Origin of the sequence: Beijerinckia mobilis (assembly GCF_000745425.1) — a bacterium.
Lineage (GTDB): Bacteria > Pseudomonadota > Alphaproteobacteria > Rhizobiales > Beijerinckiaceae > Beijerinckia > Beijerinckia mobilis.
Map to the genome: position 1 here is coordinate 288,358 of NZ_JQJH01000001.1, position 215,792 is coordinate 504,149.

Annotated in this window: 168 protein-coding genes and 2 tRNA genes (1 of these 170 running past the window's edge); 78 read left to right on the forward strand and 92 right to left on the reverse strand. The window is 58.1% G+C overall.

Translation table 11 applies throughout. From position 1 onward, the window contains the following. From DL88_RS01275 to DL88_RS01310, 8 genes are all read right to left on the reverse strand, one after another. A protein-coding gene (locus DL88_RS01275) for an acyl-CoA dehydrogenase (RefSeq protein ID WP_210165248.1) crosses the window boundary here: on the reverse strand, positions 1–829 show its 5' portion. The gene continues 359 nt to the left of window position 1, outside the view; 829 of the gene's 1,188 nt are visible here — the first part of the coding sequence; it begins with the start codon at positions 827–829; the stop codon falls past the left edge of the window. 53 nt (positions 830–882) lie between these two features. Beyond that, on the reverse strand, positions 883–2,085 hold the full coding sequence (pcaF, locus tag DL88_RS01280) for a 3-oxoadipyl-CoA thiolase (RefSeq protein WP_034990820.1): 1,203 nt from the start codon (positions 2,083–2,085) through the stop codon (positions 883–885). Next, positions 2,082–4,142 carry an FAD-dependent oxidoreductase gene (locus tag DL88_RS01285; RefSeq protein WP_034990821.1) on the reverse strand — a complete coding sequence of 687 codons (2,061 nt, stop codon included), beginning with the start codon at positions 4,140–4,142 and terminating at the stop codon, positions 2,082–2,084. Before DL88_RS01285 ends, pcaF begins: the two co-directional genes overlap by 4 nt. A 96-nt stretch (positions 4,143–4,238) precedes the next feature. Beyond that, positions 4,239–5,894 carry a cyclohexanecarboxylate-CoA ligase gene (aliA, locus tag DL88_RS01290; RefSeq protein ID WP_034990822.1) on the reverse strand — a complete coding sequence of 552 codons (1,656 nt, stop codon included), beginning with the start codon at positions 5,892–5,894 and terminating at the stop codon, positions 4,239–4,241. 137 nt (positions 5,895–6,031) lie between these two features. Further along, positions 6,032–7,183, reverse strand: a complete 1,152-nt coding sequence (gene aliB / locus DL88_RS01295; RefSeq protein ID WP_034990823.1) for a cyclohexanecarboxyl-CoA dehydrogenase — start codon at positions 7,181–7,183, stop codon at positions 6,032–6,034. A 111-nt stretch (positions 7,184–7,294) separates the two neighbouring features. Beyond that, a complete protein-coding gene (locus DL88_RS01300; protein WP_034990824.1) occupies positions 7,295–7,501 on the reverse strand; it encodes a hypothetical protein in 207 nt (68 codons plus the stop codon). A 29-nt stretch (positions 7,502–7,530) separates the two neighbouring features. Further along, positions 7,531–8,313, reverse strand: coding sequence for a 2-ketocyclohexanecarboxyl-CoA hydrolase (gene badI, locus DL88_RS01305; RefSeq protein WP_034990825.1), 783 nt, complete (start codon positions 8,311–8,313; stop codon positions 7,531–7,533). A 146-nt stretch (positions 8,314–8,459) separates the two neighbouring features. Beyond that, entirely contained in the window at positions 8,460–9,230 is a 771-nt protein-coding gene (locus DL88_RS01310) for an SDR family NAD(P)-dependent oxidoreductase (protein ID WP_034990826.1), read from the reverse strand. Positions 9,231–9,473: 243 nt separating this feature from the next. On the opposite strand from DL88_RS01310, the gene DL88_RS01315 reads away from it, so the two are divergent. Next, positions 9,474–9,980 (forward strand): MarR family winged helix-turn-helix transcriptional regulator, encoded by a 507-nt coding sequence (locus DL88_RS01315; protein WP_034990828.1) that lies wholly within the window; start codon positions 9,474–9,476, stop codon positions 9,978–9,980. A gap of 31 nt (positions 9,981–10,011) precedes the next feature. On the opposite strand, the gene DL88_RS01320 is transcribed toward DL88_RS01315, so the two are convergent. After that, a complete protein-coding gene (locus tag DL88_RS01320) occupies positions 10,012–11,178 on the reverse strand; it encodes an acyl-CoA dehydrogenase family protein (protein WP_034990830.1) in 1,167 nt (388 codons plus the stop codon). Positions 11,179–11,288: 110 nt separating this feature from the next. On the opposite strand from DL88_RS01320, the gene DL88_RS01325 reads away from it, so the two are divergent. Then, the gene (locus DL88_RS01325; protein ID WP_034990832.1) at positions 11,289–11,543 is read left to right on the forward strand and encodes a hypothetical protein; all 255 of its coding nucleotides are present in this window, start codon (positions 11,289–11,291) and stop codon (positions 11,541–11,543) included. A 234-nt stretch (positions 11,544–11,777) separates the two neighbouring features. Here the strand turns inward: DL88_RS01325 and DL88_RS01330 are convergent, their stop codons facing one another. The 6 genes from DL88_RS01330 to DL88_RS01355 all read right to left on the reverse strand — a co-directional run bounded on the left by DL88_RS01330 (position 11,778) and on the right by DL88_RS01355 (position 23,037). Continuing rightward, on the reverse strand, positions 11,778–13,310 hold the full coding sequence (locus DL88_RS01330) for an efflux transporter outer membrane subunit (protein WP_051955452.1): 1,533 nt from the start codon (positions 13,308–13,310) through the stop codon (positions 11,778–11,780). Positions 13,311–13,348: 38 nt separating this feature from the next. Further along, positions 13,349–16,624, reverse strand: coding sequence for an efflux RND transporter permease subunit (locus DL88_RS01335; RefSeq protein ID WP_034990834.1), 3,276 nt, complete (start codon positions 16,622–16,624; stop codon positions 13,349–13,351). A gap of 1 nt (position 16,625) precedes the next feature. After that, positions 16,626–19,793 (reverse strand): efflux RND transporter permease subunit, encoded by a 3,168-nt coding sequence (locus DL88_RS01340; RefSeq protein WP_034990836.1) that lies wholly within the window; start codon positions 19,791–19,793, stop codon positions 16,626–16,628. Next, positions 19,790–20,983, reverse strand: coding sequence for an efflux RND transporter periplasmic adaptor subunit (locus DL88_RS01345; protein WP_084704757.1), 1,194 nt, complete (start codon positions 20,981–20,983; stop codon positions 19,790–19,792). Before DL88_RS01345 ends, DL88_RS01340 begins: the two co-directional genes overlap by 4 nt. 48 nt (positions 20,984–21,031) lie before the next feature. Continuing rightward, positions 21,032–22,327 carry an ATP-binding protein gene (locus DL88_RS01350; protein ID WP_084704761.1) on the reverse strand — a complete coding sequence of 432 codons (1,296 nt, stop codon included), beginning with the start codon at positions 22,325–22,327 and terminating at the stop codon, positions 21,032–21,034. A 68-nt stretch (positions 22,328–22,395) separates the two neighbouring features. Then, positions 22,396–23,037 carry a response regulator transcription factor gene (locus DL88_RS01355; RefSeq protein ID WP_051955453.1) on the reverse strand — a complete coding sequence of 214 codons (642 nt, stop codon included), beginning with the start codon at positions 23,035–23,037 and terminating at the stop codon, positions 22,396–22,398. Between the two features lie 1,714 nt (positions 23,038–24,751). Here DL88_RS01355 and DL88_RS01370 point away from each other — a divergent pair. After that, positions 24,752–25,978: an aminotransferase class I/II-fold pyridoxal phosphate-dependent enzyme gene (locus DL88_RS01370; protein ID WP_034990849.1), complete on the forward strand. Its 1,227-nt coding sequence runs from the start codon at positions 24,752–24,754 to the stop codon at positions 25,976–25,978. An 8-nt stretch (positions 25,979–25,986) separates the two neighbouring features. Further along, a complete protein-coding gene (locus DL88_RS01375) occupies positions 25,987–27,138 on the forward strand; it encodes a hypothetical protein (protein ID WP_245270572.1) in 1,152 nt (383 codons plus the stop codon). Positions 27,139–27,270: 132 nt separating this feature from the next. On the opposite strand, the gene DL88_RS01380 is transcribed toward DL88_RS01375, so the two are convergent. Together DL88_RS01380 and DL88_RS01385 are read right to left on the reverse strand one after the other, a co-directional pair. Further along, positions 27,271–27,768 carry an Hsp20 family protein gene (locus tag DL88_RS01380; RefSeq protein WP_034990851.1) on the reverse strand — a complete coding sequence of 166 codons (498 nt, stop codon included), beginning with the start codon at positions 27,766–27,768 and terminating at the stop codon, positions 27,271–27,273. Positions 27,769–28,032: 264 nt separating this feature from the next. Then, the gene (locus tag DL88_RS01385) at positions 28,033–28,731 is read right to left on the reverse strand and encodes a GyrI-like domain-containing protein (protein WP_034990853.1); all 699 of its coding nucleotides are present in this window, start codon (positions 28,729–28,731) and stop codon (positions 28,033–28,035) included. Between the two features lie 600 nt (positions 28,732–29,331). Here DL88_RS01385 and DL88_RS01390 point away from each other — a divergent pair. The 5 genes from DL88_RS01390 to rpmG all read left to right on the forward strand — a co-directional run bounded on the left by DL88_RS01390 (position 29,332) and on the right by rpmG (position 33,330). Continuing rightward, positions 29,332–29,562, forward strand: a complete 231-nt coding sequence (locus DL88_RS01390; protein ID WP_034990854.1) for a CbtB domain-containing protein — start codon at positions 29,332–29,334, stop codon at positions 29,560–29,562. Positions 29,563–29,713: 151 nt separating this feature from the next. After that, complete coding sequence (locus tag DL88_RS01395) at positions 29,714–30,583, forward strand: CbtA family protein (RefSeq protein WP_034990856.1); 870 nt, start codon at positions 29,714–29,716, stop codon at positions 30,581–30,583. Positions 30,584–30,872: 289 nt separating this feature from the next. Further along, positions 30,873–31,340 (forward strand): DUF983 domain-containing protein, encoded by a 468-nt coding sequence (locus DL88_RS01400; RefSeq protein ID WP_034990858.1) that lies wholly within the window; start codon positions 30,873–30,875, stop codon positions 31,338–31,340. Between the two features lie 393 nt (positions 31,341–31,733). Then, on the forward strand, positions 31,734–32,987 hold the full coding sequence (locus tag DL88_RS01405) for an MFS transporter (RefSeq protein ID WP_245270573.1): 1,254 nt from the start codon (positions 31,734–31,736) through the stop codon (positions 32,985–32,987). Positions 32,988–33,162: 175 nt separating this feature from the next. Beyond that, a complete protein-coding gene (gene rpmG / locus DL88_RS01410) occupies positions 33,163–33,330 on the forward strand; it encodes a 50S ribosomal protein L33 (protein WP_034990859.1) in 168 nt (55 codons plus the stop codon). Positions 33,331–33,353: 23 nt separating this feature from the next. Here the strand turns inward: rpmG and recO are convergent, their stop codons facing one another. Further along, the gene (gene recO, locus DL88_RS01415) at positions 33,354–34,106 is read right to left on the reverse strand and encodes a DNA repair protein RecO (protein WP_034990861.1); all 753 of its coding nucleotides are present in this window, start codon (positions 34,104–34,106) and stop codon (positions 33,354–33,356) included. 315 nt (positions 34,107–34,421) lie between these two features. On the opposite strand from recO, the gene DL88_RS01420 reads away from it, so the two are divergent. Next, positions 34,422–34,784: a SpoIIAA family protein gene (locus DL88_RS01420; protein ID WP_034990863.1), complete on the forward strand. Its 363-nt coding sequence runs from the start codon at positions 34,422–34,424 to the stop codon at positions 34,782–34,784. 25 nt (positions 34,785–34,809) lie between these two features. On the opposite strand, the gene DL88_RS01425 is transcribed toward DL88_RS01420, so the two are convergent. Then, positions 34,810–35,784 (reverse strand): quinone oxidoreductase family protein, encoded by a 975-nt coding sequence (locus DL88_RS01425; RefSeq protein WP_034990865.1) that lies wholly within the window; start codon positions 35,782–35,784, stop codon positions 34,810–34,812. 55 nt (positions 35,785–35,839) lie between these two features. After that, the gene (locus DL88_RS01430) at positions 35,840–36,916 is read right to left on the reverse strand and encodes a threonine aldolase family protein (RefSeq protein WP_034991260.1); all 1,077 of its coding nucleotides are present in this window, start codon (positions 36,914–36,916) and stop codon (positions 35,840–35,842) included. Positions 36,917–37,768: 852 nt separating this feature from the next. Between DL88_RS01430 and gltB the strand changes: the two genes are divergently transcribed. Beyond that, positions 37,769–42,430, forward strand: a complete 4,662-nt coding sequence (gltB, locus tag DL88_RS01435; protein ID WP_034990866.1) for a glutamate synthase large subunit — start codon at positions 37,769–37,771, stop codon at positions 42,428–42,430. 219 nt (positions 42,431–42,649) lie between these two features. Next, positions 42,650–44,068 (forward strand): glutamate synthase subunit beta, encoded by a 1,419-nt coding sequence (locus tag DL88_RS01440; RefSeq protein ID WP_034990867.1) that lies wholly within the window; start codon positions 42,650–42,652, stop codon positions 44,066–44,068. 208 nt (positions 44,069–44,276) lie between these two features. Here DL88_RS01440 and DL88_RS01445 read toward each other — a convergent pair whose 3' ends face one another. The 4 genes from DL88_RS01445 to mnmA form a co-directional block, all read right to left on the reverse strand. Next, positions 44,277–45,155: a glycosyltransferase family 2 protein gene (locus tag DL88_RS01445; RefSeq protein WP_051955454.1), complete on the reverse strand. Its 879-nt coding sequence runs from the start codon at positions 45,153–45,155 to the stop codon at positions 44,277–44,279. A 116-nt stretch (positions 45,156–45,271) separates the two neighbouring features. Continuing rightward, positions 45,272–45,463, reverse strand: coding sequence for an MJ0042-type zinc finger domain-containing protein (locus DL88_RS21040; RefSeq protein ID WP_370736378.1), 192 nt, complete (start codon positions 45,461–45,463; stop codon positions 45,272–45,274). 800 nt (positions 45,464–46,263) lie between these two features. Next, positions 46,264–46,953, reverse strand: a complete 690-nt coding sequence (locus tag DL88_RS01450; protein WP_051955455.1) for a class I SAM-dependent methyltransferase — start codon at positions 46,951–46,953, stop codon at positions 46,264–46,266. Between the two features lie 3 nt (positions 46,954–46,956). Further along, complete coding sequence (gene mnmA, locus DL88_RS01455; protein WP_156970878.1) at positions 46,957–48,357, reverse strand: tRNA 2-thiouridine(34) synthase MnmA; 1,401 nt, start codon at positions 48,355–48,357, stop codon at positions 46,957–46,959. Between the two features lie 511 nt (positions 48,358–48,868). Here mnmA and sciP point away from each other — a divergent pair. After that, entirely contained in the window at positions 48,869–49,144 is a 276-nt protein-coding gene (sciP, locus tag DL88_RS01465; RefSeq protein WP_034990869.1) for a CtrA inhibitor SciP, read from the forward strand. Positions 49,145–49,376: 232 nt separating this feature from the next. Here the strand turns inward: sciP and DL88_RS01470 are convergent, their stop codons facing one another. Further along, positions 49,377–50,399, reverse strand: a complete 1,023-nt coding sequence (locus tag DL88_RS01470) for a putative bifunctional lysylphosphatidylglycerol flippase/synthetase (protein WP_051955456.1) — start codon at positions 50,397–50,399, stop codon at positions 49,377–49,379. A gap of 825 nt (positions 50,400–51,224) precedes the next feature. Here DL88_RS01470 and DL88_RS01475 point away from each other — a divergent pair. The 6 genes from DL88_RS01475 (at position 51,225) to DL88_RS01500 (ending at position 56,713) form a co-directional block, all read left to right on the forward strand. Next, positions 51,225–52,700: a leucyl aminopeptidase family protein gene (locus DL88_RS01475; protein WP_034990870.1), complete on the forward strand. Its 1,476-nt coding sequence runs from the start codon at positions 51,225–51,227 to the stop codon at positions 52,698–52,700. Positions 52,701–52,722: 22 nt separating this feature from the next. Then, positions 52,723–53,586, forward strand: a complete 864-nt coding sequence (locus tag DL88_RS01480) for a C40 family peptidase (RefSeq protein ID WP_034991268.1) — start codon at positions 52,723–52,725, stop codon at positions 53,584–53,586. Positions 53,587–53,772: 186 nt separating this feature from the next. Next, positions 53,773–53,973, forward strand: coding sequence for a 50S ribosomal protein L35 (gene rpmI / locus DL88_RS01485; RefSeq protein WP_034990871.1), 201 nt, complete (start codon positions 53,773–53,775; stop codon positions 53,971–53,973). 143 nt (positions 53,974–54,116) lie between these two features. Beyond that, positions 54,117–54,482 carry a 50S ribosomal protein L20 gene (gene rplT, locus DL88_RS01490; RefSeq protein WP_034990873.1) on the forward strand — a complete coding sequence of 122 codons (366 nt, stop codon included), beginning with the start codon at positions 54,117–54,119 and terminating at the stop codon, positions 54,480–54,482. Between the two features lie 829 nt (positions 54,483–55,311). Continuing rightward, positions 55,312–55,923 (forward strand): hypothetical protein, encoded by a 612-nt coding sequence (locus DL88_RS20085; RefSeq protein WP_156970882.1) that lies wholly within the window; start codon positions 55,312–55,314, stop codon positions 55,921–55,923. Positions 55,924–55,948: 25 nt separating this feature from the next. After that, the gene (locus tag DL88_RS01500) at positions 55,949–56,713 is read left to right on the forward strand and encodes a hypothetical protein (protein ID WP_034990877.1); all 765 of its coding nucleotides are present in this window, start codon (positions 55,949–55,951) and stop codon (positions 56,711–56,713) included. A 343-nt stretch (positions 56,714–57,056) separates the two neighbouring features. Here DL88_RS01500 and DL88_RS01510 read toward each other — a convergent pair whose 3' ends face one another. Continuing rightward, positions 57,057–59,258 (reverse strand): transglycosylase domain-containing protein, encoded by a 2,202-nt coding sequence (locus DL88_RS01510; RefSeq protein WP_034990881.1) that lies wholly within the window; start codon positions 59,256–59,258, stop codon positions 57,057–57,059. A 707-nt stretch (positions 59,259–59,965) separates the two neighbouring features. On the opposite strand from DL88_RS01510, the gene dnaN reads away from it, so the two are divergent. The 4 genes from dnaN to DL88_RS01530 all read left to right on the forward strand — a co-directional run bounded on the left by dnaN (position 59,966) and on the right by DL88_RS01530 (position 64,753). Continuing rightward, on the forward strand, positions 59,966–61,081 hold the full coding sequence (gene dnaN / locus DL88_RS01515; RefSeq protein WP_034990883.1) for a DNA polymerase III subunit beta: 1,116 nt from the start codon (positions 59,966–59,968) through the stop codon (positions 61,079–61,081). Positions 61,082–61,191: 110 nt separating this feature from the next. Further along, positions 61,192–62,283, forward strand: a complete 1,092-nt coding sequence (locus DL88_RS01520) for a helix-turn-helix transcriptional regulator (RefSeq protein ID WP_034990885.1) — start codon at positions 61,192–61,194, stop codon at positions 62,281–62,283. Positions 62,284–62,373: 90 nt separating this feature from the next. Further along, positions 62,374–63,474, forward strand: coding sequence for a helix-turn-helix transcriptional regulator (locus tag DL88_RS01525; protein WP_034990887.1), 1,101 nt, complete (start codon positions 62,374–62,376; stop codon positions 63,472–63,474). 109 nt (positions 63,475–63,583) lie between these two features. Then, positions 63,584–64,753, forward strand: coding sequence for a catalase family protein (locus DL88_RS01530; protein ID WP_051955457.1), 1,170 nt, complete (start codon positions 63,584–63,586; stop codon positions 64,751–64,753). A 112-nt stretch (positions 64,754–64,865) separates the two neighbouring features. Here the strand turns inward: DL88_RS01530 and DL88_RS01535 are convergent, their stop codons facing one another. Further along, on the reverse strand, positions 64,866–65,162 hold the full coding sequence (locus tag DL88_RS01535; RefSeq protein ID WP_051955489.1) for a septal ring lytic transglycosylase RlpA family protein: 297 nt from the start codon (positions 65,160–65,162) through the stop codon (positions 64,866–64,868). Between the two features lie 566 nt (positions 65,163–65,728). Here DL88_RS01535 and DL88_RS01540 point away from each other — a divergent pair. Then, on the forward strand, positions 65,729–66,985 hold the full coding sequence (locus DL88_RS01540) for a BtaA family protein (RefSeq protein ID WP_034990888.1): 1,257 nt from the start codon (positions 65,729–65,731) through the stop codon (positions 66,983–66,985). Then, positions 66,982–67,644, forward strand: a complete 663-nt coding sequence (locus tag DL88_RS01545; RefSeq protein ID WP_034990889.1) for a class I SAM-dependent methyltransferase — start codon at positions 66,982–66,984, stop codon at positions 67,642–67,644. Before DL88_RS01540 ends, DL88_RS01545 begins: the two co-directional genes overlap by 4 nt. A 182-nt stretch (positions 67,645–67,826) precedes the next feature. On the opposite strand, the gene DL88_RS01550 is transcribed toward DL88_RS01545, so the two are convergent. Then, the gene (locus DL88_RS01550; RefSeq protein ID WP_034990890.1) at positions 67,827–68,786 is read right to left on the reverse strand and encodes an alpha-E domain-containing protein; all 960 of its coding nucleotides are present in this window, start codon (positions 68,784–68,786) and stop codon (positions 67,827–67,829) included. Positions 68,787–68,921: 135 nt separating this feature from the next. Beyond that, positions 68,922–70,349: a circularly permuted type 2 ATP-grasp protein gene (locus tag DL88_RS01555; RefSeq protein ID WP_034991275.1), complete on the reverse strand. Its 1,428-nt coding sequence runs from the start codon at positions 70,347–70,349 to the stop codon at positions 68,922–68,924. Positions 70,350–71,363: 1,014 nt separating this feature from the next. Between DL88_RS01555 and DL88_RS01560 the strand changes: the two genes are divergently transcribed. The 3 genes from DL88_RS01560 (at position 71,364) to DL88_RS19700 (ending at position 74,349) form a co-directional block, all read left to right on the forward strand. Then, positions 71,364–71,966, forward strand: coding sequence for a fasciclin domain-containing protein (locus tag DL88_RS01560; RefSeq protein WP_051955458.1), 603 nt, complete (start codon positions 71,364–71,366; stop codon positions 71,964–71,966). Between the two features lie 50 nt (positions 71,967–72,016). Beyond that, complete coding sequence (locus DL88_RS01565) at positions 72,017–73,300, forward strand: SGNH/GDSL hydrolase family protein (protein WP_034990891.1); 1,284 nt, start codon at positions 72,017–72,019, stop codon at positions 73,298–73,300. Between the two features lie 329 nt (positions 73,301–73,629). Next, positions 73,630–74,349 carry a L,D-transpeptidase gene (locus DL88_RS19700; protein WP_084704770.1) on the forward strand — a complete coding sequence of 240 codons (720 nt, stop codon included), beginning with the start codon at positions 73,630–73,632 and terminating at the stop codon, positions 74,347–74,349. Positions 74,350–74,420: 71 nt separating this feature from the next. Here the strand turns inward: DL88_RS19700 and trpS are convergent, their stop codons facing one another. Both trpS and ftsY read right to left on the reverse strand, forming a co-directional pair. Further along, positions 74,421–75,455 carry a tryptophan--tRNA ligase gene (trpS, locus tag DL88_RS01575; protein ID WP_034991283.1) on the reverse strand — a complete coding sequence of 345 codons (1,035 nt, stop codon included), beginning with the start codon at positions 75,453–75,455 and terminating at the stop codon, positions 74,421–74,423. A gap of 323 nt (positions 75,456–75,778) precedes the next feature. Then, a complete protein-coding gene (gene ftsY, locus DL88_RS01580; protein WP_034990892.1) occupies positions 75,779–76,978 on the reverse strand; it encodes a signal recognition particle-docking protein FtsY in 1,200 nt (399 codons plus the stop codon). 491 nt (positions 76,979–77,469) lie between these two features. Between ftsY and ftsE the strand changes: the two genes are divergently transcribed. From ftsE to DL88_RS01600, 3 genes are all read left to right on the forward strand, one after another. Next, on the forward strand, positions 77,470–78,132 hold the full coding sequence (gene ftsE / locus DL88_RS01590; protein WP_034991285.1) for a cell division ATP-binding protein FtsE: 663 nt from the start codon (positions 77,470–77,472) through the stop codon (positions 78,130–78,132). A gap of 9 nt (positions 78,133–78,141) precedes the next feature. After that, positions 78,142–79,176 (forward strand): cell division protein FtsX, encoded by a 1,035-nt coding sequence (locus tag DL88_RS01595; protein ID WP_034990894.1) that lies wholly within the window; start codon positions 78,142–78,144, stop codon positions 79,174–79,176. A 412-nt stretch (positions 79,177–79,588) separates the two neighbouring features. Then, positions 79,589–82,678, forward strand: coding sequence for a PAS domain-containing protein (locus DL88_RS01600; RefSeq protein WP_051955459.1), 3,090 nt, complete (start codon positions 79,589–79,591; stop codon positions 82,676–82,678). A 77-nt stretch (positions 82,679–82,755) separates the two neighbouring features. On the opposite strand, the gene DL88_RS01605 is transcribed toward DL88_RS01600, so the two are convergent. Beyond that, entirely contained in the window at positions 82,756–85,167 is a 2,412-nt protein-coding gene (locus DL88_RS01605; protein WP_169741517.1) for a TonB-dependent receptor, read from the reverse strand. Positions 85,168–85,685: 518 nt separating this feature from the next. Between DL88_RS01605 and DL88_RS01610 the strand changes: the two genes are divergently transcribed. Then, positions 85,686–87,107, forward strand: coding sequence for an LLM class flavin-dependent oxidoreductase (locus DL88_RS01610; RefSeq protein WP_034990896.1), 1,422 nt, complete (start codon positions 85,686–85,688; stop codon positions 87,105–87,107). Between the two features lie 306 nt (positions 87,108–87,413). Beyond that, the gene (locus DL88_RS01615; protein WP_034990897.1) at positions 87,414–88,439 is read left to right on the forward strand and encodes an ABC transporter substrate-binding protein; all 1,026 of its coding nucleotides are present in this window, start codon (positions 87,414–87,416) and stop codon (positions 88,437–88,439) included. Between the two features lie 34 nt (positions 88,440–88,473). Here DL88_RS01615 and DL88_RS01620 read toward each other — a convergent pair whose 3' ends face one another. Then, positions 88,474–90,843 (reverse strand): xanthine dehydrogenase family protein molybdopterin-binding subunit, encoded by a 2,370-nt coding sequence (locus tag DL88_RS01620; RefSeq protein ID WP_034990899.1) that lies wholly within the window; start codon positions 90,841–90,843, stop codon positions 88,474–88,476. A 1-nt stretch (position 90,844) separates the two neighbouring features. Continuing rightward, on the reverse strand, positions 90,845–91,297 hold the full coding sequence (locus DL88_RS01625) for a (2Fe-2S)-binding protein (protein ID WP_034990901.1): 453 nt from the start codon (positions 91,295–91,297) through the stop codon (positions 90,845–90,847). Between the two features lie 621 nt (positions 91,298–91,918). Here DL88_RS01625 and DL88_RS01630 point away from each other — a divergent pair. From DL88_RS01630 to msrQ, 5 genes are all read left to right on the forward strand, one after another. Further along, positions 91,919–93,490: an efflux transporter outer membrane subunit gene (locus tag DL88_RS01630; RefSeq protein WP_169741518.1), complete on the forward strand. Its 1,572-nt coding sequence runs from the start codon at positions 91,919–91,921 to the stop codon at positions 93,488–93,490. Then, positions 93,487–94,809 (forward strand): efflux RND transporter periplasmic adaptor subunit, encoded by a 1,323-nt coding sequence (locus tag DL88_RS01635; protein WP_084704775.1) that lies wholly within the window; start codon positions 93,487–93,489, stop codon positions 94,807–94,809. Before DL88_RS01630 ends, DL88_RS01635 begins: the two co-directional genes overlap by 4 nt. Then, complete coding sequence (locus tag DL88_RS01640; RefSeq protein ID WP_034990902.1) at positions 94,806–98,036, forward strand: efflux RND transporter permease subunit; 3,231 nt, start codon at positions 94,806–94,808, stop codon at positions 98,034–98,036. Before DL88_RS01635 ends, DL88_RS01640 begins: the two co-directional genes overlap by 4 nt. Positions 98,037–98,049: 13 nt before the next feature. Continuing rightward, a complete protein-coding gene (locus tag DL88_RS01645; RefSeq protein ID WP_084704776.1) occupies positions 98,050–101,238 on the forward strand; it encodes an efflux RND transporter permease subunit in 3,189 nt (1,062 codons plus the stop codon). Between the two features lie 149 nt (positions 101,239–101,387). Then, positions 101,388–102,239, forward strand: coding sequence for a protein-methionine-sulfoxide reductase heme-binding subunit MsrQ (gene msrQ / locus DL88_RS01650; protein WP_034990904.1), 852 nt, complete (start codon positions 101,388–101,390; stop codon positions 102,237–102,239). A gap of 41 nt (positions 102,240–102,280) precedes the next feature. Here msrQ and DL88_RS01655 read toward each other — a convergent pair whose 3' ends face one another. The 9 genes from DL88_RS01655 to rsfS all read right to left on the reverse strand — a co-directional run bounded on the left by DL88_RS01655 (position 102,281) and on the right by rsfS (position 110,178). After that, positions 102,281–102,949 (reverse strand): phosphoribosylanthranilate isomerase, encoded by a 669-nt coding sequence (locus tag DL88_RS01655; protein ID WP_034990905.1) that lies wholly within the window; start codon positions 102,947–102,949, stop codon positions 102,281–102,283. A gap of 267 nt (positions 102,950–103,216) precedes the next feature. Continuing rightward, the gene (locus tag DL88_RS01660; RefSeq protein ID WP_034990907.1) at positions 103,217–103,513 is read right to left on the reverse strand and encodes a lipopolysaccharide assembly protein LapA domain-containing protein; all 297 of its coding nucleotides are present in this window, start codon (positions 103,511–103,513) and stop codon (positions 103,217–103,219) included. Between the two features lie 266 nt (positions 103,514–103,779). Then, positions 103,780–104,070 (reverse strand): integration host factor subunit beta, encoded by a 291-nt coding sequence (locus tag DL88_RS01665; RefSeq protein ID WP_034990909.1) that lies wholly within the window; start codon positions 104,068–104,070, stop codon positions 103,780–103,782. A gap of 59 nt (positions 104,071–104,129) precedes the next feature. Beyond that, on the reverse strand, positions 104,130–105,107 hold the full coding sequence (gene sppA, locus DL88_RS01670) for a signal peptide peptidase SppA (protein ID WP_034990910.1): 978 nt from the start codon (positions 105,105–105,107) through the stop codon (positions 104,130–104,132). 169 nt (positions 105,108–105,276) lie between these two features. Then, on the reverse strand, positions 105,277–105,783 hold the full coding sequence (locus tag DL88_RS01675) for an RNA pyrophosphohydrolase (RefSeq protein WP_034990912.1): 507 nt from the start codon (positions 105,781–105,783) through the stop codon (positions 105,277–105,279). Positions 105,784–106,054: 271 nt separating this feature from the next. Then, positions 106,055–107,404, reverse strand: a complete 1,350-nt coding sequence (locus DL88_RS01680; RefSeq protein WP_034990914.1) for a S41 family peptidase — start codon at positions 107,402–107,404, stop codon at positions 106,055–106,057. Continuing rightward, entirely contained in the window at positions 107,404–108,738 is a 1,335-nt protein-coding gene (locus DL88_RS01685) for a murein hydrolase activator EnvC family protein (protein ID WP_051955491.1), read from the reverse strand. Before DL88_RS01685 ends, DL88_RS01680 begins: the two co-directional genes overlap by 1 nt. A gap of 311 nt (positions 108,739–109,049) precedes the next feature. After that, complete coding sequence (gene rlmH, locus DL88_RS01690; RefSeq protein ID WP_034990916.1) at positions 109,050–109,532, reverse strand: 23S rRNA (pseudouridine(1915)-N(3))-methyltransferase RlmH; 483 nt, start codon at positions 109,530–109,532, stop codon at positions 109,050–109,052. A 223-nt stretch (positions 109,533–109,755) separates the two neighbouring features. Then, complete coding sequence (gene rsfS, locus DL88_RS01695) at positions 109,756–110,178, reverse strand: ribosome silencing factor (protein ID WP_051955461.1); 423 nt, start codon at positions 110,176–110,178, stop codon at positions 109,756–109,758. Positions 110,179–110,820: 642 nt separating this feature from the next. On the opposite strand from rsfS, the gene DL88_RS01700 reads away from it, so the two are divergent. Beyond that, positions 110,821–112,461: an OpgD/OpgG family glucan biosynthesis protein gene (locus DL88_RS01700; protein WP_051955462.1), complete on the forward strand. Its 1,641-nt coding sequence runs from the start codon at positions 110,821–110,823 to the stop codon at positions 112,459–112,461. Between the two features lie 171 nt (positions 112,462–112,632). On the opposite strand, the gene DL88_RS01705 is transcribed toward DL88_RS01700, so the two are convergent. After that, the gene (locus DL88_RS01705) at positions 112,633–113,958 is read right to left on the reverse strand and encodes an Hsp70 family protein (RefSeq protein ID WP_034990920.1); all 1,326 of its coding nucleotides are present in this window, start codon (positions 113,956–113,958) and stop codon (positions 112,633–112,635) included. Between the two features lie 88 nt (positions 113,959–114,046). Beyond that, positions 114,047–115,783 (reverse strand): 30S ribosomal protein S1, encoded by a 1,737-nt coding sequence (gene rpsA / locus DL88_RS01710; RefSeq protein ID WP_034990923.1) that lies wholly within the window; start codon positions 115,781–115,783, stop codon positions 114,047–114,049. 391 nt (positions 115,784–116,174) lie between these two features. Here rpsA and DL88_RS01715 point away from each other — a divergent pair, with 391 nt between their 5' ends. Continuing rightward, a complete protein-coding gene (locus DL88_RS01715) occupies positions 116,175–116,741 on the forward strand; it encodes a peroxiredoxin (protein WP_034991304.1) in 567 nt (188 codons plus the stop codon). A gap of 97 nt (positions 116,742–116,838) precedes the next feature. Here DL88_RS01715 and DL88_RS01720 read toward each other — a convergent pair whose 3' ends face one another. The 3 genes from DL88_RS01720 to cmk all read right to left on the reverse strand — a co-directional run bounded on the left by DL88_RS01720 (position 116,839) and on the right by cmk (position 120,231). Next, the gene (locus tag DL88_RS01720) at positions 116,839–117,654 is read right to left on the reverse strand and encodes a bestrophin-like domain (protein ID WP_034990925.1); all 816 of its coding nucleotides are present in this window, start codon (positions 117,652–117,654) and stop codon (positions 116,839–116,841) included. A 315-nt stretch (positions 117,655–117,969) separates the two neighbouring features. Continuing rightward, positions 117,970–119,409 carry an energy transducer TonB gene (locus DL88_RS01725; RefSeq protein WP_034990927.1) on the reverse strand — a complete coding sequence of 480 codons (1,440 nt, stop codon included), beginning with the start codon at positions 119,407–119,409 and terminating at the stop codon, positions 117,970–117,972. Between the two features lie 186 nt (positions 119,410–119,595). Next, positions 119,596–120,231 carry a (d)CMP kinase gene (gene cmk, locus DL88_RS01730; RefSeq protein WP_034990930.1) on the reverse strand — a complete coding sequence of 212 codons (636 nt, stop codon included), beginning with the start codon at positions 120,229–120,231 and terminating at the stop codon, positions 119,596–119,598. 401 nt (positions 120,232–120,632) lie between these two features. On the opposite strand from cmk, the gene DL88_RS01735 reads away from it, so the two are divergent. Together DL88_RS01735 and DL88_RS01740 are read left to right on the forward strand one after the other, a co-directional pair. Then, positions 120,633–120,998 carry a TIGR02300 family protein gene (locus tag DL88_RS01735; RefSeq protein ID WP_034990932.1) on the forward strand — a complete coding sequence of 122 codons (366 nt, stop codon included), beginning with the start codon at positions 120,633–120,635 and terminating at the stop codon, positions 120,996–120,998. Between the two features lie 198 nt (positions 120,999–121,196). Next, positions 121,197–121,272 (forward strand) — tRNA-Ala (locus DL88_RS01740). Between the two features lie 570 nt (positions 121,273–121,842). On the opposite strand, the gene DL88_RS01750 is transcribed toward DL88_RS01740, so the two are convergent. From DL88_RS01750 to DL88_RS01760, 3 genes are read right to left on the reverse strand one after another with little or no spacing between them, the layout of a single operon-like run. Further along, a complete protein-coding gene (locus tag DL88_RS01750; RefSeq protein ID WP_051955463.1) occupies positions 121,843–122,664 on the reverse strand; it encodes an ABC transporter ATP-binding protein in 822 nt (273 codons plus the stop codon). After that, positions 122,658–123,704, reverse strand: a complete 1,047-nt coding sequence (locus DL88_RS01755) for an ABC transporter permease (RefSeq protein ID WP_034990936.1) — start codon at positions 123,702–123,704, stop codon at positions 122,658–122,660. Before DL88_RS01755 ends, DL88_RS01750 begins: the two co-directional genes overlap by 7 nt. Before the next feature lie 9 nt (positions 123,705–123,713). Further along, positions 123,714–124,757, reverse strand: coding sequence for an ABC transporter substrate-binding protein (locus tag DL88_RS01760; protein ID WP_245270574.1), 1,044 nt, complete (start codon positions 124,755–124,757; stop codon positions 123,714–123,716). A 236-nt stretch (positions 124,758–124,993) separates the two neighbouring features. Here DL88_RS01760 and DL88_RS01765 point away from each other — a divergent pair, with 236 nt between their 5' ends. After that, positions 124,994–125,443, forward strand: a complete 450-nt coding sequence (locus tag DL88_RS01765) for a rhodanese-like domain-containing protein (RefSeq protein ID WP_034990941.1) — start codon at positions 124,994–124,996, stop codon at positions 125,441–125,443. 361 nt (positions 125,444–125,804) lie between these two features. Here DL88_RS01765 and DL88_RS01770 read toward each other — a convergent pair whose 3' ends face one another. The 19 genes from DL88_RS01770 to urtA form a co-directional block, all read right to left on the reverse strand. Then, entirely contained in the window at positions 125,805–127,052 is a 1,248-nt protein-coding gene (locus tag DL88_RS01770; protein ID WP_084704778.1) for an acyl-CoA dehydrogenase family protein, read from the reverse strand. 382 nt (positions 127,053–127,434) lie between these two features. Next, positions 127,435–128,334, reverse strand: coding sequence for an ABC transporter substrate-binding protein (locus DL88_RS01775; RefSeq protein WP_169741519.1), 900 nt, complete (start codon positions 128,332–128,334; stop codon positions 127,435–127,437). 146 nt (positions 128,335–128,480) lie between these two features. Further along, on the reverse strand, positions 128,481–128,942 hold the full coding sequence (tolR, locus tag DL88_RS01780) for a protein TolR (protein WP_034990947.1): 462 nt from the start codon (positions 128,940–128,942) through the stop codon (positions 128,481–128,483). Next, positions 128,923–129,660 (reverse strand): protein TolQ, encoded by a 738-nt coding sequence (gene tolQ, locus DL88_RS01785; protein ID WP_034990949.1) that lies wholly within the window; start codon positions 129,658–129,660, stop codon positions 128,923–128,925. The genes tolR and tolQ overlap by 20 nt, the downstream gene beginning before the upstream one ends. A gap of 58 nt (positions 129,661–129,718) precedes the next feature. After that, the gene (locus DL88_RS01790) at positions 129,719–130,549 is read right to left on the reverse strand and encodes a TonB family protein (protein WP_034990950.1); all 831 of its coding nucleotides are present in this window, start codon (positions 130,547–130,549) and stop codon (positions 129,719–129,721) included. A gap of 914 nt (positions 130,550–131,463) precedes the next feature. Beyond that, complete coding sequence (locus tag DL88_RS01795) at positions 131,464–132,993, reverse strand: porin family protein (RefSeq protein WP_245270575.1); 1,530 nt, start codon at positions 132,991–132,993, stop codon at positions 131,464–131,466. A gap of 976 nt (positions 132,994–133,969) precedes the next feature. After that, positions 133,970–135,394 carry a tetratricopeptide repeat protein gene (locus tag DL88_RS01800; protein WP_034990952.1) on the reverse strand — a complete coding sequence of 475 codons (1,425 nt, stop codon included), beginning with the start codon at positions 135,392–135,394 and terminating at the stop codon, positions 133,970–133,972. A gap of 2,032 nt (positions 135,395–137,426) precedes the next feature. Then, on the reverse strand, positions 137,427–138,584 hold the full coding sequence (locus DL88_RS01810) for a two-component system sensor histidine kinase NtrB (RefSeq protein ID WP_051955464.1): 1,158 nt from the start codon (positions 138,582–138,584) through the stop codon (positions 137,427–137,429). Further along, positions 138,581–139,018: a hypothetical protein gene (locus tag DL88_RS20525; RefSeq protein WP_051955465.1), complete on the reverse strand. Its 438-nt coding sequence runs from the start codon at positions 139,016–139,018 to the stop codon at positions 138,581–138,583. The genes DL88_RS01810 and DL88_RS20525 overlap by 4 nt, the downstream gene beginning before the upstream one ends. Positions 139,019–139,356: 338 nt before the next feature. Next, the gene (locus tag DL88_RS01815) at positions 139,357–140,160 is read right to left on the reverse strand and encodes an AraC family transcriptional regulator (protein WP_051955466.1); all 804 of its coding nucleotides are present in this window, start codon (positions 140,158–140,160) and stop codon (positions 139,357–139,359) included. A gap of 336 nt (positions 140,161–140,496) precedes the next feature. Beyond that, positions 140,497–140,880 carry a response regulator transcription factor gene (locus tag DL88_RS01820; RefSeq protein ID WP_034990954.1) on the reverse strand — a complete coding sequence of 128 codons (384 nt, stop codon included), beginning with the start codon at positions 140,878–140,880 and terminating at the stop codon, positions 140,497–140,499. Between the two features lie 167 nt (positions 140,881–141,047). Further along, a complete protein-coding gene (locus tag DL88_RS01825; RefSeq protein ID WP_034990955.1) occupies positions 141,048–141,707 on the reverse strand; it encodes a response regulator transcription factor in 660 nt (219 codons plus the stop codon). A gap of 332 nt (positions 141,708–142,039) precedes the next feature. Continuing rightward, a complete protein-coding gene (locus tag DL88_RS01830) occupies positions 142,040–142,417 on the reverse strand; it encodes an FmdB family zinc ribbon protein (RefSeq protein ID WP_034990956.1) in 378 nt (125 codons plus the stop codon). A 93-nt stretch (positions 142,418–142,510) separates the two neighbouring features. Beyond that, positions 142,511–143,743: a formamidase gene (gene fmdA / locus DL88_RS01835; protein ID WP_034990957.1), complete on the reverse strand. Its 1,233-nt coding sequence runs from the start codon at positions 143,741–143,743 to the stop codon at positions 142,511–142,513. A gap of 24 nt (positions 143,744–143,767) precedes the next feature. After that, the gene (gene urtE, locus DL88_RS01840) at positions 143,768–144,457 is read right to left on the reverse strand and encodes an urea ABC transporter ATP-binding subunit UrtE (protein WP_034990958.1); all 690 of its coding nucleotides are present in this window, start codon (positions 144,455–144,457) and stop codon (positions 143,768–143,770) included. Positions 144,458–144,468: 11 nt separating this feature from the next. Next, positions 144,469–145,233: an urea ABC transporter ATP-binding protein UrtD gene (urtD, locus tag DL88_RS01845; protein WP_034990960.1), complete on the reverse strand. Its 765-nt coding sequence runs from the start codon at positions 145,231–145,233 to the stop codon at positions 144,469–144,471. 20 nt (positions 145,234–145,253) lie between these two features. Beyond that, positions 145,254–146,390: an urea ABC transporter permease subunit UrtC gene (urtC, locus tag DL88_RS01850; RefSeq protein WP_034991309.1), complete on the reverse strand. Its 1,137-nt coding sequence runs from the start codon at positions 146,388–146,390 to the stop codon at positions 145,254–145,256. 13 nt (positions 146,391–146,403) lie between these two features. Further along, the gene (gene urtB, locus DL88_RS01855) at positions 146,404–147,324 is read right to left on the reverse strand and encodes an urea ABC transporter permease subunit UrtB (protein ID WP_034990962.1); all 921 of its coding nucleotides are present in this window, start codon (positions 147,322–147,324) and stop codon (positions 146,404–146,406) included. A gap of 184 nt (positions 147,325–147,508) precedes the next feature. Next, a complete protein-coding gene (urtA, locus tag DL88_RS01860) occupies positions 147,509–148,789 on the reverse strand; it encodes an urea ABC transporter substrate-binding protein (RefSeq protein WP_034990964.1) in 1,281 nt (426 codons plus the stop codon). Between the two features lie 359 nt (positions 148,790–149,148). Here urtA and DL88_RS01870 point away from each other — a divergent pair, with 359 nt between their 5' ends. Both DL88_RS01870 and DL88_RS01875 read left to right on the forward strand, forming a co-directional pair. After that, the gene (locus tag DL88_RS01870) at positions 149,149–152,544 is read left to right on the forward strand and encodes a hybrid sensor histidine kinase/response regulator (RefSeq protein ID WP_034990967.1); all 3,396 of its coding nucleotides are present in this window, start codon (positions 149,149–149,151) and stop codon (positions 152,542–152,544) included. Then, a complete protein-coding gene (locus tag DL88_RS01875; protein ID WP_034990969.1) occupies positions 152,534–153,484 on the forward strand; it encodes a response regulator transcription factor in 951 nt (316 codons plus the stop codon). The genes DL88_RS01870 and DL88_RS01875 overlap by 11 nt, the downstream gene beginning before the upstream one ends. Before the next feature lie 3 nt (positions 153,485–153,487). Here DL88_RS01875 and coaA read toward each other — a convergent pair whose 3' ends face one another. The 3 genes from coaA to hisF are packed head-to-tail and all read right to left on the reverse strand — an operon-like array spanning position 153,488 to position 155,584. Next, complete coding sequence (coaA, locus tag DL88_RS01880; RefSeq protein ID WP_370736375.1) at positions 153,488–154,480, reverse strand: type I pantothenate kinase; 993 nt, start codon at positions 154,478–154,480, stop codon at positions 153,488–153,490. Further along, positions 154,470–154,790, reverse strand: coding sequence for a phosphoribosyl-ATP diphosphatase (locus tag DL88_RS01885; RefSeq protein WP_034990972.1), 321 nt, complete (start codon positions 154,788–154,790; stop codon positions 154,470–154,472). Before DL88_RS01885 ends, coaA begins: the two co-directional genes overlap by 11 nt. Beyond that, positions 154,787–155,584 (reverse strand): imidazole glycerol phosphate synthase subunit HisF, encoded by a 798-nt coding sequence (hisF, locus tag DL88_RS01890; RefSeq protein WP_051955467.1) that lies wholly within the window; start codon positions 155,582–155,584, stop codon positions 154,787–154,789. Before hisF ends, DL88_RS01885 begins: the two co-directional genes overlap by 4 nt. Before the next feature lie 491 nt (positions 155,585–156,075). Between hisF and DL88_RS01895 the strand changes: the two genes are divergently transcribed. Then, positions 156,076–157,125: a DUF475 domain-containing protein gene (locus DL88_RS01895; RefSeq protein WP_370736376.1), complete on the forward strand. Its 1,050-nt coding sequence runs from the start codon at positions 156,076–156,078 to the stop codon at positions 157,123–157,125. Between the two features lie 33 nt (positions 157,126–157,158). Here DL88_RS01895 and DL88_RS01900 read toward each other — a convergent pair whose 3' ends face one another. Together DL88_RS01900 and DL88_RS01905 are read right to left on the reverse strand one after the other, a co-directional pair. Further along, on the reverse strand, positions 157,159–157,641 hold the full coding sequence (locus tag DL88_RS01900) for a cupin domain-containing protein (RefSeq protein WP_034991314.1): 483 nt from the start codon (positions 157,639–157,641) through the stop codon (positions 157,159–157,161). Positions 157,642–157,830: 189 nt separating this feature from the next. Then, entirely contained in the window at positions 157,831–158,391 is a 561-nt protein-coding gene (locus tag DL88_RS01905; protein WP_084704781.1) for an NUDIX domain-containing protein, read from the reverse strand. A gap of 605 nt (positions 158,392–158,996) precedes the next feature. Between DL88_RS01905 and mbfA the strand changes: the two genes are divergently transcribed. From mbfA to DL88_RS01920, 3 genes are all read left to right on the forward strand, one after another. After that, complete coding sequence (gene mbfA, locus DL88_RS01910) at positions 158,997–159,968, forward strand: iron exporter MbfA (protein ID WP_034991316.1); 972 nt, start codon at positions 158,997–158,999, stop codon at positions 159,966–159,968. A 167-nt stretch (positions 159,969–160,135) separates the two neighbouring features. Then, a complete protein-coding gene (locus tag DL88_RS01915; protein WP_034990973.1) occupies positions 160,136–161,050 on the forward strand; it encodes a metallophosphoesterase family protein in 915 nt (304 codons plus the stop codon). Between the two features lie 72 nt (positions 161,051–161,122). Then, on the forward strand, positions 161,123–161,329 hold the full coding sequence (locus tag DL88_RS01920) for a hypothetical protein (protein ID WP_245270577.1): 207 nt from the start codon (positions 161,123–161,125) through the stop codon (positions 161,327–161,329). 83 nt (positions 161,330–161,412) lie between these two features. Here DL88_RS01920 and DL88_RS01925 read toward each other — a convergent pair whose 3' ends face one another. After that, the gene (locus DL88_RS01925; RefSeq protein WP_051955469.1) at positions 161,413–161,814 is read right to left on the reverse strand and encodes a winged helix-turn-helix transcriptional regulator; all 402 of its coding nucleotides are present in this window, start codon (positions 161,812–161,814) and stop codon (positions 161,413–161,415) included. Between the two features lie 97 nt (positions 161,815–161,911). Here DL88_RS01925 and DL88_RS01930 point away from each other — a divergent pair, with 97 nt between their 5' ends. Beyond that, complete coding sequence (locus DL88_RS01930; RefSeq protein ID WP_034990975.1) at positions 161,912–162,976, forward strand: SDR family oxidoreductase; 1,065 nt, start codon at positions 161,912–161,914, stop codon at positions 162,974–162,976. 66 nt (positions 162,977–163,042) lie between these two features. Here DL88_RS01930 and bhcR read toward each other — a convergent pair whose 3' ends face one another. The 3 genes from bhcR to DL88_RS01945 all read right to left on the reverse strand — a co-directional run bounded on the left by bhcR (position 163,043) and on the right by DL88_RS01945 (position 164,897). Continuing rightward, the gene (bhcR, locus tag DL88_RS01935) at positions 163,043–163,882 is read right to left on the reverse strand and encodes an HTH-type transcriptional regulator BhcR (protein WP_034990978.1); all 840 of its coding nucleotides are present in this window, start codon (positions 163,880–163,882) and stop codon (positions 163,043–163,045) included. Between the two features lie 204 nt (positions 163,883–164,086). Then, positions 164,087–164,500: a hypothetical protein gene (locus DL88_RS01940; RefSeq protein WP_034990980.1), complete on the reverse strand. Its 414-nt coding sequence runs from the start codon at positions 164,498–164,500 to the stop codon at positions 164,087–164,089. Positions 164,501–164,690: 190 nt separating this feature from the next. Continuing rightward, on the reverse strand, positions 164,691–164,897 hold the full coding sequence (locus tag DL88_RS01945) for a hypothetical protein (protein ID WP_034990983.1): 207 nt from the start codon (positions 164,895–164,897) through the stop codon (positions 164,691–164,693). Between the two features lie 361 nt (positions 164,898–165,258). Here DL88_RS01945 and DL88_RS01950 point away from each other — a divergent pair, with 361 nt between their 5' ends. The 11 genes from DL88_RS01950 to ctrA all read left to right on the forward strand — a co-directional run bounded on the left by DL88_RS01950 (position 165,259) and on the right by ctrA (position 180,233). Beyond that, the gene (locus DL88_RS01950; RefSeq protein ID WP_051955470.1) at positions 165,259–167,415 is read left to right on the forward strand and encodes a TonB-dependent receptor; all 2,157 of its coding nucleotides are present in this window, start codon (positions 165,259–165,261) and stop codon (positions 167,413–167,415) included. Positions 167,416–167,846: 431 nt separating this feature from the next. Next, positions 167,847–168,437: a GNAT family N-acetyltransferase gene (locus DL88_RS01955; protein ID WP_051955471.1), complete on the forward strand. Its 591-nt coding sequence runs from the start codon at positions 167,847–167,849 to the stop codon at positions 168,435–168,437. A gap of 265 nt (positions 168,438–168,702) precedes the next feature. Continuing rightward, positions 168,703–169,920 carry an acyltransferase family protein gene (locus tag DL88_RS01960; protein WP_034990986.1) on the forward strand — a complete coding sequence of 406 codons (1,218 nt, stop codon included), beginning with the start codon at positions 168,703–168,705 and terminating at the stop codon, positions 169,918–169,920. A gap of 98 nt (positions 169,921–170,018) precedes the next feature. Continuing rightward, the gene (locus tag DL88_RS01965) at positions 170,019–171,842 is read left to right on the forward strand and encodes a M3 family oligoendopeptidase (protein WP_370736379.1); all 1,824 of its coding nucleotides are present in this window, start codon (positions 170,019–170,021) and stop codon (positions 171,840–171,842) included. A 9-nt stretch (positions 171,843–171,851) separates the two neighbouring features. Further along, on the forward strand, positions 171,852–174,407 hold the full coding sequence (locus tag DL88_RS01970) for a ligase-associated DNA damage response DEXH box helicase (RefSeq protein WP_034990991.1): 2,556 nt from the start codon (positions 171,852–171,854) through the stop codon (positions 174,405–174,407). 97 nt (positions 174,408–174,504) lie between these two features. After that, positions 174,505–175,215 carry a ligase-associated DNA damage response endonuclease PdeM gene (gene pdeM / locus DL88_RS01975; RefSeq protein WP_051955492.1) on the forward strand — a complete coding sequence of 237 codons (711 nt, stop codon included), beginning with the start codon at positions 174,505–174,507 and terminating at the stop codon, positions 175,213–175,215. 224 nt (positions 175,216–175,439) lie between these two features. Next, positions 175,440–175,513, forward strand: a tRNA-Gly gene (locus DL88_RS01980). 845 nt (positions 175,514–176,358) lie between these two features. Further along, entirely contained in the window at positions 176,359–177,258 is a 900-nt protein-coding gene (gene rpoH, locus DL88_RS01985; RefSeq protein ID WP_034990993.1) for an RNA polymerase sigma factor RpoH, read from the forward strand. Between the two features lie 174 nt (positions 177,259–177,432). After that, complete coding sequence (locus tag DL88_RS01990; protein WP_034990995.1) at positions 177,433–178,125, forward strand: glutathione binding-like protein; 693 nt, start codon at positions 177,433–177,435, stop codon at positions 178,123–178,125. A 154-nt stretch (positions 178,126–178,279) separates the two neighbouring features. Further along, positions 178,280–179,026, forward strand: a complete 747-nt coding sequence (locus DL88_RS01995; RefSeq protein ID WP_034990997.1) for a YebC/PmpR family DNA-binding transcriptional regulator — start codon at positions 178,280–178,282, stop codon at positions 179,024–179,026. Positions 179,027–179,531: 505 nt separating this feature from the next. Then, complete coding sequence (gene ctrA / locus DL88_RS02000; RefSeq protein WP_034991325.1) at positions 179,532–180,233, forward strand: response regulator transcription factor CtrA; 702 nt, start codon at positions 179,532–179,534, stop codon at positions 180,231–180,233. Between the two features lie 428 nt (positions 180,234–180,661). On the opposite strand, the gene DL88_RS02010 is transcribed toward ctrA, so the two are convergent. Next, positions 180,662–181,693: an RluA family pseudouridine synthase gene (locus DL88_RS02010; protein ID WP_051955472.1), complete on the reverse strand. Its 1,032-nt coding sequence runs from the start codon at positions 181,691–181,693 to the stop codon at positions 180,662–180,664. A gap of 279 nt (positions 181,694–181,972) precedes the next feature. Here DL88_RS02010 and DL88_RS02015 point away from each other — a divergent pair, with 279 nt between their 5' ends. Beyond that, complete coding sequence (locus DL88_RS02015; RefSeq protein WP_034991004.1) at positions 181,973–183,793, forward strand: glucan ABC transporter ATP-binding protein/ permease; 1,821 nt, start codon at positions 181,973–181,975, stop codon at positions 183,791–183,793. A 425-nt stretch (positions 183,794–184,218) separates the two neighbouring features. Continuing rightward, the gene (locus DL88_RS19150; RefSeq protein ID WP_051955473.1) at positions 184,219–184,872 is read left to right on the forward strand and encodes a Rieske (2Fe-2S) protein; all 654 of its coding nucleotides are present in this window, start codon (positions 184,219–184,221) and stop codon (positions 184,870–184,872) included. Between the two features lie 399 nt (positions 184,873–185,271). Here DL88_RS19150 and DL88_RS02025 read toward each other — a convergent pair whose 3' ends face one another. The 6 genes from DL88_RS02025 to DL88_RS20620 form a co-directional block, all read right to left on the reverse strand. Next, a complete protein-coding gene (locus DL88_RS02025; RefSeq protein WP_169741523.1) occupies positions 185,272–186,438 on the reverse strand; it encodes a glycosyltransferase family 2 protein in 1,167 nt (388 codons plus the stop codon). A gap of 181 nt (positions 186,439–186,619) precedes the next feature. Further along, the gene (locus DL88_RS02030) at positions 186,620–187,780 is read right to left on the reverse strand and encodes a glycosyltransferase family 2 protein (protein ID WP_034991006.1); all 1,161 of its coding nucleotides are present in this window, start codon (positions 187,778–187,780) and stop codon (positions 186,620–186,622) included. Positions 187,781–187,813: 33 nt separating this feature from the next. Further along, a complete protein-coding gene (locus tag DL88_RS02035) occupies positions 187,814–188,794 on the reverse strand; it encodes a radical SAM family protein (protein ID WP_034991008.1) in 981 nt (326 codons plus the stop codon). 244 nt (positions 188,795–189,038) lie between these two features. Then, the gene (aroB, locus tag DL88_RS19705; RefSeq protein WP_084704786.1) at positions 189,039–190,832 is read right to left on the reverse strand and encodes a 3-dehydroquinate synthase; all 1,794 of its coding nucleotides are present in this window, start codon (positions 190,830–190,832) and stop codon (positions 189,039–189,041) included. 164 nt (positions 190,833–190,996) lie between these two features. Further along, entirely contained in the window at positions 190,997–191,476 is a 480-nt protein-coding gene (bfr, locus tag DL88_RS02045) for a bacterioferritin (RefSeq protein WP_034991012.1), read from the reverse strand. Between the two features lie 339 nt (positions 191,477–191,815). Further along, positions 191,816–192,121 (reverse strand): (2Fe-2S)-binding protein, encoded by a 306-nt coding sequence (locus DL88_RS20620; RefSeq protein WP_210165244.1) that lies wholly within the window; start codon positions 192,119–192,121, stop codon positions 191,816–191,818. An 812-nt stretch (positions 192,122–192,933) separates the two neighbouring features. Between DL88_RS20620 and DL88_RS02065 the strand changes: the two genes are divergently transcribed. From DL88_RS02065 to DL88_RS02110, 9 genes are all read left to right on the forward strand, one after another. Beyond that, on the forward strand, positions 192,934–194,514 hold the full coding sequence (locus DL88_RS02065; RefSeq protein WP_051955475.1) for a D-alanyl-D-alanine carboxypeptidase family protein: 1,581 nt from the start codon (positions 192,934–192,936) through the stop codon (positions 194,512–194,514). A gap of 363 nt (positions 194,515–194,877) precedes the next feature. Beyond that, the gene (locus DL88_RS02070; protein WP_034991020.1) at positions 194,878–196,056 is read left to right on the forward strand and encodes a CobW family GTP-binding protein; all 1,179 of its coding nucleotides are present in this window, start codon (positions 194,878–194,880) and stop codon (positions 196,054–196,056) included. A 32-nt stretch (positions 196,057–196,088) separates the two neighbouring features. Then, complete coding sequence (locus tag DL88_RS02075; protein ID WP_034991021.1) at positions 196,089–196,379, forward strand: RNA-binding S4 domain-containing protein; 291 nt, start codon at positions 196,089–196,091, stop codon at positions 196,377–196,379. 327 nt (positions 196,380–196,706) lie between these two features. Next, positions 196,707–197,045 (forward strand): ferredoxin FdxA, encoded by a 339-nt coding sequence (gene fdxA / locus DL88_RS02080; RefSeq protein ID WP_034991333.1) that lies wholly within the window; start codon positions 196,707–196,709, stop codon positions 197,043–197,045. 1,073 nt (positions 197,046–198,118) lie between these two features. Then, a complete protein-coding gene (locus tag DL88_RS19710) occupies positions 198,119–199,144 on the forward strand; it encodes a CarD family transcriptional regulator (RefSeq protein ID WP_245270578.1) in 1,026 nt (341 codons plus the stop codon). Between the two features lie 344 nt (positions 199,145–199,488). Then, the gene (gene serB / locus DL88_RS02095; RefSeq protein ID WP_034991023.1) at positions 199,489–200,466 is read left to right on the forward strand and encodes a phosphoserine phosphatase SerB; all 978 of its coding nucleotides are present in this window, start codon (positions 199,489–199,491) and stop codon (positions 200,464–200,466) included. 49 nt (positions 200,467–200,515) lie between these two features. Further along, the gene (locus tag DL88_RS02100; protein WP_034991024.1) at positions 200,516–201,274 is read left to right on the forward strand and encodes a LamB/YcsF family protein; all 759 of its coding nucleotides are present in this window, start codon (positions 200,516–200,518) and stop codon (positions 201,272–201,274) included. Continuing rightward, a complete protein-coding gene (locus DL88_RS02105; RefSeq protein ID WP_034991025.1) occupies positions 201,271–201,993 on the forward strand; it encodes a 5-oxoprolinase subunit B family protein in 723 nt (240 codons plus the stop codon). Before DL88_RS02100 ends, DL88_RS02105 begins: the two co-directional genes overlap by 4 nt. 26 nt (positions 201,994–202,019) lie before the next feature. Continuing rightward, positions 202,020–203,060, forward strand: a complete 1,041-nt coding sequence (locus DL88_RS02110) for a 5-oxoprolinase subunit C family protein (RefSeq protein ID WP_245270582.1) — start codon at positions 202,020–202,022, stop codon at positions 203,058–203,060. A 100-nt stretch (positions 203,061–203,160) separates the two neighbouring features. Here the strand turns inward: DL88_RS02110 and DL88_RS20090 are convergent, their stop codons facing one another. The 3 genes from DL88_RS20090 to DL88_RS02125 all read right to left on the reverse strand — a co-directional run bounded on the left by DL88_RS20090 (position 203,161) and on the right by DL88_RS02125 (position 205,274). After that, positions 203,161–203,619, reverse strand: coding sequence for a hypothetical protein (locus DL88_RS20090; protein ID WP_305953006.1), 459 nt, complete (start codon positions 203,617–203,619; stop codon positions 203,161–203,163). A gap of 233 nt (positions 203,620–203,852) precedes the next feature. Then, positions 203,853–204,365, reverse strand: a complete 513-nt coding sequence (locus DL88_RS02120; protein WP_084704804.1) for a hypothetical protein — start codon at positions 204,363–204,365, stop codon at positions 203,853–203,855. A gap of 309 nt (positions 204,366–204,674) precedes the next feature. Then, positions 204,675–205,274, reverse strand: coding sequence for a hypothetical protein (locus tag DL88_RS02125; protein ID WP_156970891.1), 600 nt, complete (start codon positions 205,272–205,274; stop codon positions 204,675–204,677). Between the two features lie 481 nt (positions 205,275–205,755). On the opposite strand from DL88_RS02125, the gene DL88_RS02130 reads away from it, so the two are divergent. Continuing rightward, positions 205,756–207,021 (forward strand): coiled-coil domain-containing protein, encoded by a 1,266-nt coding sequence (locus tag DL88_RS02130; RefSeq protein ID WP_156970892.1) that lies wholly within the window; start codon positions 205,756–205,758, stop codon positions 207,019–207,021. Between the two features lie 196 nt (positions 207,022–207,217). Here the strand turns inward: DL88_RS02130 and recF are convergent, their stop codons facing one another. Then, entirely contained in the window at positions 207,218–208,390 is a 1,173-nt protein-coding gene (recF, locus tag DL88_RS02135; RefSeq protein ID WP_051955476.1) for a DNA replication/repair protein RecF, read from the reverse strand. Positions 208,391–208,702: 312 nt separating this feature from the next. Here recF and DL88_RS02140 point away from each other — a divergent pair, with 312 nt between their 5' ends. Next, a complete protein-coding gene (locus DL88_RS02140) occupies positions 208,703–209,167 on the forward strand; it encodes a GNAT family N-acetyltransferase (protein WP_034991040.1) in 465 nt (154 codons plus the stop codon). Positions 209,168–209,428: 261 nt separating this feature from the next. Beyond that, complete coding sequence (locus tag DL88_RS02145) at positions 209,429–209,713, forward strand: hypothetical protein (RefSeq protein ID WP_034991042.1); 285 nt, start codon at positions 209,429–209,431, stop codon at positions 209,711–209,713. A gap of 83 nt (positions 209,714–209,796) precedes the next feature. Here the strand turns inward: DL88_RS02145 and DL88_RS02150 are convergent, their stop codons facing one another. Beyond that, a complete protein-coding gene (locus DL88_RS02150; RefSeq protein WP_034991044.1) occupies positions 209,797–210,261 on the reverse strand; it encodes a 2Fe-2S iron-sulfur cluster-binding protein in 465 nt (154 codons plus the stop codon). Positions 210,262–210,912: 651 nt separating this feature from the next. Continuing rightward, positions 210,913–212,781, reverse strand: a complete 1,869-nt coding sequence (locus DL88_RS02160) for an ABC transporter transmembrane domain-containing protein (RefSeq protein ID WP_034991049.1) — start codon at positions 212,779–212,781, stop codon at positions 210,913–210,915. Between the two features lie 698 nt (positions 212,782–213,479). Between DL88_RS02160 and hpnC the strand changes: the two genes are divergently transcribed. The 3 genes from hpnC to DL88_RS02175 all read left to right on the forward strand — a co-directional run. Further along, a complete protein-coding gene (hpnC, locus tag DL88_RS02165) occupies positions 213,480–214,367 on the forward strand; it encodes a squalene synthase HpnC (RefSeq protein WP_051955496.1) in 888 nt (295 codons plus the stop codon). 43 nt (positions 214,368–214,410) lie between these two features. Continuing rightward, positions 214,411–215,322: a presqualene diphosphate synthase HpnD gene (gene hpnD, locus DL88_RS02170; RefSeq protein WP_084704808.1), complete on the forward strand. Its 912-nt coding sequence runs from the start codon at positions 214,411–214,413 to the stop codon at positions 215,320–215,322. Beyond that, positions 215,322–215,792: FAD-dependent oxidoreductase (locus DL88_RS02175; protein WP_034991052.1), on the forward strand; the 471-nt coding region annotated here is incomplete at its 3' end. The genes hpnD and DL88_RS02175, both read left to right, overlap by 1 nt.

The window sequence follows — 215,792 nt, forward strand, 5'->3', positions numbered from 1 at the left end:
GACCATATTGACGCGCAGCCTGGAAGCAGAATTCGGCGGCGCCGAGAACGCCCCAGGCGATGCCATAACGTGCCCGGTTGAGACAGCCGAAAGGTCCTTTCAAGCCCTCGACGCCCGGCAAAAGCGCCTCTTCCCCGACCACGACATCCTGCAGGACGATTTCGCCAGTGATGGATGCACGCAGAGAAAGCTTGCCGCCAATCTTCGGGGCCGAGAGACCCTTGAGGCCCTTGTCGAGCACGAAGCCGCGAATCTTGCCGTCATGGGCTTCGGATTTAGCCCAGACGATAAAGACATCGGCAATCGGCGCATTCGAGATCCAGGTCTTCGAACCGTTGAGCACATAGCCGGTCGCAGTCTTTTTCGCGACGGTCTTCATGCCGGCCGGATCAGAGCCCGCATCGGGCTCCGTGAGGCCAAAACAGCCGATCCATTCGCCGGAGGCGAGTTTCGGCAGATATTTGCGGCGATGATCTTCCGAGCCATAGGCATAGATCGGATACATCACCAGCGAGGATTGCACCGACATCATGCTGCGATAGCCGGAATCGACGCGTTCGATCTCACGAGCGACAAGGCCATAGCTCACATAACTCGCGCCGACCCCGCCATATTCTTCCGGCACTGTGACGCCGAGAAGGCCCATGCCGCCCATTTCCCGGAAAATCGCGGGATCGGTGATTTCGTCACGGTAGGCGGCAATGACACGCGGCTGCAGCTTTTCCTGCGCATAGGCGCGGGCGGCATCGCGCAACATCCGTTCTTCCTCGGTCAACTGGCCGTCGAGGCGGAATGCATCCTCCCAGTCGAAGCGCGAAAGGTCTGGCATATCCTTCGGCTTCAGCTTCGTTTCTGCCATCATGACATTTCCTTTCACATTCATCAGTTTCTCTCCAGAAGCAGGGCCGCCCCCTGGCCGACGCCGACACACATCGTCGCGAGTGCGTAGCGGCCGCCGCCGCGTACGAGTTCAAGAGCCGCCGTCCCCGTGATCCGCGCGCCGCTCATGCCGAGGGGATGGCCGAGCGCGATGGCGCCGCCATTGGAATTGACGCGAGGGTCATCATCGGCAATACCGAGCTGCCGCAGCACGACCAAAGCCTGGGCGGCAAAGGCTTCATTGAGTTCGATCGTCGCGATAGTGTCGAGACTGATGCCGGTCCGCGCACACAATGTTTTCACCGCCGGCACGGGTCCATAACCCATGATGCGGGGGGCGACACCTGCCGACGAGGCCGCGACGACACGCGCAAGCGGTGTCAACCCGAAGCGCCTTGCCGCCGCTTCCGAGGCAATAATCAAGGCCGCGGCGCCATCATTCACGCCGCTCGCATTGCCCGCGGTGATCGAACCGTCCGGACGGGTGATCGGCTTCAGCCGCGCAAGATCAGCGAGCGTCGTCGCCCGCGGATGTTCATCCTTCAAGACGTCCAGGGACTTGCCACGGCCGAGCGGCACTTCCACAGGAAGGATCTCGGCCGCAAAACGCCCGCTCGCCTGCGCTGCCGCAGCGCGCTCTTGCGAGCGAAGGGCGAAAGCGTCCTGGTCCTCACGGCTCACGGCATAATCATCGGCAAGATTCTGTGCTGTCTCGGGCATGGAATCGGTGCCATAGGCGGCGGCAATGCGCGGATTGACGAAGCGCCAACCGATCGTCGTGTCGTAAATTTCGCTGGCGCGCGACCAGGCGGAAGCCCCTTTCGGGATCACAAATGGGGCCCGCGTCATGCTTTCGACGCCACCGGCAATGGCGAGATCGATATCGCCCGTCCGTATAGCGCGCGCCGCCGCAGCCACAGCCTCGAGTCCGGAACCGCACAGACGATTCACGGTGACGCCCGGAACGTTTGCGGGAAAGCCCGCGAGCAGCAAAGCCATGCGGGCGACATTGCGATTGTCCTCACCCGCCTGATTGGCGCAACCCATCCAGATTTCCTCAACCGCGCCGGGGTCAAGCCCGGGATTGCGTGCGAGCAGAGCCGCGAGTGGCAAAGCGGCGAGATCGTCTGTGCGCACAGGGGCCAAAACCCCGCCGTAGCGGCCGATTGGCGTGCGAATGTAATCGCAGATGAAGGCTTGCGTCATGGTTGCTCTCCGAAACTATCGGGATCAACACCTTCACGAACGGCACGGCGCAGCAGATCCGGCACTTTCCAGGAAAGCGGGTCGGCTGCGGCATAGGCCTCGATGCGGTGCAGGATTTCAGGCAGACCAACACGGCCGGCATAATGGATCGGACCGCCGCGCCAGCGCGGAAAGGCGTAGCCATGGATCATCACGAGATCGATGTCGGCGGATTTCGCCGCAATGCCTTCCTCGAGAATATGGAATCCTTCCTCGCTCATGGCCGTGATGGCGCGCCGGACGATTTCATCATCATCGAAGGGCCGCCGTGTGATACCGGCCCGCGCTGATTCCCCGATGACAAGAGAGTCGATCAATGCGGAGGGCGTTTGCTTCCCATTGTCATAATCATACCAGCCTGCGCCGGTCTTGCGGCCGAGCCGGCTCGTCTCTTCGACGATCCTGTCGGCGATCGGAATGTAGCGAAACCCCGGCTTCGTTCTCCAGCCCAACCGTTTACGATTGGCATAGGCGATATCGAGACCGGAAAGATCCTGCACCTCATAGGGGCCCATCGCCATGCCGAAACCACGCAGGGCTGCGTCGACCTGCCAGGGCAAAGCACCTTCGATGAGCATGATGTCGCAGATCTGCCGGTAACGGGTGAGAATGCGATTTCCTATGAAACCGTCGCAGACACCCGCGAGAACCGCGATCTTCTTCAGCCGCGCGGCAAGCCGCAAGGCGGTCGTAACCGTCGCCGCGGATGTCTGCGCCCCGCGCACCACCTCGAGCAGCTTCATGACATGTGCCGGGCTGAAGAAATGCAGGCCCAGAAATCGTGACGGGTTACTCAGACCGTCGCCAATGCGATTCACATCCAGAAACGAGGTGTTGGTCGCGAGAATGGCGGATTGCGGTAAAGCCGCATCGAGCGCGGTGAAAACCTGGCGCTTGACGTCCATATCCTCGAACACAGCCTCAATGGCGAGATCGGCGGCAGGCAGGGCGTCATAGCCACTTTGAAAGCGCAGGCGCGTGGCTTCCTCCGCAGCAGCAGCCTCCGCATTCATCTTGCCGCGTTTCACCGACTCGGCGTAGAGTTTCGCGACATTGGCGCGGGCCCGCTCTCTGGATGCGGTATCGGTTTCGACCACCGTCACCTCTATTCCCGTACCGGCCAGCGCATAGGCGATGGCCGCGCCCATCGACCCGCCGCCAACAACCACGGCCTTGCCGATCTCCGCACCTCCCGTCTTGCCTTGAGCCAGAGCCGCGCGTTCGGCAAAGAAGACATGACGCAGCGCGCTTGCCTGATCCGATGTCTTGAGCGCGAGAAAGGTTTCACGTTCAAGAGCGAGGCCTTGCGCCAGCGGCAGACGGCAGGTGGCCTCGACGAGGCCGATCGCCTTCTGCGGAGCATCTTGGCGCGGATTGCGACGGTTTGCCTCTCGCCTTGCTGTCTCAATGGCTTGCGGATCCAGAGCGGGCGCAGGCAAGGCGCCCGTCACCGGCCGTTCAGGCAGCGGATGGCTGCGCGCGGCCGTGACGGGATCATCCATAAGGCCATCGATGAGACCCAACCGCTCGGCTTCCACCGCGCCAATCACCCGGCCTTCCGCAATCAGCGACAAAGCGGGTGCGAGCCCGATAAGGCGCGGCAGCCTCTGCGTTCCACCTGCGCCCGGCACGACGCCGAGAGTCACTTCCGGCAGCCCCAGAGTGGCCTGTGGCGCGGCGAGCCGCAGCCGGCAGGCGAGCGCCAGCTCAAGGCCGCCGCCAAGCGCCGTTCCGTTGAGGGCGGCAATGACCGGGACAGGGAAATTCTCAATACGCTCGACGATCTCGGGAAGAACCGGAGGTTGCGGTGGCAAGGCGAATTCCTTCGCATCGGCCCCCGCGACAAAGCTCTTGCCGGTTCCCGTCAGAATGACGCGGGTTGCGCCAGCCGCCTCGATTTTGTCGAGCGCCGCCATCAATCCTTCACGCACCGCATGGGAAGTGACATTGACCGGAGGATTGTCGATGGTGATGATCGCCAGGCCGTCATCAAAGCTTGTGTGAACACATTCGGACATGACAAATCACCGCAGGAACGGAGCAAGCTATCAGTCAGACCGCCCTCATGTATGAGGCATGGTCAAGACGATGGATCTCTGATTGGGACGGCAGTATCACAGCTTGGCCTTTTCATAGGCTTCGCGTAACATGTTGCGCAGTACGAATTTCTGAATCTTGCCGGCGGCAGTCGCCGGCAGACGATCACGGATCTCCAGGCGCTCAGGATAATATTGCTTGGCGAGATGCCGACTATCGAGAAAGCGGATCATGTCCTCGAAGGTCAGCGTCGTTCCTTTTCTTGGAACGATGAATGCGCAGGCCCGTTCGCCAAGCCGGTCATCCGGATAGGCGACGATCGCCACCTGCTCGATGTCGGGATTCTCGTAAAGGAGTTTTTCGACTTCGACGACGGGAATGTTCTCGGCGCCACGGATGATGACATCCTTGGAGCGGCCGCAAATCCGGACATAACCTTGCGCGTCGATACGAGCGATATCACCTGTATCAAACCAGCCCTCTGCATCCGTATTGTTCCATTCCGGCCGTTTCAGATAGCCGACAAAATTGGAACAGCCGCGGACATAGAGCTCGCCTTCAAGACCCTTTGGGACCGGCTTACCGTCCGCCCCCCGGATCTGTAACTCCATTCCGGTCAGCACAAAGCCATCCGTGTTGATCGACCGTTCATCAGGGTCCGCAGGAGAGACGACGGACACAGCCCCATTCTCCGTCATGCCCCAGGCCGAGATGATCTTCGTGCCGAGACTTCGCCGTGCCCGCTCGACCAGAGAACCAGGGATCGCCGTCCCGGCGCAAAGAAAGATGCGCAATGAAGAGACGTCGATACCAAGTTCATCGACAATGGCGGAGAGATCCATAAGAAAGGGCGTCGACGCCATGGTGAAGGTGACACGCTCCTCGGCAATCAACCGCGCGGCGGCCGCCTTGTCCCATGATTCCATCAGCACCATACGGGCGCCGAGCATCACCGGCAGCAGAAGGCCATACATGAAGCCCGTCTGATGAGCCATCGGCGAAGCCATCAGGATGATGTCGGACTCACCAAGTCCGAGCCGGTCGGCATAGGCGACGAGGTTTGAATACATCGTATTCGCCGTATGCATCACGCCCTTTGGCTCGCCTGTCGTGCCAGATGTGTAGATCAACTGGCAGACATCGTTCGCATTACCGCGATCACGGACACTGATGTCGCTGAGCCCCGGTGTATCGTCGAGTGCCGGATCCATCAGCATCACATCGAAACTGTTCTTTCCCTCACCACCGATGACGATGACATGATCGAGAGCCGGCAGGTCGGAACGCAAGGCTGCAGCCATTGCCTCATGGTCAAAACCGCGAAACACCTTGGGGATCACGAAGGCGCGCGCTTCCCCGTGCCGCAGCATGAAACGCAGCTCGTGCTCGCGGAAAATCGGCATGACCGGATTGAAGACGATCCCGAGTTTGCGGCAGGCGATATAGAGAACGACATATTCCCAGACATTAGAGAGCTGACAGGCCAGAACATCATCTTTGCCAAGTCCCAGCCGATGGAGCCCGGCGGCAGCGCGCCAGGAAAGCCGGTCGAGGTCCGCATAGGTGAAATCATGCCGTTGCTGAGGATTGAATGCGATGCTCGTAAGCGCCAGGGCATCAGGCTTTTCCGCGAGCCATGTCTCAAAATAGTCGAGGAGAGTCTTGCCCGGCCAGAGACGTTCCGCTTCCATCTTCACGCGGCGCGGCTCGAGCAAAACAGCATCGAACTTCATGACGTTCCCCCGCTTGTCTGTGTTGTCCCTCATCACCCGACCACGTTCAATCTGATCGGCATGTCCGGTGTCATGTCACCGCTGCGTATTCGACATTATCCCGGATTCATTTGAATCATACCCATCGGATTCCGGCATCAGGCTTTGATACCTGACCGCTCACGAGCGATAATATTTTTCATGATATGCGCGGTCCCATCCCCGATCTGCAGACCCAACACGTCGCGCAGCCGTTGCTCGAACGGCAGTTCGTTGGAATAGGCCGCATGGCCATGGATGAGCAGACAGGCGTGGATCGTTTCATAGGCGAGGAGCGGCGGCCACCATTTAGCCATGGCCGCCTCGGCGACATGCGGCAGGCCATTATCCTTGAGCCACAATGCATTGTAGCTCAACAGACGCGCGCCTTCGATCCTGGTGTCGAAATCGGCCAATTGGTGCGTGATGCCCTGGAAGGCAGCGAGCGGCTTCCCAAACGCATGGCGCTCGCCGATATAGGCCCAGGTTTCGATCAGGGATTGACGCGCCGTGCCGAGGCATTGCAGTCCGATCAGTGAACGCGAGAAATCGAACCCCTGCATGACCTGTACGAAGCCCTTATTCTCCTCGCCCAGAAGATGGTCGGCAGGCACTTTCACATTGTCGAAGAAAATGGAGCCGCGCCCAATCGCATGTTGACCCATATCGGTGAAACGCGTGGTGGATAGGCCCGGTGTATTCATCGGCACGAAAATGGCCGAGATACCATGCGCTTTGTCTTCAGACTTGCCGGTGCGGGCGAAAACCACCGCGCCGGCGGCCTGATCGGCAGCCGAAATCGATGTCTTCTCGCCATTGATGATGTAATAATCCCCGGCCCGTTCCATCTTCAGGCCGAGATTTGCCGCATCCGAACCACCACGCGGTTCGGTAAGCGCGATCGCGATCATGATTTCCCCGGCGGTTAACCTGGGCAGCCAGTGGCGCTTGATCTCCGGATTGGCGAAGCGATTCAGGATCTGGCCGTTCAACGAGGCAAGAATGTTGATATAGCCAAAATTGAAATCGCCCCTCGCGATCTCTTCTATGATGACACCGGAATAGAGGGCACCAGTGCCGGACCCTCCGTATTCCTCCGGCAGTTCCGGCGCGATCAGACCCAACCCGCCCATTTCGCGCACGAGATCCTTGCCAAACACGCCTGTGCGTTCGCGTTCGCGATAGCCCGGTGCCAACCGCTCTGTCGCGAATTTGCGGGCAAGATCGCGCAGCGCATTCATTTCATGCGTATCGAAAATTGTCGGGTTCATCTGTCTTTCCTGCCTGAATCACAAGCTTTTTCTTGGAGCACGGATAGTAATCATGTCCGTGCTCCTCTGATTGGACAGGGTGCCCACCGAAACAAGCCTGTGGTGACATGCTCAGCGGGGAATGACAGCGCCTGCACTTGCGCGCATCAGAGCCACCCGCCTCACCGTCTCTATCGTTCTGGCGAGTGCCTGGTAAGCGGCATAGGCCGGAATTGGCCGATGATGGAAGATGTTGTCGCCGGGTCCAGGCAAGACATTTCTATGCTCATGAAGCCCTCCCTTGATTTTGTTTTTGTTGATTGTTTCGTCGCCGGCCATGACGGCTGGCGGATCTCTCTTTTTGATCGCTATTTGCCGAACCGCCGAAAATCGGGCTTGCGCTTTTCACGGAAAGCGACACCGCCCTCCTTGCTCTCATCCGTATCATAATAGAGGCTGAGCGCACGCATTCCGAGAGCGGAAATCCCGCGGATGTTTTCGCTGTCGGCATTGAAAGAGACTTTGGCGAGCGCCAGCGCGGTAGGCGACCGTTCCATCAATTCAGCGACCCAACGATCAACTTCGGCATCAAGTTCTTCATGCGGTACAACCGCATTGACGAGACCCATGGCAAGCGCTTCGGCAGCACTGTAACGTTTGTTGAGATACCAGATCTCGCGGGCGCGCTTCTCACCGACGATTCTCGCCAGATAGGCCGTGCCGAAGCCTGGATCGACGGAACCAACTTTGGGTCCGACCTGGCCGAATTGAGCCTTTTCCGAGGCAATCGTCAGGTCGCAGATGGTGGCAAGGACATTGCCCCCACCAATGGCAAATCCGTTGACACGGGCGATAACCGGTTTCGGTACGTCGCGGATAAGACTTTGGAGTTCGTCAATCGGCAGACCGATCACACCCCGCCCATCATACTGGCCGTCATGCGCTGATTGATCTCCGCCGGTGCAGAAAGCCTTTTCGCCCGCTCCCGTCAGCACAATGACGCCGACCTTGCGATCCCATCCAGCGGTCTGGAAAGCGTGGATCAGTTCATCCACCGTCTGGCCACGGAAGGCATTGTATTTATCAGGCCGGTTGATGGTGATCCAGGCAGCACCATTCCGGATCTCATATAGAATGTCATTATAGGACATGATCGTTTCCTGTTATATGCGATCCCGATTCAATTGATTGCATCAGAGCATGATCAATCCTGTTCGGTATCGAGCCGATACCTCGTCAACACGGCATTCATCGCCCGGGTATGATACACATCGGAATCTCTCATCAGCCACTCATCTCAGCCACTCATCGTGAGACCACCGGAAACCGAAATCACCTGGCCGGTGATGAAAGCGGCGTCATCGCTCGAAAGAAACAGAATGGCCCCGGGTAAATCGTCCGGACGGCCCATGCGGCCCATCGGTACCGCTTTGGTAAAGGCGCTCCGCAATTTCTCCTTGTCGCCGGCTGCCTCCATGAAGTTTTCCAGCATTGCCGTCTCGGTGACACCTGGACAGACTGCGTTGAAGGTAATGCCGTGGCGCGCATGTTCGCGCGCAAGCGTCTTTGAGAAGGCGATGATACCGGCCTTGCAGGCGGCATAGACCGATTCCCCTGAAGAGCCGACACGTCCGGCATCAGACGCGATGGATACAATCCGTCCGGCCGCGCGCCGTGCGACCATCGAAGCGAGGACCGGCTTGGTGATATTAAGGACCGATCGCAAATTGATATCGATGATCTTGGACCAGAAATCCGGCTCGGATTTTAGAAAGGGTACGAAGAGGTCCCAACCCGCATTGTTGACGAGAATATCAATGGGACCGAACTCCGCCTCGACTTTGCTGATTGCCGATGCAGTCGCGGCATAATCGGTGAGATCGACGATGAGGGCCATCGTATCAGCGCCAAGAGCCTTGACACTCTCCACCACCGCTAGCGCCGCGGTTTCGCCAATGTCGGCAACAACGACGCGCGCGCCTTCCTCGGCGAAACGTCGGCAGGTCGCGGAACCGATACCGCCCCCACCCCCGGTTACGACAACAGTTTTCCATTTTAATCCTCGCACTTTTTCCTCCCTTCATGGCGCGGAACCGTCGCCCGACAAAAGCGCTCCGCATATAATTCTTAGATGGAAGACAGATCAGCTCTTGGCTTTGTGGTAATCCATGTTGCTCGAATCACAGTTTCCGCCGAGCTCATGGGACTAGAATAGGCTTCCGGGTATATATGTCAATATATTTACGTAAATTGGCCTGGGATTGCCTCGGCATATCCTATGCTAAGATGATCTCTTCAAGGAGGTGAAGTCATGGTAGCGAAGGACGCCGGCGAGGCTCGGGATTTGTCCTGGGGATTGAGCAATCGACTTTTCTTCAAGCTCTACCAATGCGCCAATATGTTGCATAAAACCGGGACGAGGGCGCTGGAAGATTATAGCATCACCACGCAGCAATGGGCGGTCCTCGGTGCCCTGACGCGCCCGGCTTTCGAGAAAGGGGTGGCCGTCAACGATCTCGCAGCGTTTTTGTTGGTCACACGCCAAAATCTGGCTGGTGTCCTGCAGCGCCTCGAGACGATGAATTATGTAGAACGCACAGTCGACTCGAATGACAACCGCTCACGGCTTATCCGTCTGACGATAAAGGGCCGCAGTCTTTGGGACGCCAATATGCGTCCTGTCATCGCGGATTACTACCGTGAGGCATTGTCAGGCTTTTCGACCGAGGACAAGATTCATCTGGTTCATTACCTCGATAAAATGTTACGCAATTTCAATAATCTCGATTCCGAGGCCCATGGAGAGGGCGGCGCTTGACAGCGGATGAATCCAACGCATTGCCAGGTCACTAAAATCCGGCCCGTACCCTTGCATCCGCAGTCAATGACTTGGCGATGATGATTTGCTGAATCTGGGTCGTGCCTTCATAAATGCGGAACAGCCTCGCATCGCGGTAGAGCTGTTCAGCGCGATATTCGCGAATATACCCGTTACCGCCATGGACTTGCACATTGCGGTCGGCAATGCGGCCTACGGATTCCGACGCAAACATTTTGGCGCAGGATGACTCGACGCTCACATCCTGGCCAGCGTCGCGCTTGCGCGCGGCATCAAGCGTCATGCAACGGGCCGCATAGGCATCCGCCTTGGAATCGGCAAACATGGCCTGCAGCAATTGAAAATCGGCGAGAGGCCGGCCGAACTGCTTGCGGCCGACGGCATAGACTAGCATGTCATCGAGAATGCGCTCGGCGAGCCCGACGCAGGCGGCAGCAATATGCAGACGGCCCTTATCAAGCACTTTCATTGCCGTTTTGAACCCCTGGCCTTCGATGCCACCGATCAGCGCGGTGGCAGGTAGACGGCAATCGTCGAAAATCACGTCGCAGACATGCGCGCCCTGTTGGCCCATCTTCTTTTCCGGCTTGCCGGTCGAAACACCTGGCGTATCGCGTTCGACGACGAATGCCGAAACGCCGGCGGCGCCCTTCGTGCCGGAATCGGTGCGTGCCATCACCGTGAACAATCCGGCATGAGGGGCATTGGTGATGAATCGTTTCGTACCATTCAGCACATAGGTGTCGCCATCACGCCGCGCCATTGTCCTGACCGAGCCGGCATCGGAACCGGCATCCGGCTCGGTCAGCGCGAATGAGCCGATCAGTTCACCTGAGGCGAGACGAGGCAGATATTTCGCCTTCTGCTCGGGTGTTCCGTCAATGGCGATACCCTGCATCCCGATGCCGACATTGGTGGCAAACATCGAACGGAAAGCGGGGGCCGCCCGCCCGAGTTCGAACACCGCGAGCACTTCCTCCTCCATCGTCAGGCCAAGGCCGCCATATTCCTCGGGTACGCTTAGGCCGAACAAGCCGAGGTCACGCATCTCGGTGACGATATCGGCGGGAATCCGATCGGTCTCAGCGACTTCAGCCTCGGCAGGGATGAGCCGTTTGTCGACAAAACGGCGGATCGTCATGAGGAATTGTGAAAGCGTTTCTGAATCGAGCGCCATGAGAGTGCCCTATATAGGTAAATATATTTACATATTAGCGTGCAAGGGCGCTGCTCGCAAGACGTTTCATCGGGACTGGAGAAATGTTGGGGCGACAGCGTCGCCGAGCCATGATCGGCTGGGGTAAGGTGATCGAATACGAGCTTGCCCAGTTGAAACGATCGTTCTCAAGAGCAACGATTGAGGAATTCGGGCTCGCCCTTCAGGAAAGCAAGAATATCCTGCGCCAGCTTCAGGTCGCCATGGTCGAAAGCCAGATGCCGGAGTTCAACGCCCCAGTCGCATTGTACGGTTCACTCTGCCATCCGCCTGATCAAGGGGAACGGGCTGGACACCAGGCACTCCCGTCACATTCATCAGCATGACGAGGTGATCTCGCCGTCCTTGGTCAAGGCCACCACCACGAAACGGATCCCCCTCCTCGACTGGCGACCTCTCTCCATTCGTGTCGCCGCAGGGCTCCGACTTCGGCCGGCGATCCTCCGCCGTGCCGTCGCCGCAACTCATCCGTCAGAGCGTGAAGGCCATTCTTCACGGCCGATTTTCCCAGTCCCCACAAAATTGGCAACGCACACTCTCAAACCAGTAACAGGTCAAAGTTACGTATGCCCTTCCATGGAAGGGAGCGCAAAGGGACTGTTTTGTTGAAGGACCGTCGCGTCGGGGAGTTCCTTGTTGTCCCAGCCGCCGCCTAAATCAACGATGAGTTTCACGGTAGCCAGCAGACGGTTCTGCTTGATCTGAAGGACGGATTCCTGTGCGCTTACGGCTGTTTGCTGGCTCGTGATGACTGTCGTATATATCGCCGTGCCATAGCGATATTCATTCATGGAGATATCAACCGCCTTCATGGCGGCATAAACAGCGCGATCCTGCTGGAGGCCCTGTTCACGCAAGATTCGTAAACCGGAAAGCTGATCCTCGGTATCCTGCAGCGCGCTCAGGACAGTCTGCCGATAAGTTGCAACGGCGCCGTCATAATTGGCCTGCGCTTCTTCAACGGCAGCGGTACGCGCACCGCCGTCGAAAAGCGTTTCGGAGGCCGAAGCGCCAAGCGACCAAATCCGGTTGCTGAGACGGATCAAGGTCTGCAACGGACTCCCGCTATATCCATAACTTGCGGAGAGAGAAACCTGCGGATAAAAAGCGGCTATATTCACTCCGATTGCAGCATTATATTCCGCCATGGTCCGCTCGGCGGACGCAATATCGGGCCGCCTCTGTAAAAGCACTGCAGGTATGGTGACGGGCACATTGGGGATGGTCGCAGGCATGCCAGCGCGCGCCAGCGTGAGATCGGCTGGCGCCTTGCCAATCAGGACAGCAATGGCGTGTTCATATTGTGACCGAGCGACATCGGTCGCTGTGGCACTTGCGCGTGCCGCCTCAAGCTGATTACGGGCCTGCCATTCATCGCTACCACTCGCCGTGCCGCCGATATGTCTTGTTCGCACGATCTTGAGCGCTTGTTCATAAAGGGTAGCATAACGCTCAAGTAGCTTTTTGAGCGATTCTTCATAACGCAATGAGAAATAATCCTGCGCCAGCTGTGACTGATAAGACAATTTGGCGTTCTCGATATCTGCAGCGCTCGCCTGCGCCGCAGCCGTCTGCTCTTCGATTCCCCGCCTGATCTTGCCCCAGAGATCAATCTCCCAATCGACACTCATTTCGGCCGCATAAGTGTTGCGGGTTGAACCAGCATTGTAAGTCGTTCCGCTTGTCGATGTCGCCGAGCCACCCTGGCCATTGCGGGCGAAGCTGAACGTGCCAGTCAGGGTCGGATAGAGATTTGCCTGCGCCGCCATGACGAGCGCGCGCGCATTACGATATTTGGCCTCATATTCCTTGACGTTCTGATTGGAGATGGCGACTTGTTCTTCCAGCGAATTGAGGACTGGATCGTTGAAAATCTTCCACCATTCCCCTTTCGGGAAGCCAGCCAGCATTGGCGAGGCGACAGTCCAGCCCGGTGCCGGCTTTGCCTCCTTGAAGCGCGGGGACATGATCGCAGCCGGTTGGATATAATCCGGGCCGGCCATCAGGCAGCCTGAAAGCAACAGGGCGCTGAGCTGGCAACAGATCAATCTGACTGTGCGATAGTAGCCTGACGGCGAGAACCTCTCATACATTCCAATATCTATCCAATCATCAGGCACTGACAAATCGATTAGGCGAGACGGAAACGCCTCATCGTGGATCTGAAGATTCTTGGTCCCCATTCACCGAGCCAATCGAGATAAATATACACGACGGGCGTCGTGAAGAGCGTCAGCACCTGGCACACCGCCAATCCTCCAACAATGGCGATGCCAAGAGGCCGACGAAGCTCGGCACCATAGCCATCGCCGAGAATCAACGGCAAGGCTCCCATAGCAGCTGCAAGCGTCGTCATAAGGATAGGACGGAAACGCAGAAGGCAGGCCTCAAAGATTGCATCTTCCGCCGATCGCTTGTCGTTGCGCTCCGCATTGATGGCGAAATCAACGAGCATGATCGCATTCTTTTTCACGATGCCGATCAGAAGGATCAGGCCAATCAGCGCGATCAGGTCGAACTGTTCACCAAACAGATAAAGGAACAGAAGCGCGCCGGCGCCCGCCGATGGCAGAGTCGACAGAATGGTTATGGGGTGGATGTAGCTTTCATAAAGGATTCCGAGCACCACATAGACTGTACCAAGCGCGGCAAGAATGAGGATAGGCACATTGCTGGAAGAGCTTTCGAATTGTGCCGCAGTGCCCGCGAATCCGCCATGAATGGAGGACGGTATCTGCAGACGCACCATTTCCTCTTCGAAGATCTGCTTTACGTCCGAAAGCGATATGCCCTCGGCGAGATTGAACGAGATTGTGGCGGCCAGCGTTTTTCCCTGATGGTTAACAGAAACGGCTGTCGTTCCTCTCGACACGTCAGCGACGACGGAAAGCGGCACGAGTGTTTCCGCGCTCGAGGAAACCGCCGATCCGTTGGAGGCTCCGTTGCCACCAGCAAGACTGTTGCGGATCTGATTGGTAAAAGACTGGCTGTTCTGTGATGTTGTCGTATCGTCACTTGACGAGGAGACACGGATGGAATTGCTCTGAGTGCTGCCGCTGGCAGTACCACCTGATGTGCTGACCCAGGATTGTGTGAGGATCTCCGGATTTTTCCAATATTGCGGCTGGACATTCATGACCACCCGGTATTGATTGAGCGGATTGTAAATGACCGAAGCGGAACGCTGGCCGAAGGCATCATAAAGTGCATTCGAGATCAGTTGCGCGGTCAAATTAGTCCGCGCTGCGGAATCCCTGTTGATCGCGATTTCCGTCGAGAGGCCACCTTGTTGCACGTCGGAAGAAACGTCGAAAAGTTGTGCATGACCCTGTAGCGCTGCTGTTAGCCGCGGCACCCATTTGTAGAGAGTCGCAGCATCATTTCCCTGCAATGTAAATTGATAGGCACCATTGCCGCTGCGCGGCCCAGAAGGCAACAGACTCGGAACCATGGCGATGAATTGCGCTCCGACGAGAGTGGCCATGCGCTGGCGTAAACTCGCCATCGTCTGCTCGATCGTGTTTTGACGCTCGCTCTTGTCCTTTAAATCGATGAACATCGTCGCCTCGTTCGAGGAATCACGACCGCCGATGAACCCGACGACATTGGCCACATCCGGATTTTCAAGAAGAAATCCTTCGGTCTGCTTCAGTTTCTCCTTCATGCTTTCGAAGGAGATAGATTGATCGCCGATGAGATGAGCCATAAGTGAGCCGGCATCGCTCTCGGGAAACAGACCTTTCGGCATGAGAACGAAAAAGATCGCCATAGCAACGATCGTCAGCGGCAGGGAAAGGAATACGAGCCGCCGATGGTGCAATGCGCGACGCAGCAGGCGCCCGTAAATCTCCTCCACACGGGCAAAACTCTGTTCTAGCCAGCGCGCGAGACGTGCGGTCCATGTGGCCGGCGTACCGGATTCTGTCCGATGATCGCGCAGGACGTACGAACACATCATCGGCGTCAGGGTCAAGGATAGCCCCATCGACACGAGCACAGTGATGGATATGGTGACAGCAAATTCATGCAGAAGTCCACCGATGATGCCACCGAGCAACATAATCGGAAGGAAAACCGCGACAAGCGAGATTGATACCGAAAGGACGGTGAAGGCGACTTCATTCGCACCATCGATAACGGCCACCCGCCTCGGCTTGCCCATTTCGAGATGACGGCTAATATTCTCGATGACGACAATGGCATCATCGACAACGAACCCCGTCGCGATCGTCAAAGCCATGAGAGACAGGCTGTCGAGCGAATAATTCATGAGCTTCATAACACCGAAAGTGGTGACGAATGAAGCCGGAATCACGATTGCCGGGACAATTGTCGTACGGACTGAACGCAGGAAAAACAAAACGACACCAACAACGAGAACCACAGAGATGAGAAGTGTCAGCTGTGTATCTGCAAGAGCGGCCTGGATCGTATAGGAGCGGTCCGTACTGATATGCAGTACTACGTCGCCAGGCAGCGCCGATAAAAGGACCGGAAACTGGGCACGGATCTGGGCAATCGTCTCGACGACATTCGCTCCAGCGCGCGGAAAGATGATGGCGAGGATGGCCGGCTCTTTGTTGAAGAAGCCACCGGTCTCGACATTCTCAACCCCGTCTTCCACAATGGCGACATCCTCCAGACGCACAGCGCGCCCGCTGCGATAGGCGATGATCAGATCCTGCAGATCCTTGGCCTTGTGGATCTGATCATTGGTGCGTAGGATCAACCGTTGTGCGCCCCGGTTTATAAAGCCCTTCGGTGTATTGGCATTCGCCGAAGCCAGCGCCGCGCGGACATCCTCGAATCCAATGCCATATTTGGAAAGTTTCAAAGGGTTCATCTCGACACGGACGGCAGGCAAGGCGCTGCCTCCCAGCATTACCTGGCCGACGCCGGTTACTTGCGAAAGGTGTTGCTGCAATATATTCGTGGCGACATCATAAAGCTGCGCGGAGGTTCGTGTCTCCGATGTCAACGCAAGCACCATGATCGGCATACCCGCCGTATTAGCCTCCCGGTAGGTCGGATCCTGGCGCAGCGTCGCTGGAAGATCCGCCCGAGCCGCGCGTATGGCGGCCTGCACATCACGTGCTGCGCTGTCGATATCCCGCGAGGAATCAAACTGCAGCGAGATATTGACTTGCCCGGATACCGATTGCGACGTCATCGCATTGAGGCCCGAGATCGTGCCGAGATGACGCTCGAGAGGCTCGGCGATCGTGGTCGCGATCTGCTCCGGCGTTCCGCCAGCCTGTTGAGCTGTCACCTGGATCACCGGCAGATCCACATTAGGGAGATCGGCCACGGGAAGCAGCCGGTAACTGATAGCACCAGCCAGAACCATACCGACGACCACCAGGATGGTGCCGACCGGTCGACGGATGCAGAGGTCAATCACCGACATTTCAGATGTCCCGGTCTGCCACGGCTTCCATGCCCGAATTCCTTCCCCACCACGCTGACCACCGCTGCCGTAGTCTTTCCATGAAAAGATAAATCACGGGCGTTGTGAAAAGAGTGAGCAATTGACTGACCGCAAGACCGCCAATGATGGCGTAACCAAGTGGCCGACGCAGTTCCGCGCCGACACCGGTCCCCAGCGCCATCGGAACAGCTCCAAGCATTGCCGCCAGCGTCGTCATCAGAATAGGGCGGAACCGCAACGTCGCCGCTTGTAGAATTGAGGCCATCGGTGTCTGGCCCTCGACACGTTCTGCTTCAAGAGCAAAATCGATCATCATGATCGCGTTTTTCTTGACGATGCCAATCAGGAGCACGATCCCGATGATCCCCATAATGTCTAGGCCAGATCCGGTCAGCCACAGCACGAGCAAGGCCCCGATCGCCGCTGACGGCAATGTCGAAAGAATTGTCAGGGGATGGATAAAGCTTTCATAAAGGATGCCGAGCACGATATAGACAGCGGCCAACGCAGCCAGAATGAGCCAGGCTTCGTTCGTCATGCTGCTTTCGAAAACCGCCGTCGTGCCTTGAAACGAGCTCCGGAACGTGACGGGTGCATGGAGTGTTTCTTGAGCTTTCCTGATGGCATCGATTGCGTCACCGAGCATATATCCGTCCGCGACATCAAAAGAGATTGTTGCCGCCGGGAATTGCGCGACATGAGTGATCAACAGCGGTGCAAAGGACGGTTTTATCCTGGTCACTGCCGTGAACGGAACAAGACCCGAAGTCGGATCACGTGTGGGCCCGGTCGTGCTCGCGCCTGTCGTCGCAGTGCCCGCCATATAAAGTTCATCGAGCGGTGCCGGATGTTTCTGCAGCGCAGGATCAGCCTCAATGATCAATCGATATTGGTTGGATTGCGTATAGATCGTCGAAATCTGCCTTTGGCCGAAAGAATCGTATAAAAGATTATCAACAGTCTGTGGTGTGATGGAAAAACGCGCGCCGGTGCCTCTTTCGAGCGTGACATCGAGCGCCAGCCCTTCCGCCTCGAGATCCGAGGCGACATCCGCAATGGCCGGAGATTTCTTTAGGATTGCGACAAGCTTCGGAACCCATTCGGCAAGTTCCTCGCTGTTTGAATCCTCCACAAGAAATTGATACTGCATCGCCGAAACATTGGTGTCCAGCGTGAGATCCTGTACTGGCTGAAGATAGAGCTTCGTACCGGGGACATTTCCCGTTTCTTGCCGTAGACGATCGATGATCGTAGCCAGCGAGTCACTTCTGTCAGCATGGGAGCGCAGATTGATCTCGAACCGGCCGCGATTCAATGTCGTATTGTCTCCGTCAACCCCGATATAGGATGATAGGCTCGCGACATCATGATCACCAAGAATCGCCTTGCCGAGACGGGACTGGAGATCCTTCATCACGTCGAAGGAAATTGATGCATCCATCAACGAGACACCCTGGAGCACACCTGTGTCCTGTTGCGGGAACAGGCCTTTGGGAATGATCACGACGAGGATACCGGTGATGACGAGGCTGCAAACGAAGAGGAGAAGGGTTAGCGTCTGGTGCCTCAGGACAGTTTCGAGAGCCCGCTCATAGGCCCGGATCGTCTTTTGGATCACTTCGTCAATGGCGGCATACCATGCCGGACGGGTCTTGGCATGGGACTGGTCCTTGAGCATCCGCGCGCACATCATCGGAACGAGTGTCAGCGAGACAATGGCGGAAAGAATGATCGTTACCGAGAGAGAAACCGCAAACTCATAGAACAAACGCCCGATCACATCCCCCATAAACAGGAGCGGGATGAGCACCGCTATGAGCGAAACAGTCAGCGAGATGATTGTGAACCCGATTTCACCTGCTCCGGTCAGAGCCGCTGTCCAGCGGTCCTGACCTGCTTCGATATAACGAGCAATATTTTCGATCATGACAATCGCATCGTCCACGACAAATCCCGTCGCGATCGTCAGCGACATCAATGACAGATTATCGAGGGAGAAGCCCATCAGATGCATGATCGCGAAAGTACCGACGATCGACAGGGGCACGGAAAGCGCAGGAATGAGAGTCGCTGAAGGATCATGGAGAAAGATGAAGATCACGCCGACAACCAGCCCGATTGCAAGGACGAGCTCGAACTCGACATCCTCCACAGAGGCGCGTATCGTGACAGTCCTGTCGGTGAGCAGCGTGATCTTGAGCCCGGCTGGCATATCGGCCTGAAGCAATGGAAGCCGAGCCTTGATGGCATCCACCGTGCTGATGATATTGGCAGAAGGCTGCCGACGGATATTGAGCAGAATCCCGGGCGTGTCATTGGCCCAGCCGGCAAGCTGCGTATCCTCGGCGCCCTCGATGACCGTCGCTATATCGCGCAGCCGGACGGGGCCCTTGCTCGTATCGGACCAGGCAACTACCTGGTTCATCAATTGCGCGATGCTCGAAATCTGGCTATTGACATGAATCGTCAGACGTTGGTAACGCCCGCTGAAATCGCCTGACGGAGAATTGACGTTCACATTGCCTATGGTCGTCCGCAACGTGTCCATGTCAAGGCCGTAGGCTGTCGCCTTCGGTACATTGACATGGATACGGTAAGCCTTCTTGTTGCCACCAGACAGAGAGACTTCTCCGACTCCTGAAATTTCGCTGATTTTCTGTTCGAGTCGCGTCGCAACGTAATCCTGAATATCCTGTAATGGCATTGTTTCGGAAGTGATCCCAAGAACCAGGATCGGAGTATCGGCCGGATTCACCTTCGAATAGATGGGAGGCGCGGGAAGCGCGGAGGGCAATAGAGCATTGGCGGCATTGATCGCCGCCTGAACTTCCTGCTCAGCAACATCCAGTACGGTCGATAGGGAAAAACGCAGGGTGATAACGGACGCACCGGCTGAGGACTTAGAAGTCATCTGCTCCAGGCCCGCCATCTGCCCCATCTGACCTTCCAAGGGTGCGGTGACGGAAGTCATCATCACCTCGGCGCTAGCCCCAGGGTAAAAGGTGCGGACGACGATGGTCGGATAATCAACCTGTGGCAAAGCGGAAATCGGCAGAAAATGATAGCCGACGAACCCCATGAGCATGATGGCGACCATGAGCAGCGTAGTCGCCACCGGTCTCTCGATGAATAGTCTCGAAAGGTTCATTGCACGTCCCGCCCAGCAGCGTCTGGAATCGTCACTTTGCTTCCGGCATGCAGGCGATCGACACCCGACGTGACGACTCGCTCACCAGCCTTGAGACCGGTCTTGACGACAATCGTTTCTCCGCCACTCGTCCCCGTCGTAATATTGCGAACTGCAACGGTATCGTCTTGCTGGACGACATAGACGAAGGCTCCATTAGGACCTGTCTGCAATGCCGCCGGCGGCATGAGCAGCACAGCATGCTCTATATCAACCAGCAATTGTGCGTTCACGAACTGGTTAGGAAAGAGCTCCTCAGTGTCATTGGGAAAAATGGCTCTGAGCCGAACCGTTCCCGTTGATGTATCAATTTCACTGTCAAGGCTGCTGACGGATCCTTCCGCCAGCTTCTCGGCATTGGCACTATCCCATGCCGCAACCGACAGTTTTCCTTTACCTTGAAGAGATTTACGAACCATCCCGAGTTTATCCTGGGGGACGGTAAAAATCACAGATATCGGTTTCATCTGCGTCAGAGAAACAAGGCCATTCGTCTGACCTGCCGTGACATAATTACCCCGGTCCACGGCACGAATGCCCACACGGCCTGACGTCGGCGCCTTGATGTGACAATATTCGATATCAAGCTTGTAGGTTTCTACCAAGCCTTGATCAGAAGTAACTGTGCCCTCAAGCTGCTTGACCTTATACTGCTGGTCTTGAGCAGTCTGCGCATCAATACTATCGTGCTTCAACAGCTTTTGATAGCGGAGGTCGTCCATTTTGGCTTGAGCAAGCTGCGCTTCATCAGCCACAAGCTGCCCCGTATATTGTTTGAGCAACGCTTCGTACGGACGCGGATCAATCAATGCCAACAGATCGCCTTCCTTTACCTCTTGCCCCTCGGTGAAGAGGACTTGAGTCAGATAGCCATCTATTTTCGTTTGTACCGTGACGTTTGTAATCGGAACGACGGTTCCGAGCTCACTTAGAATGACAGGCATATCCCCGGTCCGGATAGTTGCTATAGCCACCGGTATCTTCTGGCCGCCCGCACCGCTTTCAGATCGCGCCGCCTGAAAGGAAAAATCGCCAAGGGCAAGGCACGCGAGCAGTATGATAGCGCTCGTAGGGCACCAAGCTGTATGCACTATGGTCCATTTGGTCGCGCCACATTTTCGTGGCGTCTCTTGGCCAAGCATAATTTTCATTCTCTTTGCGGATTGATGGAAATCTGGGAAAAGGGTTGTGATTAAAACTCACGAGGAGATCATAGCCGCGAGCCGCCGGTCCCTGTTGAGAGGAATAGCGATATGGGCAATAAGGCCGTGCGGTGAGGCATCCGCAAACACCAGCTTCCCATAATGACGATCAACAATGGCTTGCACGATAGCCAATCCTAATCCGAGACCACCCGGAGAGGTCCGCGCCGGATCAAGGCGCGCGAAGGGAAGGATTGCGGTTTCTCGGAAAGCGGCCGGAATACCCGGCCCATCATCCGTAACCTCGATCATGGCGTAATCATCCTGACGCCACAAATTGACCGAAACATTTTCTCCATATTTACAGGCGTTGTCGATGAGATTACTTATTGCGCGAGATAATGCCACTGCATCGCAGACACACACAAGCTCGGCATTACCGGAGAACACGACATTTTTACCCATGTCGGTGAAATCCGAACACAAACTCTCCACCAGAGATCTAATATCCACGACTTCCGTTGACGCCACTTCCACTTCTTCCTTGAGAAAGGCAAGGGCCCCATTCAACATGCGATTCATCAGGATAAGATCACGCCGCATAGCAGCCTGGTCGAGTTCTTTTCCGCCCATCTCAACCCGCAAGGAAAGACGGGTCAAAGGGGTCCGCAGATCATGCCCTACCGCCATGAGGATTCGTTTGCGTTCCTCAACGACATAAGCAATTCGCGCCTGCATACGATTAAAGGTGCAGGCGACATTTCGAATTTCCGCGGGACCTTTTGCGGGAAGCGGAGCTGGTGAAATATCATAACCAAATGCCTCAGCGCGGGAGGCCAGCACGGTGAGAGGATGATTGATCCGGTGGATACACCAAATCGAAATAACAATGATCATGACCAGGAGAGACCCGAAGGCCACAATCAAGGGTAATGTCATTCTTAAAATCTGCGGCCAATGAAAATGGATACTTTCCCGGGCAAGCACAAAGATGCCTTGAGAGGGCAGATACACCGAAGCCATCGTGTCGCCATCTTCACCGAGAGCGCAGGTCTTGACGATGATATTTTCCTCTTCATGTCCGAAACGGACATTCAAAATCCGGCGCAACAATTCACTCAAATGATTCTGCGCCAAGGGAAGACATTCCAGCGGATGGCCGATCTGAAACATGAGGTCTTTTGTGGAAATCCTCTCGGCAATAGAGGTCTTCACGCCTTCCGGAGCAGACCGGATTGCCTCAATGCCGGTTTCGATAGCGAGAGCATTTGGCCATGGACCGTCGGGCAGAGGAGGAACGTAGGGTCGAAACTCATAAAACAGAGCGGCAATCAAAAAAATTGTCGCGACCATACAGGCTATCAAGATACAAACCAGCTGTGCCGAAATCGTCCTTGGCCCGTATAGTAAACGGCTGATTTTCACTTTACTCTCTCCGACGAAGCCCCATCGAAAGAGAAGATATAGCCGTCACCCCGTACTGTTCGGAGGAGATTAAGCTGCCCTCGCCCGTCTGCAAGCTTGCGCCGCAGGCGGCTTACAATAAGATCAATCGTTCGTTCCTCCACCGCTTCTGCATCACCGTACAGTAATTCAATGATCCGTCGGCGCCCCAGTAGCGCTCCTGCATTTTGGCAAAAGGCCAGCATAAGGTCCGTTTCGGAACCTGTCAGCGTAACGCGAATGCCTTCTGAGCTGTAGAGAGCCCTCCGCGAGGGAACGAACGTCCAATCCCCAAAGCGAAATTCTGGCGTGGACGGAAGCATCCCCGATCTTTGGCCCCTCGTACTGCGCCTTAGAATGGCCCGGATTCTGGCATCCAATTCTTCAAGTTCAAACGGCTTGCCGATGTAATCATCGGCTCCAAGCTCAAGCCCTGCAATCCGATCGCAGAGTTCGTTTGATGCAGTAACCATTATCACTGCTACATTGGAAATCTGTCTTAGGGATTGACAAATCGCTTGCCCGCTTTCATGCGGCAGCATGAGATCAAGAAGAACGATATCAATGTCACGTTCCTTTAGAAGCGCCAGAATGTCGGATTTTAAAAGGGAGGCAGACACTTTGTAGCCGCGACCTTAAAAGAACCGCCTCATCAGCTGCAAAATGTCGGCATCATCCTCGACAATCAGCACATTAATGTCACTCGTGTCTCCACAATTGTCCGACATGCCAATTATCAAACTTCCTCTCTCGTCCGGCAATTGCGTCCTGTTCCGTATTTAGAAAACGAGTTTGCCTGATCCAGATTGATTAGGAAAGCGCATCTCGACTAAGTGAATCGTTTTTTTCGAAACTGAAAAATTCGCGTTTCATCACTTCGGGAGGGGCTCTATACGTTTACATCATCAGACGTAACCATCAAGACGTTCAACACAATGTTGTGATTGCTCAGAGGTTTCAGCTTCTGACCGAGGAAGTACGGCTGGACCGCTGGCGTTGACGCAATGAATGCTGCTCACGCAAGACTTTCCTCGGGAGACTCGCAGGCGCTCCCCCTTTGCCCAACAAAGGGTGCGGATCAAGGAGCTTCTTCGCCTCTTTGCCCATACTGCTCGAGGTCCCGTCGAAAAAAGGCTTTTGTCTCGCTTGGCGCTGCCTACGGCTATATTTGATCTCCTCTTTCTATGTGCAATCGTAAAGGCAAACAGGCACCTGATGCGTTCTGCAAGCCAGCCACAAAGCAAGGCGCCGATGATCTGTCCGAAATAGCGGGTCGAAATGATCACCGCTGTTGTTGCCGAGCTAACGAAAACAGTCCTCACAATCGCATGGGATACTTTGCTGGTTAGTGACAATGGCACTCAAATTATCAATCACTTGCCGACACCACTGACAACCTTGCGCATACCACTTTACCAGATTGCCACGGCTGCGATGGATCTATTGGATCATATTCCTGACATTGGAGAACCACCTATTCAGGCCTCCACCGACACTCATTCCGCGGAAGTCACGAGCATCGATTGGCATTTAATCATACGATCGGTCCGCAAAACGCTGCTGTCGCAAAGATAGCGCGCTCTTAGGCCGCTCTCATCGAAGAAGAGAGCGGCACCCACGGCGCTTTCGCAATGAAGAACAGCGGAGGTCAGTATCTTTACGGACAGGCTCTGAATTAAACCAGAAGACACCATCGCTTTATTCACAATACGTTTCCGAAGCAGCATAATTGACGCGTAAATTCAGAACATTCGCGCTGCAGACCGAAGCTTGCCTGCTTTCCTCACACCCTTTGACCATGGCTGCGGGCCAGATCTGCTTTCCAAAAACAGAAGGAATGCCGAGGTTTGCTGCTTCAACACCGAGGAAGGATCGTTTTTCCTACTGTTACGGAATGTAACGGGAATTGACTCGTCTCAGTCAACTTTTGTGCATAAAGACTTGTGCCGTGTTGAATGGTCATGCATCTTCTGCCCGGATGGTTTGGTCCTCTTGCGGAACCCTCCATTAAAGGGCGCGCTGCCGAAAATGGACAGTGCCGAAAGTGGACAGATGCTTTCCAGTGGGATAGGCACCTTTCGAGCTACCCCTTGCCGTTCGGCCCATTCATCGTCGTTCGGCCTGATGCAATAAATGGTAGAATTCGTTCGACCGCATGGTAATTTACAAGATCAGTCGAATAACGTCTGGAAATGGAAACCGGCCGATGCCTCTCTTTTTTGGATGCCTGAAGGATATCGGCTGCGAAACGATTAATGAAATGCTTAAACTTCTCTGAGTTGATAAAGCTCGTTCATCGAAGCCCTCGCGACCTCATTTCCGGACTGCCTATACGTGTCGAAATTCCACAGCCTCGCCGATTTTGCCACGAAACGCTTCAGGCTTGCGGGAAAGGCCTACCTTGAAAACGGGGACCCTTTCTTCGCGCCCATAGACCGTCTCCGGCAGGAAGCCGAGGAGCGCGGCGATTATTTCGTCAGTTTCGCCAATTACGATTATCTCGGCCTATCGAACCATCCGACGATCAAGGCCGCCTGCGCCGAGGCGCTCGAAACCACGGGCGTTGGCGCCCTTGCCTCCCGGCTCGTCGGCGGCGAACGGTCGGTGCACCATGGTTTTGAACAGGCGCTCGCCGATTTCCTCGGCACCGAAGATGCCCTTACGCTCGTCAGCGGCTATCTCACAAACGTCACGACCATCGCCCATATTATGGGAACCCGCGACGCGATCTTCATTGATGAATTATCGCATAACAGCATCGTCAGCGGGGCCAAAAGCGCGGTCGCCGAGACCATCATCTTCCGGCACAATGATCTCGCCCATCTTGACCAGCTTCTGACCGAGAAACGCGGCCAGTTCCGCAACGCTCTTATCATCGCCGAAAGCCTCTACAGCATGGATGGCGATGTCGTCGATCTGCCCATGCTCGTTGCCCTCAAAAAGAAGCACGACTGCTGGTTGCTCGTCGATGAGGCCCATTCGGTGGGCGTGCTTGGAGAGCATGGACGCGGGATTTGTGAATTCAGCGGCGTCGATCCGAACGAAGTCGATCTGATCATCGGCACGCTCTCAAAGACATTCGCCTCCTGCGGCGGCTTCATCGCCGGCAAGAAACCCGTCATCGAATGGCTGCGCTATACCCTGCCGGGCTTCGTCTATAGCGTCGGCCTTTCCCCGGTCATTACGGCTGCGGCGCACACTGCCCTACAACTGGTGCAGAATGAAAGCTGGCGGATCGAACGATTGAGGCGCAACGCCGAATTCTTCGTCGAACTCGCGCGAGAGGCAGGTCTCGACACCGGGCCCGCCATCGGCCGGGGCGTCATTCCCGTCATGTTCCGCGACAGCCATGAGACGCTCGCTGCTTCCGCCTATCTCATGGAAAACGGCTTCTATGTGCCGCCGATCATCCAGATCGGCGTTCCCAAGGATCAACCGCGTCTACGCTTCTTCCTCTCCGCGTCCCATAGCGAAGCGGAAATTCGCGGCGTCATCAATCTCCTCTCCCAGATCGCGCAGGCCTGTCCGGCCACGGCTCATTCGATCAACGCTGCCGAATAGTTCGTTTGATGGCGAGTGCGTCCGGCATGATCGAAATTCTACCCGTCGAGGGTCTGGCCCGCTTTCTTGCCTTCTGCCGCGTGCCACGCCTGCTCTATAAAGGCATATCCGGTTTTGCGGCTCCGCTCGATGCCGAACGCTGGACGCTGCATGCCGCAAAATTCAATCCGCATTTCAAACTGGTCGAATCCCAGGCTTGGCTCGCGCGCAAGGATGGCCGATGGGTCGGCCGCGTTCAGGCGCAGGTCTATCATGAAGATTGTGCTCCGCGCGGCGCCTCACGCGGGCAATTCGGCAGCCTCGACACCATTGACGACCAGAGCGTCGTCGATGCCCTGCTCGAAACAGCGGAAAATTGGGTGAGGCAAAAGGGCATCGGCATCATCCATGGGCCCTTTTCCCCATCGATCAATAGCGAAATCGGGCTTCTGATCGAAGGGTTCACGGCCGTGCCCATGGTTTTCATGCCGTGGCATCCGCCCTATCTCAAGGTCCTTGTCGAAAATCGCGGTTACCAGAAAGCGCGCGATCTGATCTCCTACCGCTATCGTCTGGCGGAAATGGACGACAAGATTGAAAAATCCAGCATTGCCGAGCGCCCCGAATGGCGCGACCGGCTGCACATCCGCTCCATCGATTATTCCAACCTTTCCGCCGAAGTCACCACACTCGTCGATATTTTCAACGATGCCTGGGCCGAGAACTGGGGTTTCGTGCCGCTGACCCATGAAGAATTGATGTCGACGGCGGAAGTCCTGAAATATGTGACGCCGGAGGACGGCAGTTTCATCATCGCGCTCGACGGCGAGCCACAAGCCTTCGGCATCATCCTTCCCAATCTTTTCGAGCTCATCGACGGTTTCAACGGCCACCTTCTGCCGCTCAATTTCGTGCGGCTGATCGCACGTATGCGCAAATCCGCCTACAAGACCGGCCGTCTCGCTCTTTTGGGGATCCGGCGGTCCCTGCACCGTAAACCGGCCGGTGCCGCCGTGCTGTTCGCTTTCGTGGAAGAAGCGCGGGAGCGCAGCCGCAGACACGCGCTGGATCAGATCGAATTCGGCTGGGTGCTTGAAGATAATGTGGCGATGCGCCGGCCGATCGAATGGCTCGGCTCCAAGGTCGACAAGATCCATCGCGTTTACGAAAAGACTCTCTGATTTCCAGTTCCATGGAATTGATGCGGTGGAGAACTGGCTTCTGTCACCGCTAATCCGATTGTCCCGCAAACAGTCCGACCAAACAAAAAGGCGCCCCTGCGGGCGCCTTTCCGAAAATCGGATGAGCCTGGATCAAGCAGCTTTCTGCGGTTCCACGGCTTGTTGATCGACGACCTTCGGGGCCGATGCTTTTACCCCATTTTTGCTGATCGGAATCTGGCGCGGCTTCTGCGCCTCGGGGATTTCACGTAGCAGCTCTACATGCAGCAGGCCATTTTCCAGATTGGCGCCCGTCACATGGACATGATCGGCGAGCTGGAAGCGTCGCTCGAAGGCGCGGGCCGCAATACCCTGATACAGGGTCTCGGCCTTGGATGAAACCGGCTGCTCCTGAGTCTCCTTGGAGCCGCGGATCAGCAAGGTATTTTCCTTGGTCTCGATCACGAGATCGTTTTCGCCGAAGCCCGCCACCGCGAGCGTGATCCGGTAGTTGTTTTCACCGGTACGTTCAATGTTATAGGGCGGATAGCCACCGACCCCCTCGTGATTGACGCTCTGGTCGATCATGTTGAACAGGCGATCAAAGCCAATGGTCGAACGATAGAGCGGAGCAAGATCGAACTGGCGCATGTATATCCTCCTGAAGAAGCGATATGAATCGTGAAGTTGTAGGAAAAACAGGCGATTGCCCTGTTTTCCTGTTGCACGTCCGCAAGTGGCCCGTGCATTGACTGATTTGGGATGGCGCTTTGGAGCTGCAAGGGCTGAAGCGAAAATTTCATGCCCGGAACGCAGTAGGCGCGCAGCCAGGCTTAAGCACGCGCTGCGCCTGTGGCATTCCGGGCGGATGAGACGAGAAGAGTCAGAAGGCCGCGACTAACCTTGCCGGCGGGCTCACTTCACGAAAACATAGATATCGACTTCTAGACTCGGATCATCCTCGGCCTTCAGATCAGTCAGATATTCCTCGATGAAGAGATTTTGCGCTTCGAGATTTTTCTCATCGAGGTAAGTGGTGATGAGGTCGTATGTGGAATCGATCGAATCGTAGGCATCGCGATGCTGGAACTTGAGCGCCTTGCCAGAGGGCGACTCGCCAAATTGCACCGCATTGCCGAGATGAACCTCGCCTTGCGGCTTTTCCGTAATCGGAACCATGGCCTCGAATTTGAAGCCTTTTTCATCCGTCTCGGTAAATTTCGCCAGCGGATGACCGGCCTGTGTCAGTCCGGCGGCCTTTAGCTCACCCTCGATCGTGGCGATCTTCTCGCGGATTGTATCGAACCCCTTGTCCCATGTCGTCGCGCCGCCGAGCAACAGGACCGGGCGGGCGACAATCTCGATCGTCGCGACCTGTGGCGAAGGCACCTCTGTCGCGCCTGGTTCTCCCAGAGGACGCGGCATAGACGGCGTTTCCGGTGCCGCAAGCTCGGTTTTACCGCTGCTTTCCGCTGGCGCGGGCTCGGCGAAAGCGGGAGCCGAAAATGGACCAATGGCCGCTGTGGCCAGCAGGGCCAGAAAGCCGAAAATGCAACAAACGATCCGGAGACAGAAAATCCGGCCGAATGGCCCTATGGCCTCACCACATTTCATGCGTCGCTCCCGGCTTGAATCGGACCCCGACCCGACTGCCTCCTGCTATAGAACATTGCCGTGCGATGCGGAACGACCCAGCATTCCCGCCTGCGATTAATCCAATGACCACGACTGCTCCCGTGAATTCTTGGCTGTGAATTCTTGGACGCGAATTCTTGGCCCCGAATTCTTGGCAAGGAGACAGCGTTTCGGCACCCTCCAGCGACGCTGATCCAAAAAATATGGGCATTTCCAGAGGCATGGAAATCACCAAGCGGTTCACGCTCGCCGGCAAAGGCTCCATGGACCTTTACGGGTTCCAATATGAACGGAAGCCGGCTAATCAGCCTTTTCATTGACCATGGTCAATCGACGAGACCGATTGACATCGTTTCCCATGCATCGTTAGGTATCCTAGCGGAAACGGAGCGGAAGCCGGTGTGAATCCGGCGCGGTCGCGCCACTGTCATCGGTCTTTCTGGAGCACCAGCGTTCCAAGACTGTCAGCCAGACCCTCTCCCTCGCCGCAAGCGCCGGATCTCGCCGGCTTTCCTTATTCCTTGGAGCCGATGTCTCATCGTCTCCACCCACAGGGACGCGTCATCCCGGGAGTTTTCCATGTCCAATCCTTCGACCCTCACTCTTGCCCCGCAGGCCACGCCCGTCGCCAAACCTTTGGCCATTCCGTTGCGCGCGATCCTGCCCTGGGCGCTGTTTTCTTCCCTGATCTTCCTGCTTGCACTTTATTTCATCGGTGTCGAGCAAGGTGCTCTGGCGATTTTCAATGGGACGGATGTGCATGAATTCGTGCATGATAGCCGTCATCTCCTGTCCTTTCCCTGTCACTGAACCTTCCCTCTGCTCGGCCCGGTCTTTCCGAGCCGAAAAATGTGCCTCTGACCAAAGATGCCCTAACAAGCGCGCGTTCACGGCGCGCCTGATTGCGCATCCGTATCTTGCGGGTAGAGCACGGCCATCCGCGTGAAGGGATCTTCGACTGATGATCGGCAGACTTTTGCTGCGCGGAATGGTTGTCGGCCTTTTCGCCGGTCTCCTGGCTTTCGGCTTCGCGAAGCTCTTCGGCGAACCCGAGATCAACAACGCCATAGCCTTCGAAACGCGGATGGAAGCCCAGGAACATGGCGAAGAAAACGGCCAGGAACATAGCCATGCGCATAGCCATCTGCATGGCGAGGAAGCGCACCACACGCATGATCACGCCACGCATGATCATTCCGCAAGCGCGGAGACCTCAAGCCCCGAAATGATGCCGGAACCTGAGGCGATCTCGCGTGCGACGCAGGCGGGTCTTGGACTTCTCACCGGCATGACCGTCTATGGCGCGGCGATGGGCGGGCTCTTCGCTATCGGCTTCGCCTGCATGCAGGGGCGCGCCAATGGCTATGGCGCACGGACCAATTCGGCGCTCCTCGCTCTCTGCGCTTTCACCGCGTTGGTGCTCATCCCTTTCCTGAAATATCCGGCCAACCCGCCCGCCGTGGGCCAAGCGGAGTCGATTGGTCTGAGAACGGCCTGGTTTTTCATCATGCTGGCGCTTTCCATCGGGGTGCTTCTGGCGGCGATTGCCCTGGCGCGCTGGCTTTCTACCCGCTATAGACTTTGGAACGCCCTGCTCATCGGCGGCTCTTTCTATTGCCTGGCGGTGGGGCTTCTCTATCAGCTATTGCCAAGCTTCCATGAAGTACCGCCGGGCTTCGATGCCGATCTTCTGTGGCGTTTCCGCCTGGCCTCGCTCGGCATACAGGCCATTTTCTGGACAACGATCGGCCTGGTGTTTGGTCCTCTCGCGGAACAGGTTTGGGAGCAGCAAACAGGCTCAATGCCACAATTCCGGCCGCGCAAGCCTTGAAGATAGAGGACATTCTTCTCAGATTGTGGCAAGGCAACAGAGCGGATTAGCGCCACGCATTCCGGTCTGATGAACCGGATCCAGCGAGATGTTTCCGGCACGATGTCCGCCAGTAGGAATGCTTTGAGAGGAATGCTTTCAAGGGCCAGGTTTCGGGTTTATCCCTTGGGGCAATTTCCTTGAGGTAATTGTCTCGCAAGCGATTTTGCGCTCAAATCGCTTGTCGATATCGACCCGGCGAACGATTGTCGCGGCACCTGTCGAGAGCGACGATAGAAAGCCATTCTCCATGCAAACCACGACCGCTACGCAAGACACGCCCCAAGAGGGCCATGATGCGGAACCGGCTCCGCGTCCTCTCGCGGAAGCGATGAAACGGGGCCTTCGCCTGCGCTGTCCCGCCTGCGGCATCGGCAAGATCTTCTATGCCTATCTCAAGGTGAATGATTATTGCCCGCATTGTGGCGCGGCCTTCCATCACCATCGCGCCGATGATGCCCCGCCCTATGTGACCATCGTCATCGTCGCCCATGTGGTCGGCACCCTGATGGTGATCAACGAGACCTTCTGGCCGGATTCGCCGGTCTGGTTGCAGATGATGATCTGGCCGGTGCTGACCATCGTCCTGTCGCTCGCGTTACTACCGCCGATCAAGGGCGCGCTCATCGCCTATCAATGGGCCTTCCGGATGCATGGTTTCGAGAATCCGGCTACGGAAAAACGTCCCATCGAGACCGGCGAGCCCCTCACCCCCTAGAGCGTTTCGGATATATCCGGAAACGCTTCACGAAAGAAAATTAGAGTATTTTCAAAATGATGGAATCGCGTAGCGATTCAACATTATCGGAAAATGCTCTAGGATCACGGCGAGACCCTCTGATACCAAGTTTCAATAAAATGGTTCATTGAAACTTGCCCCGCGCGACGGCGGACGGCGGCTTTCCGCCGAACCTCCTTGACCCCAACGTGTTGGGATCAAGGAGACTTGGTATAAAAGAGCAATTTCCGCGGTAGATTTCCCGATAAGCACCTCCGCTGGACCTCTTTATTGGTCGCTCTCGGCAGCATCGTTCTTGCTCCGCGATTTGCTTTGATCCTGCCCGGCCGTGCACGGCCACTTGGGATTCCATCCGTTACGAGAAAACCGCGCTTGAAAGCCACTTGTTCCACCAAGGCGGAGCCGGATGCCGTTTCCGGCGCGGCAGCACCCGCCTGTGCAAGCCAATCCGGCGACGAAATCGAAGCACGGTTTCTGCGCCGTCATGCCGCTTTTCTGGCGATCGGCGCCGCCATAGCCGCCATCTCCATCGTCGGCATTGGTCTTTCGCTCCTCATGAGCCTTATCGCGCTGCGTCTGAGCGCCCAGGGCTATTCGGCTCGGGCGATCGGCCTGCAATCCGCTGTCGCCGGCCTTGCAACTCTCGTAAGCGCGCCGCTGGCTCCGCTTCTCGCGCGCGCCTTCGGCCTTCGCCGCGTCCTCCTCGCCACGCTCGTCATCGGGGCGACGAGCCTCGGCCTTTTCGCCATCACCCAATCCTTCTGGATCTGGCTCGTCCTGCGCGCGATTTTCGGCGCAGTCCTGACGGTCCTGTTCGTGCTCAGCGAATATTGGATCAACATGCTCGCCCCGCCGCACCGGCGCGGCCTCATCATGGGCATCTATGCAACGACGATGGCGCTCGGTTTCGCCACCGGGCCGACCATCCTCGCCGTCACCGGCATCGAAGGTCTACTGCCATTCCTGGTCCCGATCGGCCTTTTCGCCGCGGCCGGTCTGCCAATCCTGTTCGGTACCAGCGCCGCGCCGCCGATGGCGGAGGAGGCCCGGCACGCCAAAATCACCACTTTTGTAAAGCGCGCACCCGTTGCTTCCGTCACCGGCTTGCTGCATGGCGCGATCGAAATGGCGGCTCTCGGCCTGCTCCCGGTTTTCGCCTTACAAGCGGGTCTCGATTCCCTTTGGGGCGCGCGGCTCGTCGGCATTTTCGCGCTCGGCAACGTCCTGTTCCAGATCCCGCTCGGGCTTGCCTCCGACAGTTTCGAGCGGCGGCGGATGCTGCTCGCCATCAGCCTCGCGGGCCTCGCGACCACCCTGCTTCTGCCGCTCGCGGGCACTGACCGCCTCGGTCTCTTCTGCCTGCTCCTCGTCCTCTGCGGCGGCCTCTCGGGCAGCCTGTATCCAATCGGCCTCTCCTTGCTCGGATCGCAATATAAGGGCGCCGAACTTGCGAGCGCCAATGCCGCCTTCGTCGTCTTCTATTCCGTCGGCATGCTGTCGGGACCACCGATCATCGGTTTCGGAATGGACCTTTATTCGCCAAACGGTTTTTTCCTGACGATCGGTGGTCTGTTCCTGATCTACGCCTTGTTCATCGCCAATCGTCTCGCGCACGGGCAAGAATGAACCGGCTTGTAGCGGGAAACGCGCTCTCTTCTTGACAAGCGCGAAGCGATCCTTATGGTCCGGCTTTCTCTTTTTTGCCGCCCGGGATCCGATCCGATCTTTCGTCTGATTCCCGGGCCGGGTTTAAGAAAACTGAAGCGGATGCGATCGGGCTCCGTCTCCGGAAGGATATCCAATGGCCAAGGCCGCGATGATCAAGATCAAGCTCCTGTCCACGGCGGACACGGGCTATTTCTACGTCACCAAGAAGAATGCCCGCACCAAGACCGAGAAGCTTGCATTCAAGAAATATGATCCGGTCGTGCGCAAACACGTCGAGTTCAAAGAAACCAAGATCAAGTAAGCCTTTCTCTGGTAAACTCGCGCTTACATGGGTTCCGGCGTGCCGCGTGGATAGGTTCTATCCATTTCCCTGAGAAAGGCGGCGCGTGCCTCGGGCAAAACCTCGTTTTGCCCAGAGAAGAAATGACGCGCCAGAAAATGGCCCGTCAGGCTGAATCCCGCTTCGACCTCCGCGAAGGAAGGGACAAGCAACAATCGGCCATCCAGGAAGAACGGCGGCAGAACCAGCAATCTGTCGCGCCAGGCTTCCCCCGCACGCGCGGAGACGGCGCGGCCCGATTTCGGCGAGACATAGATCAATTCCTGTGTCGCCCCCGTGAGCGCGCAGGCGGAAAGATCGAGCCCGAAACCGGCTTCCGCCAGAAAAGCCAGCTCGAACCGTGCGAGAAGGATCGGCGCAATTTCCGGTGCATCAATATGAGCGAGCAGCACGCTGAGCGTCTCGTAAAGCGCTGGATGCGGGTCGCGCTCCGGCAAAAGGCGCAAAAGAGCGGCAATGAGATTCATGCCGTGGAGCGCCAGCCGGCTGGCGAATAGCCGCGCCGTGCGCAGCACTGTGGGCTCGATGGCGAATGTGCCGAGTTGCGGATCGATCCGCGCGTGCCAGACGAGATCGGCCTGATTGCCCACTTCAAGGAGCGGCCGCAACCGCCGGCTCTCGCCGCCACGCACCATGCCGAAATGCCGTCCATGGTCGCGGGTGAAAACCTCGACAATCCGGCTTCTTTCGCCATAAGCACGGCCGCCGATAATCAGCCCCTCGTCCCGCCACTCCATGCCGCCATTCCATATTCTGGCCGTCGCTCGTGGATGATCCGGACAGTACCCTCGAGATTGCTCCGATCGCTCTCGAAATGTGCCAGCCGTGAACGACGAATGCCAAGTCTCATTGCGGCTTGGCCTCGCGATGACAAGGAGGCTGCTTCCCGCCAAGTTTCCTTGATGCCCGCAGATTGGGATCAAGCAGATTGGGTATTCATAGCCGCCGCCTTCATGACATCGTGATCGACCGTTCCTGCCCCTGTTCCTGCGGCCCGTAAAGTACGATATTTTTCATCGAAAGCTGTTTTCGTCAACGAATGGAGACGCTGAATGCTTACGCTGGTTCCAGGCATGCCCGACGATGTCATTGCCATCAGTGCCGAAGGACGGATCACCGGACAGGATTACGATCAGGTCCTCATTCCTGCCGTCGATCAGGCTTTCGCGCGGCACAAGAATGTGAAGCTTTATTACGAAGTCGGCGAGACCTTCACCGGTTTTGATATGAACGCCGCGTTCAAGGATTGCCGTGTCGGTTTCAGTCATTGGTGGCACTGGAAACGGATCGCCCTCGTCACCGATCTTCACTGGCTCAAGACGACGGCGCAATTCTTCACCGCCTTCATGCCGGGCCAAACGCGGATTTTTCCAACAGCGCAGCGCGAGGCAGCCAAGACCTGGATCGCATCCTGAACGGAGACCGGTCACGAAACTCTGGTCAGGGCACCAAAACTGTTGCGCCGCTGGTCTCCCGCGCTTCCAAAGCCTTATGCATGTTCGCCGCGTCGGCGAGCGGCGCGATCTGGTTCACCGCGATCTCGACCGATCCGTCCTCGACGACCTCGAACAATTCCTTTGCCATTTTCGCATAGCGTTTGGGCTTAGTCGTATAGGCATTCAGGGTCGGGCGTGTCGCGAACAGAGACCCTTTGCTGGCGAGAAGGCCGATATCGAAAGCCTCGATCGGTCCAGAGGCCGAACCGAAACTGACGAACAGTCCGAACGGCTTCAAACAATCGAGCGAGGCCGGAAAGGTCGCTTTGCCGACGCCATCATAAACGACGTCGCAGAGTTTGCCCTTGGTAATTTCATAGACACGCTCGGCGAAATTCTCCTCGCGATAATGGATCACATCCGAGGCGCCGGCCTTGAATGCCAACCGCGCCTTGGCTTCTGAACCGACGGTGGCGATGACATGCGCCCCGAGAGATCGCGCCCATTGGCACAGGATGAGGCCAACGCCACCCGCCGCCGCATGGACCAGAAGTCTGTGCCCTTTCTTTACCTTGAAGGTCTGGCGCAGCAGATATTGCGCCGTGAGGCCCTTCAGCATCATCGCCGCCGCCGTATCGTAGGAAATGGATTTTGGCAGAGACACAAGACGGTCTGCGGCGACGATCCGCTCCTCGGCATAGCCGCCGAGCGGCGCCACATAGGCAACACGGTCTCCAGCCTTCCAGCCCTTCACGCCCGGTCCCACGGCGGCGATCTCGCCGGCTGCTTCATGACCCGGAATGAAGGGCATATGCGGGGCCTTGTAGAGGCCGCTGCGGAAATAAGTATCGATGAAATTCACGCCAATGGCGCGATTGCGTACAAGCACTTCGCCCTCGCCCGGCGGCGCCAGCGTAATCTCATCGAGCCTCAAAACCTCGGGACCGCCGAGCTCATGCACGCATATGGCTTTGGTCATGCTCTTGCCTCCGGAAAGATAAGAGGATGGAAAGACGCTGGGGAGCAATCCCCATTCACGCCGCCGCCGCCGCGACGGCGAGAAACCGGTCGATCGTGACTTCCTTCGTCGCGAAGGAAGTCACGAGCCGGACGAGACTTTCCCCCGGTCCGGGCTTGGCGCCAGTCCCTGTCCCCACCGGCCAGACCGCAGGCATCTCCCATGCGTAATAATGCGCACCGGCTTTGCGCAAATGCGTGTCGACCTTTTCAGGCAGAATGACGAAAATCTCATTCGCTTCACAGGGCCAGGCGAGACGCAAGCCGTCGATGGCGGCAATCCCTTTGGCAAGCCGATGTGCCTGCGCATTGGCCTTGCGGGCGAGATCCAGCCAATGGCCTTCCTGAAGATAAGCCACCATCTGCGCGCCGAGCATCCGGCTTTTCGAGAGTGTATGTCCGGCGCGCTTGCGACGATAGACGAAATCACGCGCCCGTTCAGGATCGAAGAACAGAACCGCTTCGCAAGCGAGCGCGCCATTCTTGGTCGCGCCGAAGGAGAGGACATCGATGCCCGCCTTCCAGCTCATCTCGGCAGGTGTCGCGCCAAGCGCCACGAGCGCATTGGCAAAACGAGCGCCATCCATATGGACCGGCAAGCCTGCCTCATGCGCTCTATCGCTCAAAGCCCTGAGCTCCGCGAGACTGTAGAGCGTGCCGGATTCCGTCACCTGCGACAAGGAGAGCGCCGCCGGCTGCACCTGCCGCACGGGACCCCTTGGAAAATTCTCAAGCCGCGCCGCGAAAGCCTCCGGCGTCAGCTTGCCGAAGGCGCCCTCGATGCCGACCAGCTTCGCGCCGCCGGTCGCCATTTCCGGCGCACCGCATTCATCGGCGATGACATGAGCTTCCGCATGGCAGAAGACCGCACCCCAGGGCGGGCATAAAGCGGAAAGCGCCAGCGCATTCGCGGCCGTGCCGGTCGTCACCAGAAAACAGACGAGATCATGCTCGAAAATCTCAGCAAGCCGGCGTTCGGCTTCACGGCTCCAGCCATCGGCGCCATAAGGTGTTGCCGGCCCCTCATTGGCGCCGATCAGCGCCTCGAGTATTGGGCGGCTTGCTCCGGCAATGTTATCGCTCGAGAAATCCATGCTGCCATTGCCTCCGCCTGCGCATTCCCCGGGCAGGAATGGGTGGCCACCCAGCCCGAAATTCAGCAACGCCATCCTTTCACTGGCTCGCACGGTGAGTCCAGTCCGTAGTCAAGCGCGTCTCTGAGATGTGCAGCCTATATAGCAATGCGCCCGGATCAGCCAAAGAGTGGTGAGCGAGGTTCGTTGCCTTTCGGTATTCTGGAAGAGCTATCACCGCTCTCATTTCCCTCAGCACCTGGAAATCTTGCCTGAAAACCGTCTGGACAAATGAAAATTGGCCGAAAATATGTAATTCCGGCTCGGGATTTCTCGAAATACGCTTGTCTTGCCATAATAAATCTGCAATGTTCGCGTGCCGTGAGAGGAGAGCGCTCCGGAACCGTGAGCCTCCTGTTCCCCGGCCGATGATCGGTCCAGACGATTCTTGCCAAGATCATTCCGCAAGAGAACCATCCGATGAACCGCCATTGGATGCCTTGTGGTTGCCTGCTTTCCAGTGCTGCGCACCTGCAAAGAGAGAGAGCCGTTCGCGCATGAGTCTTCGTCGATGAGTCGATGGATTAAAGCTTGAAGGTTTTCTGGAAGCCGCCCTTTCAGAGGTTTCCGGGATCCACCACTCCCGATCCGAGGCAAACCATTGTGGTTTGCCTGTCCTCAGACATCGTAAACGTCAAAGTGGGTAAGCGTCACAATGGCTCTGGCCGGAAATGCTCTGGCCGAAGCTACTCTGGTCGAAGACGTCTTGGGAGGCCGATCATTGGGTGATATCGCTAAGCGATACGGCCTGCGGCGGTCTCCGGAAGGCCTCTTCTTTCATGTTCATTCTCTGCTGCTCGGATAAACGTCCCCATGACCAAGCCCTTTCCTTCCGATCCTGGTCTGCCCGCCGCTCAGGGACTTTACTCCCCCACTTTGGAACATGACGCGTGCGGCGTTGGCTTCGTCGCCAATCTGCATAATGCCAAATCGCATGAGATCGTCGAGATGGGTCTACAGATCCTGCTCAATCTCGACCATCGCGGCGCCGTCGGCGCCGACAAAAAAGCCGGCGACGGCTGCGGCATGCTGGTGCAGATGCCGCATGAATTCTTCCTCGCCAAATCGGCCGAATGCGGCTTCACCCTGCCGGAACCGGGCTGCTACGCCGTCGGCAATCTGTTCCTGCCGCGCGAGGAAGCGCCACGCCGCCAAATCGAGGCGATCGTCGAGAATACGATCGTCGAGGAAGGCCAGATCTTTCTGGGCTGGCGCGACGTGCCGGTCGATTCCTCCGGCCTCGGCGAAAGCGTCAAGCCGACGGAACCGGTGATCCGCCAGATTTTCATCGGCCGTGGCGCCGATGTGGCGAGCCAGGACGAATTCGAGCGCCGACTGTTCATCCTCCGCAAGGCCATCTCCAACAAGGTCTATACCGAGGACGGCCTACGCGCGCTCGGCTTCTATCCGGTGTCCTTGTCGTCGCGCACCATCGTCTATAAAGGCATGCTGCTCGCGGGCCAGCTCGGGGATTATTTCAAGGATCTGCACGATCCCCTGTTCACCTCGGCGATCTCGCTGGTGCACCAGCGGTTCTCGACCAATACGTTCCCCACCTGGTCGCTCGCCCACCCCTATCGCATGGTCGCCCATAATGGCGAGATCAACACGCTGCGGGGCAATGTCAACTGGATGGCGGCGCGGCAGGCTTCGGTCGCCTCGGCCTTGTTCGGCAATGATATTTCCAAGCTCTGGCCGATCTCCTACGAAGGCCAGTCGGATACCGCCTGTTTCGACAACGCACTCGAATTTCTCGTCCAGGGCGGCTATTCGCTCAGCCATGCGATGATGATGCTGATCCCAGAGGCCTGGGCCGGCAATCCGCTCATGGACGAGGGCCGGCGCGCCTTCTATGAATATCATGCTTCCATGATGGAGCCATGGGACGGCCCGGCTGCCGTCGCCTTCACCGACGGCCGTCAGATCGGCGCGACGCTCGACCGCAACGGCTTGCGTCCCGCCCGCTATCTCGTGACCGATGACGGACTCGTGGTGATGGCCTCCGAAATGGGCGTCCTGCCGATTCCGGAAGAGCGCATCATCCAGAAATGGCGCCTGCAGCCCGGCCGCATGCTGCTCGTCGATCTCGAACAGGGCCGCATCGTCTCCGACGACGAAATGAAGAATGCGCTTGCGAACTCGCATCCCTATGCCGACTGGCTGGCGCGCACCCAGATCGTTCTAGAGGATCTGAAGCCGGTCGAGCCGCGCTCGACCCGCACCGACGTTTCACTGCTCGATCGCCAGCAGGCCTTCGGCTACAGCCAGGAGGATCTCACCATCCTCATGTCGCCGATGGCGGTGACCGGCCAGGAAGCCGTCGGTTCGATGGGCACGGATACGCCGATCTCGGCGCTTTCCTCGAAGCCGAAGCTTCTCTACACCTATTTCAAGCAGAATTTCGCGCAGGTCACCAATCCGCCGATCGATCCGATCCGCGAGGAGCTCGTCATGAGCCTCGTGAGCTTCATCGGCCCGCGCCCGAACATTCTCGACCATGAAGGCAATTCCAAGCGCAAGCGCCTGGAAGTCCGCCAGCCGATCCTCACCAATGCTGATCTCGAAAAGATCCGCTCGATCGGCCATTTCGAGGAAAGTTTCGATTCCAAGACGCTCGACATCACCTATGCCTCCGACAAGGGCGCCGAGGGGATGGAGGAAGCGCTCGAGAAGCTCTGCGCGCGCGCCGATCAGGCGGTCAGCGGCGGCTTCAACATCATCATCCTGTCCGACCGCCTCGTCGGACCTGACCGCATTCCGATCCCGGCCCTGCTCGCGACGGCGGCGGTGCATCATCACCTGATCCGCAAAGGCCTGCGCACTTCCGTCGGCCTCGTCGTCGAGACTGGCGAAGCGCGCGAGGTGCATCATTTCGCCCTGCTCGCGGGTTATGGTGCGGAAGCGATCAATCCCTATCTCGCCTTCGAGACGCTTGCCGCCATGGCGCAGGACTTCCCCGAGGAAGTCGACGGCTATGAGGCCGTCAAGCGCTATATCAAATCGATTGACAAAGGCCTTCTCAAGGTCATGTCGAAAATGGGCATTTCGACGTATCAATCCTATTGCGGCGCCCAGATCTTCGACGCGATCGGCCTCGCCTCCTCCTTCATCGCCCGTTATTTCACCGGTACGGCGACGCGCATCGGGGGCATCGGCCTCGCCGAAGTCGCCACCGACACTGTCCGGCGCCACAAGGAAGCCTTCGGCGACATGCCGATCTACCGCAACGCACTCGATGTCGGCGGCGATTATGCTTTCCGCTCGCGCGGCGAGGCGCATTCGTGGTCGCCGCAATCGGTTTCCCTGTTGCAACATGCGGTGCGCTCGAACCACAAAGACACCTACCGCGCCTATGCCGCGCTGCTGAACGACCAGAAGCACCAGCCGCTTACTATTCGTGGGCTGTTCCGCATCAAATCCGCTGATGAAGACGGCCGGGCGCCGATCGCGATCGAGGAGGTCGAACCGGCGGCGGAGATCGTCAAGCGTTTCGCCACCGGCGCCATGTCCTATGGCTCGATCTCGCGCGAGGCCCATACCACTTTGGCCTTGGCCATGAACCGCATCGGCGGAAAATCGAATACCGGCGAAGGCGGCGAGGAATCTGACCGTTTCCGGCCACTGCCGAATGGGGATTCGATGCGCTCCGCCATCAAGCAGGTGGCTTCGGGACGGTTCGGCGTCACTACCGAATATCTCGTCAATTCCGACATGATCCAGATCAAAATGGCGCAGGGCGCAAAACCCGGTGAAGGCGGACAATTGCCCGGCCACAAGGTCGATGCCGTCATCGCCAAAGTCCGCCATTCGACACAGGGCGTCGGCCTCATTTCGCCGCCTCCGCATCACGACATCTATTCGATCGAGGATCTGGCGCAGCTCATCTACGATCTCAAGAATGTCAATCCAGGGGCCGATGTCTCGGTCAAGCTGGTGTCGGAAATCGGCGTCGGCACGGTGGCCGCTGGCGTCTCCAAGGGCCGCGCCGATCATGTCACCATTTCCGGCTTCGAGGGCGGCACCGGCGCCTCACCACTGACCTCGATCAAACATGCCGGCAGCCCGTGGGAAATCGGGCTCGCCGAAACTCATCAGACCCTGGTGCTCAATCGCCTGCGCTCGCGTATCGCCGTGCAGGTCGATGGCGGGTTGCGCACCGGCCGCGACGTTGTCGTCGGCGCTCTCCTCGGTGCCGATGAATTCGGCTTCGCCACAGCGCCCCTGATCGCCGCTGGCTGCATCATGATGCGCAAGTGCCATCTGAACACCTGCCCAGTCGGCATAGCGACGCAGGATCCGGTACTGCGCAAGCGTTTCACCGGCCTGCCCGAGCATGTCATCAATTATTTCTTCTTCGTTGCCGAGGAAGTGCGCGAATTGATGGCGGAAATGGGCTATCGCAGCTTCAACGAAATGATCGGCCAGATGCAGATGCTCGACAAGGCCGAAGCCATCGCGCATTGGAAGAGCAAGGGGCTCGATTTCTCCAATCTGTTCCACAAGCCGCAGGCGGCGCCGGGCGATGCCATCCATCACACCGAGCGGCAGGACCATGCGCTTGAAAAAGTGCTCGACCGCAGGCTGATCGAGGAAGCGCAGCCGGCGCTTGAGACCGGCAGCCCTGTCGGCATCGAAGTGCCGATCAAGAACACCGACCGCACGACGGGCGCCATGCTGTCGGGCGAAATCGCCAAGCGCTTCGGCCATGCCGGGCTTCCCGACAATACGATTCACGTCAAGGCCAGCGGCACCGCCGGCCAGAGCTTCGGCGCCTGGCTCGCTTCCGGCGTCACGCTCGAACTCGAAGGCCAGGCCAATGATTACGTCGGCAAGGGCCTCTCGGGTGGTCGCATCCTGATCTATCCGCCGAAAGACACGCGGATCGTTCCGGAAGAATCGATCCTGCTCGGCAATACGGTGCTCTATGGCGCGATCGCCGGGGAATGCTATTTCCGCGGCGTCGCGGGCGAACGGTTCGCCGTGCGCAATTCCGGCGCCATTGCCGTCGTCGAGGGTACCGGCGATCACGGCTGTGAATATATGACCGGCGGCATCGTCGTCGTCATCGGCCAGACGGGGCGCAATTTCGCCGCCGGCATGTCAGGCGGCATCGCCTATGTCCTCGATGAGGACGGGACCTTCGAGAAACGTTGCAATCTCGCGATGGTGGAGCTCGAACCCGTCACCGAGGAAGAAGACCTGATGCAGAAGAGCTATCATCAGGGCGGCGATCTCGCCGCGCATGGCCGCGTCGACATCATGCGCGACATGACGCGTTTCGACGCCGAGCGTCTCCACCGCCTGATCACCAATCATGCGGCCTTCACCGGTTCGACCAAGGCGCAACAAATCCTCGATCACTGGGACGACTATAAATCCAAATTCCGCAAGGTCATGCCGGTCGAATACCGGCGCGCCCTGCAGGATCAGATCATTCAGGACGAGGACCAGAAAGTGCCCTCACCCGCGCATTGATCGCGGAAAAGCGTCCCGGCTCAACACGGAACATCGCGTCAAATCCCCATGGATCGCGCTTTGTCGCGACCCATGGTTTCAAATCATGATTTCCCTTCGCGCCGATTTGTTTTAGAGCAAATCCAAGTGTCCCGCCGGCCCTGCCGGACGGGCATGAAGGCGTGCCTGCGGCAATAAGGCCGCGATCGGGCTAGAGCCCGGCTATGATGGACGGATAGGATGGGCAAGGTAACGGGTTTTCTGGAAATCGACCGGCGCGACCGGCGCTATGCGCCGGCCTCCGACCGAATCCGCCATTACCGCGAATTCGTCATTCCTCTCTCGGAGGAAGCCACCAAGGATCAGGCGGCGCGCTGCATGAACTGCGGCATCCCCTATTGCCATAATGGCTGCCCGGTCAACAATCAGATCCCCGACTGGAACGATCTCGTCTACCATGCCGACTGGCAGGAAGCCGCGCTCAATCTCCATTCGACCAATAATTTCCCGGAATTCACCGGCCGCGTCTGCCCCGCCCCCTGCGAGGCGGCCTGCACGCTCAATCTCAACGACGTACCGGTGACGATCAAGACGATCGAATGCGCGATCGTCGACCGCGGCTTCAAGGAAGGCTGGATCAAGCCAGAACCCACATCGAAAAAGACTGGCAAACGCATTGCCGTCATTGGCTCGGGCCCCGCCGGAATGGCAGCAGCGCAGCAGCTTGCGCGCGCCGGCCACGAAGTGCATCTCTATGAAAAGAACGCCAAGCTCGGCGGTCTCCTGCGCTACGGCATTCCCGATTTCAAGATGGAAAAACATCTGATCGACCGCCGTCTCAAGCAGATGGAAGCCGAAGGCGTGATCTTCCACGCGGGTATCAATGTGGGCGTCGATCTCGACGCCAAAAGTCTCGTCGCCGACCATGACGCCGTCGTTCTGGCAGGCGGCGCCGAAAAGCCCCGCGACCTGCCGATCCCGGGCCGCGAACTCGGCGGCGTTCATTTCGCCATGGATTTCCTGCCGCAGCAGAACCGCCGCGTCGGCAAGGAAAAGATCCACACCAACGAGCCGATCCTTGCCTCCGGTAAACATGTCGTGGTCATCGGCGGCGGCGATACTGGCTCCGATTGCATCGGCACCTCGATCCGCCAGGGTGCGCTCTCGGTCACCCAGATCGAAATCATGCCGCAGCCGCCGGAAAAGGAAAACAAGCAGCTCACCTGGCCAGACTGGCCGCTAAAAATGCGCACCTCTTCCTCCCATGAAGAAGGCGCCGTGCGTGATTTCGGCGTGCTGACGCGCGAATTCACCGGCAAGGACGGCATGGTTCGCGGTCTGCACTGCGTGCGCGTCGACCACAAATTGCAGCCGATCGAAGGCAGCGATTTCGAACTCAAGGCCGATCTCGTTCTGCTCGCAATGGGTTTCGTCTCCCCCCTGCATGAAGGTCTTTTACACAATCTCGGCGTGAACCTCGATCAGCGCGGCAATGTCGTGGCCGATACGGTCCATTATCAGACATCGCTCGACAAGGTCTTCGCCTGCGGCGACATGCGGCGCGGCCAGTCCCTTGTCGTCTGGGCGATCCGCGAAGGCCGCCAGGCCGCCCATGCGGTCGATGCCTATCTGATGGGAGAAACGGCTCTGCCGCGCTGAGCCACGCACCGGTATCAAACAGGGCCGCTTGGATAGCCGGTCTCTGATATCCGGTTTCAATGAGCATGGCTCAATGAAACCGGGAGACATCCAACCAGGGCATTGCGACTATGCCTCTATGGGACCTGACTCCGGCCGCTGCAGGGTGTCGGCTCTCCACCGGATCTCCCCCCTGCACAAGGCTCGGGGCATTTCTCGCCGGAAACAATCATCGGGCCCCCAGGTCCTGATCCGGTTTTCCCCGGACCAAAGCCCATTCGGCAATCTGCCGGATCACCTTCCCCTGGACCGAAAGCGACCGCGGCACGCCGAGGATCCCGTAAGATTTCACATAATGCGCCAGATTGTGTGCGAAGCCCGCGCCGAGAAAAGCGCCCGCCTTGAACGGTTTCCCTTGCCCTTTCAGATAATGTTTGAAGACGACGAAAATGCGCGCCACTTCGCAATTCGGCTTATAATGCTCACGCCCTATTTGCGATGGAAAATGATAAATGAACGCGTCCGGACAAATCTGAATCTGCCAGCCGGCTGCACGCGCACGCAGGGCGATATCGACTTCATCATAGCCATAGATCAGGCGCGGATCGAACAGGAGTTCCCTGCACAATGTTGCGGGAAAGAGAGTCGCATCAATCACCAACGTATTGATAGGATCCTTCGGCCCGTAGGCACGTGACTGGTAGCCGAGAAAATCGAGATCGCGCGGGATGATCAATTCTCCGCGGTTTATTTCCAAGCCCGAATAGATAACCTTTTCATCGTGCCGCGCACTCACCATCGGCGTCATCTTCGCCAGGAAGTCACTACCAAGGCGTGTATCATCATCCATGAACAGCATCCAGTCAGCAGTGACGGCGGGAATGATATTGTTCCTGTTGGGGCCCAATCCCTTGCGCGGCCCTTCCAAAAATTTGACATGAGGAAACTGAGAGCACACGAGTTCGCGCGTACGCGTATCCGTACTATCATCGGAAACAATGATTTCCTTAAGTGGCATGGTTGATTTCCCGGCGGCACGCAGACATTCAGACAGATCGTCGGGCCGGTTACGGGTGGCGATACAAAGAGCTACGTTCAGGTCATACATCGATACGCCCTTCCTGAATGATATTAGGAGAATGGCATGTTCAAAAGTCACCCGATCAGAGCCAGATTGACCAAGCGGGCATCGCATGATGATCGAGAAAAGCCATGCAAACACCATCAGCCCTGGGGTAGTCGAGGAGGCTTGCACATACGTTCTGGAAACGACACTTGCCTGATAAGCTTGGCGCGCACATGCGCCAGACTATCGCCCGAGCGATTGCCCAAGCTCCTGTTCAAACGCCAGCCTGTCGCTGATGAAGCTTCCATTACGCGATATTGCGAAGTGCATTCCGGGCATTTCAAACGCATCACTCAAGAGAGCCTGCACATTGATGAGCAGATCGCGGCTCTCCCCTTTTCCAGAGTGATCGATACAACAGGACACGTTCTTACAAAGACATTAGAGTCACCAGAAAAGGGCTGGCCATTTTCCGGCTCGAAACTGCTACGCTTGTCACACTTAGACGCCTGTTATGATTAAACGCCTGGTGCGGTTCGGATCGTTCCGCTTCGGTTCACTTGAAAATCGAAAGCATTTCCAAACTGTCTGGCCTGCGCATTACGGATCAAATGTAATCCGCAAACACAATAGGCATTCTGTGCATGACGGACCCGCTACACAATCCGGATCCCGAAGGGGATACAGAGAGCCGCATCATATCAACGATATGGATACGATCAAATGACACGATCGACGGAAATACAGGCTGTTCTTTCCGTGTGACAGGCCGAAATATTTCCGGCGAAGCTCGTTTGGTTCGCGACGCAAGCAATTGAAAAATATTATTTTTGTGGGAATGTGCCTGGACGCAACCGGAACGGTCTCAACAACGATGATGCAACTTGAATATTTCCGCCAAGATCATCGCGCAATGTACCGTCATAGCTGGAGAAACCCGAGCGCATTTGCAAACGCCTGTCTGCGCCGGATGGAATAGCGCAGTTGCCTGCCCCTTTGGCAGAGCATCAGGCTGGAGGAGGCGAGCCGCTTTTGTGTCAATGGACCGCGGAGCCGTTGCTCAGGCGATCGGCGGCGGGGCCCATCGCCGCGGGAGGGAACGATCTCCGGTAGCCGAGCCTCGATAAGGCGCCCTCATGAAGGCCTGCTATCAGTTTTTCACAATCCGCGCCAGGGTGAATAATCCAAGCGGCGGCAAAGTCTTCCGCTCGGCCAGACGACAGGGGCGCGTCGCTAGCCAGTCACCGACAATCGCCCAGGGAAATTCCGGCTTCCAGCCGAGCGCGGCGGCACGGCGGCCGAGCCACCGCTCGACAAAGGCGACAAGCCCATCCTCCGCGCCGATATGGTTGACGAGCACGATCTCGCCACCGGGTTTCAGCACGCGCAGAAATTCGTCGAGACTGGCGTGAGGGTCCGGCAGAACCGTCAACACATAGGGGGCGACGACACGGTCGAAAGTCGCATCAGCGAAGGCCAGACGCGCGGCATCCATGACCGCAAGGCCCTCCACCTGACGCAAATTCTGCTGATTGATCCTCTCCTGCGCGCGTCGCAGCATGGGAAGGGAGAGGTCGACACCGATGATGCGACCGCGTGGATCGAACATTGGCAGTTCGAGGCCGGTGCCTACACCCACATCGAGAATGCGCCCGCCGCGTGACGCCATTTCGGCGAGGGCCGCGGCAGCGGCCTTGCGTCCCGGCCGCATGACCGCCGTGAAGACCAGATCATAGATCGGCGCCCAGCGGGCATAGGCTGCCTCGACATGAGCGTTTTCATAGGACCGGTCGTCAGAGGCGTCATCGACCAGGATGCCCTTTTGCGTCCTGTCATCCATGTTTCAAGCCGATTCCGTGGGAGGAGGCGCGAGCGTCTCGCGCGTGAGCGGGGACGCACCGGAAAGCGTTTCCGTTTCGGTGAGCATTTTCACCTGAAGGGCGGATTCCGTGGCGCTGATGAAGCCACCGCCGAGAACCCGCGCCCGCGGGTTCTCGCTTTCATAGAAGACACAAGCCTGCCCCGGCGAGACGCCGTCTTCGTCGGAAGCGAAATCGATCCAGCTTTCCGCGCCCTGCACATGGAGAAAAGCCGGTACCGGCGGCCGCGTCGAGCGGACCTGAGCGAAAATCTCCAGGCCATGCTCATCAATATCCCGCAACTCACCGTCGCCGATCCAATTGACGCCGCGCAGATGCACACGGCGGGTGGCGAGCGCCTCCCGTGGACCGACAATGATCTGCGCCTTGGCAGCATCGAGTCGAATGACATAGAGCGGTTCGCCGGCGCCGGCGCCCACCGAGCCGAGACCCAGACCACGCCGCTGGCCAATCGTATAATGAATAACCCCGGCATGACGGCCAAGCACGCGGCCATCGACATGCAGGATCTCGCCGGGTACGACGGCGCCGGGAGACAGCCGTTCGATCACATCGCTGTAACGCCCGCTTGGCACGAAGCAGATATCCTGGCTATCGGCCTTGTCGGCAACGGCGAGACCAATCTCGCGCGCCATCTGCCGCACCTCGCTCTTGGCGAGATCACCGAGGGGGAAGCGGAGAAGCTCCAGCTGCTGCGCGGTAGTGGCGAACAGGAAATAGCTCTGATCGCGGGTCGGATCTTCGGCCCGGTAGAGCCCGCGCCGACCATCCGCCTCGGCGCGCGAGGAGACATAATGTCCGGTCGCCAGAACATCGGCGCCAAGCGACTGGGCGGTTTCGAACAGATCGGAGAATTTAATCTCGCTGTTGCAGGAAACGCAGGGAATCGGCGTCTCGCCCGTCGCGTAACTCTGCGCGAAAGGATCGATCACCTTGCGCCGGAACCGTTCCTCGTAATCGAGCACATAATGGGGGATGCCGAGCTGATCGGAGACATTCCGGGCATCCTGAATGTCCTGCCCGGCGCAACAGGCCCCTTTGCGGTGCACGGCCTCGCCGTGATCATAGAGTTGCAGGGTGACGCCGATGACCTGATAGCCCTCGCGCGCGAGCAGCGCCGCAACGACGGAAGAATCGACCCCGCCCGACATGGCGACCACAACCCGGGTTTCGGCCGGGGATTTTTTGAGGCCAAGGCTGTTCACGCCCGGCTCCCCAGTGGAACCAGACTGCCCGGGACCGCCATCGCCTAGATTATTTTGCGCGCGGCCCTCTTCGTCCGGAGACCGGCGCAAAAGGTCCTCCGACGTTTCGGACAAGGGCTCAGAGGAAGAGTCACGTCTCGTCCGGCTGTTGATTTCCATCAACCCGCCCTCCGTCGGTGATCGCTAGCGGCTTCAATTCGCATGATATGTATAAATAGCCTCTTGGCCGCGCGATGCAACGGAAAGCTGGAGCAAGCTTCGTTCCATACCCAATTCTTTGCCGATCGGCCAGTTTCGCGATTTCCCCGGATCGAAGGACAGTTCCCGCTGCGAAATCCAACGGGTTTGGACGCGCGATGCCACGACCAAAAGCATTTTCCGTTTATGTTGGATCGCTTCGCGATTTCATTCCTTTGAAAAAGCTCTATTTTTTTGGACGAAGCATTTCTGGATATATCCGAAACGCTCCTGGAGGCAGCATTGCCTCGTCAAAATGAAACAGTCGTTAAGAAGAAAACAACTATGCTTTAGCAGAAGTCCAAGAGAAAATAATATTAACAAGTTATTTCAGGAAACTTCATTGAAAAAACGCGGGTGACGTTTAGTCAATTCTTAAATCGCCTCGCTTAGGGTCCTCACTCGTAAGATCTGACCTTAAGAGTTCTGGACTATGGTAGAAACTCTCCGCCCAAGGAGCAAATTTGTTACCGGCCCTGACGGCAGCCCTCTGACGATCGCCGACCTGCCACCGACCACCACGAAGCGCTGGGTCATCCGGCGCAAGGCGGAGGTCGTAGCCGCGGTGCGCGGTGGCCTTTTGTCCCTGGAAGAAGCCTGCAACCGCTATACTTTAACCGTGGACGAATTTCTTTCCTGGCAAATGTCCATCGACCAGCATGGATTGGCTGGCCTCAGAACCACACGCATTCAGCAATATCGATCCTGAACCGGGCCTGATGCCAGCGGCAGGCGTTCCGCATCGCTTTCGAGCCGTTTTGCCAAAAACAGAAAAACGGCGATTGCATGCCTCGAGCAGTCAGCGCGCCGACCTTCTTGCGCTATTCTCACCGACGCGCCGCCAGGGATAGATTCTAGCCTTTCGCTGGCCATGACAGCAACAAACCGAAAAGTGGTCGCCACTTTTCGGTTTGTTGCGTTCAGGAAATCGGGGATCGCGTTTACGGATCCGGCCGATCGAGAGATACCGCAGACAATACCTTGCCCGCAGAATCGTTCAAAGTCTCCTTGGTAAGCGCATCCTTCAGCCTGTTGCGCTCGAAGAGCAGCACGATGACGAGGGAAATGGCCAGCGGCAGCAAAAGATAGAGAAAACGGAACACCAGAAGCGCGGCAAGGATCTTCGCCTGGGGGATTGCCGGCATGGTTTTGAGAAACAAAAGTTCAAAAACGCCGAGACCGCCAGGAGCATTCGATGCGAGCGCCGCCGAAAAGGAGGCCAGAAAAACGCCGAGCACGACGAAATAGCCCGGATTTCCCGCTTCCGGAAGCGCGTAATAAATGATGCCCGCCGCACCAAGAAGTTCGAGCGGAGCCGCGATCAATTGCCGGAAGGTGACGCCCGGTCTCGGATATTCAAGACGGAAACCACGGATCACCAACGGCTTGAGATGGAAAACCGACCCCACAATATAAAGGCCGACGGCCGATAGGCATATCACACCAATGATGCGGGCCATGGTCGAATCGGTCAAGACGTCTGGCAGAATACCGCCGAGACGGTGTAATTGTGTCGGTTCAAGCACAAGGACCAGCCCGCCGACAAGCAAAGTGCCAAGAAAAAACGTCAGCGAGCACAAAGCCACCAGCACCGCCACCTGCGGCGCCGTCATCCCCTGTGTCGAATAGGCGCGGTAACGCACCATCGCGCCAGAAAAGACCGTCGCTCCAATATTATGCGCAATGGCATAGGTCGTGAAGGAGCACAGAGACACGAAGACGAGTGAAATGTGATTGATGCCGAGGTGGCGCAGAGCGATTCGATCGTACCAGGCAAGCGCAGCATAAGCGACGACAGTGGCCAGCACCGCCATGAGGTAACGCTGCGGCGGTAGGTTTCTCATCTGATCGAGCACCTGCGTGCCGATCGCCATGCCGTGGAATTCCCCGTAGAGGAGCCAGAGAGACAGAACGACCGCCAGAACGCCTATGACAGGCCAGACAAATTCGAGGATGCGTTTCATGACACTCCGGATGAGCGGGCCCTTGCCCGTAAATCTCCGTTGGACCCTCGGTAGCCTTTCGTGGCGAGCGCCACGATTGATTTTGCTTTCTCAAAGCAAAATCGAGGCTGCCTGACATTTTAGATCCCCGCAGACCTCATAACGTCTGCCAGGATGGGAACAGCCTTCTACGCGTTTCGACCCGACTCGTCGAACCGGGTCCCGATGATTTAAGCGCGACCCACCAATTATATACCACCATTCCGAAGAAATAAGGCGGCACACTCTCCCAAATCATTGGAATCGAATGATTTGGGAGAACGAAACCAGGAATTCAGGGATACACAAATTCCCTTATCCCGGCCTGTCGAGATCACGGAGACTTGGCTTGAAAGCCGCCTTTCCGCAATCGCGGTGACTCGCGCCCCATTGGGTCATGCTCATGGAGACGTGGTCTTACAACTCATCAAACTCAATTCATGGCGCCATCCCTGCACCATGGCTCGACGCATCGCAAGCAAAGATATCCCTGACATAAGGCAGCAAGTCTTACGGAAATAAGACTGCCCGAAACCGCTTCCGCAAAAACCGCTCGCGTGAAAAATACCTGTGCCGACTTGCTATGAGTCCTCGACGTGACATTATCACGTCGGTAGAGCCCGCTCTCTGCGAGAGTCGAGAATCTCCCGGATTTTGCTTGAAGAAAACCGAATTGGTTTTCCTTTCGCGCCCGGGCGCGGGCGGAGCTGCGGGGAAACGCTACAACGCCGCTTCCACGGAAGCCCGATCCCGGTGGATAAGACCCGGTGGGATTAAATATCCCATCATTGTTACAGGAGTTCGATCATGCCCCTACGGCGTCACGCCACGGACAAGGCCCTTCCCATCTGGTTCGTGACCGCCGAAACCTGGCCCGAACTGCGCGATAGCTTGCCCCCTTTCGTCAAAACTTTTGCCGAGACGAGCGGTTTTGCGGCGCAGCCTGGCCGTACCCTCGTTTTTCCGGGGTCGAGCGGCGCGCTTGAAGGTGTTCTCTTCGGGCTTGAGGCGAAGAATGCGGAAGCAGCCGACCCTCTGCTGCCAGGCCGTCTCGTTTCGGCAATTCCGGCGGGCCTCTATTATTTCGCCAACCATCCACATGATCTCGAACTCGCAACCCTGTCCTGGCTGCTATCCGGCTATCGTTTCACACGCTATAAAGCGGCCAGCGCCGAAATGCCGGAACTCTGCGCTCCAGATGGGGTCGATGCGGATCGCATCGAGAAGATCGCCGAAGCTGTCGCGCTCGGGCGTGATCTCATCAATACGCCGGCCAATGATCTTGGTCCTGATGCATTGGAAGAAGCCGCGCTGCGGGTCACGACGACCTACAAGGCCAAAGCCTCGATCCTGCGCGGCGACAAATTGCAGATGAACAATTTTCCCCTGATCCATGCGGTCGGCCGCGCCTCGGACAAAGCGCCGCGCCTCATCGATTTTTCCTGGGGCCCGCTCGATGCACCGAAAGTCACACTGGTGGGCAAAGGCGTCTGTTTTGATTCGGGCGGCCTCGACATCAAGCCAAGCTCCGCCATGCTCCTCATGAAGAAGGATATGGGTGGAGCCGCCACGGCTCTCGCGCTCGCGGCGATGATCATGGGCACGAACCTGCCGGTGCGCCTCAGAGTGCTGATTCCGGCAGTGGAAAACGCCATTTCCGGCAACGCCTTCCGCCCCGGCGATATCTATCCGAGCCGCAAGGGCCTGACGATCGAGATCGGCAATACTGACGCCGAAGGCCGCCTCATCCTGGCCGATGCCTTAGCTCTCGCCGACGAGGATGCACCCGATCTGCTCATCGATTTCGCGACGCTCACCGGCGCCGCCCGCGTCGCACTCGGACCCGATCTCCCTCCTTTTTACACCCAGGACGATGCGCTCGCGGAAGCGATTCTGGCGCATGGCGCGGCACTCGCGGATCCGGTCTGGCGCCTGCCCCTTTGGTCGCCTTATGCGAAACTGCTCGACAGCAAGATCGCCGACCTCAACAATGTTTCGAGCGGCTCTTTCGCCGGATCGATCACTGCCGCACTCTTCCTGCGCCGTTTCGTGGAAAAGGCTAAGGCCTGGGTCCATTTCGATCTCTATGGCTGGACGCCTTCCGCCAAACCCGGCCATCCGGAAGGCGGCGAGGTCCAGACCGCCCGACTGCTGCTGGCGCTGATCGAACAGCGTTTTGCCTCCGGCATGCCGATTCTCGGCGACACACTCACCAATATTCCACCCGAGGCACCGGAACCGCCCCCCTTCGCGGAGGAAACAGCGGCGGACCTCACCCCCTGACTTGCTGACACCCCTTTGGCCAATGCCCGCTCGTGACCCCCGCCTGACTCCGGCGCGCGCCGATCTCGCCGCCGCTCATTTGCGCGGCCTCGTCGCCGCCGACACTTATGCCGAGGGCTACCCGATGCGTGTGGCGGTTGAAACCGCCCCGCTGCATCGAGCTCCTCATCCCGAAAGCCCCATTGAGACCCACGCGCTCTTCGGCGAAACGATTGTGCTCTATGAAGATCGCGAAGGATGGGGCTGGGTCCAGCTCGAAACCGATTCCTATGTTGGTTATATAGCGATGAATGCGCTGACCGAACGAGGTCCTGCACCGACACACAGGGTCCGTGTCAACCGCACCTTCCTCTATCCCGCTCCCGACATGAAACGGCCTCCGATCGGCACCCTGCCCCTAGGGGCAAAGATCACTGCCTGCTCCGAAAATGGAGCCTTTACGCAAATCGCCCCGGCAGGCTTCGTTTTTTCGACGCACCTTTGCCCAGTCCAATCCTTCGAGACGGATTTTGTCAGCGTGGCGGAGCGGCTTCTGCACACACCTTATCTCTGGGGTGGCAAGTCCTGTCTCGGCATTGATTGCTCCGGTCTCGTCCAGCTTGCTTTGGCTCAAGCCGGAATAGCGGCTCCCCGAGACACGGATCTGCAGATGGCGGCGCTCGGAACGCCGCTACCGTTGGGCGACGACCCATCCGCCGATCTGCCCACCTTGCAACGCGGCGATCTCCTCTTCTGGAAGGGTCATGTCGGCATCATGCGGGACGAAGCCACACTTTTGCATGCAAATGGCCACCACATGTTGGTGGCAAGCGAGCCGCTTGCGGAGGCGCGCGCCCGCATTCTTGAAAAAAGTTTCGGCCCGATCATCGCAATAAAGCGCTTTTGACGCCCGTGTGACATTTGCTTTCCGCAGCGCTTGGCGTATAAGCGGCGTCCTGATCGTCCGGCTGTAAGGGCTGCCGTGGCGGTTTTTCGCTCGTCCGGCAACGGACGGGGGTGGTTTTCCACCCAAACAGCATGGGGCGCGAAGGCGCCGCAACAACAAGGCGCATAGGCGCCAGGAGACGAGCAAATGCCCAAACTGAAAACCAAATCGGGAGCCAAGAAGCGGTTCAAAATCACCGCGACGGGCAAGGTTCTCTACGCGCAATCCGGCAAGCGCCACGGCATGATCAAGCGGACGAACAAGCAGATCCGCAATCTGCGCGGCACCAGCGTGATGTTCAAGAGCGACGGCGACAAGATCATCCGTTTCTACCTGCCGAACGGCTGAACCGCCAAACGGGTCCGACCTGGCGCGCTCAGAGTTCAGTGTCGTTTGGTTTCCACACGCGCCAAACCGAAACTGCATCAATAGCGGCTAGACCCGGGCACGAACCCACGCATTTTCCTTCCCCGATTTGAGAGAGATTTTCCATGGCACGCGTCAAGCGTGGCGTCACCTCGCACGCCAAACATAAGAAGACCCTAACTGCCGCCAAAGGTTTTTACGGCCGCCGGAAAAACACGATCCGCGCCGCCAAGGCCGCTGTCGACCGCTCGATGCAATATGCGACGCGTGACCGGCGCGTGAAAAAACGCGTCTTCCGCGCCCTGTGGATCCAGCGTCTGAACGCCGCCGTTCGTGAACTGGGCCTGACCTATTCGCGTTTTATCGACGGTCTCACCAAGGCCGGCATCGAAATCGACCGCAAGGTCCTGTCGGAACTGGCAATAAGCCAGCCGGAGGCATTCAAGGCGATCGTCGAACAGGCGAAGAGCGCCCTGACCCCGGCCGTCTGACTGTATCACGACCCAATCCCGTTACGATGATTGAGCAGTACGGAACCCTTCGTGCTGCTCAAAATTCTTTGTGGCTCTTGGAAATCCGGCAAGCCACATCCACCTAATAAAGCGGGTTTCCGGTTTATCAGGCCCATGTGGATGCCCGGAATGGCTTTTAAACGGGAGAGCATTGGCGGGAGAGCGCACGATCTGGATAATTCTATCCAAACGTGTCGCGGTCTCCAGTCGCTGGTGGATGTCTCTTTCGTGAATGGGCAGCGTTTCGCATGTCCGCGCTGGAACCATTACCCGAAACCACATCCACAACAGGTTATCAGGGAATGGAAGCTGTTCCGCGAAATCCAGTGGCCGATTTGGGCTTTTATGATTTGTTTACCATTTTGATCTTTATTTAATTGAGACGTTAGCGAAATTGGGGGTGAGCCCTCCACGGCAGGAAAACCAAGCTTGCCCGAAGCTGATTAAATCAGCCCGCAAAACAACAATTGAAGTTATTTTCTCTATTCGACAGGCGAAATATTCGCTACATTGGAAGAGTAATCGATTCGGTAGAGAAATACCGGCATCAGTGCTTGAACCTCTTGAATTGATGGGGTCGGCTTTTTCGTTTCACCTGAACCAGTCTTGATCCTATTGCAGCGATCATTGGCATAGGCTCGTGGTTATTCGAAAGCGATTGCATCGTTCGGAAGGTATCTTCCCGGGCAAAGTTCGAAGAAGAGGTTCTGAGTGGCTGCGATTATTATCCGCTCTCAGAATATTGAAAGCAGATCAACCATTCTGAACATGAAACGGTGCGATCAGATGATTCCGTTCAAGAACAGATTTGGATCTATTTGATATCGCCGTTGGAACGCTTTTGGATAATGCCAGAACGCTCCATCAGGAAAAGGAAGCGCATTTTCAATACCTTTGCATCGAAAGACGATTCAATCGCAAAGAAAAATGCCATCTGCATTTTCGGATATTGCCGAAATGCTCGCCCTGGAGAAAGCCGGAGTCTCTTTCAACTGCTCTCAATTGCGAAGTCATTCGCTTGAACCGGAAGAAACTCCCGACGATCTACCTAAGACAGACTGAATGTATGCGACCTATTTCAGGTAAGAATCGCTCTTTAGATGTTTTTCCACTCCATTTTGCTTTCCGAAATGCTGTGGGGAATATCTTATTCGAACGATCGGCGGCCAGTTTCTTTCAAGACAACTGGCGGCTCAATATAGGACAAGGCCATCAAGGTCTTGAAGAGCTCGATAACAATTTTGTCAACAATAATGTGAACTTAAGAGGAAACCCCTTCGAAGACGACAGAGTTGTCTTTTCAGAGCGTCCGCGCCTGATGTCGGATCAAGCATTCCGCCAGGGACCGGTTTCCATTCATTCCAAACCGAACTGCTCGACCGCCGGGACGAAGAAGTCCGAGGCGGAACCAATCTCGTAAGAGTCCAATCCCTCGTGGAAATTCAATGAAACGCCAAAACAAGTCATTCGTCGTTGAAGTCAAGCGGCAGCGCCGGCCCGAAAAACTTGCCATCCTGGAACCGATGGCCCCCGAGCCGCGCAAACTCGACACATTTATTTCCTCTGTCACCGATCTCGACGCGGATTTTCACGTTCCGGCCTTCCTACAGACCGGCCAACCGCAATCTTCCAGCCTCGCGTCCGTACCCGACCTTTTCACGGTTTTTACCAAACCAGACACTTCGGCACCCCAGCCTTCCGCTCTCGCGGCACCGCAGACCGAGACGGCAAAACCGCGCATTCTTCCGAGCCTGATCGAACCACCGGCGCCCGAGCTTTTGCCCGAGCCGGAGATCCGGACACGCTCCAGCCGCCGCAAGACCGCGATACAGCAAGACGCCTGCGTCCAGAACGGCAGCGCTGAAGACGCCAGCCCCATGGAAGTCGACGTTTTCGCATCCGCCAAAGCCACGACGCCGGCGGACAGGCCAAAGATTGCAGCGAAGATTTCTCCAGCGCGCAAGACGAGGTCGATTGCACCCTCGCGCCATGTGTTCTCTGCAGAAACAGCCGCATCAGCCAGCCAGCCAGCCACCGCCATCCATCGGGAAACGCGGGCTCCGGAAACGACAATCTATTCGGAGGCTCATTCCTTCGAGGCGGTCGAAACCACACGCAAGACACGCTCCTGGCGTAGCCGGCACAGCGATGCCGCCCATCTGCCTCCGGGACAACGCTGGAAACGCCGTCTCCATCCCGCAGCCTGGTGATGAAGGGATAAGGCATTGGGAGATGGTGCGCGCGGCTGATCTGCAGATACGCATCTCATACAAGGCCAGGGTCTTGCTGAGCACGGCTCCTTGAAACCCTACCTTTGTTGATAACGACCTGTCGTGATTAATGAAGCGCGCACATTCTCGATTTGAAGAGCACCGCTGCGCGCTCCAAGACCATTGAAAATGCCATCGCGTTTTCGATGGAGATTAGCGGAAACGGCCCAAAAAGCTCCCGGTCTCAGCCGTTCGAACGCGAAACAATTCAGGGGATTCCGGTCCGCTTGAACGATCAAGGGCGACTCGCAAGTCCGAGCGAGCGATGGTCCGACAGCGCGGCTCATCCCCCGAATAAGCTTTCAAACAGGTTCCGTTCCTTTCTGTTGGGACGCGGAGCCGGTGGCACGGCTTGAGGGCGATTTCTCGGCCCTTCCGGAATGGCGGCCGGCGGCAACAAGCCATTCAGATCATTCTCCTCAGCCCAGGAGGAATGCGATGCGGAGTGCGCCGCAGCCTGAGGTATCGGCACGGCATGGGGTTGTGCCTCACCGGTACGCGCGCGCTCATCATATTGATCTCTCGCCTTCAGCTCACCCGGAACCGCTTCCGCGACAGGAGGCGGCGCGCCGATCTCTCGTGGCGCCTCGTATCCCGTGTCTCCGGCCATCGGAGGCATCATTTGAGTCGCTTGGGCGGGTGCCTGCCAGGTTCCACCCGGCAGGGGTTGCGGCGGCACGTTCTGATGCGCCACTTTCATGAAGCGGCTCCAGATCGCGACGGGCAGCGTACCACCGGAGGCCTTGTGTGTCGGCGAATTATCGTCATTGCCAAGCCAAACGCCGGTGATCAAATGGCTCGTGTAGCCGATAAACCAGGCATCACGCCAATCCTGACTGGTACCTGTCTTGCCCGCCGATTGCCAACCCGCCACGCCGGCGCCATGCGCGGTGCCGCTGACCAGGGTCTCTTCCATCATCCAGTTCATTTCGGCGAGCACGGCTTCTCCGATCACTCGCCCATTGCTCCTGCCCTTGCGCTGGTAGAGCAATTTGTTCTTGGCTGTCACAACCTTCAGGATGATATGCGGCTGCACGCCAATGCCGCCATTGGCGAAGGGCACATAAGCGCTGGTGATTTCGAGCGGCGTGACTTCGGAAGTCCCGAGCGCCAGCGAGGCATTGGCCTGCAGTTCGGAATCAATGCCAAGACGCCGCGCGACATGAATGACAGTCTTGACGCCGACCTCATTGCCGAGACGCGCCGCGACTGTATTCAGCGATTGCGACAGGGCCCGGGTGAGCGTGACGGGGCCCTGATAGGCATGGGTGTAGTTTTCCGGCTGCCAGCCCTTGATATTGATCGGCGCATCCTCACGCACGCTGTCCGGCGTAAGCCCGGCTTCCAGCGCAGCGAGATAAACGAATGGTTTGAATGCGGAACCCGGCTGGCGATGCGCCGCGACGGCACGATCGAACTGACTTTCGGCGTAATTGCGGCCGCCGATCAACACCTTGATGCCGCCATCGGGCGCCAGCGCCACGAGAGCACCCTGCCCGACGCCATAGCGGGCACCCTTGCGGTCGAGTTCCTCGGTCAGCGCCCGCTCCGCCGCATTCTGCAGGGCAAGATTGATGGTGGTCGTCACCAGAATGTCCTGATCGACAATGCCGACCGTCTCATCGAGAAGGTCCATCACATAATCGGCCGCATAATTATAGGAGCCTGCTCCCTTGCTGCGCTGAACCTGGGCCGGATGCAGGAGCGCGAGATCCGCCATCGGCCCGGTAATGAATTCTTCCTCGCGCATCGCCGCGATCACCTGCGCCGCGCGTTCCCGCGCACCGGCCGGATTATGCGTCGGGGCAAGTTTCGTCGGCGCCTTCATCAAGCCGGCGAGCATGGCGGCCTCGGGCAGAGTGATCATCCGTGCCGGATGGCCGAAATATTTTTGCGCCGCCGCCTCGACGCCATAGGCACCAGAACCGAAATAGACACGGTTGAGATAGAGTTCGAGCAATTGGTCCTTGGTGTATTTATGCTCGAGCCAAAGCGCGAGAATCACTTCCTGGATCTTGCGAGCGAAGGTGCGTTCCTGGGTGAGGAACAGGTTCTTGGCAAGCTGCTGTGTCAGGGTGGAACCGCCCTGGACCGTGCCGCCGCTGGACAGATTGCGCATGAGTGCCCGCAGCACGCCGAGCGGATCGACTCCCCAATGCTGATAGAAGCGGCGGTCCTCGATGGCGATGAAGGCGCGCGGAAGATAGGGAGGCAATTCCGCGAGGCGGACGGTGGCTCCTCCCATATCGCCGCGATTGGCGATCAAAGTGCCCGAATCACTCAGAATGGCGATATTGGGCGGCCGCTTCGGGACATTGATCTGATCGATCGGCGGCATCTTCAAAGCGTAATAGCCAACGACCCCGGCAGCGGCGATAAAGCCCCAGATCAGGAGCACGCCCACAAACGACAGAATGCGCGGGAGGATCGCCCGACGCTTCGGTCTTCTGGGTCCGCGGGAGGTCTCTTTCTCGCTTCTCTTCATGCCGCGCGCTAATCGTTCCAGGCTAGAGCGTTTCGGATAGATCCGGAAACGCTCTACGAAAGAAAAATTAGAGTATTTTCAAAACGATGGCATCGCGTAGCGATTCAACATTATCGGAAAATGCTCTAAAACCAAATCTCGATGAGCACGACCCATCAGGCTTGAGCTGGGCAGGCTATGAACCAAGCAATAAACAAGGAGTCTGGCATCAATCCGGAAAAGGCCGGTATAACCCGCTCCGCTCATGCCTACCCAGCATGAAATGTCGGTAGTGCATATTAACGGCTGGTTAATGGCCAGGTCTTTGTTTGCAGCAGGGGCAAGGAGCGATGCGCCAGAACCACTCGCCATGCCGCCTGACATCGAATTAAGTAAAATCCAGTAAATTTGCGCAAAATCCGGTGCAGCGCGGAATCCGCATCTTGCGATTTCCCACGCATCGCGGCAAGGTGCCGGACCCAGCCGTCACATAGAGGACGGACCGACAGGATGGCCGCTTGGCTCAGATCCGGCGCGGAAAGCGGCGACAGAATCGACAGGTCTAGCGCCCGCTGCTTCGCATGGAGGCCGCGCCATCCCGTCTCCCGCCATCATCCCGCATGGCCAACGGCACTGCGAGGATTTGGAAAGACGTGTCTCTCCCTGTCGGGACAGTCCTTCCGCATCTTCCGACAATTTCGCGTTGCAACGAGTCTCGAGGGCCCGTCATGAAAGTCACTCTCGAACGGTCGGCCCTTCTCAAAGCGCTCGGCCATGTCCATCGCGTCGTGGAACGCCGGAACACGATTCCGATCCTCTCCAACGTCCTGATCCATTCGGATGGAGACGGCCTGCTGTTGAAGGCCACCGATCTCGATCTCGAAGTCACCGAAAAGGTCGCGGCGGAAACGACCGAAAAGGGCGGCACCACCCTGCCCGCCCATATCCTTTACGATATTGTGCGCAAACTGCCGGACGGATCGCAGGTCTCACTCGAGACGACTGAAGCCGGACCTTTGATGCTGCGCTCCGGCCGCTCGCGCTTCACTTTGCAATCGCTGCCGGAAAGCGATTTTCCAGACCTTGCCGCAGGCACTTTCGAACAGACCTTCACGCTGAAGGCCGGCGATCTCAAACGGCTGATCGACAAGACCCAATTCGCCATATCCAACGAGGAAACACGCTATTATCTCAATGGCATCTACATGCATACGACGGAGGTCGAGGGGCATGTGATGCTACGCGCGGTCGCAACCGATGGACATCGGCTCGCACGCGTCGAAACGCCGGCACCTTCGGGAGCGCCGGGGATGCCGGGGATTATCGTGCCACGCAAGACCGTCGCGGAAATCCAGAAACTCGTCGAGGACCAGACACTCGACGTTCTTCTTGAAGTCTCGCAGACCAAGATCCGCTTCACCTTCGGCGATGTGGTCCTGACCTCGAAACTGATCGACGGCACCTTCCCCGATTACGCGCGGGTCATTCCTTCCAACAACGATAAATATCTGACCGTCGATCGCGGCCCGTTCCAATCCGCCGTCGATCGCGTCTCGACCATTTCGTCGGAACGCGGACGCGCGGTGAAGCTCGCTTTGGCCGAAGGCAAGCTCACCCTGTCCGTCACCAATCCGGAATCGGGATCGGCTATCGAGGAACTCGAGGTCGATTACGACGCCGCACCAATCGATATCGGCTTCAACGCGCGTTATCTCCTGGACATAGCTGCGCAGCTCGACAGCGATACAGCGCTGTTCAAATTCGCCGATCCGGGCTCCCCGACACTCGTTCTCGACCGTGATGGCGCCTCGGCGCTTTATGTCCTGATGCCGATGCGTGTGTAATATCAAGGCTCAGGAAGCCAAAACACATCGGCTCTTCATGGCTTCCCGCCCTCTGTCAATTTATGGCAAATTCCTGTAGGGTTCATAAAAATGCCCTGATCATTAAAGCCATGTCGAAGCTCAACGAAACCGAGATCGTAGACCGCATTTACGAAGCGGCCGTCGTCGCACCGGAATGGCCCAGTCTACTCAGCGAATTCGCCGTGCATATCGGCGGTTTCATGGGCATGATCTTTACCTCCAATCCAGGCAAGACGGCGTGGGTGACGTCGCCCGGTTATGAAGACCGGTTTGAACGCTATATCGCCTCAGGTTTCTCGGCACAGGATCCCCGCATCTCCCGCGCCATCGAGCGCGGGCTCGTTGGGCAGATGGTTTCCGATCTCGATCTTTTCACACCCGACGAGATCGCCAACGATCCGATGTACCAATATTTCCGGACGCGCGGCGTCGGCTGCATGTTCAATGTTCCAAGTGGCGATGCCATCGTTCTCAGTTTCGAACGGGCTCAATCGCTTGGCCCCTATGATCGTGCGACGATCGACTATACGGATCGTTTTCGGCCACATTTCGCCCGCGCGGCGCTCATGGCGGCACGCCTCGGACTCGAGCGCATCCGCGCGGCGACGGATGCGTTGAAATCGATCGGCCTCGCGGCGGCCGTCACCGGCTTCAACAAGAAGATCATCAGCGCCAACAGCCTCTTTCAGGAGCTGATACCATCACAGGTGCAGGACCGGCGCGACCGCGTTCGGTTGACACATACGGGCTCCGATCAATTGCTTGCCAATGCGCTCGATGAAATCGCGCGCAAGGGGAATTACGCCAGCATCTTGTCCATTCCTGTGCCCGCCCTCGAAGATCGGCCTGCCTTCGTTCTCCATACGGTACCCATCCGCCGCGCAGCCTCGGATATTTTCACCAATGCGCATTGCCTGCTCGTCGCGACCCCTTTGACACGCAAGGAAGCGCCGCCGGTCGCGCTGCTGCAGGGCCTCTTCGATCTCACGCCCGCCGAGGCGCGGGTTGCACATGGCCTTGCCGGCGGCGATACGCTGACGGAGCTTGCGCCGCAATTCGGCGTCGAGGTCTCGACCCTGCGCGTGCAACTGAAATCCGTCTTCACCAAAACCGGTCTGTCGCGTCAGTCCGATCTCGTCGCGCTTTTGAGCGGCATCACCTTGCGGACCCCGGACACTTAGCAGCGTTTCAAACATTTCGCCTGAAACCGCGAATGGCCTCGGCGAGGATCGTAACGCATCCCCGTGAGCGTTCCGCCAAGGGTGCCAACAATGCCCACGCTCTCACCCGACATCATGCTCGACCGCATTTACGAGGCGGCCGTGGTCCCCGAGCAATGGGAGCCAGTCCTGAGGGATTTTTCCGAGTTGATCGGCGGCTGGGGCGGATTCCTCTACACGATCAGTTCGCAAAGCTCGCATTGGCTCGCCACCCGTGAATCTCAGGAAATATACAAAAAGTTTGTCGCGGAGGGCTTTGGCGAACATAACCATCGCATCGAGCGCGCCATAGAGCGCGGTCTCTTTGGATGTGTCGTTTCGGATCTCGACCTGTTCACAATGGACGAAATGGCCAGGGATCCCATGTATGCCTTCCTGCGCGCCCATGGCATCGGCTGGTTTGCGGGATGTATGTTCTCCCCGCCCCACGAAGATTCGCTGGTGCTCAGTTTTGAACGCCCCTACGCGCGGGGCCCGTTCGAACCATCGAACCTTCGCATTTTCGATCAGTTCCGGCCTCATTTTGCCCGTTCCGCCCTGGTGTCCGCCAGGCTTGGTCTCGAACGGGCGCGCGGCGCTATTGATGCGATGACAGCCATCGGCCTCGCCTGTGCCGTGGTCGGCCGTTCGAAACGGCTCGTCATTGTCAACGATCTGTTCAACAGGCTCATTCCCGCACAGGTACAGGATCGGCGCGAACGCGTCCGGCTGGTGCAGGAGAGCGCCGACAAAAAATTTGCCGAGACGCTGGACGCCCTGCTGCGCCAGGAGAGCGAGAAATCATCCTCCATCGCCGTCCAGGGTCAGGGTGAACAGCCGCCCTTCGTGCTGCACGTCATTCCCATCAGACGCGCCGCCAATGATATTTTTTCCAATTGTTCCTGTTTGCTCGTGGCAACGGCCGTCGCACGCGCGCAAGCGCCGCCGGTTCTGCTGCTGCAGGGACTGTTCGACCTCACAATGGCGGAAGTGCGGCTGGTGCGCGGCCTAGTGAACGGCGGCACATTGGCGGCTCTCGCACCGCAATTCGGCGTCGAGGTATCGACCTTGCGTGTCCAGTTGAAATCGGTCTTCGCCAAGACGGGCCTGTCCAGTCAGCAGGATCTCGTCGCTTTGTTGAGCAGCGTCACGCTCCCTAAAACAGGAGTGTGAGCGTTTACACCGTCAGCCCGCATTCAGATAATGGCAAAAAACAGATGGTCTCTTCCCCGGTTTATGCTGTAGCCTATGCTACAAAGCGACAGACTCGGAAGCGATGCGTATGCCATTATCAACGAGAGTATCCCACACGGCTCTCCGCCGCACGTTCTGGCACAAGCTTACGGCCTTGCGTTTCCGGCGGGCGGCAACTTTCGTCATTATCGGACTCACCGTTATTGGTTCGGATACCATAACGGCTTCATCCGAGCCTCTCGAGACAATCCCCAGCGGTGAAGCGCAAGACCTTGAGGCCATTGTCGATCGTGCCTTGCAGGAATTGCGCACACATTATCCTCCGGGATCCTATCCTGTCCGTCGCGACGCCCATGCCAAAGCGCATGGCTGTGTAAAGGCAATATTTCATGTCGACGACAACATTCCGCCGGATCTGCGGGTCGGCCTCTTTGCCGATCCCGGCGCCTCCCGGAAGGCATGGATACGTTTCTCGAATGGTGCTTTTGATGTACGCCCCGACAATGCCCCCGATGGGCGCGGCATGGCGATAAAAATCCTCGACAGCGCGCCGGGCTCTACGGCCTCCGGCCACATTGCCGAACATGATTTCCTGATGATCAATTATCCGATCTTCTTCCTGTCCAATGCCAGGGATTATCGGAATTTTGCCGATGCCGGAGCCATCACCGGCGATCGCTGGAGCCTGTTGAAATATTTCCTTTGGCATCCCTGGCAAGGATATATCGCTATCAAGACGGCGCGCACGAAAATCGAGTCACCGCTGACGGCGCGCTATTACACGATGGCGCCCTTCGCCTTCGGCGCGGAGCGCGCTGTCAAATATTCTGCGCGCCCCTGTATCGACCATGGCACCGCTACACTCGACCCAGCCACTGTGAAAACCGACGATCCAGATTTTCTGCGGACCATTCTCGCGAAGCAATTGCAGACAAGCCCCGCCTGTTTCGAGATGCTCGTCCAGGAACGCAAGGGGAATATGCCGATCGAGGACGCCACCGCCGAATGGAGCGAGAGCCAATCTCCCTACCGTCGCGTCGCGACCCTTGAAATCCCGAAACAGGACATCACGGAAGCCGGGCGCGACGCTTTCTGCGAGAATCTCTCCTTTTCGCCGTGGAACGCGCCCGCCGACGAACAGCCGCTGGGCGGCATCAACCGGATCCGCAGAACCGTTTACGAGAAAATCTCAGCCTATCGGCATGAAAGAAACAAAGCCGAAGTGCCTGATGCGGCTGCGGCCTGGGATCGCTTTTAGACCATTTTGAGCTTCTGGTGAATCGCTTGGCGATTCCACCGCTTTGAGAATGCTCTAATTTTTACGTGGAGCGTTTCCGGAAAGACCAGAAACGCTTCATGAAGCCTGCAGCTCAATCCGGCAGCACATCCACCCGCACCGGCGCAAGTCCGGCATGCCGAAAGCCCAATTGGTCGGCCGCCACGACCGAGACATCGATGACCCGCCCTTTGATGAAGGGTCCGCGATCATTGACCACCAGGGTCGTCGATTGCTGATTGGCGAGATTGGTGACACGCACATGCGTCCCGAAAGGCAAGGAACGATGCGCGCAGCCGCGCGCCCCACGCGCATGATAAAAAGAAGCCTTGCCTTGATATTGCGACGTCTTGCCGTCGTAATGCTCAGCCCGTGGAGAGAGATACGCCACTTTATAATGATGATGAGAATAATGGTGATGAGACACCCTGCGGTGGTGATGCACCATTCTGCTGTGCTGCGAGTCAGCCTGAGCTATTCCCGAAGACATACACAGTAATGCAGCAAATCCGAGAAGTTTTCTCAACCAGAAGCCTCCATTTATTACCATTGAAAGCACCCGTTTCCGGGCACGGCGGCGGCTTCTGACAGCATTCTGTGATGATAAAAAGGCAATGTATTTAGCTATTTTCCATTCAATACGTTATTTGTGCGACGCAACAACATAGTTAATTTTATTTAAACTTGAAATAAAGAATCTTAAATTGTCTCTTCTGACAAGAACTCCTCGAATAGAAACGAAAGCTTCACATTCTCGCCCTATTTCCTCTTGACGAACTGAACGAGCTTAACAATTTGCCTGGATGACGAGCAATTGCTCGGACTGCTGAACGCATCCTCATGCGGGATCAAAAATCAAGAGCGGCGCAGATAATGATACGGAATCGCTTCTGGTCATCCGTCTGTCATGCGGGTCGCTTAAGCCGTGCCGATCGTCTCTGCAGATTCGGAAAGCCCGTGACGTCATCTCCCGATGCGCTTCGCCGTACGACCAGCCTTGGGCTGCGCACGGCCGTCCACCGCAACAAAACCTTGTCCCGCGGTGGCTTGCTCGAACGTCTATTCACTTTCGTCTTTCGCGGCCTCGTCTATCCGCAGATCTGGGAAGATCCGCTGATCGACATGGAGGCTCTCGCGATCCAGCCGAACGATCACATCGTCACCATTGCGTCGGGTGGCTGTAACGTCCTGTCCTACCTGACCGCCGCGCCCCGCAAGATCACCGCGGTCGATCTCAACGGCGCGCATATCGCCCTTAACCAGTTGAAGGTCGCAGCCCTGCAGCATTTGCCGGATCACGCGGCTTTCTACAGCTTTTTCGGCGAGGCCGATCAGCCTGCCAATCTCGATGCCTATCGCCGTTACGTCCGTGCGCATCTCGATCCGGTGGCGCGCGCCTATTGGGACGGCCGTGGTCCAACCGGCCGCCGGCGCATCGACAATTTCACCGATAATTTCTATCATCACGGGCTGCTCGGCACTTTCATTGGCGGCGCTCACCGTCTGGCCAAGCTCTATGGACGTGATCCACGGCTGATGCTGCAGGCGAAGGATCGCGAAGAACAGCGCGTCCTTTACGAGACCATGCTCGCGCCATTGTTCGACAAGCCCTCGATCCGCTGGATGCTGCGCCAACCCGCCTCGCTTTACGGGCTTGGCATTCCCCCGTCGCAATATCAGGCCCTTGCGGGTGGTCCCTCCGGCAATATGGCCGATGTGGTCAAGGAAAGACTGCGCCGCCTCGCCTGCGATTTCGATTTCACGGACAATTATTTCGCCTGGCAGGCGTTCGGACGCGCTTATCCGCCGCGTCATCAGGCGATCGACCAGAACTGCCTGCCGCCCTATCTCATGCCCTCCCACTTCGAGACCCTGCGCGCTTGTGCAGACCGGGTCGACATCCGTCATGAATCCATGACCGTCTTCCTGAATCAGCAGCCAGCACAAAGCCTCGACGCCTATGTCCTTCTCGACGCGCAGGACTGGATGACCGATGAGGTGCTGACATCCCTGTGGGGCGAGATCCTGCGCACCGCCCGCGCCGGCGCGCGGGTCATCTTCCGCACCGCCGCCGATGAAAGGCTGCTGCCTGGCCGCGTGCCGGCGGCGATCCTCGACGCCTTCGAATATGATCCGGCGCGCTGCATCGATTATAGCCTGCGTGACCGCTCCTCCATCTATGGCGCGTTCCATCTTTATCGGCGCAAGGCATGAGCGCATCACGGACGGACAATGGAGCGGCGGCGCTGATGGACCGGATGTACCGGCATCAGCGCCACATCTATGATGCAAGCCGCAAATTTTATCTGCTCGGACGCGACGCGCTGATCACCGGGCTTGCTCCCCCCAAGGGTGGTACGATCCTGGAAATCGGCTGCGGCACGGGACGCAATCTCATCAAGGCGGCAAAAGCCTACCCGCATGCACGCCTTTATGGTCTCGACGTCTCGGAGGAAATGCTGGCGCAGGCGCGCAAATCCATCGCCCGCGCGGGATTGAGCGAACGCATCCAGCTGGCACAGGCGGACGCCACCGCTTTCGACCCCCTCGCGCTTTTTGGTGTCGCGGCCTTCGACCGCGTGTTCATTTCCTACGCTCTGTCGATGATTCCGCCCTGGCGTGATGTGCTCGCGAACGCCTGCACCTTCCTGACCGAAGGCGGCTCGCTCCATATCGTCGATTTCGGCGACCAGGCCGGCCTGCCCGCCTGGTTCGGCAGGGCGCTACGCCGCTGGCTTTCCTGGTTCGATGTGACGCCACGTCTTACATTGGAGGAGGAAATCCGCGCCCTCGCCAGCGCGCGCGGTCTTGGCTGCCATTTTTCAAAGCCGCTCCGCGCCTATGCTTTCGAGGCCGTGCTGCAACGGCCATGAGCCGCCCATCGGCTCGATCGCCTGCGATCCTCTATTAAGACCGGGTCTCGTTGATCAAATTGTTTCATGATCGACGAGAGTTGGCCTGAAAAGCACCGCGACACAACTGCTTTGGCGCAAACCTTGAGACGTTGCGCGCGTCAAGAATCGACACCAAACGGCCGGATCGGCACTCTGCGGGTTTAATTCAACAGATATTGCTCGCTGATCGTCTGACCAAGCAAGCTGTTGTCTTCGACGAAGGCCGTGATGAACTCATGCAGGCCGATGTGGAAGATCTCCTTCGTCGTGGCCTTGGTCAGCCGTTCCATGACGAGATGCGCGTGCCGTTGCGCCGCACCATTATGCCCATAGGCGCCGGCGATCTGATCCAGAAAATGGCAGATATTGTCATAGCAGGAGATGAGTGAACGCGGCATCTCCTTCTTGAGGATCAGGAGATCGGCGATCTTCCACGGCTTGAGTGTCTCGCGATAGACCCAATGATAGGCCGTGAGTGCCGATACCGCGCGCAGAATGCTCGCCCATTGGAAATAGTCGAGCGATCCACCGACTTCCTCATCCTCGGGCAGGAGCACGTGATATTTCACGTCGAGAATACGCGCCGTATTGTCAGCGCGTTCGATATAGATGCCGAGCCGCGAGAACCAATAGGCATCATTGCGCAGCATGGTGCGATAGGCAGTGCCATCGTAATCGAGCGAGGTTTTCTTGACGAAATCGAGAAACCGGGAAAGCTCCTCGCGATCATAGGAACCTTTCCCAAGGCTCGTCTTTTCGAACTTTTTCAGCTCGATCCAGGCGCCGTTGATCGCTTCCCACGTCTCAATGGTCAAAGCCGTGCGCACGGCGCGCGCATTGACGCGCGCGAATTCCAGGCAATTGCGGATGGACGAGGGATTCTCGGTCGAGAAAGTCAGAAATTCGACCACGCGGGCAGCTTCGATCGTCTCGTAACGGGCGCGATAGCCCTCCGCCGCGCCCGAGGATTCGAGCGCGCTCTCCCATTCCGTGCCAGTGCTCGCATAAGCCGTCGGCAGGGTGCTCAGCCGTTGCGTCGCGTCGATGACACGCGCGAGGAAATCAGCCCGCTCGACATAGCGGGCAAGCCAGAAAAGATTATCAGCCGTCCGGGAAAGCATGGCCTGCCTTGATGATGGTTCAGGAGGTGATGGTTCGGATGCAATGGCGGCTCAAATGAAGGCGCCGAGTAGGAAAAGCCCGCGGCCCGGAGGTCAGAAGGCAAAGGCCCGAGATTACGGACTGAGCCGGGCGGCTCATGTCTGCGTCTGCGATTGCCGCTGCGCCGAGCCTTCGATGATCCAGGTATCCTTGGTGCCACCACCCTGGCTCGAATTGACGACGAGGGACTTTTCCTTGAGCGCGACACGGGTGAGGCCGCCCGGCACGACCTTGACGCCGGTCGAGCCGGTGAGCACGAAAGGCCGCAGATCGACATGGCGCGGCGCGATGCCGGATTCAAAGAAGGTCGGACAGGTCGAGAGCGCGAGAGTCGGCTGGGCGATGAAGTTCTCGGGGTTGCGCGCAAGCTTGGCGGCAAAGGTCTCACGCTCGGCAAGGCTCGCATGGGGGCCGACGAGCATGCCATAGCCACCCGAGCCATTCACTTCCTTGACGACGAGTTCGCCAAGATGATCGCGCACATAGGCATAAGCATCGGGTTCACGACAGCGCCAGGTCGGCACGTTTTTCAGAATGGCCGGCTCGCCCAGATAAAAGTCGATGATCTCCGGCATATAGGTATAGATCGCCTTGTCGTCGGCGACGCCGGTGCCGACCGCATTGGCGAGCGTGACATTGCCAGCGAGATAGGCCCGCATCAGGCCGGGGACGCCGATGATGGAATCCGCGCGGAAAGCCTTGGGATCGAGGAAATCATCATCGATGCGGCGATAGAGCACATCGACCCGTTTCGTTCCCTCGGTCGTGCGCATGTAGACGACATCATCCTCGACTAGGAGGTCGCGGCCTTCGCAAAGCTCGACCCCGAGCTTATCGGCCAGGAAGGAATGTTCATAATAGGCGGAATTATATTGTCCCGGCGTCAGCACAGCGATAACGGGCTCGCGCGCGACATTCACCGGTGCCACAGAGCGCAACGAGGCCAGCAGCATGTCGGGATAATTCTCGACCGGCGCGACACGATGTTCAGCGAAGAGATCGGGCGTGAGCCGCATCATCACCTCGCGATTCTCCAGCATGTAGGAGACACCGGAGGGCGTGCGCACATTGTCTTCGAGGACGTAGAAATCATTCTCGCCGATGCGCACGAGATCGATGCCGGCAATATGCACGAAAATATCATGCGGCACCTTGCAACCGACCATTTCCGGGCGAAACTGCGGATTGCCATGCACGAGATCGGCCGGAATACGCCCGGCCTTGAGAATCTCCTGCGCGCCATAAATATCCGCGAGAAACATATTGAGCGCCTTGACGCGCTGGATGAGGCCGGTCTCGAGCCGCGCCCATTCACCGCCGTCGAGCAGACGCGGAATGATATCGAAAGGGATGAGACGCTCGGTCGCGTCCTTATCGCCATAGACAGCGAAAGTGATGCCGATCCGCCGGAACAGGAGCTCGGCCTGAGCATGGCGCGCGGAGAGAAACGAGGACGGAGTGTTGGCGAGCCAATGCGCGATTTTCTCGTAAACCGGTCGGATCTTGCCATCCGGAAGGGTCATTTCATCGAAGCACACCGGCTCCCTGTCCTCTTGCACTCTCAAACTCCTCAACTATCAGCGCGGTGCATCGGCTCATGAGCCACCCGCAAGATCCCCGCCACGAGAAGAGCGGACACAGGGCATTGGATCAGGGCGACTCATTTTTGCAATCATAACAGAGGCTCTTGCAAATGTCTGCGATTCCTGACGGGATCAGCACGCTAGAGAGACCGGTTCGAGAGACATCCAGCACCGGATGCGAGACCAAGATCGCAACAATCCGAATCATAAGGCCCAGTTAAGGTTAATCCTTCATCAATAAGTGGAGGCTAGAGTTCTTCGGGCGGGCTCAAGCCCCTTTGGTCGAGACGTCCAGGGTGCATCGGTCAAACGACTTGCAAGAGTTCCCCACAGGCAAGGGGAACGGGGCAGCCATCGACCGGGTATGAGCGCGTCAATCGATCGGTCGCAACCGGCGGTCCGTGGCCCGCGGTCAATGGAATATCCATGACCCGTTCACGCCTCCGCCCGAGCCCTATCCGAGGAGGATACTCTCGATGAGCCTCGTTCCATTTCCAGCGCACAGGGCCGCGCCTTCGTTCAGATCCCCCGCATTCAGATCCCCCGCATTCAGATCCTCCGCGTTCGGATCTTCCAACACCCCGTCCATCGCCCCTTCTTTCGGGCAAATCCTGCGCTGCCTGTTCCTCGCCGCTTTTTGTCTGCTCCTGATCTTCTTCGCGATCCACTAGCATCCTATTCAAAAGGCGCGGCCAAACGTTAGGCCAGATTCGCCCGATTTCCCATCGGTCCGAAGCTCGGATCCCTGCCCGCAAACCTGCAAGGCTCTGTCTCACATTGCCTGGCACTTTAGATCGCACGGAAAAGGCCCGGATGCCTGGAAGCACTGACACATCGAAAAGACGGCGCAAGATCAACTCCCCAACCTGTTCGCCACAATGGGCCTTTCCTTGCTGGCTCCATATTCATACCCGGGCAGCACTCATAAGCTTGTGCGTGTTGTCCCCAGGCCTATTGTTTTCCCCGATCAAGGCGGCTGCGGCAGAACTCGCCATTCATACCGGGGGAGCGACATTCGCCTTTTCCAAAACCGTCTTCGAAAACCTGAGCGAGGCGCGCAGCCATACGACCCTCGTCGAAGCGATCCGGGCAGCGGGTATCGAACCGCTGCTCAAGGAAGAGGGTTCCTACACACTTTTCGCGCCCACCAACGAAGCTTTCGCCCAATTGCCGAAAGACACGCGGGCAGTCTGGCTGCAGCCGGAAAACCATGACACGCTCGCCGCGTTTCTGCGTTATCAGATCGTCGCCGGCAGACACAGCGTCGAAACCATGCTGGCCGCCCTGCGGCGGGAACAGGGCCCGATCCGTTTGAAGACGCTGCAAGGCGAGGAGATTATCGTGACGGAAGACGGCCGGCATCTCATCCTCACCGATGCTCGCGGCGGACGGGCCATGATCACTTATGCCGATATTCCCGAGAAGAATGGCCTTTTGCATATTATCGACAAGGTTTTGCAGCCTGCTGGACTCGACTGGATCGTATTGACGCCACCCCCATCGCTCGCACCGCCACCAATCGACGAGCCTGCATCCTCTTCTGCCGGACAGCATTGAAAGGGGGGAGGACCAGACGGATCCCGGCCAACAGCAGGACCAGATGAGCCATGCGGTTTCCATTCCGCCCCCGCTCCGTGACGATTTTCGCGGCGATCCTTGGCATCGCCGGCATCGCGTTCGCGGCCCTCGTGCTCGGTACGAGCCGCGAAGCCCGCGCCCAGGGCTCCCCCTTCGACTGGTTTCAAAATCTGTTCGAACCACCACCGCCCGCGCCACGTCACGCACCGCCGCGCAATCCACACAATCCGCGCCTGCGGGAACATCCGACCTCCGCCTCGCATAAGCCACGGCCGCCACGGCCCCGCACTATTGTCATTCCTGCCAAGATCCCGCTTCCGCCTCGTCCGGCGGTGCCGACACGCTATCGCGTCGCCATCTTCGGCGATGAATTGGCGCAGATGCTCGGACGCGGTCTGACCGAGGCGCTCTCCGATCGGCCCGACATCGCCATTCTTCGCGAAGAACAGGATGGGACCGGCCTCGTCCGCCCTGATGTCTACGATTGGCCGAAAGCCATCAGCGACTTTCTCACTACCGCCGAAAGCAAGGGAGAAAAGCTCGATTACGCGATCATGCTCATTGGCAGCAATGACCGGAAGCCACTGCATGAGGACGACAAGGTGCTGGAATTGCTCTCAACCCCCTGGCAGGCTGTCTATGGCAGCCGGATCGAGGCCATTGGCGAGATTTTCCGTACCCACCATGTGCCGCTCGCCTGGATTGGCCTGCCAATCGTGAAACGCGATGAAGCGGCGGTCGATTTCAGCGTCTTCAACACGCTTTTTGAAGAACGGACGGCCAAGACCGGCGCCACTTTCATCGATATCTGGGAAGCCTTTGCCGATGAAAAGGGCGATTATCACGGCTATGGCCCCGACATCGATGGACAAATCACGAAATTGCGGACGCAGGATGGACAGGGCTTCACGGCTGCCGGCGAGCGCAAACTTGCCCATTTCGTCGAAGGCACACTCCGCCGGACGTTGCCAGACAAGCCGAACATGCACGACGATCAAACGCCAATACAATCGCCAGAGGATACACCTGCCTCCGGTACACCGTCTCTTGTCAATCCACCCGCAGCGGGAGAAGCAAGTGCCAATCCGGAGCCGGAGGCCATTCCACCCAAACCCGTCATCGGTCCCGTCTTGTCACTGACAGGCCCCGCTCTGAGCCACGGTGGTGTACTGGTTTCTCCCGACGGGAATCCGCGAAAAGTCTCTGAGGGCGAACGGACCCTCCTGAAAGGCGTATCCGGTTCGCGTGAGCCGGCGCAACCGGGCCAGGCCACGGATTTTTCCCTGCCGCCGTCCCTACCCGCTCATCGATAAAATTATAGACCCGAATGGCGCGGAATAGTGATGCACAAAGTCTCAATACTCCGCACCGTCTGCCCCTTCCCCGACGTGACTTTCCATCAACCAAAATTCACAGAATTTTGATCAAAGGTTTTTCAATTCGGGGAGCGTCCAAGCGTTGGAACGGTACAGGCTTTCCTTCAATGTCCGCCAGTTTAACGAATACGATTAACGGCTATAAATTATTGAATGTCTCGAAGAGATCGTAGACCCGTTCAGAAACTTTCTTCATCCCTGATATATAATCTGCATTCCTAAACCACCCGCTTTTCAATGTCCGCCTTTATCGGAAACGCTTATCCATGCATCATAAGATCGGCAGCCTCGCCAGTTCATTGATCCTGTTCGCTGGCCTGACCGTCAGCCTGCCTGCTTTCGCCCAATGGCCCTATTATTCCGGCTATCAGCGCGCCAGACCTCCCTTCCCCTCTTTCGACGATGACAATCAGGTCCTGCCTCCGGACGATCTTTACGATGACGCCGCGCCGCCGCCGGCCTATCCGCCAAATGCCTCGCGCAGGTCGCCTTATGGCGATGACCAGGCAGATTATGATCTCGGTGTCCGCGCTTCGCAGAAAACGGCCGCCTTGGTGCCCAATCCCACCGAAGAAGGACCCGGCACCATCGTCATCGACACGAAATCACGGCATCTCTATTTCATACAGCCCGATGGCATGGCGATCCGCTACGGCATCGGCGTCGGCCGCGAAGGCTTCGCCTGGAAGGGAACAGCCCGGGTCGGCCGCAAGGCTGAATGGCCGCGTTGGATTCCACCGAAAGAGATGCTGAAGCGCCGCCCCGACCTCCCCACCTCGATGGAAGGCGGTATCGAAAACCCGCTCGGTGCGCGGGCACTCTATCTCTATCAGGGCAACAGGGATACGCTGTTTCGCATTCACGGCACCAATGAGCCGGATACGATTGGTCACGCCGTATCTTCCGGCTGTATCCGCATGATGAATGCCGATGTCATCGACCTGTTCCAACGCGTTCCGGTCGGCACGCGCGTCGTCGTGATGTAACACCGCTGGTGCACCCCGCGTTGGAGCGTTTCGATATAGCCGAAACGCTCCACTCGAAAGAGATCAGAGCATTACCCGACGAACCCAAAAATATCCTTGATCGCCGTCATGGTGGGCTCGGCAAACGCGCGGGCGCGGATGGCGCCATCGACGAGAATTTGATCGATGAAGCTTGTCTCGGTCTTGAGCCGCTTCATTTCCCCGCCGATCGGCCCCAGTTTGTCCACGGCAAGATCGACAAGCGCCGTCTTGAAGGTCGAGAAATTGCCGCCGCCGAAGCTCTTCAGCACATCAGCCTTGGCCTCGCCATTCAGAGCCGCATAGATCCCGACGAGGTTTTCCGCTTCCGGGCGCTTTGCGAGCCCCTCGATTTCCGACGGAAGGGGTTCAGGATCCGTCTTCGCCTTGCGAATCTTCTGCGCGATCGTATCGGCATCGTCGGAAAGATTGATGCGCGAATAATCGGATGGGTCGGATTTGGACATTTTCTTGGTGCCGTCGCGAAGGCTCATCACCCGCGCCGCAGGCCCCTGAATCAAGGGTTCGGGCAGCGGAAAGAATGCGTCCTCAAAGCCGCGTTCGGCAATTGATTGCGCGAAATCGAGATTGAATTTCTGGGCGATGTCGCGCGTGAGCTCCAAATGCTGCTTCTGATCCTCGCCCACCGGAACATGGGTCGCCTTATAGAGGAGAATGTCGGCGGCCATCAGGATTGGATAATCGTAGAGGCCCACGGAAGCGTTCTCGCGGTCCTTGCCGGCCTTCTCCTTGAACTGGGTCATGCGGTTCAGCCAGCCGACCCGGGCGACGCAATTCAACAGCCAGGCGAGTTCGGCATGGCCCGACACCTGGCTCTGGTTGAAGATGATCTGCTTCTTGTAGTCGATGCCGCAGGCGATATAGGCCGCGGTCAGTTCTCTGATATTGGCCCGCAGTTCCACGGGATCCTGAGCGACAGTGATCGCGTGCAAATCGACGACGCAGTAAAGACAATCATGGGTCTTCTGCAATTCGATGAATTTGATGATCGCGCCGAGATAATTGCCGAGATGCAGGTGGCCGCTCGGCTGAATGCCGGAAAAGACACGATTGACGAATTTAGCCATGAAACACGCCCCGCGCATCGGACCAAACAGCGGGGCGCGCTGGTCCGACACATGATTGATCCAGAAAGCCGGCGCTCTCGCGCCTGATCGACAGCATCCGATCGGCATTCTATTCGGAATTTCATGACGAGACACCGGTGGCCACCGCCGAAAGTCGCCTCGCACGTCCCGATACCGACCCTTCCCATATGCCATGATCGAGGTGGAGCGGCCTTATCCCGCAGCACAGGCAAGCTGACAAGAGCCCTGTTGCTCGAGCGGACCGAACTCGCACAAAAGTCTTAAGGATGTCGCACGCGAGGCACCAAAGGCAGTCACAATTTTTAGGAAGGCGGCACCGCTTCCCGGTCAAGGCCGGCAATGGCGCGGCCGAAATCACGCGCCGTGAACGCTTCGAGATCATCGACCTTCTCACCGACGCCTATATAATGAATCGGCAATTTGAACTTTTCGGTGATCGCCACGAGGATGCCGCCGCGCGCCGTGCCGTCGAGCTTGGTCATGACAAGGCCGGTCACACCCGCGACACGTCCGAAAATCTCCACCTGGCTCAAGGCATTCTGGCCGACGGTCGCATCGAGCACGAGAAGCACGGCATGCGGCGCCTCCGCGTCCTGCTTGCGCATGACGCGGATGATCTTTTCGAGCTCGTCCATGAGTTCGGCGCGGTTTTGCAGGCGGCCGGCCGTATCCATCAATAGAATGTCGGCATCCTCGGCCCGCGCCGCCTTGATCGCGTCAAAGGCGAGGCCCGCCGCATCGCTTCCCTGCGGACGGGCGATCACATTGCAGCCGAGCCTTTGCCCCCAGATCTGCAATTGTTCGATTGCCGCCGCGCGGAACGTATCGCCGGCCGCCAGCATCACTTTGCGGCCCTCGCGGGTGAATTGGGCGGCGAGCTTGCCGATCGTCGTCGTCTTGCCGGATCCATTGACCCCGACGACGAGAATGACGAAAGGTTTCCTGGACACATCAACTTCGAGCGGGCGGGCATAGGGGCCGAGCACGGTCTCGACCTCATGCGCCAAAATCGCCTTGACCTCGGCCGGATCGACGTCCCAGTTAAAGCGTCCCTTGCCGACCGTTTCAGTGATCCTTTGCGCAACGGCGCCGCCGAGATCGGCGCGGATCAGGATATCCTCCAGATCCTGCAACATATCCTCATCAAGCTTGCGCTTGGTGAAAATATCGACGATGCCGGATCCGATCGAATTCGAGGAACGGGAAAGCCCGGCGCGCAAACGGCTCCACCATGACCCCTGCGCCGGTTCCGTTTCAGCGGCGTGAGCCGGCGGTGGAACCGGTGCCGCCGGGGCACCTGATGGTTCCGCAATCGACTGATCGAGAGGAATGGCCTCGGTTGGGGAGACCGCTCCGGAAGCAAGCCCGGCAGCCGAGGGTTCGCGAGCGGCTTCTTCCGCATGCTCAGGCTGCGCAGCTTCCACCTGATCTTCCTTGCGGGTGAACAGCCGTTTCAGGAAATTTCTCTTCTGGCTCGCGTTGGGGCTTGAATCTTCCGCCACGATCTATCCTGGACAAGAGCAAGAAACTGGAAACCAGTTCTTATTATAGAAGAATGGTTCCCATTTTGATGAAAATATTCTGTATGAAGAAATGGCACGGCCAAAAGGCTGGTGCCGCTCCGCCTCTGGCATCGTTTCTCCTAATCACCTTCGATCTCGCAAATCCATCAAGGATGGAATGCGGTTGGCGCATCTGGAAAGGCAAGGCAGGAACTGGCGCATTTTCGGTGTGAACAGGATCGGGATGCGATTCAAAACACTTTGAAAATGCTCCTAATTTTACAGTATCGAACTGGAAAGAGGCTATCGCCCTTCGGAATGTTTGATGCGTTGATAAAAACCTACAAAATCGCTCACGAGCCTGATTTGTCGAGCGATGCTCCAGGAAGGATTCTCTTGGAGAAACTCCCTCGGGGAAGATTCTCTTGGGGAAGATTCTCTTGGGGGAGCAATCTGGAATTACCCCAACAAGCTCTATGCGGGGAGAGATCTTGGTTCGTTTCGAAAATGTCGGCCTTCGCTATGGAATGGGCAATGAGATTCTGAAGGACATCAGTTTCTCGATCGAGCCGCATTCGTTTCAGTTCCTGACCGGTCCATCGGGCGCGGGCAAGACCACTCTATTGCGCCTGATTCTTCTCTCGCTGCGGCCGACACGCGGATTGATCAATCTCTTCGGGTCCGATTCGACAGCGCTCGACAAGGACACGATTACCGATTTGCGGCGTCGCATCGGCGTCGTCTTCCAGGATTTCCGCCTGCTCGATCATCTGACCACTTACGAAAATGTCGCCCTGCCGCTACGAGTTCGCGGCCGCGAGGAATCGACCTATCGCGCCGAAGTGATCGAACTTCTGCGCTGGGTCGGCCTCGGCGAGCGGATGCACATCCTGCCCCCCGTGCTCTCAGGCGGGGAAAAACAGCGCGCCGCCATTGCGCGGGCGCTCATCGTGCGACCGGAACTGCTTCTCGCCGACGAACCCACCGGCAATGTCGATCCGAGCCTCGCCCGCCGTCTGTTGCGGCTATTCACCGAATTGCATAAATCCGGCACCTCGGTCGTCATCGCGACGCATGATCTCGGGCTGATGGATCAGTTCGATGGCGCGCGGCGCATGGTTCTCGGCGATGGTCGCCTGCATATTTACGATTGAGAGCGCCCCTTGCGTTTTTCCCTACGTCTTCTGCCGGCCTTTTCGGCGTTCCGGCGTCAACGCGACGAGCAGACACCGCCACCCCCGCGTGACAGTCTGATCGAGGCCTCGTCCTCCCCGGATGGTGAAAGAGTCGGAGGCGGCCGCCAGCGCGAGACCTCGCTGGTGCCCAAAACCTCGATCGCCGGGCGCTCCCTCGTCACGGTCATCGCCATCATGACCTTTCTGGCGACGCTCGGAGCCGGCACGGCCATGCTGATTGCCGATGCCTCGCGCGAATGGCGCGGCGAGGTGAGCCGGGAGGTCACCATCCAGGTGCATCCAAGCGGCAACCACGATCTCGAAGCGGATACTGCGGCGGCCCTTGCGCTCGCCCGGGCAACGCCAGGCGTCGCCGACGCGCGCGCCTTCACACGGGGAGAATCGGAAGCCCTGCTGCAACCCTGGCTCGGAACCGGACTCGATCTCTCCGACCTGCCCGTACCGCGCCTCATCGTCATCGCGCTCGACAGCACAAAGCCGCTCGACGTCACCGCCTTGCGGCAACAGCTCGCGGCCAAAATTCCGACGGCGAGCCTCGACGATCACCGGCTCTGGCTCGAGCGGCTCGACGATATGGCCCGCAGCGTCGTCGTCATCGCCGTTCTGTTTTTCCTGCTGATCCTCGTCGCAATGGGCTTCGCGATCGCCTTCGCGACACAGGGTGCCATGGCGGGCAATCGCGAAATCATCGAAGTCCTGCATTTCGTCGGAGCCGCCGACGGCTATATCGCACGGCAATTCCAATATCGGTTTCTGCACCTCGGCCTGCGCGGCGGTGCGCTTGGCGGCGGCGCCACCATTTTGCTGTTCCTCTTCGGAGAAGCTTTTTCCTCATGGTGGCGGGCGACGCCAGCCGGCGACCAGATGCAGCTTCTCTTCGGCAGTTTTTCTCTCAGCCCCAAAGGCTATGCCGTCATCATCCTGTTAAGTGGCCTGATCGCGATTTTGACCGGCTTCGTCTCGCGCGAGATCGTCTTTCGGCATCTGCGCGACCTGAATTAAGCCTTATTTCACGGCTCGGCGACAGATACGCCTTGCTTTCGTCACGGATCCTATCCAGTCTGATCGATGGGAGGACAAATGAGCAGGTTTCCCGCAAGGGTGACGTAGCGGCCATGCTGCTTGGTTGCCGATTGCGGACAAGCGACGATCGGCGAATCTCATATGCCGGGATAAGGCAGAGCGCGGTTCGTCGCCCCGGGAAACGGCAACGCTAAAATGCACTGCTAGAGCATTTTCCGACAATCTTGAATCGATTCGCGATTTCATAGAATTGAAAATGCTCTGTTTGTTTGAGTGAAGTATTTCGGATATATCCGAAATACTTCAGTCGGTTCACCTCCTTCGATTTCCAGCGCGGCCCTATCCGCCTTGCTTGTTTCGCCCTGCTGACAGGGAATCCTTTGGGAATCCGATGAACGACGAGACCTTCGGACAGACAAAGCAGGATCCCGGCACGACCCGGAAGGACAATATGGCCTGGCGCGCCGTGGCCGATACACTGGCAACCCTGGCCGGTCTTGATGAGCCGCATGCCTTAATGGCGCTTGCCTGCAGTTCTCTCTGTTCCCTGATCGGCGCCGACGGTGCCAGTTTCATCCTGCGCGACGGCCCGTTCTTTCATCACGCCGAACAATCAGGCATTGCGCCCGCGTGGCAAGGGTTGCGTTTCTCCTCGGACGAAGGGCCCGCCGGCAGGGTGCTTGCGGAAGGCATCCCCTGTTTCATCCCAGATAGTCATGCTGACGAAGCGGCCGCTCTTTATCGACCGGCGGGTATCGGCAGCCTGATGATCCTTCCTCTGCCGGCACAGGCAATGGAAACGGCGGATGCTATGCATGCGCGCTCCTCGCCTGTTTCCGGAATGGGGACGCCGCCCACAGCCGCCAGCCTGAACAGAAGCGCGGGCGGGATCGAAATCTACTGGGCGCAGAGACACGAGCCGCAGGCGGACGAGATCCATGTCGCCGAATTGCTCGCCGCGACGGCGGCAAAGGCGCTTGCCCGGCGCGCCGAGGCCGTGAGGCTGGGTGACAGCGAGACGAAGCTGCAGCTGGTGCTGAAGAGCGGCCGCTTCGGAGCTTTCGAACTCGACGCTGCGACGAAGGCGCTCGACGCCTCGCCGATCTGCAAGGATCATTACGGCCGCGATCCCCGACTTCCCTTCACTTTCGCCGACATGATCAGCACGATTCATCCGCTCGACCGGCCGGACGTCATTGCCGCCTTCGACGCGGCTCTCACGTCAGGAGCGGCAATCGACCGGGATTATCGGCTGGTGACTGTCGATGGCGAGTTGCGTCGACTGCATATCCATGCCCAACCGATACACAACAGGGAAGGCCGCTGCTCCCGCCTCGTCGGCGCCAGCCTCGATATTACGGCATGGGACAGAGCCGCAACGATCGTGCGCGCCAGCGAAAAGCGCATGCAGCTTGCCGAGGACGCGGCCCTCGTCGGTACCTGGGAATGGGATGTGGCGGCGCGGGAATTCTTCTGCTCTGCGGAACAGAACCGGCTGTTCGGCCGCGAGCCCGTCATGCGCATCGTGCGTGAGGAGGATTTTTTCGCACCGGTTCATGAAAGCGATCGCGATGCGCTCAAAGCCGCGATCACATCCATGGCGGAAAAAGGCGGTTTTGAATACGAATACAGACTCGTGACGCCACAGAACGAGATTCGCTGGATCGTCGGGCGCGGCCGCGTTCTCTCCGATCCGGCCTCATCGCGCAAACGCTGCATCGGTATCATGATGGATGTCACCGAGCGGCACCGCACCGAAGAAGTCCTGCGCGCGAGTGAGGATCGCTATCGCACACTCGCCGAATCCCTGCCCCTGCTGGTCTGGGCGACGCGGCCCGACGGTTATTGCAATTATGTGAGTCCGCAATGGCTCGCCTATACGGGATGCCAGGAAAAGGACCAATTGGGATCTCATTGGATGGATTGCCTCCATCCAGACGATCGGGAAAAGACAGATCGTCATTGGTCCGATGCGCTTCGCAGCCATCAGCCTTATGATGTCGAATATCGGTTGCGCCGCTACGATGGCGTCTATCGCTGGTTCAAGACACGCGGCATGCCGGTCCGAGACGCATCCGGAACGATCATCTACTGGCTCGGCACCTGCACCGATATTCATGATCTGATCGTGGCGCGGGAAGTCATCGCCCACCACGAGCAGGAACTCGAACGTCTCGTCGCCGAACGGACCGCCGAGCTCGCCGCCGCCAATATTCAGGTCAAGGAGGAAATCGACGAACGGTCGAAAGTTCAGGCACAGCTCGCGCAGGCGCAGAGAATCGAGGCGATTGGCCAGGTGACATCCGGCATCGCCCATGACTTCAACAATCTGCTGACAGTGATCCTCGGCAATCTCGACCTTCTCGATACATCCATGCGAGAGCCGAAATCCTGCGATATCGTCGGCGCTTCGCCGATGACATGCGACCCCAAAATCCTCCGGCGTCTTTCCAATATGCGGCTCGCAGGCGAACGCGGCGCCAAGCTCACCAGTCAATTGCTGGCCTTTTCCCGCCGCCAACGCCTGCAACCAAAACCGATCGATCTCAACGAGACGATCTTCGCGGTTCGGGAACTCCTCCAGGGCGCGCTCGGCGGCGCCGTTTCGGTCGAGTGGCGTCCAGGAGCCGATCTCTGGTCCGCCCTCGCCGACGGCTCGCAGATCGAACTGGTGCTGCTCAATCTCGCCATCAATGCGCGCGACGCCATGCCGGACGGCGGCACCTTGACGATCACCACGGGCAATCTCATTCTCCCGCAAAAGGCGACACGGCAGATGGGAGAACCCGCCAATGCCGGCGATTATGTCACTTTATCCGTCGCCGATATCGGCTGCGGCATGAGCGAGACCGTGAAGGCGCGCGTCTTCGAACCCTTTTTCACCACCAAACCGATCGGCAAGGGATCAGGCCTCGGACTGCCGCAGGTCTATGGTTTCGCGACACAATCAGGCGGTGGCGTGGCGATCGATACGGAGGAAGGTGTCGGCACCACAGTCACCGTCTATCTGCCGCGCGCCGAACCCATGGCCACCGGTGCCGACGAAACCTTGGCGCTGAAGACGATCGACAAGGGCCATGAACAGACATCGACCATCCTGCTTGTGGATGATGATGCTGCCGTCCGCGAGATCACGGCGCATGTCCTGATCGAACTGGGCTATAAGGTTATCGAGGCCGGCAGCGGGCCCGCCGCTCTGGCCTATCTCGACAAAACCACGAAGATCGACCTGCTGCTCGTGGATTTCGCCATGCCCGGCATGAACGGCGTGGAAGTCGCCAGCGCCGTGCAGGACCGCCTGCCGGATCTGCCCATCCTCTTCATCACCGGCTATGCCGATCTCACCGCCATCAAAGAGGTTGCCGAGGAGAGGATCATCCAGAAGCCTTTCGACCGGCAGGGGCTGGCACACAAGGTCATGTATGCGCTGAAACAGCGTGACACCGGCGCAGCGCCCCTGCCATTCTCCCAGCACGGCTGACCCCCAATTATCTTGTTTCGCAGCCTTCGCTTCGGTAGTCCGCCGCGGAGCGGCAGCTCTGTCACCGAAGAACCGGTTCAGAATTTCAACGTGAAGGTCGCCCCGGCCATCAAGGGCTGGCCCGGCACACCGCCGACCAGACCCGAACCGACGTAATTCGCCGATTTATACAGATAATAGCGGTGATCGAGCGCGTTGTGGGCCCAGCCGGTGAGATTCCAGCTGCCATCATTGGCCTTGAGACCGCCATGCAAATTGAGGATGCCGTAACCGCTGATGACGCTGTAGGCTGAATTGGCATTCTCGCCGAAATCGCCCGAATAAGTCGCGCTTTGCCAACTGAAATCCGGGCCGACGAAAAATGTCACCGCATTGGCATAGAGAGCCGGCAGGGCGATTCCAAGATCGAGATCATATTCCGCGCCGACAGAGAAAGCCCAGCGTGGCGTGAAGGACAAGGGTTTGCCCGTCAGATTGCAGGAAGACTGAAAACTATATTCAAAGGGACAGGGCGCAGAAGGAAAGGACGTATAGCGCGCGTCATTGTAGGACCCGTTGAAATAGACATTCAGCTCATCGATGGGGCGCGCCCGGAGATCCAGTTCGAAACCGCGCGATCGTGCCCTTGGTGCATTGGCGACATAAGAGATCGTCGTGCCGACATTGAGGATCTGCGCGACGGGTGTAATGTAATTCCGGTCATCGATCAAAAAGGCGGCGACATTCGCCTGCACACGATTATCGAGGAAACTCGTTTTCAAACCGATTTCATAGCTGTCGGTTTCCTCGTTTTTGATGACGGATTGCGCCCCTTGCGGCAGATAGCCATAGCTGACATTAGGGCCGCCCAGGCGACCGCCATGAGCATAGGTCGCATAACCCATGACATCTGGTGTGAATTTATAGGAGGCGCTCACAAGTCCGGTGAGCAACCCTTGAGTCGAACTGATATATTGGCTCCAAGAGGCGGGCGCGCCGAAGACGCTGGAGCGGACCTGCTGGGCGAGAGCCTGATCGGCAGCAGAAAGCCCCGCACCCGATTGTCCAGTGATGGTCCCCGTGGCGAAACCGGATTTCCAGCTCTCGGTAAACCGCAATCCAAAGGTCATCTCGAACTCTTCCGTCGCATGCCATATCGCCTGAGCATAGGGCGAAACATTGCGTGTCGAGACCATGTCATAGCTGTTCTGCTTCGCCCAATTGAGCGCGACATCATTGACCTCCGGATTGCTCGTCGGCGAAAACCATTCCGCCGCCTGCGACCCATTCCATGACTGGTTCCAGCTGCGGAACAGTTCGAGGAAGACGAAGACGCCGGCCTTCACATCGACAGGGCCCCCTTTCGGCGTCGCAATACTCAAATCCTCCTGAGCGGACCAGGACGTCGGATCCCAACAGCCGGCGCGAGCCGTATCCACATTGATGATCGTATTGTTCCACCAATGGCATTGGTAGGTATATTGGCGAATGGCGGTCGTCGAATTGAGCGCATAGCCATTGAAATTATAATTGACGATGACCGCGCCGCCACCGCTGCTCGCCGTCTCCCCCGGCCCGATGCCATAAGTACCGCTGACATCCGTATTCCACCGCTGCAATCCGTTGAACGATTGCGGTGTGTAGCCCACGCGCGCGGCGCGCTGGAAGAAATTATTCGCGACCGGCTGGCCATTGGCATAATTGGTGATGACCCCGGACGTCAGGCTGATACAACATGTGTAGCGAAGGAAGGAATAATCGGCGACCAGCCTGATGCTGAGATCATTGGTCGGCTGCAGGAGAACCTGGGCACGGACGCCCTTGCCGAATTTGCCGAAATAACGCTGCGGGTTCGAATTATAGATGCTGTAGAGCCATCCATCGTTGTAATCGCCAAACAGGCTGAGACGGAAGGCCGCCCAGTTGGAATCGGCAATGGGGCCTGTCGCCGAATAATTGACATTCGCATAATTGTAGCTGCCATAGCCGACCGACAATTTCTGTCCGGCCGTGAAGCTCGGCAAAGCGGTGCTGACATAGACAGCGCCGCTGGTGCTGTCATAACCTCCGCTCGTGCCCTGCGGACCTTTCAACACCTGAAAACCGGTGAGATCAGGAATATCCATCAAGGATGTGCCGGGACGGGGATAATAAATGCCGTCGATATAGATCGGAACACCGGAGGGAGAGGCCGAGATCGAAGTGCCCGTGGCATTACCGAAGCCGCGAATATTGAAAGCATTGTTCTGTATGTTCAAGACTTTCATATTCACCCCCGGAACCAGGCTTTTCGCCTGCTGGAGGTTGGTGATCTGCTGAGCCTCTATCTGGTCCTGCGTAATGACAGTGGCAGCCTGGGGAACCGATTGCAGCGCTGTCGCCTGCTCTTCCGACAAGGATTGCGTTGGCGCCGTCACAACCACATCCTCGACATGCGTCGCGGCAGTCTGCCCAAGAGCCGGCCCAAGAGTCAGCTCAAACGCAATCGCGGTACCCAAACCATAAAACATGAGCGCCCCGATCAGGGGGAACCATCGCCGTTGCATATCGACCTTCGCTACACTTCCACCTTCGCCATCGTGGAGACGGCTCATAAAATCTATTTTTATATAAATTTGATGGAATAAATATATTTGTCAAGATTAAGCTTAATTTATTGTTTTTATTTTATATTTATCTATTTAACGGCTGCGATTTCTGGGCACATTCGGCATTTTCACTGAAACGACGCAGTCTTTCGCGACAGAAAAGATGATTTGTTTCGCAAATACCGCCTTCTGGAGAAATACATTCCATATACACACAATAATCGAGAATATTTTTCTACAGATGCTGATGGCGTCATCATTGGCGCATTGTCTCCATGACGTTCTGGCATCGCACTCTGGAACATTCGGTAAGCACGCTGTCGTGCGCCTGGAGCACGACAGCGGAAAATAGCGGGGCCGATCATTAAAGGCTATTATTTTTATATTTTTTATATACTATTCTGGCAATCCAGCGAACGCTCCATTCCAGGGAGAGCAATTTGTCACGTCAGATCCGTTTCAATGCCTTCGACATGAATTGTGTCGGACATCAGTCACCCGGGCTGTGGGCGCATCCCCGTGACAATTCCTGGCGATACAAGGACATCGAATATTGGACGGAACTGGCGGTCACGCTGGAACGCGGCTTTTTCGACGGCATTTTCATTGCCGATGTCATCGGCTATTACGACGTCTACAAAGGATCGAATTATCACGCGATCCAACAGGCGGCGCAAATCCCCGTCAATGATCCCCTGCAGCTGGCGGCACCCATCGCTTTCGTCACCAAACATCTCGGCATCGGCATCACCGCCTCGACGTCCTTTGAACATCCCTATACATTTGCGCGGCGGCTTTCGACCGCCGACCATCTCACCAGGGGACGCGTCGGGTGGAATATCGTGACATCCTACCTCGAAAGCGGCGCGCGCAATATCGGGCAGGACGGGCTTCCTCAACATGACACCCGTTATGAGGTCGCCGGCGAATATGTCGAGGTCATTTACAAGCTTCTCGAAGGGAGCTGGGAGGATGGCGCTGTGGTCCGCGACCGCGAGAAGCGTATTTTCACCAATCCCGAGAAAGTCCATGAGATTGCCCACAAGGGCAGATTTTTCGATGTGCCGGGCTATCACCTCTGCGAACCTTCGCCACAGCGCACCCCCCTGCTCTATCAGGCGGGCGCTTCCGGCGCCGGCAAGAAATTCGCCGCCGAACATGCCGAATGTGTTTTCGTTGCCGCGCCGACAAAATCGATTCTGAAAGCCTATGTCTCCGATATACGCCGGCAGGCAGCCGCTGCCGGACGTGATCCACGCAAGCTACTCGTCTACAATCTCGTCACGCTCATCGTCGACGAAACGGATGCCAAGGCCGAGGCGCTTTTCAGGGACTATCAGAGTTATGCGTCCTACGATGGCTCGCTCGTGTTCATGTCGGGATGGAGCGGCATCGATTTCAGCAAATATACGCCGAACGATCTCGTCGAAAAGGTCGAAACCAATGCCATCATCTCCCTGGTCGAGAACCTGACCAATGGAGAGAAAGCCTGGACCATCGAGGAACTCGCCCGCTGGGGCGGCGTCGGCGGGCTCGGTCTCGCCTTTGCCGGCTCGGCCGAGACAATCGCCGATATTTTGCAGGAATGGGTCGAGGAGACCGATGTCGACGGTTTCAATCTGGCCTATGCAGTAACGCCGGAAAGTTTCGAGAAGGTCGTCCACTATCTGGTACCGGAATTACAAAAACGCGGCGTTTATCAAACCGCCTATCGTGAAGGAACCTTGCGCGAGAAACTTTTCGGCGATGGGCCCACTCTGCCAGCCAATCATCCGGCCGCGCAATACCGTAATATCGAGGCCTATAAACAAAGGCAAAGCGCGCATACACAGGACCATCTCCGCACACCGCAAACGGTCTGACATCGGCTTTCCTGAAACCCTAGAGCCTTTGCCGATAACGTCGAATCGCCTTGCGATTCACTATACTTGAAAATGCTCTATTTTTTGAATGGAGCGTTTCTGGATATATCCGAAACGCTTTGGGATCGCTCACCGAGTGCTTGATGAGCGATCCTGATGCCCGGCATCCACCACCTGTCGGCCTACCGGCGTTGACACATTTTTTCCGGCGATCTACAGGAGAAAATGACCCGTTACGCGTCGATGGCCCCGCGAGCGTCGGCCGTTCCCCGACCTTCCCGACATCCCCCTGTAGTGGAGCCGCACATGACTTACCTGACCCGGCGCGAACTTGGTCTTGGCGTTCTCGCGTCGACTGCCATTGGCGTCACCGGCGTCCGCGCCGAAACCGTCGCCGCGCGCGCGGGCGTCATTCCCGTGCTCGGTGCCGCTCCGGTCTATATTGCCGAGAAGCAGGGCTGGTTCGAGGAAGCGGGTCTCAAGGTCAATCTGCTGAAATTCGAATCCGGCCCCGATATCATGCAGGCAGCGGCGAGCGGCACGATCGACATCCATGTCGCAGGCATAGCGCCGGTCGCGGTCGGCCGCGCCCATGGCATTGACCTGCGTGTCGTCGCCGCGACGGCAACGGCGGAAAATGTACTCGTCACGAGCTCGAAATTCGCGCCCCGGATCAAGCCGAATGTGTCACCTGCGGAATTGTTCAAGGCTTTCCGGCAGGAGACCGGCAAACCTGTTCGGATCGCGACGCAGCCTCAGGGCTCGGTTCCAAGCACCAATCTCAATTACTGGCTGAGCGAGGTCGCCCATGTTGATCCCGACGATGTCCGGATCGTGTCGCTCGGAATCGATGGCGCGACGCAGGCCCTGCTCGGCAATTCGGTCGAAGCCTCGACAATCCGCGAGCCGATCCTGACCGTCGCCCAGCAACGCGATCCCGGCATCAAAATCCTGGCTCTCGGCAATGAACTCCTGCCGGGCCAGCCAGGCACGGTCGTCGCCGTGTCGAGCGATTTCGCGGCGAAAAATCCCGCCGCCGTCAGCGCCCTCGTCAAAGGTGTCATCCGTGGCGTCGATCTGCTGCAGAAAGACCCGGACAAGGCAGCTCCCCTCATCCAGTCGAGCCTCGGCAAGGGCATGCTCGATCTCGCCCTGATCCGCAAGGCCCTCGTCTCGCCGGCCACCCATTTCGTCGCCGATCCCCATGCGATCATGGAGGCGACACAGACGATGCTCAATTTCCAGAAGAAGATCGGAACGCTCGACAGCATCCCGAGCCTGACGGATCTTTTCGACACGCATTATTACGACGCAGCCGTCAGCGGGAAATAGGCGCGCGACGCCACGCGCCTATTTCCCGCGCGGCTCAGATCGCCAACTGATCGCCGATCGGCATCTGGCGTAGCCGCTTGCCGGTCGCCGCGAAAATGGCATTGCACAAAGCCGGCGCGAAAGGCGGAACACCCGGCTCGCCAACACCGCTCGGCGGCACGTTATAGCCGCTGTCGACGATGTGGGTATGGGTGACCTGCGGCGCCTCATCGATCCGGATCACCGGAAAATCATCGAAATTGGCTTGTTCCGCCCGCCCGTTCTTGAAAGTGAGTGCGCCATATTTGGCGAGGCTCAGGCCCATGACCGCCGCCCCCTCGATCTGCGAGCGGATGCGTTCGGGATTGACGAAAGCGCCGCAATCAATCGCCGTATCGACACGCGGCACGCTGAGATTGCCCCTGGCATCGACCGCCACTTCCACCACTGTCGCGATATAGCTCACGAAACTGCGGTGCACGGCAATGCCAAGCCCATGGCCTTGCGGCAATTTACGGCCCCATCCCGCCTTTTCCGCCACCAGTTCGACCACATGGCGCAAACGGCCGGTATCGATCGGATAAGTCTCGAAAGGCTCGCCATAATTCCAGAATTTTTCCGCCGTCGCGCGTGGATCGACGATGCGTGCCGGTCCGATCAGATCCAGCAGGAAATCTTTGGGATCACGGCCGAGCGCGTGAGCGAGTTCAGCGGAAAAGCTCTGCACGGCGAAACCATGCGGGATGTTCGAGACCGAACGGAACCATCCGATCCGTGTATGCGCTTGCGCTTCGCCATTCTCGCAGCGGATATTGGCGATATCATAAGGCAGATCGACAAAGCCCATGCCGAGTTCGATGGGGATCTCATGCGTTACACCGGCGGCGAAGGTCGAGCCGATGGGCGGGGCGACGCTGCGATGACGCCATCCCACGACCTTGCCGCCCGCGTCGATCGCGGCTTCGAGATGCTCCGCCGAAACCGTATGATAGAAATCGTGGCGGATGTCATCGTCGCGGGTCCAGACAAGCTTGACAGGCGCCTTGACGTCGCGGGCGATGAGGGCGGCCTCGAGAACGAAATCGCATTTGGATTTGCGCCCGAAACCGCCGCCGAGCAGCGTAACATTGACCTTCACGGCCTCGGGCGGCAGGCCGAGCGTCTTGACCAGTTCCTCGAATGTATTGCCGGGACTCTGCACCGGAGCCCAGACCTCGCATTTGCCATCGGCGACGACGGCGGTGGCACAGGGCGGCTCCATGGAGACATGCGCCAGATGCGGTAGATAATAATCGGCGGTGATCACCCGCGCGGCCTTGGCGAAGGCCGCATCGGCATCACCGTCATTGCGCACGACCAGCCCGGGCTTTTGCGCCGTCGCCGTGATTTCCTTGCGATAGGCTTCGGAATCATAGGTTGCGTTCGGGCCGTCATCCCATGTGATCTTCAGCGCCTCGCGGCCCTTGATCGCCGCGCCGGTATTGCGCGCGATCACAGCGACCCCGCCTACCGGCTGGAATTTCGAAGGCCAGGGCCAGCCCTGCACTTCCAGAACCTTCTCGACGCCCGGGACCTTCAGGGCCTCCGTGGCGTCGAAGGAAACGAGCTTGCCGCCGACCACCGGAGGCCTTGCGATAACGGCATATTTCATGCCCGGAAGGCGCGTATCAATCCCGTAAGGCGCACGGCCGGTCGTGATATCGAACAGATCGACCATGCCGATCCGCCCCTTGCCGATATAGCGGAATTCTTCCGGCTGCTTCAGCGTCAGGGTCTCGGCCGCGGGCACCGGCATTTTGGCGACATCACCGGCGAGATCACCATAGGACAATTTGCGGCCAGAGGCGGCGTGCAGCACCTGATGATTTTCCGCCCGTACCTCGCTCGCAGGCACGTTCCAGCGCCGCGCCGCGGCAGCCACGAGCATGGCCCGCATGGCGGCGCCGGTCTGGCGCATCGGCATGAAGAAATGCCGCACACTGCGGGAGCCGTCAGTATCCTGATTGCCGAAATAGGTTTCGTCGCCATGCCCCTGACGGATGACAACATGATTCCAGTCAGCCTCCATCTCATCGGCGATGATCAGCGGCAGGCTGGTGCGCGCGGCGCCCGTGCCCATTTCCACCCGCGCGGCAATGATCGTCACTTTTCCGGAAGGATCGATGGTGATGAAGACATGCGGATTATTGACGGTGCCATGTGGCATCGCGTCTGCGCCCGTCTTGAAGACGGACATGGCGTCAGCGCCGGTCTTGATGACGGCGGCCGGCGCTGCGCCGGCCCGGGCGGGCAGAAGGTCAACGGCAAGGATACAGCCGCCGGCTGCGAGCACGCCTTGAAGAAAGCTGCGCCGGCCTTGGTCCGGCGATACCTGGTCAGGCTGCATGACGGCGCTGGAAAGGTGTTTGTTATCGACGAAACCCATCTCAGACTCCCGTGCTCGCGAGATGAATGGCCGCCTCGATCCGTTCGTAGCAGCCGCAACGGCAAATGTTGCCGGACATCGCCCCATGGATGTCATCGCGCGTGGGATTGGGCGTCTTGGCGAGGAAGGCCGCCGCCTGCATGATCTGCCCGGCCTGACAATAGCCACATTGTGGTACATTGAGTTGGCGCCAGGCTTTCTGCACCGGATGCTCGCCTTTGGAATCGAGACCTTCTATGGTTACAATCGCATGGCCCTCGGCATCGCTCACCTGCATGGTGCAGGCGCGTTGCGCCTCGCCATCGACATGCACGGTGCAGGCACCGCATAATCCGGCACCGCAGCCGAATTTCGTGCCCGTCAAACCGAATTCGTCACGTAAAACCCAAAGCAGTGGAATTTCAGGATCGCCGTCATAAGACCAGTCGCGTCCATTCACATGCAATTTAAGCATGGAGGCCTCCCTCCTATTCTTTAAAATATATTGCTTTGACAGCCCACAGGCCGTCTTTCACTTGTGAAAGGAATAATAGAAATTATCCGTTCAAACAAAGCGAAGTTTTTTGACAATTTTATACAGATCAAATCTGTATGACGACCGACAGACTGTTATGAATCTGTTATCAAAAGGCCTTTCAAAACGCTTGTTGAGCGGGCCACACCGCGAGGCTGGATGACACATTATTTTGATGGACAATTTTCTTGCCCAAGATCGACCCGTTGCAGCGCAAGCGGTCGAAAGAAACGCCTGGACACAGATCCGGCCCGCACGAAAAACGTGTAGTTAGACATATTACATGCTATGCGGGAGCCGTTAGTAAAACTATCATAGTGTCACCAACGGCATTGCCCTGAACATTAAAAAATAGATATTTGTCTGAGTTTCGCGGACGCGCCATGGTCGCGCTTGGTTAAGTTGGGGAGCATTGCGGGCATGTCGAGACTAGGGCGCCTGCCGGGGAGAGAGCTGACCCCGGCGTGCAGAGCCATCTTTCGGCATGCGCCTTTCTCCAACCGTCCTGTTGGCTTCTCCACGTTTTTCCATCGACTAGCGGCACGATCCGCCACGAAGGGGTTGCGCGCCCCGGGATTCCTTACGGGTGGACTTGTTACGAGCGGGCTTCTCTCGATAGGGCTCGGCGGCTGCGTTCCCGCCACCGAAATGCCCGATCTCATGATGAGTGTGCCGACGAGCTACAGTTCCGGCGGGCCGGGCAAGCGCCGCGACCTTCCGGCGGAAGAATGGTGGCGCAGTTTCCGCTCCAGAGAATTGGCCGGTTTCATGGAAGAGACCGCCGCCAGCAATTTCGATATTGCCGCCGCCACCAGCCGCATCATCCAGGCCGATGCCGCGGCCCGCGTCGCTGGCACCGCCCTTTTGCCGACCCTGACCGCCAGCGATACCGTCACACGGTCGCAATACGCCAATATCACCAACACCAACGTCAGTTCGATCAAGCCGCGCACGGTTCTCGTTACCAATATGCAGGCGAGCTACATCATCGATATCTGGGGCATGAACCGCGCCAAGCTGCAGGCCGCGATCGAGACGGCGAATTACAACCGCTGGGATCATGATACGGTCTCGCTGACGGCACTCAGCAATACGGCAACCACTTATCTCGCCGTCCTCGGCGCACGCGAACGCATTTACAACCAGCACGAAAATCTCAAGTCCGCCACGCGTATCCTCACCATCATTCAGGACAGGGTCAAATTCGGCACGGCCAACGCACTCGATCTCGCGCAGCAGGAAGCGCTTGTCGCCAATGTGCGTGCGGCGATCCCACCGCTGCAATTGACCAGCGACCAGAACCGCGTCGCGCTCGGCCTGCTCCTCGGCCGTGTGCCGGAAAGCATCATCATCAAGAGTCAGCGGCTGACCGATGTCACCATGCCGAAGATCGCACCGGGCCTGCCCTCCGAAGTCCTGACCCAGAGGCCGGACGTTCAGTCGGCCGAGGCGCAGCTCGCTTCGGCCCATGCAAGTGTCGTCGCGGCGCGCGCGGCCTTTTTCCCGCAGATTCAGCTCACCGGCCAGGGCGGCTTCCAAAGCCTTGCCCTGAAAACCCTGTTCCAGCCATCCTCCGGCCTCTATTCCTTGTCTGCCGGTCTCACCCAACCCATCTTCAATGCGGGACTTCTGAGCGCCGATTATGATCAGGCGAAAGGCCGCCAGGAAGAATTATTGGCGGATTACCGCAAGGCCATCGTTTCCGCTTTCACCGATGTGGAAAAGGCGCTGATCAGCATTCGTGACCTCAGTGAGCAGGAACGGCTGCTCGGAACCTCGCTCATAGCCTCGCAGAAGGCGCTTACGCTTGCCGAAGATCAGTTGCGGGCCGGGACCGTCGATTACACGACCGTGCTCCAGGCCCAGCAAACCTTGTTCAATACGCGGGATACATCAGCCCAGGTGCATCTCAGCCTGCTGCAGGCAGCCGTGACACTCTATCAGGCACTGGGAGGCGGCTGGCCTCAGAGCCAAACAACGGCGAGCCAGACCCTGACGAACCAAGCTCAGAAGACCGAGGCGAACCGCGCCGGTATGGCCACGACGAAGACGGCGGAAGCCGATATGCACAAGACGGCGTCCAGCACCGACGAGCGAATGAAGACTGAGGCGATGGGGGACAAAGGCCGATGAAGAGATTGTTGCGCGGTTTCTTCTGGCTGGCTGCGATCGCGGGAGTGATCGTGCTGCTGGCACCGGTCGTCACCAGCCATTTCACGCAGCCCCCCGCGACGCAGGACTCCCCCCGCGCAAGCCGGCGGGCCGGCGGACCACGTCCCAGCTCGGACAGCACGGCGGTTCCGGTTCTGACGGCCCCCGTCGTCACCCGCGACGTGCCTGTCTTTATCGACGGGATCGGATCCGGCCGCGCCTGGAATTCCGTGCTCGCCCGCTCGCAAGTCGATGGGGTTCTTCTAAAACTCTATTTCGACGAAGGCCAGACCGTGAAGGCCGGCGATCTTCTCGCCAAGATCGATCCGTCGCTTTACCAGGCGCAATATGATCAAGCCGTCGCGAAAAAGGCGCAGGACGAGGCGCAACTCGCCAATGCAAGGCTCGACCTCGAACGCTATCAGAAGCTTGCCGCGACCAATGCGGTCAACAAACAGCAGCTCGATACACAGCGCGCTTCCGTCGCCCAATATGAAGCCTTGGTGCAATATGACACCGCCGCCATCAACAGCGCACGCACGACCCTGAATTATACCGATATCCGCTCTCCCATCGACGGCCGCACGGGCCTGCGTAACGTCGATGCCGGGAATCTCGTTCATGCGTCCGATTCGACAGGCATCGTGACCGTCGCACAGCTTCAGCCGATCGCAATCGTCTTCACCGTACCGCAGCAGCAGCTCGACCGCATCAATACGGCAACCGCCGCGAAGAAAAACGGCGGCGGCCTCGTCGTCGAAGCGCTTGACGCCAGCGGCGAGCATGTCATCGATACGGGTGTCCTCTCCGTCGTCAACAATACAATCGACCAGACGACGGGAACCGTGCAGCTCAAGGCCCGCTTCCCCAACGAAAATCTGCAGATCTGGCCCGGCTCCTTCATCAATGTGCGGCTGCGCATCGAAACCCTGAAACAGGCGCTGGTGGTGCCCGCCACGGCTTTGCAACGCGGCCCGACCGGCCCCTTCGTCTATCTGTTGAAGGAGGATAAGGCGGTGGTGCGACCGGTCACCATCGGTCAGCAGGATGATCAGCAAGCCGTGATTCTCACGGGGCTTGCCTCCGGCGATCATGTGGTCACGACGGGATTTGCCCGACTGTCCGACGGCGCAAAGGTCAATGCCGCCGAAGATCAAACGCTCGTCGGCACGGAAACCGCTTTGCATCAGATCAGCGCCATGCCTCCGCGCGGCAAGCGCCGCGCCGGCATGGGGGCGCCTGTCGCCGAGAACCAGAGCGACGGCCACGCGCCGGGCGCTCCCCCGAGCGCCACCCAATGAATGTCTCGGCGCTTTTCATTCAAAGGCCGATCGCGACCTCACTGCTCGCCGTCGCGACTTTGCTGACCGGCCTGCTCGGCTATTTCTTCCTGCCGGTTTCAGCCCTGCCACAGGTCGATTTCCCGACGATCCAGGTCACCACGAGACTGCCCGGCGCCGATCCGGACACGATGGCGAAGCTGGTCACGGCGCCACTCGAACGCCAGCTCGGCCAAATCCCCTCCCTGACCAGAATGTCGTCGTCGAGCGGCTTCGGCCTGTCGCAGATCACACTGCAATTCGCGCTCGACCGCGATATCGACGGTGCGGCACAGGATGTCCAGGCGGCCATCAACGCCGCCAATTCCACCCTGCCGAGGAATCTGCCCTATCCGCCCGTCTATTCGAAGGTCAATCCGGCCGCCGCCGCCGTCGTGACCCTGGCTCTCACTTCGGATACGGTGACGATCCGGCAGCTCGCCGATCTCGGCGATACGCTCATCGCGCAACGGCTTTCGCAGCTCACCGGCGTCGGCCATGTCGGAATTCAGGGTAATATGCGCCCGGCAATTCGCATCCAGGCGGATTTCGCCCGGCTTGCAAGCTATGGCATCGGCCTTGAGGATCTGCGCACCTCCATCGCCAATTCCAATGTTGCCGGCTCCAAAGGCTCCCTCGACGGGCCGCAGCAATCCTATACGCTCGCCGCCAACGACCAATTGACCTCGGCCGACACCTATAAGGAAGTCGTCGTCACCTACCGCAACAATGCGCCTGTCTTTGTCACCGACGTGGCCGATGTTGTCGAGGGCCTGGAAAACGACAAGGTCGCCGGCTGGTACCAGGGCCGCCCCGCCGTCATCATCGACGTCCAGCGCCAGCCCGGCGCCAATATCGTCGACACGGTGGCAAGGGTGAAGGATGAGATCGTCCGCCTGCAGAAAGTGCTGCCGAGCGGCGTCACGATGACCGTCGTGCATGACGGCACGGAAACGATCCGCGCGTCGATCGACGATGTCCAGTTCACACTCCTCCTGTCGATCGGTCTCGTCATTATCGTCGTGCTGTTGTTTTTGCGCACGTTCCGGGCGACGATCGTGGCCGGCGTCGCTCTGCCCCTGTCGCTCGTCGCGACCTTCGCCGTCATGTGGCTCGTGGGCTTCAGCCTCGACAATCTGTCGCTCATGGCGCTGACTATCGGCACCGGCTTCGTCATCGACGATGCGATCGTGATGATCGAAAACATCGTCCGCTATATCGAGCAGGGCGAAAGGCCGCTCACCGCCGCACTGAAAGGCGCGAAGGAAATTGGCTTCACCGTCATTTCCTTGACGATCTCTCTCATCGCGGTCTTCATCCCGCTCCTATTCATGACCGGCATCGTCGGACGGATGTTCCGCGAATTCGCGATGACGCTGACGATTGCCGTCGTCGTCTCGGCCTTCATTTCCCTGACCCTGACGCCGATGATGTGCGGTCATCTTCTGCGCGCCCGCCCGCATGATGACGAAAACGGAGAAAAGGCCCATGCCCCGCGCGGTATCGCCGGCGCGCTCGACCGTTTCACCGATTGGGTGATCGAGGGCTATCACAAGAGCCTCGTCGCCGTTTTGCGGCACCAGACAATGATGCTGATCGTCAGCACGCTCATCATGATCGCCACCATCTGGCTCTATATCGTCATTCCCAAAGGCTTTCTGCCAACCGAAGATACCGGACTGATCACCGCCATCGTCGAAGCCTCTCCGACGATCTCCTTCGACGAAATGGGACGTCTGCAAACCCGTGTGGTCGAGACGATCCGTTCCGATCCCGATGTCGCCGACGTCGTCGCGGTCACTGGCGTCAGCACGCTCAACACGACACCCAATGCCGGCCATCTGACCATTATCCTGAAGCCGCGCGACAGCGGCCGCGCCAATGCCTCGGTGATCATCGACCGTCTGCGCGAAAAATTCGCGCAAATGACCGATGCGACGCTCTATTTCCAGAATGTGCAGGATATTCAGATCACGACGCAGGCAAGCCGCGCGCAATATCAATATACGCTGACCGGCACCAATATGTCCGAGGTTCTCGATTGGACTGACAAGCTCGTCGCGGAACTCCGGAAAAGCCCTATTCTCCGGGAAGTCGGGTCGGAAGCCCAGGAAGGCGGACTGCAGGTCTTCCTCGATGTCGATCGGGAAAAGGCGGGCCGGTTCGGCGTCTCGATGCAGAACATCAACGACACGCTCTATGATGCCTTCGGCCAACGGCAGGTTTCCACCATTTACGGTCAGGCCAATCAATATCGCGTCGTTCTGGAAGCCAAGCACGAATATCAGGATGACCCGCGTATCCTCGACCGGCTCTATATTTCCGCCGATGCTGCCGGCACAACCAATTCCTCGACCAGCGCCACCGGAGCCGTCACCACCACATCCGGTTTTTCCTCGAAGACACAGGTTCCGCTCAGCGCCTTCGTCACCCTGCGCCGTTCGCTCGCGCCGCTCGCGATCGGACATCTCGCCCAATTTCCGGCGGTGACCGTGAGCTTCAATCTCACGCCCGGTGCCTCGCTCAGTGATGCGGTCAAGGTCGTCGAAGCGGCGCGCAGCAGGATCGGCATGCCGGATTCGATTTCGGCAACCTATGCGGGAGATGCGGCCGAATTCGAAAGCTCGCTCGCGGGCGAACCCTGGCTCATTCTCGCGGCGGCCGTCGCCATCTATATCGTGCTCGGCGTGCTCTATGAAAGCGCGATCCATCCGATCACCATCATGTCCACCCTCCCCTCGGCGGGTGTCGGCGCACTCGTCGCCATGATGATCTTCCATATGGATCTGTCGCTGATCGGCCTCATCGGCATCATCCTGTTGATGGGCATTGTGAAGAAAAACGCGATCATGATGATCGATTTCGCGCTCGAGGCCGAACGGGAAGAAGGGCTTTCCCCCTATGAGTCCATCGTCAAAGCCTCACTCCTGCGTTTCCGCCCCATCATGATGACGACGCTCGCGGCTTTGTTCGGCGCCCTGCCGCTCGCTCTCAGCACCGGCACAGGCTCCGAATTGCGCAATCCGCTCGGTATTTCAATCATCGGCGGGCTCCTGTTCAGCCAGCTGATCACCATCTATTCGACGCCGGTCATCTATCTCGCAATGGAGCGCGTCAGGCTCCTCTTTTCACATAAAGATACATCCAGGCGCGCGATACTCGATACATTCGCACCGCTTGAGACGACACCCAGCAAGGCAGCCGAATAGGAAGGTTTGAGCGATGAATCCTTCCGAAGTTTTCATCCGCCGGCCAATCGGCACGATCCTCCTCTCGATCGGCCTGTTTCTCGTCGGTCTGCTTGCTTACGCGCATCTGCCTGTCGCCAGCCTGCCGAATGTCGAGGTGCCGACGATCAACATCAATGCGTCGCGTCCGGGCGCTGATCCGGTCATTATGGCGGAAAGCGTCGCAGCGCCGATCGAACGGCGCATTGGTGAAATTTCCGGTCTGACCGAACTCACCTCCGTGAGTGCGCTCGGCTCAACCAATATTACCGCGCAATTCGATCTCAGCCGTAACATTGATGGCGCGGCGCGCGATGTGCAGGCGGCCCTGAATGCGGCGCAGACCGATCTGCCAAGCGATCTGCCCAACCGGCCGAGCTTCCGCAAATTCAATCCGGCGGCTGCTCCAGTCCTCATTCTCGCGCTGACTTCCGATACGATCCCTGCAAGCACGATCTACGATCAGACGGATACGATCGTCGCGCAGCGCATCGCCCAGATCGAAGGCGTCGCCCAGGTCACGGTAACCGGTGCCGATCAGCCGGCGATCCGCGTAACGGTCAACCCCACCCAGCTGTCCACGATGGGACTGAGTTCGGAAGATATCCGGACCACCATCGTCAACGCCAATGCCTTGAGCCCGACGGGAGGATTCGACGGCCTCTCCACCGCTCAGGCGATCGCCACGAATACGCAATTGCCGGCAGCCGAGGATTACGGCAATCTCGTCGTCCGCAACGCCAACGGCAATTCCGCACTGTTATCCTCGGTCGCAAAAATCGAAACGAGCGTGCGCAACACCTTGTCGGCGGCATGGCTCGATGGCAAACCAGCCGTGATCCTGGTGATCACGAAACAGGCCGAAGCCAATGTCATTGCTACAGTGGACAGGGTGCTGGAGGCACTCCCGGAAATCCAGAAATGGATCCCCGCCGACATCAAGATCTCGGTCCTGAACGACCGCACCGTCACCATCCGCGCCAGCGTCGACGACATGCAGATCACCATGCTCATCACCATCGGTCTGGTGATGCTGGTCATCTTCGTTTTTCTACGCCGGTGGGAAGCGACGCTCGCGGCCGGTATCACTGTGCCGCTGGCACTCGCCGGCACCTGCGCGCTGATGTGGACCGCCAAATTCTCGATCAACAATCTGTCGCTCATGGCGCTCACCGTCGCCGTCGGCTTCGTCGTCGACGACGCCATTGTCATGATCGAGAACATCGAGCGCAATCTCCATTCGGGCATGAGTTCCATGGAGGCCGCTCTCGCGGGCTCGAAGGAAATCGGCTTCACCGTGATCTCGATCTCGATCTCGCTGATGGCCGCCTTCATCCCGCTTTTGCTCATGGGCGGCATACTCGGCCGGTTCTTCCGCGAATTTTCCCTGACGCTCGCCTTCACCATCCTGATCTCGACCGCCGTCTCGCTGACCTTGACACCGATGATCTGCGCCTATCTGCTGCCGCCGCCGCAAGCGCGCAGACAGAGGTTCTTCGATCGCCTTTTCGAGACGGCGTTTGCAAGGCTCACGACAGCCTATGCCGCAAGCCTCGACAAGGTGCTGCATCATCGCGCGCTGACACTCATCGTCATGACCTTCACCGTCGCCGCGACCGTGTCGCTCTTCATCAGCACGCCGAAAGGGTTCTTTCCCGAGGATGACACTGGTCTTCTGATGGGTACGACCGAGGCGGCGACCGATATTTCCTTCCAGGCAATGAGCCGGCTGCAGCAGCAGGTCGCGGCAGTGGTGGAGACAGATCCCGCCGTCGCCTCCCTGGCTTACACCGTCGGCGGTTCGGGAGGACCAGGCAGTTCCGGCGGCCTTAACACAGGCCGTCTGTTCATCAGCTTGAAGCCGTTTTCTGAAAGCGGCGTGACCGCAAATCAGGTGATCAACCGCATGCGCGGCAAATTGGCGAAGGTCGCGGGTATTTCAACCTTCCTCATGCCCGTCCAGGATCTGCGTATGGGTGGAAGGGTGGGCAAATCCAGCTATCAATTCACCCTCTGGTCGCCAGACAATGAAGAACTCAGCCATTATGTCCCGATCGTCCTCGCCAAATTGCGAAAGGTACCGGGCCTCGTCGATGTTTCGACCGACCGCGAACCAAATGGACTGCAACTGAACGTGAAGGTGGATCGCCTCGCCGCCGCCAGGCTTGGCGTCTCCATTCAGAATATCGATAATGTGCTGAACAATGCCTTCGCCCAGCGGCAGGTCTCCGTTCTTTATTCGCCCCGCAATCAATATCGCGTCATTCTTACCGTGCCGCCCTCGCAGGCGAATTCTCCCGCCGATCTCGCCTCGATCTATGTCCCGGGAAGTGGCGGCACCCAGGTGCCCCTGCTTGCCGTCAGTCACATCGAGAAAAGCCTCGCCCCGCTCGTGACCAATCACCAGGGACAATTCCCGGCCGTCACCATCACCTACAATCTCGCGCCTGGCGCGACCTTGCAAGCCGCCAACGATGCCATTCTCGCCGCCGTGGCGGAGCTGCATCTGCCGGATACGTTGCATGCGGAATTCGCCGGCGATGCCAAAGCGCTGGCGGCGACCGGCAAAGCTTTGGGAATTTTGGTCATTGCCGCTTTTGTCGCGGTCTATATCGTTCTCGGCGTCCTTTATGAAAGCCTTGCGCATCCGCTGACGATCATTTCAACCTTGCCTTCCGCGGGGCTTGGAGCGCTTCTGGCTTTGCAATGGACGCATATGGAACTGTCCGTCATCGCCTTCATCGGCATCATTCTGCTGATCGGCATCGTCAAGAAGAACGGCATCATGCTGGTCGATTTCGCCCTTGAGGGCGAACGCAAACATGGTCTTGATTCCATGGCTGCGATCCGCGAAGCCTGTATCGAACGGTTCCGCCCCATTCTGATGACGACGCTCGCGGCTTTTCTCGGCGCCATTCCCTTGATCTTCGGCGCAGGACCGGGTTCGGCGCTACGCCGACCACTCGGCATTACCATCGCCGGCGGCCTCATCGTGTCACAGCTTCTGACCCTGTACACCACGCCCGTCATCTATCTGATGCTCGACCGCCTGCATAAACGGCTCTCGGAACGGCGCAACAAAGGGGATGGCGACCAAAGAAACAGGCCAATTTCACACCTGCGAGGCCGGCAAAAGACATTGTCGCCAGCAGCCTCTCTTCAACAAGTGACGCAGGATCCATAGATCTTCAAAATCGTCCAATCAAAAAGGGGCCGTGGCAATGAGCGCCAAACGGCTTTCCCTTTGAGATTTTCGGGCACATGCCGTCCTGCCCGGCGGGTTCGTGGAAAGCCACGTCCCGAATTTCCTTTCCTCTCGTCAAGAGCAAGACAATGCAGCGGGCGACCCTCCCCCTGCCCTGGCTCGATCGCCAGGGACATTTTGCGACCCTGAAAGCCGCTGCGTTCGCGGGTGTGCTTGCACCAGCCTTGTGGCTGTTCCTCGGCCTGATCACCGATCAGCTTGGTTCGAGACCACTCAGCACGATTCTGCATCAATCGGGATTATGGTCCATCCGCTTCCTGGTGCTGAGCCTCGCTCTCACCCCCTTATCGCAAGCACTCGGAACGACCCGGCTCAGCGCGATCCGGCGCATTATCGGCGTCGCCGTCTTTGCCTATGCGGCCCTGCATTTCCTTTTATATATCATCGACCAGCAAGCCGATTTCACGAAACTCTCGACCGAGATTCTGACCCGTACCTATCTCACGATCGGTTTTTTCGCCTTCTGCGGATTGTTCCTTTTAGCCGTGACATCGACCGATCGCATGATCGCACGGCTCGGAACCGAAAATTGGCGGCGGATCCAAAGCCTCACTTATGCGATCGCGCTTCTTGCGACCGTACATTTCTTCATGCAAGTGAAGGTAGATGTCGGCGAGCCTCTTTGGGTCGGCGGGTTGTTCGCCCTCCTCATCGCCATCCGGCTCGCGCGCAAATGGGCGCGAGACCTGTCGGCGGCAACTTACGCGCTGCTCGCCTTACTGGCCGCAGCAGGAACCGCCCTTTGTGAAGCCCTCTGGTATCATTTTTCCGTCGGCGCCCCGCTCGTCCAAATCCTACTCGCCAATACAGACACGAGTCTTGGGCCACGGCCGTCCTGGTTCGTGCTGCTCGGCGGTCTGATTCCCGCGTTCGTCCGGCTGTTTCGCGCACCGCTCCCAAAGCGGGGGCGGCGTGGATGACACCGGACGCGGGATTCTCAATTCTTGCGGAATAATAGTGATCAGGAAGCGCGCTTTTGCAGATCTGCGCAGGAACCGCGTGTAGCCTCGATAAAAGCTGCGATCTTTCCGACATCCTTCACTCCCGGCGCACTTTCGACACCGGAAGAAACGTCAACGCCATGAGCGCGCGTCTTGCCGATCGCTCCAGCCACATTCGATGGCGTGAGGCCGCCCGCAAGAAGCCACGGCTTGCGTGTCTCGATCCGTCGCAGCAAGGACCAGTCGAAAGCGACGCCATTGCCTCCCGGAGAAGCCTCCGATGAGGCCGGCTTCGCATCGAACAAGAGCAAATCGGCAACGGCGTCAAACAGAGGAATCTGCACGAGATCGGTATAGGAACCGATCGCAAGCGCTTTCATGACCGGCAGACCGAAACGTGCACGAATCGAGGCGATCCGTTCCGGAGTTTCCTGGCCGTGGAGCTGCAGGATTTCGGGGTCGAGTGCGGCTATAGCTGCCGCGAGCAAAGCATCATCCGCATTGACCGTCAAAAGGACCTTGAGCGCCCGTCCATTGACCCTTGCACCAAGCTGTCGCGCGCAATCCAGGGAGACATGGCGCGGGCTTTTGGCGAAGAAGACGAAGCCGACCATGTCCGCGCCATGACGCAGGGCAACATCCAGGCTGTCCTCGGTTTGCAAGCCGCAAATCTTTATCAAAGTGGACATGATCTCGCCCGCAACGACTCATTTCAGAGGGTGCTGAATGGTTCGGCAGCCTCGCTCGTGTGAAAACGGCAGCCGTTTCAGCAGCATTCTTTAAATGCATCAAACCGAAAAGTGGTACCACTTTTCGGTTTGATGCATTTGACGGAAATTATTCGACGCGTGTCTGAACGCGTCTGCCAGACACTCTCGACTTTACGCCCGCTAACCGCTCGACGACATGGGTCTTCGAGCCGCAGCCAAACACCAGTCTTTTACGCCATCGATGCGTCAGACCAGTGAACGCCCCTGTCTTTGCTGCAAGATCTCGATCTCGTCACGCGCTTTTCGCAAGGCCCGGCGGGTTTTCCCCTGTTCCAGCCAGGCGCCCACGCCCCCAAGAAGCGCACCCGCCATAAGCGCCAGCAGCAGAACGATGAACAAAGGGGCCGTGATGGAGGGTCCGGGAATATCGCTGCTGCTGAAAGGATCGAAAGAGACTGTCACCAATTGTCTGTTGGCAATAGCCAGAAGCAGCACGACGATGCCGAGAGGAACGAAAATGAGGAAACGAAAAAATGTCGCCATGGCTCAGGTCGTTCTCCCGGTGGAAGGAAGCCGGATGATGCACGAGCATCAACGAAAAAGCCAGTCATGCACCCCAGAGAGCCTTGCATGGCTCCCCTTGAAAATGGGGGCATTCTCATTGGAATGAAATCACGAAGCGATTCAAAATTATCGGTAAATATTCCGGGACGACCTTGAGACCTGCTCAAGGCGCACCGCGGAAATACGAACCCGATACACCAACATCAAGCTGGCAGCCCCCAAAGTGGCTTCCGCCAAGCGGCTAATCAGTCGAGATAACCTTCGTTCAGTCTTTCCCGCATTTCCTTCCCGGTCTTGAAGAAGGGAACGGATTTTTCTTCGACCGGCACATGTGCGCCTGTACGCGGGTTACGTCCAAGCCGGGCATCACGCCGCTTGACGGAAAAAGCACCGAAACCGCGCAATTCAACCCGGTCGCCGCGCGACAGGGCCTTGGTAATTTCATCAAGAATGGCGTTCACGATCTTCTCGACATCCCGCAAATAGAGATGTGGATTGCGATCGGCGATACGCTGCACGAGCTCCGATTTAATCATTTGCCTAATCCATCACAGCCCGGAAACGAGAAATTTCAAATCAGTTTCAAAAGCCTGGGTCAATTCATCCCTGCGTCAGCTTGCCAAATCGAAGTTAACCCGTCAAGCAACGGCGAGGTTGCGATCGAGGTCTCTCCCTGCAGTAGGAGAGCCAGAGTGGAAAAACCGAACCTCTGGGCCAATTCAGCCGCAAGGCTTATGATCCCCAATCTGCCCAGCGTGCGTTGACGCCGCCAGTCGCGCACCGGGAGATTTTTATCGATCCCCTTTTTCTGTTCGAGCCAGGCAATGGCTTCCTGCTCGCCCCCGAGCTCATCGACGAGATGCAAGCCCATTCCCTGTCGGCCGGTGAAGACCCGTCCATCCGAAACGGTAGCAAGCAGAGCATCATCCATGCCGCGCCGGTCCTTCACCAAGCCCTTAAACCAGGCATAGCTGTCGTTGATGATTGAAACGAGCGCAGCCTTCGCCTCCGGCGACGTCGGCTCGAAACCATTGGGCGACGCCTTGAGCGGCGACGATTTCACTTCCTCGATCTTGATGCCCCAATTATCGAGCAGCTTTCCAACATAAGGATATTGGACGAGAACGCCGATGGATCCCACGAGCGAATTGCCCTGCGCGACGATCCGGTCGGTGCCAAGAGCGGCTATATAGGCGCCTGACGCTGCAAGGGAGCCGACGACGGCGACCGTCGGCTTCTTTTTGGAGAGGCGACGCAAAGCGTCGTAAATGCGCTCGGACCCCGTCGTGGTTCCGCCGGGACTATCGATCGACACGATCACGGCTGCCGCCGGCGAGGATTCGACCCGCTTGATGAGCTGCAGCGTATCCCGATCGCCGGTAATGAGGCCGCCGATCGTCAAACGAGCGATATGTTCGCTACGGTGGCCCACATCACCGCCACCCCAGATGAAATAGGCGCTACCCGCGAGCCCTACCAGCACCAGGGTCAAGGCGACCACCCGCCAAAAGGACAATTTACGGCGCAGCAACCGTCGCTCGACGAGATAATCCGAAAAATTGGAAAGAGGCATCGCCAGTCCAGATCAGGGAGTTCCAGAGCCAGTCATCGGTCGTGAAACAGCGCCAGGATTAAGCATTGAACCGCAAGGTGGATACGGCTCCTTACGAGAGAAGTTTAGCTGATTCTCCTTCATTTGTCTTATCATCAGAGTGCAGCTGCAACATTCCTGGACGGCACAATCAACGCGATGGCTTGGCGAAGGGCCGGAAATTCTCGACGACCTGTTCATAAACCGCACGTTTGAAAGGAATAATGAGTTCGACCAGGCGGTCGATACTTTCCCATCGCCAGGCATCGAACTCCGGCTTATGTCCGCCATCGGGAGAAGCGATATTGATTTCGTTTTCGGATCCATTGAACCGCATGGCGAACCATTTCTGGCGCTGCCCCAGAAAACGCCCTTTCCAGGAGCGTCTCGACAGATCCGGCGGGAGATCATAGCTCAGCCAATCCGGTGATTCGGCAAGCAGCGATGTCGAGGACACATTGGTCTCCTCCCGCAACTCCCGTAACGCAGCGTGATAGGGCTCCTCGCCCTCATCAATGCCTCCCTGCGGCATCTGCCACTCGTGCCCGGTGCGCAGATGTTCGGGAATCTTCTTGCCACGACGGCGACCGACAAAGACCAAACCATCCTGATTTACAAGCATGATTCCGACGCAGGGGCGATAAAGTCCGAAATCCATGCCTGTGCTTCACCTCATTCACAATCGCTTAAGCGAAAAGATATCCCCAAACGCTAGCGCATTTCAAGATTGGCGCTCATCGAGCGGACCGACAAGAAAAGCGGGTGCATAACAATGCACCCGCTCCCTGAAAACCATCGATTCTGGATTTTAACTGCAAGCCGAGCGTGTAGAGCACTTTGTCTTTATATTGGATCGCGCCGCGATTCCATTTACCCGAAAATACTCTAAATTTTCCGAGTGGAGCATTTCTGGATATATCCGAAACGCTCTAGTCGTGTGCTTTCGGTTGCTCCTTCGGCTCAGCGGCCGGCACCGCAGGCGCCGGCTGAAGATTTGAGGCCTTGATGCCGCGAAGCAGATTTTCCGCGGCAGTCAATTGCTTGTCATCTTTCGGATTGGGCGGGACGTAAGCCTGAGAACCGGTCTTTTCATCATCACCGTTTTTCAAATGGCCCTTCAGCGAAGCCTCGCCCTTCAAATCATCTTTGCCCTTCAACTCGTCCGGCACATCCTGAAGGATCTGGATATCAGGCTCGATACCCTTTGCCTGGATCGAACGACCCGAAGGCGTGTAATAGCGCGCCGTCGTGAGCCTGACGGCACCGTTCTGGCCGAGCGGAATAATCGTCTGGACGGAGCCCTTGCCGAAGGAACGGGTTCCAATCAGGGTCGCGCGCTTATGATCCTGGAGGGCACCCGCGACGATTTCCGAAGCCGAGGCGGAGCCACCGTTAATCAGGACGACGACCGGCTTGCCCTTGGAAATATCATTCGGGCGCGCATTGTAGCGCATCGTCTCCTCGGCATTGCGGCCACGCGTCGAAACGATTTCGCCGTGATCGAGGAAGGCATTGGCGACGCCGATCGACTGGTCGAGCAGGCCACCCGGATTATTGCGCAGATCAAGGACGTAACCCTTGAATTTATCCGCCGGGATCTCGCTCTGGAATTTCTGGATGGCTTCACGAACGCCATCGGTAGTCTGTTCGTTGAACTGCGTGATGCGGATATAGCCGATATCGTCGCCTTCCTTGCGGGAACGCACCGATTTGATCTGGATCATCGCCCGCGTGAGCTTGATATCCTGCGGCTCTTTCTTTTCGCCGCGCTGGATTTTCAGCACAACATTCGTGTTGGGCGCGCCGCGCATCTTGTCGACGGCCTGATTGAGGCTCAGGCCCTGCACGCTTTCACCATCGATCGCGGTGATGAGATCGCCGGCAAGAATACCGGCCTTGGCGGCCGGCGTATCGTCGATCGGGGTGACGACCTTGATCGCACCGTCTTCCTGCGTCACCTCTATGCCGAGGCCGCCGAATTCGCCATGCGTCTGCACCTGCATGTCGCGGAAGCTCTTGGCATCCATATAGGTGGAATGCGGGTCGAGCGAGGTCAGCATGCCGTTGATCGCCGCCTCGACGAGTTTCTGCTCATCGGGCTTCTCAACATAATCCGATCGGATTTTTTCGAAGACATCGCCGAAAAGGTTGAGATTGCGGTAGGTATCGGAAGCTGCGGCGCGCGCGGCGCCCGTTGGCAGCAAACGTACCTGATGATTGAGAGTCGCGACGGACGCGCCCAGAACCGCACCAAGCACTACCAGGGAAACCTTGCGCATTATCCGCGAACCTTCTGCAATTCGGGCTTCATCCACCATGGACCAGGATCGATCGCCGCACCATCCTTGCGGAACTCGACATAAAGGATGGGTTGAGGCGCTGCGACAGCTACTGAAGCGGCAGTCTTGGCCGATCCGTCGCCCATAACGGCAACGGCCTCGCCAGCGAGAATGAACTGCCCCACGTTTACGTTAATGCGTTCCATGCCCGCAAGGATAATATAGTAACCTTGCCCGGCGTTGACGATCAAGAGTTGGCCATAGGTCCTATAAGGACCGGCATAAGCCACCCAGCCGTCGGAAGGCGCAGCGACGATCGCCTCCGGCCGGGTCGCCAGCAAAAGCCCTTTCTCGACGCCACCAAGTCCATCCGGCGCGCCATAGCCGCGCAGAAGCGTCCCGGCGACCGGCATCGGCAGATAGCCCTTGGTATCGGCGAAGGCGCGCGCCGGAGAGAGGCGGGCTGGATCCTTGAACGGGGCGCCGGAGGAAACCACCCCCGCGGCCACCCGCGCCTTCTGCGCCTCATCGGCCTGGCGGGCAGCTTCGGCCCCCTTGGCCGCGGCAGCCACTTCCGTCTCCATGCGGGTGATCAGATCCTTGAGATTGGCAGCCTGCCGCGCAAGTTCTATCGCCCTCTCCCGCTCGGCACCCAGAGCCGCTTCCGCATTGCTGAGACCCATCTGCCGTGCGGCGATCAGATTTTCCAGCCGCAGCCGTTCGTCGCGAATATTCGCACGATCGGCGTTGAGACTGTCCCTGTCGGCGGAGATCGATTGCCGCAGGCGCACCAGTTCGGAAAGGTCACTCACCAGCGAGGCCGCCTCCGCGCGCATCTCCGGCAGGACGGCGCCGAGCAGCATGGAGGTCCGGATCGCCTCCAGAATATCCTGCGGTGCCGCGAGCAGCGCCGGCGGCGCCCGCCGCCCCATGCGTTGCAATACAGCCAGTACTTCCGACAAGACCTTGCGACGACCTTCAAGCGATTTGCGGATCGAATCCTCGCTGGCCGTCAGAAGATCGAGACGACGTTCCGTCTCGAGGATCTTTTCCTCGAGCCCCGAGACTTTCTGTGTCGTCTCGACCAGCGCCGCCGCCAGTTTCGCGCGATCAGCCTTCAGATCGACGATTTCATGTTCGATCTTTTCACGCTGTGCCTGGGATTGCTCCAGCGTATCCTGCATGCCCCGCAATTCAAGCTTGTGCGTCGCAAGATTACGCGCTTTCGCGTCCCCCGCGTCACTTTCCGCATCCGGAACAGTCTGCGCCATAGCAGAGCCGGGAAGGGAAAGGCCGGAACGAGCGAAGACGAGCCCAAGCACCGCAGCCATCATGAGCGACCCGACGGCGGTCGTCCTCCTGGGTGCGGCACCAGCCATGGGGATCGGCAAAAGGGAAATGATCGCCTCCGGGAACAGATGCTGTAGATTTAGCGGGAATCTTGCAGGAAACAGCATCAACCAGGATTAAATTTTAGTTATTGTCTCAAACTTTCCGACAAATGACGGGCGCATTCCAAAGCGACACGCTCATGAAAACACCCCGCCCATCAATCGGACAGGCAAAACCTGCACGCTTCTACCAAATCTGGCTGACCGGAAGCTGACGTCCCGTGCCCGCCGTTACGGGTCCAGCATTTGACACATCAGGCACGGTGATAAGGATGATGTGCGAGAATCGTCATCGCCCGGTAAATTTGTTCCGCTGCCATGATGCGCACCAATTGGTGCGGCCAGGTCATTTTGCCGAAGGCGATGATATGGGCTGCACTGGCGGTCAAATCCGGCGCGAGCCCATCCGCTCCGCCAATGACCAGAGTCATCACGGATTTTCCGGAATCGCGCGCCGCACCGAGACAGGCGGCGAAAGCCTCGCTATCCATCGTACGGCCATGCTCGTCGAAGGCAACGAGCACGCCTCCGGATGGCAGATGATCCCGGATCGCCTTGGCTTCCTGAGATTTGCGATCCTCTCCGCGCCGTGCGCGGCTTTCCTCGATTTCCTTCAAATCGACTGACGAGAACCCGAGGGCGCGGCCCGCCTGCGACGCTCGCTCGAGATAGCGCAGCGTCATCTCTCGTTCGGCACCGGCCTTGGCTTTTCCGATTCCGATGAGATGAAGACGCATGAGAGGAGCAAGTCAATCCAGGGGCATCAAACCAAAAGCGGATAATCTTTTCAGGGAATTTGATGCGTTTACAAAACGTCGAGCGTTTCCGGACAGATCCGAAACGCTCAAGCCCGCGGCGCGGACGATCTGGTTTATAAAGAGATCGCCGCAGCGCCAAGCCGAGCGAGCGTCAATAGACCACAGTCCAACGACACCGGCGAAACACGGCGCGCAATTTCTCTTAAAGGGGACGTTGCTCGCTCGGGCGGTCGAGACCCCACATTTTTTCCAGATTGTAGAACTGGCGCACTTCCGGCCGGAAAATGTGAACGATGACATCGCCGGCATCGACCAGCACCCAATCGCCGCTTTGCAGCCCCTCGACTTTCGGGGCGACGCGGCCGAGATCCTTCAAGACCTTCAGCAAATGATCGGCAATGGCGCCCACATGCGTATTGGAACGCCCTGTGGCGATGATCATGGCATCGGCGATGGAGGTTTTTCCATGCAGGTCGATAGAGACAATATCCTCGGCTTTCGAATCATCGAGGCTCGTCAACACAGCCTGCACGACGGGACCGATATCGGGTTCGGTCGAACCTTGTATCGGATGGGGGGGTACTTTGACCGCCCCGGCTAGAATCGCAGGGTTCAGCGTTTCCATCCTTGTGTAGCACCGGTCGATGGGACCGGGACCATTCATTAAGATGCCGTAAACCGCGTGGAATTTCAACTGTCGTGCGGCTGGACGGCTGATTAGGTGGCTGAAATTTTGATCCGCGGGGCACCAATCGCGCCACGATTGGTTTTGCGGCACGTCTTCGCACGCGCAACATCCCCGTTTTCCAAACCGAGCGGGGATGCTATCCTCGTGTTGTAAACCCTCGCCAATGGAAACCCTGCTCACGCACCGCAGTGAGGAGCAGTCACCTTGAGCCGCAGCACGGAGGCAACGATAGGCGGCATGCAACACCGCCGGCTTCCGGTCGCATGCCAATGACGGGGACGGGAGAGGGTGCAGCCCGGACAATCGGCAATCATAGTCACGGGACGCAAGATGCGCGCAGAATTGCGTCAAACCGCATCGCCCTGCAATTGGAGACGTTGAAATATGTGCCTTTAAGGCCAAAAGCCGGAGACCGCCGGTATTGGCCTCATAGTACGTCGCGCGCAACAAAACGCATTTTCCAAAACATGCCGTCAGGAAGCGTTCAACGTGACTGTAATATTGGCCCCTTTCCCTCGCAGCGATGCGCAACGCACACAGCGACGGCGGCGGAATGGCTATTCAGGTGTTGATTTGACGATGAATTTGACCAGGCGAACATTGCTCGGCACAGGCATGGCAAGTGGGCTGTCCTGGACAATCGGCGCGCTTTCGGAGGCCGCGGCTGATTCCGTTCCTGGGGCCATCACCCTTGGCGCTCCCAAAGCCTTTTCCTACGCCGCACTGCGTGAAAGGGCCCGTAGAGCTGCGCGCCTCCCCTATAAAGAACTGGCAGAGACCAATAGCGCCATTCTCGACGCCCTCGATTATGACGCCGTCGGGGCCATTCAGCATCCGGTCGAAAACGCTTTGTTCGCCTCCGGTCCCGGCGCTTATCGCGCAACATTCTTTCATCTCGGCAGATTACAGCGCAAGCCGGTGCGCATAAATGTCGTGACGGGATCGCAAACGCGCCCGGTCCTTTACAATCCGCATCTGTTTACCATGCCCGCGCAATCGCCGGCGCGTAACCTGCCAGCGGATACAGGTTTTGCCGGATTCCGTCTGCACAAGCCCGCGGACTATCCCGATGGCGACAGTCTCGGCGATTTTTTCGCCTTTCTCGGCGCCTCTTATTTCCGCGCATCCGGACCTTTGAGCCAGTATGGCCTCTCCGCGCGCGGACTCGCCATCGATGTCGCGCCAGCACCCGGCAGTCAGGAGGAATTTCCCTCTTTCACTCAATTCTGGATCGAACCGCGCAAAAGCCTTCCGCCGCTGATCTATGCATGGCTTGAAGGGCCGAGCGTTGTCGGCGTCTACCGCTTCGACACCAGCCTCGCGCCAAAGCGCACGCTCATCGACGTCACGCTCACGCTGCATCTGCGCAAATCAATTGCCCGGCTCGGTCTTGCCCCGCTCACGTCCATGTACTGGTTTTCAGAACGTCGCAAGGAAAGCTCAGCCGACTGGCGGCCGGAAGTGCATGATTCCGATGGTCTTGCCCTTTGGACGCAGGACGGACACCATATCTGGCGTCCGCTCGACAATCCCGCCACCGTGCGCGTCAGCAGCTTTCCTGGCAGCGGCTTGCGCGGCTTTGGGCTCATCCAGCGCGATCGCGACGTCCAGCATTATCTCGATGCTGTCCATTTCGAGCGCAGGCCGAACTTATGGATAGAGCCCAAAGGCCCGTGGCCGGAAGGCACGGTCGAACTCGTCGAGATCCCCACGCAAAGCGAATATAACGACAATATCGTCGCCTTCTTTCGCCCCTCGGCACCCGCACGGGCCGGTCAAACCCATCATTTGCGCTATCGCGCCCACTGGATCGCCACGGAACCCCATCCCAGCGATTTATGCCGCTGCACGGCGACCAGGCTCGCCCGGCCGATGCATTATCGCGACGACGAACCAGAGTTCCACCAATGGATCGTCGTGGATTTTGAAGGCGAGGCATTGGCATCGCTCACCGACATCACCCCCCATGTGACCGCCTCATCCGGGACGCTCGAAAGCATCGATTTCGAATCTGTCCCGGGGCGGAGCCAGGCAGCACGCGTTCGCTTCGCGATCAGGCTCGCGGAACGCAAAACAAGTGACCTCTCAATCACGCTGACGCGGAACGGTAAGCCGGTTTCAGAAACCTGGCTGTTCACGCTCGATCCGGCCGAGGATTCGGAGAAACCGGCAACAGTCCAAGCCTCCCATGTGAACCCCGCAAGCAAAACCATCGAATAAAATTCGATCTTAAATTGCCGGAAGAAAAAGCCGCCGGCGCGGGCGGTTCTGACGAAATCTCATCCTTGCCATGGGTCAGGCCGGGACCGCTGATTCCGCCAGCGCCATCCCTCATATGCTTGATTCTGCGATGGGATCCCGTCGCCAGATTCTGATCCTTGATGCTGGCCTCTATTCCAGGTCGGCACGAATGCGGTCAGCGGCCAGCAAAGCCAGACCCGAGGCGACCGACTGGAACGCATCGCCAATATACACGCGTTTTTCGCCGAAACGCTCGACGAAGAGCCCACGTACCGCCGGCACATAGGACGTCCCCCCGGTCAGAAACACGGCATCGATCGCATCGGCCTTCACCTGCGCCTGCGTCAGCGCCGTTTCCATCGCCTCGGCGAGCGCCGCTATATCCGGTGCGATCCATGTCTCGAAATCCTTGCGCGCCACCTCGGCTTCGATCGCAATGCCTTCCCGCTTGAAGCTGAAAATGGCCTTGTCCATCGAAGACAGTTCCGCCTTGAGCGAAGCAACTGCCCGGTGCAGTTCGAAACCGAGATCGCATTCGATCAGAGTGATGAGATCGTCAAGCGCCGCGGGTGCCTCGGCGGCTGTCTGCAGCTTGCGCAATTCTGCCAGGGTCTGCGGCGATTTCAGCCAGGACAATTGATGCCATTGCGCGAAGGCCGCGTGAAAATAGGCTGGAATCGGCAGGCGCTTGTCGAAGGAGCGGTAGAGACTGCCCTTGCCGAGACGGGGCGCGATGACGTGATCGAGAATCCGGTAATCGAATGTATCTCCCGCCACGCCGACACCGGAATGGGCGAGTGGCTCCGCCTTGAGGCGGCCATTCTCCGGCGCGAAACGCAAGACTGAAAAATCGCTCGTGCCACCGCCGAAATCGGCGACGAGAATCGTCTCCGCATGATCGAGGCCACGGCCATACCAATAGGCCGCGCCGAGCGGTTCATAGGCAAAATCGATCGTCTCGAAGCCCGCGCCGCCGAAAGCCCGCTGCAAACGTTCCATCGCGAGCGTCTCATCGGGTCTTTCACCAGCGAAGACGACCGGCCTGCCGCCGACCGCCGGCAGGAGTCTGACCTGTTTCTGCTCCTCGTCAGCGAGGCCCCCATCCTGAAACAGATCGTTCAGAAACGCCGAAACCAGCTGTTCGACGGTAAAACGCTGGCCATAAAGCCTTGTCTCGGTAAACAGACGGCTTGCCAGATGTGTCTTGATCGACTGGATGAAACGTTGTTCCCCGGTCTCCGTCAAGGCGCGGGCGATCGCCTCCGGCCCCGCCGCATGGGCCACCTTTCCATTCTCCCGCCAGAACATCATGGCGCTACGGAAAGTCGCGGTTCTTTCATTGGGAACGGCGCTCCAGGCCGCCTCCCAGCTCATGCTCTCGACCCGCCCATCGGCCATGGCGAAGGCGACGACGCTGTTCGTCGTGCCGAAATCGATGCCCACGGCGATGGGATGAGCGCCGTTTCGAGCCAGCATCGGGAACCTCATTCTTTTCACAAATCAAAAGAAAACCCGCGCGGAATTTTTCCGCGCGGGTCTGCGATTTGGACGGATCGAAGGCGAATTAGTCTTTCTTGCCTTCCCGCGCCTTGAGGGCCGCGCCGAGAATATCACCGAGCGAGGCGCCAGAATCGGCCGAGCCATATTGCGCGATCGCTTCCTTCTCCTCGGCGACTTCGAGCGCCTTGATCGAGACAGCGATCTTGCGGGCCTTGCGGTCGAACTGGGTGATGCGGGCATCGACCTTCTCACCAACGGCGAAACGCTCCGGCCGCTGGTCAGCACGATCACGCGCGAGTTCGGCGCGCTTGATGAAGGTGTTGAGATCGGTCCCGACGATCTGCACCTCGAGACCGCCTTCCTTCACTTCCAGCACTTCACAGGTGATGACGGCGCCCTTCTTGAGATCGCCGGATTCTTCACCGCCCGCAGCATCAGCCGGTTTCTGCGCAAAGGGATCATTGCCAAGCTGCTTGATGCCGAGCGAAATCCGCTCCTTCTCCATATCGACGTCGAGAACCTTGGCGCGAACGATATCGCCCTTCTTGTAATCCTCGATCGCCTGCTCGCCGGGCCGATTCCAGTCGAGATCGGAGAGATGCACCATGCCGTCGACATCGCCATCGAGACCGATGAACAGACCGAATTCGGTCTTGTTCTTGACCTCGCCCTCGACTTCCGAACCGACCGGATATTTCTCGGCGAAGGTTTCCCACGGATTGGCAAGCGTCTGCTTGAGGCCGAGGGAGATGCGGCGCTTGACCGGATCGACTTCCAGAACCTGAACGTCGACTTCCTGGCTCGTCGCGACGATCTTGCCGGGATGCACGTTCTTCTTTGTCCAGGACATTTCGGAAACGTGGATCAGACCTTCGATACCCGGCTCCAGCTCGACGAAGGCGCCGTAGTCGGTGATGTTCGTCACACGGCCATGGAAGCGGGCATTGATCGGATATTTCGCCTCGATGCCCTGCCACGGATCGTCCAGCAATTGCTTCATGCCGAGCGAGATGCGATGCGTGTCGTGGTTGATCTTGATGATCTTCACGCGCACCGTCTGGCCGATGGAAAGCACTTCGGTCGGGTGATTGACACGGCGCCAGGCAATATCGGTGACGTGCAGAAGACCATCGATGCCACCGAGATCGACGAAGGCGCCGTAATCGGTGATGTTCTTCACCATACCCTCGATCACCTGCCCCTCTTCGAGGTTGGCAACGATCTCGTGGCGCTGTTCGGCGCGCGATTCCTCGAGAACGGTACGGCGCGAGACGACGATATTGCCACGGCGGCGATCCATTTTCAGAATCTGGAACGGCTGCGGCACCTGCATCAGCGGCGCGACGTCGCGGATCGGGCGGATATCGACCTGGCTGCGCGGCAGGAAGGCGACGGCGCCATCGAGATCGACGGTAAAGCCGCCCTTGACCTGGTTGAAGATGATGCCTTCAACCTTTTCCTGGTTCTCGAAGGCCTTTTCGAGCTTGACCCAGCTTTCCTCGCGCCGGGCCTTGTCGCGCGAGATGACCGCTTCGCCGAGTGCATTCTCGATCCGTTCGAGATAGACTTCGACCTCGTCGCCGACTTGCAGCGAGCCTTCACGGCCGGGGCCCTGGAATTCCTTGAGCGGGACACGTCCCTCGGTCTTCAGACCGATATCAATAACAGCGACGTCTTTCTCGATGGCGACGACAGTGCCCTTGATGACCGTACCTTCAAGGGCGTCGTTCTGGCCGTAGCTCTCGTCGAGAAGCGCAGCGAAATCCTCGCGCGAAGGCGCGTAGGTGGAAGTAGATGCCATTTGGTCTCCTGGGTGCCCGAAAGTTCGGGCGGCGCCGGCGGGGGTCAGAGTTGCATGGCTTGTCGGCCGCCGGGGCCTGTGGAATCGTACAGGACCGCCGCATTCGCGGGCCGGCGCATGGACGGCGGGTGACAAGCAGGTGAAGTTGCTAATTTAGCAAGGCGCACAGGCGCCGACAAGAGGCTCGCGGCGGCAAAACAGGCAATCCTATCGCAATCCGGACGGCGCCTTGTCCGAAAAGCGACAGCCGTCGCAACATCGGCCCAATAGATCGCCCCCATTCGTCCAGATTTTTTAGAAGGCATCCGTCAATATGCCGTTCCGAAACGACCTTGGCCATCATGACAATCAATCGGCCGAATATTGCGATCTCAAACGCGCGAGCAATCGGATGAACAAGGACCAGGGGGTCGATTGGACCCGGATTCCAGCGCCAATCGATGACGGCAAAGCCGATCACCTGCTCCATGCGATTGTGCCGCCTGTACCCTTGGCGGCAACAGATGGAAGCCTCGTCACCTTGGCAAAACTCACCGGGATCGCCGTGGTCTACGTCTATCCCATGACCGGACGGCCGGACACGCCTTTACCGGAAGAGTGGGATATGATCCCCGGCGCCAGAGGATGCACCCCTCAAGCCTGCGCCTTTCGAGATCACTTCGCCGAATTACAGGCCTTGCATGTCGATCATCTCTTTGGCCTTTCGACGCAGGAGAGTGTGTACCAGCAAGAGGCGGCTGAACGGCTGCATCTCCCCTACCCTCTGCTTTCCGATCATGAACGGACCTTTGCCGAAGCGCTCGAACTGCCGGCTTTCGACATCAATGGCACAACATTCCTCAAGCGTCTTACACTCATCATCGACGCCGGAAAGATCGTAAACGTCTTTTATCCCGTCTTCCCTCCCGACAAAAACGCTTCCGCTGTCATCGCGTGGCTAAAGACATACCAAAGATAAAGACCGACCGGCGACAAGGACGGTTTTCCGGCAAGAAACGGGCGGATACCGCACCTCCCTTGATTGTCGCCATGGCAAGATAAGTTCGCCTTGCTCTTTACGGCTGTGTCACGAGAGGAGGAATGGTGAGGCCACCCTTGAAGCTCTGAATCGTCCAGTCGTAGACAGTCGTCTCCGTCCGGATACTGCCGAGTCGCGCCGATGCGAGATCGAGAATGTCCACGATGACAGAAGTCCACATGAGCGTCAGCAATGCGATAAGGACGCGCGACGGCTTTTCCTTCAAGCCGAACTGATAACCGAGCGAGCCCATACACAGCATCGTCATGCCGACGAGCAGCCAGAAGAGTTGCGGCGGCAGGCGTGTCTCATAAGCGAAACGCTCGGTCGCACTCGCGTCGAACGTGTCGTTCAAGGCCGTCATCAGTGCATTGGTAACGGGGTTGGGCTGCTCGCGGACGATGGCTGCGAGATGCCCCCATAGGGCCGATTGCAGCGCATTGGTGCGCTGGTTGGATGCCTCAACAACTGCCTGTTCGGTCCGCCCGGCAGCAATGAAATCCGCCCGCACCTTGGCATATTGTTCGAGGAGACTGGCGATCTCTTCGGCGCGTGGCGTCCCGACGGCTTTGGCCCGCAGCCATGCCGTTCCGATGGCATTGGTTTCGGCAAGGCTTCCCATTCTGCGCTCGCTGAAACGCGTATTGGCGAAGGAAAGCGTCAAGGCAAGAACGAAGGCCAAGAGCCCAAGCATACCGCCAACGATCACACCAACGGTCTCCGGATTCTCCTTCCGGGCGTGATCCCGCCTGCCAAGCTGATAACCGATTTCGTGCGAGACAATCTGTATGAAAAATAAAATCGACGCGAAAGCGAGAACACTACGCTCGGCGACCGTTATCAAAACCGCCATCACTTCCACTACTCCCCCCGAATTCCCCATCACTGAAGAATACAGGCCACTCGCTGTATCGGGATCGTCAAAGCATTAAAATATTTCAGGAGCGAGAATATTTTCCATGGGAATAGATTCCCGCGGGATGCCGCATCGTGGCCGATTCACCATCGGCCTGCGAGGCGATTTCAACCACGCATGTACGTACGGCTGGAGCATTTTCCGAGAGCAATTGAATTGCTTTGAAAATGCTCTGTTTCTGAGTGGAGCGTTTCGGATAAATCCGAAACGCTCCAGCAATCGCCCGATTGGCGGCGTGAGGATTCGGACACCCTATTCGTCCGGGTCGTCGCTACTGACGCCGAAGCCGATCTCGGCGGCGAAGGTCCGCTGAGCGCCTGGAGGCGGGACTGGGAACGGGCTCGCGCGATCCACGAGCGCGAGGCTTTCGACATCAAGGTCGGCCTCACCGCTCGACTTCAGCAATTCGAGATCGACGACGCGCCCTTCCTCATCAAGGCTGAAACCGACCACCGCCCGCCCCCGCGCGCCACGCTGCAAGGCGGTTTCCGGGTAATGTTTGGATCGTTCAAGAAGGCCGAAGACGATGAGCTTATAGCTCATCAATTCATCTCCATCTTCCGATGGCAGCGGCACCGCGACGGCGCGGAAACGATCTGGATCAAAGCCCAGGCCTGGCCGACCCAGAGCCTGATCGAGGGTACTCTGGGAGGGCGGCAGGGGCTTTTGTTGTGCCGTAGGCGCCATCGCGTAACGCGCCGTAGCATTCTGTCTTGCGCTTGCCGCGGCAGTCTTGCCACTTTCGTTCCTGGCGGCCTTTGCTCTGGCCCCTTGGCTCTTTGCCGAATCATCCTTGGCCGACTCATCCCTGGCCGCTTCCTTCCTGGCGGCCGATTCGGCGGCTTTTGCGGATTTCGCCTGATGCTTGGCGGGAGCCTGTTTCGATTTGGCCGGTTCGGATTTTGCCGTCTCTGCCTTTTTGGGTTCGGGCTTCTGTTGCTCCGACTTCTCCGGCTCTTTTTTGGCCTGCTGCTCGGGCTTTGCCTCCTGTTTGGGCGGCTCCTGCTTGGCGCTGTCCTGCTTCGAAGGCTCGTGTTTCTCGGTTTCCTGTTTGGAAGAATCAGATTTCGGCGGCTCGGTCTTTTGTGACTCGGTTTTGGCGAGATCATTCTTGGTCGCCTGAGCCTTCTCTTCCTCGCTTTTTCTGGCGGCTTCCTGCTTCTCCGCTTCCTTCTTCTCCTCGAGCTTTTTTTCCGCCGCTTCAGCGGCCTTTTGCTGCTCGGCCTTGTCTTTTTCCGCCTTTTCCTTTTCCGCCTGTTGCGCTTTTGCTTTTTCTTCTTTTTCCTTTGCTTCCTTCGCGGCTTTTTCCGCCATGAGCTTCGCCGAGTCCGGCTTATCGTCTTTGCCCTGTCCCGATTTCGGCTTCGAAGGCGGAGAGACTTGCTCTTCGGTCACGACTTCAACGGGGACTTCCTTTTGAGCCTGTTCCGGATCAGCCGGCACACTCGTCCAGAAAAGGAGAAGCGGCAAAATCAGGCTGGCATGGATGAGCGCCGACAAGGTCAGCACAAAAGCCCAGCGCCTGCGTCCTTCCATATTGGAGAGTAAGCTCGTCCTCGACAGCGCGAGGCTTTTGTCGGCATCGGCGGCCAGATCCTCGAACGATGAATCGTCCGTTTCTTCTCCCGGACCCGTGCTGGCACGCTCAGAATCGGGCAGCGTAACGATTTTCAAACCGTTGCCTTTGCTCAAGATCGCCTTGCCTGTAAAATGGGAGAATTGCTTTGCTTATAAAATGATCAAGGCTGCGGAAAAAGTTTTTCGGGAACGACGGTCAAGAATAAACGGCCACACTCCCGGCCCATCTGTTTTTGCCTTTTTTTCAATGAACCTTCAAGCTTGGCTATAACGCCACGATGCTGGAAACCATCAGCGGTTTCAGGAGGCGAGCGGTCGCGCCTGCACGTCGACGATCGAGAGCGCCGCCGCGAAAGCACCATCCCTGTCCAGTTCCGTCGTATCGAGCACGACGGCATCGGGCGCCGCGTGGAACGGCGCAACGGCGCGATTCGCATCGCGCTCATCGCGTGCCTGAATTTCATCGCGGATCGTGGCCAGATGGGCTTCCGCCGTCTGGCCGTACAATTCGTTCGCGCGGCGCAGCGCGCGGGCGGAAAGGCTCGCCGTGACGAAAATCTTGATATCGGCTTCAGGACAAATTTCGGTTCCGATGTCTCGGCCATCGAGCACGGCGCCACCCGGCGTGGAGGCAAAATCGCGCTGCAAATCGCGCAAGGCGGCCCGCACCTGCGGTATGGCAGCGACGATGGAGGCCGCCTGGCCCACTTCCCCTCCCCGCAAAAGCTCGGGATCGAGCGTGGAGAGATTAAGTCCTCGGGCCGCCGCGACCGCCGCAGCGTGATCAGCCAAATCCTCACCCTTCTTCAGCATGGCATAGGCGGTCGCGCGATAAAGCAGCCCGGTATCGAGATGCGGCAGATTGAAATGCCGCGCCAGGCGCCGCGCCAGGGTCCCCTTGCCGGAAGCCGCGGGGCCATCAATGGCAATGATCATCCAAATCCGCTCCTGACCTCAATCCAGCGGCGTGAAGGGCGGGTGTCCCGGAAGCCGTGTCGAAAAAGCCCCTCTCGCAGCAGCTGGCAATGCCGAACCGCCCCATCAGGAGACGCTTGTTAGAAAAGAAGCCTTTCAGTGCCCGCGAACCCCCTCGCAAGTCAAGGCGAACCAACGTAAAGCTCGTGGCGATGCAAAGGCTCACGGCTCGCAGGATTTGATGAATTTTCGGCCTTTCAGCGAAGAAAGCGCGAAATCATATCTTGCGCCCATTTCCTATTTGACAGAAAGGTTTCGCACAAATAACGGGAGCCCCCGGGTTTGGCGCCCTTTCCCTTTCGGGTTGCTATCCCTACTTGGCCCATGTTTGGCGAAACCATTGTCTCATTAGAGGATTGCCTGTGGCGAAACCAGAACTTGGCGGTAAGCACCAGTGCCAGAATTGCGGCACGCGGTTTTTCGATTTGAACCGCACGCCTATCGTCTGTCCTAAATGCGGAACCTTGTTCCAGTCTCCCGCCATGGCCCGGACGGCGCAACGAGCGACGGCGGCGGCCGATGACGACGAGATGGAAATGCCGGCTGGCGCCGAGCTTATTTCGCTGGAGGATGCGGAAGCCGGCGAAGACAAGGTCACCATTGATGCGGATGCCGACGACGTGGAAATCGAAGTCGCCGACGACACCTTCCTCGAGGAAGAGGAAGAAGACAACGACGATGTCGCCGATCTGATCGACGGCGATTTAGAAGATGATGAAGAACGCTAATGTTTAGCTTGTCGAACGCTTCGGTTGCGGCTATACACCGGCCGTAACGAAGCGGCGGCGCTGCTTCGCAGCCTTCCGGCCCAAACGGAAGGGCGGGATTTGAGAGGTATCCCCTCTCCAAATTCCCAAAGAACCCAGCATGGAAATGTTTACTCGCTAAACAATACGTTTCTATGATACAGGGTCTCAAAATGGTTCGGGGTCATAGCTCAGTTGGGAGAGCGCTTCAATGGCATTGAAGAGGTCGGCGGTTCGATTCCGCCTGGCTCCACCAATTTCTTCTTCGTTTTAATCAGCTTTATCCTTGCAGAAGCCCGTTGAAAGATCGGGCTTCGTGTCCCTCGATATCTTTCTTCTGGAATCGCGCTGCCCTGACAGACGGAGAGCAGGTTGCAGTGCTTCGGCGCTTGCGGTTCGTTAGCACTTACATCGGGACCATGACTGCCGAATTGAAGGCGCGTGCCACCCACATCTCGTCTCACGCTTCCCGGGAAACGATCATGACAGCCGAGATTCGGAATGGCTCAAGGCTCCGGATTTTTTATCCGGCCGCGATTGCAGCGAATCATCCATCTGCACGCTCCAGACCGGCGAAGAATCAAACGCATGGCTGAGGCTGCCGGGCCGTATCCGTTGCTATTGAAGATGGCCACGATGAAGGGACCATCATGGTCAACAATCCCGAGGCAACCAAGCCCGAGTTAAGCAAATCACAGACGGCAGCATAATGAATCAATATCGCTCAGCCTCGACACATTCGTTGGGCAACAAGCGATTGCTGCCTCACCGGCATCATAATCTGGCGTCGCGAGCGAAGCGTGTTGACGCAATCCGACTCCATGTTTCACCAATCCGAGGCATGGCCAAGGAGTGTCAGAATCTCATGGCGTTGGCGGACGAGATCCTCATCATCGCGATGACGCGGGTAGGCTTTATCGATCCTGATATCCGCCTTGATGCGGGCTGGACGCTCACTGAAGACGAGTACACGCGTCGCCATCAGAAGAGCTTCCTCGATATCATGGGTGACGAGCAAAGCCACAAATCCGGCACTTTGCCAGATCCGCACGATTTCGCCTTGCATGGACAAACGCGTCAGGGCGTCGAGCTTGCCGAGCGGTTCATCGAGCAACAGGAATTTCGGATCATTGACCAGGGCACGTGCCAGAGAGACACGCTGCGCCATGCCGCCGGAGAGTTGATGCGGATAGGCATTGGCGAAATTTTGCAGACCCACCAGTCGCAGGACATCATCGACACGTGCCCGGCTCGCACGCAAGAGCCCGCGCGCTTCGAGACCTATTGCGATATTGTCCCAAACCTTGCGCCAGGGGAATAACGTCGGATCCTGGAACACGAGGATCCGGGACGGATCGGGACCCAAAATTGGACCTTCTTCCGTGGCGACGACGCCGGAAACCGGCGTCTCAAGACCAGCGACAAGACGTAGGAGGGTGGACTTGCCACAGCCACTCGGTCCCAGCAAGGCAATGAATTCGCCCACCCCTACGCTGAAATCAACACGATCGAGGACCTGCAGATGCGTGTCTCGCAGGAAGAAGCCGTGGCTGACATCACGCACGGCAAGCGCCGGGAGAAGGGATGCCTGGAGGGAGGACGCCGAGACCTCGCCAGAAGTCCTTTCACGCAGCGCGGACTCTACCATTGGAGCGCATTCTTCTGATACGAGAGCAACCAGTCGCGCACCTTGAAGAGAAGGGTCACGAGACTGGAACACATCAGCGCCATAACCAGAAGACAGGCATACATATTGGCATAGGCCGCCCACCCTTGCGCCCAATTCATGTAGAAGCCGAGGCCCGCCTTCACGCCCATCATTTCAGCAGTCACCAATACGACGAATGATGCGCCAAGGCCCATGAACAGACCGATGAAGACATGTGGCAAGGCAGCAGGGATCGCGACCTTGCGGATCAGGAACCAGCGGCTCGCGCCCATCGTCCGCGCGACATCATAATAAGCCGGGTCGACCCCGCGCACACCGGACCAGGTCAGAATCGTTACGGGAAATCCCACTGCAAGGGCGATCAGGAAAATGCTCGCCGCGTGGCTCGAAGGGAAGGCGAAAAAGGCGAGCGGCAGCCAGGCGACCGGTGGCAAGGGACCGATGAGCCTAAGAATTGGATGCATCCAATAACCGATCGCTTTCCAGCAGCCGAGCGCGACTCCAAGGCCGAATCCCACCACGGCACCGAAGAAGACACCGAGACTCAATAATTCCAGTGAAGCCAGGACGCTTTCAAGCAATTTACCGCCATCGTCCAAAAAGACTTCCAGTAAAGCCTGCGGCGGGGGAAAGAACGGCATAGGCAGCAGGCCGGACTTGGCCGTGCTCCATTCCCAGGCGGCGAGAAACAGGCCGAGCACCAGGCTCCAGGGAAGAAACCGGAGCACCGGCGCCACGATTCTGGGCAGAAAGAGGTGCAGCAAACCAATGGTGAACAAGAGCCCCGAAACCACCTCGGCCAAAATCGCAAATTCAGTCGCCCGCCCCCAATCCCCAACATCCTCGGCAACTTGTGTGATGATGCCGGCCGATCCCCATGCCGCACTCGCGGCAAAGGCAAGAATGACAATCGCCTGGGAATGACCGGCTACAGATTTCTTACTCGCGGAAACGGTGCTTTCCTGTGGCCTGAAGGAGCCCGCAGGATCAGCATCACGAGTGGAAATCAACGCGGACATGATGACACCTCAGCTGCTCAAGACATCCACGACGATCCGGTCAGCATAGCGCGCGGGATCCGTGCTCCGTTTCAGGACATCGATCAATTTCAAGTCTTGCGCATAATGCGTGAGTTCGCGTTTGAGATCAGCGCCCACCGGATGCGCATGATGGGTGTGATAGCGGGCAAGCCCCGCGAGTTCGGCGACGCTGATGGAGGTGACATAAGGCGCGAGCGCCGCTGCCGATTCATCCGGATGGGCCGCCGTGAATTCGCCGGCATCGAGTAGCGAACGGACGAGGGCCGCCACGGCCTTCTTGTCTTCACGCAGCAGCTTGCCGCTCACACCAATGATACAGCAGGTTAGCTGCGCGTAATCATCCCGCATGTTGGACGAGACTTCCGCGAAGGTCCCATCCTTCAGCCAGGAATAGGTATAGGGATCGCCGTCGGCGCAGGCCTGGGCTTCACCCTTTTCGACGGCCGCGCGAAGGAGCGGCTGAGGGTAAATCTTGTAATCGACATCATGCTCCGGATCGACACCGGCCTTCTTCAGAAGGATCGCGAAGAAATTCCTGGCCGGAGAGTTTGTATCGCTGACAGCAATTGTCTTGCCTTTCAGGTCCTTCAGTGCGCTGATACCTGACGCTTTGGGCGCGAGCAGGCGCAGACAGCCACCATGCAGTCCAGCGACAATCTTGACATCGAAGCCCTGCTCTAGCGGTTTCAACCATCTCAGCGCCATGCCAACGGCGGCATCGGCCTTTCCAGTGGCAAGCGTTTCCAGCAATTGATCGGTCGAACCGGAATAATTGATGAGAGAAACATCAAGGCCATTCTTGGCGAAATAGCCTTTGTCCAGCGCGGCGGGAATTGTCGGCAGGCAAGCGGCTGTCGCGTTCCAGGCGAAATTGATTTTGCGCAAAGGCCCCACAGCCGGAGCACCGGCTGCGGCATCTCCGGAAGCCGCAGTGCGGCAAAGCGGCCATTCCCCAACCAGAGGCGCGAGCCGATTCGGGCCAGCCGCCACATCGGTTCGAAAGGAAAGCCCAAAGGGGATGACAAGGCCCAAGGCCCCAGCTCCCTTGAGGAACAACCGACGTTGATGCGGCGAGATGGAAAACGGCATGGATGGGACCCATGGGAGGAGGTTGTGACGTCATAATTCACTTAATCTATGTATTATATATTTTGATTGTCGGCAAGTCATAATCTTGTGCAGCGTTCAATGAAACGACAAAGCATAGAAATCACAGCCGTAAATGCTGCATTGTATCCGAATGCACTCTACCGGCACCAGCCATCACGGTGCAGCAGCTTGCCAACAAACTTGCGCGCAATGAGGTAACCCTCATTGAACTTGCTCCAAGCTCCATTTATCGGCAAGGGCACATTCCAGGAGCGTGGTTTGCCGTGCGAGCGCATACAGCAGAAGTCTTCGAAAAGGTACCAAACAACCAGACAATTGTTCTGACCTCACCGGATGGGTTTCTTGCAGCCTATGCGGTGGAGGATTTCGGACTCCTGTTTCAAGCCGAGATCTTCCATCTGGAAGGCGGAACAAATAGCTGGAACGAGGCCCGCCTTCCTTTCGAAGACGGTTTGCTGCGTGCCGCGACGAAGATCGACGATATTTATCGGCGCCCCTATGAGGGAACGGACAATCCGGTTGCCGCGATGGAAGCCTATCTCGAATGGGAATATGGACTGGTCGAACAGCTTGCCCGTGACGCTTCTCACGGATTCGTAGTCATCTGACACAAGCATCGGACTTTCTGTGACGCAGACAAATGAAACGGACACAATTCAACGTCGCGGGGGTAGCGGCTTCCAATCAGGATGACGTTTCATATAATGTAGCTCTGCTGTATGGGCCCCTTCCATGACAAGGGCGATCGACCCAGACAATAATCACGACAAACTGGCCTGGGCAGCCCTGCTCCGCCGGCTGGACAGGGAACTGCCAGGCTATGACAGCTGACTCTTTCCCTCTCTATTGATACCCACAGTCTCGAAAATCCTGTCATATGCAGAGCATTTTCCGACCATCGGAACATGCTCCTTCTTTTTGGTGAAGTGTTCCTGAAACATCCGATCCACCTTCGGTCCTCAGCACGTCTCAGGCCCGCTCGGATCCGGGCGTGGCAGCGAAAGCCTCCCGTCCGGCGCTGGAGAGAATAACGTCGTTCTGAGGTGTATGGATACGGCTGCACAAAATATCGCGATAGTGCCGTTCAAGAGGATTTGCACGGGAGAGACCCGGGTTTCCGGACAGTTCGACAGCCTGTTCAACAGCCGCAATTACATTGCCGGTGGCAAGATATTTGATGAAATTACAGTCCCGTCCCGACGGCCGGTGCCCCTCGTCCACGGAGCCCGCGAAATTTTCGAGCAGGATCGCATTATTGAACAACAAAGCGTCAATACGGCCGACGGCTTCCTGAAACCGCTCAAGACTTGCAAGCGGTGCATTGAGATTGGATGGAACCCGTTCCTTGGCAAATTGCACGAACCAATCCCGTGCGGCATGCGCCACACCATCATAAAGCGCACTCAGTAGCACCGCCATCCATATAAGCTGTAACGGATCCAGACCACGTTGAACCGAAGGTGGCTGCAGATTGATGGCATGATCGAAAGGCACCAGGACTTCATCGAAGACGACTTCATGACTTCCACTCGCCCGCATACCGAGATGATCCCAGTTCTCGATGACCTTGATACCAGGCGTCTGCCGATGCACCAGAAAGGCACCAACCCTCGGCTCGTCCTCATCGGTACGGCCCCACACAGCTAGCCAGGTGAGCGCCGGAATGCCCGTAGAATAGAGTTTACGGCCAGAGATACGCCAGCCTTTCGGGGTGCGCCGTCCTACCGTTTGCGGCAATCCACCGCGCGCTGGAGAGCCGAGTTCCGGTTCGACACGCAGTGAATTGATGAGAGCACCATTGTCCACAGCATCGCGCTGGACGATTTCACGCAGGGCTTTGGGCCAATGTCCATCCAAATCTATCGCAATGTGATGGACATATTGCATGACAAGGACGAGCCCGGTCGAAGGGTCACCCTTACCAATGGCACGGACAATCTGGGCGGCGGCCTGCAGAGTTGCCGCGCCCCCTCCGAAAGTCTCCGGAAGACCTCCACCACTTGCCGACGGCACCGCAAAAGCAAGCAGCCCCAGTTCGTGCAAGCGCGCGATATTCTCAAAGGCGAATGATCCTTCCCTGTCATGCTGAGCCGCCCGCGACGCAAATTCCTCGGTCAGCGATGAGAGCGCTATGGTTAGATCATTCTGCGGCGTCGGTGCAGAGAGATTGGATGTCACGGCACGGGGCAGCACATACACTGAGGAAGCAGGCGCCATATTCACATCTCCGTCTCTGGATTGATTGCCTAGCAGGCACGTCCAAACCATCGAGCAACTGGACATGCCGATTCAGTTCTGTCTCTGCCGTTCGACGGCCCGCCCGCTCATTATCGGAGGCTCTTTTACCGCCGACATCAATCATGAAGAGAATGGATGGACGGATCACGGACCAAGTAATTCCTCACGAGCCTCATGTCAGGTCATCGCCATGGCCGCGACATGTGAGCGAAAGATATGAGTATATAAAATGATGGATCAGCTTATAAAGTAATGAAACGGCATCACGGCGACTATTGTGAATTTTTTAGGCGGTGTGTTGACAAAGCTCAAGCCTGCCCTTCTCGGCGGCTCAAGAAGCAAAGGATCCCCGGCGCCATGGTCAATGTAAAAGCACCTCGTTGAACCGCGCATCGAAAAATGGCGAGGTATCGAACGGCGCCGGGATGATTTTCGTCCTGGCATAGGCCGCGACAGTATCCTGTTGCTCGGTGACGATATGATCATCGATGGCAACCGGGGAATAGATCAGGCGTCCGAGGGCGTGACGGGCGATTGTCTCGGATAGCCCGGTTTCTTTCGCCCAAACAACCGCATAATCGTCAAGATGAGTCTGCGCCCAGACATGAGCCCTGGCGAGACGCCGGACGAAATCGGCAAGAAGATCATTGTTGGTCAAAACTGCTTTGTTCACCGCGACGAGATAGATCAATCCGCTGAGAAGCCCCTTGCCTCCATCGATGATACGCCTTGTGCCATCCTCCTGCTCCGACTGCGCGGTGTAGGGTTCCCAGGTGGCCCAAGCGTCGACGGAACCGGATTTCAGTGCGGCGCGTGCATCGGCCGGCGAGAGAAAGACAGGCCTAACATCGTTCAACGAAAGATGCGCACTCTCGAGCGCACGTGCGAGAATGTAATGACCGATCGAGCCACGGGCGACGGCAATCCGCTTGCCTTTCAGGTCTTCGGGATTGTGAATCGGCGTCTGCGGTGCGGCGAGGATGGCAGTGCTGGTTCCATCCGCCCGCGCAGCGTAAATGGCCTTAACCGGGGCCGAGGTTGCCGCCGCGAAAACAAATGGTGCGTCACCCACCCAACCGGCGTCGATCGCCCCGCTACGCAAGGCTTCAAACAGCGGTGCGGCAGCCGGAAACACCATCCATTCGATGCGATAGGACGTGTCCAATACATTGGCTGCGTTCATGAGCGCATGGAGACCGCCTTTCTGATCACCAATACGCAAAACGCGTTCAGTCGCCCGGCTGCAGTCAATCGATACCATGCCGAACAATGCCATCAAGAGCAAGATGAGGATCTGATGCGACAGAAACTTCATTGTTGAATGACAGCTAAAAAAGCGGCGCTCGCGGGATACGAGCGCCAGGAGGAGGAGCGGGAGGTACGAAAAAAAGTTCAAGACGCGTCGCTTTATGGCGTAACGGTTGCCGTTGGCGCGACCGTTGCCGGACTGGCGGGACCGGGGGCTTCGGACACGAGGGCGACCTTGGTGTAACCGGCGGAATTGATGAGGCCCATCACTTCTATCACCTTGCCATAGGCAATCGATTTGTCCCCACGGACGTGAATACGGCGATCCTTGCTCTCGGCATTCTGGCCAAGCACATACACCAGTTCCTCGGACGCGACTTCCGACTGATCGACGAAGAATTTGCCTGAACTGTCGATACTGACGGCGATCGGCGGTTTCTGCTCGTTCAGCGGCTTCGTCTGCGCTTTCGGCAGATCGACCGGAACACCCGTCGCCATCAAGGGAGCAGCGACCATGAAAACAATGAGCAGAACGAGCATCACATCGACCAGCGGCGTGACATTCATGTCGCTCATGGGAGCGGCTTCACCTCCATCGGCTTTAGGCGACGCGAAGGCCATTGCGATCTCCTTTCTTGGACAATTGACGGGAAAGCTCGATTTCAAAAACGTTAATAAAGGAAGAGAGTCTCTTGCTGTATTTGCTGATGTCGGTGCCAATACGGTTATAGAAGACAACCGCTGGAATCGCCGCCACGAGGCCGAGCGCGGTGGCAAAAAGCGCCTCAGCAATACCAGGCGCAACGACCGACAGGCTGGTGTTGTTGGAGGCGGCAATGCCTTGGAACGAATTCATGATGCCCCAGACCGTGCCGAAAAGGCCAACGAAAGGCGCGACGGAACCGATGGTGGCAAGTCCGGAAAGCGAGCTTTGCAATTGATCGATGGCATTGGAACTGGCAAGCTGCGCAACGCGATGAATGCGCTCCTGTAGACTTTCACGTTGACCATCGGTGTAGACGAGATCGGCGGAACGGGCATGCTCTTCGATCATCGCACGGTAGACGGCAACCAGAGGATCATTGACAGGGGCTGCATTGAAGCTCTCGGCGAGCGAAGATACTGGCAAACCCTGCTGTACGCTCCTGAGCAGTTTCTCTGCACGTTTATGCAATACACGCAGACGGATGAGCTTGTTGAAGATGACGACCCATCCCCAAACAGAGGCGAGGACCAGGAGAATCATCACCGTCTTGACGACGCTATCAGCTTGCAGAAACAGCTCGACCGGGGACAGGACGTGAGCAGCGGCCGGGGCAGCCGTGATGGGATCACTCATTGATTATCCTCTATGGGTTTAGCGTGGGAAGAATGATTGTCGAGACGAGGCCGTCGGCTCAATGCAGGCGGTAAGCAATGGCACCGGAGAGGGAGACCGGACGCGACATGCCGGAGGGCGGAAAGGGCGCGGCGCGGGCAAGCGCGGCGGCGGCGGCGGCGTCGAGGGCCGGATTGCCGGAAGGCGTGATGCTCTTTGAGATGAGTTCGCCGGAGGGCCCGATAACGATGTGATAGGGGACACGGCCGGAAGCGCCAGAAGCCAGCGCGGCACGCGGATAATTATTGCCAGCGACACGTGCAATACGAGCATGGACGAGATTGGCATAACCGGAAACCACCGCATTTGATGGTCCAGCCCCGCCAGTGCCGGCAGAACCGGGCGGCGCTGCGTGATTGGCTGAGGCTGCGGTGGGCTTTTTGACAGCGGGCTTCGCTGGCGGGGGCTTCTTCTCAACCTTCTTGACGGGTTTGGGTGGAATGGGCTTCGGCGGCTCAACCGGGACCACGGGTTCCGGCTCGACAGCGGGCGGAGGCGGCGGAGCCAGATCCTGCGGCGGCTCCTCAACCGGAGGCTCCTCCACGGGCGGCACCTCAGGTGGCTGTTCAACCGGCCTTTCTTCGGCGGTCGGCGGCGCCTCCGGTGCGGGCGCAGCGGGCTCGATCACCAATTCGAGCGGTTCTTCCAGCGGCGCCTCAACCGGCTTTGCTGAATAGGTGACTACGCCGGCGAGCGCGAGAGCATAGACAATGAGGACGATTGCCGTCGTACGGTAAGACGGCTTTGGCAATTCAGGAAGCAGTAACCCCTGCACGCCACCCTCGGCCTGAAACAGGTCGATATTTGAATCGGAAAAAGGAGAAGGCGAAGGAGCGAGCGCAGCCGTCATCGTGAAAAGCGTCCGTGCAAAATTGGATTATAAATATACTATTCTAGTAGATTTATAAATCAAGTGGATTTTATGCCCACGCAATCTCTTTTGCATCACGAGAAAGTTGGCATCCACAATCGCCCGGTCTCATCGAATATCGGGTCATCAATCGACCCACACTCAGAGAGCGATAAATTATTTAGGGAAAAAGACCTTACTATGCTTCTCCGTTGTCACACCGACATCTTCAAGCAGCGCGCTGAGACAATTGGCATTCGATGATATATGACCAACATCCGCAATCGCATTATCGGTGCTGCTTTTCGACAAAGAAGCCTCGGCAACCGCAGATTTCCTGGCAGGAACAGTTTTGGTTTGGGCTGGAGACTCCGGGACAGCACCTGAGGCAGGAGACTAAATCCCACGGGAGTCCACACAGCAAGCATGCGGCCCACTCGCCGCGCTGAGAAGCTGGATGAGGAAGGTATAGGCCAGAACCACGCGATATTTTAGATTATAAGCCTATAATCTAGCCACACTATCTCTGAGATTAGACTCATACTACTTTTTAGAAAATTTGAATTTTGACAAGTGAGCTTTTAGAGACTCTTGATACTTACTTCCTGACCGAAGAATATCATGGGGAAATCGGTTCCACTCAGGGCGTCAACTCATAAGCGGCGGTACATCAAATCTTGTCGCGACGAGCTTGACATAGCAGGTACTTGACCACAGCTTTCTCGTAACATCCCGTGATGATACGGACTTGTTTGATCCGGATCATAGCATCAAGGCCGAAGGACTGGCATCAGCCGTACAATCGACCTTTCCACTGTTGGTTCATTGAACAGAGGGTCAATCTGATTTCAACACCACCAGACGACCCTCAGACACCATTATCGCTAGCGAGCCATCCATCGCCAACTCTCACGCTAAAACGCGAGGACGGATCCGAAAAGCATCGCATTATTACTATAGCCAGATCCCGTTTGATTCTTTTGCGTCGTGTGTATGTATTCAGCCTCGAGGGACATCCACTCCGTCAGTTTATAGCGGGCAAATCCCATATAGGCGTCACTGGACCGGATGAGTGTGCCGGGATCTCCATAGACGGAATCAAGCAGGCTTATCCCCCAGCTGGCACCAACCCTGAAGCGATCGGAAATTCGGAAACTACCCTGCGCATAACCACCATAAGATTGACGTTTCACACCATTTACAGAAATGCCATCATAGAATAGCGCTGCCGTCCCGAGTCCATTGCCGTAATAGGCGGAAACGAGAAAGCTCACGGGCGCAATATCGAGTTTTATGCCGCCATCAACCCCATAGGCACGGATATTCGTCCCGGGCGCCAAATTGACAGCATCCCCAACCTCTGCCCTATGCTGCTGCGTCAAGGCACTCGTCCATAGGGACAGGCCAACGCCCTCCGTCAGGACGCCGGCATATTTCAAACGGCCCTGGATCATCGGTTGGTCATGGGCCGTCATCGTGCCTGAATCACCAGAGAAATTAAACTCCTGCAAGGGAGTGAATGCACCAATCGAGAATGTCACGCCATTGAAATTTGGTGATGTATAGCTGATTTGCGGAATATAATCCGCATAGAGATATCCATAACCAATATGCGCAAGCGTTGAATTATGCGGTGTCGAATTGAAGAATGGAACACCCGCGCCGAAAATCGCGTCATCGTTAAAGAGGGAATCCGATGCGAACAACCCGACATCACGTCCAATCTTGATAGTCCCAAATTCCGGCGTGCCGATCGTGCCATAAACTTGACGCGCATCAATACCTGGAGTGCCGAGCGCCACCGCCGCGCCGCCGCTATTGGCATTGAGGAAACCGGTATTGATATTTGAGCCACCCGTGTAAAGGCCCAATGTGAAACCAAGATCATAGCCCATCTGATTGGTAGACAGACTGAGAAGCAGCAAGCTCGGAGGCACGCCTCCACGGATCGCAAAGCTGTTATTCGCGCCTGTTGTCATCAAGGCGCCATCCACTTGGGGACCATGAGTCGGATTAAAGACCTGTGAGGCGAAGAATGTAACCGCACCGCTCAAACTGACATCGACATCACCAATGCGTACGCCAAGCCCTTTCTTAGCGGCTTTGACATACCGGTCATCCGGCGAAGCTATATTGACCTTCTGATCCGGAGAGCCAAGATTGGCATGCTTGATATTTTTGCTTCGTGTCCTTTGAGCCTCGACCTCACTTTCATGCCTAGCTTTCAGCTTCTTGAATTCCGACGAGGTCAGAATTCCTTTGCGCTTGAGTTCTTCCAGCAATTGATCGGTCGTATCGGCATGAGCAAATTCAATAATGGGAGACAGGCTTAAGCCAAAACCAAAAAGCAGTCTCGTTACCGCAATTCTACTGATAGAAAAACCTTTCGCTCTCTGGATTATCGGCATCTTCCCCCTCCCCTTTTTCAAGGCAGAAATGATCATTCTGCTTCACCCCCGATCGACACTTGTCATCAACCAAGAGCCCGCCCGTCACTCCCAATGACGAACGCCCAGCCTCTCAAGCGATGCCGTATCATAGAGATAACCAGCATCAAAGTTTCAGGATTCACGCCCTGACTCATGCTTTCGTCTTTGGCACATAGGAAATATGCGCCAAAGGCGGAACGGAGACTGGATCTTCTCTGTAATTTCGCACATTAAATATTTTTTACACCCACCCCAACACCAGATGTATCCATATGACCTTCAACATTTTCGATTCTTATAAATATTTGAAAAATGAGTATCTATTTACACATGAGGGCAACGCATCTCCCAAAGGTCCTATGTCGTAGATCGTATGCATCATTATGGAACATCTCTGACTTTCGAAGTACTTTATAGAAATACTATTATTAATTTCATCCAAAGATTAGACAAGATCCATGAAAGCATTATGCACGGTCGCGTTTGGATAATTCGACAAGGACTCACCGCCGTGACCAGCATATAAATACTTGTTTCAATTTTCTTGATGCTGAAAAATAATCGGCAGTGAATACTCAATGGACTTCGCACGAGCAGCACGAGTAGAACTTCCAAGGCAACACCGCCAAGCAAGAGCGCTGCAGGAACTACCCAGCAGACACGGACCATATAAATATTATCGCAGATCCCGCTTGAAACGGGCCTAATTGTGCTCCATCCGCCGCTGATGACGCCAGACAGAGCTATTACCATGCTCAATCATCATAATGAATGTATAATTTAAATATAGCGCACCTGAAGGTGCACGAAAGCCTTTCATAGCAAGTAAAAGCGCGCCTATCAAAGCGGCATTTTTGTATTTTTGTTGCATACCTTGCGTTTAAATGCACGTGTCTGTGCAGGACCAGGTAGTCCAAATGAAAAAACTTGTGGGCTGTTTGAACAGCCCACAAGTTCATAACAACTAACAAAACAATAAGCCTGACGCATGTCAGCGACGAACGGTTTCCCGACTGGCAAACAACTTATCAATCGTATCGCGCCAATCTTCCAATTGTGCCGTCATCTTCTTATCATCATCGAGCTTCTGCAAAATCACCCGCGCTTCACGGATCAATTGAATATTTGTATTGACACCACCGACTTTCAGTAAGGAAGCAACGAGATCGCTCTGTGTTTGCAAATTCTGAGGATCATTGGCTGCCAGTTCACGATTGATTTTCAAACTATTCTCATAAGCTTCCCGGGCGCCAGACTTATCGCCAGTCCCCAATTTCAGGTCACCGATCCGGTTGAGCGTCAACACGACGTCACGTTGCGCGAATTTGCTTGTCGTCCCGGTAGAGGCTAGCTGGTGGGACACATCCAGACTTTGGTTATAGGCATCAAGCGCGCCTGGTATATCTGCAGCCGCCCGCTTAACGTCACCAATCATCGCGAAATTCAGGGAAGCATCGCGCCGCCAATCAGCATTGGCGGGATCGAGATTGATCAATCTATGACAAACTGCAGCATTTTCCTGATAGGCGTTGAGCGCGCCAGGCAGGTCACCAAGACTCTTCTTCAAATCTCCGATTCTCGAAAGAGCAAGTTTGGTATCACGTTGCCATTCCTCATTGCCCGGGTCGGCGGAAATAAGCTTGCGATCCATATCCAGGCTAGCCAAGTAGGATTCAATCGCTGTTTTTTGGTCGCCAATATCGCGGCTGACATCGCCGACCATGAAAAGACCTACAGCGACATCATGCTGCCATTCCTGATTGGCCTCATCATTGGCAAGCAGCCGACGCGCGATGGTCAGGCCTTCCTTATATGCTTCACGCGCTCCTTTGTGATCTCCGATCGATTGCTTGATCTCGCCGCTTTTGATGAGATTGACAGCGACATCGCGCTGCCATTCGGCATTGCCAGGATCAGCAACGGCAAGCTTACGTTCAGCCCCGAGGCTCGACTCATAGGCTTCAAGAGCACCTCGCAAATCACCGGCAGCCCGTTTCATATCCCCGATCATGATAAAACTAATGGAGAGGTTGCGTTGCCACTCTGTATTCTCGGGGTCGATGGCGACAAGTTTACGTCCAACCGCAAGACTCGCTTGATAAGCCTTCTCGGCTCCTTTGCTATCACCGGAAGCGCGCTTCAAATCGCCCTGAGTGATGAATTCCAGCCAAACTGCATGTTGCTTGTCGGGATCTTTCTTTTCCAGACCAGCCGGGTACGAGATTGCACCAACATCAGCGGTTTGAGGACCAAGGGGAGAAGCATGCCCCTCAAATGCAGGCATTTGTATAAAGAGTGCATTGATTGTTAATGCCCACGCTATCTGGCTGCCGGCATCACTGCGCACGCATTGCTGACCCCGCGCGAAAAACCGCACACTTTTGATCCCATGCGTAATAAAATACGGCCAAGCCATGCCTGTCACCTCCCCTTTTGGACCCATTTCCCGGGCCATTATCAATATTAAACTATTATTTAAGCTGCCAAAATTACTCGGCAACCGTCTAGCTTATAGATTTGTCTGCAAATATGAATGATATTGAATGCGATATCAAGTCTTGTCACCAAAAACCAAGGCAATGCATCTATTCAAGTGAATTAATGTATTACTGCCACAATGCCCGAAAATCCGTTCCCCGTGTAGTCCGTGAATTTTCAGGAAAAGTCTAAAATCAAGCGAAAGATACGACCATCACTTCCCAATCCTCCTTCCCTCCAAGAGCTTTTGTCATCTTAGGGCGTTATTACTGCCTCCACAGCAACACCCCGTTTAGATCAAGAAGAGATTGAAAATATGCTTGCTTCATCATCCGCGGGATGAATGTCCACAAACATACAGGGGTCGGAGCCGGCACGATACTCTGGTAGTTTGAATCGAATATGTGTCCCTGCCGATGTGAAATGGACCGCGTGACTTTGACAGCCTCATCGATACTGCCGCCCCGCCTGAGCCTGCCGCACATGCGAAAAATGCAATGATGCATTGCACAAATCATTGCTAGTCAATCGCTTCAACAGGTTTATATCTTCTGCCATAAAGCTGCTAAGCCCAACAGCTTTATGGCAGAAGATACCAATAAATGCCATGATTTCCGGGGCTTGGAGGAGGGTGGATCAAGGATCGTCACGCGACACTTTCTGCAGGCTGAATTCTTATATCCAACGGCATGAAAATGCCCTCCAATAGGATTTTTTCTAAATTTCGTAGTCCCGACACAAACATTCAAGCGGGCTTACTTTTCGGGATTTTAAATTTCAGTTAATTGATCTACAGACAATAATATCTTTCATTTTTACCTTATTTCGCATCCAAACAAACGGTTTTAAATTTGCGCAATGGCTGTCGAGATAAAACAACGGGAGACGGTTCGACCACGACCCGCCCTAAGATAAAAGCTTAACTCATAGGTGTATCAGCTCGATCTATGGAAGAAGCATCCTGAGATCGAGCGTAGCGGCAGAAAGTCTCTGAGGTCCTCATGACCCACCGATCTACGGCCGCACAATGGTTGAGGAACGTTCAATGAAATATCGTCTTATAGCCGCATTCATTGCTGTAATGGCCTTCGCGGGCCAGCCTTCTGCGGCGGAAGTTTTCGATCCTTTCCAGTCCCTGCTTGAAAAAATGCGAGGCGATGCGCCCGAATACTCCCCTCCGGCATCGGCGCCTCACAGCGGAGGCTCCCAGTCCCAGGCGATGCCAGCGCCGACCCTTCACCCCCATGTTTATCCCTATAAAGGGACGCATAGCCGGTAATCTTCCCTCTTAACTGGGAAGCAAGCAAGAGAGCGGGAACGGGTGCAGCGGAGTCAGGAATATCGGGATCATCCGTCGAGCACCCTCCCACGACACGCATCTTGCCAAAATATACCACTATCCTGAAGGAATAAGGTGGCGAAATCTTATAAACCATTGGAATAAAATGCTTTATAAGATCGGAACCTGGAATCCCTACGGAATTCTTGTATACCATCCTTAAAACCGGGCCATAAGCTCGGCCCTGTCCTGTAAGAGCCGCCACACCATCATCCCTTCGATACATGAAATTCCGGCACGATGGTCAGATAGCCGAGGGTCATCAATTCCAAGATACGTGTGTATTGACTTGCTTCAGAGACATCGGATGATTCCGAAATGCTTTATCTGGGCGACGATATCCTGGCTTGGATGATAAAGCCTGACAAAATTTCCTCCAGACGCATCAATCCCGCAGACAGAATGGTCCTTGTACGTTGGCTCGGGCTACAGATCATGACGCCTGATGACGAGACATGGCATAGCGCAATGATCAATACCCCCCGCATTTCCGGTTTCCAATCCCGATCATTTTTACGCTCTGCTGAGGAGGAGACAGCGACACTCTCGCTGGCACCGCTCCGGGAGCAACTGTTCCGGGCAAGAAAGAAAAGAGAATATCGAAGACAATACCCTTTGAACCGCGGATACTCTAAAGGCGCGCTACTTCCTCGGCGCGGTCAACATGCTCGGCGACAAAACCCGAGACCGACACTCCGTCAGAGGGGTCCTCGGCCCCATGCAGTGGTATCGCAACGGTGAAGGTCGTGCCAGAACCCTGATCAGAGGTGACACCGATCCAGCCGCCATGCGCATCCACGATCGAACGGCTTATCGACAGGCCCATTCCCATGCCCTGCGCCTTCGTGGTGAAGAAAGGCGTAAAGAGCCGGGTAGCGGCATCACTATTGATACCTGGTCCACTGTCACGCACCTCGATGATCGCGCATTCCGCTTCAACCTCGGCGCGCCATTGCCGCCACGAATGGATTGTCAATTGTCTTTGACGATCCGTGACCTCGACCATGGCCTGAATGGCATTGACCACGAGATTGAGCAAAACCTGTTGAAGCTGGATGCGGTCAGCCTCCACCATCATCATCGCAGGATCGAGCGCGAGATCGAGAACAACAGCGCCAGAAAGCCTCTCGCGTTCGACGAGCGGCAAAATATCATTGACGATTTCGTTGATGTCGAAGAGCGTCCTTTCCGCTTTATCCTTTGTTGCCAGGGCGCGCAGCCGCGTCACCACCTGATCGGTCCTGCGCGCATTGGCAATCATGCGCTCAACACAGGCGCGGACTTCCAAAAGATCCGGCACATCGCGCAACAGCCAGCGCAAACAGCTGTCACCATCAGTCACGACCGCAGCAATCGGCTGACGGACTTCATGGGCGATCGAGGAAGCGAGTTCTCCAAGCGTCATGACCCGCGTCATATGGGATAATTCGGCGCGGGATTTGTTCAGAGCCTCCTCCGCCCTTTTCTGCTCGGTGACATCGGCGTTGATTTGCAGAATCGCCATGGGCGCGCCATGCGCGTCGCGCTGCAATGACCAACGGCTGTCCACAATCACCTCCGATCCGTCCCTGCATGTATGGTGCAATTCACCTTGCCAATAACCCGTCCGCTCGAGTTCATCGGGGATATCGGCCAGATTGGTGGCGTTTGCATACAGCAAATCTTGAAGGCGAAGGCCGAGCACCTCCGCTCTGGTCCAGCCATAGAGGGACTCCGCTCCCGCGTTCCAACAGCTGATGGCGTCTCGGCCGTCACGCACATCCCGCACGATGATGGCATCACGCGTCAATTCGAGCAGAGCCGCCTTTTCGCGCCCCCCCCCCTTTCTGCGCGCTGCATGATGACAGCGAGCAATGTCGAGGCGCTGATGACGATGCAGGCGACCACGCATCGTCCGATGGCCTCGTCCTGATATGCCCCGGCGTGGGTCATGAAGAAGCTGAGTAAGGTCAAACCGATAGAGCCTACCCCAACGAACAGGACCTCCCTTCCCGGCAAGGTTTTGGCGGAAAAAACCACGACGACCGCATAAAGCGCGGCGATCGCTATATCGATTTGCGTGAATGTATCGAACAGAAAGATCCCGGCGCAAAAAACAACGACCAAAATGCGATCGATCAGTGGGTTATGCCAAATTCCGTCGACCAGTTTTTCCCCGGTGGAAAAATGCAATCGCTTTGTCGTTCCTGCTTCGGCTTGCTGTGTCATCAGCCTCGTCATCATCCGCCGCCCTCTTCCGCCCCGCCGGTGATGCTGCCCTCGCCCACGCCTTGTGCATCATCACGCCGTGCAGACTATCGATACGGTAAGCGCCAAGACGAGGCTTGTCGAAAACTCCGCATGCATCCTAATCGAGGTGACGGTGGTACTCCAGAGGCGTCATACCGGCCATGCGTGGAAAGGCCCACACGAAACTCTGGATTGGGAAGAAGAGCGGCAGCGCGAGGCGCGTTCGCTCAGCGGGAATATGGCTCTGTGCGATCAGCTTCATCGCCTGTTCGAGACGTCTCCGGCGGAATGAGATCGCAGGTTATGATGGAAACGGCTCACGATAAGCCGCTTCACTCGGCATGAGCGCAACGCCATTGATAGGGCGTCTCCCCTGTGATGCGCCGGAAAACGGTCGTGAAATGCGCCTGGGTCTGAAACCCGACGGCAAGCGCGACCTGGACAAGCGGTTCCCGTGTCTCCCGCAAAAGGTCCTGGGCACGCTCAATGCGCCTTCTCACCAAATATTCATGAGGCCTCAGGCCCGTGGCACGGCGGAACTGAGCGGAAAAATGCATGCGCGAAAGCCCCGCCGCAACCGCCATATCGGCAAGTGTCACCGCCCCGGACAAATGTTCGTCGATATAGGTTACGACCCGCTTTAACCGCCATTTGACGAGGCCGGATTTCGTCCGCTGCTGCTGCGGCACCTCGTCGATTTCCACCTGCGGCCGCTCGATCGCCTGGTCTCCGGCAGTCCCAAAGACGCGGGTGACGACGGCAAGCCTCAGGGCATCGGCATAAAGACCCGAGAAAGGATCGCTGCCACGCTCGGCCGCTTCAAGCGCGCAGGTGAGTTGGTGCACCACGGGATCCTCCATCATGGCAGCGCCCGGCGACGGCACCGCGCCAAGCCTTGTGTCCGCGACCGGAAGCGCCCCACCTTCTCTCACTGCATGCAATGCGATGCGCACGCGCCGTGTCTCGGGCTCCAAGACCGTTGGAGCGATAGCCACCACGACCCCCAAATGATCAAGACGTAGCGAAAACGCCTCGCCGAACGACCAAGAGTCCGGAAGCACCGATGGCGGAAGCCTTTGCGCGGTTTGGGCGGTCACGGCCTGAGCCGGTTGCGGCAGGGAAATGTGAATGGACATTGTGAAACGCCGGTTTTTCAATGTTGCAGGAAGCCCGTGACACCAAACGACAAATCGGCGCTTGCCTCTGAGGCTGTCGGATTTGCCGCGTCACCGGCTGGTGATTAACAAAGAATAGCGACGTCGCCTGCGCAATCCATTCTACCTGGGTTTGGCAATGTCCATGATGGGTTTCGTCTCCCCATACTTTGGTATGTGCCGCGACGATTGCCTCCATTGCTGGAAGCCGCGCTCCACCGACTATTCTCCAGGCGCTGAGTGATTTCTCAAAAAAGATGGGCCATTGCGGAAGAGCGCCACATCGCTCAGGCAAGCTGGCTGCCTGATGACGCGATGTCAGTATGATCCGGACACATTCCCCAAAGCCTTTTCAAGACAACCGATCAGTACAGCACCATCGAAAGGTTTGCGCAACAGATCGACCGCACCAGCTGCGCGGACTTTGCGTTGAAGCCTTTCAGCCGGAAAGGCAGTGATGAAGATGATGGGGAGTGTCTCGCCGCATTTCTGAAGGTGCGCCTGCAATTCCACACCGCTCATGCCGGGCATCTCGACATCTGTAATCAGGCAGGCCACCTCGCCTCGCGCGGAGGATTGCAGAAAATCCGTCGCGGACGCAAAGGTACTGGCGTCATATCCAAGCGATCTGACGAGACTCGCGATAGCGGTGCGAACCGCCTCATCATCGTCGATGATGGCGATCCTCAGATCATGGGACACTGGGCTTTTCCTCTTGACGATCGACGCGGCCACGCCGTGCGATAAAGCCGGCCCCCAAAATGTCCTTCCTTGGCCTCAAGAGAAATCATACACTAGTTTGATACCGGATCGCCCGCGTATCATCCAATGGCTTTCCACCGCCGCATTTCGCCAGCCGATGACCTGAATCAACCCGCGAATTTGGAGAGCCCAAGCCGTTCAGAGGCGCGCACGAGATCGGCGACGGATCGTACATCCATTTTCCGCATCACATGACCGCGATGAATTTTCACCGTGATTTCGCTCAGGCCCAATTCACCGGCGATCTGCTTGTTCATCAAGCCCTGTATCACATAGCCCATCACTTCCTTCTCGCGCGCCGTCAGACTCTGGTAGAGCCGATGCAATCCGGCGACGGATCCTTCTGCTTCACGCCGTTTCCGGTCGGTTTCGAGGGCTGAATGAACCGCGTCGAGCATATCCTGATCACGAAACGGCTTGGTCAGAAAGTCGATGGCCCCTGCCTTCATCGCACGGACAGACATTGGAATATCCGCGTGGCCGGTCATGAAAACGATTGGAATATGAATGCCGTAGCCTGCGAGTTGGGTCTGGAAATCGAGGCCGCTTACGCCCGGCAACCGAATATCGAGCACGAGACAGCCAGGCACCTCGGCGAGCTTCGCCTCCAAAAGTTCCGCGGCCGACCCGAATAATTCGACCGCCAAGCCGACAGAACGGAAAAGGCTGCTCAGCGCCTCGCGCAAAGCATCATCATCATCGACGATATAGACGATGCGATCAGCTTCAGTCCGCGCTCCACGTCCAGCTTTCGAATTTGGACTCACGCGAAAACCCCATGCTGAATTGGCAATGCAATCACCAGCGACGCAACGGGGACCTGACTCCCCTCCCCGGCGCGGCCGTAGCATTCAGGCTTCTACGGCCGATCAGACACCACAAAAACCCGCGCCGCGCTCACATCGCGTTTGACTAGCATCGAAACGGGGGGCTGCAAAGAATTTTAGCACCGCCCCGCCCTTGGCTCAGGGGCATCATCATCTCTCACACTTCCCGCCTCTGGGGCGTCTTGGATATATCCAAGACGCCCCACTCAAAAATTGGGGTATTTTCAAAAACCACGGAACCGCAAAGCGGTTCAACATTATCGGAAAATGCTCTAATGGCTGATCATCCAGGGGCGGGCAGTCGGAAAGCTTTTCGCTCCCTGCGGCGTCGTCAGCATGGGACGCTTGCCGCTCCGGCTCGCCCCGCCGGTCGAACAGCACTTACATCCTGCCCCGTGTTTTGCCGTTTGCCTTTCCGTCTGTTTCGCTTTGTATTCGCCGCTCGTCATCGGCGCATGGCTCGCGCGTTCATTAACCGCATAGGCCTCGAAACGCGAACGCGACATACCGCTGGCACGCGGCGCCGTCAGGAGCACGCGCGGCGCAGCCGCGCCACAATCCGGACAGGGCTGGGGCTCATTATATTCGCTCATCGGACGCATCGCGGTGAAGTCACCACAAGCCTCACACAAATATTCATAAACCGGCATGGGCAGTCCTCACAGGCGCTATCATGAATAAGTGCCATCGCGACGGAGAACGGGACGCTCGCTGCGCCCCGTTCATCATGAAAATGGACGCGCTCAGAGATCCTGCGCAATCGGCATATCGATCGATCCGTCCAGATATTTCACCGGACCCGCCGCCGAAGGATTGATGTCGAAATCGAAGATCTCCGTCGGGATCCACAAGGTGGCGCAGGAATTGGGAATATCGACGACGCCGGAGAAATGGCCTTGCACCGGCGCGGTGCCGAGGATCGAATAGGCCTGCGCCCCGGAAAAACCGAATTTCTTGAGATATTCTATGGCGTTGAGGCAGGCTTGGCGATAGGCCACATTGGCGTCGAGATAATATTGCTTGCCTTCCTCATCGACGGAAATCCCTTCGAAGATGAGATAATCCTTATAGTTCGGCGTCACTGGCGAAGGCTTGAAGATCGGATTTTTGATACCGTATTTCGACATGCCTTCCTTGATGAGATTCACTCTGATGTGCAGCCATGCGCCGAACATTTCGATCGCGCCGCAGAAGGTGATCTCGCCATCGCCCTGGCTGAAATGCATATCACCCATCGACAGACCGGCGCCCGGCACATACACCGGGAAATAGATCTGCGAGCCGCGCGAGAGATCCTTGATGTCGCAATTGCCGCCATGTTCACGCGGCGGCACGGTGCGCGCACCTTCCGCCGCGACCTTCTCCTTCTCCGCGCCGGTGAGCCGGCCGAGATGCGCGGTACGGGCATGCGGCGGATTGGCGAGCGGCGGCACACGGACCGGATCGGTGGCAATCAGCGCCGCCTCACGCGCATTCCAGGTCTCGAGCATGGCCTTGCTCGGCAGGGTGCCAATGAGGCCCGGATGCACGAGGCCCGCAAAACCCACGCCCGGAACATGCCGCGAGCGGGTGAACATGCCATCGAAATGCCAGACCGACTTCTGCGCCAGTGGGAAATGATCGGTGAGGAAGCCGCCGCCGTTTTTCTTGGCGAAGAACCCGTTGAAGCCCCATTCATGACCCTTCAGCGGGCCAGCGTCGAGAATATCGACCACCAGAAGATCACCGGGTTCCGCACCCTTCACTCCGATCGGCCCCGAGAGATAATGTACCGTGGTGAGATCGACATCACGGATATCATCGGCGGAATCATCATTTTTGATGGCGCCGCCGGTCCAGTCGACAGTTTCGACGAGAAAATCGGCACCGGGCTCGACCCAAACCGCGATCGGAATGTCGGGGTGCCAGCGATTATGCAGGTTCTCGTTCTCGGTCGCCGGCCGCGACAGGTCGACGGAAATGAGTGTATCAGGCATAAAAGGCTCCGTATGCGTGAAAGATCAGACTGAAAGAAATTTTGCGACCTTGGCCTCATCGACATCGGCACGCAGATCTTCATGGACGATGTCGCCGTTCTCGATCACCAGCACGCGATCGGCTATATCGAGCGCGAAGGACAACACCTGTTCCGAGACGACGATGGAAAGGCCGCGTTCATCGCGTATGCGCTTCAAGGTGCGGCCCATTTCGCGAATGATCGAAGGCTGAATGCCTTCCGTCGGTTCGTCGAGGAGCAGCACCTTGGGGCGCGTGGCGAGCGCCCGGGCGATAGCGAGCTGCTGCTGCTGGCCACCGGAAAGATTGCCGCCGCGCCTGTTCTTCATTTCGAGCAGAACCGGGAAAAGATCATAGAGATCGGCCGGCACCCGGCTTTCACCACGGGGGATCAGTCCGGTCTCGATATTTTCCTCGACCGTCATGCTGGAAAAGATCATGCGCCCTTGCGGCACATAAGCGACACCCTCGGTGACACGTTCGTAGCTCTTGAGCCGGGTGATATCTCTCGCTCCGATATGCACCGAGCCGCTGCGGGCCGGAATGATACCCATGAGCGACCGCATCAGCGTGGATTTACCCATGCCGTTACGGCCCATGAGGGCGACGATTTCATTGGGTGCCACATGGAGATCGAGACCGTGCAGCACCTCGCTCTGGCCATAGGCGACGACAAGCTTAGAGACATCGAGCATGATGGTGCTCCTCAATGACCGAGATAGACTTCGATGACTTTTGGATCCGCCTGGACCTTGGCCATCGAGCCTTCGGAGAGCACCTTGCCCTGATGCAGCACCGTGACCTTGTGGGCGATATCCTCGACGAATTTCATGTCATGCTCGATGACGATCACCGAACGGTCCTTGATGATCGTGTTCAGCAGTTCCGCCGTCTTCCGGCGCTCCGAGACGCTCATGCCGGCAACAGGTTCATCGAGCATCAAAAGCTCTGGATCCTGGATCAGCAGCATGCCGATTTCCAGCCATTGCTTTTGTCCATGGCTGAGATATTCCGCGCGCTGGTCTAGATGATCAGCAAGAAAGATCGTCTCGGCAATATTGCGCACACGCTCCTTCACCGCGGAATCACGGCGAAACATGAGTGCGCCGAAAACGGACCGGCCTTTCGGATAGGAAATCTCCAGATTCTCGAAGACGGTGAGATCCTCATAGATCGACGGGTTCTGAAATTTGCGGCCAACGCCCGCCCGCACGATCTCATGCTCTTTCATCGTGGTCAGTTCGCGGTCCTTGAACCGGATCGAACCATCCGTCGCTTTCGTACGTCCGCAGATGAGGTCGAGCACCGTGGTCTTGCCCGCTCCATTGGGACCAATGATCACCCGGATCTCGTTCTCATCGACATAGAAGGAGAGATTGTCGACCGCCTTGAAACCGTCGAAGGAGACCGTCAAACCTTCGACAGCAAGAACAAAATCTCTCGTCATCGGCGTATTCGGTTGCGCATTCATGGGATTCTCCCTCGTGCACGTCATTCGGCGATTGCCGGGGCGCGGGTGCCCGCCGGCGCGGCTTTGCCTCTGCCGCCGAAGAACCGGCCAAGGCGCGGAGAAACATAGGTCTCATAGAGACCGGCAAGACCATTCGGGAAGACGAGCACTACCGCGATGAAGAGGCCCCCTAGGCCGAACAGCCAAAGCTCGGGGAATGTCTCGGAAAGCGAGGTCTTCGCCGCATTGACGAGCAGCGTGCCATAGACAGCCCCGAGCAGGGACAGCCGGCCGCCGACGGCGCAATAGATGACCATTTCGATCGAAGGCACCGTGCCGACAAAGGATGGCGACATAAACCCGACCTGCAGCGTGAACATTGCACCGCCGACCGCCGATACAGCGGCAGCGAGACAGAAGACGAAGACCTTGAAATTGGCGACGTCGTAACCCGAGAAGCGGACACGATCCTCCTTGTCGCGCATGGCGACGAGAATGCGGCCGAGCTTGGAGGATTTCACGAAATAGGCGAGCAGGATGGAAGCGAGCAAGAGCCCGACGCAAACGAAATAGAGAATGGTCTTCGCCGCATCCGTGCGTATGTCCCATCCCTGCAACGTGCGCAGATCGGTAATCCCATTGATGCCACCGGTATATCCCTGCTGACCGATGATGAGGATCGTCAGGATCGAGGCGATGGCCTGGGTGATGATCGAGAAATAGACACCGCTTACCCGCCGCTTGAACATGGCAAAACCGATTATTGCGGCAAATAGGGATGGCACGGCGATAATGGCGAGCAGCGTGAAACCGAGGCTGTGAAATGGCCGCCAGAAGAACGGCAGTTCGGTGAGCTGGTTCCAGTCCATGAAATCCGGGATACCGGGAGTGGACTGAATCTTCGTATTCTCGATGCTTGATGCTTCCAGCTTGAGATACATAGCCATGCAATAGCCGCCGAGGCCGAAGAATATGCCCTGGCCGAGCGAGAGAATGCCGGCATGGCCCCAGCACAGGACAAGCCCCAAAGCCACGAAGGCATAAGTCAGATATTTACCGACCATCTGCAGGCGAAAGCCATCGAGTGCGAGAGGCAGGATGACGGCGAGCAGGATGGCGAGCAGCACAATGCCGAGCATATCCTTGCGGGCGAGAAAGAAAGTGCGATCCGATGTCATCATATGCGCCTCCTCAACGCCGAACCTTGATCGTGAACAGGCCTTGCGGACGGATCATCAGAATGATGACGACGCCAAGCAAGGTGAGGACTTTCGCCATCGAACCTGAGAGGAAGAATTCGAGCGTCGATTGCGTCTGCGAAATGGTGAAAGCCGAGGCGATGACGCCGAAGAGGCTCTGCGCGCCGCCGAAGACGACAACCAGAAACGTGTCGACGATATAGAGCTGACCGGAGGTCGGACCGGTCGAGCCGATCATGGTGAAGGCGGATCCCGCAATGCCGGCGATGCCGCAGCCGAGTCCGAATGTATAACGATCGGTCTTTTCCGTATTGATGCCGACCGCTCCGGCCATCACCCGGTTCTGCATGACCGCGCGAACCTGTTTGCCCCAGGCCGAGCGATAGAGCAGAAGATACACAGCGAGCGTAATGACGATAGTGAGGCCCATGACGAAGAGGCCATTGATCTGGACCTCGATCGACCCGGTAACCGGCAGTGAGCCCATCATCCATTGCGGCAGATCGACGCCCACCTCGCGCGCGCCGAAGATCGAGCGGTAGCTCTGCTGGAGGATGAGGCTCAGGCCCCATGTGGCGAGCAACGTATCGAGCGGCCGCTTGTAGAGAAAGCGGATGAGGCTCCATTCGACGAAGAGACCAAGCGCACCCGAGGCCAGAAAGGCCACCGCCATCGCGACGAAGAAATAGATCGGATAAAGCGACGGCAGATAGGCCTGAAACACGAGGGACGTGAGATAGGTCATATAGGCGCCGAGGATCATGAACTCGCCATGCGCCATGTTGATGACCCCCATCTGGCCGAAGATGATCGCCAGACCCAGGGCCATCAGGACGAAGATCGAGAACAGGATCAGGCCCGAAAATGCCTGCATCACGAAGATCGAACCGAGATCGCCAAGCGAATAATCCATGGATATCGCCTTTCCCGAACAGGGGCCCAGCACCGGAAGGCGAGACGGTTTCCCCTGCCCGGCACTCGACGCATCGTGGGATTGAAGAGGCATCACACGCGGGCAAACCTCGCGGGCGGTGCTTCAAGGATGGCGCGCCAGCCTCGAAGACCGGCGCGCTGGTTCAACGGATCATTGATATCCCTTATTGATATCCCTTGGGGAACGGGTTCGGCTCGACGAGGTCGGGCGTCTCATAGACGACCTCGAACTGGCCGTTGACTTGCGCCTTGCCAACCCGCGTCCGGCTCCACAGATGATGGTTTGGATGGATGCGGACATAGCCTTCCGGCGCGTCCTTGAACTCGATGCCGGGAGAGGCCGCCACCACCTTGTCGACATCAAAGCTGCCAGCCTTTTCCACGCTCAGCTTCCACAGCCAGGGGCCGAGATAGGCTGCCTGCGTCACATCGCCGATGACCGCCTTTTCGCCATAGGCTTTCTTGAAAGCCGCTACGAATTTCTGGTTGTTGGGATTGTCGAGGGATTGAAAATATTTCATGCAGGCAAAGGCGCCCGCAATATTTTCGCCGCCAATGCCCAATATTTCGTCCTCGGTGACGGAAATGGTGAGCAGGGTCTGCTTGGAAAGATTGATGCCCGCGGCCTTGAGCTGCTTGTAGAAAGCCACGTTGGAACCGCCGACGACGATCGCATAGATCACATCCGGACGGGTCAGCTTGATCTTGTTGATGACGGAATTGAATTGCGTATGCCCAAGCGGGAAATATTCCTCGCCGACAACCTTCCCCTGCAAATGGTTTTCGATATGTTTGCGCGCGATCTTGTTGGATGTGCGCGGCCAGATATAGTCGGAGCCAATGAGATAGAAGGATTTGGCACCCTTCGTCTTGTTGACCCAGTCGAGACCAGCGATGATCTGCTGGGTGGCTTCCTGCCCCGTGTAAATGACATTCTTCGATTGTTCCAACCCTTCATAGAAGGTCGGATAATAGAGGATGCCGTTATATTGCTCGAAAACCGGCAGCACCGCCTTGCGCGAGGCCGAGGTCCAGCAGCCCATGACTGCGGCGCATTTATCATTGACCAGAAGCTTCTTCGCCTTTTCCGCGAAGGTCGGCCAATCGGAGGCCCCATCCTCCTGAACATATTTGATCTTGCGGCCAAGGACACCGCCTGCGGCATTGATCTGGTCGATGGCGAGCTTCTCTGCCTCGACCGATCCGGTCTCGGAAATCGCCATCGTACCGGTGATGGAATGCAGAATGCCGACTGTGACATCCGTATCCGTCACCGCGAGCCCCGTCGTATTCACCGCCGATGTCGCAGGCGTCTCGGCGAAGGCGGAACCCGCAAACATTCCGACGGAAGGCAGGAGCGTGGCCGCGGGCAGCGCGGAAAGCACCTGCAGCGCCTTGCGGCGGCTGACAGAACGCCCGTTCGGATGATCATCGTTCGAAGACATAGGTCCCTCTCTCCGGTTGCACCTGACCGGCTTCACATCGGTAGATCGACATGGCTGAGCCTGTTCACACGCAGGTGATACGGCCAGTTGGTACGGCCTGGCGTGCTTGTTTCGAGGGAGAACATTGACGCTTAGCTGTGTCACAGCAATACGTGGATTACCGTATAGGGGTTTACCGCGCCCCGGCGGACATTAGGCACGCCTTCTCCCAACCTTCGCCGTGGATTGGTGCGTGTTTCGGCGTGGCGCCCGGTGAGCCTTGCTCATCGCGGCGCCACATCGCCAGACGGCGAAAGAGCAGGAGCATCGTGGGAAAGGAAAGGCAGATATCGATCGACGAGGCAGCGAGGCAGGCCCCGATGGCGGCGGAGCAGAAGATCATCCGGGTGCGACGCCGTTACAATCAATGGGTCGTCAACGAGACGCTCGAAGATTATGCGCTCCGCTTCACCGCGAAAAACTCCCGGCGTTGGTCGGTGCTGCGGGTCGCCAATACCGCGCTCGGCGCCGTCGCTTTTCTGGCTCTGGAGGCGATTGGCGGCGCCATCACCCTGAATTATGGCTTCACCAATGCGGTGGCGGCCATTCTCACCGTCTGCGCACTGATCTTTCTCACTGGCCTGCCCATCAGCTATTATGCCGCCAAATATGGGGTCGATATCGACCTGCTCACGCGCGGCGCGGGCTTCGGTTACATCGGCTCGACGCTGACATCACTGATCTACGCCTCATTCACCTATTTGTTCTTCGCCATCGAGGCGGCGATCATGGCACTGGCTCTCGAAATGTGTTTCGGCGTCCCGCTGATGCTCGGCTATTTCGTCAGCGCCCTTCTGGTGATCCCGCTCGTCACCCATGGCATCACATTCATCAGCCGCTTTCAGCTCTGGACGCAGCCGCTCTGGATCCTCCTCAACGTCCTGCCGCTTCTGTTCGTCCTGGACCATGCCGACAGTGACCTGATCAAAGGCTGGGCCGAATTCGCCGGCCTCGGCGCTCATGCGAGCAGCGCCTTCGATCCCATAAGCTTCGGCCTCGCCGCAACCCTCGTCTTCGCGGTGATTCCGCAGAACGGCGAACAGGTCGATTTCCTGCGGTTTCTGCCGCGACGCGCCCAAGGGGCGACGCCCGGCGTCTCACCCCTCGCCTGGTGGGCGGCGCTGATCGCGGCGGGTCCCGGATGGATCGTTCCGGGTGGATTGAAAATGCTTGCCGGCTCGTTCCTCGCCTATTTCGCGGTACTGCATGGCGTGCCTTTCAGCCGTGCCGCCGAGCCGACACAAATGTATCTGCTCGCCTTCGAAACCGGCCTTTCGCCGCAGGCGGCACTTGCTTGCACTGGCCTGCTGGTCATCATCGCCCAGCTCAAGATCAACGTCACCAATTCCTATGCGGGCTCGATCGCCTGGTCGAATTTCTTCTCACGTCTCACACACAGCCATCCCGGCCGCGTCGTCTGGCTGGTGTTCAATGTCACTATCGCCTTGATGCTGATGACGCTCGGCATATACAAGGCTCTCGTCAGCATTCTCGGCTTCTTTTCCCTCGTCGCGGTCGCCTGGGTTGCGGCCATCGTAGCGGATCTCGTGGTCAACAAGCCGCTCGGTCTCTCCCCCAAGGGCATCGAGTTCAAGCGGGCGCATCTTTACGACATCAATCCCGTCGGAGTCGGCGCGTTGATGGCCGGAAGCCTTGCCGCCATGATCGCTTTCGCCGGGACCTTCGGTCCACTGCTCCAGGCCTTCGCTCCCTTCGTGGCGCTCGGCGTTTCCTTCAGCACCTCGCCACTCATCGCCTTTCTTACACGCGGCCGTTATTACATCGCCCGCCATCCGCGCGAGAACTGGCACACACGGGAGATGGTGAAATGCTGTATCTGCAAACATAAATTCGAGACAGAAGACATGGCCTATTGTCCCGCCTACGACGGGCCAATCTGTTCGCTATGCTGTTCGCTCGATGCCCGCTGCCATGATCGCTGCAAGAAGAACGCCCGCTTCCCCGAGCAGATCGTAGCCGCGCTGGAGACCATTCTTCCCGCCTGGATGATGAGGTATGTCAATTCCCGCCTCGGCCACTACATCGGCGTCCTCACCGTCTTCGCCATCGTCAATGCCGCGATCCTGAGCGTGCTCTATCTGCAAGCCTCCATGGCCTCGCCCGCGCAACAGAAAGCGATCGGCACCATGCTTTTCACGCTCTATTTCATCCTGCTGCTCATCGCCGGCATCGCCGCGTGGCTGTTCGTGCTGACGCAGGAGAGCCGGCAGGTCGCGCAGGAGGAAAGCCAGCGTCAGACGATGCTCCTGCAGCGCGAAATCGTCGCTCACAAACGGACCGACGAAAAACTCCAGAAGGCCAAGGAGGTGGCGGAAGCCGCCAATCACGCCAAGAGCCGTTACGTCGTGGGGTTGAGCCATGAATTACGCACGCCGCTCAACGCCATCCTGGGCTATGCGCAATTGCTCGATCGCGATGAATCGATTCCCCCCCACAGACGCAATGCCATCCATGTGATGCATCGCTCGGCCGATCATCTTTCCGGCCTCATCGACGGGCTGCTCGATATTTCCAAGATCGAGGCTGGACGCCTGCATCTTTCGCGCGATGAGGTGCGGATCGGGGAATTCCTCGACCATATCGTCGATATCTGCCGGTTCCAGGCGGTGGATAAAGGCATTGATTTCGTCTACACGCGCTGCGACCATCTTCCGTCCGTCATCTACACCGACGAGAAACGGTTGCGCCAGATCCTCATCAACCTTTTGACCAATGCCATCAAATTCACCACGCAGGGTCGAGTCGCACTCAGTGTCAGCTACCGGTATCAGGTCGCCAAATTCGAGATCGCGGATACCGGCAAGGGCATCGAACCGGAAGATCACGAACGGATCTTCCTGCCCTTCGAACGCGGTGAGCGCGCGGGCACCTATTCGACAAGCGGCATCGGTCTCGGGCTCACCATTACAAAATTGCTGACGGAAATCATGGGTGGTGAGATTTCCCTTGTCTCACAACCGGGCTGCGGAAGCACGTTTACGGTGAAGATGATGCTTTCAGAGGCGCGCGAGCCGACGCGCCTGCGCCCGATCGAACAGCGCATTCATGGCTATCGCGGCGCACGCCGCACCTTGCTCATCGCCGATGATGATCTTTCCCATCGCGATCTCATGCACGAATTGTTCACCTCTTTGGGCTTTACCGTGCTTACCGCCCAGGACGGCTATGCCGCCATCGAGATGGTGCGGGAATGGAGCCCGGACCTTCTGTTGCTCGATATTTCCATGCCGCGCCTCAACGGATGGGAGGTCGCGCGGCAGCTCCGTGACGAAGGCTTCAGTGCCCTGCGCATCCTCATCATCTCCGCCAATGCGGGAGAAATTCTCGAAGACATGACGGGAACCCGCTATCACGACGATCAAATCGTCAAGCCAGTCCATCTGCAAAGCCTGATGGCGAAGGTCCAGGCGCTACTGGATCTCGAATGGACACATGAAACGCAAAATAATGCCCATTCCGGGAAAACCGAAAATGATCCCAAGAGTTTTCATCCACCGGATGCGACGATGATCGCCGAACTGACCAAGCTGGGCGAAATCGGCTATATCCGCGGCATTCAGGCCAAGCTCGACGAGATCGAAAACACGTCATCCGACTACAATGCCTTCGCGGCGCATATGCGCACCCTGATCAATGCCTTCGATCTGAAGCAATTTATGTCTGTTCTGGAGGCAGCCCATCACGATGACACCTGATACGCAACGGCGCAATACGGTGCTCGTCGTCGACGATTCACCTGAAACCCTGAGCTTCCTCACCGATACGCTCGAAGACTCCGGCGCGACAGTCCTCATCGCGGTCGACGGCGCGAGCGCGCTGTCGCTCGTCGAAAGGATCACACCAGACATCATTCTCATGGATGCCATCATGCCGGGCATGGACGGTTTCGAAACCTGCCGCCGTCTGAAGCAGAACAAGAACGTCATGCATGTGCCGGTCATCTTCATGACAGCCCTTTCCGACACGGAACAGATCGTCAAGGGCCTGGAAAGCGGCGGGGTCGATTATGTCACCAAGCCGATCGTGCTCGACGAACTGATGGCGCGTATGCGTGTCCATCTCGCCAATGCGCGCGAGACCTATAGCGCGCGGGCGGCGCTCGATGCCGCCGGCCGTTTCCTGCTTTCCGCCGATCGCGAGGGCCGCGTGCTCTGGAGCACACCCCAGGCGAACATCCTGCTCGCAAGCGCGTTGGAAGCAGACAATGACGCTGGTGGCGATTCTCTCCTCCCCGAACCCGTGAGACGCTTTCTCGGTGGATTGGAAACGAAAGCCAGGGGCAAGACCGCAGGCGACGAATGTTCGATTGATTGTGCTGGGCGTAAACTCAAGATCAGCTTCGTCAGCCAACTCGGCCAGAACGAGCTTCTGCTCAGGGTCGCGGAAGAAAATGCCGAGCCGCCGGAACAAATTCTGAAGATACGCCTAAACCTGACGGCGCGTGAAGCCGAAGTGCTGACGTGGGTCGCGCGCGGAAAATCCAACCGCGACATAGGCGAAATCCTCGGCCTCTCGCCGCGTACGGTGGATAAACATCTGGAACAGATTTACGCGAAGATCGGTGTCGAGAATCGCGCCGCGGCGACCGCGCTCGCCATCAAGACTCTTTCGGGACCGGACAGCGCCGCTGTATAAGCATTAAAGCTTGCGCAATTCCACTGTTTCGATCTGATGCGTCGGTCCCTTGGTCAGGACCAGATTGGCGCGGGCGCGGGTGGGAAACAGATTTTCGCGCAGATTGGCGAGATTGATCCGCCGCCAGATGTCGCGCGCCGCATTTTCGGCCGCTTCGGCATCAATTTGCGCATATTTCTTGAAATAGGAACGGGGATCCCGGAAAGCGGTTTCGCGCAGCCGCATGAAACGCGCGACATACCAGCGTTCGAGATCCTCTTCATCAGCATGCAGATAGATGGAAAAATCGAAGAAGTCAGAGACGAAGGGGATGGCCATTCCATCCTTATTTGGACGGTTCGGCAACAGGACGTTGAGGCCCTCGACGATCAAAATATCGGGGCGATCGACGATGACGCTCTCGCCCGGCATGATATCGTAGGAGATATGCGAATAGACCGGCGCGCGGACGTTGCGCTTACCGGCCTTGATATCGGAAAGAAAACATAATAGCGCCGTGCCATCGTAGCTTTCAGGAAATCCCTTCTTGTCCATCAGCCCTTCGCGCTGAAGAATATGGTTGGGATAGAGAAAACCATCGGTGGTGATGAGCTGCACTTTCGGTGTATTCGGCCACCGCAGCAACAATGCCTGCATGACACGGGCGAGCGTCGATTTACCGGCCGCGACGGAACCGGCGACACCAATAATATACGGAACCTTGCAATCGCCGGCCCCAAGAAAACGCTGTGTCGCCTTGAACAGCCCCTGTGTCGCGGCGACATAGAGAGCAAGTAGGCGTGACAGCGGCAGATAAATGGCGATGACTTCCTCGAGCGAGATCGGATCGTCGATCGAACGCAGACGCGAGAGATCCTCCAGGGTCAGCGTCAGCGGCGTATCCGCACGCAGTCGCGCCCATTCCGCGCGCGAGAAGCGATGATAGGGAGACAGCGGCGAAAGGTCGAGGTCTTCCTCTCCCACGGCATCGATGCGAGGCAGCTGGCTAGTGAGCACGGGAAGCCTTCTCTTCATGCCCCGAACGGGAGGTGCGCCGTTCGAGTTCTTCAAGAACATCCTGCAAGGAGACGTCCCGCAAGTGCAAGACGACCAAAAGATGATAGAGAAGATCAGCCGTTTCGCTGATGACGGCGGCGCGATCGGCGCCAAGCGCGGCAATGACCACTTCGACGGCTTCTTCCCCGAATTTCTTGGCAGCGCGAGGCGGCCCAGCCTCGATCAAGGATTTCGTATAGGACTTATCCGCGCTCGCGGCGGCGCGGTCCTTGATGATGGCGGCAAGATCGTCGAGGGTAAAACGCGTCATCCTGGCATCCGGTTGCGCGCGGCTGCAAGATCGGTATCGAGCCGCATCGGCAGCCCATGCCGCGCCATATAATCCTTGGCCTCGGCGATGGTGAATGTGCCGAAATGAAAAATCGAGGCGGCGAGCACCGCGTCCGCGCCGCCTTGTGCAATGCCCTCGACGAGATGGTCGAGCGTGCCGACGCCACCCGAGGCTATGACAGGAATCGGCACGCTTTCCGCGACGGCGCGTGTCAGCGCGAGATCGAACCCCGCCTTGGTCCCATCCCGATCCATCGAGGTGAGCAGAATTTCGCCCGCCCCGCGTTCGGCGACATCACGGGCATAAGCGATGGCGTCAATGCCGGTCGGCTTGCGCCCGCCATGGGTAAAGACTTCCCAGCGGCCAGGGCCGGTCGCCTTGGCGTCTATGGCGACGACGACACATTGGCTGCCGAATTTTTCCGCCGCGCGGCGTACGAAATCACGGTCAGTGACAGCCGCCGACATGATCGACACCTTGTCGGCACCGGCAAGCAGCAATTTGCGAATGTCATCCTCGGTTCTGACACCGCCACCGACGGTCAGCGGCATGAAACAAGCTTCCGCCGTGCGCTCCACGACATCGAACAGAATGGAGCGATCTTCGTGGCTCGCCGTAATATCGAGGAAGCATAATTCGTCGGCGCCCGCGGCGTCATAGGCCATAGCGCATTGGACCGGATCACCGGCATCCCGCAGGTCAACAAAATTGACGCCCTTGACGACGCGGCCGTCCTTGACATCGAGACAGGGGATGACGCGGGCCTTAAGCATGGCGGACCCTCAGGATCTCGTGAACGCGAAAGCTGGATCGAGATGCCGCCTTTTCATCATCCTGCGTTTCACCCTTGGCCATGAACTCTTGACAATGAACTCTTGAACAATGAGCTTGCGGCGTTTGCCATGCCCATTTCGGCACGCCAGCAATGTGCCAAAAAATTATGCTGTGTTCATCGGGGACGCGCATGCCGTTTGCCGATTAACGCGCCTTTTAGCCTAATTCGTTCTCCTTGCTCTCTAGCAGCAAATTTTTCCCTGTGCAAATCATCGCATGAAAGGTCCATCCGCGGGGAGACGAATGCGGTCTCAAAAGCGCCAACAGCACCGTGGAGGATTTTGCGTTGCCGGGGGTTTGCTGTAAATGGCGCGACGGGCGTCTTCACGCCCTATAGAGCAATTTCAAATGGAACAGTTCGGAAACATCCGAACATGCTCTAGCCCTTGCCAAGGGGATACCCATCAAGGGGACACCAACCAAGGGATCAATGCCGATGATACGCCATTTCGGTGGCTCGTTCCTGTTCGCCATCATCAGTCTCGGCCTTGCCGCATGGCTCGGCTGGGCAATGACCGGCACTTTGGGTGGTGTTTTTTCCATTCTCTGGATCACGCTGGTCCTTGGTGTGCTGGAAGTCTCCCTCTCCTTCGACAATGCCATTGTCAATGCGACCGTGCTACGCGGCATGGATCCGATCTGGCAGAGACGCTTTCTCACTTGGGGCATGGTGATCGCCGTTTTCGGCATGCGCATTCTGTTCCCCGTCGCGATTGTGAGTTTCGCCACACATCTTGGCCCCCTGGACGCCTTTTATCTCGCCCTGAGCAACCCGAACCGATATGCGGCAATCATCAAGGAGGCCCATATCGGGATCGCCGGCTTCGGCGGCACCTTTCTCGCCATGGTCGGCCTGAAATTCTTCTTCGATTCCTCGAAGACTGTGCACTGGATCGCCGTCATCGAACGGCAGGTGGCGCGGCTCGGCCATATCGACGCCTTGACCCATGCGATCGTCCTGCTTCTCGCCTATCGGGTTTCCCTGTTGCTGCCGCCGGGAAAAGCCACCACGATGCTCGTCGCGGGCATTTTCGGGCTCGTGGCCTTCATCGCGGTCGAAGCGGTCGGAACATTGCTCGGCGGCCAGGGCGGGCACAAACAGGGGATCGTCCGCCAGGGTTTCAGCGGCTTTCTCTATCTCGAAGTGCTCGACGCCTCATTCTCCTTCGACGGCGTGGTTGGCGCCTTCGCGCTCACCGATCATTTTCTCGTCATTGCGCTCGGTCTCGGCATAGGCGCCATGTTCGTTCGCTCGATGACCGTCATGCTCGTCCGCAGCGGCACGCTGGCGGAATATCGCTATCTGGAACATGGCGCCTTCTATGCCATTCTCGCACTCGCGGCGATGATGCTGCTTTCGGTTCGCTACGACATACCGGAAACCGTAACCGGTCTCGTCGGCGCGATCCTCATCGGCTTTTCACTCTTTGCCTCGATCCTCTACAACAGGACCGTCGGCCCTGGCGATGAGGACGATTGATCCTCTCTTCCGGCAGCGTCGCGGCCAAACGGCTCAACTCCCGCTCGGATCATCAGCCGGATTGATATATTTCAGGCTGAAAGGCCCTTCGCCCTTGACCTCGACTTCCGCCGGCTCGTTCGTCGTCCAGACCGAATGCGCCATTCCGGCCGGAAGATAGAAAAACCCTCCCGTCTCCACTTTCTTCGCGCGCGCCTGATCGATCGTCTCGCCCATGTCCGACATCAATGTACCGCTCACCAGCGTCACCGTTTCCGCCGTCGGATGCGTATGCGGTGCGATAATCGTATGCGCCGGCAGTTTCAGCCGCAGGACGAAAGTGCCCGGCTTGCCAGGGTCGCCCATGAACACGCTGGAAAGAACTCCCTTGGGCAGGAACGCCGGAGCCGTCCCCCATTGCGCCGCCGCGCTGTTGGTCAGCACAATCATCCTGTCCGTATCTGCGGCCATTGCCATGGCCGAGGACAAGCCGGTCATCGCGAAACCGAGGATGGATATTTTTATCGATGCACGCATGTTTGCTCCTCCCGCATTCTCATAGGATACGGCCCGGGCCATGATTAGAGCCAGCCTCGAGGCAGCATTCCAAATATATGTGAGACGCGAGGCAGGATGTCCATTCCAGCCATCAACAATCGCGATGTGTACGGCCGAGATACTATCGTTCACAAAGCTCCAGCTGCCACCATAAAGAAACAGTGGGAATTACCAGCGCAAAGGTGCCGGACTGCCGGTTGACACTTCCTCAATACGCGCGCGGGCAGAGCTGCTAACGAGACGCGGCAACGCGTCATGCGGAAAGAAAGCAGCCTCCTCAATACCATGTCCAGCGCGCAGATTATTGTTTTCCGCGGCCAGAACAATTGTATAGCAGGCGACATGGGTTTTGTTGCGCTGGTGATGAAACAGGCCATGCAGAACCGGCACGGCGGGCAATGGCAAGGCAACTTCCTCCTCGATATGCCGCGCCAACGCCGCCACAACTGTCTCATCCGTCCGCACCGAACCTCCCGGCAGATACCAGCCAGCCACCCGCTTGCGGCGCACGAGAAGCACGCTTCCATTCAGATCAAAAAGAACGCCGCGCACGCCGAGGCTGGTCACCCGTGAGGACGCAAGTCCTTTATTCGAGGCCAGCCGCGAACGGCCGTGTTCACGAAGATCGGCTTCCGGTCGAGGAATACAGAATTCTTGCGCCGGATCGGCCAATGCCGCCCCGCGGCCGAGAAGAGAAGAAAAAATTCGCCTGTACACACGGCTCACCATGGATTGTGGGCGTCAAGCCCCAATTCTTCGGGAAACAAATGCCTTTCAAAAACAAACTTTCACGCGCGAAAATTTCATGGGAATGAGCAATAAAATATCAAATTGTCGTCTTCCGCAGCAATTGCAAGAACATTTCACAGTCTGGCCGCGCCGGACCGAAGACACGTGCCAATAAGACACTATCCCGTTGCTTCTCGCAACTCTCTGAATGTTTCCGAAATCATTTGAAAGACCTATTTGGAATAAATATAGATAAAGGTTGCGGGACAGGCGCCGCCAGCCCCAATCTCCCGACCAGCAACAACCGGACCGCCATGCGCTGCGAGCCGGGATGTGAACGGGCGGGACGAAACGATCAGGGATGCATGAATCTCAGGAAAACAATAATCACGGCGTGAGTACATCGGTCGCTACAGACGATCACGCAGCGTATCATGCACCGCACACATCGTGCGTCGCATGATACGCTCGAGCATCACGCCAGAGCCACCTCGCAGTCGCGGGAGGCCAAGTCTCGATGAGCATGAGGTATCAAGTCATGCTCATCGAGACTTGGTATAATTCGATAGATGTTCGGCACCGGTCTGCCGGACAAGGGGCGGATCGTGAAAAACTTTACCGAATTGAACGAACAGGAAATTCTCTCTCTCGCAATCGCCGGCGAGGAAGACGACAATCATGTCTACACAACCTTTGCCGAGGATCTGAAAGAGCGTTATCCCGCAACCGCGCAGGTCTTTACGGGTATGGCTGCGACAGAAGCAACCCATCGGGAAATGCTCTATGAACTCTACAAGCAGCGTTTCGGCGCCGAGCTGTTGCCCATCAACAAAAGCGACGTCAATTTCTTCATGCGGCGGCCTCCGGTCTGGCTGACCCGCAATCTTTCCCTCGAAACCATTCGCAAGGAAGCCGAAATCCGCGAATCCGAGGCGGCGAATTTCTATGTCAAGGCGGCGGAAAGCGCCAAGGATCCGGCCGTCCGGCAATTGCTGCGCGAGCTCGCCGAGACCGAAATGACGCATGAAGAGCTCGCCGCCGATCTCGAAACGAAATATCTCACGCCCGCCGCGCGCGAATCGGAGGCGGAGACGCATGAACGCGTCTTTGTGCTGCAATATGTCCAGCCAGGTCTCGCCGGCCTGATGGATGGTTCCGTCTCGACGCTCGCGCCGCTCTTTGCCGCCGCTTTTGCGACGCAAAACAATTGGAAGACCTTTCTCGTGGGTCTCGCCGCGTCGCTCGGCGGCGGCATCAGCATGGGATTCGCCGAGGCGTTGTCGGACGACGGGAGCGTGACCGGGCGCGGCAATCCGATATTGCGCGGCATCGCCTGCGGCGTCATGACCACGATCGGCGGCCTCGGCCATACGATGCCGTACCTGGTACCGGACAGCTGGCATAATGCCTTCTATATCGCCACCACCATCGCCGGCATCGTCGTCTTCTTCGAGCTCTGGGCCATCGCCTATATGCGCACCCGTTACATGAAGACGCCTTTCTTCAAAGCAGCACTGCAGGTCGTCGTCGGCGGCCTCATCGTCCTGATCACCGGCATTCTGATCGGCGGCGCCTGACCTCACCTCGGAAATGCGCGAATCCGGGAAGCGATCCGCGCCCGCCCGCCAAAAACGTTGGCAAGGAGCGTTGGCAAGGAGCATGACAAGCCCACTGCCACGCTTTGACTCCCGGAGCGTTTCCTTTACACGGTTCAGGTTCCAGACTTCGTCGCGAGGCGCATCGCGTGACTTTTCTGCTTGCTCACCTCTCTGATCCGCATATCGGCCCGCTCCCGGTCCCGCACCGCCGAGAATTGTTCGGCAAACGGCTGACCGGCTATCTCAACTGGCATCGCGGGCGCTCCACGGCCCATGATATGGAGGCCCTCGGCCGCCTCGTCGCCGATCTCAAAAACCAGGCGCCAGATCACGTCGCGGTGACAGGCGACGTGCTGAATTTGGGGCTCGCCGCCGAGTTTCCGCTCGGCCGCCGCTGGCTGGAAAGTCTCGGCCAGACGGAAGATGTGAGTTTCGTGCCCGGCAATCACGACGCCTATGTCCGCGGCGCCCTACCCGATCTCGCCCGAACCTTCAAACCCTGGATCACCGGCGAGCATCCCACACTGAAATCGCGCGGCAGCGCGCCGTCACCGATTCCTCTTTATCCTTATCTGAGACGGCGAGGCCCGATCGCCCTCATCGGCCTTGCTTCGGGCGTGCCCATGCCGCCATTCATCGCCTCCGGCAAGCTCGGCGCGCAACAGATCGCCGGAGCGGAAATACTGCTGAAACAAGCGGCGGCGGAAAATTGCATCCGCGTCCTCATGTTGCATCATCCACCCTTTGCCGAAGGCAAGTTCGGACGCGGACTCGTCGATGCGCGCGCCTTCGCCGAAATGATCAGCCGCGTCGGCGCCGAACTCATCCTGCACGGGCATGAGCACAGTCTCGCCATCACGTCCCTTCCGGGCCCCAAGGGTAACGTCCCGGTCGTCGGCGTTCCTTCCGCCTCCCTCGTGCGCGGTTCGCCGCGCCGCCGCGCCGCCTATCATCTGTTTGAAATCGGTGGCACCCTCGCCGAGCCGAAAATCAAAGCCACGGCGCGCGGCTTGCTGGCGGATGGCCATACGATCGACGACCGCGGCCAAGTCCCTTTGTAAACAAGTTCCCTTGTGAGAAAGGCCTTGGCAGATCGCGGCAGGATCCATGCCTGAGGCCTGAACGGAGCAGCTATGATGAGCGATTGTCCCTCGGAGGGGCCGGATTACCGCGCCTTCTTTCTCGATGAAGCCGGCAAGATCAAGAAATCCAAAGTCCTGAAAACCTGCCAAAATGATACGGAAGCCCTAGCCCTTGCGGAAAGCCTGCATGATGGGCGGCGCCTGGAGCTTTTCGACGGCTGCCGCCTCGTCGCCGCCTTGCCGGCACGGAACGCTTGAGAAAGGCCCTGCAGGAAAGACCCCTGTAAACGCGCGAGAGAAACACCAAGAGAAACGCCAAGTCGCGCGCCTGCCTGCGACGATCAGCGATCCTGCAAGTCCGTTTGCGGTGCGGGTGACGCGAGCCGCTCCAGATCAGCGGCATGATCGGCTCCCCAGCGATAGAGCATTTCGAGCGGTTCCACGAAAACTTCCCCAAGTTCCGTCAGGCGATAGACCACTTCCGGCGGCATGATCTGCCGCACCTCCCGCGACACGAGCCCCATGCTTTCCAGATCACGCAAGGTCTGCGTCATCATCTTCTTGGAAAGGCCGGGAATGGCACGCATGAGCTGACCCGGCCGGGATCCGCCCCCGAGCAGATGGAGCGTATGCAGGATCATCGTGATCCATTTGCCGCTGAACAGACGCAAAAGACGCCGCGGCGCGCAAGCCTCATCGAAAGGAGGCAGGCGATAGTGATCGGGGAGCGGAGCAAGAGCCATGGGAACCTTTTGGTGACCAGGTCACAGATTGGTGCCGGATTGCCATCAATCTCCGTAAAGCACAATGTCCCGCCATCGTTTTCTGCGGAGTCCCCTCATGCCCCATAAAGCTTTGGTTGTCGGTGCGACCGGCATTGTCGGCCAGAACCTCGCCAACCGCCTCGTGGCGGATGGCTGGACCGTTCATGGACTGGCACGGCATCCCGCCGAGGCTTCGACCGGCATCCTGCCCTTGGCAGCCGATCTGCTCGACATCGAATCCGTGCGCTCAGCCGTCGCTGCCATCGAACCCACCCATGTCTTTTTCAGCACCTGGTCGAGACGCCCGACGGAGCGCGAGAATTGCAGCGTCAACAGCGCGATGGTCGCCAATCTCTTTACGGCGCTGCGCCACCCGGACGCGCTCGTCCATGCGAGCCTCGTGACCGGATTGAAACATTATCTCGGTCCCTTCGAAGCCTATGCGCAGGGCGCGCTTCCTGAAACACCATTCCGCGAGACTATGCCAAGGCTCGCCGTGGACAATTTCTATTATGATCAGGAAGACGCTTTATTTGCCGCCGCCATGAGCCATGGTTTCTCCTGGAGCGTACACCGTCCGCATACGATCATCGGCTATGCCATCGGCAATGTCATGAATATGGGTTCGACGCTTGCGGTCTATGCAACGATCTGCCGGGAAACCGGCCGTCCCTTCGTTTTCCCGGGGTCATCGATCCAATGGAATGGGCTGACGGATGTCACCGATGCGCGTCAGCTTGCCAGTCAGCTTGTCTGGGCGGCGACGAGCCCCACCGGGCAAAATCAGGCTTTCAATGTTGTGAACGGTGATGTCTTCCGCTGGAAATGGCTGTGGCCGCAACTCGCGGCGTGGTTCGGTCTTGAGGCGGCGCCCTATCCCGGACAGGCGACCTCTCTCGAGCAGCAGCTTTCCGGCGATGCCGAACTCTGGGTGGACATCAGCCGCCAATACGGCTTGCGCGAAAGCCGGCTCGATCGTCTCGCCTCGCCATGGCATACGGACGCCGATCTTGGCCGCGAGATCGAATGCATCACGGATATGAGCAAAAGCCGGCAGGCCGGTTTCAGCGGCTATCATTATACGCCGGACTCGTTCTTCGATCTCTTCGAGCGTCTACGTGCCGAGCGTTTCATCCCATAATTATTCGCCGCCAAAACGGGGCGATCGGAAGACCGATTGCCCGGCGTCCCGTTCCACTTTCCAACGTCACACCGGCTCTGTCCCGGCGCCCTTCTCGATCCCGCCGATCAGAGCGGTGATTTTCGCCGCCGCCCGGCGCACTTCCGGTCCGAGCCGGTCGATATGCTCGTCGGAAAGCCGAACCGCCGGACCCGAGACCGAAACGCCCGCCACGACCTCGCCGAATTCGTTAAAGATGGCCGCAGCGATACAGCGCATGCCGAGATTGCGCTCCTGATTATCGATCGCATAGCCGCGCTGTCTTATGGCTTCCAATTCCGCGAACAAGCGCTGCGGATCGGTGATCGTATTTTCGGTGAAGGCAGGGAGCCCCTTGTTGCGGATCACCTTTTCGACCGTCTCCCGCGGCAGATGGGCGAGCAGCACCTTGCCGATGCCCGAAGCATGTGCCGACCGGCGTTCTCCGGCGCGGAAAAACGCGCGGATCGGATCATAGCTTTCGACCTGGGTGACGAAGACCACTTCATCTCCCTCGAAAATGCCGATATTCGCGGTCTCGCCGGAAAGCTCCATGAGTTCCTGCATAACCGGGCGACCGAGCGTCACCGCGTTGTTGCGACGCTGAAACGCCATTCCGGCCCGAAAAGCCTCGACGCCGATGCTCCAGCGCTGATCCTGTTCATGCATCTCGACAAAGCCATGCGCGGCAAGCGTCATTAACAGACGATGCACGGTGGAAGGCGGCATGTCGGCACGCTGCGCCAGAGTGGTAAGCGCGATTCCATCCGATTGGGAGACGATCTCAATCAGGTTCAGCGCACGGTCGAGGGATTGCACGAGCGCCGCTTCCGGCGATTTCAGCGCGGCAGGTGGCCGCCCACGCGGCCGCTTGGTCGCAAGTCCCAAGGCAAATCTCCTTCAGAAAGGCGGCCCAACCATCCGGTTTCGCCCGCATCGAAGAGCAGATAGGTTAAGCGGCCTCTGCTTCACCCGGAGCAGAAGCGGACACGCAGGGGATGTGACCGCAAAGAGACTCAACTTTGACGAATCCCCACTGACGTGACCATTGTCCCCGAAAGCGAGCATGTCCAGAATGAAAAGAGAGGGAGGTTAAAGGGAATCGGCCGCTGCCTTGGCCTTTTTGAAGAGATCGTCCGCGGAAATCGGCTTGTCACCCTCAGGGTCCAGAATAATGGCGGCAAAATCACGCGCGAGTGCCGTGCAAACGGCCATGACACAGGCCTGCTCGCGAATGTCGCCACCCCAGCGGAAAGCCATGATGGTGTCACGATCCCCCACGGCGGCCTTGAGATCAGGCGAGAGATCACCGCCGACATCCTGAAACCGGATATCAAAACCGGCATCCTCGCCATCAAAAGTGCAGGGCAGATAGGAGACGGATTTGAACGGCGCATAGCCGTCGTCGAGGGTGATCTTGAGCTTCAGCCCATCAAGCGCCTTTTGCAGGCTTTTCCGGTCAGGAACATTATTGCGGTCGAGATAAGCGGTCAGCGCGCGCGCCATGGAAGTCTCCTAAGGGCCGCTCGCTCGTTAGTTTCGCGCGGCCCTGGTTCGCCCGGCTTTTGGGAGCGGGTCGGAAATACATGCGCTTTTCCTAGCGCGAAAGTGCCTGCGACGCCAGTTATGGATCGGTTGTCACGCCGCCCGACAACAGACTCCCAAAAACCGTCCCCGCCGAAGACAGGCGCCAATTTCAAGCAGCAAAGCGGATTTTCATTCCAGAAATCTCATGCCGTCTCGACATAAGCGAACCATAGGTGTGGATGCGATGGTTTGCCTGATGGTCAAAGGTGATCCACGGATGGCTGAGCCAACGCCTCGCGATGTCGCCGCCAACAGACAAAAACGCCGAGCTCTGATTGCGTTCAAACGCATTCAAACCGGCAGCATTCCTGACCATTGAGAAGGCAATCCTCTATAAATTTGCGCATATCTGCACCAACCCAGACACGTTCACAAAGTTTTTAAAAAACCCGTCACGCTGCCAAGAAATGCGCAGAATAGATAATAAGTTATTATAATTATTACACTTTTAAACTCAAAGATAAATTCGGAGTGCTGCCCAATCGCTGCTCCACCCATTTCCAAATCCGGGATTACAATAGATTACTAATGCACGTTGATTTATAGCTTAAAAATAATTCATGTAGAATTAAAATAGGCTTTCGATCATTATGGCAACAAGATCCTCAACCTCCGGCATATACACGGCACTTTTGCCCAGACAGGATCTGTTCCAGCAAACTCATTCATCACGAGGAATGCAGATCTCGACACTCGCTTTGCTGATGGCGATTGGCGGAGCGCCAGCCTGGGCGCAATCGGCCAAAAAGGACACGACGGCGACGCAAGTCCTGCCGGAAGTCGATATTACCGCTTCAGAAATTCCTTCGGCCAATGCTGCGGGTGAGACATTCGGTGTCATCGTTCCACCGAAGTCCTTTGAAATGGGACCAGCCGGCAATCAGAAGCCGCTCGACATGCCGCATTCTGTGACCGTCGTCTCCCAGGAAATGATCCGCGCCGTCCAGGCGCGCAATGTCGCGGATATTCTGCGTTTCAACCCCTCGATTCAGATGAGCCGGGGCGCCGATGGCGGCCGTATCTGGACCCGCGGGTTCGAAAGCGGCGTCGTTCAAAATACACGCATGGACGGACTGAACATCATCAGCACGACCGGCTATGCAATGGAACAATTCGATCGGGTGGAGATGCTGAACGGTGTGGCCGGCGGCATGTTTGGCCCCACAGGCCCAACCGGCACCTTCAACTTCATCTCCAAACGGCCAACCGACATTCCCTTCCAGACGATCAGTTACGGTTTTGAATCCAACGCCAACCATATGGTGTTTGGCGATGTCGGAGACAGAGTCGAAGGTCTGGCATTCCGCTTCAATTTTGTTCACGCCGATGGGCAGGATTATGCGCCGACCAGCAATCTCCGCCGCACCTTGCTCGATGGCGCGATCGACCTGCATTTCGGCGATTCAACGGTTCTTGAACTGAACGGCAGCTATTACGATTGGCATTGGTTCGGTTTTCCCGGCAGTTTCACCTATGGTCCCACCATCTACAGCCTACCCCGCGCGCCTAGTGCCGCGACCGGCGGCTACGGTGTTTCCGGCATGGGCAACCAGAACGAAACGCATACATTCAGCGCAAAGCTGAAACATGCTTTCAACCAGGACTGGAACCTGACGATCGGCCTGCTCGACCAGACCGTCGAGCGCGGCCTGTACCAGCCGACCAATACATTCATCGACAATAATGGCAATTTCCGAACGCAGATGAATGCGCAGAAGGCCGCGAAATTCACCATCATCAGCAATCTTGCGACGCTTAACGGCCATATCATGACAGGCGCCATCAGCCATGATGTCTTCATCGGCACGACCGGCTTCACCTGGGGCAATTTCTCAGGGTCTGGCGGCAATAACAATGTCACCGTCGGCACCAACAATATCTACAATCCGGTCGTCCTTCCGGCAGCCTCTTATCAGGTCGGAGGCCCGGTCTACAAAGCGGCACGCAATGATCAGCAATCCCTCGTCGGCGGCGACACAATCAGGTTCGACGACCATTGGTCGCTCTTGCTGAATTCCAGTTTCTCCTGGCTGACATCGAAAAACTACAACGCGCTCGGACAGAAGACCAGCACCTATCAGACGACTGGAGAATGGAGCCCGACGGCCAGCGTGCTCTACAAGCCGGATGCCAACCAGACGGCCTATTTCACCTATAGCAATTCACTGCAGCAGGGTGACACGGCCCCGGTGACCGCCGTCAACGCGAACCAGACGCTGGCCCCCTATCGCAGCACGCAATATGAGCTTGGCTACAAGGTCGCTCTGACGGACCGCCTGATGCTCACAGCGGCAGGATTTCGCATCGACCAGCCCTGGGCCTATCAGAACACCGCCGGCTATTATCAGAATTTCGGCACGCAATTGAATTGGGGCTCCGAGGTGCAATTGACCGGCCAATTGACCGATGATCTCTCCGTCATCGGCGGATTCCAGCAATTGATCCCCAAATTGATCAATACGGGCACAACCGCCGTGGAGGGCAAGGATGTCGTCAACGTGCCCCGCATACAGGGTAATCTCTTCGTCGAATATAGAGTCCCCACGGTTCAGGGACTCGCCCTGAGCGCCAATGTCCACTATGTCGGCGGCCGCCCCGCCAATGAGACGAATACGATCTGGACCGGAACCTATGCGACCTTCGATCTCGGCTTGCGCTACACGACGGTCGTCGACGGTCACCGGATAACAGCCCGTTTCAACGTCAACAACGTCACCGATACGCACTATTGGACCTCGATCTACCCGGCATCCGGCATTTCGACGACGGCGGGATCGCAGGCTTTTCTGGGCCTGCCGAGACAATTTCTGGCCGGGATTGATTTTACTTTATAAGAGCCCATCGGAGGTCTTTCCGAAACCGGACCGAGGATGCTGCCCGGATCAACGCCGGACAGCGCCAGAGCCCATCAAAGGAAAGCTGTCAGTCTGCATTGATGCCCCTTCGTGATGAACCGCATCAAATCCGGCCAATTGACAACAGTCATCCCTATTATCGCCAAGACGAGACGACCTCACGTCTGCGGCGAAATGCCTCTGATTTCAATGCGTCCCATGCATGGCTGCCAGACCGCCGCCGTTCATCATTGATTTAGACTTATTGCGCCAGTATAAAGTCCACAGCGAGGGGCGGCCCGAAGGTTGAACGAAGCTGGGCCGCGCTGAGAAATTTGAAGGTTACCCCCTGGTCAGGAGGAAGCAAGGGAGCACGGTTAGAGCTCAAGCAAGGGCTGCCCCTGGCCCTGAAACGGGATTGGATAAAAGAAATGATGAGAGTGCCTGCAGAGGGAACGATCCGTCGCCTCTGGGCCTGCGATATGTCTCTTTTTCGCGACCACCTGCTGCGTCTGGATCAAGACAGCCGTTTCGAACGGTTTGGTGCCTACACCAACGATTCTCAAATCAATCAATATGTCGATAGCTGTTACGGCCCGGATGAAATCATCTTCGGTTACGTCGTCGACGGCGTCGTAAGAGGAGCCGGCGAGTTGCGCGCTATTGGCGCGTCCTTCCTTCCAGAAGGCGCGGCGGAAGCTGCCTTTAGCGTGGAACAGGGATGGCGACGCCGTGGCGTCGGGACCAATTTCATGCGGCGTATCGTCCGGGCGGCGCGTAACCGCCGTATCCATACGCTGTATCTGTCCTGCCTCGCCCATAATGCCAAAATGGTCGGACTCGCACGGAAATTCGAGACGGAACTGTCCTTTGAAACCGACGAGGTGACGGGACGGCTGGTGGCGCGCACTCCCACCACGACCTCGATCCTTTCGGAACTGATCGATAATTCCCTCGACATGACCGAGGCCATGTTCGATTTCCAGAAGCGGGTGTTGACCGCCGTCGAAGCACGCCATTGATTCGATCCTGCCGGCGGCAGGATCCGGCCGGTTCCCAGCCGGCATCAGTGAGAAGCTCCCTTCCGCAAGGAATGGAGCTTTTTCATTATCCAGCCCTTCGCAAGAAGCAGAACAGGCGCTGCAACCGCATAAACGGCAGCATGGCTCGATAAACGCAAACGAGGCTGTTAAACTTCCCTATTGCAGTTGCGTCGAACCGGAACAGGCCATCCCTTCCGGTCCGGCTCTCCCTTTCACCATCCATCCGCAGGCAATGGGGATTTTCATGGCTGCCGAGCGCGAGCAACAGCCCGTTCAACTCATGGGACTCCAGGCGGCCAGAGCGGCGGCGGCGGTGCTCGTCCTTTTATTCCATACCAGCGGTTCCATCTTCGGCTTGACGAAATATGGCGGCGTCAAACCGTTCGGAAATGTTTTCGATTTCGGCAATGCAGGCGTCAATTTCTTTTTCGTTCTCAGTGGCTTCATTATTTTTTACGCACATGGAAAAGATATCGGCCAGCCACGCCGGCTCGGCGCCTATTTCTGGAAGCGGTTTTCCAGAATCTATCCAATCTATTGGATTGTCCTGCTGATCGTCCTGCCGGTTTATTTTATTGTACCGACCTTCGGAACCGGCAACGAGACCAATCCCTGGGTCATCCTCTCTTCGTTCCTTCTCGTCCATATCAAGAGCGAGAAGACGGTTTTGATCGTTTCCTGGACCCTGTTTCAGGAAATCCTGTTCTATTTCATCTTTGCCCTCCTGATCGTGAATCGGCGTTTGGGGCTCTTTATCCTGACGATATGGCTGGCGGCATCGCTCGCGCCCCTAATCACGCCCTTGATATTTGGCCCGCTTCCCGAGGGCACTTCCTTTTATTTCGACCCACTTCATCTGCTGTTCGGCATGGGAATGGCGGCGGCCTTATGGGCAAGCGGACGGAAAATACAGGCTCCCGGGTTTCTGCTCGCCTGCGGCGTCGCAGCTTTTCTGGGCACCGGAATGGAACGCGCCTATTTCCAGACCCTGTCCTGGGGCGTGGAAGATCTCCTTTTCGGCCTTGCGAGCACGGCCATCCTTTTGGGGCTCGTCGGGCTTGAGCGGATGCACCGTCTGCGCATTCCGGACTGGGTCGCGCTGACGGGCGAGGCTTCCTATGTCATCTATCTCACGCATTTTATGATTTTGTCGCTCGCCGCGAAAATCATCTTGCCATCGCTGCGCCAGCTACATTCCCCTGATGGACTGTCGTTCTTCATCCTGGCTGCCCTCGCCCTCATTGCCGGTATCGGGTTCCACAAACGGGTCGAAAAACCGCTCCTTCTTCTGACCCGGCGGCAGTTTTTCAGGCGGCCGGTCCCTCCACCGACGCCGAAACCGCAAGCAACAAACCTTGACCGAAACCTTGGCCCAAACCTTGGCCCAAGCCTTGCGCCAGAGCCCGGACAAAGCCTTGGCACGGTGAGGCAGCCCACCGCGGGCGTGAGCAGGGATGGTTGATCCCTCCCGGACCGTTCCAATATGAATGACCAACGATCCTTTTCGAGGCGGCTTTCATGTCCTTCATCCGTTCGCTCCTCTCCTCTTCTTCGTCCGAGATGCCGCGTGATCCGGCCCAAAACAAACAGGGCGGCTCGGCACAATTGCTCGGAACCTTGCCGGAATGGAATCTCGCCGATCTCTATCCAGCGCCCGATTCTCCGGTTTTCGAGCGCGATCTCGCCCATGCCATTCATGAAGCGAAAGTTTTTGCCGAGACCTATAAGGGCCGCCTCGAAACACTCGCCATGGATTCATCGAGCAACGGTCTCATCGAAGCGGTGCGTGCCTATGAGAAAATCGAGGAATTGCTCGGCCGCCTGATGTCCTATGCCGGGCTTTATTATTACGGCGATACCAGCGACCAAGTGCGCGCCAAATTCTACGGCGACACCCATGAGGAGATCACCAAGGCCTCCTCCGACCTTCTGTTTTTCGAGCTCGAACTGAACCGGCTTGACGATCACCTCATCGAAAAGGCGCTCGCCGGTACGCCTCTTGGCCATTACCGCCCCTGGGTCGAGGACATCCGCAAGGAAAAGCCGCATCAGCTCGACGATCGCCTCGAACAATTGTTCCTCGACAAATCGGTGACCTGCCGCAGCGCCTGGAACCGCCTGTTCGATGAAACCATCGCCGCTTTACGCTTCACGGTCGATGGCGAGGAACTCACCTTGGAGCCGGTCCTGAACCTGATGCAGGACGAGGATGCGGCGGTGCGCGAAAAAGGCGCCAATGCCGTCGCCGAAACCTTGAAGGCCAATCTGCGCACCTTCGCGCTCATCTCCAATACTTTGGCCAAGGACAAGGAAATTTCCGATCGCTGGCGCGGCTTCACGGATATTGCCGATTCCCGCCATCTTTCGAACCGCGTCGAGCGTGAAGTGGTCGATGCCTTGGTCGCCGCGGTCCATGCCGCCTATCCGCGCCTGTCGCACCGCTATTACAAGCTCAAGGCGAAATGGTTCGGGCTAGAGCAGCTCAACCACTGGGATCGCAACGCGCCGCTGCCGAATATTCCCACCAAGACCTATTCCTGGGACGAAGCCCGCGACACGGTGCTCGATGCCTATGGCGCCTTTTCTCCCAATATGGCTGGCATCGCGAAAAAATTCTTCGACAATGGCTGGATCGACGCGCCTGTCCGCCCGGGCAAGGCGCCGGGTGCCTTCGCCCATCCGACCGTGCCTTCAGCGCATCCCTATGTGCTGCTCAACTATCTCGGCAAGCCGCGCGACGTCATGACGCTGGCCCATGAGCTCGGTCACGGCGTCCATCAGGTGCTGGCAGGCCCCAATGGCGCCCTGATGGCACCGACGCCCTTGACGCTCGCCGAAACCGCCTCGGTTTTCGGCGAAATGCTGACCTTCCGCTCGCTGCTCGCCCGCACCACCAATGTCGTCGAACGCCGCGCCATGCTCGCCGCCAAGGTCGAGGACATGATCAATACGGTCGTGCGGCAGATCGCCTTCTATACATTCGAACGCAAACTGCATACGGCGCGGCGCGAGGGCGAACTCACCTCCGAACAGATCTGTGATCTCTGGATGAGCGTGCAGGCGGAAAGCCTCGGCCCCGCCATCAAGCTCGGCGCAGGCTACGAGACCTTCTGGGCCTATATTCCGCATTTCATCCACTCACCCTTCTATGTCTATGCCTATGCCTTTGGTGATTGCCTGGTGAATTCGCTTTATGGCGTCTACCAGAAATCGCATGAGGGTTTCGCCGAGCGTTATCTCGCCATGTTGGCGGCGGGCGGCACCAAGCACCATACCGAACTGCTGGCACCCTTTGGTCTTGATGCGCGCGATCCGGCCTTCTGGCAGATCGGCCTTTCGATGATCGAGGATCTGATCGGCGAACTCGAAAGCCTCGAAGGATAAAAAGCTTCCTTGACGACACGCGGGCTCCCGACGAACGAGCCGCTGCCGCCGCGCTTCGCCGACTGGTTTGCGGCGCGCGGCTGGAGCCCGCGTGATCACCAGTGCCAGCTTCTGGCTCTGGCGCGGCAGGAAAAAGACGCTTTGCTGATCGCGCCGACAGGCGCCGGCAAGACGCTTGCGGGTTTCCTACCCTCGCTCGTCGATCTGGAACACAAACGTAATCGGCGCGGGCTACATACATTATATGTTTCTCCGCTGAAGGCGCTGGCGGTCGACGTCGAGCGCAATCTGCAAAATCCAATCGCTGAAATGGATCTCGCCATCAAGGTCGAGACGCGAACCGGGGATACATCCGCCACGAAGCGTATGCGTCAGCGCCGCTACCCGCCAGACATGCTGCTGACGACGCCGGAACAATTGGCGCTGTTGCTGGCGACACCCGACGCCGAACATCTCTTCGCCGATCTACGCTGCGTCATCTTCGATGAATTGCACGCCATAGCCCCTTCAAAACGTGGCGATCTCCTCAATCTCGGTCTTGCCCGGCTGCGCACCTTCGCGCCCATGATGCGCGCGACCGGCCTCTCCGCGACGGTCCGCGCGCCGGAAGATCTGCAACGCTGGCTCGTCAGGCAAAGGGCAGACGACAAAACACATACACATCTCGCCGAACTCATCGTCGCGCCCGCGGGCGCACCCGCCGACCTCTCGATTCTCGACAGCGACAATATTCTGCCCTGGGCCGGGCATAGCGCGGCGCATGCGCTGCGTGAAATCTATGAGGCGATCACCAAGGCGACGATGACATTGGTGTTTGTGAATACACGCGCGCAGGCCGAATACATCTTTCAGGAACTCTGGCGCCTCAATGATGCGGTCCTGCCGATCGCCCTGCACCACGGCTCGCTCGATGCCGGCCAGCGGCGCAAGGTCGAGGCGGCCATGGCGGAAGGCCGGTTGAAGGCCGTCGTCTGCACCTCGACGCTTGATCTCGGGATCGACTGGGGCGCGGTCGATCTCGTTGTCAATGTCGGCGCTCCCAAAGGCGCAAGCCGCCTCGCCCAGAGGATCGGCCGGGCCAATCACCGGCTGGATGAGCCGTCGCGCGCCATTCTCGTGCCCGCCAACCGGTTCGAAGTGCTCGAATGTCACGCCGCCGTCGATGCCGCGCGGGCGGGCATACAGGATACAGCCGCACCACGCAGCGGCGCGCTCGACGTTCTCTGCCAGCATGTGCTCGGCACCGCCTGCGCCGGTCCATTCGATCCGGAGGCACTTTATGCGGAAATCACCGGCGCCGCGCCCTATGCGCAGCTTTCCCGCGAGGATTTCACCGCCGCCCTGAATTTCGCGGCTCATGGCGGCTATGCGCTAAAATCCTATGAGCGTTTTGCCAAATTGCGGGTGATGCCGGATGGACGATGGCGCATCGCCAACGGCCGCATCGCTCAGGCCTATCGCATGAATTGCGGCACCATTGTCGAAGCCGATATGCTCAAGGTGCGTCTCGTCTCTTCCCACGCGAAACAGCGTCAGCGTGTCGGCGCGGCAAAGGAAACCACCCGCTACACTGGCGCTTTGCGGCGCGGTGGCCGCCTGCTCGGCGAAATCGAGGAATATTTCATTGAGACCTTGCGTCCACGCGACACTTTTCTTTTCGGCGGCGAGATTCTCGCCCTGCAGGAAATCGTCGCCGACGAGGCCCATGTGGTGCGCAGTTTCGCGGAAAGTCCCAAAATCCCGTCCTATGCCGGAGGTAAATTCCCGCTCTCGACCTATCTCGCCAAACGCGTCCGCGAACTTCTTTCCGATCCCGGCGAATGGCACCATTTGCCCGAGCAAGTCGTGGAATGGCTCCGGTTGCAAGGCGAGGTCTCGCGCCTGCCGCCGCCAGACACGCTTCTCGTCGAGACTTTTCCGCGTGGCGGGCAATATCATCTCGTCGCCTATCCGTTCGAGGGGCGCCTCGCGCATCAGACGCTCGGCATGCTGCTGACCCGGCGGATGGAGCGCGCGGGCCTGCAACCACTCGGTTTCGTCGCCAATGATTATGCGCTCTGCATCTGGTCGCGTGCCGATTCCGGCGCGTGGTGCCTGGATAATCAGGGCGCACTGGCAAACCTCTTTGCCGAGGATATGCTCGGTGACGATCTCGAGGAATGGCTGCAGGAATCGGCACTGATGAAACGCACATTCCGTTCCTGTGCCATCATCGCCGGGCTGATCGAACGGAATTTTCCTGGGAAAGAAAAAGGCGCGCGCCAAGTGACGATCTCAACCGATCTCATCTACGATGTTCTGCGCCGCCACGAACCCGACCATATCCTCCTGCGCGCCGCGCGGGCCGATGCGGCAACAGGCCTGCTCGATCTCGAACGGCTGGGGCATATGCTCGCCCGCGTGCGCCATGGCATTCTGCATCAGCCGCTCAGACATGTCTCCCCGCTCGCCGTGCCGATCATGCTCGAAATCGGCCGGGAGTTGGTCTATGGGGAAGCCCAGGACGCCCTGCTCGCGGAAGCCGCCGCCAATCTTCTCGAAGAGGCGATGGACGGCACGCCTTGAGACAAACGCCTCTTCACCTCCAGCATAGACATCAAACCATAGCCGTAATGCCACGCACGGGATTCCGCTCCGCCGCGCAATGCGATAAAGCTTGGTCGTGAAACCACACTCCACACAAACGCCGATCCCGGCCGTCCTAACCATCGCCGGCAGGAATTTTCTCGCCGATCCGGCGGGAGCCTTGTTTCTGGAAGAGGACGGTGCCCTGATCATCGCCGATCTGCATCTGGAAAAGGGTTCGGCCTATGCCTCGCGCCGTGTTTTCCTTCCACCCTATGATACACGCCAGATCCTCGCGACGCTCGCGCAATTGATCCGGCTTTACAGGCCACGTCTCGTGGTCGCCCTTGGCGATTCCTTTCACGATACGGGGGCCGGTGAACGGCTCGGCACGGAGGAACGCGCACTGCTCGCCTCCCTGCAGCAGGGACGCGACTGGATCTGGATTGCGGGTAATCACGACAGCGAGAGACCGGACGGCATAGGAGGTCAGTTTCTGGATGATTTTTCGCTCGGCGCTATCCGCTTGCGGCATATCTGCGGTCCCCTCGCCGAAGGGGCCGGCGAACTCACCGGCCATCTGCATCCTGTCGCCAAAGTGCGAGGCCGTGGCGGCCTCCTGCGCCGACGCTGTTTCCTGAGCGACGGGCGCCGCTCCATTCTGCCCGCCTTCGGTGCCTATGCGGGCGGCCTCAATATCCGCGACGAGGCTTTCTCCGGCCTGTTCGCCACAGCAGAAGCCAGAGCCCATGTCCTCGGAGCGAGAGGCGTTTATCCCTTTCCGCTGCAACATTGCCTTCCAGAATGATGCTCACCGCATGATCCCTGTCGCATGATGCCCGAATAATGATGGCGAGACGCCCTTGCGCCCATTGAACCTTCGGTCAAGGCAAGCTATGGTCGAAACGTTATGAAAAGTCTGGCCGAGCGGTCTGATTCAGGGCGGCTTCGCTCCGAATGCCCCTCGCTTCAAAGCCTTCAATGGTTAGACCTATCCTGTCATTCGTGAAGAATGAGGCCAGGAAGTTTCATGCGGGCGTAGTTCAATGGTAGAACGGCAGCTTCCCAAGCTGCATACGAGGGTTCGATTCCCTTCGCCCGCTCCAACACATTCCCCTGCGCGCCACAATCTCTTTAATTGCAACAGCTGCATCGATCCACCGCGTTTGAGATTTCGCGCCGGGATCGGCTATCCGCCCGCATCTATCCGAAGGCAGGACCTTCCACCGTGCTCCTGCCACCATGCTGAAGCAAGGTCGCGAGCATAGGATCCGGGCGTAAACCTGAAAGCATGAAAGAACCCGAGGGTTTCCGCCCTCCCCCGCCACCGGAAAAAGGCGCTGGCCGAAAACGGCCACGCTTCCGCCACGGACCCACCATTTCAATCAGCTACACACACAAAATTCTCTTCGTGCGGAGGATGCAATGCGGATCATTGGAGCCCGGCCACCCCTCTATGATTAAATTTTATTCATCGCAAAAGCTGCGGCCCATGGGAGAGCTGCAAGCTCGGCCCTAACCAGCATGAACAAAGCTTCATGATTATTTTCTTCAATTTTCAAAGGGTTTATGCTATTAAATTGCCAATAGCCAAATGAAATCCGGCCCCTAACAGAGGCCGAAGGGAGTTGGCTCGAAAGGATTGAACACATTGATTTTATCGAATTTTAGGCATTTGCTTAGATTGTAAGCAATTAGTTTGAATATATGAAAAGCACGGCTCCGGCAGGCGCGATAACGCGCATAATGACGGGAATGTGAGATGCCTCACCCCTTTAAATTCATCTCGGGATGAACTTTTCACCCTGCTTTTCGATTGTGATCGCAACAAGCCCTCCCGCCCTTGCGGACGTGCAGCAGGCTTCCCATTTAACGATATCGCGGGATTAGCTCCAAAGAGTGGTCCTGCGGGGATCCGCCACTTAAGCGGGGATCCGGAAGGAGATCTATCATGGCTACAGCTTTGCCGATGATTTCGGGCGAGAGTGGTCTCACCCGCTACCTGAATGAAATTCGCCGCTTTCCCATGCTGGAGCCGCAGGAAGAGTATATGCTTGCCAAACGCTGGCGCGAGCATGAAGATCCTGACGCCGCCCAGAAGCTCGTTACCTCGCATCTGCGCCTCGTGGCGAAGATCGCCATGGGCTATCGCGGCTACGGACTGCCGATCGGTGAGGTCGTTTCCGAAGGCAATGTCGGCCTGATGCAGGCCGTCAAACGGTTCGAACCCGATAAAGGCTTCCGCCTCGCCACATATGCCATGTGGTGGATCCGCGCGTCGATTCAAGAGTACATTCTGCGTTCCTGGTCGCTCGTCAAAATGGGCACGACCGCGAGCCAGAAGAAACTCTTCTTCAATCTGCGCAAGGCCAAGAGCCAGATCTCGGCGCTCGACGAAGGCGATCTGCGCCCCGATCAGGTCGAACTAATCGCGACCCGCCTCGGCGTCACCGGCCAGGAAGTGATCGACATGAACCGCCGCATGTCGGGCGACGCTTCCCTCAACGCGCCCTTGCGTGAGGAAGGCGAAGGCGAATGGCAGGATTGGCTGGTCGACGACAAAGCCGACCAGGAACATGTGCTCGCCGATCGGGAAGAGAGCAGCAACCGTCTCGACGCCCTGCATGAGGCGCTGGATGTTCTCAACCCGCGCGAACGCCGCATCTTCGAGGCACGCCGCCTCGCCGATGATCCGGTCACGCTCGAAGCCCTGTCGGATGAATTCGACATTTCGCGCGAACGTGTGCGCCAGATCGAGGTACGTGCCTTCGAAAAGGTGCAAGCGGCGGTTAAAGCCGGCGTGGCAAGGCTTGAAACCTCTCTCGCTCTGCCTGCTCCCGCCGCAGCCTAGAGCGCTTCGGATTTTTGCGGAAACGCTCCGCCAAAAAACCAGAGTCTTACGGTTCCGAACGGCGTTCAAAAAAGTAAGGCGGCATAATCGTCCTTCAATCAGGCCTTCCCAAGGAGTTCCTCGGGAGGGCTTTTTCGTATTGCTGAGCGATTCCTGCGGCAAGGAGATAAGACGATGATTGATCTTTATTATTGGACGACGCCGAACGGCCACAAGATCACCCTCTTTCTCGAAGAGGCAGCAGTGCCCTACGCCATTCATCCGGTCAACATCAGCAAGGGCGAGCAGTTCAAGCCGGATTTTCTTGCCATTTCTCCCAACAACCGCATCCCGGCGATCGTCGACAGGGCACCAGTCGATGGCGGCGCTCCGGTCTCAATCTTCGAATCCGGCGCGATCCTGCTCTACCTTGCCGAAAAGCATGGAGAATTTCTCTCGACCGACCTGCGCCGGCGGGTCGCGACGCTGGAATGGCTGTTCTGGCAGGTCGGCGGGCTCGGCCCGATGGCAGGACAGAACCATCATTTCTGCCAATATGCGCCGGAAAAAATTCCTTACGCCATCGAACGCTACGTCAAGGAAACCAACAGGCTTTATGGCGTGATGAACGCCCGTCTCGCCGATCACGCCTTTCTCGCCGGTGACGATTATTCCATCGCCGATATGGCCGCCTACCCCTGGATCGTCCCGCATGAAAGACAGCGTCAGGATCTGAATGATTTTCCGCATCTGCGACGCTGGTTCGAGACAATTGCAGCGCGGCCAGCGACCGTTCGTGCCTATGCCAGGGCTGACGAAATCAATCAGATACCGACCGTCGGCGACGAAGATTCACGTAAAATCCTGTTCGGCCAGACCGCCCGTTAATCCATAGCACTTTCTTTATTTCTGCTGGGCGTGGCATTATAAGGCTTGCGAAGCAGTGGGGTCGGCGGACCGATCCCATCCGGCATTGGAGCAAAGGCGGGTTTTCGGACATCCGCCGCGCTGCGGGCAGAAATGGGACGCATAGAGGAAGGGCATGGCGGGTCATAGTCAGTTCAAGAATATCATGCACAAGAAGGGCAAACAGGACGCGATCCGTTCCAAGCTCTTCTCCAAATTGGCCCGCGAAATCACCGTGGCGGCAAAGCTCGGCCTCCCGGACCCCGCCATGAATGCCAGATTGCGCGCGGCCGTACTCGCGGCCCGCGCCGAAAACATGCCGAAGGACAATATCGAGCGCGCCATCAAGAAAGCCTCGGCAGCCGATGGCGAAAATTACGATGAAGTCCGCTATGAAGGCTATGCTCCGGGTGGCGTCGCTATCATTGTCGAAGCGCTGACCGACAATCGCAACCGCACCGCTGGTGAAGTGCGGTCCTATTTCACCAAGGCAGGCGGATCGCTCGCAGAAACGGGTGCCGTCTCTTTCATGTTCGACCATGTCGGATTCATCGAATTTCCGCTATCGGTCGCCTCCGAGGAAGCAATGCTTGAGGCGGCGATCGAAGCCGGCGCCGACGACGTGCAATCCAACGAGGAAACGCATGAAATCATCACCTCGCTGGAAAGCCTGCGTGATGTGGCCCAAGCGCTCGAAACGAAATTCGGTGAGCCGCGCAAGGCATCGCTGATCTGGAAGGCGCAAAATGCGATCGCCGTCGATGACGAGACCGGCGAAAAAATCCTGAGGCTCGTCAATCTTCTCGAAGAAAACGACGACGTGCAGAATGTCTACGCCAATTTCGAGGCCTCCGAAACGCTTCTCGCAAAGCTCGACGCCTGACCGGGCTGAGTTTCGGCTTACGAGGATCCCAGACGAAGGCCTCCAAGTGCAGGCGCAAGGAAAGGCCAGACGGTTGCGCGCCTGTCTGGCCCGATAGGGCTTTCGTCTTGCAAATCACAACCCTTCGTCATTCTTGACACCCTCCCTTCGCGTTAACCATCATGGCTTCATCCTTGGGGTTCAAGCCTTGAGGGTGAACAGGAGATCTGCGCTCGCAAAGCACCATTTCCAAGCATGGCGAGTGTCAATCCATCATCGCGCAAGCTTCGCCTGCTAGAACCAGAGAGCCGCCTGTTTCAGGCATCAATTGTCTTTGTCCCGTCTGGAGTTCTTTCCACCAGGACGGGAATGGTTTTGTTAACCATTCGCCGTTAAGGTTACGAAATCGATATCAACGATGCCCTATCGCTTGACGGTCGGTTCCGCGGGCCAGGGCATGCGTCAAGGGCAAGAGTTTGCAACGGACGCGTCGGCCGGGCGACCAAAGAGCAAATGGGGACCGCACATGCGCGTATTATTGATTGAAGACGACAGCGCGACTGCTCAGAGCGTCGAATTGATGCTGAAATCAGAGAATTTCAACGTCTACACGACGGATCTCGGCGAAGAAGGCATCGATCTCGGTAAGCTCTACGATTACGATATCATTCTGCTCGACCTCAATCTGCCCGACATGTCCGGCTATGAAGTGCTGCGGACCCTGCGCGTGGCCAAGGTCAAGACACCCATTCTGATCCTTTCCGGCCTCGCCGGCATCGAGGACAAGGTCAAGGGTCTCGGCTTTGGCGCCGATGATTATCTGACCAAGCCCTTCCACAAGGACGAACTCGTCGCCCGCATTCATGCGATCGTCAGACGTTCGAAAGGCCATGCGCAATCCGTCATCATGACTGGCGACCTGATCGTCAATCTCGATCAGAAAACCGTCGAGATCTGCGGTTCGCGTGTGCATCTGACCGGCAAGGAATATCAGATGCTGGAACTGCTTTCCCTGCGCAAGGGGACAACCCTTACCAAGGAAATGTTCCTCAATCACCTCTATGGCGGAATGGACGAACCCGAGCTCAAGATCATCGACGTATTCATCTGCAAGCTGCGCAAGAAACTCGCCAATGCGAGCCAGGGCCGCAACTATATCGAAACGGTGTGGGGACGCGGCTACGTTCTGCGCGAACCGAGCGACGATGAAGAACGCATCACCGCCTGAGAGGCCACAGAGCCGTCAGGCTCAGCAGTGAATGATCCACAGCGCCCGAAGATGCAGTCGTTTGCCTTTCTTATCCGCATACATTGACTCTACAAACGGATTGTCTGCAATCATCTTTGCCTTGAATATCGTGATCATTACCGTGTGATCATGAAACAACACTCGGCGCAGTGGCGTTTCGTCCGCAGTAGCGTTTCGGATATATCCAGAAACGCTCCACTCAAAAACCAGTGCATTTTCAAGGTAGTGGAAACGCAAAGCGATTCAGTGCAATCGAAAATTGCTCTAGGGTCTTAAGACTTTCGGGCTGTTTCTACGATCTGCATCCTGCCAGCCTCGTTGCCCGTTCATGAATGACTCTCATGACAGACTCTCAAGGCGTCCAATACGGCAAGAGGCCTGCCCTCAGGGAGGGCAATCTCCTCGTCTCATTCGCCAGCGCGTAAACAGGCCTCCAGGTACAATAGATCCGCGGGCAGATCGCTTTCGAAGGTCAGTTCTTCCCCGGTCTCTGGATGCTCGAAGCCGAGACGCGCGGCATGAAGCGCCTGCCGCCCCAAGTCCCGCAAAGCATCCTGCGCCGCTTGCGAGAGCGTTGCGCTCTTGCTCTTGAAACCCCGGCCATAGAGCGGGTCGCCGAGCAAGGGATGGCCGATATGGGCCATATGCACCCGGATCTGATGCGTGCGCCCTGTCTCGAGCTGGCAGGCGATCAGGCTCGCCACCGGCCGCCCCGCATGGTGAAACGTCTCCCGCAATTCCCAATGGGTAATGGCCTCACGCCCGATAGCGTCGGAGACGACCGCCTGTTTCTCGCGATCGTGCGGATGACGCCCGAGGGCCGTCTCGATACATCCATAAGTACGCTCCGGGACTCCCCAGACGAAAGCCAGATATTCGCGCACCAGCGGCAAAGTCCGGCCGTGATCGGCGAAAAGCCGGGCCAAGCCCTGATGGACGGCATCGGTCTTGGCCACGACAAGAAGCCCCGACGTATCCTTGTCGAGACGATGCACGATACCCGGCCGCTTCACCCCGCCGATCCCCGACAGACTCTCGCCGCAATGAGCAATCAGGGCGTTGACAAGCGTGCCCTGTGCGTGGCCAGCCGCCGGATGGACCACCAGCCCCGCCGGCTTGTCGAGAACGATGAGACCGGCGTCCTCATAAACGATCGTCAAGGGGAGATCTTCGGCGACCGGTGCCGCCTCCTCTGGAGGCGGAACATCGACTTCGATGATCTGCCCTTCCCGCACGCTGCTGCTGGCGGAGCGGCGCGCCTCGTCATCCACCCGCACGCGGCCGTCCTCGATAAGGCTCTTGATTCGCATACGCGACAGGAAAGCCGCCGCGGTTTCCGGCCGCGCCGCCAAAAAGCGATCCAACCGCTGCCCTGCCTCTTCAGCGCCGACGATGCAGCGGATCGTCAATGCCGCCGCATCAGGAGACGAATCTTGCACGAAAACACACCCTTCCGGCCCATGGGCCTCGAATTGACAAAAAGTGGGAGCAAAACCTCGCGAATCCGAACGATTGGCCTTTCAAACCGCCCCGCATTGGTCCGGCCCTGACGGGATTTGCATGTGCGATGTGATATAGGTCAGCCTGCGTCCAAACCCCAGAGACTTTCACGCCGCAATCGCTGCTGCCTGCCGGCCCTGGACAAATTCTGTTAGAATTCTCACCAAAGCCTCACCTTTTCATTCTTCTCCTCGGCATTCCGCCATCTCGATCTTTCCATGTCGATCCTTCTCACTTACTGGCGTGTCCTGCAGTTTCTTGGCGGTGAAAAGAAGCTGGCGATCCTGCTCGCTATCGCCAATCTGGCGCTCGCCGCGGCACAATTCGCCGAACCTGTCCTTTTCGGCCGCATTATCGACCGGCTCACCACCTCCGAGAGCACCGGCACTTTTCCGTCCTTTCATGACCTCACGCCATTGATCGGTGCCTGGGTCGGTTTCGGGCTGTTTTCCATTCTGGCCTCCGTTCTCGTGGCGCTGCATTCCGACCGGCTGGCGCATCGCCGCCGCATGGCCGCGACAAGCCTTTATTTCGAGCACGTGCTCAATTTGCCGCTGAGTTTCCATGCCTCCGTCCATTCCGGACGGTTGTTGAAGATCATGCTCGACGGCACCGGCGGCATGTTCAACGTCTGGCTTTCTTTCTTCCGCGAGAATTGCGCTTCACTGGCCGCACTTGTGTTTCTGCTGCCGCTTTCGCTGTTCCTCAACTGGCGGCTCGGCGCGCTGTTGATCGTTCTGATCTTGTTCTTCGGCTGTCTGATCGCCTTCGTGCTGCACCGGACTCATGCCCTGCAGCAATCGGTCGAGCGCTACAACAGCTCCCTTGCCGAACGCGCTTCCGACGCGCTCGGCAATATATCGGTGATCCAGAGTTTCACCCGCGCCGAAATCGAGGCGAGCGCGCTCAAGATGATCATCGACAGGGTGCTCGCCGCGCAAATGCCGGTGCTCAGCTGGTGGGCGGTCGCCGCCGTCGGGGCGCGAGCTTCGGCGACATTGGCGCTTCTCGGCATCTTCCTGCTCGGCACCTGGCTCAATTTGCAGGGGCTCGCGACGGTCGGCCAGATCGTCACCTTCATGAATTTCGCGACCATGCTCATCGCGCGGCTTGAGCAGGTGATCGCATTCTTCAACATGCTGTTCCTGCAGGCGCCCAAGATGCAGGAATTCTTCAAAATCGTCGATACCGCGCCACAAGTGGCGGACAGCCCCGATGCCATCGACCCGGGCCGCCTCGACGGGGCAATTGCCTTCGAGGATGTGAGCTTTTCCTATGATGCCCGCAAGCCGGCAGTATCGCACCTCACCTTCAATGTCGCCGCCGGGGAAACCGTGGCTCTCGTCGGCGCGACGGGCTCCGGCAAATCCACCACGCTCGGCCTTCTCCACCGAGTCTTCGATCCGCAATCAGGCCGCATCACGATCGATGGGATCGACATTCGCGCCATGACCCTGCGCGGACTGCGGCGCAATATCGGCGTCGTTTTTCAAGAACCCATGCTGTTTGCCCGCACGATCGAGGAAAATCTGCTGGTCGGTGATCCGGATGCGACGCCCGACGAGATCCGGCTTGCGCTTGAGCGCGCGCAGGCAGCGGATTTCGTCGCGCGGCAGGAAGACGGGCTCGCAACCCCCGTCGGCGAACGCGGCCGTTCTCTTTCCGGTGGCGAGCGCCAGCGCCTCGCAATCGCCCGCGCCCTGCTCAAGGATCCGCCCATCATGATTTTCGATGAGGCAACATCCGCCCTCGACGCGACGACGGAAAAACAATTACAGGCCGCGCTCGACAGCGCCACGAAGGGGCGCACGACCTTCATCATCGCGCATCGGCTCGCGACCATTCGTGAAGCGAAGCGTATTTTCGTCTTCGAACAGGGGCGGATCGTCGAATCCGGCGGATTTGCGGAGCTGGTCGCCAAAGGCGGGCGTTTCGCGGGCCTCGCCAAGGCGCAGTTCATGGTCGGCGCCCACCCGGAAGATCCAGAAACCGGGGCCATGCCCACAATACCGTCCAAACCAGCCGGAGCGAAACAATAATCCGGTTTCGCCCGGTTTAGGGGGCACCCTCATAAACCCTTATTCCAAAGGAATAAGGTGGAACATTCTTATAAATCATTGGAGTAAAACGCTCTGTAAGAACGGAACCCGGCATTCCTGCGGAATTCGTGTATACCTCCCATATTGCCGATACGGATTTTGAAAATACATTAGCCACGATCATGCTGGACGCTCGCTGCAACCCGTCCGGTCTGCATCGGCACTTCTCTTGCTTCGAGAGAAGCTTTGAAACCGGCTTCCTTGCGTCTCACGCCGTTGGTGCATTTTCGCTTTGAACGAGCTTGCCAAGCAATTCAAAGGTCTTGAAAGGGCTCTGCTTTCCGAGTGGGGCAATGCCGCTGGACAGAAAATGCTCTAGAGGAAGTCTGGAGAAGGAATCGGCGTAATCTTGAACGAGGACCCTCATGGCGTCAGATACCCCTTCCAAACCCGTCATCACCAAGGCCGATGACCTCACCGTCGGCGGCTGCGCCGGATCGCAGATCGCCGCAAAACAGGGTCTCATGGGCGCATTCATCATGCGTGCCCAGAAGGTCGAGAAGAGCGAACCGCCGCCGCCCGTCGCCGCACAACCGGCGCCGCCCAGCGGCGACGTCTATGTCATCTGCGACCGCCGCGACATCCGCGACAGAATGGGCAAGAGCTTTCCGCTCATGCGCCTCTGGGATGATGGCAAATTGCGGCCGTGGGACATTTTCATCGCCCGTTTCGGCAAGCAATATTTCGCCTATGAAAATTCCTGCCCGCATCAAAACGTCCGGCTTGACTGGGAAAAAAACAATTTCTACGAGCCGAACTATCTCAAGGTTCTGATGTGCGGCAAACATGGCGCACAATTCGATCCGGAGACCGGCGTTTGCATCTCGGGCCCCTGTGAAGGCGAAAGGCTCACGCAGATCCTCTGTTTCCTCGATGGTGACGATGTCTGCATCACCGGCGTGAATATCAATCTCGAGGTCGATGTCGAACCTGTCGTCGCGGTCGATCCCAACGCCGATAGCGTGCTCGAAAACAACGGCTTCAAGCTGCAACAGACAAAACGCGAGTTCTTCAAATAGAACGCGCGCAATCAATTGGCCTCGTCATCGAGGCCGCAAATTACTTGCGAAAAGGAGGTATGCCTCCTTTTGTGTCTGTGAGAGCATATTCGGATGTTTCCGAACTGCTCCACCTGGCAATACTATCATGTCATACGGCAGTAATGCTAAAAACCGGAGCGGGACGAAGCACTTCCAAGCACCACCAATCGGCAGGGAAAATCGTGGCGCCGGTCGTTGCAGAAATGTCCATCCCGCTCCGGCATCACCGGTCGCGCCCCATCGAGACCGGTAATTCTGGCCTTTATCTCAAGTCTCCTTGATCCTAACAGGTTGGGATCAAGGAGATTTCGCGGGGAGCCGCCGCCCCGCAGTCGCGGGGGCCAAATCCCAATGAGTCATGATCATTGGGATTTGGTATTAGCCTGAGCGTTTTTCCTTCAGCACGTGATCACGCCGCCGGCACAGGAAGCCGATGATCGTCGGCACGGATACATGCAGGGCAAGAAGAAGGCAGACCGACTTCCAGCACCCAAACAATGCTTTGACGGAATCGATGGATTCCAGCACCTTGCCACCCAAATAGGTTTTGCAGCCGGGAAGCTTGGGGGGGAGTTTCGGCGCGATCCGGTCGAGCCTTCTGAGCGTCCACAAAAGTGCATGCGGATCATAGAGGCGGCCAGCAAAGAAGGCGAAATTGTCGACGAGATGGTCCATCACCAGCCGGCGCGCCAGAAGATCATTATCCGATGGCGCACCCCGATCGTGCACGGCGATTCCATTGAGCTGCGGAGAGCGCGAAAAGACATTCTGCCCATGCAATCTGTAGACGGCGAGTGGACGATCGATCAGAATGCTGCCGATGACCATGCCGATGCCACGTAAGAGATAGGCATCGGTACAGGCACGCAGATCGGGCAGATGGCGATTGTCCAGAAACAATTGCAACGCTTCCCGCCGGAAGCAATTGCCAGAGGTGGCGCTCCACACCCAGCCTGTCGCCTTTTCCGGTGGCACGTAATGCACATCCTGTGCGATCGCCTCGTCGGGCGCTTCGAACGGCCAGAGCTCCTTACAGACATGGTCGATCCGGCGCAGAAGATTGTCCCGCCGTCCACGGCCTGAACAGACGTAATCACTCAATCCGCTCATCGTGCCGAGGACGAGGCGCGGGCCAACCGATTGCGCCATGTCCCCCGAGGTGAAGCCGACGGGGATGCGCACGGACAAATGAACGAATATATGGGTGGCGAGACATTCAGGCAAAAGAAAGTCGTCGGCATCGAGAAAGACGACATATTGTCCGCTGCTCGCCGCATAGCCCTTCATCGAGGCGGCACTCTGGCCACCGTTTTCCGCGCACCGGATGATGGTCGCTTGCGGAAACACCTGTTCGACCTGCGCCAGCACGCTTCCACTTTCATCGGTCGAGGCATTATCAACGATGATACATTCGATATTCGTATATGTCTGTTCGAAGACCGAGGTGACCGCCTGCCAAAGGAAGCGGCCGTAATTATAATTGACGATGATGACACTGACGAGCGGTAAAGTGATCCCCGACAGACCATTGTTCCGGGAGGTCATGCGAAAAGGATTCACGCCATATGGCTCGGTCCGCTCAAAGGACGATTCCGGCGCGTCATACTCTTCCATACCGGCCCTCAATGGATCAGAACTTGTCTCTAGCATCGGATCCCGCTTTCCGTCTCCGTAGAGGATAGTTTCGGTGACGCGTCTCTCGATTGGAAACAGCATCCCGCCTGTTTCATAATGAGTGTGAGTGAAACCGATCACGCATGGACGACGATATCCTGTCCTCCTGTATTCGACGACGCAGCCAGAGGCGAAGGCGTATCCAGAAGGGAACCCTCACCCGCAACATCCATGTTTGCAGGGAACGTGATCCAATAAAGGGTTCGAGTTCATCGTGCCATTCGACGAGCAGGCGCGCCAGGCGCGACCGCGCCGCCCAGAAGGGCAGACCTTTCTCGTCATCGGGGCGATCGATCTTCCGGCAAATTTCAAGGATACGGACCGGCCTTTCCATATTGGCACTGTAATGGGGAAAACGGACGATGAGATCGTCGAGAAACACGCGGCAGGTTTTATCGAAATGCTCATCCACCCGATTATGGCAGAGAAACCCTTCGAGAGCGGCGCGTTTGTTGAAACCATTCTGGCCATGAAGGCGATAACCGACGAGCGAAGCATCCAGAATGATACTGCCGCTCAGAAGATTGACGGCATGGGCGAGAAAATTATCCGTTGCAATACGCAGCTGTCGCAGGCCAGCTGCCCCCCGGATCAGTTCCAGGGCCTCACGCCGGAAAAACATGCAAGAAGTCGTCGACCACGGCCAGTCCATATTCCTCTGTTCGATAGAACGAAGCTGGTCGGCGGTGATGGTAGGCAAATGAATGCCATGTTCCGCAAGCTGTATGAGCGCACTCTCCGAGACGAGATCAGGCTCTTCTGGAAGAGACCGGAAACTCCTCGAAATATTCCCGTTACGCGCGATGACCATCCGCTCTCCCAGAATCTGCACGGCATCGCAACAGGAAAAGCCGACCGGGCGCCGTGAAGACATATGCACAGCAAGGTGGGATGCGACACAAGCGGGAAACAGGATATCATCGGCGTCGAGAAACAGAATGTAATCGCCTGTCGCTCTTGCCAGACCTTCGAGAGCAGCGGCCGATTGACCGGAATTGACGCCAAGCGCAAGCACTTGAAGGGAGGGCCAGCCTGCCTTCAAGCCTTCAAGCACGGAGAGGCTGTCATCGGTGGAGGCATCATCGACAACGATACATTCGAGATGCGGATAAGTCTGCTCGCGTACGGATTCGATGGCATCGCGCAGGAAGCGGCCGTAATTGTAATTAAGGACAATGATCGACACGAGGGGCGGCTGTAGGTGATATCCCATTCTGGCAAGGCCCTCCACCAAATACGGGGACATTCAGAACATCGCCTTCAATCGCTCGAAGATGGTACGAGGACGCGGCAGCCGGCGCCGTTCGGAAGTGCCGCGAAGATTCGTTGAATATTGCGTCACCTTGTGATCGATCTGCTTTGAGATCTGCCGGGAGATCTCATCCGGCGTCAGTTCGATGACGTTGCGGTTTTTCTTTCTGGATTTGAGCGCAATATCGGCATTGGTCGCGGTATAAGTATCGGTATTCTCGCAATCCATATGGCCTTCGAGCCGCGCCGGCACGCCACAACCCGGGCAGAAATGCGCGACCTGATCGTCGAATGCGGTGATATTGCGCTTCCACCAGCCGGGCACCGGCTCGATACCATGATCGGTACCGCGCGCAAGATCGAAGGAGGCCGCGACTTCACAGAAATAGGCGCGCAGCTTGCCGTTATTCTGGACGATGCTTGCTGACCATTCCTGATTGACATCGCAATGCGCGATCCGCGCCCACATTTCCGCCTCGTCATAGAGGTCGCGCCCGGCGGTCAGAAGCGGTGAATGCGATGAATGGCCTTCGTGATACCAGGCCCCTTCCTTGAGCGATTCAAGCGATTTGATGCCCCGCTCCACCCCATGCGGATTGAGATTGAAGATGCCAAACACCTCCTTGGCCAGGGCGGCATGCTTGAAAGCGTTATTCGTCCAAAGTCCGCGCTGCTCCTTGCGCGGGATCTCCTCGACGAAAATGCGGCAGATTTCCTCGAACTGGCGATGCATGACCGGATTGCCGCCGATAACCGCGATGATGCCGGGGTAATCGGCAAGGCTGCGCGCCGCGAGACGGAAATTTTCCGGCGTCATTTCCCAAAGACCATCCTGATTCTCGAGCAACCGCGTGCAATTCGAACAGGCGAGATCACACTTATTCGTGATGTCGATGCAAATGATCTTCATTTCATAGGGACTGCGCATCAATGGCAAAGTCTGTTGGCGCAGGACGTCGGAAGCGGCATTGACCATTCGGGGCTCCTGGACATTTATGTGGGTAAATATCCCACATAAATTAGCCAATACACCACCAATCCGAGCTTGTCCAGACCGGCACAGTCTTTACCGGTCTGGACAAGCTAATGATTAATTTAATGAACTTTTGCCAGCGAGTATGGCGAGTCCATTCACGGCTTTGTCAACGCTGCGCGACACTGCGAATGCCGCAGCCTGGAAAGTGAAGCGGCCGCGCATTCCGCCGACAGAGAGCGGACCCTCAGACGAGCGCCAGTTCCTCTTCGAGGAAGGCTTTAACCTCATCTCCCTCGACCTTCTTTTCAACGAAACAATCGCCGATGCCGCGCGCGAGAATGAAGGTCAGCGCCCCGCGCTCCACCTTCTTATCCTGATACATGGCCGCAAGGATGGCCGCCGCATCCGCATCGAAATCAGAGATCTCGCGTATATGCGTCGGCAGGCCGACGGCCCGCAGGTGGTTTTCCACGCGCAAGGCATCTTCGGCGCTGCAATAGCCGCGTCTGACGGAAAAACGGAAGGCGCAAGCCATGCCGATCGCGACACCTTCTCCATGCACCAGCCTGATGCCATCGAAATGCGTCAAGGCCTCGAAGGCGTGGCCGAATGTGTGACCAAGGTTGAGGAGCGCGCGATCACCCGTCTCAAACTCATCCCGCTTGACGATGGCCGCCTTTGCCCGGCAGCTCGTCGCAATGGCATGGACACGATCCACTCCCCCCTGGAAGACATTCGGCCAATGGACTTCGAGCCAGACGAAAAAGGCCGGATCGTTGATCAAGCCATATTTGACCACTTCGGCATAACCCGCGCGAAATTCGCGTTTGGGCAAAGTTTCCAGCACCGCCGAATCCGCAAGAACGAGGGACGGCTGGTGGAAGGCGCCGATAAGATTCTTGCCATGCGGGGAATTGATGCCGGTCTTGCCGCCGACCGAGGAATCGACCTGGGACAGAAGCGTCGTCGGCACCTGCACGAAACGCATGCCGCGCCGCACGCTGGCTGCGACGAAACCGGCGAGATCGCCGACAATTCCGCCGCCAAGCGCGACGATGAGATCGCGTCGCTCGAATTTGCCCGCGATCACGGCGTCGCAGACCTCGGCAAAGGTCGCGAAGGACTTCGAGCCTTCGCCCGGCCGAACCACAATGGTCTCATACCGGATACCCTGGTTCCGGAGCGATTGTTCCAGTGCGGGAAGATGCTCACGCGCGACATTCTCATCGGTCACGATGGCGCAGGCAGCCTTGGGATCGAGCGCCGCGATGAGCGCGCCAGCCTCGGCGATGAGGTCGGGGCCGATATGGATCTTGTAAGATCGCGGTCCGAGATCGACCGGAACGATTTCAGTCACAGGAAGAGTCTGTCCGGGCTTGAGGATTTTTTTGACCCCCGCAGGGGGCAGCGGCGGCTTCGGGGAGAAACGCAGGTAGAATTCCAGCGCGTTCAGCATATCCTCGACGACGGCATCATGTGGCCCGTCACGGGATTCCACCGCAATATCGGCACGTGCATAGATCGGGTTGCGCTCGTCAAGAAGGCGGCGCAGGGTTTTTTCCGGCTCGCGTGTCTGTAAAAGCGGGCGGTGGCTGCGCTTTTTCACACGGCGCCACAAGACGTCATGTTCGGCCTTCAGCCAGATCGAGACACCCTTTTCGACGATCCGGGCGCGGGTTTCCTCATTGATGAAAGCGCCGCCGCCGGTTGCAAGAACCTTGGGGCCTTCGGCAAGCAAGCGCGCCATGACCCGGCGTTCGCCATCGCGGAAATAGCTTTCGCCATGGCGGGCGAAAATCTCGGTAATGGTCATGCCCGCCGCGGCCTCGATTTCCGCGTCGGCATCGGCGAAAGGCAGACCAAGCCGCTGTGCCAATCGCCGCCCCGTCGACGTTTTGCCGGACCCCATCAAGCCGACGAGCACGATGGAGCGAGGACCGAGGCTCGAAACGATGGCGGCGGCACGCCGGTCCCGCGAAGATGGCTGCGGCGTCTCGGCCTGTTCCGTTTCGAAAAGCAATTTCGTGCCACCGCTCATGCGAGGAAGATCAATCTGAAGCTCTGGAATGGACAGGATGACGCCGATCCGTCCGAAAGTAAACGAGGAGCCCGCTGGACGGACTGAATCCTCTTGCCCTTCGGATCACGAGCACTCACCCCATCCGAGCTTCAGTTTAATCCTTCCATACAGAGTTTGAAGACTTAATCTTCAAGGCCGCCAATATGCTTCTGGCTATAGAGCTGGACGCCAAGCTGACGAATCAATTCCTGCTGCGTTTCGAGGAAATCGATATGTTTTTCCTCATCCTTGAGGAGATCGTCATAAAGTTCCTTGCTTACGCGATCATGGACGCTGGCGGAATATTCGGCGGCTTCGAGATAAAGGGCGCGGGCCTCAAGTTCGGAGGCGAGATCGCAGGCAATGATCTCTTCCACCGTCTGGCCGATCTTCAACGGGTCGAGAACCTGCAGATTGGCGAAACCTTCCAGAAACAGGATGCGATGCACGAACCGATCGGCGTGCTGCATTTCCTCGATCGATTCCTCGCGCCATTTCTTGGCGAGATCCTTGAAGCCCCAATTATCGAGGACACGATAATGCAGCCAATATTGGTTGATGGACGTCAATTCGCTGCGCAGGCTGCGATTGAGGTAATCAAGGACTTTCTCGTCGCCCTTCATCTTGTCACACTCCCTTGATGGAAAAATCCTACCGCCCTAAGCGCGGGTTGTAAGTAGGTTCACAGCCGCATCGAACGGGCGCTATGAAAACAGACCGCCCGTTGAACCCGTGCCCTGCGAAGCGACGGATCGACTCGTTTAGTTTATAAGAATGTTTAAGAAAGAGCGAAAGGGCCGCAACAAGACAGTTGCAGCCTCCGGCATGCTATTCAATTGGAATTATTCTTAGTTTTTATCGATAATTTTTCTGTCACCTGATTTTGCGAAAATATCTTGCAGATACAGGAACTTTTCCTTCAGATCATCACAAAGCCAAAGAGCAATCGAGACGCATTCTCATTAGCAGGCCGAAGAATCGGCCGCCAGGAGAACCTGCTCGCCAGCCACGACGGGCATCGACGGCATTTCCTGATCGCAGGCATTGTCACCGGAGGAACAGGAAGCAGAACAATCAACCGGAGCCACCAGCTTCCCCTTGTTGAGAGCTTCGTCGATGAGCTTGCGGACCGTCGCGAAACAGCGCCGGCAGTTTGGGTTGCAGCCAAGACATTTATAAAGCGCTCCTGGCGTGCGGGGGCAGGAACCACTGTCGAGTGTCGCCTTAATCTTCGTGTCCGTCAGAACATTACAGGAGCATACGATCATCAACGCACCCGAGCTGTTTGAGTTCTTGCCTGCTCAAAGAACAGATAACCAAATATTGCCTTTTTCGCAAGTGCAATAAATGTTTTTATAATTATTCAAAATCGAAACCCGAAGATTACTGACATTGTAACCATTCCAATCAAGCGATTCCTGAAGGCTCATGCCGTTGGAAAAGCTTTCTTGGCGACATAACTATTCTCCCTATACTAAAAAATACTGCACTTGCTTCACACGAAGCACGACAGGGCCGCCCGAACCACAAGCACCGACCAGAGGGCCAAGGCTTCATCACGATAGAGTGCGATGATGAACCCGCGCCATGTCTGCAGTAGGACATGCATCTGCACTGCCTTCCACCCAAAGCAAGAACGCGGCCATTCTTGAGAAGCATTCGCAATAAATGGCCGACCGTCCTTGGCGACGTCGGGACGTGCCATTGCCCCTGTCCTGGTGGGAGGTCAAAACATGGCTAATAAAATTTTAACAAACCCGGCCTATGCTGGAAGCTGCTTATCCCTTCCAGACACCACCGCATTCTTGCTGTTTTTTTCGCGCACTTGCTCTTTCCCGGCGCAACCTCTTATATCGACGCTCTGGCTGATCATCGTCCGGAGAAGACTCTCGACGGAATGAGCCAGCAGGAGTTCAGCCACGACGGACCGGCGCTGTCGCAGGCTTTGCAATGCGCTTGTCAAACCGCATATCCCGTCGAACCGATGATCAAACCGCGACCAGGATGGAAAAGAATGCATCCTTTCACTCCATGGCCGAAACGCACTCTTTGGAACGACACGCGGCGCGGACGAACTTCCATGCATCGTTCCTTTCCACATCTTCTGGCCAAATGGCGCGATGTTTTGCGTCACGCTTGCCGCGCCGCCTCAATGATCGCCCTCGCCTGCGCGGCGAGCCTTCCGGCGCAGGCGCAGCCCGGTATCGTCGTGGATCTCGCAAGCGGGGCCGTCCTATACGAGAATGAGGCGACACGGCCCTGGTATCCCGCCTCGCTTACCAAATTGATGACCGTCTACGTCGCCCTTTCGGCGGTACGGGACCATCGGCTCGGCTTGGACACGCCCATCGTCGTATCGGCGCGCGCCAATTCCATGCCGCCATCCAAGATGGGTTTTCGTCCCGGTACCCAGGTGACGCTCGCCAATGCCCTCAAAATGCTGATGGTCAAATCGGCCAACGATATTGCCATCGCCATTGCGGAAGGTGTGTCGGGATCAGTGGAAGCCTTCGCCGACGACATGAATGCCGCCGCCGCCGAGATCGGCCTGCGGCAATCGCATTTCGTCAATCCGAACGGTCTTCACAATCCTCAGCACTATTCATCGGCGCGCGACATGGCGCTGCTCGCCCGCGCGCTCTATTTGCGGTTCCCGCAATATTCCGAACTCTACAATATCGGCGCCCTCCGGTTCGGCAACCAAATCATCCAGAACCACAACAACATGCTCGGCCGCTATCCAGGTGTCGACGGCATGAAGACCGGATACACTTGTCCGGCCGGATTCAATATCGTCATCAGCGCACAGCAGGGCGAACACCGGCTGATCGTCGTCGTACTCGGTTCGCCCAATGTCGAGACCCGCACCATCAAGACCGCCGCTCTGCTCGATCGCGCCTTCGGCGGCCTCGACCGGCCGATCACCACACTCGATGCCTTGCCGACTCCAGCGCCAGCCCTGCCGTCCCCCTATGACGCCTGCCGCAATCGCGCGCGGCTCATGGGCGAAGCGGAAGCCGAAATCGACGCACTGATGACGCCGCTGCAGAATGCCGCCTATACGCCACAGCCGGAACGCGCCTTTGTGTTCAACACTAACGCGCTCGCCAGCGCGGTACCGCTGTCCTCGCGCATTACCCTGATGCCGCGCCCGGTCTTCGATCCGGAGCCGGTCTTCGTCGGCGCCGCCACCAATTATTCCGGTCCGGTCGCTCAGGCCCGCGCACCGCACAGCCCGATCGGCTCAGAGCCCATGCCGGCGCTCGCCAGCGCCTATGCGCCCAAAACGGCCCCATCCCGCACCGCCTCGCCTCTGGCACCCGATCTTGACGCTGTCCCGCTCAAACAGCCGCTCGCGACATCCGGCTTCTTCACGCCTCCCGCGTCAATCCCCCGTCATGGCCGGACAATTTCCCGCTTCAAGCCGCCGCCACGGCCTGCCGTTGGACATCCCGTCGTCAATCACAAACACAAGAATATTGTCGTCGTCGTCAAGCCAAGCGTTCCTGTCAAAGTCGCAGCGCCGCTGCCGCCGAAACTCACGGAAAAATCAACACCGAAACCGGTAACCAAAGTAACGGCCAAGGAAGCGACAAAACCGGCGCCTGCGCATCCCGTCAAAACACCCGCGAAGCCCGCCACGAAAAGCCATCTCCCCTGAGGCCCGGCTCTTCCGGTGGAATGCCGCCCACCCGATATATTGACCGGAACATTCCTCGGCGTTCATGATTGCTTCGTGGGGAGTCCACTTGCTGGACCCGTTTGACGTAATATTATAACAAATTCCCCGGCAAGGGCATTGAACGGGCTTCCGCTCTCCTCATTCAAACGTCATCATCACATCTCAATGAGACGCGAGGAATCTTGGAGACGCGAGGAATCTGGCTCGGACGAGGTCAAGAAGAGGCAGCGTCGCACAATCCGGGTTCGTGACGCTGGCGTGCCCTTGCCTCAGGCTTGCACCGCAACGCTCCGAAAGCGGTGAGCGGAAACAGGTGAGCCGAACGCGTGGAGTCGCAAGGCAATGTCGGAAATTTCAAAAAGGCCGCCCCCACCCCTGCCCTTGAGCATTCTTACCGGTTTCCTCGGCAGCGGCAAAACCACTCTCCTGAACCGGCTGCTGCGCGATCCCGGCCTCGCCGACACATTGGTCATCATCAATGAATTCGGCGAAATCGGTCTCGATCATCTTCTGGTCGAAAAAGCGGATGGCGATCTCCTCGTCATGAGTTCCGGCTGCCTCTGCTGCACCATTCGCGGTGATCTCATCGCCACACTGGAAGACATGCTGCGCCGCCGCGACAATGACCGTATGCCGGCGTTTCAACGCGTCATCATCGAGACCACAGGCCTCGCCGATCCAGCTCCGGTGATGCATACGATCATGTATCATCCCTATCTGATGTTGCGGTTCCGCCTCGATGGGGTGATTACCACTGTCGATGCGGTCAATGGCAATGCAACACTCGACGCCTATCCGGAAGCAGTCAAACAGGTGGCGGTGGCCGATCGCCTGGTTCTGACCAAGCGGGATCTCGTCACCGACCCCAGCGCTTTCGCAAGCCTTCTCGGACGCCTGACGGCGCTCAACCCGGGCGCGGTCCAACTCGACGCAGCACGCGGCGAGGCCGATGCCGCGCATCTCCTCGATGCCGGCCTCTACAACCCGCGCACGAAATCCCTCGATGTGCAAAGCTGGCTGCGGGCCGACGCCTATCCGGAGGCGCACGACCACGAGCATGGGCACGGAGACGGGCATGATCATGCGCCAACACACAATCCGTCTCACGGCCCGTCCCACGGCCATGACGTCAACCGGCATGATGCCTCGATCCGCGCCTTCTGTCTGCGCGATCCGCAGCCACTCGATGTCCAGGGATGGGCTTTGTTTCTTGATCTCCTGCGCCAGGTCCATGGGCCCAATCTGCTGCGTGTCAAAGGTATCGTATCGCTTGCCGATGACCCCGGCCGCCCCGTTGTCATCCATGGCGTCCAGCATGTGTTTCATCCGCCGCACCGGATGGACCATTGGCCAAGCGATGATCACTCGACCCGGCTTGTCTTCATCCTGAAGGATATGCAACCCTCTTTCGTCGAGGGTCTGTGGCGCGCCGTCAGCAATGCGCCCATGCCCGGCCGCCCCGATGCCGCAGCGCTCGCCGACAATCCCCTGAGCCCGAAACCCGGCGGCCTTCTCGCCTGATAAAGGATCCCGCTGGAGAGAAGAGGAACGCCATGGAAACATCCGCGAGCCAGCGCATCGACAAATGGCTCTGGTTTGCGCGGGTCGTGAAAACGCGGACGCTCGCCACCCGTCTCGTCAGCGAGGGCTATGTCCGGCTGAACAGCCGCAAAATCACCACGCCCGCAAAGCTGGTCGTCGCCGGTGATGTCCTGACCATCGCGCTCGAAACCCGGGTCCGCGTGCTGCGCGTCGTCGCGCCGGGCGAACGGCGCGGCGGCTATCCCGAGGCGAAACTTCTGTTCGAGGAATTGACCGATGGCGTACCGGACGCGGCCCTATGATCCCCACGCATCGAGACCTGTCTCGTCCACGGGAACAAGCGCCGGAAACAGCGACGCAGCGGTGACCTTGGACGGCGCCAGACCACTCGCTGTAAACACGATGATTCCGATTGATAAAATCGGCGATTTTGCGCACAGCGACGGAGACCGAGGCTCAAACCCGCAGGTTTAAAGTGTGGGGCCGGTTCCGTTTGTCAGAATCGAGGCGCCACCCCATCTATCAGGACATGCTAAACAGAAACAGTCGGAGTGAATCGCTTCGCGATTGCGAATGCAGCCGAACAGGTCGAGCCGATGCGGCCCTTCGCATCGCGCCAGGAGAAAACCATGAGTTATGTCGTCCTCGAAAATTGTATCAAGTGCAAATATATGGACTGCGTCGAGGTCTGTCCGGTCGATTGCTTCTACGAAGGCGAGACGATGCTCGTCATCAATCCCGACGAATGTATCGATTGCGGCGTCTGTGAGCCCGAATGCCCGGCCGAAGCCATCAAGCCCGATACGGTTACGGGGCTCGAGAAATGGCAGGCGCTGAACCGGAAAATGGCACAATATTGGCCGAATGTGACCGTGAAGCGCGACGCCCCGCCGGAAGCCAAGCAGTTTGACGGCCGCCCCGGCAAATTCGACGCCTTCTTCAATGAAAACCCCGGTCAGGGAGACTGACCGGAGCACGCGCGATCGCTCCGACTGGGGCCGGCCCAAACCCGCCGGCCCGAAGCGGCGAACTCAGGCGGCGAACTCAAGCGGCCAGTCCAGCCACCATTCCGGTGAGCCAGTCCCAGGGGCGTGAAATCTCGGAGCGCGCCGAACGAAGCACCTTGAGGGGCGTGGCCAGCTCATAGGGGAATCCGCCTCTTCGGATGAAGCCAACCCGCGCCTGCTCCATTGCGGAAGGTTTCAATATCTCAGACCTTGAATTGCACTCCGCCCCTTGAACAGCAGGTGATACGCCCGATCGTTCTGCCACATTCCACGACCGAACATGACGCCGTCTGGAACGAAGAACAGATACAGATAAAGCAGGAAGATAAATGGGAGGCATTCCCGATAAGCCTAAATTATAGGCATATTTTCTCCTCATTTGCAGTCGGAGAGGAGAATCTTGCAAGCAAGATGCATCTTTTTTGATTTTTCATGAAAATGTGCTATTGTATCGAGTAGATGGAAATTTTTGGTACAATCCTTGGCCGACACATCCAATAGTCCCAATGGTTTCGGATAGATTCGCATTCAAGGTCCCGCCTGGATGCGGTCGCCTGCGTGCATTTCGCACGTTCGATCCCGGTCTTATTTGAAGTCCGATCCATCATTTCAGTTTCTAAATTAGTCAAGCCATACGGACTTTCCCGTTTCTCGAAATCCACCCGCGCTTGATCGCTTCCAGCAGCGGGCCAGGAAACGTCTCCGAATCTGTGTCCGTCAAGTCATTAAGGCGAGGTCAATAACAGCACGTTTCAAATCGGCTCCAGACGCGCAAGCGGGCGGCGTCGCATTGAAACAGACGGGATGGGATTCACCCGTCAGCGCTAACACGAGGGTCCCTGACCTGTCGCCGCCATTCCGGCGCCTGGTCCTTAAGGAGTTCGCTGTCGATGCCATCCCCAAAAAAGGCCGGAAAAGCACCCGACCTGCCGTCCGGATCCGGACCGCCTCACGAATCGCCCGTCATCACAGGGGATAGCTCTGGAGAAAACCGGGCCTGCAGATCGAACGGCGAGACCTCCGGCGATGGCACGATGGCCTTGGACACGATTCTCAAGGACCAGAACACGCCGGCCGCGACAGAGTTCCAGCCGGAAGCCCCTATCACCGACAAGATTGCTTCCACTCCCGATGTGACGGGCCTTGCGTCCGCTTCGACTGATTTGACTACCTCCCAGCCCACGAAACAAATGATCGGACTTCCGGTGACAAATAATACAGAAAAGAACATCGCGGCCGAAACCGCCACTCCCGCCGAGATCGATACAATCGTCAGCAATTCCGTCTCCGGTTGCGAGGAAGCAACGCTTCAGCAAGCATCGGCAAAGCCCCTGAAAGCCGCGAAGCCCGCGGTCAAGACCCCTGTTTCCGGCAAGCCAGCTGCCGCGCTCAAGACGGAAGACATGCGCGCGACCGCACGTCCGGTGGAAAAAGGGGAAAAGACTGAGAAAGCCCCCGCCAAGGCAACCGGAAAAACCTCCGGAGGGAGCCCGCGGCACGGTTTCAAGCCGCTGGAATTCATCGTTTATCCGTCCCATGGCGTCGGCCAGATCCTCGCCATTGAGGAACAGGAAGTCGCCGGCTTCAAGCTCGAATTGTTCGTGATCAGCTTCATCAAGGACAAGATGATCCTCAAGGTGCCGACCCCCAAGGCGGTGAGCGTGCGCATGCGCAAGCTGGCCGATGCCTCGGTGATCGATAAGGCGCTTGAAACCCTGACCGGCCGCGCGCGCATCAAGCGGACCATGTGGTCGCGCCGGGCTCAGGAATATGAGGCGAAGATCAATTCCGGCGATCTCATCGCCGTGTCCGAAGTCGTGCGCGATCTCTATCGCTCCGATGCCCAACCCGAGCAATCCTATTCAGAGCGCCAGCTCTATGAGGCCGCGCTCGACCGGGTGGTGCGGGAACTCGCCGCGGTCCAGAGATTGACCGAGACGGAATCCCTGAAGCTCATCGAAGCGCAATTGCAGAAAGGTCCGAAGCGCGGTGGCGGCAAGGTCGAGGAAATCGATCTCGACGAAACCGACGAGGACGGTGATATCGAAGAAGCGGCATAAGATCGTTCTTTTCACGCGAAAGGCCCGGCATAATGCCGGGCCTTTCTTTTTCCCGCCATTTCTGGAACGACTTTTGGTTCGGGTTCCGGCATGATGCCGGCTCTCATGAATCCGCCAAAGGATCCATTCCCGGGATTTATGAGGCGCCAGCCGTTCATGCGCGTTTGGATAGACTAAGCGGAACGGCGCGGCGCTGACCTTCATACCAGTCTCATTGATCCCGGCCTGCCGGAAGCAATGAGGTCCGGCGGGAAACTGCCGCCCCCGCAATCGTGGGGGACGAATCTCGATGAGTCATATTCATTGAGACTTGCTATCAGACGATCAGAACCGAGACGAATTTGATGACGCATGTCGCCACCCTTGTTTGCGATCCCGGCTTTCCGATGCTCAGTGACACCGAAACGCGCATTGCGGCCGCTCTGCTGCCCGGTGCCGGCGATGCCACCTGGCTCGATGCGCGGATCGCCGCCGACATCCCCTTCACGGCGGGTGAAAGGCCGCTGCGCGAGATCGCCGATGAAGTGCGTGCGGCTCTCGGGACGGCACCCGTCGATGTCATCGTGCAGCCGCTGGAAAACCGGCGCAAGAAACTGTTTCTCGCGGATATGGATTCGACCATGATCCGGCAGGAATGTATCGACGAACTCGCTGGAGAAGTCGGCAAGAAGAAACACGTTGCCGAAATCACCGAGCGCGCCATGCGCGGCGAAATCGCCTTCGAACCCGCGCTGCGCGAGCGTGTCGCTCTTCTCAAGGGGCTGCATCCAGACACGATCCGCAAGGTCATCGGCAAGAGGATCACCATGTCGCCTGGCGCCAGAATCCTGGTGCAGACGCTACGCCAGCATGGCGTGCACACAGTGCTCGTCTCCGGCGGCTTCACCGCTTTCACCTCGGTCATCGGCGAGCAGATCGGCTTTCATGAAAACCATGCCAATGTGCTGCTTCTCGGCCAGGATGGCCGGCTCGCGGGTCTGGTCCAGGAGCCGATCCTCGGCAAGGACGCCAAGCTCGCCACGCTGGTCGCCAAACGCGATGAACTGAAGCTTGCCGAGAGCGATACGATCGCCGTCGGCGACGGCGCCAATGATCTCGACATGATCCGTGCTGCCGGCCTCGGCCTTGCCTATCACGCCAAGCCGGCCGTGGCCGCCGCCGCGGCAGCTTGTATCGACCATGGCGATCTCACCGCTTTGCTCTATGCGCAGGGCTATCGCGGCGAGGAATTCTGGCGCCCCCCGCGCGAACAGTTGAACGCAACCGACTGGAAGCGCAAATATGGCGCGATGGAAAAAGCCCACGAACGCAGGGGCTGGTAAGCTCAAGGGCTGGTTAACCGGAAACTGGTGAACCAAGCGGATATTTCCCATGCCTGTCGATCTCAATTGCGATTGCGGCGAAGGGTACGGCCCCTATGTCATGGGCGATGACGCAGCCATGCTCGACATCGTCACCAGCGCCAATGTCGCCTGCGGCTTCCACGCCGGCGATCCGGCAATCATGGAACGCACGTTCCGGCTGGCGCGGGAGAAGAATGTGGCAATTGGCGCGCATCCCGGTTTCGCCGATCTCGCCCATTTCGGACGCCGGCCGCTGCCCTGCACCCATGCGGAAGCCGAGCAGCTCATTGCCTATCAGGTTGGCGCCGCGATGGGGATCGCGGCACTTGCGGGCCATCGAATTACTCATGTCAAACCGCATGGCGCTCTGAGCAATCTCGCCTGCGCCAATGCCGATCTCGCGCAGGCGATTGCCCGCGCCGTCAAGGCCGTCGATCCCCGTCTCGTCTTTCTCGCAATTGCCGGCACGGAACTCGAACACGCGGGCTTGTCGATCGGGCTGCCCGTGGCACGGGAAATCTATGCCGACCGCGCCTATGCGGAGGATGGCACTTTGCTGCCCCGCAATCTGCCCGGCGCGGTGCTGCATGAGCCGGAAGAAATCGCCACGCGCATCGCCGCAATGGTCAAAGAGAGCGCCATCATTTCCGTCTCCGGGCGGCGCATCAACGTCGGCATCGATTCCATCTGCGTGCATGGCGATACGCCGGGCGCCATCGCCGCCGCGCAAGCGGTGCGCCGCAGGCTTGGCGAAGCGGGGGTTACGCTTGCACCATTTCACGCATGAACATTCTGTTGCCCAACCCCCGTTATCTGCTGGTTGGCGAGAGCGCGCTCTGCGTGGAATTCGGCGACAGGATAGATCCGGCGCTGCATGATCGCGTCCTCGGCCTCGATCACGCGCTGGCTCTTGCTCCCATTCCCGGCATCCTCGAAACCGTGCCGACCTATCGCTCGCTCCTGATCCATTTCGATCCACATTGTCTCACCACCGAGGATCTCATCGCGGCGATCGAGAGGCGTGAGGCAACGGCCCTGCCCGCCACCGAAAAGAAGAGCTGGCGCATTCCCGTCTGCTACGAGCAGCCCTATGCGGAAGACCTCAGCGAAGTGGCGGAGCTGACGGGGCTTTCCCCGGAAACGATCATCACCTTGCATGTGCAAGCCATCTATCGCGTCTATATGTATGGGTTCGCACCGGGTTTCACCTTTCTCGGCGGCCTGCCGGAAGCGCTCGCCATCTCGCGGCGGCAGGCGCCGCGCGCGCCCGCGCCCGCCGGCTCGCTGACGATTGCCGGCGGCCAGGCGCTCATCACCAGCATGGCCATGCCGACTGGCTGGTATGTGCTGGGGCGCACGCCGGTGCGCGTCTTCGACTTGCGCCGCCCAAATATCTTCCTGACCGATATTGGCGACGAGATCCGTTTCGAACGCATTGATGCGGCCACATTCGCCCGTCTCGATGCCCGCGCCGCCTCTGGCGATCCGCTTGTCACACCGTTATGAGAACCACCGGCGAACCATCCTTGCAGGTGCTTGCCGCGCTGCCCGGCGCGACGATTCAGGACGGCGGCCGCTTTGGTCATCAGCGCCATGGGGTGACACCGGCGGGCCCGATGGATTGGGCGGCCTTCCAGACCGCCAATCTGGCACTCGGCAATAAGCCGGGAGCGGCGGCGCTGGAAATCGGCGCCGGCATCGAACTCGCCTGCCTCAACGCGCCGCTGCCCCTGGCCTTTTGTGGCGGCGCTTACGAATGGCGGCGTGACGGCCACAGCCTGCCGTCCTCCGCCCGCCTTGTGCTGCAGCCGGGTGAAACGCTCTCCTGCCGTCCAGGACCTCAAGCCTCACGGGAATTTTGGGGGGCCTGGACCTATTGCGCCGTGGCGGGCGGTTTCGCGACGCCCCCCGTCATGGGCAGCCGGGCCACACATACGCGCTCCCATCTCGGCGGTATCGATGGGCGAATGCTGCAAAAAGGGGATCAATTGCCCGCCGCAAGCAACGATGCCGCCATTCTTGCCGTCACGCGGGAAGAAGGAGAAATCGACGCCACCTGGCTCACGCCGCATCGTTCGCCCGCACCGATCAATCTGCGCGTTATTCCAGGACCGCAGGATGATTATTTCTCAAGGGAAATGATAGAGCGATTTTATGCTGGCCCATTCCGGCTGACGCCGGTCATGGACCGCATGGCCTATCGTCTCGAAGGCCCAAAAATCGTCCATGCAAAGGGCTATAATATCGTCTCGGACGGGATCGCCGAGGGAGCAATCCAGATCGCCGGCGATCAGCAGCCACTGGTCCTTATGGCCGATCATCAGCCGACCGGCGGCTATCCGAAAATAGCCCATGTCATCCGCGCGGATCTCGGCCACCTCGCCCAGGCACGGCCAGGCGCCAGTCTTCGCTTCACGTCCGTCACTCTCACCGAGGCGCGTGAGGCCCTCTTCGCGCTTGAAGCCGCAATCTTGACAACGCCGCGCAGCATCCGACCCTTCTACCGGCCACCGACCACGGAAAGCCTGTCGAGGGTCAATCTCGTTGATGGCGTGATCGACGCTCTATCCTGAAAGGGTATCGCTCGATGGATGCAGTCCGGAAACATCAAACTCGCGGCGATCCTCGGATCGCCGCAATGTCCCGCTTGTCGGGGAAAGATCCGGAAGCAATTTAACGACCGCGAGGGCCGCCACCACCACCCCCGGGCGGCCTGCCGCCACCGCCGTGATGGCCACCGCCGCCGCCACCGTGATACACACCCCAATGGTTGCCGCCACCCTGAACACGGCCACCATGACCACCATGCCAGCCTCTCGGCGGCGGCGGATGACCACCCCAGCCCGGCCGGCCCGGTCCCGGGACACCCCAGCCACGCCAACCGCGCGGTCCGCCCCAGCCGATGCCGCGCCGCCAGGCATAGCCGCACCAATACCAGCCAGGACCTTGCCAGCCGCCCGGATACCAGCAATAGTTGCGGCCGCCCCAGAAAAATTGGACCGTCTCGACCGGGAGGCTTTCAGTCCCTTGCCCGGAGATCTCCCGATCGGCGAAAGGAAGCGCCGGCGCGGCGACAATGCTCGTCATCAGACCAGCAGCCGCGAGAGTGGAAACAATCATTTTTCGCAACACATTCTACCTCCTCCGCGACACGCCCACCCCTCGCGCCCGGAACGCAGCTGCGGCGTTTCAAGCTTCGATTCGAAGGGAGCGAGCCCAATCGGATGTGCCTCGTTCCCGAAGAACGGTCAAATTAAAGCGATAGGGAACGAAAAACTCGGCCGAATTCATCCTTGGCCGCATTCGGCCTCGACGGAATTGATTCCGCCAAGGCCAAACAATCGAGGGCAAACTACAGGGGCGTCCTAACGGTGGCCGCCGCCGCCATGCCAACCTCCATGGCCGCCACCTCCATGCCAGCCACCTTGTCCCCCGTGCCAGCCGCCGCCACCGCCATGCCAACCTCCGCCGTGCCAGCCGCCACCGCCGCCATGCCAACCGCCACCGTGCCAACCACCGCCCCGCCAGCCCGGCCCGCCTCGATAGACATAACCGCCGCGCCAGCCGGGGCGACCCCAATAGCCGCCGCCCCAACCCGGCACGCCCCAGCCACGCCAGCCATAGCCGCCACCCCAGCCATAACCGCGCCGCCAATTGAAGCCGCACCAATACCAGCCGGGTCCGCGCCAGCCCGCCGGATACCAGCAATAATTGCGGCCCCCATAGACATATTGTGTCTTTTCAACGGGGACGCCGTGCGCTGCAGGAACTGACAGCACGTCAGCCGGGTCGCTATCGACAGGCATGGCCATGGCTGGCGCCGAAAGCCCAAGAGACAGGGCGGTGAAGGTGGATAGGAGCGTTTGCCGAATTGTCATTGTCTTCATCCTTGGTCTCCTCCGAGGTCTTTCTGTGGTCGATCGCCTTTCCCGGAAGATCATTCCTTAAAGAATCTCCTCGGAGATCACCGATGCCCGAGCGGGTGCCCGGGCGGGTGCCTTTGGCGATCCAACGAACGGATGGGCATTTGGTTTTCCCATGCCTCAGGCATTTTCCCGTGCAGAGCGCAGAGGGGCCTTCGAAGCGGATGAGCAATAGACGCGACGCAAAAATCCGGGCCGCGCTTTGCCCACCCCTAACGGCCCGCCCCGAACGAGCGCACACCAATGACCGCGAAAACGCTGGCATCAGCGATCGAAATCTTCACCGCGCTCACCATATCGGCCGCCGCCGCCTGGACCGCCTCTGCCATAATCCTCGCGCCTTGAACCTTCTCCTCCCCGACCGCCTCCGTAGCCACCTTCACGTCCACCTTCGGGACGTCCCCGCCAGCCTCGGCCGGGAGGCGGCCCTCTGCCGTCATTTTCCCATTCCTCCCTGCCCCAGCCGCCCCCGTAGCCACGGCGGTAACCTTCACCGGGTCCATAATAAGGACCATGGGCTCCACCAACCCAGCCACCGGGCACTTCCCAACCTTGCCAACCGTGACCGCCACCCCAACCATAGCCATGGCGCCAAGCATAGCCGCACCAATACCAGCCGGGGCCTTGCCAGCCACCCGGATACCAGCAATAGTTTCGGCCACCCCAAACATATTGCACCGGCTCGATCAGGCTTCGCTCAGGTCCTGTGCCGAGTTGCGCAGCCATAATGTCCTGGTCCATGAACGCCGCGGCCCCGGCCGGGGCCGCAAAACAGCCAAGCAGGCCAAGTTGCAGAACAGTTTTCCGCCAGAACGATGCCGGAGATCGTGCAGTGAACCGATCATGCATTTTGTAACGGGCCATCAGAATAAGTCTCTCCAACCGCATCGGCAGAGGCGAGGCCGGGTTGAACGCGTCCGGCTATGAAGCTATTTCGCCATCTGTCGGATTCGGATCCTAAATGGCGACGCTGAATTGAAATTGAACGAAATGGCTAGACTCGCCCGCATTGGTCGCCGCGAAATCGCAGCCAACATGCACCTTGGCATGAGCGGAACCTTTTGCCGGCTCTCCCCGGTTGCATGAAGGCGCGCAAGAATTCGTGAAGCCAACAGCCGACGCGTTCTTTATGTATTAGATTTATATTGCTATATCTGTCTCATAGGCTGCTCGCACCGTGTGGCCCGGGAGCCCGCCATTTCGTCGAACGAACCCCGGTCTGGTCGACAAAACCATGTACAGACTTCCAGAATGCCCGCGGGCCATTTGCGTTCGAGCCCCCTGTCGCGCTATATTCATCGTCGAGAGACGCGCTGGGGCGGCGCGCGTTTGAGGCAAACACAAGGTGTCGATATCGGCTTTGGTCCAGCTCGTAGAGACGGGGAGCAGTGAAACGCTCGTGCTCGTTTTACAAATTCTTCTTGTCCCGCTGGCGGTCGCCCTCATGTATTTCGCCCTGGTCCGGCCATTGCGCAAACGCGCCCTGAAGGACGCGGAGCTCGTCTCCGCTGCCGCGGCCATTGTGCAATCGAAGGAGGCCGAAGCAGCCGCCGCCGAGAAAACCCAATCCCAAGCCCAGGCCTCGCCCTCCGGCGCGGCGCGTTCCGGTTCCCGCAAGAGCGAGAGCGGCGATGACATCGGCTCGCTCATGGCCGCGGTCCGCGACCAGGCCGTCGAATTGCGTTGTGAACAGGCCAAGGTGGCCTCGACTCTCTCCCTCGACTTCGATGTGCTGACCAATCGTCTCTCGACCATCGAACCCCTCCTCACCAAGGTGATGGAGGAAGCCAATAAGAACCAGGCGACGGTCGCGCTGCTCACCGCGACCAATGATGATTTCCGCCACAAGATCAGCGAACTCGAAGGCGAGATCGGCCTCTATCGTCCACTCGCCCTGAAGCTGGAAGATGATCTGCGCGTCACCCGCAGCCAGCTCGCCGAAACCGATCGGAAATTCGTCGCGCTCGAAACCGATTATGCGAAGGCGCAGAGCAGCTATAATGAGCTTTTGCAGAAAATGACCTCCACGGAACTCGCACGGCAGCGTGCGGCAGAGGAAAATGTCGCGCTCGGTCAGAAGCTGAACGAGCACGAATTCACCATTCAGTCGCTGCTGCGTGAAACGGCACATCTCAAGTCGGACACGGTGGCGATCACCAGCGATCTCGACCGCGCCGAGCGCGAAGCCAAGAGCTTGTCAGACAAATATGCGGTGGAACTCGAAAGCAGCAGCCGGGCGAATGCCGCGCTGACCTCGCTGCAGATCCAGTTCCAGCAATTCCGCAAGGAAAATGCGGCGCAGATCGAACAGGCCGAGGAGCGCGAGAAAATCCTCACGGAATCCCTGTCGATCAAGGAAAAGCAATTCTACGATTCGGAAATCAAGCGTTCGGCGCTCGAATCGAAGATCGATTTCCTGACCCGCACCAACCAGCGCCTGCGCGAGGATCTCCGCCGTCACCTCGATCATATCGGCAATCTCGAAGCCTCGAACCGCAAATTGCTCGAACTGCTCGCCCGCAATTCCGCAGACGAGAAGGAACTGGCGCAAAGGGAATCAGCCAAAGTCACGCCGATCCTGCGCGCTGTGCCGGACAGCCAGAACAATTAATACCAAGTCTCAATGAGCATAACTCATTGAGACTTGTCCCCGCGACTGCGGGGCGGCGGCTTTCCGCCGAACCTCACTGATCCCAACAGGTTGGGATCAGTGAGACTTGGTATAACGCCACGTCTCGTTGATCCGCCCGATCGGGAGCCATGGAATCCGGCGGGCGCGCCACCTCACAAATGACGGGGAGACCAAATCAGCCAGCCCCTTGATGCGTGACGCGACCCGGCGTCACCTCCAGCATGTCCGCGCGGCCCACAAGGCCCGAGAAGGCTGTCGCCTCCGCGCCGGTCAGCCAGACCTGTCCGGGAAGCGCGGCAAGATCCTCAAACAAGGCATTGCGCCGCGCTGTATCGAAATGGGCGGCGATTTCATCGAGCAGGAGCACCGGCGCGCGCTCCACCATGCGGGCGACGAGACGCGCATGGGCCAGAACGAGGCCCACCAAAAGGGCCTTCTGCTCGCCGGTCGAGGATAAAGCGGCCTCCGTCCCTTTCGGCCCATGCCGCACCAGCAGATCACTGTTTTGCGGACCAATCAGCGTGCGCCCGGCCGCTGCATCGCGGCGGCGATTGTCGCGCAACATCGCCCGGTAGCGATCCTCGGCCTCCAGAGCAGGTGAGACGCCGACCCATTGTTCCAGTTCTCCCCGCAACGCGAGATCGGCCCAGGGAAAGGGCGAATGCGAATCGCGGCTTTCCTCGATCAAGAGCCGCAGCCTCGTCACGGTTTCGACCCGGGCTGCAGCGACGGCGATCGCAATTTCGGCGATTTCGCGTTCCGTGGCATCGAGCCAGCGCGGGTCGGGATGAGGATCCTCGAGCTGGCGATTGCGATTGCGCAAGGCACGTTCGAGCGCGGCGACCCGCGTGCCGTGATCGGCATCGACGCAGAGCACCAGCCGATCGAGAAAGCGCCGCCTTTCCCCAGGCGCGGCGGCAAAAAGGCCATCGAGCGCAGGCGTCAGCCAGAGAAGCCGCAGATGATCCGCAAAGGCCCGCGCCGAGCCGACGGGCGCGCGGTCGATCCGGTATTGGCGCGCCAACCGGCCATCGCCCTGCGCCTGCAGTCCGGTGCCGAGCTGGCATCGTTCCCCGGCACTTTCGATCTCGATCGAAACGGCGAAGCCGCCATTTCCTCCCGAGCGCGCGCAAGTGGCAAGCTCGGCCCTCCTCAGGCCGCGCCCCGGCATGAACAGCGACAGAGCCTCGATGAGATTAGTCTTGCCCGCACCATTTTCGCCGGTCACGACGATCAACTTGTGCGAAAGCGGCAGATCGAGCGCGGCATAGGATCGAAAATCGGCAAGGATCAGACGCCGCACGAAGGGAAAAGCGAACCCTGTCTCGATGGTTTGGTGTTCGAACATGGATCCCGGCGCGTCGCTTTCTCACCCTTTTCAGCGGTCCCGAAACATCACTCAATTACAAGGATCCGTGGAGGGACTCATGAGTACCGTTCACGATTCCCGTAAACGCATCCCCTTGCCGGCTTGACGCAATATCACCGGCCGGAAAGACTTATACAGGAATTTTCATTAGAGCCAGGAAGAAGGAAACGCCATCCTGTAGCGTATGATGATGAGCCATTCATCGCCATAGGATCCCCGAGCCGGCGCAAAAATTCCGTCCTGTCTGGTTTCGCATCCTCCGCCGTTTTCTTCCAGGCTGCCACCTTCACCATGCCCGTATCGTTTCATCTGCGTCCCGCCGAGGCCGGGGATTTCGAGCCTATCCTCGCTTTATGGGTCGCGACCTGGGCGGAAACCTTTCCCGATATCGATTTCGCCTCCCGCGCGGACTGGCTGCGCGATCATCTCGAAACCATAGCGCATGGCGGCGGCATCATTCTGCTTGCCGAGGATGAAAACCGTCAGGCTCTCGGCGTGGCCACCGTCGATCCGCGCCGCAATCTACTGGAACAGATCGCCGTTGCACCGCAAGCCAAGGGGACGGGCGTTGCCGGTTTGCTTCTCGCCGAGGCGCGCAGACAGTGCCCGGGTCCCCTGGAGCTCGACGTCAATCAGGACAATGCCCGCGCCCTGCGCTTCTATGAAAAGGAAGGATTCGTGAAGATCGCGGCCGGATCAAACCCAAAATCAGGACGCAAGACCTGGAGCCTGCGTTTCGCGGGAACGCGGGATTAAGACTTTTCAAGCAAAGCTCCGGCCGCTAGTGTGCGGCCGCCCAAACCGCGACGGAATCCGCCACTCCGCCTATTAGGTATCAGTCAATCATGCCCGTGCCATCGGACCCTCGGCTTTTGCGATGCCGCTGCTGATGCACGCCCCGCCGATAGAGCGGATACGGATGAATGCAAAAGTCCGAAGGATTCGGGCCTAGGGAATGACCGGTTCGAAGACCACTGACCCTTCCGAACCAAGCAAATTTCAAACCAAGGAGGTGACATGCTCGAAACATTGGTGATCGTGAAGGCACTCGGCGGCAAGCCGCAAAAGCGGATCTTCCTGTCGGTCGAGGATAGGCAGGCGCTCGTCGCCGATCCGGCTCTGCTCGAGGAAATTCTGCTCGGCATCCACAAGCCGATCGAAGTGCCGAGCGAAAACGTGTTTCATTATGACGAGCCCATCTTCGAAACCCTCTGCCAGGAATGGCATGCGGCGAAACAGACCAATGAAACCCATTGGAAGAGGCTGGCTCCGCTCGAATTTCTCTCCGATCCGGCGGAATAACGGCGAAGGCCATTTATCCAGACGAAAAAGGCATACCGGTTTGCCCGATATGCCTTGTTTTTCAGCGAAACTTCGGGGCCGCGTCACGCATGTTCATGCGCGGCATATTCACGGTCTTCCGCCCCCGTCGTCTCGATATCGGTAAGCGAAGCGCGTTCATGTTTCCTGCGCGCTGGATCGATCTCGACGCCGGGCTCTCCTGAAAATTCGACGAGAATCGCCTCATCCCGCACGACATATTGGCAGGCGAGCCGGTATTGCGGCGGAATATCGGCGGTTTCAGCAAGTTCCTTGGCTTCCTTCGACAATTTGCCATGCGCGGCCAGCGTGAACTTTTCCTTTTCGGACAGCGTGCCGCCCATCGGCTGCTTGCCTTCGAGGACCGTCACCTTGATGAGGCAGGAGCCGCAATCACCATCTTCGCATAGGAATGGCACCGGGATGTGATTGTCCCGCGCGACAGCCAGCAAAGTATGCGTATCCCCGGCAATGCCATAGACGGTCTTGTTTTTGGGGAGCAAAGGGCTGGAAAAGGTAATGTCAGCCATGATGTACCTTCCGCGTTGCACGCAGGCCCGCTTTCTTCGCGTGGAATGACGCGGGCCATCGGTTTCCTCCAGCCAACCCCGGCCCCAGATCAATCGCTGGTCGCATCGCATTGCGATCGCGCATGATGCGGATCGAGCGTCTTTCACCGCGAATGTCCTGACTGCCGCACATATCCGGCGGCGCCTTGCCCATTTGGCATCAGGCTCCAGGCTGGCTGTATCTGAAAAATGCAGCGCGGAAACAAAGAGTTCCGAAAAAAAGCAACGCTCCGTCGATGGACGGAGCGTCAGCGTGACACAACGAGAAAAATGCTTTTTCCTGTATTTTCTGAAATATTCTTTTCCAGCTGATGTCTGGCGGGATCCGCCGCCATTGCCTTATAAGCTTTTGAAGGGACAAGCTCCGATCAAGCCAGCGGATTTACTCCAATAGCCAGAAGAATATCGTTCACACCAGAGCGATGGGACAGCACAGCGCCAGCGGAACTGGTACAATCAATGCTTTCGATCCATGCCTAACAGCCAAATCGGAAGGGGAGCTACTCCTTCCAATCCGATCAGGATCTATCGCCGCGCCGCGATCAGCTTTCGTCGCCCGAGCAAACTTCTAAAGTCCGCTCAGGCTGACAATTCGGAGCTTCGCAAGGCTGCTTAGGCCGCCGTCTCTGTCACCGCGCCATTGGCCTTCAACGATTCGGCACCCGTCTCGAATTGCAGACGGGCAAGGCGCGCATAAAGGCCATTTTGGGCAATCAGCGTCGCATGGGTGCCTTCCTCGACGATGCGACCCTGTTCCATGACGAGAATACGGTCGGCGCTGAGAACGGTCGCAAGCCTGTGGGCGATCACCAAGGTCGTGCGGTCCTGCATGAGATTGGTCAGAGCCTTCTGCACCAGCTGCTCGCTCTCGGCATCGAGGGCCGAGGTCGCCTCGTCGAGCAGCAGGACCGGCGCCTTCTGGAGAATGGCCCGGGCGATGGCGAGACGCTGGCGCTGGCCGCCCGAAAGCGTGACGCCACGCTCGCCGATACGCGTCGCATAACCTTCCGGCAGGGCACTGATGAAATCATCCGCCGCCGCCCGCTCCGCCGCATGGCGGATTTCTTCGTCGGTAGCCTCCGGTGCGCCATAGCGGATATTATCCGCCACCGAAATGCCGAAGACCACCGGATCCTGCGGCACGGATTTGATGGCGTGGCGCAGATCGGCGGGATCGACCGCCCGGATATCGATGCCATCGAGCAGAATGCAACCGGCGCTCGGATCATAGAAACGCTGCAGCAATTGGAACAGCGTCGATTTGCCGGCGCCGCTCGGGCCGACGATGGCGACGGTCTCGCCCGGCGCCACCGAGAAACTCACCTGATGCAGGGCGGAATCTTCCGGCCGGCTCGGATAGGAGAAAGAGATTCCATCGAACCGGATCTCGCCCTTGCCGGGTTGCGGCAGGGTGAGACAGGATTCCGGCGCGACGATTTTCGGCTCGATCGCCAGAACCTCGCTGATCCGGCCCGCAGCCCCGGCGGCGGCGGAAATTTCGGTCCAGACCTGGCTCAATTCGCTGAGCGCGCTGGCGGCAAGCACCGCATAAAGCAGAAACTGGGAAAGCAGGCCGCCGGTCATACGGCCAGCCAGCACGTCATGGGCGCCAAACCACAGCACCGCCACGACGCTTGAAAAGACCATGAAGATCACGACGATCGTCAGCGCGCAGCGGGCCTTGGCGGCGGCGCGCGCAGCGGCATAGGTTTCCTCGACCGCCGCGGCGAAACGCCGTGTGACCATGGGTTCGGCGACGAAGGCCTGCATGGTGCGCACCGCGCCGAGATTTTCTGCCGCATAGGCGCTGACCTCGGCGAGCCTGTCCTGAGCATGACGCGACCGCTTGCGTACCGACCGGCCGGAGGCGACCAGCGGCAGCACGATGACCGGCAAGGCGATGAGCACATAGGCGGAGAGCTTGGGCGCCGAATAGATCATGAGCCCGATGCCACCGAAAAACAGGAACAGATTGCGCAGGGCGACTGAAGCCGAGGCGCCCAAAGCGGTTTTCATCTGAACCGTATCGGAGGTCAGCCGGGACAAAAGCTCACCGACTTGAGCATGGTCGTAGAAGCTCGCGTCGAGTTTCGTCAGATGGCGGAAGACATCGTCGCGCAGGTCGGCAACGACCCGCTCGCCGAGCGTCGTCACGCAATAGAAGCGCATGCCGGAGGCAATTGCGAGCACCGCGACAATACCGATCATCGCCAGGAAATAGCTGTTGACCGTGCCGGAGCTTTGTTCCGTAAAGCCGAGATCGATCATCCGGCGGACGGCGATCGGCACGGCGAGCGTCGCCGCCGAAGCCATCACCAAAGCGAGGAAGGCGCCGAAAACGCGGCCCTTGTAACGCATCATATAGGGCAGAAGCGGAAGCAGCGCGCGAGGGGACGGCCGTTTCTTTTTCGCTTCAGGGGCGGAAGGCATTTCCGGGGCGGCCTCAATCGCGACCACCTGTTCCACTGTCGATGAAGTCATGTCGCCTTCGTTTCTCTGCCTGTCACAATGGGCACCGGGGCGGCGATCCGGACATTTCCGGAGCCTCTGGGAGGGAAGTGCCATGTCAGGGGTCGAATCGGAGCCGATTCTAGCCGGGCGACATGCACTCCGTACCTCGCTCCAGGCCGGCGCACTCCAAAGCCTTCGGGTTCCGGGACCGGCTTTACCGTGCCCCGCTCCAGCCCTGTTTAGAACCATCTCAATCCAGCGAATGCAACGGTATTACGGGATTCTTCTGGAATTTTTATCCTTGCCTCGCCCGTGTTGCTTCGAATAACCGCACCATTGCAGCGTCGTGAGCTCCCTCCGCCATTCCGTGAGAGTGGGAAAATGGAAAGCAGCGACCTGTGCATGAACACCAGGGCGGCATGGCTGATCCCTGGCCACCAGCAAACTTGCGATGAGCCTGAAGGCAGGCCGTATTATCGGATCGCCTGAGCCTTTCACGCGACACTCTCTTCATAAAAGCTTGTGAGAGACTGGTCTTTTGAAGATTTCAGTTGTCGAGCGGGCCTTTTTCGACAAAACCCCTCGCCGGCGCAAAGTTGGTTTCCGGCATGCTCCGCAATCCTGCAGAGTTTTCTTTGCCTCCGCGAAAGGCTATTGCGAAAGCCGATGGCGAAAACCAAGCCGCGCTCCTGCGAGACTTGCAACGAGGTTCCTTGCAACGAGGTTCGATGACGCAGAATGCCGCCGGACGCGCAAGCGCCGATTCCCTGATCGAGGTGGAAGCCTCGAAAACCCATAAAGGCGAGAATTTTCCGGTCGCGTCGGTTCTCGTGGCGCCGCGTTTCCGCGCGCCGATCCTCGCTTATTACCAGTTTGCCCGGTCGGCCGATGATATTGCCGACAGTCCGGACCTCACGCCGACCGAGAAAATCGCGCGGCTCGATGCCTTTGAGGACACATTGCTCGGCCGCTCGGATGCCGTCGCTGCCGCTTTGCCTCTGCGCCAGAGCCTCACCGAGACCAAAATCGATCCGCGCCATGCGCTTGATCTGCTCGTCGCTTTCCGCATGGATGCCGCCAAGACGCGCTATGCCGATTGGGCGGATCTCATGAATTATTGCACCTTCTCGGCGGCACCGGTCGGCCGCTACGTGCTCTGTGTGCATGGCGAGAGCCAGGACACCTGGGCCTCATCCGATGCGCTCTGCGCCGCGCTGCAGGTCATCAACCATCTGCAGGATTGCGCCAAGGATTATGGCGCGCTCGACCGCGTCTATATTCCACTCGATACGCTCGCGGCCAAGGGTATCGGCGTCGAGGCGCTGGCCGCGCCGAAAGCCTCTCCCGCCCTGCGCGCCTGTCTCGACGGATTACTCGACAAAACCGCCGTCCTCGTTGAAAAAGGGACAGCACTGCCGCCCAAGGTGCATGATTTCCGTCTGCGCCTCGAGACGGCGGTCATCGCCACTTTGGCTCAAAAGCTCGTCTCGGTGCTGCGGCGCGCCGACCCATTGAGTGAAAAAGTGCATCTCGGCAAGGCAGCCGCACTCGCTCAGGCGGTACAGGGTATCCTTTGGGGCCTGCGCGCCGGCGCACCGAAAGATCAAGCAAACTGAAGGCCGGAAAACGAAGGCGAAAGCACTGAAGGGAACCATGAGCATGACATCGACCGGCGCCGCCCGGCAGACGGACCCGGCGGACCAGGAACGGGGCGGGCTTGTGCCGCAAGCCGCGGAAAGCGCCGCACTGCAGGCTTCGGCCGAGGCGGCGACGCAATCGCGCCGCAGCTCCTTCTATGCCGCCATGCGGATTCTGCCCGCGCCGCAGCGCGAGGCCATGTTCCAGATCTATGCCTTCTGCCGCGCCGTCGACGATATTGCCGACGAGGAAGGCCCGCTGCCCGAGCGGCGCATCGCCCTCGATGGCTGGCGCGCCGATATCGATGCGCTTTATGCGGGCAAGCTCCCCCGGCCGGACCTCGCCCCGCTCGCCCAGTCGATTGGCAGCTTCGGCCTCGCGCGCGAGGATTTCGTCGCGGTGATCGACGGAATGGAGATGGATCTCGCCGAAAGCGTGCTGATCCCCGACATGGCAACGCTCGACCTTTATTGCGACCGAGTGGCAAGCGCTGTCGGCCGGCTGTCGGTGCGCGTTTTCGGCGTTCCGGACGCCCATGGAGAAAAGCTCGCCCATCACCTGGGAAGAGCCTTTCAGCTCACCAATATTCTGCGTGACATCGACGAGGATGGCGAACGCGGCAGACTTTACCTGCCACGTGATCTGCTGACGCGAGCGGGCATCACGCCAACGATAGAAGCCGTGCTCGCGAGCCCCGATCTCGGCGCCGCCTGCGCGCCGATCATGAGCGCGGCACGCGGCCATTTCACGGCGGGCGCCGCCATCATGGACCAGTGCCCGCGCCGCAGCGTCAAGGCGCCACGCATCATGGCCCAGGCCTATGGCGCCATTCTCACCCGGCTCGCGGCGCGTGGCTTCAAGCCTCCACGGGTCCGCGTGCGCACGCCCAAATCCCAGATCTTTCTCGCCCTCCTACGCTATGGATTGTTCTAGTGAACCGTCCGATCGTCCATATCGTCGGCGCCGGTCTCGCCGGGCTTTCCGCCGCGCTCGCGCTGGCGGATGGCCGGCGAGAGATTATTCTCTATGAGTCCGCGCGGCAGGCCGGCGGGCGCTGCCGGTCCTATTTCGACACCAGCCTCGGCTTGGTGATCGACAACGGCAACCACCTGCTGCTTTCCGGTAATCATGCGGCGCGCAATTATCTGCGCGCCATCGGTTCAGAGTCCTTCCTTCAAGGGCCGCAGGTCGCGGATTTTCCCTTCCTCGATCTCGCCAGTGGCGAAAGCTGGCGCGTGCGGCCGAATGAGGGGCCGTTGCCCTGGTGGATCTTTTCGAAGGATCGGCGGGTGCCGGGCACCCCCCCCCCCGATTATCTCGGCCTCATGAAATTGCTCATCGCGCGCCAGGACCAACCGATCGGCGCGCTGCTCTCCGAGAAGGGACCGCTCTATCAAAGGCTG

Coding starts and splice junctions, on each gene's coding strand:
- aliB (WP_034990823.1), bottom strand. CDS start 7,183: ATGAACCCGACAATTTTCGATACGCATGAAATGAATGCGCTGCGCGAT.
- DL88_RS02140 (WP_034991040.1), top strand. CDS start 208,703: ATGCCCGTATCGTTTCATCTGCGTCCCGCCGAGGCCGGGGATTTCGAG.
- DL88_RS01925 (WP_051955469.1), bottom strand. CDS start 161,814: ATGGCTCTTGCTCCGCTCCCCGATCACTATCGCCTGCCTCCTTTCGAT.
- DL88_RS01680 (WP_034990914.1), bottom strand. CDS start 107,404: ATGCGCAAGGTTTCCCTGGTAGTGCTTGGTGCGGTTCTGGGCGCGTCC.
- DL88_RS02075 (WP_034991021.1), top strand. CDS start 196,089: ATGGAAACATCCGCGAGCCAGCGCATCGACAAATGGCTCTGGTTTGCG.
- DL88_RS19700 (WP_084704770.1), top strand. CDS start 73,630: ATGCATCATAAGATCGGCAGCCTCGCCAGTTCATTGATCCTGTTCGCT.
- DL88_RS01955 (WP_051955471.1), top strand. CDS start 167,847: ATGATGAGAGTGCCTGCAGAGGGAACGATCCGTCGCCTCTGGGCCTGC.
- DL88_RS02120 (WP_084704804.1), bottom strand. CDS start 204,365: ATGACAATTCGGCAAACGCTCCTATCCACCTTCACCGCCCTGTCTCTT.
- DL88_RS01700 (WP_051955462.1), top strand. CDS start 110,821: ATGAATTTGACCAGGCGAACATTGCTCGGCACAGGCATGGCAAGTGGG.
- sciP (WP_034990869.1), top strand. CDS start 48,869: ATGGTAGAAACTCTCCGCCCAAGGAGCAAATTTGTTACCGGCCCTGAC.
- DL88_RS02065 (WP_051955475.1), top strand. CDS start 192,934: ATGCATCGTTCCTTTCCACATCTTCTGGCCAAATGGCGCGATGTTTTG.
- DL88_RS02125 (WP_156970891.1), bottom strand. CDS start 205,274: ATGGCCCGTTACAAAATGCATGATCGGTTCACTGCACGATCTCCGGCA.
- DL88_RS01615 (WP_034990897.1), top strand. CDS start 87,414: ATGACTTACCTGACCCGGCGCGAACTTGGTCTTGGCGTTCTCGCGTCG.
- cmk (WP_034990930.1), bottom strand. CDS start 120,231: ATGATCATTGCCATTGATGGCCCCGCGGCTTCCGGCAAGGGGACCCTG.
- recF (WP_051955476.1), bottom strand. CDS start 208,390: ATGTTCGAACACCAAACCATCGAGACAGGGTTCGCTTTTCCCTTCGTG.
- DL88_RS01325 (WP_034990832.1), top strand. CDS start 11,289: ATGATCGGCTGGGGTAAGGTGATCGAATACGAGCTTGCCCAGTTGAAA.
- DL88_RS01870 (WP_034990967.1), top strand. CDS start 149,149: ATGGCGGCGGAGCAGAAGATCATCCGGGTGCGACGCCGTTACAATCAA.
- DL88_RS01565 (WP_034990891.1), top strand. CDS start 72,017: ATGCGGTTTCCATTCCGCCCCCGCTCCGTGACGATTTTCGCGGCGATC.
- DL88_RS01655 (WP_034990905.1), bottom strand. CDS start 102,949: ATGTCCACTTTGATAAAGATTTGCGGCTTGCAAACCGAGGACAGCCTG.
- DL88_RS02160 (WP_034991049.1), bottom strand. CDS start 212,781: ATGACTTCATCGACAGTGGAACAGGTGGTCGCGATTGAGGCCGCCCCG.
- DL88_RS01940 (WP_034990980.1), bottom strand. CDS start 164,500: ATGGCGCGCGCGCTGACCGCTTATCTCGACCGCAATAATGTTCCTGAC.
- ctrA (WP_034991325.1), top strand. CDS start 179,532: ATGCGCGTATTATTGATTGAAGACGACAGCGCGACTGCTCAGAGCGTC.
- DL88_RS01920 (WP_245270577.1), top strand. CDS start 161,123: ATGATGAGCGATTGTCCCTCGGAGGGGCCGGATTACCGCGCCTTCTTT.
- urtB (WP_034990962.1), bottom strand. CDS start 147,324: ATGGATTATTCGCTTGGCGATCTCGGTTCGATCTTCGTGATGCAGGCA.
- hpnC (WP_051955496.1), top strand. CDS start 213,480: ATGACGCAGAATGCCGCCGGACGCGCAAGCGCCGATTCCCTGATCGAG.
- DL88_RS01320 (WP_034990830.1), bottom strand. CDS start 11,178: ATGGCGCTCGATTCAGAAACGCTTTCACAATTCCTCATGACGATCCGC.
- rpsA (WP_034990923.1), bottom strand. CDS start 115,783: ATGGCATCTACTTCCACCTACGCGCCTTCGCGCGAGGATTTCGCTGCG.
- DL88_RS01605 (WP_169741517.1), bottom strand. CDS start 85,167: ATGTTTTATGGTTTGGGTACCGCGATTGCGTTTGAGCTGACTCTTGGG.
- DL88_RS01345 (WP_084704757.1), bottom strand. CDS start 20,983: ATGAAAATTATGCTTGGCCAAGAGACGCCACGAAAATGTGGCGCGACC.
- bfr (WP_034991012.1), bottom strand. CDS start 191,476: ATGAAGGGCGACGAGAAAGTCCTTGATTACCTCAATCGCAGCCTGCGC.
- DL88_RS02035 (WP_034991008.1), bottom strand. CDS start 188,794: ATGGTCAATGCCGCTTCCGACGTCCTGCGCCAACAGACTTTGCCATTG.
- DL88_RS01660 (WP_034990907.1), bottom strand. CDS start 103,513: ATGGCGACATTTTTTCGTTTCCTCATTTTCGTTCCTCTCGGCATCGTC.
- dnaN (WP_034990883.1), top strand. CDS start 59,966: ATGAAAGTCACTCTCGAACGGTCGGCCCTTCTCAAAGCGCTCGGCCAT.
- sppA (WP_034990910.1), bottom strand. CDS start 105,107: ATGCCTCTTTCCAATTTTTCGGATTATCTCGTCGAGCGACGGTTGCTG.
- DL88_RS01965 (WP_370736379.1), top strand. CDS start 170,019: ATGCCGCGTGATCCGGCCCAAAACAAACAGGGCGGCTCGGCACAATTG.
- DL88_RS01420 (WP_034990863.1), top strand. CDS start 34,422: ATGCTTACGCTGGTTCCAGGCATGCCCGACGATGTCATTGCCATCAGT.
- DL88_RS01945 (WP_034990983.1), bottom strand. CDS start 164,897: ATGGTCAGGAATGCTGCCGGTTTGAATGCGTTTGAACGCAATCAGAGC.
- DL88_RS01430 (WP_034991260.1), bottom strand. CDS start 36,916: ATGGATTTCTCGAGCGATAACATTGCCGGAGCAAGCCGCCCAATACTC.
- DL88_RS02015 (WP_034991004.1), top strand. CDS start 181,973: ATGTCGATCCTTCTCACTTACTGGCGTGTCCTGCAGTTTCTTGGCGGT.
- DL88_RS01950 (WP_051955470.1), top strand. CDS start 165,259: ATGCAGATCTCGACACTCGCTTTGCTGATGGCGATTGGCGGAGCGCCA.
- DL88_RS02100 (WP_034991024.1), top strand. CDS start 200,516: ATGCCTGTCGATCTCAATTGCGATTGCGGCGAAGGGTACGGCCCCTAT.
- DL88_RS01440 (WP_034990867.1), top strand. CDS start 42,650: ATGGGCAAGGTAACGGGTTTTCTGGAAATCGACCGGCGCGACCGGCGC.
- DL88_RS01300 (WP_034990824.1), bottom strand. CDS start 7,501: ATGGCCGGCGACGAAACAATCAACAAAAACAAAATCAAGGGAGGGCTT.
- badI (WP_034990825.1), bottom strand. CDS start 8,313: ATGTCCTATAATGACATTCTATATGAGATCCGGAATGGTGCTGCCTGG.
- DL88_RS01930 (WP_034990975.1), top strand. CDS start 161,912: ATGCCCCATAAAGCTTTGGTTGTCGGTGCGACCGGCATTGTCGGCCAG.
- DL88_RS01600 (WP_051955459.1), top strand. CDS start 79,589: ATGAACGACGAGACCTTCGGACAGACAAAGCAGGATCCCGGCACGACC.
- DL88_RS01380 (WP_034990851.1), bottom strand. CDS start 27,768: ATGCGCCAGTTCGATCTTGCTCCGCTCTATCGTTCGACCATTGGCTTT.
- DL88_RS20525 (WP_051955465.1), bottom strand. CDS start 139,018: ATGATGACGAGGCTGATGACACAGCAAGCCGAAGCAGGAACGACAAAG.
- DL88_RS01770 (WP_084704778.1), bottom strand. CDS start 127,052: ATGGCGCCTGCTTCCTCAGTGTATGTGCTGCCCCGTGCCGTGACATCC.
- DL88_RS01480 (WP_034991268.1), top strand. CDS start 52,723: ATGCCCGCTCGTGACCCCCGCCTGACTCCGGCGCGCGCCGATCTCGCC.
- DL88_RS01995 (WP_034990997.1), top strand. CDS start 178,280: ATGGCGGGTCATAGTCAGTTCAAGAATATCATGCACAAGAAGGGCAAA.
- msrQ (WP_034990904.1), top strand. CDS start 101,388: ATGCAGCGGGCGACCCTCCCCCTGCCCTGGCTCGATCGCCAGGGACAT.
- aliA (WP_034990822.1), bottom strand. CDS start 5,894: ATGAAGTTCGATGCTGTTTTGCTCGAGCCGCGCCGCGTGAAGATGGAA.
- rlmH (WP_034990916.1), bottom strand. CDS start 109,532: ATGCGTCTTCATCTCATCGGAATCGGAAAAGCCAAGGCCGGTGCCGAA.
- DL88_RS02105 (WP_034991025.1), top strand. CDS start 201,271: ATGAACATTCTGTTGCCCAACCCCCGTTATCTGCTGGTTGGCGAGAGC.
- hpnD (WP_084704808.1), top strand. CDS start 214,411: ATGACATCGACCGGCGCCGCCCGGCAGACGGACCCGGCGGACCAGGAA.
- recO (WP_034990861.1), bottom strand. CDS start 34,106: ATGGAGTGGCGGGACGAGGGGCTGATTATCGGCGGCCGTGCTTATGGC.
- tolQ (WP_034990949.1), bottom strand. CDS start 129,660: ATGAGTGATCCCATCACGGCTGCCCCGGCCGCTGCTCACGTCCTGTCC.
- DL88_RS02070 (WP_034991020.1), top strand. CDS start 194,878: ATGTCGGAAATTTCAAAAAGGCCGCCCCCACCCCTGCCCTTGAGCATT.
- DL88_RS01285 (WP_034990821.1), bottom strand. CDS start 4,142: ATGTCCGAATGTGTTCACACAAGCTTTGATGACGGCCTGGCGATCATC.
- DL88_RS01800 (WP_034990952.1), bottom strand. CDS start 135,394: ATGGCTTGGCCGTATTTTATTACGCATGGGATCAAAAGTGTGCGGTTT.
- DL88_RS01720 (WP_034990925.1), bottom strand. CDS start 117,654: ATGGCGGTTTTGATAACGGTCGCCGAGCGTAGTGTTCTCGCTTTCGCG.
- DL88_RS01395 (WP_034990856.1), top strand. CDS start 29,714: ATGATCGGCAGACTTTTGCTGCGCGGAATGGTTGTCGGCCTTTTCGCC.
- urtA (WP_034990964.1), bottom strand. CDS start 148,789: ATGTCTTCGAACGATGATCATCCGAACGGGCGTTCTGTCAGCCGCCGC.
- DL88_RS01795 (WP_245270575.1), bottom strand. CDS start 132,993: ATGATCATTTCTGCCTTGAAAAAGGGGAGGGGGAAGATGCCGATAATC.
- DL88_RS01330 (WP_051955452.1), bottom strand. CDS start 13,310: ATGTATGAGAGGTTCTCGCCGTCAGGCTACTATCGCACAGTCAGATTG.
- DL88_RS01645 (WP_084704776.1), top strand. CDS start 98,050: ATGAATCCTTCCGAAGTTTTCATCCGCCGGCCAATCGGCACGATCCTC.
- DL88_RS01315 (WP_034990828.1), top strand. CDS start 9,474: ATGGTAGCGAAGGACGCCGGCGAGGCTCGGGATTTGTCCTGGGGATTG.
- DL88_RS01555 (WP_034991275.1), bottom strand. CDS start 70,349: ATGACCCTTCCGGATGGCAAGATCCGACCGGTTTACGAGAAAATCGCG.
- DL88_RS19710 (WP_245270578.1), top strand. CDS start 198,119: ATGGCCTTGGACACGATTCTCAAGGACCAGAACACGCCGGCCGCGACA.
- urtC (WP_034991309.1), bottom strand. CDS start 146,390: ATGACATCGGATCGCACTTTCTTTCTCGCCCGCAAGGATATGCTCGGC.
- tolR (WP_034990947.1), bottom strand. CDS start 128,942: ATGGCCTTCGCGTCGCCTAAAGCCGATGGAGGTGAAGCCGCTCCCATG.
- DL88_RS19150 (WP_051955473.1), top strand. CDS start 184,219: ATGGCGTCAGATACCCCTTCCAAACCCGTCATCACCAAGGCCGATGAC.
- rpmG (WP_034990859.1), top strand. CDS start 33,163: ATGGCCAAGGCCGCGATGATCAAGATCAAGCTCCTGTCCACGGCGGAC.
- mnmA (WP_156970878.1), bottom strand. CDS start 48,357: ATGGAAATCAACAGCCGGACGAGACGTGACTCTTCCTCTGAGCCCTTG.
- DL88_RS01685 (WP_051955491.1), bottom strand. CDS start 108,738: ATGATGGCTGCGGTGCTTGGGCTCGTCTTCGCTCGTTCCGGCCTTTCC.
- DL88_RS02025 (WP_169741523.1), bottom strand. CDS start 186,438: ATGACCTCCCGGAACAATGGTCTGTCGGGGATCACTTTACCGCTCGTC.
- urtE (WP_034990958.1), bottom strand. CDS start 144,457: ATGCTCGATGTCTCTAAGCTTGTCGTCGCCTATGGCCAGAGCGAGGTG.
- rpmI (WP_034990871.1), top strand. CDS start 53,773: ATGCCCAAACTGAAAACCAAATCGGGAGCCAAGAAGCGGTTCAAAATC.
- DL88_RS01425 (WP_034990865.1), bottom strand. CDS start 35,784: ATGACCAAAGCCATATGCGTGCATGAGCTCGGCGGTCCCGAGGTTTTG.
- DL88_RS01550 (WP_034990890.1), bottom strand. CDS start 68,786: ATGCTTTCCCGGACGGCTGATAATCTTTTCTGGCTTGCCCGCTATGTC.
- DL88_RS01900 (WP_034991314.1), bottom strand. CDS start 157,641: ATGCGTGCATCGATAAAAATATCCATCCTCGGTTTCGCGATGACCGGC.
- DL88_RS01445 (WP_051955454.1), bottom strand. CDS start 45,155: ATGTATGACCTGAACGTAGCTCTTTGTATCGCCACCCGTAACCGGCCC.
- DL88_RS01620 (WP_034990899.1), bottom strand. CDS start 90,843: ATGGGTTTCGTCGATAACAAACACCTTTCCAGCGCCGTCATGCAGCCT.
- fdxA (WP_034991333.1), top strand. CDS start 196,707: ATGAGTTATGTCGTCCTCGAAAATTGTATCAAGTGCAAATATATGGAC.
- DL88_RS01675 (WP_034990912.1), bottom strand. CDS start 105,783: ATGGATTTCGGACTTTATCGCCCCTGCGTCGGAATCATGCTTGTAAAT.
- serB (WP_034991023.1), top strand. CDS start 199,489: ATGACGCATGTCGCCACCCTTGTTTGCGATCCCGGCTTTCCGATGCTC.
- DL88_RS20620 (WP_210165244.1), bottom strand. CDS start 192,121: ATGATCGTATGCTCCTGTAATGTTCTGACGGACACGAAGATTAAGGCG.
- DL88_RS01635 (WP_084704775.1), top strand. CDS start 93,487: ATGAAGAGATTGTTGCGCGGTTTCTTCTGGCTGGCTGCGATCGCGGGA.
- DL88_RS01350 (WP_084704761.1), bottom strand. CDS start 22,327: ATGGTCGCGACAATTTTTTTGATTGCCGCTCTGTTTTATGAGTTTCGA.
- DL88_RS01775 (WP_169741519.1), bottom strand. CDS start 128,334: ATGGTATCGATTGACTGCAGCCGGGCGACTGAACGCGTTTTGCGTATT.
- DL88_RS01500 (WP_034990877.1), top strand. CDS start 55,949: ATGAAACGCCAAAACAAGTCATTCGTCGTTGAAGTCAAGCGGCAGCGC.
- DL88_RS01875 (WP_034990969.1), top strand. CDS start 152,534: ATGACACCTGATACGCAACGGCGCAATACGGTGCTCGTCGTCGACGAT.
- DL88_RS01340 (WP_034990836.1), bottom strand. CDS start 19,793: ATGAACCTTTCGAGACTATTCATCGAGAGACCGGTGGCGACTACGCTG.
- DL88_RS01530 (WP_051955457.1), top strand. CDS start 63,584: ATGCCATTATCAACGAGAGTATCCCACACGGCTCTCCGCCGCACGTTC.
- DL88_RS02030 (WP_034991006.1), bottom strand. CDS start 187,780: ATGGGATATCACCTACAGCCGCCCCTCGTGTCGATCATTGTCCTTAAT.
- DL88_RS01475 (WP_034990870.1), top strand. CDS start 51,225: ATGCCCCTACGGCGTCACGCCACGGACAAGGCCCTTCCCATCTGGTTC.
- DL88_RS21040 (WP_370736378.1), bottom strand. CDS start 45,463: ATGCGTTTGAAATGCCCGGAATGCACTTCGCAATATCGCGTAATGGAA.
- DL88_RS01705 (WP_034990920.1), bottom strand. CDS start 113,958: ATGCTGGCTCGAAACGGCGCTCATCCCATCGCCGTGGGCATCGATTTC.
- DL88_RS02150 (WP_034991044.1), bottom strand. CDS start 210,261: ATGGCTGACATTACCTTTTCCAGCCCTTTGCTCCCCAAAAACAAGACC.
- DL88_RS01520 (WP_034990885.1), top strand. CDS start 61,192: ATGTCGAAGCTCAACGAAACCGAGATCGTAGACCGCATTTACGAAGCG.
- DL88_RS01400 (WP_034990858.1), top strand. CDS start 30,873: ATGCAAACCACGACCGCTACGCAAGACACGCCCCAAGAGGGCCATGAT.
- DL88_RS01990 (WP_034990995.1), top strand. CDS start 177,433: ATGATTGATCTTTATTATTGGACGACGCCGAACGGCCACAAGATCACC.
- DL88_RS01905 (WP_084704781.1), bottom strand. CDS start 158,391: ATGGTGAGCCGTGTGTACAGGCGAATTTTTTCTTCTCTTCTCGGCCGC.
- gltB (WP_034990866.1), top strand. CDS start 37,769: ATGACCAAGCCCTTTCCTTCCGATCCTGGTCTGCCCGCCGCTCAGGGA.
- DL88_RS01790 (WP_034990950.1), bottom strand. CDS start 130,549: ATGACGGCTGCGCTCGCTCCTTCGCCTTCTCCTTTTTCCGATTCAAAT.
- DL88_RS01625 (WP_034990901.1), bottom strand. CDS start 91,297: ATGCTTAAATTGCATGTGAATGGACGCGACTGGTCTTATGACGGCGAT.
- rsfS (WP_051955461.1), bottom strand. CDS start 110,178: ATGGAAACGCTGAACCCTGCGATTCTAGCCGGGGCGGTCAAAGTACCC.
- pcaF (WP_034990820.1), bottom strand. CDS start 2,085: ATGACGCAAGCCTTCATCTGCGATTACATTCGCACGCCAATCGGCCGC.
- rpoH (WP_034990993.1), top strand. CDS start 176,359: ATGGCTACAGCTTTGCCGATGATTTCGGGCGAGAGTGGTCTCACCCGC.
- DL88_RS01470 (WP_051955456.1), bottom strand. CDS start 50,399: ATGAAACGCATCCTCGAATTTGTCTGGCCTGTCATAGGCGTTCTGGCG.
- DL88_RS01665 (WP_034990909.1), bottom strand. CDS start 104,070: ATGATTAAATCGGAGCTCGTGCAGCGTATCGCCGATCGCAATCCACAT.
- DL88_RS01450 (WP_051955455.1), bottom strand. CDS start 46,953: ATGGATGACAGGACGCAAAAGGGCATCCTGGTCGATGACGCCTCTGAC.
- trpS (WP_034991283.1), bottom strand. CDS start 75,455: ATGGCTAAATTCGTCAATCGTGTCTTTTCCGGCATTCAGCCGAGCGGC.
- DL88_RS01895 (WP_370736376.1), top strand. CDS start 156,076: ATGCCGATGATACGCCATTTCGGTGGCTCGTTCCTGTTCGCCATCATC.
- DL88_RS01335 (WP_034990834.1), bottom strand. CDS start 16,624: ATGTCGGTGATTGACCTCTGCATCCGTCGACCGGTCGGCACCATCCTG.
- urtD (WP_034990960.1), bottom strand. CDS start 145,233: ATGAATGCGCAACCGAATACGCCGATGACGAGAGATTTTGTTCTTGCT.
- DL88_RS01830 (WP_034990956.1), bottom strand. CDS start 142,417: ATGCCGGTTTATGAATATTTGTGTGAGGCTTGTGGTGACTTCACCGCG.
- DL88_RS01960 (WP_034990986.1), top strand. CDS start 168,703: ATGGCTGCCGAGCGCGAGCAACAGCCCGTTCAACTCATGGGACTCCAG.
- DL88_RS01885 (WP_034990972.1), bottom strand. CDS start 154,790: ATGACGCGTTTTACCCTCGACGATCTTGCCGCCATCATCAAGGACCGC.
- DL88_RS01375 (WP_245270572.1), top strand. CDS start 25,987: ATGGCGAGTGCGTCCGGCATGATCGAAATTCTACCCGTCGAGGGTCTG.
- DL88_RS01640 (WP_034990902.1), top strand. CDS start 94,806: ATGAATGTCTCGGCGCTTTTCATTCAAAGGCCGATCGCGACCTCACTG.
- hisF (WP_051955467.1), bottom strand. CDS start 155,584: ATGCTTAAGGCCCGCGTCATCCCCTGTCTCGATGTCAAGGACGGCCGC.
- fmdA (WP_034990957.1), bottom strand. CDS start 143,743: ATGCCTGATACACTCATTTCCGTCGACCTGTCGCGGCCGGCGACCGAG.
- DL88_RS01715 (WP_034991304.1), top strand. CDS start 116,175: ATGAACAAGGACCAGGGGGTCGATTGGACCCGGATTCCAGCGCCAATC.
- DL88_RS01545 (WP_034990889.1), top strand. CDS start 66,982: ATGAGCGCATCACGGACGGACAATGGAGCGGCGGCGCTGATGGACCGG.
- DL88_RS01525 (WP_034990887.1), top strand. CDS start 62,374: ATGCCCACGCTCTCACCCGACATCATGCTCGACCGCATTTACGAGGCG.
- DL88_RS01510 (WP_034990881.1), bottom strand. CDS start 59,258: ATGAAGAGAAGCGAGAAAGAGACCTCCCGCGGACCCAGAAGACCGAAG.
- DL88_RS02145 (WP_034991042.1), top strand. CDS start 209,429: ATGCTCGAAACATTGGTGATCGTGAAGGCACTCGGCGGCAAGCCGCAA.
- DL88_RS01385 (WP_034990853.1), bottom strand. CDS start 28,731: ATGAAATGTGGTGAGGCCATAGGGCCATTCGGCCGGATTTTCTGTCTC.
- rplT (WP_034990873.1), top strand. CDS start 54,117: ATGGCACGCGTCAAGCGTGGCGTCACCTCGCACGCCAAACATAAGAAG.
- DL88_RS01755 (WP_034990936.1), bottom strand. CDS start 123,704: ATGTCCGCGTTGATTTCCACTCGTGATGCTGATCCTGCGGGCTCCTTC.
- aroB (WP_084704786.1), bottom strand. CDS start 190,832: ATGAGCGGTGGCACGAAATTGCTTTTCGAAACGGAACAGGCCGAGACG.
- DL88_RS01815 (WP_051955466.1), bottom strand. CDS start 140,160: ATGTCCATTCACATTTCCCTGCCGCAACCGGCTCAGGCCGTGACCGCC.
- DL88_RS01750 (WP_051955463.1), bottom strand. CDS start 122,664: ATGGTAGAGTCCGCGCTGCGTGAAAGGACTTCTGGCGAGGTCTCGGCG.
- DL88_RS01390 (WP_034990854.1), top strand. CDS start 29,332: ATGTCCAATCCTTCGACCCTCACTCTTGCCCCGCAGGCCACGCCCGTC.